This window comes from Saccharospirillum alexandrii (assembly GCF_004000275.1).
GTDB classification, from domain to species: Bacteria; Pseudomonadota; Gammaproteobacteria; order Pseudomonadales; family Natronospirillaceae; genus Saccharospirillum; species Saccharospirillum alexandrii.
In genome coordinates this window covers 1,498,885-1,729,570 of record NZ_RCIP01000001.1, presented here as the reverse complement: position 1 = coordinate 1,729,570, position 230,686 = coordinate 1,498,885, and the positions used below count along the sequence as shown (strand labels likewise).

The window sequence follows — 230,686 nt, the reverse complement described above, 5'->3', positions numbered from 1 at the left end:
CATTGGCGCAAGCGCGAATGGTCACATTCAGGGGTTCGCAGGTGAGCCCGACGGCCTGGTTTCGAATCAGCTCAAAGTGGTGGATGGGGGCATCGTAGGGCTCGATAACGTCGGCACACACCTGAAAGTTATCGATCTCATGATTGGCGCTGCTGCCGCCGGTCGAGCCGGTTAGGGTAAGTACAAGCTTTTCAGGAATGGCGGGCTGGCCGGCTTCGTTGAGAGCATCGAATTCACTCACCAGTGTGACGTACCCCGAGCCTGCGTTGCGCTCGATCTTTACCAGCGCCTGAGTACCGTTACTGTTATCAATAGTGATGCGATACCGGTGTGGCGTTGTGCTGGAGGTCAGCACCGCAGGGGAGATGTTGGCTGACGTACCCCGTAAGTAGCGGTACCCGGTTGTGCCGGACCCGTAGCCGCGAATGGCAATGGCATTGCTCCGGGCTCCGGGGCCCCCGACCCGACCTTCCGTCGGGTTCGAGAAATTGCCAAACTCGTCCAGGCCAATGCCCAGCCAGCCGCCGTTGAAGCCCGGGTCGCCATTGTTTCGTTGCGCGTAGCCCAGCGAGCCACCAAAACTGCCCGGAAAGGGGGTAATGTCGCGGTCAGAAAAGGTGACTGTCACGCCATCGGCTGCGTTGGTCGCACCGTTATTCTTATAAGCGTAAAAATCAAATTCGACAACGACGCGGTTGTTTTCACTCGGGAACTGCCGCAGAAAAGTGGTGGCCGTGGCAATGTTGGTGTTATCGGGGGTCAGGCGCAGCCGTCCGCCTACAACCTGAGGTGTAAAGGTGCCACTGCTGCGCAGGGTTTGCCAGTCGTCGCTCAGGCTGCCGCTGAAGGTATCGGTGATGCAGGTGCCAGGTGTTGAGCAAGCAACGGTGTTGCCCATGTCAGCCAGAATCTGACTGCTGGATTGGGCGTAGTCGTAAAGTCGCACTTCGTCGAACACACCGTTGGCGGAACGGCCAGGTTCGACATAGTTGGAGCGGTTGTCGCCGATGTACAGAGTGTTGAGCTGACTGAGTAGTCCGGTTGTATTCAGGTTGTTTAGGCTGCCCACGGTCGTGCCGTTGGCATAGATACTGTAGTCACCATTGATCATATCCCAGGTGACAGCGACATGAACCCATTCATTGGCGTTAAAATTTCGGGTGCTGTTGTTGGTTTGAAAGTTGTAATCGCCGTCATTGGAGTCTTCAAACTCGAATCGCAACCGCCCATTGTCGCGGAGCATGAGGTAGAAATAGCGGTTGTTGTCGTTATTGCCGTACTGATCGCTGTTGGCAGAAAACAGAACCCGGTCCTGGTTGTCGCCATCCCAGTCGAGGTTGCTTTTATACCAGAAACTGAGTGTCCCGCGGGTTGGGGTAAGGTCACCCGGGTTTAAACCGGTATCGACAGCAGAACGCAATGCACTGCTGTTGTTCGCCGGCACTGAGGCACCTTCGCAAGTGTATCCAGCTGCCGGGGTAATATTGCCCGTGGTTGTGGCGTGATTGTTATTGCCACTGTAATCCAGTATTTCACCTGCTGCACCGGAGTAACTGCTTTCGTTGAGTGGGTAATAAGCGACAGGCGTCAGTGACGTGCAGTAGTAAAGAGCAGAGGCCGGAATGATTGTCAGGCCAGATTCACCCGGCGGCTCCCAACCCAGCTGAATGGTCGCCCCACCGCCGTTCTCATAATATTCCAATACAACAGGAACCAGTTCACCCGCCTGCAAAAACACGGACCCGGTTCGAACCCGGGGGGCGTGATCAGACCAATCATCGATGATCAGATTGCCATCGACGTACAACCGCGCCCCGTCATCCGAGTTTGTAGCCAGGGTGTAGGTTCCGGTTGTGGGCGCATTGAGATAGCCGGTCCAGCGAATTGAGAAATTGTCGTTGCCTACCGCAGCGGTGCTGGGTGAACCGCTGCCCCACTCGAAATCGATGGTCGGCACGTTGTCTTCATAGGCAGGCGTGCCCGTTAAAAAGCGATTGTTGAAATACTCGCCTTGCAGGCCCGGGTTAAGTGCACAGTTTTCCGGAGGTTGGGGTGCTGCTGGCTGGCAATTGGGGCTGTTAGGAGTACAGGTGCCGTAGACGTTGCTGTTGTTGGAAACATCGACATCGGAATTAATGGGTGCTGTCAAATCGCCATGGACTGTGGAATTGCGCACTACAATTTCATTGGAATTACTGACTACATTGACCGGGTTTGAGGGGCTACCAAAGGTGCTGTCTTCAATTCTTACTCTGCTGGCCCCGCTGACACTCCCTGCGATGAAGGTGACGTCCTCAAATTCAATGGGGTTGTTGGAAGTCATAACGAAGTCGCCACTGAGCGTGCCACCGTCAAACGTCATACCGGATTGGGCCTGGGCGCCCCCGAGCAGGTTAGTGTCTTGGGCGTCAACACGATTATTGAGGCTGGTCACTTTACCGGTAACGGTACCGCCGTCGAGATCTATGTCACCATTGGCCGTCAGGGTGCCGTTTATAATGCTGTCGGTTAATTCGATGCCGCTGCTATTCGAAGTCAGATCACCGAATACGGAGGTTCCATCGGCAATGATTTGACCGTAGCTATCTGTCAGATCAATGCGATTGGTGTTTGACCCGATACTACCGTCTCCCAGTCGGAAACCATTATTGGCGACCAGGGTTGCGTTGGTATTGGCCACGATGTCGTCGCCATTGTTCAAAGTGATGCGGCCATCACCCGTGCAGGTATAAGTTGTGCCCGAGACATTCCAGCTTGTCGAACAGCCGGGAAACTGGCCCAGCGACAAATTAAAGACATCAGCCAGAGCAGGTAGGCTGACACTCAGCGCAGCACCGGCTACCAGCACCTGAGTGATGCTTAGACGTAACTTAGAGTTCAACAGTGGCATTGCGTTGGGTCCAGACATAGTTGGCATCGTTCATATTGCCAAAGGCGGCCTCAGCCGTCAGACGATACAAGAAAACACGCTGTGAGGCCGGGTTAGGGCGGTTGTATGCCCCTTCGGTGCAGCTCACAGTGACGGTGTAATCAGAGTAGGCAGGGACGGTGATGGTTGTATCGGCTGCACAGGCGCCAGAACCCTCTTCTACCAGCCGTTGCGTGGCCCACTCAAGCCCTGCCGATGCGGCCTGTCGTGCCCGGCTTTGCAGCAGGTTTTGCGTGACCTGTGCACTGGATGAAATCGACAGCCGGGAGATGACCACCAGGGCAGCGCCGATGACAACAATCAGAAAAATAACCGCCACCAGTGCGACGCCTTGCTGTGGTTTGCGGTTCATAGGCCATTCCCCAGCACAAAGGTATCGGTGAGTTGAATGCCTTCCGAGCCATCCCCCAATGCCAGTGTAACCGTGAGGGTAGGGGGGCGATACAGAAAGCCCGGCGTCCAGTTGAAACTGCATTGAGTGACATCGTCGGTAATGCGCGCCGGTGTGGCTGCGCCTATGCGGCTGGACAGGGCCGTGTTGCCCAGGTCAGTATAGCCGGTAATCCGCTCCAGCCGACCGCTGTCGCAGCGGTAAGCGACGGGTCCGTTGGTAAAGTAGGCCCTGAAAAAGGGGCTGTCATTGGGGAAGCGGTGGTTGCTGTTGTCGAGTGTTATCTGGGTCACCGGGCACTGAGAGCAATCGCCACAGTCACAGGTGGTTCGGTTAACAATTGAATCGACTTCTGCTATGTAGCCTTCCTGATTGCCTGCCAGTTCATCGGCCCAATCGCTATAGAGCTGGCTGAACCCGGGTGAGGCAATTGATACATAGGTTGACGTGCCTGCCGGCAAGCTGGACAGCGCCCCAAAAACATCAAAAGACCCGTCGTTATTGATGTTCAACCGATCATAGGTGGGTGCGTAGTTTCGATCCCGGTATCGCAAGGCCGGTTGTGCCTGATCCGGAGACAGCGTGAAAAACTCCACAACCTGATCATTGCCGGCGGTCGCCTCTGAGGTGCGTACCGAATTGGGGACCGAGCGGTCCAGATCCTGCCGCAGTTGAAAGAAGGCGGCTTCACCTTGTTGCACCCAGGCCGCGCGCTGTTGGGTATCGACAATGGCGGCATAGCGATTGCCGATCAGCGGACCAACGACCGCTACCAGAATGCCGATGATTACGATCACGACAATCAGTTCAACCAGGGTAAAACCGGGTTGGCGAAAGTGTTTCGGGTGTATGGACGTCATCACATCAACAGCCCTCATCCCAGTAGCTGGTTCGATAGCCGGTGAGCTGAACCGTCTGGCCGCGAGGGTCTGACGCGGTAACGGTAATTCTGGCGATGCGGGGCGTACAACCCGCCGTATTCGACAGTGTACCCAGTGTTAGACCCGTGCTGGTATCGACATCAACCTGAACGCGGTAGCTCGACAAACCGGGCAGGGCGTTCCCCAGCCGGTCGCGAATACCGGGGGCGAGCCCGTCATCGTTGTTGGAATCGAAGCCGTTGTAGTCGCAGAGGTTATCCCAAAGCCTGCGGTCGTAACTGCCGTCAGATTCGGCTGAAGGGCAGATGTTCGGGCTGGTCACCGTATCGTCAATGCGCGGATCGTCGTCACCGTCGAAGAATGACTGGCTCATGACTTCACTCAGTGTGCTCTGTGCGACCAGGTTAGCCTGGCTGCGCAACATGGGGTCGACATTGCTGACCGTTAGAAAACCCAGGCTCTGTAGAATGGCCGTTGCGGTGATGCCGATGACCACAATGGCAATAACCAACTCGATCAGCGTGACCCCGTGTTCTGTGCGGGGCTGTTGGACGTTGATGACCTTAGGTTGCATGTTATTGCACCGCCACATAACCAGTGACGCCATCGAGCCGTAAAGTGGTCGTCGGGGTTAACCCCACAATCTGAGTGCCACTGGGTACCAGATTCGCGGGTAGACTGGTGCAATCGCCTGTGGTGTTGTATCGATAAAGCCGACCGGTTGGTGTGAAGAAGAGCCGTTCGAGTGTGGTACTGGTCAGGGTTCCCGTTAATTGGGTCGTTTCGCCTGGCGCAGCAACAGCGGTTATAAAATTCAGGGGTGCTGCGCAGCCGGCACCACTTGAGCCGGTGCTTTGGCAGTCATCATCTTGCCAGACGCTCCAGCCGGTGGTGGTGATGCGGAATTCGAGGGTGCATTGGGTGGTTGTGGCGCGATTGCGGGTGAAAGTTAAGGCGGATTCTAAGTGGGTTCTCGTACCAGCATCGTTAAATGAGGAAAGATTGAACAACCTTGGGAGAGTAACCGCAGAAAGAATGCTTATAAGAAGTACAATAACAACTAACTCGACTAGAGAAAAACCATTCTCTACATTTAGTCTGTTCGCAGTGTATTGTTCACTCATTGCCTAAATGTCCACTTAGGGTGACGATTAACGAAGAAGTCCTTAGAGTCTTAAGATTGTAATTAAGTTATTGACAATACTGACTAAGCCACTGTCTTTTTAGCAAAGAGTTGATTGGGAGCAATTAACTTGTGAGGTAGTACGTTAAATTAGCAGGTAAATAACTTCTGTAAAATGAAGTAGTTTACCTGCTTATAGTCTTGTTTTTTTACTTGGCTAGGTTGTCGCCGCAGTTCACCAGTCGATTACCGATGCAGTAGCAGTTGCAGAGCCAACGTTCGCCGTACATGTACGTGTTTCTCCTCTAGTGCCCGAATCTGGAGTAGGCCCGGTCCAGCTGTCTGCTGCGTCTTCTGTAAGAATCGCCGCTGCCATTGCGGTACAGGTTAGAGCTGCTGTAGCCTCCGCATCACTATTTCCAACAAGGCCTGCAGAATAATTGATAGAGGCCGCAGACGCTAATGCCCCAGCAGCGCCCTCAGCAGCGGCTTGTTCGGCGTCGCCGCTTAAATCGATAAATCTTGGAAGCGCTACCGCAGAAAGCAATCCTAAGATTACAATGACAATAATAAGTTCAACGAGCGTAAAACCTTTTTGTTGCTTCATAATCAGTTTCCCAATATCAGTCAATATGCTTGTCTTACTTCTACCATTCTTACGTTAGGTATAAGCCAGAACCGTGCCAAAGAATTAAATCCGGATCGTATTTCTACTAACTTGGCCATTCCATGGGGTCCAGAATGAGACTTGGCTCTCAATATTGGCGAGTTTATGCGGTTTATTTGGCGTTGCAAGGCCGGAATCGCAATTTCTTGTTTGTTTACGACAAAGATTTGACGTGGTTTGGGTTAATCCCGGAAGGCTAGGTTGGTGTGGGTTCAAATGTGACGTTTGACGTCAGTGCTCCGGTGAAAGGGCTGCGTCCTGTAGCGTCAGGTGCAACCCTTTGTCCGATCGTCTTCGGCGGCGTAACTGATGCCCCTGACGACGGCGGCTGAGGGTTCTTATCGTGTCGTCACTGTCTGGCGTCTGGAACCGGGGTGCTTGGGTCACCGTCTGCTGCGCCCTCGAGCATGGGGACGAGGGCTTCCAGTGCGACCGGTATGGACAGCAGGGACACCCGGGCAAGGGCTGCTACCGGCAGATCTCCGAGAAAGACCTCGCCCCCGCTTCCATAGGCGCTTAGAAACCGGCGGCTGGGTTCGGCCAGAGCGTCCTGCATACCGGCATCAGTAACGTAATACACCATGACATCAGCGTTGATAACATCCAGCTGTTCAGTCGACAGGTTAATGACGAAATCGGTTTCTCCGGTTAGCGCGTTCATGGCTGGGGTTTCGGTGAAGCCCATTTCGTAAAGGAACTGGGCTCTTACATCATGGGTGGTATAGGCATAGGGTTGACCTTGTTCTTGCCGAAAACCGCCGATGACCGCTGTTTTGCCATGCCATTCGGGGTGAGCTGCGGCGATTTCCGTGAGCCGGTCTTCGATCGCCGCGATCTGACGTCCGGCATTGGCCTCTTCGCCAACGGCCCGCGCCGTGATAAGAGCGCGTTCATCCCATGGGAGACCGTAATCACTGATGCTTTGAGGCACTGCTACCACCGGCGCAATCAGGCTCAGCTTTTCATACTCCACGCTGTCGATCCCTGAGTAGAGTGCAATGATGACATCCGGTTTCGCGGCCGCAATGGCCTCGAAATCCAGGTCGCCGTCCAGTACCACCGGTTCTGTGGTCAGCAAGTGTTCTGCCCAGGGGCCGGCTGTGTACTCGAAGCCATCAATGGCCCGCCATTGGCGAACGGTGACCGGCGAGATCCCGACGGCCAGAAGGTTGCCAATACCGCCGTAATCGATGCTGGCGACGCGTTCGGGTTGATCTTCAATGACCGTGGTCCCAAATTTGTGCTCAATGGTGAGCGGAAAGTCCTCGGCAAACGCCGGGGGGCTGAGCGCAAATATCAGGGGGATCAGACTTGTCGGCAAACGCAACATGGACATGGCGGTTCTCATTGGTCATTCCTTATTGATTCTGGGCAATTCGCCACAGCACCCCGCTGGGGTCGGTCAGCGTGAATTCACGCATGCCCCAGGGCTGATTTTCCAGGTCAGATAATTGCACGCCGTAGGTCTTCGCCAGCTGCTTTTGCGACACTATCGCGTGCCAGTCATCGACGCCTTCCACCAGGCAATGCATAACACAGTTCCGGGCATGGGCTTCGACATAGAAATTCTGCAAAAGAAAGCTGCAGTGCTGGTAACGCACATAAGCCAATTGTTCATCCTGCCAGGGGATCTCAAACCCCAGGTCCAGATAGAAACGGCGGGACAGTTCAAAATCCCTGGCGGGAATAAAGGCTTTGATTTCCTGCATTTTCATCATCGTTTCATTTGGCTACTTGAGGGTGTCAGCCAGCTCAGGCACCAGCTCATCCAGTGCGAAGGTGAGGCTCAGTGGGCTTGAAAAAGACAGCGCAAAGCGCTGTTGAGGCGTTAAGATGACTTCACGGCCATCCTGATGTGCCTGCAGTGTTCTGCGCAGGGGCAGTATGTCATCGGATTCCAGCTCGCCCCAATACCAAACCAGAAGATCCACATCGAGCAGGTCGAAACGTTCGAGACTGAAGGCGGTGTAAAAGGCATCGCCCGCCAGTTCGTCGTAGACTTCGGGAATAACAAACCCCAGTTCAGTAAAGAAGCGGCTTCTAGGTTCACCGCTGGCAAAAGCACCGGCCTGACCGTTCGAATAGTAAGCCGCCACGACCGTATTGCCCTCAAACTCAGGGTGCTCTTCCCGGGCCTGTTCAAATCGTTTCTTGATGTCGGCTATCAGGGTATTGGCTTCGTCGAGTTTGCCGACAGCGCGACCGATGATGCGCGTTTGTTCTTCCCAGGGCGTGGCATAGTCGACGTAGTCTGCCGGTTGCAGAACGGTGGGGGCGATCAGCGACAACCGATCGTATTCTTCGCGGGTGGTTCCGGCGTAGATGCCGATGATCAGATCAGGCTCCAGCTGGGCGATGGTCTCAAAATCGAGCGGGCCACTGCTCAGCACGACTGGTTCTGCATCACCGGCAGCGGCCTCGGCCCAGGGCCAGATGCCATGGGGCACCGGTAAGGCCCAGGGTCGAACGGCGATGGGCGTCTTGCCTAAAGCAAACAGGTCATCCTGCTCGGTGTAACCGACCGACACGATGCGCTCAGGTTCGGCAGTTATCGTTGTCTCACCAAACTTGTGGTCAATGGTTACCGGAAAGTCTTGTGCTGAGGTCACGCCCACCAATACTAAGTACGTTATTGCAACCAGTATGCTGTGTTTCATCGAATGCGCTCCTTGTTTCCAAACCGGTGACGAGCACCCAATCCAGACAATAATTTACGCGAATACTATTGATAATTAGTATCATTAACAAGTCGGGAGTGCAGTCTTTGAGTCATCGTCAGGAGAATGGGTAGTAGAGCTAATGCCCAGGCAGTAGAACTGCGCAAAGGCGATAGCGCATGCAGGCCAGGCGATGGGCGGATGGTGGGGGTCGGTTGGGTGCGCCAGTCAGAGGAGGATGACCTCACCCGGCGCCGGGTGAGGTCTGTTGCCATTTAGCGGTTTGCTTGTCTGAACCGCTCAATGAGCTGAGCAGTGGAGCTGTCGTAGCCATCCGTATTGCCTGACTCTAGGGCTTCAAACACGCTGTTGCCCAGTACTTTGCCAAGCTCAACGCCCCACTGATCAAAGCTGTTGACGCCCCAGATAACGCCTTGCACATACACCTTGTGTTCGTACAGGGCGATCAGCGCACCCACCACCTGTGGCGTAACCTGTTCAAACACCAGGCTGTTGCAGGGGCGGTTGCCCGGTACCACCTTGTGCGGTACCAGCTCGGCAATGGCGGCCGCATCAAGGCCTTTTGCCTTCAGCTCAGCCGTAACCTCGGCTTCGGTTTTCCCTTCCAGCAACGCCTGTTGCTGGCCAAGATAGTTGGCAAACAACCAGGGGTGATGATCGGCCACCGGGTTGTGGCTTTTCAGCGGCATCAGAAAATCGGCCGGGATCAGGCGGGTACCCTGATGCAACAGCTGGTGATAGGCGTGCTGGCCATTGGTGCCGGTACCGCCCCAGATCACCGGCCCGGTGCTCCAGCCAACCGGGCGGCCATCCTGAGTCACGGCTTTGCCGTTGGATTCCATATCGACTTGCTGCAGGTGGGCCGGCAGGTCTTTCAGGCTTTCGTCGTAACTGAGTACCGCATGGGATTCAGCCCCCATGAAATTGTGGTACCAGACGCCCAGCATGCCCATTATGACCGGTACGTTGTGCTCAAGGCCGGTGGTGCGAAAATGCTCGTCCATGTCATGGGCGCCACTGAGCATCTGCTGGAAATTGTCGAACCCGATCACAATGGCCTGGGCCAGACCGATGGCTGACCAGAGTGAGTAGCGTCCACCGACCCAATCCCACATCGGAAACATATTGGCTTCGTCGATGCCGAATTCAGTCGCGGCCTTGATGTTGGTGGAAACAGCAACGAAGTGGTGTTTTACCTGCTCTGGCTTACCGCCTTGCTGGAAAAACCATTCGCGTGCCGCTTCAGCGTTTTTCAGGGTCTCCAGGGTGTTGAAGCTTTTTGAAGCCACAACAAAAAGCGTTGTTTCCGGGTCGAGATCCCGACAAACACTGGTGACGTCGGTGCCGTCGATGTTGGCGATGTATTTGAGGTCATAACCGTCTTGCCAGTAGGGCTTCAACGCATCGGACACCACTTTCGGGCCGAGGTAGGAGCCACCGATGCCGATGTTGACAATGGTGCGCAGCTTTTTGCCGGTGTGGCCGGCAAAGGCACCGCTGTGAACCGATTCGGCAAAGGCCTTCATTTTGTCCTGGGTAGCGTTTACCGTCTCATTAATGTCTTCGCCGTTCACGTTGATAGGCCGCTGGCTGCGATTACGCAACGCAATGTGCAGGGCGGGGCGATTTTCGCTGCGGTTGATTACCTCACCGTCGAACATGGCGTCTATGGCTTCCGGCAACTTGGCCAGCCGGGCCAGCGCCATCAACTGGTTCATGGTCTCGTCGTTTACCCGGTTTTTGGAATAGTCGAGCTCGATACCGGCGGCATGCTCTGTCATGCGGGGGCCGCGTTGCGGGTCTTCAGCAAAGAGGTCGCGCATGTGCACATCGGCGATGGTGGCTTTGTGTTCTTCGAGTTTTTTCCAGGTTGCCAGTTGGGTCGGATCGTAAGCCATAAGTCGGTTCCCGATTGTTTTTGTGGGTTAGGGTTAATAAGAATGCATGGAGGATAGGTTGGGCTGTGGTGAAACGATACCAACCAAACCATAAAATAATTATGTAATTTAATTACAAAATGACGGGAAAAACCACCGATTGGTGAAATTTTGTGACACAAGACGGAGACCAAGCAACCACGGACGGCTGCCGGGCAGACCTGTCTGGGGTAGTCTGAGGCATGGATGCCGAAGCCTAGGCCCCATGGATGGGTTTATGCCGACCCCAGACAGGTCTGCCCGGTAGCCGGCCCTCCTTCCCTCACGCCAGTTGAACTGGCAAGGCGTTGCTGGTGTGGCTGACGGTGTTGTCGTCGTTCATGTAGAGCATGCGGGGTTTGAAGGTTTCGAGTTCGGCTTCGGAGAAGTTGGCGTAGGCGCAGATGATGACGGTATCGCCGACGCTGGCTTTGTGAGCGGCGGCACCGTTGACCGAGATCATACCGCTGTTGTCTTCTCCGCGAATGGCGTAAGTGGTGAACCGCTCGCCGTTTGTCACGTTATAAATCTGAATCTGTTCGAATTCGCGGATGCCGGCCATATCGAGCAAATCGCCGCCAATGGCGCAGGAGCCTTCGTAATTCAGTACCGCATGTGTGACCTTGGCCTTATGTAATTTGGCCTTGAGCATGATTAATTCCATTGCGCACCTCGTAGTGAACCCCCGGTCAGCCTCAGGCGTGATCCGGAAGCGGGGTTTTATCGGAAACTGGTAGCAGACGACGTCTGCCTAGCGATCCACCTGAACATTGTCGATCAGCCGTGCCTTGCCGAGGAAGGCTGCCGCCAGGATAACCAGTTCATGGTCGTCGTCTGTAGCGGGCTCCAGATCGATGCGTCGGCTTATGTTGAAATAATCGGGCGTGAAACCCGCATTGTGCAGGGCTTCCTTGGCGGTTCGAGTCACTTTGGCAAGGTCATGCTCGCCCTGTTCAATGGCTGCCTTGGCGTTGCACAGAATGCGGTACAGAGCGGGCGCCTGTTCGCGTTCGCTGGCGGTCAGGTAGTTGTTGCGTGAGCTGTGGGCCAGACCGTCATCGGCACGGCCGGTATCGACACCGATCATCTTAATGGGCAGGAAGAGGTTGCTGACCATGGTTTTCAGTACGGTGAACTGCTGAAAATCCTTAAGGCCAAAGACGGCGCAGTCCGGTTGTACCTGATTGAAAAACTTCAGCACGATGGTCGCCACACCAACAAAGTGCCCCGGGCGACTGGCGCCACAGTGCAGCGTGGTGATCTTGTCGACACTGACCCGGGTCAGATCCGGCTCCGGGTACATGACCGCCTTGTTTGGGGTGTATAGCAGATGACAGCCTTCGGCGATCAGCTTCTTGGTGTCTTCTTCCAGGGTGCGTGGGTATCCGGAGAGATCCTCGTTTTCGCCAAACTGTGTGGGGTTGATGAAGATGGACGCAACGACGATGTCGGCGTGCTCCCGGGCGCTCTTGATGAGCCGCATGTGGCCTTCGTGCAGGTTGCCCATGGTAGGCACCAGCGCCACGCGCTTGCCGTCTGCCCGCAGGTCGGCGAGGGCAGTGCGTAGGTCGTCGAGAGTAGCAACGATTTTCATAACAGGGTCACTCAGGGTCAGTTACAGAGCCGGGCAGTGAGGTGACGGGCGACAGGCGCTTAGTCGAAGGCATGTTCCGGGCCGGGAAAAGCGCCGGATTTCACCTCATCTATAAAGCGGGTCACCGCCTCGGCCAGGGTATTGGGTTCGGCCATATAGTTCTTCACAAACTTCGGCAGGCGGTGCTGGGTGAAGCCCAGCATGTCGTAGCTGACCAGCACCTGAGCATCGGTCACGTTACCGGCACCAATGCCGATTACCGGCACCGGCACGGCGTCGGTAATGGCGCGGGCCAGGTCAGTCGGTACGCATTCCAGCAACACAAAATCGGCACCGGCCTCTACCAGGGCAATGGCATCGTTGATCATGGTCTGGGCGGCGGCTTCGTTGCGCCCCTGAACCTTGTAGCCCCCGAATTTATTAACCGACTGGGGCGTTAAGCCAAGGTGCACGCAGGTTGGGATGCCGGCGCGGCTGAGCGACACAATGCTGTCGGCAAGCCAGGCACCGCCCTCGAGTTTGACCATGTGTGCACCGGCCTGCATGAGCTGGCCCGCATTGGCCTGGCATTGGTCAACACTTGAGTAGCTGTTGAACGGCAGATCGGCGATGACCAGGGCCCCCTGGTTGCCTCGGGCAACGGCAGTGGTGTGGTACACCATCTGCTCCAGGGTGACCGGCAGGGTAGACGTGTGGCCCTGAACCACCATGCCCAGTGAATCACCCACCAGCAGGGATTCGACACCCAGGGTAGAGAACATCTGCGCAAAAGAAGCGTCATAGGCGGTGAGCATGCTGAATTTCTGGCCGTCGGCGACGAGCTGTTTCAGGGTGGCTACCGTGTGATTCTTCACCATCGGGGCTCTCTCGATCGGTTAGGTGGGTGCGAATGGTTGCGATTTGGGGGGGCTAAGTCAAGCCGGTGTGATGGTATGCCGTGTATTGGTGCTGTTCAGCGGTTTTGCCGCCACGGTTTACCGGCTATTCGGGGTTTCGCGGTGCCATTGTTGAATGGTGGTTGGCAATGCGCTTACAGGCGGCTTATCGCCTGGTCCCGGGTGCGTTCCAGCCAGTGGTTCAGAGGCTGATTCCCGAGTACCAGTTCCGGCGCAATGTCGGCCAGCGGGCGGATAACGAAAGCCCGTTCATGCGCTCTGGGGTGCGGCAGTGTCAGCTCGGGGTCTTCTGAGGTAACGTTCTGGTACCAGATAATATCGAGATCAAGCGTGCGAGGCCCCCATCGTACCTGGCGCTCACGGCCGAAGTGATGCTCGATCTGATGCAGGGCATCCAGCAGGGCGCGTGGGGCGAGGCCGGTGGTTATTTCACAGACAGCATTCAGGTAGTCTGGCTGGTCGGCCGGGCCGCCGATGGCAGCACTGCGATACCAGGGCGAGACCTGAAGCACCCGGGTTCCGGGCAGGTCATCGAGCTTGCCCAGTGCGCCCTCGAGTGCCTTGTCGCTGACGCCCAGGTTGCTGCCCAGCGCAATGTAAGCGCGATGTTGCAGGGATTCAGGAGGCATAGGTCAGAACCCTGGGAGTCGATCAGGAGGCCGACTCGCCACGGTTTTGCGGCGGCCGACGGCGACGGCGGCGACGCGGGCGGTCACTGGCCGCTTCGCTGGCCATATCGCGGCGAATATCCGGGTTTTCAGTCTGATAGTCGGTCCACCATTGGCCCAGATTGCCGGTTTTCTCGCCGGCACTTTCCCGCAGCAACAGGAAATCGTAGGCCGCCCGGAATCGGGGGTGGCTGGCGACTTGCTCAGCGCGTTTCGGTGTGCGTTTGGGCAACCGCAACTGGAGTTCCCAGATTTCTTTCATCGGGATCGAAAACCGCTTGGGAATGGCGATGGATGAAATCTGATGCGCAACTATTTTACCCATGGCCTGCAACCAGGCAGGTTGTTCCGGTGTGCCCATGTTGATGCTGTGCTCGGCTTCTTCACGAACCGGAGGCCACAACAAAGCAGCATACAGGAAGGCAGGCGTCACGGGCTTGCCGCGATTGATGCGATCGTCGGTATTGACCAGGGCCTGTTCTATGAAGGCGTCGTAATAGCCATCGGTAGAGGCTTTAAGTGCGGCGTGAGTGGCCGGTAGTAGGGGCTCAACCAGGTTGTATTCACGCATCAGACGCCAGGTGGCCAGACCATGCCCGGACATCAACATCTTGATCACTTCGTCGAACAGTCGCGCCGCTGCCACGTTGCTGAGCAGCGGTGCCAGCTCGGGAATCAGGTCGCCGGTGCGTGGTTCTATGCTGAAGCCCAGTTTGGCGGCAAAACGAACCGCGCGCATCATCCGTACCGGGTCTTCGCGGTAGCGGGTTTCCGGGTCGCCGATAATGCGTAGTACCTTGTTTTCCAGGTCATTCATGCCCGAGCCGTAGGCTTTCAGGGTGAAATCTTTGGGGGTGTAGTACAGGGCGTTCACGGTAAAGTCGCGACGTTCGGCGTCCTCTTCGAGTGAGCCGTAAACGTTATCGCGCAGCAACAGGCCTTCGTCGGACTGTTTTTGCAGATGGTTGTCGTTGTTGTCGTCGGTTCGGCCACGAAAGGTGGTCACTTCAATGATTTCTCGACCAAAGGTGACGTGGACAATGCGGAAACGACGGCCAATCAGGCGGGAATTGCTGAACAGCTTGCGCACCTGTTCGGGCGTGGCGTCGGTGGCGACGTCGAAATCCTTGGGTCTCAGGCCGAGTTGCAGGTCGCGCACGCAACCGCCAACCAGGTACCCTTCGTATCCGGCATTTTGCAGGCGATACAGCACTTTCAAAGCGGTATGGTTGATGTCTTTCCGGGATACGCGGTGTTCGTCTCTCGGGATTGTACTCAACTCGATGCTGTTCGTTTTTTGCGGTAACCAGCGTTTGATCCAGTCCACTACCATGGTTTGCACATGATCTCGCATTGTTCAAAGAGCGCGCAGTTTAGCGGAAGCAGCCATCATTCTCTATGCCTCGCGCCCGTCAATCTGTCCATTTGATGGCTAAAATCGGCCTCATGGCGCGAAATAGCTCTGAATAGACACGGTTAAGGAGGAATGCTGGCACTGGACGTGAAGATGTGAGGCGTCGCAGGCGCAACTAAAGCGGATGTGTTCAGGGATGGGGTATAACTACGAGCGGCCGGCACGAGGCCGGCTCTAGCAGCGTGACGAAGCATCACGATCTGAACCTGCATACTGAAACAGGTGAGTGGGGCTTATTATTCTTGATGTCTGGGGATCTTGATGCCCCCATGACCTTACACTGTCATTTGTTTTCTTATTATTAGTGTCGTTTATTGTTTTTGTTGTTAGCAGCTGACAATGGTGTTTGCCCGTTTTTTAATGCTACCCCCTTGTTGTTGTTTTTGGGTGGGGGTTGCTTGTGGTTGGCCCGTTGTTGTTTTTGTTGATGGGCCGATCTTCTCTTGCCCCTTAGATATTGCAGGTGCTGTGCCATTTTTAAAAAGTTGTTATAAAACAATGAGTTAAAAAGCACTGATCAAAATGTAAGCAACTTGTCAGCGGTCCGTAAGCGTTGTTTGTTACCGTAAGTGTCAGAGTTGTTACGTGCGTAAGGCTATGTAACAACGCTGAAGGCGGAAGGACGGTTTACTGGCGGAAATGGCGGAGTGTTACTGGGTGGTTGTGCTGGCGGAAGAGGTGGTGCTGCCTTTCTTGGGGCGGGGGATGCCCAGGCGCTGGCGACGCTCCCAGAGGCACTTGCGGCTGATGCCGAGCTTTTGCGCCAGCTCGGTTTCCGACATGCCTTCCTGGTGTTCGAGCACGAAGTGCTGGAAGTAGTCTTCCAGTGACAGATCGTCTACGTCCTGTGAGTGGCTGTTAATGCCGGGCGACGCGGTAGGGGCTTCTTCGCTGACCAGGGTGTCCGGTATTTTCCAGTCTTCCTGGTCGAGGCCCATTTCATCGAGGGTGATCTCGCCGCCTTCACTGAGAATAAGGGAACGTTGTATGGCGTTTTCCAGTTCACGCACGTTACCGGGCCAGTCGTAGTGCAACATGGCGTCGCGGGCGTCTTTTGAGAGCAGCACGGGTCCATCGAGTTTGAGCCGGCGTGCGTGCTTGGCAATGAGGTGTTCGGCAATTTCAACGACATCCTGTCCGCGCTCGCGCAACGGCGGCAGCGTTACTTCTATGACTTGCAGCCGGTAATACAAGTCTTCCCGGAACCGGCCTTCCTTGACCAGTTGCTTGAGATTACGGTGGGTGGCCGCGATCAGCCGGACATCAACGGTGCGCGAATTTACCGAGCCGACCCGGCGTACTTCGCTTTCCTGTATCACTCGCAGCAGCCGTGCCTGGGCTTCCATCGGCAACTCACCAATTTCGTCCAGAAACAGGGAGCCGCCCTCGGCGGCTTCTACCAGGCCCTGGCGCGCGGCTGTTGCACCGGTGAAGGCCCCTTTCTCGTGACCAAACAGCTCCGACTCGATCAGGCTTTCGGGAATGGCTGCGCAGTTGACGCTGATCATCGGCTGGTCGTGGCGGGGGCTGTGCTGGTGAATGGCGCGGGCGGCCAGTTCTTTACCGGTACCGGACTCGCCGTGAATCAGAACGGTGATATCGGCCGGTGCAACGCGGCGAATTCGATGGTAAAGCCGTTGCATGGCGTCACAGCTGCCGACCAGGTCGCCCAGGGTGCTGTGAGGTTGGTGATGACTGACTTCGGGTTGGCTGTCGCCGGATTCATGCTGCACCCGCTGCTGACGGTGTGTGCTGACAATGCGCCCGACCGTTCGCACCATTTCTTCGTGATCAAACGGCTTGGCGATGTAATCGACCGCGCCCATTTTCATCGCATCGACGGCGGAGCGCATGCTGGCGTAGCTGGTCATGATTAGCACCGGCACGTCGCCGGCCATATCGATCAGGTCGGTACCCGGTGCACCGGGCAGTCGCAAATCGGTGATGATCAGGTCGAACCGGCCCAGGTCGTGCTGACTGGCTTCGGTGACCGATTCGGCTTCTATGACCTGGTATTGATGACGTTCCAACAGTCGTTTCAGGGCTGAGCGGATAATGCTCTCATCTTCAACTACCAGAATGTCACTCATGTCTGACCTCCGTCTCGGCCCGGTCTGTTACCCGTGCCATGGAATGCGTCGTACTGCGTTGTGTGTCGGACCGGCCGCGATGTGCCGTCAATCCCGACGACCCGGGCCTGATCGCTGCCCTGACATTGAAACGGGCAGGTTTTCAAGCCGTGGTGCGCTGTGCTCAGGGTGTTACCTGAGGTAACAAGCGATGTAAGGGTAACCGAATTGTGAACCGAGTGCCAATGCCCTCGGCAGCAAACGCGGGGCTGTCCACCGCCATATGTCCGTAGTGTTCCTCGACAATGGTATAGGCCAGAAACAGGCCTAGCCCGGTGCCTTTGCCGACTTCCTTGGTGGTGAAGAAGGGGTCGAAAATGTGATCGACAACGTCGGCTGCGATGCCGGTTCCCCGGTCGATGACCTCTACCACGGCACTCTCTACTTCGGCTTCGGCCCGCACCCGGATCACCTCGCCATCCGGGCTGGCATCCCGGGCGTTGCCGAGCAGGTTGATGAATACCTGGCTCAGGCGCTGGGCCTCGCACAGTACGGTCAGGTCGTCGGCAACCTCATTCACAAAGATCACTCTTTGCGCATCGCGCGACAGGGAGAGCAGGTCGATGGCGTCCTGCACCACCTGGCGTAACGGGTAAGGTTGGTGGTCGGCCTTGCCATCACCCTGGCCGGCGTGTGCGAAGTTGACCAGCGAGCGTACAATTTTGGTCACCCGGCCCGCCTGCTCCCGAATCTGATCGGCAATCACCTGTTGCTCGGCCGGGTCAGTCACGTATTTCAGATCCTGAGCCAGGCAGTCGATGCCGGTAATGGGGTTGCCAATTTCATGGGCAACGCCAGCGGCCAGACGACCAATAGAGGCCAGGCGCTCGGAATGCACCAGTTCCGATTCCAGCAGCTTATGCTCGGTTTCGTCTTCAAGCAGAATGACCGTGCCTTCGAGCGGCTCATCGCGGCGCTGCATCTGGGCACTGCGATGCAGGCTGAACCAGCGTTTGCCCCGGCCATCGGCATTGGGCTGTTCAACGGTGAGCTTGTTGGACTGGCCCTTGAGAAAGCTGTCGAGCAGGTCGTACCAGTTGGCGGGCAAGGAATCGAGGCGGGCGCCAATGGCTTCGGCTTCACTGATGCCGGTCATGTCGGCCATGACCCGGTTCCACAGCAATATTTCACCGTCGCTGGCCAGGGAGCAGACACCGATCGGCAAGTTGTAGAGCGTTTCGCGGTGGTGTCGGCGCAGCCGGTCGAGTTCGGCAGCCATGCCGGTTAGCTGATGGTGGTAACCATCGAGCCGTTGCTCGAAAAAGTAGATGTCATCCCGCTCAGCACGTCCGCTTTGCTCGTAGGGCAGGTAGCGGGCGACCAGTGCCTGGGCGACGCTCGGGCCCATCAACCCCGATAAGTTGGCTTCAATGGTGTCGCGCAGGCGGCGCAGGGCGTAAGGGCGGTATTCGCCGAGCGGAAAGCCCAGCGTTTTCAGCGCTCGCTTCACTTCGCGTTCGGCCATGATGCGCCCCAGCGGGCGACTCAGTGTTTCGATGAATTCGGTAACATTACGCGCTTTTAGCGGCAGACGATGGCGCCGGTCGACCGAGGTAATGACGCAGGTTTGGGCGGCGTCTTTCTCCTCCTTGCTGGTGCGGGTGAGCAGCGAGACCAGCACAAAGGTGAGCGTGTTGATGCCCAGCGAGACCAGAGTGGTCAGCGACCAGTGATCAGCTTCCAGGGCGAAGCCCATGCGCAGCTGGTTACCCAGCGACAAGCTTTCGGCCAGCATCGGAATGGCCAGGCTGGCGGCCCAGACCAGCAAGCCGAGCGTTAACCCGCTGACAAACCCCTGGCGATTGGCCCCGGCCCAGAACAGCAGGCCCAGAATGCCTGGCAATAACTGCAGCAAGCCGGTAAAGGCAGTGATGCCCAGGGAGGTGAGGTTCTGCACCTGGTTGAGCAACAGATAGAGCGCGTAAGACAAACCGATGACCACGCCGATCAGCAGGCGTCGCACCCACAGCAGCCAGCGGTATACATCGGCGCTGAAGCTCGGCTTGTAAAATGGGAGTACCAGATGGTTCATTGCCATGCTGGCCATGGAGATTGACGCCAGCACGGTGATGCCAGCGGCGGCCGACAAGCCACCCAGGTAGGCCAGCCAGGTTACCCAGGGTTTGTCGAGCAGCAGCCCAATGGACAGGGAGAAGTACTCTGGGCTGGCGGTCGAGCCGAGTGACTGGCCGGCCCAGAGAATCGGCATTACTGGCAGTGCCATCAGCAACAGGTAAACGGGCATCGCCCAACTGGCCATGCGCAACCGCGACAGATTGGTGGTTTCCCGGAACAACAGCTGGAACAGATGCGGTAATACCAGCGGCGCGGAAACGAACATCAGCAGCAGCGAGAACCACTGCACCGGTTGCAGCGGAGGCGTTTGAAACTGGGGCTCGAGTGCCAGCTGTGACCAACGGGTAATGCCTGGCCAGCTGCCGAATACTTCCAGCGCAGCAACGCCGCCAATCACCAGAAACGCGACCAGTTTGAACAGCGACTCAAACGCCAGCGCGAACATCAGCCCCCGATGCTTCTCGGTCGGGGCGATATCGCGGGCCCCAAACAGAATGGAAAACGCCAGCAGAATCAGACAAATTAGCAGTGCCAGGGGCCAGGCCATGGTGTTTGGGTCGAGCAGGGTAATGGTGTCGGTAATGGCCTGAATCTGCAGCGCCAGCATGGGTAACATGGCCAGGACCACGCCCAGGGTGGTCAGAAACCCGACCCAGCGGCTGCGGTAGCGAAAGGCGAACAGATCGGCCAGGGAGGCCAACTGATAACTGCGCGACAGATCATGTATGGGCCGCAGTATGATGGCCGAGAACACCAGGGCAATGGCGAGGCCCAGATACAGGGCGAGGTACCCGTAGCCCAGATGGTAGGCTAGGCCGACACTGCCATAGAACGCAAAGGCGCTGCAATACACGCCCAGCGCCAGCAGGTAGACCAGCGGGTGCCGGGCCAGGTTCTGCGGGATCCAGCCGCGCTCTGCGCAATAGGCGGCCAGAAACAGCAGCAGCAGGTAACCCAGAGTGACACTGATCAGGAGTTGCCAGCTAAAGTCCATCAGCGCCGACTCCGCAGGTATTCAGCCAATGCGTTGACCGCAATCAGGCCTGTCCAGATCAGGAAAGGCAGATACCACAGCTGCACCGTCCCGGAGCCATCCAGTGAGAATGGCAGCAAGAGGTAGAAGGGTAAGATGAACAGCTTGAGTAATAACGACAGTGACATGGGTCGCCCGCCCGAGAATGCGGGCGATATCCTACCCTTACAGCGGCCAGAATTTAAGCAGCGTCTGAAGAATTCCCGCCCGGGCGTGGCCGGGGATCAGTCGGGGTAGGTGTTTTTGATGGCAATGAGGTCATCGAAATGAGCCAGTACTATGTCGGCCAGGGCTGGGTCGAACTGCTGGCCACGTTCTCGTTCGATTAAGGCCCGAGTCTCCTCGTAAGACCAGGGGTTCTTGTAGCAGCGAGCGCTGGTGAGTGCGTCAAACACATCTGCCAGGGCCGTTATGCGGCCTTCAATGCTGATTGCATCGCCCTGCTTGCCATGGGGGTAGCCGGTACCGTCCCAGCGTTCGTGGTGATCCAGAGCGATCATCGCACCGACTTTGAGAATGGATTTATCCGACTGGTGCAGCAAGTCGTAACCGATCTGCGAATGGGTTTTCATGATGGCCCATTCCTCGGCATCCAGAGGGCCGGGCTTGTTCAGTACCTGGTCGGGTATGCCTATTTTGCCCAGATCGTGCAAAGGCGCTGCCTCTCGGATTAACTGTGCCTGTTGTTCGCCCAGCCCTGCTTTCAGTGCGATCAGTTCACTGATGTGCGACACCCTCCGCAAGTGCTGACCGGTTTCCCGGGATCGATGCTCCACCGCATCGCCCAGAATAAAAACGATCTCGCGCTGGCTGTCTTCGAGTTCGGTGCGCAGCGACAGGTTTTCAAAGGCGGTCAGGGCGTTCTGGCAAAAAACCTCAAGCAGGTGGCGTTCGATGGGACTCTGAGGCGTCAGCCCCTTGAGGAACAACATGCTTAAATGCAAGTCGTTGGACCGGTAAAGGCATAGATAACCATTGTCCATGTAATGCGAGTGATACCCGAGTTCGGTACTGTCGATGAAGGTACGAACGCTGTCGGGCAGCAGCTGGGTAACCGGGACGCCCACTTTGCTGTGATAGGCCCCGGTTCCGGCAACAACGGTCAGTTTGCCGGCCTGTTCATGGGCGGCGATCCCTTCGCACTGAGCGTAAAGCGCATCTTCGTCAGGCGACAGTATCGCGGATATCTGCTCGAGAATGCCCAGGGCAAAGTCGGTGAGGAAGGTTTTCTGCTGCAGGTGAATAGAGGCGCTGAGAATACGCTCCAGACCCTGCCGGCTGCGGTCAAGCGCGAGGATGTCGCGGTAACTGCGCAAACAGGAGAACAGCAAGGTGTGCAGTTTGCTGCGCGTGAGCTCGGTTTTTTCCTTGTAGTCGTTGATGTCGTAGTCGGCAATGATGGTTTCTTCCGGTGCCTGGCCTGGCTGGCCAGTGCGCAGCACAATACGGGTGAAGGTATTGTCCAGCCGGGTGCGAATGGTTTCGGCCAGATCCAGCCCGGCGTGGTCGGTTTCCATGACCACATCGAGCAGGCACAGGGCCGTATCCGGGTTGTCTCTCATCATCGCTTCGCCTTCGACACCGCTGTAGCTGTGCAGGAAGGCCAGCGGCCGACCATCGAACCGGAAATTGCGCAGCGCCAGGGTAGTGATGGCGTGTACTTCTTCGTCGTCGTCCACGATCAGCACCTTCCACGGCAGCAGGTTCTCCTGGTTTGAGGTGGTGGGTTCGCTCGCGAAGGTCAGTTTCTCACTCATAATGCGGTGTCCGGGGTTGGTGTTGGCTCCGGCGTAGCGTCTGCCGGTGAATAGGGGATGGTGATGATCAGTCGGCAACCTTGATGTGGCGGGCTGTCGAGCCGTATTTTTCCGTTCAGCTTGCCGGTGACCAGATTAAAGACGATGTTCATGCCCAGGCCGCTGCCACCACTGGACCGGCGAGTCGTAAAAAACGGATCGAACATGCGTTTCTGGGTATCGGGGCTCATGCCTTCTCCGTCGTCTTCGTAAATCAGCTCCAGCGTGTTTTGCTCTACCCGGTTAAACAGCCGGATCTGACCCGGGCGGGTGCTGTCGTCGAACCCATGGAGCAACGAATTGATGATCAGGTTGGTGATGACCTGTGCCAGCGCCCCTGGTGTCAGTTGCAGGGCAATATCGGGGTCGATGTCATTCACGACCCGAATCGGGGTGTTTTTGTATTTTGGTTTCAGGCTGGCCAGAATTTCATCGACATACACCTGCAGATTAATGTCGCGCTGTTCATCGCTGGTCTGATCCACCGCCACCTGCTTGAACGATCGAATCAGTTGCGCCGCCCGATCCAGGTTGCTCGACAACAGCGTGCCGGTTTCCAGGCACTCATGGAAGAACCGTTCGAGATCCGATTTGGTGAGCGTTTCATTTTCCAGCTCCCGTTGCGTCTGGCGAGCCTCTGAGGTCAGGTGGCTGGCCGCGGTAATGGAGACACCCAATGGCGTGTTGACTTCATGGGCGACGCCGCTGACCAGATTGCCCAGCGAAGCCAGCTTCTCACTTTGCAACAGTTCATCCTGAGCGATCTGGAGTTTTTCAAGTGACTCGCTTAACTCGGTGTTGCTGCGTTGCAGCGCCTCGGTCCGTTCGCTTACGGTTGCTTCAAGCTCGGTTCGGTATTCCAGCAGTTCTTTCTCGTGCTCGATCAGGCGGTCGCGTTGATCGTTGAATGACTGATACAAACGACCGATTTCATCGGACCGGGCTTCGAGCGATGGTTCGCGCTGCACGACCCAGGTGGAGACATCACCCTTGGACGTGCGTTCGACGAAATCGGTAAACGCTTTGATTGGTACTGCGACGATGCGGTCAACCAGAGCATAGAGTCCAATCAGCAACAGAACGATGGCCAGCACCGCAGAAATGATGACGCCACCCAGTACCAGCCGAACCTGATTCTCGATCAGGCGATCGTCGCTGCGCAGATAGATCCAGCCAATGACAGACTCAGAATTATTGAACTCATGCACGACGGGCGTGCTGATGAACAGGCTGTTGGCATCATTCCATTCAGTACGGTCACCGCCCGGAGGCAGGTTGGTGAACGACATGTTGTTCAGATCGCCAAGGTTCAGGCTGATTTCGCCCTCGGCGCTGCGAACGGCTACGCCAGAGATATAAGGATCGCGCAGCAGGGCATTGGCGGCGCGGGTGACGCCGCTATCGTCAAAGGCCCACATCGATTCCTGAATAATGGGCAGCATATTGCCCAGTGAGGCATCCACGTTCTGGTTGCGCAACCCCTCCATGGTCCGGTTGAGCGCGGAGTATTGCATCAACATGGTCACCAGAATGGCGATGGCCACGCCAAACGTGATGTAAAGGAGCAAACGGCGCGCCAGTGAAGCGTTTACAGTCATGAAACAGTGCAACCCGAAAGCAAAGTCTACTTAGCGTAAACCCGCATTCAGGTTCGCGCCAGCAAACAGGCCAGGAACGAATCAACAACGACTTTTTTAACCGGGTTAAAATTAGGGGGTTCGTTTAGAGGGCTATCTCAGCCAACCCATGCAGGTATGTGGGAGACCATTGCCCGAGCGCTTCGGCAAGCATGCGCTCGGGCGTGTCGGCCTGAATATCAAGACCGAGCCAGGGCCAGAGCTGCATCAGGTTGGCCGTGGCCTGGTTGTTGTCCAGAGCCGGCGCAAAGTTCTGTTTGCTGAGCTTTTGACCGGCATCTACCAACACCGGAAAATGTGCATGGTTCGGGCACTCATGACCCAGTGCCCGATACAGCGCGCGCTGCCAGAAAGTGGAGCTGAGCAAATCGATGCCGCGCACGATGTCGGTCATGCCCTGGTCGGCGTCGTCCACCACTACGGCCAGCTGGTAGGCAAACAGACCGTCGCGCCGGCGAATCACGACATCGCCGTAGTCGCGCGCCAGTGCCGTTCGCTGTGGCCCCTGAAACAGGTCGGTAAAGGCATCGTCGATGTCGGGTGTTTGAAAGCGGATGGCGGCATCGCCCCGCGGCTGACGACAAGCGCGGCACGTGCCAGGGTAAACCGGCTGCCCGGCCAACTGCTTGCGGCTGCAGCGGCACCAGAACAGCTGATCCAGGTCGGCCAATACCTCAATGGCGTGGTGGTAGGCATCATCGCGCTGGCTCTGGTACATCACCGGCGAATCCCACGTCAGGCCGTGAGAGTCCAGGCTGCGCAGAATGGCATCACTGGCACCCGGCTGGGTTCGCGGCGGGTCCAGATCCTCAATGCGTACCCACCATTCACCGCCATGGCGCCGGGCTTCGAGGTAGCTGACCAGCGCCGCCAACAAAGAGCCCAGGTGCAGTGGCCCGGTGGGCGAAGGGGCGAAACGCCCGCGATAGCGAGGTGACTGAGCCGTCATGCTGGCCATGTTCTCCATTGAAGACAGTGAATAGCGCGCTGGTATTGGACTGGGCGTTGTCGATTCTGCATTATGCCCACGGTTTTAAGTCTTTGCAGGTAGCAATTATGTCCGCCAACCGGCTCGCCGATCGTACCCGACACATCGCTCCCTTTCACGTTATGGGCGTGCTCGCCAAGGCCCGGGCCATGGAAGCCGAAGGCCGTTCCGTCATCAGCCTGTTCGTTGGTGAGCCGGATTTTGGAACGCCTGAGGCTATCATAAAGGCGGGCCAGCAGGCATTGGCGGACGGACACACTGGTTATACTGCGGCCATGGGCATCCCCGCACTGCGTGCCGCCATAGCCGACCGCTACCAGCGATGGCATGGCATTACCGTCGATCCGGCGCGAATAGCGGTAACTCCGGGTGGTTCTAGCGCTTTGTTGCTGGCATTTGCGGCTACCATCGATCCCGGCAAGAGAGTGTTGTTGCCCGAACCTGGCTACCCTTGCAACCGGCATTTCCTGCAGGTGCTCAATGGTCAGGGTATTTCGGTGCCGCTGTCTAGCGATGGCTTGCGACTGGATATTGATGCCCTCGAAGCCGCTGTGACTGATGAGACTACCGGTCTGTTGCTGGCGTCACCCTGTAATCCGACGGGTCAGGTACTGTCCCGCGAAGAGTGGACCGCCGCTTCAGACTTTGCCCACCGTCACGATCTGTCCGTGTTTGCCGACGAAATCTATCACGGTCTGACCTTTACCGAAGCATTGCCGCCGACCGCACTGGCAGTGAACGACGATGCCTGGGTCACCCAGAGTTTCTCGAAATTCTATGGCATGACCGGCTGGCGTCTGGGTTGGGTTGTTGTGCCCGAATACGCGGTTGACGCTGCAGAACACCTGGCGCAAAACCTGTTTCTGTCGGCCCCTGCGATGGCCCAACACGCTGCATTGACCGCTTTTACTCCCGAAGTAGAACAAGAATGCTTTGAAAGAGCCGCTGAACTCAAGGCACGTCGGGATACACTGGCACCGGCCATTGAGGCTTTAGGCCTTCCGCTCCTGGCGCAACCGGATGGCGCTTTCTACCTTTATGTTGATGTGTCATCGGTGTGCGACGACGCCATGGACTGGTGTCAGCAATTGCTGGAAGAAACTGGCGTAGCGATTGCTCCGGGGCTCGACTTTGGCGGGGCTACTGAGCACAGTGCGGTGCGGATTGCCTACACCGTTTCGATCTCTCGCCTGGAAGAAGCGGTTAGCCGAATCGGAGACTTTCTGGCGCGGCATCCTTATCTGGCACGAGGTCGCTGAGTGCCAGAGTTCAGAGGTTGTTCCAGCTCAGGTGCCAGTAAGTCGTGTCGGCCACCGGGTGGGCCTCTCCGGGGACGGCGTAAACCCGTCCATGGGGCCTAGGCTTCGGCATATGAATCCCCTCCATGGGATTCTCCCTTCGGGCTCGCTTTGCTCATGCTAAAACGCTCCTGGCGTTTTAGTCCATGCCTCAGACTACCCCGGATAGGCCCACCCGGTGACCGACACTTGGTGTACAGGTCATTTCCAAATTTCGATCAAGTGCTAATTTCTTTTTCAGGAAACCAGATATAAAACTTCATCCTTTACAGTAAATTCAGCCGGCTTCAAATAGTCCCCCTGACAAGGGCCAGACAAGCAATGGCCCGTTTCTATTTCAAAAAGAGCACCGTGGGTGGAGCACTGAATCAGGGCGCCGTCCAGATCCAGAAAATCGTTTTCCTGAAATTCCAGCTCAACGCCCAGGTGCGGGCATTCATTGTGGTAGACGAAAATCTCGCCGTCTTTGCGCACTGCGAAGACCGGTTTGTCGGTGATGTCGAAGCCGAGTGACTCGCCTTCGTTCAAATCGTTAACAGAGCAAAGTTCGATCATTGAGACTCCTGGTTCGAAATGACTCATGGGTTAATCCGGAATGATCAGCGGGCAATCGTGACGCGGGTGGCGTAGCACGGTTACCGCCAGGTCGAAATAGCGTTGCAGGGTATCGGCTTTGAAAACCTCATCGGGCGTGCCTTGCTCAGCAATGTGCCCCTGGTGCATCAGCACCACCCGATCGGCGTAACGGGCCGCCAGGTTCAGGTCGTGTACCACCAAAAGAATGCCTACCTCGCGCCTGGCAAAGTGTTGCACCGCTTTGAACAGAGCCTGTTGATGGCTCAGGTCCATTCCGGTAGTGGGCTCGTCAAGCAGCAGGAAGCAGGGGCCTTCCGGCTGGGATTCCCAGATTTGGGCCAGCACCCGGGCCAGGTGGACGCGCTGTCGTTCACCGCCGCTGATGTCATCGATGCTGCGTTTGCTGAACGGGCTCAGGTCACACAGCGCCAGTGCCTCTTGCACAATCTGCCTATCCCGCTGATGACCGGTGCCATGCGGGTAACGGCCGAGCGCGACTACTTCTTCAACCCGAAATTCGAAATTCAGCGCATGCTGCTGCGGCAAGACGGACAGCAGACGGGCTCTGTCCTGCCCCGGCCAGTCGCGGATCGGTTTGGCATGCAGGCTGACCATGCCCCGTTCTGGCGTGAGTTCACCGCTCAGGGCCTTCAATAAGGTGCTCTTGCCAGCGCCGTTCTGCCCGATCAGGGCGGTGATTTTGCCCGGCGCTACTGCTATCGACACATCCGTGAGTACGGGCTGACCCGGTAGCAGGCTCAGCGTCAGCTGGTCGGCGCGCAACGTCATGACAATCGGCCCCGCTGACGATGAATTAAATAAATGAAAAACGGCCCGCCGAGCAAGGAAGTAATGATGCCCACCGGCAGTTCGGCCGGGCTCAGGACGGAGCGGGCCAGCCAGTCGGCCCACAGGGTCAGCAGGGCACCGAGTGCCAGGCTGAGTGGCAGCAAACGACGGTGGTCGGCACCGGTCAGCATGCGCACGATGTGCGGCACAACCAGGCCAATGAAACCGATGATGCCGGTAAAGGCGACAGCGGCACCCACCCCGGCCGCGCTGAGATAGACAATGCGTCGTTTCAGCGCTGGTACATCAAAGCCCAGGTGGCGACATTCGGATTCCCCCAATAACAGGGCGTTGAGCGGTCGCCATTGCCGGTAAGCGAGCGGGGCAATGATGGCCAGCACTGCTGCGGTGATCGCCACGCCCGACCAGCTGGCCGCTGCGAAACTGCCCAGGCTCCAGAACGTCAGGGTGCGCAGTTGCTCATTCGTGGCCAGATAAGCGCACAGGCCAATGCCGGCAGCGGCCACCATATTGAAGGCCACGCCCGCCAGAATCAGCCGCAGCGGTGAATAGTGGCTGCTTTGCCCAATCAGCATGACCAGGCGGGTCGCGGCCAGGCCACCGCCAAAGGCAACCAGCGGTAGCAGGAAGGGTCGCAACGCAACGGGCAGGGTATTGGGCAGATTACTGGCCAGAACCAGAACAACAACGACCATCAGTGTAGCGCCGCTGGATACCCCCATTAACCCGGGCTCGGCCAGGGGGTTGCGAAACAGCCCCTGAATCAGAACTCCGCAAACCGCCAGCAGCGCACCCACACAGAGTGCCAGCAGGGTTCTGGGAATGCGGATCTGCCAGAGAATCAGCCCCTGTAAATCGTCGCTGGGGCCGGTAACGAGGTGTTTCAGCAGGCCAGACCAGGGCAGATGCGTGGGGCCGGTCGCCAGGCTGGCCAGCAGCGTGACCGCAAACACCCCCACCAGCCCTGCCCACAGCCAGGCTGCGGGCACGTGTTTCATTGCGCCTCCAACAGCGTGCGTGCGTGCGAGCGCAGCAATTGATCCTGATTGCCGCTGATGGCATCGAGCTCCCAGACTTCCAGCCGGGAACCGTCCGACAACGTGATATCACGCACCAGCGATACTTCGACACTGCGGTTCAGCTCGGCATCCTGCAACATGGGTTCGGCCAGGTAAAGCGTATCGCGGGGCTGCAGGGCGCTGACCTGTTGCAACCACTGGGAGGCATCGCCAGCGACCAGAGGCAGGGGGATGCCGTGCTTAGTGGTTCTGGAAACAAAGGCCGGGCCTGCGCTCAGCGAATAGCCAAAACTGGGCTGCTGCCGGTGCGATTGCTGGTGCAGTTGCTCGGCGGCCATTTGCAGTACCCGGGCCGCGCAGACGGCGTTCATGGCGTAATGGTCCTCGTCGCTCAGGCCAAAGACCAGCGTGAAGCCTTCGGGCAGCAGCACGCCACCATAGAGCTCACCCACCTGGGTGATCAGGTGTTCATACCGTGCCCAAAGCCCCTGCAACTGGTGGGCGTCGTAATGGCGGGTCAGGGCATCCCAGTTGTGGCATTGCACATTGAGCAGGGCCACATCGCAGTAAGCCCCTTTTTCGCCCACCAGATGGGTCTGCTCAAGCAGCCGTTCCGCCTCGGCGGAATCGGTTGAGGTGGCCAGGGTGCGCAGCACCTGGGCGTTGCGATCCAGCGCGTTGCTCAGGCGTTGCACCAGCATGCGGATCTGGTGTTCGGGCGGACCGCTGAACGCGTCGCGCCATTCCGGAATCTGCTCGCTCAGTTGAGTGGCGAGCTTCTGGGTCGCCTGATCCTGCAAGCGGGTCCGCCAGCCTATCAGACCCGCCGCCAAAGCCAGGGCCAGCAGGTTGAACAGAAACCAGGCGCGGTATGCGCGTTCCTGCCAGGAACGCAGGGGCTGGTCGTCGAGTTGTATTTCAACGTTGCCGAGCAAATCGGATTCAAAATAGACCGGATGGCTGAACCGGTCGATGGCATCGGGGTTGCGGCCACCGGGACGCGACGTCAGCGTAATGTCCTGGCTGGTTGAGTTCAGGCTGGCGTTGAACACCAGTGGCTCTTCGGCTGTGCGATTCAACAGCAGGCTGATGGCCAGCCGATCGCCGCGTTGCAGGGGCGCGGCAATATCGAACGCCAGAGTACGGGCCAGGCTCTCGCCGAGACGCTGGCCAGCCTGCGCCAGGGCATCGCTGGCGGGCTGATACCAGAACAGCCAGAGCATCAGGTTCACCATGACCAACAGCGCCAGCGTAAAGCCGGTTAGCGGTTGCCACAGCCAGCGAAGCCAGTGTCGGGACAACAGGCCTTTGGCCGCCGGTTGGGCCTCGGGTTGTGTCTGGGGATTGCGCGTGTCTGCCGTCATACTGGGTGTTGAGGTACTCTGGTGGTGAAATAAGTCCGGGCCCTGTGTTCGGAACTTCCTTAATTGTTCCGCGGCGTCCCAGTCGATACAATACCGCGGCCTGTCACCATGGTGGCAGCCGCAGCCCGGTCAGCGGAGCCCCTGTTTCCTGTGGGGAGTGCCTGCCGTGCTCAAGGCGGCTATGGTAGCGGTATTTCGGGCTATAAAGAACCCGCGGTTCAGTGATTCCGCACAGTCCACACTCTGTCCCAATCAATGAGGAAACAGCATGAGTAATTCGGTAGAGCAGTTGCACGCCCAGCTGAGTCAGATCAAGAAAGGCCTGTTTATGATGGGTCCGGACCGGGTTCGCGCCATGTCCACCCACGAAACAGAAGACCTGATCGTTGAGTTGCAAACCGTTACCGACCAGGCGCTGGCCGAACTGGCCAATCTGAAGAGCGAGTAAGTCCACCGACCGGAGCCTTGCCTGGTGAGTTCCATTTTAATGTTAAAGGTGAGTGGTCACGACCGCATGGGTCTGACCGCCGAGCTCACCACAACGCTGGCTGAATTCGGCGTCATCCTCCTCGACATGGGTCAGTCGGTCATTCATGACCAGGTTTCTCTGGGCATGTTGCTGCAATTGCCCGAGGGTGCCGATACCTCGGGTGTGCTCAAGGAAATACTGTTCAAGGCGCATGAACTGGGCATTCATGCCCGTTTCACCCCGGTCGAAGAACCCGCCTACACCGACTGGGTTGGCCAGCAAGGCAAAGACCGTTATGTGCTCACCTTGCTGGCGCGCCGCATTACCGCCGAGCAACTGGCCCGGGTATCTACCGTGGTCAGCGAGCAGGGCCTAAACATTCAGGACATTACCCGTCTGACTGGCCGAATCCCGCTGGATGCACTGGCAGACAGTGGCAAAGCCTGTATTGAACTGACCCTGCGCGGGCAACCGAGCAACCCGGATGCTCTGCGTCTGGCGTTTCTGGACATCAGCAGCCAGCTCGACATTGACGTCGCCTTTCAGCAAGACACCGTCTACCGGCGCAACCGCCGCCTGGTGTGTTTCGATATGGACTCAACGCTGATCGAAACCGAAGTGATTGACGAACTGGCCCGGGCGGCCGGGGTAGGCGAACAAGTAGCGGCCATTACCGAACGGGCGATGTCCGGCGAGCTCGATTTTCAGCAAAGTTTCCGGCAGCGCATGGCGTTGCTGAAAGGGCTGGATGAATCGGTGCTGGCCGGCATAGCAGCACAATTGCCGATTACCGAGGGCGCCGAGCGGCTGATTCGTACGTTGCGGGCCTATGGCTTCAAAACCGCGATTCTGTCGGGCGGTTTTACCTATTTCGGGCACTATTTGCAGCAGCGTCTTGGCATCGACTATGTGTATGCCAATGAGCTGGAGATTGCTGATGGCCGGGTAACCGGCGAAGTGAAAGGCGTTATTGTCGACGGCGCACGCAAAGCCGAGTTATTACACGAGCTGGCGCAACGGGAGGGCATTCAGCTGGAACAGACCATCGCGGTGGGTGACGGTGCGAACGATTTGCCGATGCTCAGTCAGGCCGGCTTGGGCATAGCCTTTCGGGCCAAGCCCATTGTGCGCGAAAGTGCACGTCATGCGATATCAACCCTGGGGCTGGATGCGGTGTTGTATCTGCTTGGTTTCAGGGATCAGGATATTCACTGACCTAAAGTCGATATTTTGCACCCAGTGCCTGGCACGGATTAGCAGCAAAAGGTTTAACCTCCGAAACGTGACTTATCAGACCGCCTCTTCTTCATCGTTGGCATCGAACTCGTAGTCCATGCCCGTCAGCGGTGCCTGAACGTAGTAACCCTGAATGTAATTGACACCCAGCTCCCACAATGAGGCGAGGACTTCCGCGCTTTCGATTTGCGGGACAATGGAGTTGATGTCCTGCTTGTGGATCGCATTGACCAGGGTTTCCAGCGGGGCCATGGCTTTGTCGTCCGACGTCAGCGCTTCAATAAAACTGCCGTCGACGCGAATGTAGTCGATGTCGAGGTGACGCGTCACCGACAGGCCGCTTTCAATCAGACCGAAGTGGGTTAGCGCCAGCTTGCACTTGAGCAGTGCCAGGCCCTTGCTGAAAGCCTTGGCGACTTTCAGGTAGCTTTGGGCCTGTTCTTCGGTGACCTGGAAGGTCAATGCATCACCGGGGAGCTTGGAGGCCTTTAGCGCACTGTTAACCCAGGGCAGGAAGGTGGGGTCCTGAATCGAGCTGGGCGTCAGATGAATGAAGACCTGGGTATTGTGGCCACGCTTGCGATGCTCAGCCAGCGTCTTGATGGTGTTCAGCACCACCCAACGGTCGAGTTTTGCGCCCAGGTCTCGCGCTTCGATCAGCGGCAGAAACTCTTCCGGCAGGACATCGGTACCGTCTTTGTCAACCAGACGCAGCAATACATCGTAATGTTCCCGGCTGTCGCCTCTGAGGCTGATGATCGGCTGGAACAGAATGCGGAAACCGTCGTTCTCAAGGGCGTGGTCGACTTTGCCGGCCAGGTTGTCGTCCGACAGATTGGCGATGTCGGATTTATCGTAATATTGCACTCCGGTCTTTTCATGAACGGCGCGCGTATAGGCCTGATGCGCATGGCTCAGCGCCTCCTGGCCACTCTGGCAGCGCTCGTCGATGTGTGCGATGCCGAAGGCCACGTCGACAGGCAAAGTGCGACCATCGACCTCAAACAGATGATCGGCGATTTCCTTGCGTACCTTGAGAGCGTCGGCTTTGATGTTGTCGATATTGCCCTGGGCCAGCAGCAACGCAAAGCTGTCGTCACCGTAGCGAGCCAGCAATGACTCGGCTGGCTGGTACTGGGCATACACCTCGGCCAGCTCTTTCAGAATAACGTCGGTGCCGGCTATACCGGCTTTGGTTTTCAGATCACTGAAGTTGGCAACGCCGATGTGCAGTACTATTTGGCTGGTGTTGGACTTCAAAACTTGCTGATAGGCCGTTTTCAAGGCGTCAGTGAAGTGCTGGCGGTTATAGAGCCCGGTTACCAGATCCTGTGAGCTGATTTCCTTGATCTTGGCCTGCAGTTCTTCGTTGTCGGCATCGTTGCGGCGTATGACCAGCTGGGTGCAGGGCTCGCCTTCATAGCTCGCCCCCGACAGTGTCATGCGAATATTAAACGCCTCACCATTGACGTGCTCGGCAACGCACGTCAGTTCACCGGTTGACCCGTCGCGATAGGTTTTCAGCGAGCTTTTGAGTTTGTCGAGGTCTTTGCGGGCGATCAGATCCATGATCGGAGTGCTTTGCAGTTCCTCGAGGTCGTCGTAGCCGAACAGGGTCTGGTAGGCTTCGTTCGCGTAGATGTGCATGCCTTCATGAACATAGGCAATGGCATCGACAGAGCTGTCGAGCAGTAACTGACAGCGCTTCTCGGTTTCCTGCAGGCTGGCTCGGGTCTCGCGCAGTTCACGGCGGGCTTTCAGCGCCGCTTTTTCCCGTTTAACCGCGCTGACCAGATGTTGCTCTTCACCTTCAACCAATACGTCGGTCAGGCCGGTAGCCAGTGCCTCGCCGATGCGATCGGCATCGTAGGTTTCTATCAGTGCCAGAATGGGCAGGTCTTTGCCGGCCCGTTGAATGGTGGCCACAGCGGCTGTCGGGTCAACGGTCTGGGTATCCAGCTTGACCAGTAACATATCCCAATGCTGTTCCGATAAAACGCTTTCCAGTTCACTCAGGCTGGCAATAAAGTGGGAGCGAACGGCCTGGCCAGCATTACGAAGGCTGCTGAGCAGCGGTTCTGCTTCACTTTGAGTGTCATGGATTACCAGAAGTCGGATGGCGCTTGCGTTACTTTCAGACATAAATCAACTGTCGCGACAAAGTTTTTAGATTAGGGGTCTGAGTATAGTGACGAACGGTCGATCTTGACAGCCACACCGCTGTTTTTTTGGGATTGGCTGGCTCAGGCTGAGAGCACCGTCTCGCTTTGTGGCACAAACAGTGCTCAGTCGCAGGCCAGTGCCCAAGTTCAGCAACGGCGGTCAGAGTTGCCGCCAGAGGCTTTCAAAGCTGTCGTCAGCACCAATGGCCTGATTCTTTTCGGGCTCGGCCGGTTTGTGCGCCACCTTGCGTACCTGGAACTGGCTGAGAATGCCGGTACTCAGAATGCGTTTGGTGAGCTGATACTTGCCTTCATTCCCCGAGATATTGATGGTGACCTTGTTGCCTACCTGAAACGGCAAACGCGGGGTCAATACTGAGGCGTCCTGACCGATTGCCCGGATTTCCGGTATGAACAGGCCGCGCAGGTAGTCGCCGTGCGCGCCGGTTTTGTGCAATTGGCGAATACCGCAAGGCTGACTGTTCGGTGCAATCAGTTCAACACCCATCTGGGTGCCGCTGTCCTTGCTCTGGCGCAGCCAGCGCACAACACCCAGGTTCCAGTGCTGCAGTTTCTCTTCTTTGACAGCAACGACTTCACCGGTTTTCAGGTTGCTGGCGGCCTTGTCGGTCCACTGAATGCAATAGCCGCGCGGGCTTACGTTGACCAGCAAGCCGGAATAACTGGGGTGGTCTTCCTGTGCGTCCTGTGGAAATTCGATCGCATCCTCTTCGCTGCCGGGTATGCGTCGCTGACCGGCATCGAACGACTCTTCCCATACGTCTTTCTGGGACTGTACGGCCTTGGTTTCAAACGCCGCAAAGCGCGAGCTTACGGCACCAATAAAGGGGTTTTCGGCATTTGCGGACTGCCCGTAAAGCTGGGAGTAGAAGCCTATTCCACCAGACATATGAAAGTGTGTTCCGGTCAGGCCGACGGTGAGCGATACCTTGCCGCTGGACTGGGTGCGCGAAAACGCACGCTGTTTCATGCCACCCCAGGACTGGACCAGATGCTCCAGCAAGGCCTGGTTAAAATCTTTGGGCAAAATACGGCTGGGGGCTTTTTCTTCAACCCCCGCGGAGGCTTGAGCGCGTTTAAGCTCGTCATGCAGAGGCCTCACCAGAGGCAGCGTATTGATGCCCAGGTATTCCGAGAAATTGGCTTGCTTGATCAGATAGCTGTATTGGGGTGGCTGGTCGGTTTCCGGGTTGATCACCAGAACGGATTTTTCATCGGCCACATCATCGATGTCGAGCAGCGGCGTCCAGCGGGGCAGGGCTGCGAATACATCGGTCAGTTCACGCTGCAGCAGCTGGTTTGGCTGGCTGGTACCGAGCAACACGGCTCTGAGGTACACCTCCTGTATGTTGGAGCGCTTGCCCTGTTCGTTTTCTTCGATGGGCGTGGTGTGCAGATTGAATGCCGATGCGATCTGGTACAGCTGGTGTATCTCGCGCCACAACCCGGTTGGCGTGGGGATATACAGCTGGTAGGAACGCAGCAAGCTGGGGATCAGGTCGCTCAGCGTCCGATGAACGGCCTTGGCCATCAGAGCCTTTTGCTTGATGGTGCCCTGCGCCAGCATGTGCTGAACAATGATCTTATAGCCGGTGGCCAGGTGGGTTTGCAGCGCCTGGGCCAGGTTGGCGACCTTGCGTTGCTGGTCATCGAGCGCCACGCCCTGATTCAGGTATTTCTGATTCAGCGAGCTGCACACGTAATGAATGGGGTCGCGCACCATATCCATCAGTTCGAGGCGCGAGGCATCACTGATACGTAACTGATTGAATTCGATGACAGCATGGTAGAGCTGGCGCGACGTTTCCCCAATGTTAGCCATTGGTAAGCCCGTGACCCACGCCTTGAGCTGGCGGGCGTTGGGTTCACAGAATGACAGGGTCGTCAGGGTCTGCTGCGGAATATTGAGATAGTGTTTCGGCCTGTAATCCATTCAGTGCTCTACCCAGTGTCTTGCCGAAGTATAGTCGTGTTGCTGCGGTGTCAATGTCATTGATGCTGCCACGGTACTTGTTGGCCTGTCTGGTGCGGGCTGGCGCACCCTGTGTCGTCCAGTGTTTTAGACCCGATACAACGGTAGATTAACGGCCTATGGCGCCTATGGGAACCAGTAGCTGACAGAAAAACGGCAATTTACGCCCTTTTTATGACAGTCGATTATGTGATGGGCCTCACATTTGGTGCTGGCCTGGCTGCTCAAGCCTTGTTTATCCACCGTTTGTGGTCATCGCCGGGTACTTCCCGTACCAGTCGGGGCACCAGATAGCCTGGCAGTTGAGCTTGCATCTGCTGCCACAGCTGCCGGGCATCTTCGTCCGCTGTATCAAAATGCGCTGCACCGGCGACCGGATCCAGCACGTGCAGGTAATAAGGCAACACTCCCTGGCCAAACAAGGCGTGGCTGAGGTCAACCAGCGTATCGACCTGGTCATTGATGCCTTTTAACAGGACCGTTTGATTCAGCAGAACTGTTCCAGTGGTACGTAAGGCAGCCAGAGCCGGATGCAGCTCCTCGTTCAGTTCCCGGGCATGATTGGCGTGTAGCACCAGAACCGTGTTCAACCGGGTCGTTGCCAGAAGGTCGAGCAGCCCGGCGTCGATGCGGGCAGGCAGCACGATGGGCGTGCGACTGTGAAGCCGCAGCGTCTTCAGGTGGGGGATCTGCTCTAGCGCGGTTATCAGCTCGGCCAGCGCTTTGTTGTCGAGGCTGAGCGGATCTCCCCCACTGAGAATGATCTCCTGAATGTCGGGTCGTTCGCGCACGTAGTCGAGCGCCGGTTGCCACTGCCGGGCGGTGAGCCGGTTTTCCGCATAGGGGAAGTGTTGCCGAAAGCAATAACGGCAATGCACGGCACAGGCTTGCGTTGTTATGAGCAAGGCCCGCCCCTGGTATTTGTGCACCAGTCCGGGTACCGGGTTATGTGCCTGCTCCTGCAGGGGGTCGTCGACAAAGCCGGCGCTCGGCTGGCGCTCGCTGGTCAGCGGCAGCACCTGCAACAGCAGGGGGTCATTAGGGTCACCCGGTGTCATGCGGCGGACGTAGGACAACGGCACTCTGAGCGGGAACTGTGGTTCAAAATCGGCGCGGCCAGCGATGGGATGACCGGTCAGATCCAGCCGTTGCAGCAACTCCGGCACCGAACGCACAGCTGCTTTCAGCTGCTGTTGCCAGGTTGCAGACCCAGGTTCGGATTGGTTGGAGCTGGAAATGATCAGGGGGGAGTCCACACCGGAGCTAAACTCAGTTAACATAGCGCCTCTTTGAACAGTGCATTTAGCAGGAAAAGGTTAATGGCCACATATTCTACCAGTGAATTCAAAAGCGGTCTGAAGGTTCTTCTTGAAGGAGACCCTTGCGCGATTGTTGAGAATGAATTCGTTAAACCCGGTAAAGGTCAGGCCTTTAGTCGGGTCCGTTTGAAAAACCTGAAGACCGGCCGGGTCTGGGAGCGTACGTTCAAGTCCGGCGAATCCATCGAGGCCGCCGATGTCCTGGACATCGATATGGAGTACCTCTACAGCGATGGCGAGTTCTGGCACTTCATGAAGACCGATGGCTCCTTTGAGCAACTTCCAGCCGATGAAGCGGCGGTTGGCGACACCAAAGACTGGCTGAAAGAGCAGGAACAGTACGTTGTCTGCCTGTTTAACGGCACCCCCATCTCGGTATCACCACCGAACCACATTGAGCTGGAGATCGTCGAAACCGACCCGGGTCTGAAAGGCGATACCGCCACCGGCGGGTCCAAGCCGGCAACGCTGGCGACCGGTGCCGTGGTGAAGGTGCCGTTGTTCATCAACCAGGGTGAAATCATCCGGGTGGACACACGAACCCGCGAGTACATTAGCCGCGCCAAGCAGTAAATCGGGGCTTTGAATGGTCAAAAACCGCCTTCGTGGCGGTTTTTTTGGTTATAGCCAGGACAAAACATGCGTTCACGGGGTAGGTCATGATTGAATGGGCACCAACGGCCGATATCGACACCCTGCATCGTCGTGCCATGCTCATGGCGGCGATTCGGCAGTTCTTTGCTGACCGCCAGGTGCTAGAGGTGGATACGCCGGTACTGTCTGCCGCGGGTGTGACGGACGTGCACGTTCACAATCTGCGTACGGCAGACGGTGGTTTCTTGCTGACGTCTCCCGAGTATCCGATGAAGCGCCTCTTGGCCGCGGGCATGGGCGACTGTTATCAGCTGGCCCATGTGTTCCGGGCCGACGAGAGCGGAGCGCGCCACAACCGGGAATTCACGCTGCTGGAATGGTATCGGCTGGGTTGGGATCACCATCAGCTGATGCAAGAGGTGGCGGCCTTGTGTGCGTGGGTGCACCGGGCAGCCGGAGGCTCGGGCGCTCTGGTGTCGACGGTACTGAGTTACCAGGACGCATTTGTAAGTGCCGGGCTACCGGACCCGCATCGGGCGTCTCTGCAGGCGTTACAGCAAGTAACCGCTCTTAAGTTGAGTGCGAATACGGCAGGCTGGGATCGGGATGCCTGTCTGGATGCCTTGATGGCCCTGGTGGTCGAGCCGGGTTTGTCACCGGATCGATTGACCTTTGTTACCGACTACCCGGCCAGTCAGGCCGCGCTGGCGCGTACGCATACCTGTGAGGGTGTCGAGTTGGGTCACCGGTTTGAGCTTTACTGGCAGGGTATGGAACTGGCAAATGGCTATTGGGAGCTGACGGATCCGAAAGAGCAACGACGGCGTTTTGAGCAGGATGCGCTACTGAGACAGTCTCAGGGCTTGCCTGAACCCCAGGTCGATGAGCGGTTGCTGGCGGCGATGCAGGCTGGTTTGCCGGAATGCGCGGGCGTGGCGCTCGGTGTGGATCGGTTGTTGATGGTGGTGCTGGGGAAAACCCATATTCGGCAGGTGTTGCCGTTTGATGCCGACCGGGCCTGAGCCCGGTGGCCTGAGCTGGGTCGGAAGCCGACCTCAGTTTTTGGTCTTGTTGACCAGCATTTCCAATTTCCGCTTCATACGGTCTTCGGGCGGTAGGGAATCTTCTGGCTTGGCGGCTTCCGGAGCGGCTGGTGCTTTGGCCGGTGCAGCGCGACTGTCTTTGCGTGGCTTGTTTGGGCGCGCGCCGCGAGGCTTGCGAGCCGTCTCAGGCTTGTCACCGTCGGCACGGGGCTTGCGGTTCGCGGCTTGCGGCCGTTGCTTGGCCCGTTCGGCCCGGCGCTTTTCTATGGCGTCGAACTTTTCTTTGGCGTGGGCCGCATCTTCAGCGCTAACCTGGCCGGCCGGTGTACCGTCAATGGTGACGCGGTCGACACCTTCCTGCATGCAGGCGTAGTAGCTGCGCAACCGAACATAGACGTTCAAGGCACGACGAATCCGGGTCTTTGACAGCTTGCCATCTTCAGCCAGGGCTTCGTGAATACCAATTTTCAGCGGCTTGGGCTTGCGCGGATTAAACGCGTCCGGATACAGCTCGCAGAGCTCATCCATGGCCTTCCGGTTGGCGTCGAATTCTTTCTTGCGCTGGGCATCGGTTTTGCGTTTGGCCGGCGCCTGAGCTGCTTCGGTGTCTGTCGCGTTTTGTTCGGTCATTATGGATCCGGCAAATTCGTTGAGCGGCGCAGGATACCCCGTTAAACCGGTTTTGAAAACCCGGATTTGGGCTGCTTTACCGCGATTCGTCGATATTACACTGGTTGCCCTCTTGGTGGGCTGGTTGCCAGTATTCGTGCAGGCCACCGGGTAGACCTTTCCGAGTGGTGCGACACATCGCTCGGCGTGAATCCCTCCATGGAGCCTAGGCCGCAGCCGAGGCGTCGGACCGATCCATACTGCGGACTACCTCGGAAAGGTCTACCCGGCAGCCTGCACTTGAATCGGTGCCAACTTCGAAAACTAGGAGTTAACTTTTTCCAGTGACTGTCCCAAACGGATTGGTTCTCCTGGAGAGATTGATTCTTTCAAGGCCAGGGTGTTGGCTTCAAACAGCATGACGACCGTGCTGCCGAGCCTAAACCGCCCCATTTCTTCGCCGCGTTTGAAATTGAGCTTTGGGTTGTTGTAGTTCTGGTGCTGGATCTGGCGTCGCATCGGGGCGACTACGCCCGCCCAGGTGGTTTCAATGCTGGCCACGATCATGGCGCCGACCAGTACCATCACCATACGGCCCCGCTCGGTGTCGAATTCGCAGACCAGTCGCTCGTTGCGGGCAAAGAGGCGCGGAACGGCCTCGGCGGTGGTGCCGTTGACACTGAACAGGCGGCCCGGAACGAAGGTTGTGCGCACCAGGGTGCCGTCGCAGGGCATGTGGATGCGGTGATAGTCTTTTGGCGACAGGTAGAGGGTGGCGAATTCGCCGTCTTTGTAGCGACGGGCCTGTTCGGCATCGCCGCCGAGCAATTCAGTGACCGTGAAACTTTGCCGTTTGGCCTGAATGATGCGGCCATCGGTGATGGCGCCCGCCTGGCTGACACTGCCGTCCACCGGTGAACAGAGGGCGCGGGTGTCGGCCGGAAAGGTACGCGCTTCTGCTTTTAGTGCACGCGTGAAAAAGTCGTTGAAATTGCGGTAGTCGTCCAGACTGGGACGCTCGGCTTCCTCCATGTTCACCTGGTAGTGTTTGGCGAAGGTACTGATAAAACGCCGTTTTAGCGGGCCCCATTCCGATTCGGCCAAGGCCCCGACCAGGCGCGACAGGGCATGGTGTGGAGCAATGTATTGGCTGGCTACAAACAGGCGGTCTTTCAAGCTTAAAGTCATTGACGTATCCGGTTCAGGGCGGTGTTCCAGTCGGCACAGAATTCGCGAAACAGGCGGTAATCCGACTCGCCCAGGGGTTCTGGGTCGCCTTTGGCATCGGCGTAGATCATCATCGTGACCTCACGGCCTATGGTAAACGAACGCAGAAAAAAGTCCTGGTCGTCTGCGGCTTTGAACAGGGCGTCCGGCAGTTGCTTCCGGGCTTTGGCGCGATTGTCTTTGCGCAGCCAAGCGGCGGTGACCCGGCGGCTGAACTCTTGCAGGGCACTGCTGCCGGTAATCGGCAGTTTAAGGTGTTTGAGCAGCAGGTAGTGATCGCAGCCTTCGTGGTCAAAGGCCTGCCATTGCCCCTTGGTTTGCTCCATAACGACGATACGGTGCAGACCAAGGCTTTGTTGCAGGCAAAACAGTGCGCTTTCCTGTATCTCGACCGGGGAATGCCAGGTTTTCTGATTGCGAAACTGACGGCGCACTTCACGCAGGCTGTTCAGGTTGACACTGTGCCGATAGGTTGTCTCGCCCGACGCTTTGTTGTCCGCTTCCGGGCGGGTGTGTTTTGCCGGTTGCTTAGCGGCGGCAGGCTGGGGTGAAGGCTTTTCGGGGGCCTCTTTGCGGGTGTGTGGTGTTGCGTAGGTCTGGCTGATTTCTTCAGCCCAGGCCCGGTCGGCCTCGCTGAAGCCTTCCCGCTGGGCGGCGCCCTGAGTACTCACCGGCGGCTGATGCGCCAGCAGGCGTCGTGCGGCTGTGGCGGCCTGGGGCAACTGGTAGTCCCGCGCAGCAGAGGTGATCCAGGTTTTCAGCATGGGCCGGAATTCCGTCAGGCCGAGCGCAATCTCGCCCGTGCGGAACAGAGTATCAAGTTGTTCGGACTCCCAGTTCTGGCGAACCTGGTATGCCAGCTCATGGCTGAACGGCAGAAAGAACTTCAGCGCTGACAGTTTGTGCGGCTGGATGCGGTTTTCGATGTGTTCATTTTCTTCGTTAGTATTGGTTTCCGGTATGGCGGGCAACTGGAAATGGCGGCACAACTCATCGTTCCAGTCGCGCACCGACATGCCAATCATCCCTTCGATCAGCTTGTTTCGGTTTTCGCCGCGTTCGGCTCGGAACTCAAAGCCGTCCATCATTTGCGGTTCGAGCAGCCAGAGTGCCCAGAGCCCGACGTCGTAAAACAGGGTCATCCAATAGTCGGCTTCGGTCCAGGGAATTTGCCGCATTTCGAACCATTGCCGCATCAGACTGGCAGCAACCAGGCTATCACCCACCGTGCTTTGCAAACCGGAAAAGGCGGTGCTGCCCGGGTCGAGTCGGGGAATGCTTTCGGTCAGTTTGATCAACCGCTGTGAGCCGATCAGGGCTACCGCATGTTCCAGCGTGCGCACCAGTACCTGCCGGTTCGACATCATGCGATTGGCATAGCGAAAAATCAGCATCGCCAACAACGGATCCTCACTCACCACCTTGATCCAGTCCATCAGGGGGGCAGAAGGTCCGGGTAAGGAGGTTTGTGGCAACAAGGCCGGTAGGGTTACCGCCTTAATGCGTTCCAGCCATGGATCTTGTGGGTTCATGCGATGCGTGAGCAAAACCTTGGGGTTGCCAGTGAATGTTGGCCTGCATTGCCTTAACTGGCAATGCAGATCCTATAACCCCCGATTCTGACTTAAAACCGGCTATTTAACCAGTCGCCCAGCGCCTGACGTTGTTCATCCGTTATTTCCGTGCGGTTCATGAATGGCATGTCCCTGGTGACCACGGTGCGGGCATGGATGCGGCTGGCCCAGCGTTCGACGTCATCGAGATTGCTGAACACCACGCCCGAAGGCGCTGTTGGGAACATGCTATCTGACGGTTCCCGGCTGTGGCAGGTGCCGCATTTTTCCATGATCAGAGCCAGGCCTTGCTCGTCGCTGAGCACTGGTGCTCCGTTATCGCTGCTGTCTACGGTGGTCTTTTGGGGAGTGCCGGGCCAGGAAAGGGCGCCCGCCACGGCGACAAAGGCCAGGCTGGCAACGACCAGGATCAGGGGTTTGCGGATGCCCCGATGGGCCAGGTTGAAATAGTGGCGAACGACCACGGTGATCAGAATCAGCGCCATCAGAATCAGCCAGTTCAGGCTGTGCTGATAGGTCATCGGATAGTGGTTGCTGATCATGATGAAGATAACCGGCAGCGTCAGGTAGTTGTTGTGAACGCTGCGTTGTTTGCCGACCAGGCCCGGTTTGCTGTCGGGCTGTTCGCCGCGGGCGACAGCAGCGACCATCTTTTTCTGACCGGGAATGATCTTAACAAAGACGTTGGCGGCCATGATGGTGCCGATTAGAGCACCCATGTGAATGTAAGCGCCGCGGCCTGAAAAGGTTTCGGTCATCAGCCAGGCCATGCCCGTCCCGAGAATGAACAATACGGCGCCAAAGGCCTTGTGTTCCACCAGGGGCGTGCGGCACAGGCCTTCATAGATCAGCCAGCCTATTGCGGTGTACAGCAGGCCCAGGCCAACCGCTGCGCCAGTGCTGAGTTCGCGCACACCCGGGTCGATCAGATAGGCCTGAGCGCCAAAATAATAAACCCAGGTCAGCAGCAACATGCCGGTGATCCAGGTGGTGTACGCCTCCCATTTGAACCAGTGCAGTTCTTTGGGCATCTCCGTGGGGCCGACCTTGTACTTGGCGACTTCGTAGAAACCACCACCATGAATGGCCCACAAATCGCCACCGATGCCCTTGTCTTTTTTCCACTGGGGCGGGTCGGTCAGGTGGTTGTCGAGCCAGATGAAATAGAACGATGCACCGATCCAGGCGATGCCGGCGATGACGTGAAACCAGCGCAACAGCAGGCTGACCCAGTCGGCAAAAAAGACGTCCATCGGTTAACTCCCGCGATAGGTTGAGTAGCTGTAGGGGCTGACCAGCAAAGGCACGTGGAAATGCGCATCGGCCCCGGCCAACTCAAAACAGATGCTGGCTTTGGGATAAAAAGCCTGGCCGTGTTGACGGTTCAGGTAGTCGCCGGTGTGGAAAGTCAGCTCATAGACGCCACTTTCAAAACCTTCTGTTGGCCAGTCTTTGAAACGACCGTCCTCGTTGGTGAGGCCTTCGGCAATGACCTGGCCCTGATCGTCTTTTAACGTCAGCTTCAAGCCCTGTGCGGGTTGCCCGAGTGTTGTATCCAGTACATGGGTCGAAAGGGTATGACTCATGCTGTGCTCCTTGTTGTTAGGCGTCAGTGAGCTGGGTATCCAGCCTGAGCAAGGTGATTTTCAATTGTTGGGCGGCGGCCAGTTTCAGTTCCTGTTCGGTCGAGTTATTGATGCGGGCGCGCAGCTGATCGAGCATCTGATCGGCACTTTTGCCGCTGGCAAAGACAATAAAAATGAAACCGTGCCGGTCCAGGTAGGCCTGGTTTTCGTCGGCGAGCGCCTGCAAGGTCTCGTCGCTGGCGCCGTCAACGCCCGACTGTTCCTGGCTGGAATGGCCGCGGCTGCTTTGGTATTTGGCACGCAAGGAATCCATATTGCCGATCATCGGGTGACCGTCGAAGGCCTCCCGCCAGTCGCGCTCGTTCATCGTAGCCCAGTGGTCTCTGGCGGCGCTTAGAACGGCCTCTTTGCTGGCGAACGGGGCACTCTGTGTCATCCGTTCCACCCAGCGTACGGCAGCGCACTGGCTGTGGAAAAAGTCGGCCCGTTCCTGTGGGCTGGCGTTGTTCAGTTCATCCAGTGTCATGCGTTCTGTTCCTTTTGAGCTGCTTCGATGGCCGCATCGGCATTGGGGCTGCCCAGTGCCTGACCGGTTTTCCAGTTCAGACCGGTGGTTTTCTTGCCAGAGTCTGCCGTGCGCTCTGCGTGCAAGCGGTTCAGCAGTTGCGCGGCGATGGAGACAGCCACTTCTGCCGGTTGCTTGCCAGGTACGGCACTCAAACCCACAGGACAGATGACTCGTTTGATATCACTGTCGCTCCAGCCACGGTGCGCCAGGCGTTGCTGAAAACGACGAGCCTTGGTGTCGGAACCGATCAGCCCGATGTAGCCAATGTCTGGCCGCTTCAGGGCGGCCTGCACCAACTCGAAGTCCAGCTGGTGATTGTGGGTGATGATCAGCACCCAGGCGTCTTTAGGCGCATCAGCCATGGCGTCTGCCGGGTGTTCCAGCGCTTCGCGCTGAATGCGGGCGTCGGTGTTTTGGGCCAGCCAGTCCGGTCGCGGGTCGACCCAGTGCAGGTTAAGGTCGAGCGGTGCCAGAATCGGCATCAGGTGCTGGCCAACGTGGCCGGCACCGAACACCAGCAGCGGCTGACCGACTGGGACCAGCACTTCGTACAACAATTGGGTGGCACCGCCGCAGCATTGGCCCAGGCTGGCGCCGAGGCTGATGCTTTCGACTTCGGTCGCGTTTCTACCGGTGTTGAGCAGTTCGCGGGCCCGCTCTATGGCTTTGAATTCAAGATGGCCACCACCGATGGTGTCGAAATGCTCAGCGGCGGTGACGACCATTTTGGCAGCGGCATCTCGCGGCGTGGAGCCCGCGGTGCTGAGTACCGTCACCAATACCAGCGGTTCGCGGTTGTGCTGGCCTTCGTGCAGGGCGTCGTACCAGCGATGATGATGCCTCATGATGCCTCCCGTGCCTGGTCGGCCAGTTGTTCCAGCGCGAACAGAACCTGTTCGGGCGTGGCCGGGGTGTTGAGGGCCGGGTTGACGCGATAGTCAGCGGTGCTGGCGATGGCATCGCGCAGCGCACACCAGACCGAGATCGGCAGCATCAGCGGCGGTTCGCCCACGGCCTTCGATTTAAAGACGGTGTCTTCCCGGTTCGGCTGGTCAAAGAGATCGACGTTGAAGATCGGGGGCGTATCGCCGATCGACGGAATCTTGTAGGTCGCCGGGCTGTTCGACAACAAACGGCCTTCGTCGTTCCACTTCAGTTCTTCGGTGGTCAGCCAGCCCATGCCCTGAATAAAGCCGCCCTCAATCTGGCCGATGTCTATGGCCGGATTCAAGCTGTCACCGACGTCGTGCAGGATGTCGACCCGGTCGACGGCGTATTCGCCGGTCAGCGTATCGATGGTGACTTCCGAGCAAGAAGCGCCATAGGCGAAATACAGAAACGGACGGCCTTTGCCGGTCCCGGCATCCCAGTGCAGTTTCGGGGTGCGGTAATAGCCTGTCGCTGACAATGAAATCCGGTTCATATAGGCCGTTTGCACCAGGTCGGCAAAGGTCAGCCGGTGTTCGCCAATCTGAACCTGGCCGTTATTAAACTCGATCTGATCCGGGCGCACCTGGTAATGGTCTGTGGCGAATTCGACCAGCCGCTGCTTGATGGTGCGGGCCGCATTCTGGGCGGCTGCGCCGTTCAGGTCGGTGCCGCTCGACGCCGCTGTAGGCGAGGTGTTGGGTACCTTGTCGGTGCGCGTGGCCGACGATTGAACCGTGGCCAGCGGCACCGAAAATTCAGTGGCGACAATTTGCGCCACCTTGGTAAACAGGCCCTGGCCCATTTCGGTGCCACCGTGGTTCAGGTAAATGCTGCCGTCGGTGTACAGATGGATCAGCGCACCGGCCTGGTTCAGGTGTTTGGCGGTGAAGGAAATGCCAAACTTGACCGGCGTCAGCGCCAGGCCTTTTTTAATGATGGGGCTGCGCGCATTGAAGTCGCGAATGGCATCGCGACGTGCCCAGTAGTCAGCGCTGCGTTCGAGCCGGTCTATCAGCTCGGGCAGGATGTTGTCGGTCACCGTCATGTGGTATGGCGTGACATTGCGACCCTCGTCGCCATACAGGTTGTGCTTGCGGATGGTCAGCGGGTCTTCACCCAGGTTACGGGCGATGCCATCCATGGCCGCTTCGATGGTCATCATGCCCTGGGGACCACCGAAACCCCGGAAAGCGGTGTTGGATGCCGTGTTGGTGCGACACCGGTAGCCGGTGATATGGGCGTCATTCAGAAAGTAGCCGTTGTCCGCATGAAACATGGCCCGGTCAACAATGGCGTTCGACAAGTCCGGAGAGAAGCCGCACAGACCGTTAACCTCGATATCGGCCGCCTGAATGTGGCCCGACTCGTCGTAGCCGAGTGTCCAGCGGTTAACAAAGGGGTGACGCTTGCCGGTGGTGGTCATGTCCTGGCTGCGGGGCAGGCGAAGTTTGACTGCACGCCCGGTTTTGCGGGCCAGCAGCGCGGCGATGCAGGCCCATTGCGCCGCCTGAGTCTCCTTGCCACCAAAACCACCGCCCATACGACGTACATCAACGGTAACCTGGCTGAACGGAATGCCGAGTACCTCGGCCACCAGTTTTTGCACTTCACTCGGGTGCTGGCTGGAGGTGTACACCAGCATGCCGCCGTCTTCTTCGGGAATCACCAGGCTTACCTGGCCTTCCAGGTAAAAATGTTCCTGCCCGCCGATGTGGATTTCGCCACTGGTGGTGTGAGTGGCACTGGCCAGAGCCGCCAGCGCATCGCCGCGACGAAATTGAACGGTATCGCCGACATAGGTTTCAGCGGCCCGGGCCTGATCGACCGTTAGAACGGCGTCACCCGGAGTGATGTTCCACTCGGCCAGTAAGGTGGCCTGGCGCGCCTGTTCGATGTTTTCAGCGGCGACGGCAAAGAGTGGCTGGCCATGAAACAGAATTTGGCCATCAGCCAGGACGGGGTCGCCCGGGTAAACGGCACCAATGTCGGTGTGGCCGGGCACGTCGGCCAGCGTCAGTGTCGCGACGACCCCAGGAGCAGTGGCGACTTTTTTGATGTCGAGCGAGTTCAGGGTGCCGGCGGCAACATCCGACAGAGCTACCGCCGCATGCAGCAGGTTGGCCGGTTCCGGTAGGTCGTCGACATAACGGGCCAGGCCACTGACCTGGCGGGCGGCACTTTCGTGGGCGACTGAGGCACCGCGATGGCCCTGTGACACGGCTTCCGGCAAACGGGATTCGGTCAGCTTACGCATGGTTTAACCCTCCATGAATGTGCACCCGGGTGCGGGTATCCGGCTGGGTTGTCTCAAGATGAAACCGCCTGAACAGGTTGGCGGTAACCTGCACTCGGTAACGGGCACTGGCGCGAACGTCATCAATGGGGGCCAGGGCGTTGGCGAGCGTCTGGCTGGTGGCGTCAACGGCGACGGTTGGCCAGTGCTGCCCGACCAGCTGGTTTTGCCAGTCGGCCAGCACCAGGGGCGTCGCCGCCAGGCCACCGAAGCCCGCGCGCAGACAGGTGACGGTGTCGTTCGAGTCGGTCTCCAGATAGAACACCACGCAAACGGTTGAGATATCGTCTTCGAAGCGTTTCGATATTTTATAGGCTCGCAGTTGGCTGCCAGGCTGGCGGCGGGGAAGATGAATGGTGTCGATCCATTCATCGTCGGCCAGAACAGTCTGGCGGTAGCCGGTAATCAGTTCGCTGACCGGCAGTGTGCGTTCGGTCTGGCCGTTGCTCAGGGTGACGGTTGCTCCCAATGCAATAAGCAGCGGTGGCGTGTCACCAATCGGCGACGCATTGCCCAGGTTGCCACCCAGGGTGCCCCGATTCCGGATTGGCCGCGACCCGAGGCGCTCGAGCCATTCGCGAGCTTCGGGGTAATCTGCCAGCAGGGCCGGTTCGAGATCGGTGTAGCTGACAGCAGCACCGATGTGCAGGCCCTTGTCGTCAACGCTGATGTGGTTCAATTCAGCGACCTGGCTCAGGTCAATTAGGGCGTTCAGGTTGGCCAGGCGCTGAGTCTTTTCCAGTGCCAGGTCGGTACTGCCAGCACTGTATCGTGCGCCCGGTGCCTGTGCCCGAGCTTTGGCCAGGTCCTGACGGGTTTTGGGTTGCCAGAAACCGACCGTATGGTCAGTTTTTGTTTCTTCTGGTAACACCGGCGTTTCCAGACTTCTCAGCTCGGCTTCAATGTCGGCGATCTGAGCGCTGAAGGCATCGCCATGACGCTGTTCAAGCAAGGCCATGCCCGCATCGATAATCGGGCGGTAACCGGTGCAGCGGCAGAGGTTGCCCGACAGCGCCGTTAGGACCGCCTCTCGGCTGGGTGCCACATCGCTGTGATAGAGCGCAAACAGGCTCATGACAAAGCCCGGTGTACAGAACCCGCACTGAGAGCCATGGTGCTCCACCAACGCCTGCTGTACCGGGTGCAGGGCACCTTCCTGTTCCAAGTGTTCAACAGTGAGTAACTGTTTGCCATGGAGGCTGTGCACGAAGGTTATGCAGCTGTTCAGGCTGCGGTAGCGCATGCCCTGATCGGTCAGTTCGCCAACCACCACTGTACAGGCGCCACAGTCGCCGGAGGCACAGCCTTCTTTGGTGCCGGTCAGATGCGCCTGCTCACGCAGGTAGTCCAGGACCGTAAGGTCGGGGTCGGTCTTGGCCAGAGTCACGGGCTGGCGATTTAATAGAAAGTCGGTCATAGCGCCTCGCAAAGACAACCCGGCGGCATAACCCGGGCGCTCTTCGTTGTGATGTCGGTTGCTGTTTCTGAGAGCATGGCCTGCTCATTGTGAATCGATTGTTATGGCCAAACTCATAGCAAGTTCAAGGCCATAATATGACCGACTGGTCAGGAAAGGTAAAGTCTCAGTTGGCCGGCGGTTCTCCGCCGCTTGCGCGGATAGGCTTTGGCTAAGGGGCTATCTAGTGTGCACTAAATTGGTGCGATCGCTCTGAAAACGCCGCCAGCCAGTGCGGATGCGCTGTTGCTATGAGTTGTACAAGTGATGCCAGACGCGCATTGGAAAGCGGCCGGTAGTCGAAATAGGGTGTTACGATCACCGCCTGTTCCGGGTGCTGAACAAAGGGATGCACAGCGGGCAACACCTGATCATCTGCCAGCCAGCCCAGTGAGCGTCCGTAAGTTTGGCCCATCACGACGCAAAGCTGCCCTGGCTCAGGGACCCACTTGTGTTCAAACACCAATGCACATGCCGAGCCGGCTTGCAGCAGGCGCTGTTCGCGACAGGTTTGCCAGTCGGGTTCCCGCGGGGTTAATCCGTGCAGCAGTTTTGCGTAGAGGTTAAAGATTTTGCGCCAGTGATTGCCGCTGCCCTGAACCAGTCGGTGAAGGTCGTCACCCGCCAGGGGTAAAAGCTGGTTTGGTTGATTTGGCTTCAGAGAGGGTGGCCGGTGTGGAGCGCAGACCACGATCGAAGGAGACGCGTCTCCGAGGCCAGTAGCGTTGAACATCGTGGGCAAGCTCCCAGTTTCATGAGTTAACAATTGTTTAGCGGTCTGATTCGTGCCTAAATATTTGCATGTTCGTCGCAAATGACTCAAGAAATACAGGAGATGTGTGTGAATCACCCGACCTTTGATCCCTCCTACCCCAGAGACCTGATTGGGTATGGCGCCCACCCGCCGAAAGCCAATTGGCCCGGTAACGCCCGGGTGGCGGTTCAGTTTGTGATTAATTATGAGGAAGGAGGCGAGCAGTGCATTTTGCATGGTGACAGCGAATCCGAACGGTTCCTGTCTGAAATTGTTGGGGCCGAGTCGTACGCAGACCGGCACCTGAGCATGGAAAGCCTCTACGAATACGGCAGCCGGGCCGGGTTCTGGCGCCTGCATCGTTTGTTCACCGAGCGAAACATTCCGGTGACGGTGTTTGGTGTGGCCATGGCCATGCAGCGCAACCCCGAGGCCGTGGAAGCCATGCTCAAAGCCGACTGGGAAATTGCCTCCCACGGTTACCGCTGGATTCATTATCAGCATGTCCCTGAATCGGTTGAGCGCGAGCATCTGGAGCGGGCGCTGGATATTCACCGCGCCATGACCGGCACGACGCCAGCCGGATGGTACCTGGGTCGAACCTCGCCCAATACCCTTAAGCTGATCGCCGAGCGCGACGATATTCTGTATTGCGCCGACAGCTATGCCGATGACCTGCCGTATTACGACCTGAACTACAGCCGCCCCTTGCTGATGGTGCCCTACACGTTGGATACCAACGACATGCGCTTCGCAACGCCTCAGGGTTTCAACAGCGGTGATCAGTTCTTCAGTCACCTGCGTGATGCATTCGATGTGCTGTACGAAGAAGGCGAGTCAGCTCCGAAGATGCTGAGCATCGGGCTGCATTGTCGATTGGTGGGCCGGCCGGCTCGGCTGGCCGCACTTCGACGCTTTGTTGATCATGTGCTGGCGCACGACAAGGTATGGGTGACCACCCGGGAAGCCATTGCCCGGCACTGGCTGGATGAACATCCGCTGAGCTAAAACAGAAATAGCCGACCCCGGGGTCGGCTTTTTTTGACTCTCTTGCTTGTCTGGTGTTTCGGGCCGGCTGAGTCAGCCGGCCAGTTACCCAGGGGGCAAGTTATTAGACAGAGTAGTACATGTCGAACTCAACAGGGTGAGTCGTCATGTCCAGAGTGACGATGTCTTCACGCTTGAGCGCGATGTAGGCATCGATCATGTCGTCGTCGAATACACCACCGGCTTTCAGGAAGTCGCGATCCTGGTCCAGAGCGTCCAGAGCCTGAGTCAGGCTGCTGCACACGGTTGGGTAATCGTTCTGCTCTTCCGGCGGCAGGTCGTACAGATCCTTGTCGGCAGAGTCGCCAGGGTGGATCTTGTTCTTGATGCCGTCGAGGCCAGCCATCAGGAAGGCAGAGAACATCAGGTACGGGTTCGCTGTTGGGTCACCGAAACGCACTTCGATACGCTTGGCCTTCGGCGAAGAGACGTATGGCAGACGGATTGACGCCGAACGGTTACGGGCTGAGTAAGCCAGCATGACCGGTGCTTCAAAGCCGGGAACCAGACGCTTGTACGAGTTGGTTGACGCGTTAGCGAAGGCGTTCAGGGCGCGGGCGTGCTTGATGATGCCGCCAATGTAGAACAGGGCCAGTTCGCTCATGCCTGCGTATTCGTCACCGGCAAACTGGTTCACACCGTCTTTGGAGAAAGACATGTGAACGTGCATGCCGCTGCCGTTGTCGCCAACCAGTGGCTTGGGCATGAAGGTCGCGGTCTTGCCATAGGCATGGGCTACGTTGTGTACGCAGTACTTCAATACCTGAACTTCGTCCGCTTTCTTGGTCAGGGTGTTGGCGCCAACACCGATTTCGCACTGACCGGCGGTGCCGACTTCGTGGTGGTGTACTTCAATTTCCAGACCCATGGATTCCATGGCGTCGCACATGGCGGCACGCAGATCGTGCAGGCTGTCGACCGGGGGAACCGGGAAGTAACCGCCTTTGACTTTCGGGCGGTGGCCCAGGTTGCCGTCTTCGAAAACGCGCTCGGAAGACCAGGCTGCTTCTTCAGAATCGATCTTGTAGAAAGAACCGGAAATGTCAGAACCCCATTTTACGTCGTCAAACACGAAGAACTCGGGTTCCGGGCCGAACAGGGCGGTGTCGCCAAGGCCAGTTGAGGCCAGGTATGCTTCAGCGCGCTTGGCAACGGAACGTGGGTCACGGTTGTAGCCTTCACCGGTTGAAGGTTCAACGATGTCGCAACGTACGATGACGGTGGGGTCTTCAAAGAACGGATCGATCATGGAAGCAGAGTCGTCAGGCAGCAGAATCATGTCGGATTCGTTGATGCCCTTCCAGCCAGAAATAGAAGAGCCGTCGAACATTTTGCCTTCGGTGAAGAAGGTATCGTCGATTTCCGAAGCAGGAATGGTAACGTGCTGTTCTTTACCCTTGGTGTCTGTGAAACGCAGGTCAACCCAGCGTGCTTCACATTCTGCAATCAGTTTCATCGTATGATCTGACATGGTACGTCTCCAAGTTAAACGGCCCTTCGGCCGGTGAGCTTTGATTCAGTGTGACAAGTTCAGGTGACGACAGCAGCATCGCACAATCGTCTGCTGTTTTCACCGGCTAACCACCTGGTTGATGCCAGGGCACCTGTTAGGCCAGGCTGGAAAGCCGTTGGAATCTGAGCACTAACTGTGTGCACTGGTTTAGCAAGGCCTGTGCCAGCCCAATTGAGCGCCAGGTTATCGGGGTTTCCCGCGGGTCTGAGGCCGTTTTATGGGTTTTTGATGCACTTTAATGGTGCGTAATTACGATCGCTGCACTGTGGTAGGGCACTGATTTGGTGCGTTATGTTCCAGTCGTGCCGGAAAACAGGGCGGAGCGCGCCTTTTGTCGAAGAACGCGGTTCAGGAGCTTGTCGGCAACGGTTTGTAACCCGGCGTGAAAAACGACGGGCGGGCGGGTATAATCCCGCGCCCTTTCCTGTTGAGTGATCTTTGATCAGTTATGAAGTTTGTAACCAAGTTGTTTCCGGAAATCACCATTAAGACTCGGCCCGTACGCAAGCTGATGGTTAAAAGCCTGGCGCAGAACATGCGCAATGTCTTGCGTCGTATCTGCCCGGAGGTGGTGGTCCGTAACGACTGGGACAGCATCATCGTGCGTACTCCCGAGACAACAACCGAGCCGGTCAACCAGGCCGTCGCAGCGGCCCTGGAATGCATTCCCGGTATCGCTCAGGTCAGCTCGGTGCTGCAATTTGAATTGGGTGACTTTGACCAGATTCTCTCCGACACCGAGTCTGTTTGGGGTCAGGAGCTGGCGGGTAAGACCTTCTGCGTGCGGGTTAAGCGCAACGGCAATCATGACTTCACCTCGGTTGAGCTTGAGCGCTACGTCGGTGGCGGTCTGAACCAGCGAACCGAAGCCGCTGGCGTTCGTCTGAAAGATCCGGACGTTGTGGTAAAGCTGGAGATCAAACACGACCGCCTCTTTGTGGTGCAGCAACAGCGCCCCGGTTTGGGAGGCTACCCGCTGGGTACGCAGGAAGAGGTGATGACGCTGATGTCGGGCGGCTTCGACTCTACCGTAGCGGCACACCAGATGATCCGGCGCGGGGTAAAAAGCCACTTTCTGTTTTTCAATCTGGGCGGCTCGGCGCACGAAAATGGCGTCAAGGAAGTCAGTTACTACCTCTGGAAAAAGTACGGCAGCTCGCATCGGGTATTGTTTGTATCGGTGCCGTTCGAGTCGGTGGTCGAGGTCATTCTGACCCGGGTGCCGGATCGGTACATGGGCGTGGTATTGAAGCGCATGATGATGCGTGCAGCACAGAGCATTGCAACCGATCTGGGCATTCCCGCCGTGGTAACCGGTGAAGCACTGGCTCAGGTTTCCAGCCAGACGCTGCCGAACCTGAGTCACATCGACGAAGTAACGGACTTGTTGGTGTTACGCCCGCTGATTGTGACCGGCAAGCCGGACATCATCGATCAGGCCCGCGCCATTGGCACGGCCACCTATGCGGAAAAAATGCCGGAGTTCTGCGGCGTGATTTCACGTAAGCCCAATGCAGCCTGCAAGCGTGCCGATGTTCAGGCGGCAGAAGCCGATTTTGACTGGGCCGTGCTCGACGAGGCCATCGCCAACGCAACGCGTGAAAGCATTGAAACCCTGACCTGGAATTCCCAGGACGACCTGTCGATGGGCATTAACACGGTGTCGGACACAAACCAGGCCGTTGTCATCGATGTGCGTCACCCGACGGAAGCCGACGATGCGCCCCTGCCCATCACCGACGCGACCGTCATGCAAATTCCCTTCTACAGTCTGAATCGCAAATTCGCCGAGCTGGATCAGGACCAGCAATATCTGCTGTATTGCGACAAGGGCGTGATGAGCAAGCTGCACGCCATGCATTTGCAGGACGCCGGCTTCACCAACGTCGGTGTCTACTCTCCAGACCGTTGAATAGGATTGAGTGGTTTGAGTAATTTGGATCGGTGGTAGTTTTTCCTTCCTGTTGAATACTGCTTTGTGCCATGAGCCCGGGGTACAGGCCGATCTCATTTCGCCCGCGTTCAGAGGCACATCCCTGTGCCGCTGACCGGGACGCGGGCGTCCTGCCCGCTGCTGCATGACATCACCCTGCACCCCTTTGGTTGGTGGAAACCTCAGGCTGGTGCCATGAGTTTGAAATTCGTGTTGATTCAACCACATGCTATCCAAGGAATGCCAGGTGCGCCTGCCGGAGGTCGTTATGCCGCAGGGATGCGGCATCCGAGCCCCCATGGATGGGTTTACGGCGTACCTCCGGCAGGCGTACCTGGCATTCCGATTGCCACCGCCATAATTGCAGCCACCAAAGTCAATTGAGCTGCGAATTTCAAGCTCATGGCACTAGCCGACCCGCGCAGGTTCCCTGGCCAATGCCTCTATCCAGCCGCGCAACACCTTGCCAGTGACGTCGACGTCTTCGGCGGTGACCGCTTCATCGGGGTGGTGGCTGATGCCTTTTTCGCAACGCATGAACAGCATGGCGACGGGGCAGAGGGCGGCCATGGCCATGGCGTCGTGGCCGGCGCCGCTGACCAGGTAGCGGGGGCGAATGCCTTCGGCTTCGATGGCGCTGGCCAGAGCCAGTTGCAGGTGGTCGGCGCAGCTGACGGCTGGGGCCGCGTGGGTTTCCTGCCATTGCATCTGGATGCCGCGTTCGTGGCAAGCGACTCTGGCGGTATCCCAGATCATGGTTAGGGCGGCGTCGCGTTCGCTGTCCTGTTCGCTGCGGATATCGAGGCTGAAGCTGGCTTGCCCGGCGATGACGTTAACCGCGCCCGGTTGTGCACTCATGCGGCCAACGGTCGCCACGACGCCGTGTTCGCGCGCGACGCGTTCGACGATGAGGGTGATTTCAGCGGCGGCGGCCAGCGCATCCTGACGCAAGTGCATCGGGACCGTGCCAGCATGGCCGGCCATGCCGGTCAGTTCGATGTTGAAGCGTCGGGCGCCGGCGATGGCGGTGACGATGCCGACTGGCAAGTCTTCCGATTCCAGCACCGGGCCCTGTTCAATGTGCATTTCCAGAAAGGCAATGGGCGGCGTGGCAGTGCGAGCCGCTTTGCTGACCTCGTTGTAGCTCAGGCCAAAGGTTTCAAAGGCTTCGGGCAGGCTTTGGCCGTTGGCGTCGTTCAGCGTTTCCCATTTGGCGTCCCAGGTGCCGGCGATGGCCCGGCTGCCGAGCAGGGTGGCGCCGAAACGGGTGCCTTCTTCATCACCAAAACCGACCAGGTCGAGATGGAAGGGCAGCGTAACGCCGTCCTGTTTCAGAGTTTCGATAACCAGCAGCGGCAGCACAACGCCGAGGATGCCGTCATAAATGCCGCCATTGGGGACGGTGTCGAGGTGGGAGCCAATGACGACCGTTGGTGCCTCGGGGTTGGCAGCAGGCAACCGGCCCCACTGGTTGCCGGCTTCGTCCTGCCAGGTTTGCAGGCCGATCTCCTGCATCCAGCCAGCGACCTTATCGTTGGCCAGGCGATGTTCTCGGGTCAGGTAGCGGCGATCCATCAGGCCGGGTGTTTGGGTCAGTTCGGCCAGCTCGTCGCACCATAATAGTGCGCGTTCGCCCAGAGTGCTCATGGTGTGATTCCTTGTTCTGCGTTTTGGTAGACCTGGTAGGCGGCGTCTGTGGCGGCGCCTGCAGTCAGGCTGTATCCGGCGCGGCGCAAGGTGTTTTCCAGCGCGGCGAGGGTGACCAGCACGGCATCAGTTCGGGCGTTGTAGCCCATGGTGCCCAGGCGCCAGACTTTGCCTTTCAACGGTCCGAAACTGGTGCCGATCTCGATGTTGTAATCTTTCAACAGGGTTGTGCGTACGGCCTCGCCATCGACTCCTTCGGGTATGTAGACGGCACAAACGTTGTTCATCTTATGGCGCAGGTCGCCAAAGGGCTTGAGGTTCATGGCGATCAGGCCGGCCAGCATGGCGTCACCCTGCACCTTGTGCCGCGCAATGCTGGCGTCGAGCCCTTCTTCCAGCAACACCTGGCCGCATTCACGTGCGCAGTAGAGCATGCTGGTGGCTTCGGTATGGTGATTGAGGCGTTTCTCGCTCCAGTAATCGAGAATCATCGGCAGGTCGAAGTAGTTGGAGCGAATGCGCGGGCCCAGAGCGTCGGTATCGTCTTCGGTGCGGATGCCCGCTTCGATGTGGTGGCGACGCCTAATGGTTTTAACAAAACGGTCGCTTAGGGTAATGGGCGCAATGCCGGACGGGCCGCCCAGGCATTTCTGCAAGCCTACCGACACCGCATCGAGTCCCCAGTCGTCGACTTTCAGCGGGTTGCCGCCGATTGACGCCGTGGCATCGCAGTAGAACAGGGTGTCGTATTGCCGGCACAGGTCACCCAGGTGTTCCAGTGGTTGCAGCATGGTGGTGGAGGTATCACCCTGCACCGTGGCCAGCAGCTTGGGACGGATTCGCGCCAGTGCCTCTTCGATCACCTCTGGCTTGAACACCTCCCCCCAGGGTACCTCAAGGGTGTGCACCTCGGCCCCAGCCCGCTCGGCGATTTCGGTCAGCAGGTGTCCGAAACGACCGAAAATGGGTACCAGGACTTTATCGCCGGGCTCGATCACCGAAACCATAACCGCTTCTATACCAGCTCGGGCGGTGCCGTCGACCATCAATGTCCACTGGTTACTGGTTTCAAACACCTGGCGGTACAGCGCCATTACGTCGTTCATGTAGCCCGTCATGACCGGGTCGTACTGGCCAATCAGCTGCGTCGACAGAGCGTTGAGTACCCGCGGGTAAGCGTTGATCGGGCCGGGCCCCATCAGCAGGCGGGGTGGGGGCGACAGTCGGGAATGGGCGGATGAGGGCATGGGGCACGGCTCCGGAGGTTGATTGTCGGCTTAATGTAACATTTGTTTCTCTAGAATTAAAATGAAACAAATGTTTCTATTGGCTCGTATTTTGACTCATGTGCATCCTAACCTTCACCGCCGATTACTGGGGTTATGGTTCCAGCTCACCCAGATCCTGGTATTGCTCTTCAATCTGTTCGATGCGCTTGCGAGTGGCTTCCGGGAAGTGTTGCATCATTCCATTGGAAGCATGGGCGATCCAGCTGACCGGGGCCGCATAGCTGGCAAAGGGGCCCTGGCTTTCAATCGACAATTGAATGTGAGCGGTTAACTGTGCCTGGGTCGGGAAATCGGGTTCGGTAATCAATACGGTTTGGACACCGCTGCGAAGCAGGGCTTTAAGGAGCTGTTGAAATCCCCGGTAACGTCGCCGAAAGCCAAACACCACAACTACGTCTTTCGGGTCGAGCTGTACCAAGTGTTCAGACAGGGACTGACCTGGTTGCGGGATTAATCGGGTGTCTGCTCTTAACTGTGTCCACTGGGTATGGGCGTGGAGTGCCAGTGGGAAATTGTTGCGCTGGCCCAGGCAGTAAAGCGTGCGGGCGGTGAACAGCAGGTCGATGATATCAGCACTGTGCTGCAAGCTGGTTTCAGACAGCCAGCCCGTGAGGTTGCTGGTTTCCTGTTGTACGTGATGGTAGAGATCATCGGCCTGCGTGATCGGCCGGGCCAATGGGCTGCCCGGGTTCGGCTGCTGGCGCATGGCTTCGCGCGCCTGGTTGAAATCATCGTACCCGAGGCGGCGAAACAACCGGCTTACGGTGGCTTTGCTGACGGCGTGAATCTGGCTGAGTTCGGTCAGGGAATAGGTAGCGGCCAGCCTTGCCTGGGCCGCGACAAACTGGGCTACCCTACGCTCGGCAGCGGGCAGTTCGTGCCAGTGGTGCTGGATGCGCTCGGCGAGCAAAGCAGACTCGGTCACAGGCCTGTTCCGGAATGGTTAAAACACTATTGAAACATGCGTTTCATTCCGGTACCAGCCCGGGCAAAGAGTGGCGGTTTGGTCGGGGCTTACTGATCGGAGACTTCCATCCGGTTTTTGCCGGTGGTCTTGGCTTTGTACATCGCCAGGTCGGCTGCCTGATATAAGGTGCTGAAATCGTCGCCCTGTTCCGGGTAGAGCGCCACTCCCAGTGAACAACTGCAATGGAGTTGGGTGCCGGCCCAGTCGATGGGTTTTTGCAGTTGCTGGTGGACCTTGCTGGCCACCAGTGACGCCTCTTCGGCGTCATCCAGAGCGGCGAGAATAATGAATTCATCGCCGCCGAGCCGGGCCACCGTATCGCTCTGGCGAACGGTCTGGGTGAGGCGACTGGCTATGGCACGCAACAGGGCGTCGCCAGCCGGGTGGCCGTGGCGGTCGTTGATGTCTTTGAAGTCATCGAGGTCGATGACAATAACGGCAACACGGCCGTTGCAGCGGTTGGCCTGAAAATTCAGTTGGCGGAAACGGTCTTCCAGCAACAGTCGGTTGGGTAATTGGGTCAGGGAGTCGTGAAAGGCCATGCGCTGAAACTCGTCCCGGTCTTGCTCCAGACTTTGCTGGCGATTCTTGAACTCGGTAATGTCCTGCACGGCGCCGACCACATAGGTAACGCCCTGAGCATCGATGGCTGGCTGGGCAGTAATGCGCAGCCAGCGGGGCGGTTCGAACCCATCGAGTGGGATTTCCAGGTCGGAGGCAAGTCCGCCGTCCAGTGTATGCCCGATTTGCTTGAATAATTGCTGCTGCGACTCTTCGCTGAACAACTTTTGAATGTTGGTCAGGCTGGTGTTGAAGGTTCGGGGGATCGCCAGTATCCGGAACGACTCGTCTGTCAGGGTGAACTGATGCGTTTGGGCGTTGTATTCCCAGCCACCGACGCGCGCCATGCGGTTGGTTTGCTCAAGCATGTTCTGGCTGTGTTCCAGCGCATTCAGCACGCGCTTGTAGGCGCGGATATCCCGGATAATAACCCAGCTGCCCGAAATGCTTCCGTCCCGGTCGCGCACGGCCGTCGCGCGGATGGATACGGGAATGATGGTCCCATCCCGGTGCAGCAGCTCTTTTTCGAACACATCGGAATAGCCACGCTCTTCGATCTGTTGCGCAATCTCTGTGTCGATGTCTTCCCAGCCCGGTGGCGTCATTTCATGAAAGGTCAGTTGGCTCAGCTCACTCTGGGTGTAACCGGTCATGGTCAGGTAGGCGTTATTGGCGAACTGCAGCTGGTGATCAGGTGTCCACAGGCCGATGGCGTCCATACTGGTACGAAACAGCGATCTGAACCGGCGTTCGCTATTGGCCAGGCTTTCGATCAGTTGGTTGCGCATGGAGACGTCGCGGCTAACAGACCAGACGCCCAGCGGTTCGCCCTGATCGTCGCGCACCAGAGCCAGCCGGATTGACATGTCGACCGGGGTGCCGTCCGGTCGCAAGAACCGTTTGTCATAGACTTCGCTGACGTTATTGTTCAGCAATTGCTCGCGGATGCGGCTTTCCTCGAGACTGACAAAATTTTCCGGTGTGAATTCTCGATAGTTGTGCCCGATAACGTCCATTACACTACGGTCAAGCATCGCCAGAAAGGCGGGGTTGGCCAGCAGAATAGTACCGTCGAGCAGGCTGTAGGCAATGCTGTCCTGACTGCTGTCAAACAGGGTTTGCAGGGGTAAATCCGGATCCCGGGTATCGGTAGCGGGCAGCAAGCTGACCCAAAAGTGCCTGGCTGACGCGGCGTTGATGGGTTGAAAGGTTGCTTTAACCGGGGTGGTCCTGTCGTCGGGGAGGAACAGCGTGAGTGAGCGCACGGTCCGATTGGTCATCTGGCTCAGGTGAGATGGCAGAACATCGGGTAGCCAGGATGACAGGGTGGTTTCAGTCAGGCGAGACGGATCAGTCGCCAGCCAGTCGATCATGGCCTGGTTGGACTTGAGAATAAGACCCTGACTGTCACACAGCCATTGGGCAGTACTGCTTTGCTCAAAAGCCGAGGCCAACAGCGACGCTACCAGATCCTGATCCACAGGATGCCCCCACCGTCATAAACCATGATGTCAGACTGGCACCTTACTAGAGCCGGATGTGGATCGCCAGTGCTTAAGTGGGCGGGGTCGGATTCTGTGGTCGAATTCGACCCCGCCTAACCGGGTGTGCTTAGTTGGTTGCCGGTTGCTCGGCGGTCTCGTCTTTACCTTTCTTGTTTTGCAGGTAAAGCGCGTCAAAGTTGACCGGTGCAAGCATCAGTGCCGGGAAGCTACCTTTGGTGACGGCGGTATCAACGGCTTCGCGGGCGTACGGGAACAGAACGGACGGGCAGTAAGCGCCAATCATCTGGTCGCGGGTTTCATCCGGAAAACCGGCAACGGTAAAGACTCCGGCCTGCTGAACTTCAGTCAGAAAGGCGGTTTTTTCGCCAATCTTGGCTTCAACAGTGATGATCAGCACGACTTCGACAACATTTTCGTCCAATGTGCGAGTGCGGGTGTTCAGGTCCAGTTTGATCTGGGGTTTCCATTCTTCGCGAAAAATGGCGGGCGCATTGGGCGATTCAAACGAAACGTCGCGGGTGTAAATGCGCTGAATGGCAAACTGGGGTTTTTGTTGTTCGGTCATGGGGACTCCAAAAAAATCCGTTTTTCATTAATAGTAGGGGTGAAATTGGCGCTGGTGATGGGTTGGTTAACTCGCATCACCCGGCCTGGCAGGCCCGTGCTAACCCTAGCTGGCCTCTGCTAACAGTGCATCGAGCCGGCCAGCACGTTCCAGGGCATACAGCTCATCGCAACCACCAATATGGTGCTCGCCTACCCAGATTTGTGGCACGGTGCGCTGGCCACTGCGTTGCATCATTTCCTGACGCAGTTCCGGTTGACCGTCAACGCTTATCTCGCGATAAGCGCTGCCCTTGTGATCCAGCAATTGCTTGGCGCGCACGCAAAACGGGCACCAGGCGGTGGTATAGAGCGTAACAGGCGAAACACTGGACATGGTCAGACGACTCCGTATTCAGGACTTAACCAGCGGCATGCTGCTGTTTTGCCATTCCATAATGCCGCCCCGTAATTTATGCAACTGGGTAAAGCCGGCTTTGGCCAACAGCGCACCGCTGGCGCCGGATGACGTACCGGTTTTGCATACGACGATGATGGGGGTGTCTTTATAGGCTTCAAGTTCGGAAAGCCGACGCTCCACATCGCGGGCCGGGATGTTAATGGCATTGGGTAGGTGGCCCTTGCGAAAATCGTCTTTCGAGCGCACATCCAGCACTTTCGCATCCTGGGTGTTGATCAGCAGGGTGGCCTGTTGCGGTGAGACCGCCGAACCACCCTTGCTCCCTTCGGTCACAATCAGCAGGACCAGCAGGGCAACCCAGATGGACGCCAGGATCCAGTGATTGATAACGAATTCAAAAATTTGCTCCAACATGATTCGGGCTCTGCAGTTCGATGAAAAAGTGAGCGCGGCAGTATACACCAGCGCCCGGACATGCCTATAGAGGAGGCCGGATTTTTAATAGCATCAGCTTATACTCCCCATTTGCCAAAATATTCGCCAGATGGCCGGGGAGCCAGTACACTTACGGAATTGTAATTTTCCTACATTTTAATCGGGAGGTTTAATCATGACACCTGCTAAACCGGCAGTCCTGTTGATTCTGGATGGTTTCGGGTACAGCGAAACATCCGCATCGAATGCGATTGAAAAGGCCAATGCGCCGACCTGGAAGCGGTTGTGGAATGACTACCCCCACAGTCTGATTCACACCTCGGGCATGGATGTTGGCCTGCCAGACGGGCAAATGGGTAACTCTGAAGTCGGCCACATGAACCTGGGCAGCGGGCGCATTGTTTACCAGCAGCTTACCCGGGTAACCAAGGCCATTGAAGACGGTGATTTTTTCGAGAACCCGGCCCTGACCAGCGCTGTTGACAGTGCGGTTCAGGAAGACAAAGCGGTTCATTTGCTGGGGCTGTTGTCGCCTGGTGGTGTCCATTCCCATGAAGACCATTTCCACGCCATGGTCGACCTGGCCGTCAAGCGCGGTGCCAAACAGGTGTATGTGCATGCGTTTCTGGATGGCCGGGATACTCCGCCTCGGTCGGCTCTGGCTTCGATAGAAGCGCTGGAAGCCAAGTTGGAAAAACTGGGCGTTGGTGGCATTGTTTCGATGATCGGCCGCTATTACGCGATGGATCGTGATAACCGCTGGGAGCGGGTTCAGGCGGCTTACGATTTGCTGACCCAAGGCAGCGCCGATATTGTCGCCTCCACGCCAATGGATGCACTGCATGCGGCTTACGAGCAGGATAAGGACGACGAATTTTGCCCCGCCACCTCGATCAGGGCTGATGGCACGTCGCCGGTCACCCTGCAGGATGGCGATGCCGTCATCTTCCTGAACTTTCGTCCGGACCGCGCGCGTGAACTGACCCGTGCCTTCACTGACGATAACCTCGACAGCACGCTCGACCGGTCGGTACGCCCGGCGCTGGCTACCTTTACCACCCTGACCGAATACGCCGGTGACATCGACGCGCCGGTGGCCTACCCACCGGAGAATCTGGTGAATACTCTGGGCGAGGTTATGGAGCAGCAGGGCAAGAACCAGCTGCGCATCGCCGAGACTGAAAAATACGCGCACGTGACGTTTTTCTTCAGCGGCGGTCGTGAAGATGAGTATCGGGGTGAAGACCGGATTCTGGTGCCGTCGCCCAAGGTGGCCACTTATGATTTGCAACCTGAAATGAGTGCACCCGAGGTGACCGATCGGTTGGTCGAAGCGATTGAATCGGGCAAATACGACCTGGTGATCTGTAACTACGCCAATGGCGATATGGTAGGCCATACCGGCAAGATGGAAGCGGCGATCAAGGCGGTCGAGGCGTTGGATGTCGCGCTGGAGCGGGTTACGGCGGCGGCTCTCAAGGTGGGCGGTGAGTGCCTCATTACCGCTGATCACGGCAATGTTGAACTGATGGTCGACCCCCAAACCGGGGGGGCTGTCACCAGCCACACCATTTTCCCGGTTCCCCTGGTGTTTGTCAGTAACCAGACCGACGGGGTGAGCCTGAAAGAAGGGCGCCTGGCCGATATTGCACCAACGCTGCTGACCATGATGCAGCTGGATATTCCGGCGGAAATGACCGGTGCCAGTCTGATTCAGCGCGGTTAAAACCTGACTTTGTTAGCAGCCAGCCGCTACCTGGCCGGCTGCTAACAGGCGTAAAGACAACGAAATGAGTGGGCCGCGCCTGCGGCGCCACTTTAAACGAGCCACCGCATGCGGTAGCCTGCCCCTCAGACACCGCCCCCGGTATGGATGGGGCTCACCCCAATCTGAATGAGTTCGCCGAATCTGTGTTTCAACTGACTGCGTTTCAACGCACCTTGCTCTGGCTTTTACTCTGCAGTCTGGTGGGCTTTTCGGTTGCCGAAGATGATCTCAGCTTGCGCGAGCAGGATTTGGAACAACTGCAATCCCAGATTGGTGATTTGCAGCAGCAGCTCAGTCGAAACCGTGAAGAGGTATCGGAGCAGCGCCAGGCACTGGAGCAAACAGAGCGGCGTCTCGGTGAGCTGAACCGGCAATTGAATGATCTGGCCGGGCGTTTGAGCCAGGCGGTCAGTCGGCGCACCGAGTTGGAGGCCGAGCAGAGCCAGCTGGAACAACAGCTGGATGATCAACGGGACGCCATGGCTGAGATTTTACGTCTCGCCTACAAGCAGAATAACCAGCCGCTGATCAAACTGCTGTTGTCTGGCGAGCGGCCCGAAGATCTGGCCCGGCAGATGCAATATTTTGCGATTCTGAACCGGCAACAGAACGCGCAATTGCAACAGTGGATTGAACAGTCCAATCGATTGAACGTGGTCATTCAGGAACAGACCCGGCTGGCAGAACAATTACGCCGCGACCGGGATGAACTGGCGCAAGCGCAGGCGGAAGCGGCAACGCAAAAGAACCGGCGGGCACAGATACTGGTGAACTTGCAGGCTGAAGCGGAGCAAACGGAGCAGTCGCTGGAGCGCAAGCAGGAAGAGCAAACTCAGCTGACGCAATTAATAGAGCGTATGCAGGCGGAACTGACCGATATGAATCTGGAGTTTCCGGCCGACATCGACATGGGCGACGTCAGAGGCAGTCTGCCCTGGCCGCTGGAGGGTACGCTGCGGGCCCGTTACGACACGGCCCAAGACAATTCGGGTTTGAAATGGCAAGGCTGGTGGCTGGCAGCAGACACCGGTACCGATGTAAAAGCCGTGCATCATGGGCGCGTGGTGTTTTCTGACTGGTTGAACGGCTTTGGTCTGCTGGTCATTCTCGACCACGGTGACGGGCTGATGACCTTGTATGGTCGGAACCAGACGTTGCTGCGTACCGTAGGCGAGTGGGTGGAAGTCGGAGACACTTTGGCAGAAGCCGGAGCCTCGGGTGGATTTGACGAAAGTGGCCTGTATTTTGAAGTGCGTCGCAATGGCCGGCCTGAAAATCCGGCCAATTGGCTCGAAAAACGCTAGACTTACGGCTTGGGTCCCAGGGCATTAATGAGATAGACCAGTGTTCATGACCAGGCAAACCAATAGAGTACAACCCAACACAGATGTGAAAGGAACCGTTATGAAGTTGATCCGCAGTCCCTGGTTGAGCGCGATTACCGCCCTGGTCGTTGGCGTTTCCATCGGTATCGCGAGCAGCGTTCATGCCGAGCGGGTGGAAACACGCCTCCCGGTCGACGACGTTCGAATGTTCTCGCAGGTTCTGGAGCGCATCAAACAGGCTTACGTTGAAGATGTTGAAGACAGCGAACTGATCGAAAATGCCATCGAAGGCATGTTGTCGGGCCTAGACCCGCATTCCGATTACCTGACCCCCGAAGACTTTGAAGACCTGCGCGAAAGCACTCGCGGCGAATTTGGCGGCCTGGGTATTGAAATCTCGCTCGACGAGACGGGCTTTGTGCGCGTTGTGGCCCCCATCGACGATACGCCGGCCTACCGTGCTGGTATGCAGTCCGGCGACCTGATCACCCTGATTGATGACACACCGGTTAAAGGCATGACCATTAGCGATGCCGTTAACCTGATGCGCGGACGCCCTGGCACCGATGTCACCCTGACCGTCGCCCGTGAAGGCGAAAACCAGCCGCTGGAATTCGAAATTACCCGCGACATTATTCAAGTCACCAGCATTCGCAACCGGATGATTGAACCGGGCGTTGGTTATGTCCGGATATCCCAGTTCCAGGAGCGTACCGGTCGCGATTTTGTCGAAGCCATGGCGTCCCTGCGTGACGAAAACGAAGGCGCGCTCGACGGTCTGGTACTCGATTTACGCAATAACCCGGGTGGCGTGTTGCAGGCGTCAGTCGATGTCGTCGATGCCCTGATCAGCCAGGGTCTGATTGTCTACACCGAAGGCCGTCTGCCTAATTCGGCCAGCGAGTTTGAAGCCAATTCAGACGACCCGAGCGATGGCGTGAACCTGGTGGTGTTAATTAACGGTGGGTCTGCATCGGCCTCGGAAATTGTAGCCGGTGCCGTTCAGGATCATCGCCGCGGTGTGATCATGGGTACCCGCAGCTTTGGCAAAGGGTCGGTTCAAACGATTTTACCGCTGAATGACAACCATGCGATCAAACTGACGACGGCCCGGTATTTCACACCCAATGGCCGCTCCATTCAGGCGCAGGGTATTGAGCCGGATATTATCGTCAACCCCGGTAAGCTGACTCAGGAAAACGGTAATCCCTATTACTCCGAAGCCAATCTAGCCGGTCATTTGCTCGGCGAAAATGAAGAGGCTGGCGACGAAGAGGCCGAAGAATCAACAGAGGCGGAAAGTGGGGCAGACAATGACCTCATAAACGACTACCAGTTGTACCAGGCCGTGACGTTATTGAAAGGCATGCGCGTCCTGAATGCCTCGCGTTAACTCGATGGGGCGCCAGGCTCTGCGTTTGAGTCTGTGCGCCTTGCTCACGCTAGTCACAGGCATCGCTTCCGCCACGGACCGCAGCAAAGTGGCCGTGGTGGTCGATGACCTGGGTAACCAGTGGCAGTCAGGTCTGGCTGCCATTCAGATCCCCTTTATTCAAACCATCGCCATCATGCCGGGGTTGCCCTATACCATTCCCTTGGCCGAGTCGACGGTGGACGCCGGGAAAACGGTGATTGTGCATGCGCCCATGTCCAATGAGAGCAATTTTCCATTGGGGCCCCTTGGGCTGACCCGGGACGATGGCGACCAGCAATTGCTGGCCAACCTCTCGATGGGCATGGACGCCGTGCCCTTCGCGGAAGGGCTCAGCAACCACATGGGCAGCCGGTTAACGCGGGATGTCGAGGCCATGGGCTGGGTAATGACCGAATTGCTGGCGCGTGACTGGTTCTATTTTGACAGTGTAACGGTGTCCAACACCCAGGGCTGGCGTATGGCCGAGCAGATGGGTGTACCCTGGAACCGGCGCCAGGTATTCCTGGACCACGAACCCACCCCCGCATTTATTGAACAACAGTGGCAACTGGCGCTTGATATGGCGCGTCTGAACGGGTCGGTCACGGTCATTTGTCACCCCTATCCGGAAACACTGGCCTTTTTTGAAAGCCTAGACCCGGGCGACTATCCGGATATTGACTGGGTATCGATCAAAGACTTACTGCACCAACCCAAGCGTCACCGACCAGACTGGCGTCCGCACAGCATTCCGGAAGGGGCCTATTCAAGGCACCACGCCGGATAACACCCGACGAACAGTGTGCTGTTCATGACGGATTCAGCTAACTGTGCGAAACTATTACAGACGCTTTACACGGTTAGCACTCAACGCTAGCGATTGTAGAAACCTTGGTTTGACCCGGATTACCATCCTGTTGGTCGGCTCTCTGCTTAGGAAACAGATATGAAATATTGGGGTGTATTGGTTCTTGTTGCGGTGACGGTCTTATCCGGATGTGCCACGCTCAGTGAAGACGAATGTTTGACCGCTGACTGGTATTCCATCGGCTATGAAGACGGGGCGAACGGGCAACCTGAGACACGCATAGGGGCGCACCGCGAAGCCTGTGCCAAGCATGGCATAACGCCAGACCTGCGCGATTATCAGGATGGACACGACGAAGGCCTCTTGGTTTTCTGCACACCCAGAAACGGTTTCAACCGCGCGCGCAGTGGCTACCAGTACAACGGCATCTGCCCGCCGTCACTGGAGCCTGAGTTCCTGGATGGTTACGAAGCCGGCAGGCAGATTTATCAGGTTGCCAGCGAAGTCAGCAATCTGGAGAGTAAGCAACGCAGCAATGAGGCGGAGCAGGCTCGCATAGAGCAACAGCTGCTGGAAAAAGAAGCTGCGCTGTTTGGATCGGGCACGCCAGAAGAGCAACGTCGGGTCATTTACGAAGAAATCGCCTTGTTGAAAGAACGTCAGGGTACGCTTGAGCAGCAGCGTGACGACGTTATCCGGGATCTGGCCGGCGCCGAAGCGCGCTTGCGAGAGTTGCGGGATCGCTACAGCTATTATTAACCGATAAGGTGACGGCATGGCCGGGTTTGACAGTCACTGCCATCTGGATTTTCTGGATGACCCCGGCCACTGCATGGCCAGTGCGCAATCGGCGGGCCTGGATCACTGGTTAGTGCCGGGTACCGGCCCCGACCAGTGGCAACAGGCTCACCGGCAATTTAGCGAAGACCCCCGGGTGTCACTGGCAGCCGGGCATCACCCCTGGTTTTTACCGGAACAACCTGCCGACACCCGCACCCTGGTATCCTGGCTGGATCGGCATAGCGACTGTGTTGCCATTGGAGAAATCGGCCTCGATTTTTTCAAGCACCATCCTGAATCACCCTCCGCGCAACATCAGTTCGACTGGTTTCTGGCCCAGTTGGCCATCGCTCGTGACCGAAACCTGCCGGTGATCATCCACTCTGTTAAAGCCCATGACCGGATACTGCAAGGTTTGAAACGCTTCCCGTCGGTCGTTGGCGTGGTGCATGGCTTTGTCGGGCCTTACGTTCAGGCTATGGCCTATGTGGACCGGGGGTTTTATTTGGGTGCGGGCAGTGTGATTTTTCAGTCCGCCAAAACATTGGACGCCCTGGCTCGTATACCCGCCGAGCGGGTATTGGTGGAAACCGACGCCCCGGATCAGCGTATAGCGGTGCAGCACCTGTCCGGCAGCCATTCATTTCAACCTGAGGGATTGGATAACCCCTTACTGGACTGGTCTTCGACGGTCAGTCGACTGGCTGAAGCTCGTGGGTTGAAGCCCGAGGTGTTTCAGGAGCAAGTCAGTCAGAATGCGACAGTGCTCTTTGGCGGCTGATGCTGATGCAGGGTCTTCAGTTTTCTTAATCAACTAGCTCGAATTCTTTAGATATACCTGAACCGGGGGCTGACCTACAGTAGCGTCATCTCGTGGCCAGTGGCCACAGGACACTCACCTAGACCCAATCAGGAGCAACACAATGAATGCATTATCTCCACTGGCCATGCTCGGCGGCCGCATCCTTATCTCGTTCATGTTTATCATGAGTGGTTTTCAGAAACTCGGCGGAATCGAAGGTACTCAAGGTTACATGGAGATGATGGGCGTGCCCGGCCTTCTCATTTACCCGACTATTCTGGTTGAAATACTGGGCGGTCTGGCCGTACTGGTTGGCTTTCAGGCACGCATCGGTGCCTTGTTACTGGCCGGCTTCTGTGTGGTCTCCGGTGTGATTTTCCATTTTGATCCGTCTGATCAGATGCAGATGATCTCTCTGTTCAAGAACTTTGCCATCGCTGGCGGTTTCCTGTTCATCGTCGCCATGGGCCCGGGCAAACTGAGCATTGAAGGCCGTAAAGGCTGAGTATCATCCGGTTATACGACAAGGGCGCTTCGGCGCCCTTTTTTAATGCACGGCTGTTTCCACCTTGTTCTGAACGGGTTACACAAATGCTGCTGGCTCCCCCTGCCTATTGACGCATGAAAACTGTACAATGCTCGCCCATTTCGCGCAGGCCTGTTGCCGTGCGCCACTGTCGATAGGTTTTCGCTTTGATCTCTACCGCTAACATCACCATGCAGTTCGGGGCCAAACCCCTGTTCGAAAATGTCTCTGTCAAATTCGGCAACGGCAACCGCTACGGCCTGATTGGTGCCAATGGCTGCGGTAAGTCGACGTTCATGAAAATTCTGGGTGGCGATTTGGAGCCAACCAACGGACAGGTGATGCTCGCACCCAATACCCGCTTGGGTAAGTTGCGGCAAGATCAGTTTGCGTTTGAAGATCAGACCGTTATCGACACCGTCATCATGGGGCATACCGAACTGTCACGCGTGAAAGCCGAGCGTGAGCGCATTTACTCATTGCCGGAAATGAGCGAAGACGATGGCATGGCCGTGGCCGAGCTTGAAGTCGCTTTCGCTGAAATGGATGGTTACACCGCCGATTCCCGTGCCGGGGAGCTGTTGCTCGGGTTGGATATACCGCTGGAGCAGCACAACGGCCCGATGAGTGCCCTGGCACCCGGTTGGAAATTGCGTGTCTTACTGGCGCAGGCACTGTTTTCCGACCCTGACGTTCTGCTGCTCGATGAGCCGACCAACCACCTGGACATAAACACCATTCGCTGGCTGGAAAGCATTCTGGTGGCGCGTAACAGCACCATGATCATCATCTCGCACGACCGTCACTTCCTGAACAGTGTGTGCACGCACATGGCCGATCTGGATTACGGTGAGCTGCGGCTGTTCCCGGGCAATTACGATGAATACATGACGGCCGCCACTCAATCCCGTGAGCAGTTGCTGGCTGACAACGCGAAAAAGAAGGCGCAAATTGCTGAATTGCAAACCTTCGTCAGCCGTTTCTCTGCCAACGCTTCCAAGGCCAAGCAGGCGACCTCGCGCGCCAAACAGATCGACAAGATTCAACTGGCTGAGGTGAAGCCTTCAAGCCGGGTCAGCCCGTTCATTCGCTTTGATCAGGAAAAGAAACTGCATCGCCAGGCCGTTACCCTGACTGACCTGACCTTCGGTTATGAAGCCGACGCTCCGCTGTTCAAGAAGCTGAGCGTTAAAGTCGAAGCCGGTGAACGCATTGCCATCATCGGCCCGAACGGCATCGGCAAAACGACACTGCTTAACGTGATGGCAGGCAAGCTGACACCCCAGGCCGGTGAGGTTAAATGGACCGACAGTGCCGACGTGGGCTACTTTGCCCAGGACCACACCGAAGATTTTGCCCGCGATGCGACCTTGTTTGAATGGATGTCGCAGTGGACCAACCAGGGTGAGCAGGCCGTGCGCGGTGCGCTGGGTCGTATGTTGTTCTCAGGCGATGAGATCGGCAAGTCAGTCAAGGTAGTATCCGGTGGTGAGCAGGGCCGCATGCTGTTCGGCAAGCTGACACTGACCAAGCCGAATGTGATGCTGATGGATGAGCCGACCAACCACCTCGACATGGAATCCATCGAGGCGTTGAACCTGGCGCTCGAAAACTACCCGGGCACACTGGTGTTCGTCAGCCACGACCGTGAGTTTGTGTCGTCACTGGCGACGCGCATTCTGGATATGCAGCCAGGTGGCATTACCGACTTTACCGGTAATTATGAAGAGTATTTGCGCAGCATGGGTGTGCAGTAAGGTAACCAGAGGGTGCTCTCTTGCTGGGAGCACCTGACTTGGAATTGACCTTGTTGCTGTCTATCCTGGCTCGGAAACCTCATCTGGATGAGCGCTCTTCGGAGGGTCGGGCAACCACACCGAAATAAGCGCTGCCAAAGCAACAAACCCCGCCGATACCCACAGACACATCTCCAGCCCATAAGCCTGATACAGCCACCCCGACAAAACCGTACCCAACAAGCGACCGGCCGCGTTGGCCATGTAATAAAAACCCACATCCAATGACACGCCGTCGGCATCGGCGAAGCTGACAATCAGGTAGCTGTGCAACGAAGAGTTCACGGCGAACAGCACGCCGAACACCAGCAAACCGCCAATCAGAACGGTCGTTACGTTGTCCATGGTCATCAGCCCAATGGCAATGCCTGCGGGAATAATCGCCAGCAACAAAGCCCAGGCAATGACTGAATTGCGCCCTGGCACTCGCCCCGAACGCTTACCGGTAATACGCGGTGCCTGCGACTGAACCACGCCGTAGCCGATGACCCACAAGGCCATAAAGCTACCGACCTGCAAATGGGGCCAGCCAAGAACCTGGCTTAGAAAAACCGGCAGTGCCACCACAAACCAGACATCGCGGGCACCGAATAAAAACAGGCGTGCCGCCGACAGCACATTGATTGACGGGCTCTTGGAAAACATGCGGCTGAACTTGGGTTTGTTCTTTGCCTTGCCCAGATCCTGGGTGAGCAGACGCAAACTAAGCACGAACACCAGTGCCAGCGCGATGGCCATGGCTCCGGCCGCGCCGCGAAACCCCAGCCAGGCGAGCAGGGCACCACCCATGAAAAACCCAACGCCTTTTAAAGCGTTTTTTGAACCGGTGAGCAATGCTACCCAGTGATACAACTGACTTTGCTGATCATTCGGAACCAGCAATTTGATCGAGCTCTTGGCGCTCATCTTGTTCAGATCTTTGGCAATGCCAGAAAGCGCCTGAGCCGCCATCACCCACGGCACGGTTAACCAGACGGCCGGAACCAGCAGCATGGAAAACGCAACGATCTGTAAGCCCAGCCCCAGGTTCATGGTGGTATTCAAGCCAAGCCGGGCACCGAGCCAGCCGCCGACCAGGTTGGTGACAATGCCGAAAAATTCATAGAACAAAAACAGCAGCGCGATCTGCAGGGGCGAATAACCCAGACTGTGAAAGTGCAGCACCACCAGCATGCGCAGAGCGCCGTCGGTCAGCGTAAACGCCCAGTAATTGCCGGTGACGACCAGATACTGGCGTACCCCGGCCGACAGATCGCGTAGCCGTATCATTGATCGCTCAATCCAACCATGCGGGCCAGTTCAGCCGTGCGGTTGGCGTAGCCCCACTCGTTGTCGTACCAGGCATAGAGTTTTACCTGGGTGTCGTTGACGACCAGGGTCGACAGTGCATCGATGATGCTGGAGCGTGGATCGGTTTTGTAATCGACCGAGACGAGCGGTCGCTCTTCGTAACCCAGAATGTCTTTAAGTTCGCCAGCTGCGGCCGATTTAAGCAATGCATTGACTGCGTCGGCCGTGGTCGCACGTTCAACTTCAAACACACAGTCGGTCAGCGATGCGTTTGCCAGCGGCACACGGACAGCGTGACCGTTTAACCGGCCCTTGAGTTCGGGAAAAATTTCGATAATGGCCGTGGCTGAGCCGGTCGTGGTTGGAATCAGGCTGCTGCCACAGGCCCGTGCCCGGCGCAGATCCTTGTGCGGGGTGTCGAGGATGCTCTGGGTGTTGGTCAGGTCGTGAATGGTGGTGATTGAGCCGTGCTTTATGCCCAGGTTTTCGTGAATCACTTTCACAACCGGGGCCAGGCAGTTGGTCGTGCATGAGGCGGCGGTCACAATGCGATGGCGGGTTGCGTCGTATCGGTCGTCGTTAACGCCCATGACGACGTTCAAGACATCGGGGTGTTTTACCGGCGCCGTTACAACAACGCGGCGGACACCCTGTTCGAGGTAGTCGTTCAGCAGGGCGGTGTCGCGCATTTTGCCGGATGCTTCGATGACCACATCGCAACCTGACCAGTCGGTATCAGCAATGGTTTTGGACTGGCTCACTTCAATGCGCTGACCACCAATACTCATGAGTTCGCCATCGGAAGTGGCGTTGTGTTTCCAGATGCCATGCACGGAATCGAAATTCAGCAGGTGTGCATGAGTGGCAGCGTCACCCGCCGGGTCGTTGATTTTAACAAAGGCCACCTCGGGCCAATCGAAGGCTGCGCGCAAAGCCAGGCGGCCGATGCGACCGAAGCCGTTGATACCGATCTTAAGTGTCATGCCGTGTCTCCAGAATAAACGAACAGGGTAAGGTCAGGACGTTGCGGGTCGTGTTGCTGCGCGTCGATCCATCCAGGGTTGGGTGCGGTTGGCGATGGCCACCAGTGACAACATAACCGGTACTTCAACCAGCACGCCCACCACCGTGGCCAGTGCCGCACCGGAATGCAGACCAAAGAGGGAGATGGCCACCGCGACGGCCAGCTCGAAAAAATTCGACGTTCCGATCAGACAGGCCGGTGCTGCGATGGCGTGCGGCAACCGCAGCCACCAGGCACCCATAAACGCGATGATAAAAATGCCGTATGTCTGGAGTGTTAATGGGATGGCAATCATGCCGATGGCCAGGGGTTGTTCCAGCAGCGTTTGAGCCTGCAAAGCAAACAACAGTGTTACCGTGGCCAGCAAACCCAGGATGGACCAGGGTTTGATCGCGGCGAGAAAGGCGTCGAGCTGGCCGGACTGGCCGCGCCGGTTCAGCCAGTGGCGGGTGAGAACGCCTGCAAGGAGCGGCAACACCACATAGAGCACAACAGACAACAGCAAGGTCTCCCAAGGCACTTCTATATCGGTAACACCGAGCAGAAAGGCGGCCAATGGTGCAAAGGCAATGATCATGATGACGTCGTTCAATGACACCTGTACGAGGGTGTAATTCGCGTTGCCGCGCGTCAGCTGGCTCCAGACAAACACCATGGCGGTGCAGGGCGCTACGCCCAGCAACACCATGCCGGCAATGTATTCAGTGGCGGTGGCCGGATCGACCCAGGGTGCGAAGATTACCCGGAAAAACAGCCAGCCCATGCCCAGCATGGTGAACGGTTTTATCAACCAGTTGACGATCAGTGTCAGCACCAGCCCTTTGGGTTGATCGGTCACCTGACGCAGGGATGAAAAATCGATCTGCACCATCATCGGGTAGATCATCAGCCAGATGAAAACAGCGATGACCAGATTGACGTGTGCGAATTCGATGTGAGCGATGCTGGCAAAAGCGCCGGGAAACAACCAGCCAAGCGCGGCGCCAGCCAGAATGGCCAGAGCTACCCAGAGCGACATGAAGCGTTCAAAAATGCCCATTAGTGTTTGGTTTCCTTAGCGTCAATGGGTGTTGCCGAAGCAGGCGCACAGCATTTGGCCGTGCGTTCGGGCCGGTCGCCCATGCTGTTCAAACGTTGGGTGTCTTCCTCGATCCAGCCCGCATTGGCGGCCAGAGTTTCGTCGAGCACGGTCAGGCACCAGTCGGGCACGTTCGGGTTGATGGAGTAGAACACCCACTGGCTGTCGCGCCGGTCCTGCAGCAGGCCGCTTTTGCGCAGTTGCGCCAAGTGGCGTGAGATCTTCGGCTGGCTTTCCTGCAGCGCTTCGGTCAACTCGCAGACGCAGAGTTCCTGCTGGCTGTGAATCAACAGCAGGGCGCGCAAGCGGGTGTCTTCGGCCAGGTTTTTGTAGAACGCCAGCGGCGTCAGACTGTGCTGACGATTCCGAAAGGGCTTGCCCTGAATCAACAGGAACATCTTAAGGCGTTCGCTCAGTTCGTTCAGGGTGGTTTCAAAGGGGCGCAGCCCGGCCCGGGTTACCGGGTCTTCAAAGTCCCAGGCCAGGGTTTGGCGGGTGCCCTGCACCGACTGACATTCCAGGGTGGCCTTGTTGCACAGAGTAATAACAATGTCGAATGGCTCGTCTAGCACATCACCCAGAGATTTGGAGCGCAGCCCTTCTGTCGAAATACCCGCGCCTTTCAAGGCTCGCAACGCTCGTAAGTCAGCCTGGCTGGGTTGGAGCCCGGCGCTGAACACCTGGTAGCGGTCACCGGCCATATCCCGCATCAGGGCTTCAGCCATCAGTGAGCGGGCTGAGTTGGCGGTGCAAATGAAGAGAACGCGTTGTTTCTGGCTCATAACAGGGGCCTGTAAACCATGAATACGGGAGATCATATATATGGAAAAACATATGTCAATGGTCTGAGTGGGGACTAAACGCCGTGTTGCTCGCGGCAGACCCGGGGTCTGCGTATGATGGCGCACTTACTGAACTGAACCCACTCAGGTGCCCATGATTACCGACCCGATTTTTTACCTGCTCGCCATTCCCGCCACCCTGCTGTATGGCATTTCCAAGGGCGGCATGGGTGGTGGTCTGGGCATCGTCGCGGTACCGATGATGGCACTGGTGATCTCGCCCGGTCAGGCGGCGGCCATTATGTTGCCCATTCTGTGTGTGATGGATTTGTTTGCGGTCTGGGGCTTTCGCGGTGTGTACGACAAACCCAACCTGCGCATCATCCTGCCTGCGTCGATGCTCGGTATCGGGGTTGGTGCGGCGACTTATCAATACCTGTCAGACGATCATATCAAGCTGTTTGTGGGTGTTATTTCCCTGGTGTTCGCCCTGAACTGGGTGGCGCAGCAATGGCGGGGCCGGGTCCCGAAGGCTAAACCGGTCAGCCGAGTAGCGGGCTGGTTTTATGGTGGTCTGGCAGGGCTGACCAGTTTCAGCGTTCACGCCGGTGGCCCACCAATCAATATGTATCTGCTGCCCCAGCAGATGAACAAGACGCTGTTTGTAGGCACGACGGTGGTGTTCTTTACTGTGGTCAATTACGTCAAACTGGTGCCTTACGCCTGGATGGGCATGCTCGACAGCAGCAACCTCAAAACCTCATTGGCCCTGGTGATACTGGCGCCGATCGGCATTCGTATGGGAATGTACATGCACCACAGAATCAATGAAACCTGGTTCTATTGGGTATGCTATGTGTTGCTGGTCGCGGCGGGTGGCAAACTGATGTTCGATGGGTTTATGGGGCTGATGCCGTAATCACGGGAAATGGACCGGCGACTTGATATTCAGCCGGAGCCACCTACCTTATGTGAAGACTAACTAACCGGGGCAAATGACCATGGCCAGCGGCTGGGCCGGTGACGGCGCTGTAAACGAGCAAATCGAATCGACTGTGAACGATGCCATTGAGCGCGTGCGCAGTCAGTTGCCCAAAGGTGACAGCGCCGAGTTCTGTGACGAATGCGATGCCCGCATCCCCGAAGCCCGCCGTAAGGCCATACCGGGCGTGCGCCACTGCGTGACCTGCCAGGCGGAGCTCGACCAGGACGCGGCCGGGCCCAGCTTGTATAACCGTCGGGGCAGTAAGGACAGCCAGTTGCGGTAAATTCTGTGCTGTGAGCCCGCCCCGGTCGCTGACACTCCGTTTGGTGGTTACTTCAGGTACAAAACCTTAATCAAGTGATAACCGAATTTCGTTTTTACCGGCCCAACCAGATCTCCCGGTTTGCCATTAAACACCGCTTTATCAAACGCAGGCACCATGGCCCCTCGTTTGAACTCGCCAAGGTCTCCCCCCCGCTTGCCTGACGGACAGGATGAGTGCTGGCGAGCCAGCTTGTCGAATTCAGCGCCTTTTTTGAGTTTGCCGAGCAGCTCCTGAGCTTTTTTCTCGTCTTTAACCAGAATGTGCAGGGCAGAGGCATGGGTTGCGCGGGTTTTTCCCCTGGCCGGTGAGGTCAGGGCTTCTTTGATGCTGTTTTTCATAACGGTGGCTCGATTGGCGGTCTGATGACGCTCAGTTTAACGGATACTGACCGAAATGAGGTTGTTGATCACCGGAGCGCGGGTTGAAACTTAGCCGTCCAGTCATATATTATGAATATCTAATATATTTCCGCCACTGCCGCAGGAGCTTTTATGATCTTCAGACAGCTTTATGACGCGACCTCATCGACCTACACCTATCTGCTGGGCGACGAAGATTCCCGCGAGGCGATGCTGATTGACCCGGTCTTCGAACAGGTGCAACGCGATTTGGCACTGGTTCGGGAGTTAAAGCTCGATCTGAAACTGGTGGTTGATACTCATGCCCACGCCGATCATATCACCGCTGCCTGGGTACTTAAGCAAAAGACAGGCTGTCTGATTGCCTCAGGAGAGGCGGTAGAAGCCGAGAACGTAGACATCCCGATTAAAGACGGCCAGTCCTTCGGCGTGACCAACCTATCGTTGCAGGCTCGCTCGACACCCGGCCATACCAGCGGTTGCATGACCTATGTGCTGGAAGACAAAAGCAAGGCATTTACCGGCGACGCTCTGTTGATTCGCGGCTGTGGCCGCAGTGATTTTCAGCAGGGTGATCCCGCCAGGCTGTACCAGTCGATCAACGAGCAGATTTTCACCTTGCCTGACGACTGCACCATTTACCCGGCACACGACTACAACGGCCGGACCTGTACATCGGTCGCCGAGGAAAAAGAGTTTAACGCTCGCGTCGGCGGCAATTCGAATGAGCATGACTTTGTCGGCTATATGAACGCGATGCAGCTGCCACACCCGAAGAAAATCGACGAAGCCTTACCGAACAACCTGCGTTCCGGCAAACCGGAAGATGGCAAGCTCCCGGAAGAACAGGACTGGGCTGACCTGCGCATGACGCTCGCCGGTTTCCCCGAAGTGGAACCCGAGTGGGTGATTCAGAACCAGCCCTCCGTCATGATTCTGGACGTGCGAGACGAGAACGAATCGGTCGAGCCGGAGTTGAAGGGGCTGGATAATCTACTGCATATTCCGCTCGATCAGTTGCGCGATCGCGTTGGTGAAGTGCCAACTGATAAACCTGTCGTCACTCTGTGCCGCTCCGGTAAACGGTCGTCTTTGGCGATTAGCATTTTAAAAGAAGCGGGTCACGACAAAGTGGCGAATGTTCGAGGGGGTATGTTGCAGTGGCCCACCACTCAGTAGTTGAAGTTCGGGTAATACCGGCGCCTGTGACTGAGCGCTGGGTGGTGCATCTGTTTAGTGAAACCTTTGTCGATCTACCACGGCACGCTCAGAATAAGTGATTATCCCACGCCCAGGCAGAGATGCCCCGGGCACCGATCGCGTAGTCCGTATTCGGGTCCAGCCACACACAGTCACCGGTACCACTGGTGACCAGGAACCCACCGTCGTCGGTGGGTTTAACGCCGGCCGCATCGTACAGGTCAATCCCGCGAATCACGCGCCCGCTGCGGCCATCCAGTACCACTACCAAACCACCGCGTGGTGCGGTAACCACAACGATGTCGGACGCGGGTTGCACGGCGATGCTGGCGAGATAATGGTTCAGTCTGGATTGCAGGTCACCCGGTAACGTTATTTCTGTCCAGCCGCCGTTATGGTGTTTGCCGATCAGCGGCGGCTGTTGCCATTCGGGCCCCTGGTACTGGCACGCCACGTAGGTGACGGCGTTATTCGAAATGGCCAGGTGTCGACAGCTCAGTTGTGAATCGGAAGGCCGATGGCGCGACCGTTCCTGCCCGGTGAGGCGGTCGAGAAACAGTAACGCCGGGTCCATTTTGTCGAGATTCAGTTTAACGCGATCGTAATCCGGATGGGTTCGTATGCCCCCGAGGGCGACGATCAATTGAGTACCATCCGGGCTGAGTTCAAGTTGATGGGGGCCGATCCCGTCGAGTGCCCAGGTGTCTGTCCGCCGGTAATGTTGATGGGCGTCGAAAACAGCGATCCGGCCCTGGCCCGATGCATAATGACTGGCCGTTGCATACAGGAATCGGCCATCGGGGCTGAACACGCCATGGCCGTAAAAATGTTCTTCGGCGTCCGGTAAACACGACTGCTGAATCTCACCGGTCGCACTGTCGAGTACCTGAAAAGACCACCCCGGTCGTCTTTCAAACAACACCACGTCTTTGCCGTCCGGTGAGGTGCAGCCACCGTGGCAACGCGCAGCGAAAGGTGTGGTCCAGACGGTTTCTGCCTGGTGATTCACTGCCGCTAACGCGTAGCCGCCCTCAGGGAGGCGAACCGCACCCAGCGCCGCAATGGCGTCGGGCAAAGCAGTAGCCCAGCTCAGTGGCATCAGGCCAGATGCCAGCAGGCAATGAACACTGCCTGTCAGCAGTGCTCGCCGATGTAAACGTGTTGGTGAGGTCTTCTCCATTGAGCCATTAATCGCCATCGCTTGAATTGAAACCCTGGCGAATGCCCAGGGCAACTGCCGCCTGAAGAGTCATCGTTTGCTCGAGTTGCTGCATAGAAATGTAGAGATTTTGCAGGCGTGCATAGCGTTGATCGTCTTCAAGGACAGACGCCAGGTCATCGGGCAAGGCGTCAAACCGTGCCAGCGTTGCTTGAAACTGGTCAGTCAGGTCGTTGCCGATGCCGCGCTGATCGGCGTATTCCAGCTCCCGGATCAGGCCTGGTAAAAAATAGCGTTGCAAGCCCGATAATGAGGCTTCTGCCGCAGCCAGCGACTGACCACTGCGCCAGGCATCACCCGCGTAAACCAACCGTCGTTGTGAGGAGCCCAACCCCATGGGTTCGCCGAGCCGCTTCTGAACCAGAATGTCCAGTGCGGTCATGGCCGAACGGACGGTCGTGGCCGTGTAGCTGTCGGTTGCCTGGTAGTGTTCGGCCAGCGCCTGCCAGTCTGCAGACAGGTCTGTGGCGTTGTCTTTTACCACCGTTGCCGTGGTCTTTAGTAGGGCGCAACTACGATCACCGGGCAGTGCCTGTTCTGTCTGATTGAAAGGTGCATCAAACAGCAGGTACTCAAGCATCGGGAACCCTTCGGCGGCGACGCCAGAATCGGTAACACGCTGGCGATTTATCGGTGCATCGGCTGACAGCAATTGACGGGCTTTGGTGCCCACCAGGTTTTTTGGGTCTGGCCAGAATTGCAATTGCCAGGCTCGGCTGTCGAGTTCAATGGGCCCGAAGTCGACAAAGCGAACCGCTTGCCAGTTGGAAAAAGCCTCGCGCCACTGAGATTCAAGCGATTGTCTGGTGTGCTCGCTTGGTGCGTCGCAATAGAGAGTGGCCGTATCACTCAACGCTTGTGCCGATGTCGCTAAAGCCTGGTAGCCAATGGCAATGTTCTCATGCCAGAGCGCGCGAGCGTTTTGCTCTGCAGGCGAATCCTGCGGCTCGGCGATGGCGACCGATAGGGTCTGTGCGCTCAGCAAGGCGCTGAGAAAGACTGCCCGACGTAATGAGTGCCGCATTAGAGTGACTCCAGGAAGCGAATGAGGTCAGACCGGTCAGAAGACGGCCATGACGAATAGGCGTTGCGAGCCGGTTCGGCCTCGCCGCCATGCCATAAAATGGCTTCCTCCAGCGTGCGGGCTCGGCCATCGTGCAGGAACCCGGCCAGAGGATTGACGTGCTGTGCCAGGCCAATGCCCCACAAGGGTGGCGTGCGCCATTCCTGACCCGTGGCGAGAAACTCAGGCCGGTTGTCGGCCAATTCGGGACCCAGGTCGTGCAGCAATAAATCCGAGTAGGGCCAGATAGACTGATTGCTTAGCTCGGGGCGCTGCTCAATCTGTGCCGTTTGATGGTTGGGCGTATGACAGGCGGCACAGCCAGCGTCGTTAAAGCGTTGCGCCCCACGCTGAACGGCCGGGTCGTCCATGGACCGTCGTTTGGGAACGGCCAGGCTGCTGGCATAGAACTCGATGAAGCGAGCGATGTCATCCGACACCTCGGGCGAGCCACCGTCAATAAAGCCCAGGCACCCCTGGGAAGGCGTGCAGTCGGTGTTGGGAAACAAAGTGGATGTCAGGCCCATATCACCCGCGAACGCCCCCATGCTTTGCTGAAGCACGCTGGGCTCGCCGGCTTTCCAACCAAAGCGGCCAACCCGGGTGCTTTGGTTGGCCCGGTCCCACACCTGGTTGAGACGCCCGGAAATGCCGTTTTGATCGCGGTCGTCCGGGTCGGCCAATGCGCGCAGCCGGGCTTCCGGTATGGCCGCCAATAAACCCAGGCCGATCATCGGCGGGGCGACCCGCGGTGACGTCATCAGGTCGTCAGACAACTTACCATAGGCCAAATTGTCAATGTGATAGTGCGGCTGCCTCAGCGTTACGCGAGTGCCATCTTGCAAGGTAACCGTCTTTTCAGAGTGGGTGATGCGCAGATCAGCCTCCGGGGTCAGGCCGGGCAGGGAAGCGGTTTGAAGCTGGCCGCCATAGACCGGTTCTGGAATGAGCCCCTGAGTGATCAGCCGATCCTGATCGGTTGCCGGGTCTGCGGGAATCGACAACCGCAAAAATAGGGATACCGGAGTGTCGCCAGGCGGTGGTGGATGGCCACGCCCGTCTTTGATGTGACAGCCCTGGCAGCTGTTGGTGTTGAACAATGGCCCCAGCCCGTCCCGGGCCTCGGTGCTGGCCGGGGCCTGAACCCAGGGGTTGCGGAAAAAACTGTTGCCGACGCTGAAATCCAGACGACGCGTCATCGACATGGCGGCATTGGGCAAGGAAAACGCATTGTGGTCGGTTTGTGCAACACTGCCGCTCCCACCTGAATCTGCATTGGTTTGTATCGGCGAATCACTGGCCACTGCAGGCATGGAGAGCAGGCTTGAAAGGAGCAGGCTGGTCAGGGTCTTGAATTGGAAGGTCACTGAAAAATCCCGGTTGTTACAAAACCACAAAAGGCCGGGGGTGTAACCACCCCCAGCCCCGCTAACACGACAGCTGTTTTTTTTAGAAAGTGTGACCCGCATCATCGGGCTGCAAATCATTCACGCCGACTGACAGCGCGACCTGTTCGATAGAATAGGTTTGCGCAACCAACCCCTGAATGGCGGTATTGATCAGCGTGCTTCCGGCCTGGTTGCCGGGCTCAATCATTTGATCGAAAGCCATCGGGTTCGATGGGGCTTCAGCGGCCGATTTAATGGCACCCAATGCCGCCATGGACGTTTCAAGTTGTTGGCGCAATGTCGCATCCAGCTCAGGTTGATCGGCCGCGACCAGGTCTGACAATGACGGGCCTTCAACGAGCTTGCCATCGATCGTCTGATAGGTGCCCGTATAGACATTGACGACGCCCAGACCGTTGTAATAATGCGAGTTATGGGTGTTGTCACTGAAACAATCGTGCTCGTCTTCCGGTGAGTTCGCTTCGAGTGCCACCTTCATGCGCTCGCCCGCCAGTTCACCCAAAGACAGTGAGCCCATACCAAACAGCATTTTTTGCAGACCGGTGGATGCCTCGTCCGCGACCAGCGAGGCGCGATAATTGCCGGCGATGTTCGGTGACCACTGGTCTGTCATCCATTCCAGGTCGTCGACCAACAAGTCTGTCGCGGCATCGAGATAGGCCCGACGGCGATCGCAATGGCCGTTCGTGCACTCGGCACCAGTGGCATAATCGGTGGCCGGGCGGTTGCCGTTACCAGCGTCGAACCCGTTAAGATCCTGACCCCAGAGCAAAAACTCGATGGCGTGGTAACCCGTGGCAACGTTCGCTTCAGAGCCACCAATTTCGTTCAGGTCGGCCAGCACCTGGGGGGTGAAGGTATTGACCGTCAGCGCCTCGCCACCGACCGTTAACCGGCTGTTGGCGACCAGGTTGGCGGATGCCCCTTCGTTGCCCAATTCATATTGGTAGTTCGTGGTGTCGACGTAGTCGATGAGGCCTTCGTCCAACGGCCAGGCGTTGAGTTGGCCTTCCCAGTCATCGACGACCGCATTGCCGAAACGGAACACTTCACTTTGCTGGTAGGGTATCCGCGAGGCAAGCCAGGCTTGTTTCGCGGTGGCCAGGGTTTGTTCGGTCGGGTTGTCGAGCAGGGCATCGACCGCTATATCCAACCGCTGTGCGGTGGTCAGCGCATCCTGATAGGTCGCCAGGGCGAGGTCTGCATAATGGCTGACGACCGTTTCGGGGGTTGCGGGTGTGTGTGCTGTCCCTGTGAGAGTGCTGCATCCCGCCAGATACAGGCTGGCAAGTGCCGTGGCGATTGCCAGAGGCTGAGTGGGGCTCATGCTGGGTTCCTTGTGTGGTTGCATCGTATCAATGATGCTATTGGTAATGATAATAATTATCAAGTCTATGCTAAGAGCGTACCACGGTGCAAGTTGAATGGCCGTGTTATTGAGGTAGGGTTGGCTGGTGCGGACGGGAAATCGTTATCGCCTTGGTGCATTCAGCGGGTTGACCAAACACCCAGAGGTTAAGGGGCGGGGGAGGTCTGGTGGCTACGGTGCTGTCTGATTTCAGGTAGCCAGTACGCATTGATCATGGTGACAAAGGCATTGCTCATGTCTGTGTTCTTCAACGCGATTATTCTGACAGAAGGGTCGGCCAGTCGATCGATGGCAGGGGCTGCATCGGCATTCTGGTCAATAATGGATTGCACCAGCCCATGCTCGTAGGCCGACTGCAAGATGAACTCCAGTTGTTCTTTCAATTCCGGTTTGCAGGGGTTCACACACAACAGCGTTGCCAGCGGGTACAGCATAACGACCGTGATCAATAATTGGAGATCATTGCGCCGTTGTCGAATTTCAAGCGGGGCTTCCTGGAGCCCGCGTTGAAATGCATCAAACCAGCTAGATCCTATCGAGACGCCCACACTAGGTAGCTATCACTAGCTATTTTCTAATAGTTTTTGATGATGATATGGGTTGGTGTCCGAAAGTGGCTAGGGTAGGGCGGCTAAGCTACCAAAAAGAGAACCGCCGGAAGAGCGATTCCATACACAGCACGCAGTTCGATCCCTTTTTACCACCCACAAAAAAGCCCGGCGTAAGCCAGGCTTCTCTGATAAATCTTGATGGTGCCCAGAGGCGGACAGCACTGCCGGGAGCAGGGCTGGACGGCGAAGCCGCCCGCAGGGTGATCGCCATGGATGGCGATCATCTATCGAACCAGAGGTAAAAAGCGGTTCGATTCCATTGCAACCGCGCACAAAAAAGCCCGGCATAGGCCAGGCTTCTCTGCTAAATCTTGATGGTGCCCAGAGGCGGAATCGAACCACCGACACGGGGATTTTCAGTCCCCTGCTCTACCGACTGAGCTATCTGGGCATGTTCGTGGTGCTCGGCGTGCCGTGCGTCTCGAACGAGGCGTATTAAACGAATTTTCCGTTTTGGCGTCAACCTTTTTTGGTTTAAATCTTTGATTTTTTTAAAGATTCCCGGGTTTTGGCTAGATTATGAACAGCGCAGTGCGAGCTGGCTGCGGGTCACTCTGGTACGTAGCCTTCGGCCTGGTCATAGTCTTGCCCGCTGAGGAATCGGTCCATCTGCTCCATCAGGTATTTGCGCGCGGCCGGGTCGGTCATGGTGAGGTGCTTTTCGTTGATCAGGCGCGTTTGGTGGGCTTGCCACTCTTCCCAGGCTTGTTTGGACACGTTGTCGTAGATGTCCTGGCCTTTGGGGCCGGGGTAGGGGGCTTTCTCCAGGCCTTCGAGTTCCTGATCGTATTTGCGGCAATGTACGGTACGGGTCATTGGGTGTCCTTCGTTCGAGGTTCGACGCTGAGTGTTGCTGGTTCAGAACAACCGACCCAGCAAGGCTTTCACCGGGGCGCTGAGGCCAACCTGGCTGGCGATGCCGGGATGGTACCAGAGGCCGGCATTGCTCGCAGCCTCGTGCACGCTATTCGGGATGCTGGTCAGGGGTACGAACAGTGGGTGAATGTTGAGGTGGTAGTGGCTGAAGGTGTGTCGAAAGGGTGCCCAGTCTTCGATATCCGGCATCAGGCCGGCCAGCGCCAGGTGTTGCTCGGCCTGATCCCGGCTTTCGAACTGAGGGAAACTGTGCAAACCGCCCCAGATGCCGCTTTGGGGGCGTTTTTCCAGGTAGATCTCACCGTTGGGTGCGCTCAGAATTAGCAACCAGGTGTCTCGGGTGGGTTTGTCTTTCTTCGGCTTTTTGGCGGGCAGCTCAGCGGTGCGGCCTTGCTGGTAGGCTTTGCATTTCGCTTGCAGCGGGCAGGTATCGCAGGTCGGTTTGCTGCGGGTGCAGACCATGGCACCCAGGTCCATCATCACCTGGTTGAAGTCGGTGACGCGTGTTTCGGGGGTCAGTTGCTCGGCCCATTCCCACAGCTGTTTCAGGTTGGCGGTGGTGGCGGGCCAGCCTTCGAGGGCAAAGAAGCGGCTCAGTACCCGTTTGACGTTGCCATCGAGTATGGGGGCGTAGGTGCCCCGGCTCAGGCTGAGAATCGCCCCCGCGGTGGATCGGCCAATGCCCGGCAGTTCGCTGACGCTCTCTACCGTTTCGGGAAACTGGCCATTGTGCTGTTTCACCAGTGTTTGTGCGGCTTTGTGCAGGTTGCGGGCACGGGCGTAGTAGCCGAGGCCGGTCCAGTGGTGCAGGACTTCGTCTTGTGGGGCATCGGCCAGGGCTTCGACGGTCGGAAAGCGTTCCATGAAACGTTCATAATACGGGATGACGGTGGCCACCTGCGTTTGCTGCAGCATGATCTCGGAAATCCACACCCGATACGGCGTTTTGGCCTGTTGCCACGGCAGTGTTTTACGCCCGTAGTGGTCATACCAGTCGAGAACCTGGTGTTGAAACCAGCTCGCGTCGCAATGCATTCATTTACTCCGGTTCGGTGTCGAGTCGTGTTGCAGCCGTTCATGATACGCAGTTGATGGAATGTCGGTGTTTTGTTAAGCGTCTTTTCGTGGTTTTGGTGGTCGTTTAAGCAAAAAACGCCGGCAGAAGCGTTGCGCTTGCCGGCGTTTTTCAGGCTGCGGCTGAACGTTTGCTAGTCTTCCAGCATGTCCAGGTTGCGCACCGCGCCTTTGTCGGCGCTGGTCGCCAGCATGGCGTAAGCTTTCAGGGCGGCGGTGACTTTGCGCTTGCGCGGTGCGGCCGGTTTCCAGGCCTGGGCTCCCTTGTTTGCCATCTCGGCGCGGCGTTCGGCCAGAACGGCATCGGACACGTCGACGTTGATGGAGCGGTTGGGAATGTCGATGACGATGTCGTCACCGTCCTGAATCAGCGCAATGGCGCCTCCAGCGGCGGCTTCGGGCGACGCGTGGCCAATCGACAGGCCGCTGGTGCCGCCCGAGAAACGACCGTCGGTCAGCAGGGCGCAGTCTTTGCCCAACCCTTTGGATTTCAGATAACTGGTCGGATACAGCATTTCCTGCATGCCCGGACCACCTTTGGGGCCTTCGTACCGGATGATTACGACGTCACCGGCCTTGATTTGGTCGTCAAGAATGCCAGCGACGGCTGAATCCTGGCTTTCGAAAATGCGGGCTTTGCCAGTGAAGGTCAGAATGCTTTCATCGACGCCTGCGGTTTTAACGACGCAACCATCTTCGGCGATGTTGCCGTACAACACGGCAAGGCCGCCTTCCTGGCTGTACGCGTTTTCCGCACTGCGAATGCAGCCCTTCTGGCGGTCGCCATCGAGCGTTGGCCAGCGGGTGGATTGGCTGAAGGCTTCCTGGGTGGGGATGCCCGCAGGGCCCGCGCGGAAGAACTGCTTAACCGCCGAATCGTCGGTGCGCATGATGTCCCACTGGTTCAGGGCATCGGCCATGGTTTTGGAATGGATGGTCGGCAACTGCGAGTGCAGTAAACCGGCACGGTCCAGCTCGCCGAGAATGCCGTAGACGCCACCCGCCCTGTGCACGTCTTCCATGTGGTAGTTCGGGTTGTTTGGCGCCACTTTGCACAGTTGAGGAATCTGACGCGAGAGCCGGTCGATGTCTTTCAGCGAGAAGTCGATCTCGCCTTCCTGAGCGGCTGCCAGCAGGTGCAAAATGGTGTTGGTTGAACCCCCCATGGCAATGTCGAGTGCCATGGCATTTTCGAACGCCTGAACGTTGGCGATGTTGCGGGGCAATACCGACTCGTCTTCGCCTTCGTAGTAGCGCTTGGCAATCTCGACGATGCGGTGGCCTGCCTCTTCAAACAGACGGCGGCGGTCGGAATGCGTGGCCAGGGTGCTGCCATTACCGGGCAGCGAAAGACCAATGGCTTCGGTCAGGCAGTTCATGGAGTTGGCGGTGAACATGCCGGAGCACGAGCCGCAGGTCGGGCAGGCGCTGCGTTCGTATTCGGCGACAGTCTCGTCGTCGGCGCTGTCGTCAGCGGCGATGACCATGGCGTCGACCAGATCCAGACCGTGATCGGCCAGCTTGGTTTTACCGGCTTCCATTGGGCCGCCCGAGACAAAGATGACCGGAATGTTCAGACGCATGGCCGCGTTCAGCATTCCCGGGGTGATTTTGTCGCAGTTGGAAATACACACCAGGGCGTCGGCACAGTGGGCGTTGACCATGTACTCCACCGAATCGGCGATGATCTCGCGCGAGGGCAGGCTGTACAACATACCGTCGTGGCCCATAGCGATGCCGTCATCGACCGCGATGGTGTTGAATTCTTTGGCAACCCCGCCGGCTTTTTCGATTTCCCGCGCGACCAGCTGACCCATGTCTTTCAAGTGAACGTGGCCCGGTACGAACTGGGTGAAACTGTTGGCCACGGCGATGATGGGCTTCTGAAAGTCGTCGTCTTTCATACCGGTGGCGCGCCAGAGGGCGCGTGCGCCTGCCATGTTGCGGCCGGCGGTGGTGGTTCTGGAGCGATACTCGGGCATGGGTGTGTCCTGTGGTTCGTGGTGGCCACCGGGTGCGCTCATCCGGGGTCGGGCGGGATACCGCCCATTCAACCCATCCATGGGGCCTAGGCTTCGGCATCCAGGCCTCAGACTCCCACGGGGTAAGCGCAACCGGCAGCCACCACTGGTTATGTGGCGGAATACTATTCCTGGGATTGTAACCAAAGGAGCGGTTGTGGACAGTGCAATATTGCCAATGGATTGTTGCGTAAGCGTCACCCGGCCAGAGCCGGGTGTTTGATCACGGGTCAGTCGTGATAGTGACAGGCCACTTGATGCGTACCCTGTGCGTAAACCAGCTCCGGCTTATGCTCGGCGCATTTGGCGTCGGCTTTCGGGCAACGCGTGCGAAAAACGCAGCCTGAAGGCGGGTTGATCGGGCTGGGCAAGTCGCCCTCGATCAGAATCACTTCTTTGTTGCGCTCGATTTTCGGGTCTGGGATCGGGACCGCTGAAATCAGTGCCTGGGTGTAGGGGTGGCGTGGCTGCCGGTAAATGTCCGCTGAGTCGGCCACTTCCATGACATTGCCCAGGTAGAGCACCATGATGCGCGTGGAGATGTGCTTGACCACACTCAGGTCGTGGGCGATGAAGATCAGAGACAGTCCCATTTTTTTCTGCAGCGACATCAGCAGGTTAATAACCTGAGCCTGAATCGATACGTCGAGCGCGGAGACCGGTTCGTCGCAGATGATCATTTTGGGTTTGAGCACCAGTGCCCGGGCGATGCCGATGCGCTGACACTGGCCGCCCGAGAATTCATGCGGGTAACGGTTGATCTGGTTGGGCAACAAGCCGACGGTTTTCATCATCTCGGCGACGCGTTCTTTCACCTCCGCTTTGCCCAGTTCCGGATAGTGGGTTTGCAGAGGCTCGGCAATGATCTGGCCGATGGTCATGCGCGGGTTTAATGACGCCAGCGGATCCTGAAAGATCATCTGGATGTCTTTGCGATGATTGCGCATGGCTTTGTCTTTGAGCGGCGCCAGGTCCTGCCCCAGCCAGACGACTTCACCGCCTTCAACCGGCAGCATGCGGATGACCGCCCGCGCCAGGGTCGACTTACCGCAACCGGACTCGCCAACCACGCCCAGCGTTTCGCCTTCGTACAGATCAAAACTGACGCCGTTGACGGCTTTCAGCTTACGGGGCTTGGTCCACGGCATCGCCCCTTTGGGGAAGATGTCGAAATAGACTTTAAGGTCACGCACCGACAACAGCTTTTTGCGCGAATCGTCAGTGGCAATGGTGTTTGGGTGGTCAGCTTGGGTGTGCTCGGTCATACCAGGGCCTCCGGATCGGCATGGCAGGCGCGTTCACGCTGCAGGCTGTTGTTGGTGGTGAGGGCCGGTTCCTCGGTAATGCAGCGATCATGGGCATAACTGCATCGTGGCTGGAACGGACAGCCTTGCGGCAACTTGAGCATGTTAGGCGGGTTGCCGGGGATGGTCAGCAACTCTTCGCCGTCCTGGTCGAGCCTTGGGATGGCGCGCAACAAGCCTTTGGTGTATGGGTGGCTCGGGTTCTCGAACAGGGCTTCGGTGCTGCCGTATTCCATGACTCGACCGCCATACATCACCAGTGTGTTTTCGCAGGACCCGGCGACCACACCCAGGTCGTGGGTGATCAGAATAATGGCGGTGTTGAACTCGGCTTGAAGGTCTCTGAGCAACGTCATGATCTGTGCCTGAACGGTGACATCCAGTGCCGTGGTCGGTTCATCGGCGATCAGTAATTGCGGGCGCAGCAGCAGCGACATGGCGATCATGACGCGCTGGCGCATGCCACCGGAGAATTCGTGCGGGTACATGTGAATGCGGTTTCGGGCTTCGGGAATGCGCACCGCATCGAGCATGTTAACGGATTCTTCGAGGGCATCTTTGCGGGACATGCCTTTATGATGCATCAGCACTTCGGTCATCTGGTTGCTGACTTTCATAAAGGGGTTCAGTGACGTCATCGGGTCCTGAAAGATCATGCCGATTTTATCGGCACGAATGCGATTCATGCCCTGTTCGGGCAGGTTCAGGATCTCAATGCCGTCGAATTTGACGCTGCCGCTGGCGTGGCCGTTGCGGGCCAGCAGGCCCATGATGGAAAACGCCGTCTGGCTTTTACCGGAACCGGACTCCCCGACAATGGCCAGGGTTTCGCCCTTGGCCAAATCGAAACTGACGCCGTTGACGGCGTTCACCTGGCCGTCGAGCGTGTCGAAGCTGACGCCCAGGTCATTGACTGATAATAAACTCATGATTCAGTGGCTCCTGTGTCTCAACGGTCTTTCGGGTCTAGCGCGTCGCGCAGGCCGTCACCGACAAAGAAAAAGCTTAATAGGGTGGCGATGAAGAAACCGAGTGGGAACATCAGTTGCCAGAGTGTGCCATAACGCATCGTACCGGCACCGTCATTGATCAGCGCGCCCCAGGAGGTTTGTGGCTCTTGCACACCGAGGCCGAGGAAGGAGATGAACGATTCGGTCAGAATCATCTGCGGAACCAGCAGTGTCGCGTACACAATGACCACGCCCAGCAAGTTGGGTACAACGTGACGCAGAACGATCTTGAAGGGTCTTACCCCGGACGCAACGGCGGCTTCAATGTATTCCTTGTTTTTGATCGACAGGGTCTGGCCGCGAACGATCCGGGCCATCTCCAGCCAGGAAATGGCGCCAATGCCAATGAAGATCAGCAGTATGGAACGACCGAACATCACCAGCAGCAGAATCAGGAAGAGCATGTAAGGAATCGACATCAGAATGTCGACCGTGCGCATCATGATGCTGTCAATTCGGCCACCGAAGTAGCCGGCTGTAGCGCCGTAAAGCGTTCCAATAACCACGGCAATCAGAGCACCGATGGTGCCGACCAGCAGGGAAATCTGGCTGCCCTGGACGGTTCGGGCAAACAAGTCCCGGCCCAGGTCGTCTACACCGAAATAATGGCCGTTTTCAATGGAAGGCTGGCCAGCGCTGGCAGCGTTGCCCATCAGCCCCCAGTCGATGTCCGAGTAATGCCAGGCGGCGACAAACGGGCCGATGGCGGCGAACAGGACAATCAGCAGCATGACAACGAGGCCGGCCATGGCAGCCTTGTTCCGGGAAAAACGGTGCATGGCATCGCGCCAGAGGCTGCGCCCCACGGGGGTCTGATTGCCGAGGTTTTCAGCCAGTTCTTCTACGTTGGTTTTCTTGTGCGTCAGCATGATGGTGAACCTTAGTAACGAATCTTGGGGTCAATCCAGGCGTAAAGAATGTCGACCAGCATGTTAAAAACGATGGTCAGGGTGCCAAGCAGAATGGTGAACCCCATGATGACGGCGTAATCCCGGTTGAGGGCGCCGTTGATGAAATGCACGCCGATGCCACCGGTGGTGAAGTAGGAATCGATGATGACCGAGCCGGTGATCATGCCCACGAAAGCCGGGCCAAGATAGGACACGACGGGCAACATGGCCGGCTTCAGCGCATGACGCCAGACGATGTAGCGGAACGGCAGGCCTTTGGCGCGGGCGGTGCGAATGTAGTTCGAGTTCAGTACCTCGAGCATGCTGGATCGGGTGATCCGGGCAATGCTGGCCAGGAAGCTGGTGCCCAATGCAATGGCGGGCAAAATGATGTATTCGATCTGGCCGCCCTGCCAACCGCCGCCCGGCAACCAACCGAGCCAGAGAACGAAGATAAGGACCAGTATCGGCGCCATGACAAAGTTGGGCAGTACCTGGCCGACAATGGCAACGCTGACGGCGGTGTAGTCAGCGGCGGTGTTGTGCTTCAGTGCGGCGATAACGCCGAGCCCAACACCAATGGTGACTGCAAACACAAAGGCCCAGAAACCGTAGGTCAGGGTGACCGGGAAGCCACTCTCAATCAGATCGAGAACGGTTCTGTCCTGGTACCGGAATGAGGGCCCAAAATCGAAATCGGTCACGATGTTCCAGATGTAGATCCCCAGTTGCTGGTAGACCGGTTTGTCGAGATTGTATTTGGCTTCAATGTTTTCCATGACGGCCTGTGGGATGGGGCGTTCAGAGGTGAACGGACCACCGGGGGCGGAAAACATCAAAAAGAATGAAATAGAGACCAGAATGAGCAGGGTCGGTATCGCGACAGCGATTCGGCGGAGCACGAAATTGAACATAGTGAAGATGCCTGCAAAAAGAAGACCGGCGATTCTACCCAACCTGACGGACAAGCCGGAACACAATCCGGACTTTATTCGGTAACAAACCGTAAACCTTTGAAAACAAAAGAGAAGCAGCGGATTGTTTCAGTGAACAGGAGGGTGTTCTCAATAGTCAGCGGCCCGAAGGCCGCTGTTTTTCTGTACGTTAGGTGCCGATTATTGCTCGACTTTGTACAGATTACGGCTGTAGATGTTCTGCTGAACATCTTCATAAGGCCAGCCTTTCAGGTCAGGTTTGACCATGATAATGCCGGTGTAGTGGTAAACCGGTGCATTAGGCATGTCTTCTGCGGCCAATTCTTCCATCTTGGTGTAGTTGGCGCTTGGGTCAGACATGGTTTGGGCTTCGGCAGCCAGGCGATCGTACTCGGCCGAGTTGTAGTTGGCATCGTTGTAGCCAGAGCCAGACTGCATCAGGTCGAGGAAGGTAGAGGCTTCGTTGTAGTCACCACACCAGGCGCCCCGGGCAATTTCATAATTGCCTTCGCTGCGGGTTGTCAGGAAGGTGGTCCACTCCTGGTTCTCCAGTGTGGCTTCTACGCCAAGCTTTTGCTTCCACATGGCGGTGACGGCAATGGCGACTTTACGGTGAGCTTCATCGGTGTTGTACAGCAGAGTGGTGCGCAGTGGGTTGTCGGGGCCGTAACCCGCTTCCGCCAGCAGTTCCCGGGCGCGCTCGTCACGCTGGGCCTGAGTCCACTCGCCCCACTCAAGATCCGGCGTGGTGAAGCCTGCGGTCAGAGCCGGAGTAAAGGTGTAAGCCGGGAACTGGCCACCTTGCAGTACGTTGTCGACAACGACGTTGCGGTCGATGGCGTAGGACAACGCCTTGCGAACACGGGCATCGTCGAACGGAGCGACTTCGTTGTTGAACGAGTAGTAGTAGTTACACAGACGCGGGAAAACGTGGGCTTCATCCGGACGTTCGGCTTCCTGAGCGGGGTACTGGCCCGCAGGAATGTCGGTCTTGTCCAGCTCGCCGGCGTCGTAACGGTTCAGGGCCTGGTTTTCATCGTTGATGACCAGGGTGACCACCTTGTCCATCAGGTTGTTTTCGTTGTCCCAGTACATCTCGTTGCGTTCACGCACCAGACGCTCGTTGATAACGTGCTCGGTCAGCACGAAAGCACCGTTGCCGACCAGGTTGCCGGGCTTGGTCCAGTCGTCACCGTGCTCTTCAATCACCCATTGAGGTGATGGGAAAGTGGTGGCGTGGGTGACCATCTGGTCAAAGTAGGGCATGGGGCGGGTCAGGCTGACTTTCAGGGTATGGTCATCGATCGCTTCGACACCCAGGGTGGTGTCTTCCATCTCGCCTTCGAGCACGGCATCGACGTTTTCGAGTGCCATCAGGCTCATGTACCAGGCATAGGGAGAGGCCAGCTCAGGGTCTACGGCGCGACGCCAGGCGTAGACGAAGTCGTTCGCAGTGACCGGCTCGCCGTCGGACCATTTGGCGTCATCACGCAGGTAGAAGGTCCAGGTCTGGTTGTCGTCGGTTTCCCAGCGCTCGGCGACGCCCGGTACGATGTTGCCTTCAGAGTCGGAGTTCAGCAGGCCTTCAAAGAGGTCGCGAACAATGTAAGAGCCATCGACGTCTTCAACGACCTGCGGGTCCAGGGAGGAGGACTCGTCCAGTGCGCGGTAAGTGAATACTTGCTCATCGGCCAGTTGTTCACCGGTAACCGGGTGGGTGTCTTCAGCGAGTACGGGAGTGCCTGCCAGCGATGCTGAAACCAGCGCTGCTGCCAGCGTTTTGTGCAGAGTTTTCATGATTAACCCTCTTATGAATCATTCTATTTTTTAGTAGATGACATATGACAAGCCAGTGCCCGGGTAGGGATAGCTCACAACAGTGTCTGTTTCCAGGCCTTAGCCCAGGGAGGCTCTGCGTGAATTGTTCAGAGCCTCCCTAATGCGAAACAAGGCATGTAAACTTTCACATCCTGCAACAAACATCAATCAGTGCGCCAAAAAAAATGACTGTATGGTTCACTTTACTGGCGAATCTGTGACACAGCCTTGGGAATGACCGTTGTGAAGGGGGTTTATCGACGCTGGGTTATGCAGTTCCAGGCTGTTGAACGAAGTTAGAAACAGAGTTTGAAAAGGTAGAAAGCCGGGGCTGGGCCCCGGCGCGTAACCAGTTGGCGCGTTAGGACTTAGTTGGCCACTTTATAGAGGTTGCGGCTATAGATGTTTTGCTGAATATCATCGAAGGGCCAGCCTTTGACATCCGGCTTGAGCATGATTACCTCGGTGTAGTGGTAAACCGGTGCGTTGGGCATGTCCGCGGCAATCAGTTCTTCCATGGCGGTATATTGAGCGCCCGGGTCCAGTTCGGTCTGGGCTTCGGCCGCTAACCGGTCGTATTCTTCCGATGCATAGGCCGCATCGTTGTAGCCCGAGTCCGATTGCATCAGGTCGAGGAAAGTGGACGCTTCGTTGTAATCGCCACACCAGGCGCCCCGGGCAATGTCGAAATCGCCTTCGCTGCGCGTGGTCAGGAAGGTGGTCCATTCCTGGTTTTCCAGAGTGGCGGTTACGCCCAGCTTTTCCTGCCACATGCTGCTGACGGCGATGGCCACTTTACGGTGGGCTTCATCGGTGTTGTACAGCAAGCTGGTTTCCAGCGGGTTTTCCGGACCGTAACCGGCTTCTGCCAGCAACTCAACGGCACGGGCATCCCGCTCTTCCTGAGTCCACTGGCCCCATTCCACATCGGGCGTGGTAAAGCCAGCGGTCAGTGCCGGGGTAAAGGTGTAGGCCGGGTATTGGCCGCCCTGCAAGACATTGTTGACAATGACATTACGGTCGATGGCGTAAGACAGAGCCTGGCGCACGCGCGGATCATCGAACGGCTCCACTTCGTTATTGAATATGTAGTAGTAGTTGCACAGCTGCGGGAAGACGTGGGCTTCATCCGGGAGCTCGGACTCAAGACGCGGATACTGGCCTGCCGGAACGTCGGTTTTATCGAGCTCGCCTGCATCGTAGCGGTTCAGAGCCTGGTTTTCATCGTTGATGACCAGGGTGACGACGCGGTCCATCAGGTTGTTTTCGTTGTCCCAGTAGCGTTCGTTGCGTTCGCGCACCAGCCGCTCGTTGACCACATGCTCAGTCAGTACGAAGGCACCATTGCCGACCAGATTGCCGGGTTTGGTCCAGTCATCACCGTGTTCCTCGATGACCCATTGCGGGGCGGGAAAGGTCGTGCCGTGAACGACCATTTGTGCGAAATAAGGCAGAGGCCGGCTGAGACTGACCCGCAAGGTGTATTCGTCAATTGCTTCTACGCCCAGCTCAGAAGGGGGTAGCTCGCCTTCGAGAATGGCTTCAACGTTTTCCAGCGCCATCAGGCTCATGTACCAGGCATAGGGTGATGCCAGGTCCGGGTCGACAGCGCGACGCCAGGCGTAGACGAAGTCGTTCGCGGTGACGGGCTCGCCGTCGGACCACTGTGCGTTATCGCGCAGGTGGAACGTCCAGGTCTGGTTGTCTTCGGTCTCGTAGCGTTCGGCAACACCCGGAATCAATTCGCCTTGCTCATTGGAGTTGAGCAGGCCCTCAAACAAATCCCGTACGATGTAAGAGCCATCGACATCTTCGACCAACTGAGGATCCAGAGACGATGATTCATCGAGCGCGCGGTAAGTAAACACTTGCTCCTCGGCCAGTGTTTCACCGGTAACCGGGTGGGCCTTACCGGAGGAAGCCTGGCTTTGCGACGATTCGGCTGGTTCGCTGGTTGACGATTGAGACGTCGTGTCTTCCGGGCCCTGTGAACAACCGGCCAGCGTGACGCCAGTGATGAGGGTGGCGGCCAGAGTCAGGCGCCAGTCCATTGCGATGGGTTTTATCATGGGTATTCTCCCTGTGTGAGTAATGCCGTCTACATCTGATCGAACCACAGGTACCCTGCCAGCCAGGTTGGGTGGCAGGGTAATTAACCTGGCGTATTGGGATCAGACAGCGAGCGGCGCAGAAATTGTCACAGAGGCGAGTAAACTTCAACGAACGAAACGATAAATCGCTATACATTACGCAATGCTGTCAGTAGCGGGGCTAAAAACAGGGATCAGTTCACACTGTCAGCCGTGTTCGGCTTCCATCACTTCAATCAGATTGCTCAGTTCCCGCTGCAGGGCCGCATCGTCGCCCAGGTTGACTTCGACCAGCCGACGCAGGTGGGACGCAGTGTCGACATCCATTGACAGTATGTTCAAGCCACAGGCATGGCGTTCAGCGTGATAATAGGAAACTTCGACCTCCATGGTCAGCACAACGTCGCTCTGGTCCAGCTGGACGACAAGTTGCCCGGTGCCGTCAACGCCCGGAATATGGCCGGTATCGCCGAGCACCACCAGAGCCCCTTTCAGGCTGATGTCGCGTAAGATACCGGGGTAGAGGTCGGGTTGGGCGGGGTCACCCAGGCGCAATTCGATGCGGGCATTGAATTCAATGCGTTGAAAGCGTCTATGGTTGTCAGACATCAAAGTCTCCAGATGACAGGACCTTTCCGGTTATCGGCTGAGGCAGCTAAAAGTAAATGGGCGAACAGCCCCCATTGAATTCACTATAGTTGGCGCTCATTTAGGGTGCAATCATTAAGGAGAGCTCCATGGCCAGATCCACTGAACTGCCCGCCGCCAGCGCGGCGCTGCCCGGACGGGAAACGCCGTTGCCGGTCGACTTTCAACATGCCGTATTTGATATCGACATGCGTGACACACCCGAAGGTTGCGAGGAAATCATACTCGCCATGGGGTGCTTCTGGGGGGCCGAACGCCATTTTTGGACTTTGCCCGGCGTCCGTAACACGGCTGTAGGTTACGCAGGCGGCCTCACGCCGAACCCAACCTATGAAGAAGTCTGCTCGGGCCTGACCGGTCATACCGAGGCGGTGCGGGTCGTGTACGACCCGGGCCAGGTATCGCTGGCTGCTTTGCTGAAGTCGTTCTGGGAGGCACACGACCCAACGCAGGGCATGCGCCAGGGCAACGACATCGGCACCCAGTACCGCTCAGCAATTTACGGCTCGAACGAGCAGCTCGCGGTGGCTGAACAAACACGCAACGTCTTTGAACAGGCGCTGCAAGCTCAGGGTAAAGGCGCTATTACCACGGAGATCGGCCCAAAACCGACGTTCTATTTTGCCGAGACCTACCACCAGCAGTACTTGCTGAAAAACCCGAACGGCTACTGTGGCCTCAAGGGCACCGGCGCAGTCTGCCCGCTGTAAAGGTGGGTTAGACAGAACCCCTCAGAGCTGGCTCAGCCTGACACAAGCCTCCGTCAGTTGTGCTTCATCGTAAAAGGCGAAGCACAACCGCATGGCACTGGCCTGGTCGGGCGAGTCTGAAAATTTACTCCCGGGCTGATAGCCCACACCCGCTTTATGGGCCCGGGGCAGCATGGCGTCGGTATTGGCTCCGTTGCGCCAGTGCGCCCAGATAAAATACCCCCCTTCAGGCGTCTTCCACGCCAGCCGATCTCCCAGATTGTCCTCAAGCCCCCGCACCAGTGTTGCCAGTCGCTTTCGATGAATCTCGGTTAGCCGTGCCAGGTGTTGATCGAATCGTCCGTCTTCCAGCAAAGGCCTGACCAGGCTGGACGTCACCGGCGCCAGGCCACCGCCGCTCGACAACAGCGCGCTGCCAATCAGGCGGGTCAGCATCTCCGGTTGCCCCTGAATCCAGCCGAGGCGCAGGCCCGGCGCCAGCAGTTTGGAAAAGGAGCCAATCGACAAAACCGGTGCCCGCTCGTCGAGGCTGGCCAGTGGGTCGGGCGGCGGCTTGGCGTAATACAGATACTGATAAACCTCATCGGCGACCACCGGGCAAGCGGTATCGCGCGCGAGCGCGACCAGTTGCGCTCTGCGCTCAGCGCTTTGGGTAGTCCCGGTTGGGTTGTGAAAGGTCGGAACCGTGTAAAAGAAGGCAGGCTTGTGCTGTTCTATCAGTCCCGCCAGTTCCAAAATATCGACGCCGCCTTCATCCATGGGTACTGCAACAGCGGTGAGGCCGTGCTCGGCCAGTTGTTTGCGGGCGATGAAATAGGTTGGGTCTTCCACCAGAACGGTATCGCCGGGTTGGCTGAAGCGGGTGCAGATCATGTCGAGCGCGTTAGAGGAGCCCGTAGTCACCATGAGGTTATCGGGGCTTGCAGGCTGACTCTGGCGCTGGTTTAGCCAGGCAGCGAGTGCACGGCGAAACCGTTCGTCGCCCGCTTCGGTGCCATAGGCCAGAACGGGTGCGTCAATGCTGGTCTTGTTAAACAGGTCTGCCGGTAACAGGGCCGGGTCGGGTTGGCCAATGCCAAGATCAATGCGATCGACAGGGGGCGTCAGTTGTGCGGTTTGCCAGGTCATGAAGCGAACTCATCTGATTGCCAGGGGTACTGCCAGTCTGATGGCAATGGGCGAGGGCTTCAAATGGGTTTATCCGAGTTTAGGGCATACACAGTGTGAGTGGCAGCTACCAGTGATGCTTCTGTGGGGAAGTCCGCAGCAGGGACTAAAACGCCTGGAGCGTTTTAGCATGAGCGAAGCGAGCCCGGAGGGTGAATCCCATGGATGGGATTCGTATCCTGCGGTCTAGGCCCGAAACGTCGGACCGCCATGGACAGATTCACGCCGACCCCACAAAAGCGTCACTGGTGGCTGCCGCGGGCCAAAGCCACAGAGCGAACCCAGAAATCCGAGTGTCAGGAGGCTTCGGGCTCGTCTGAATGGGCTGGGTGGTTGGCCAGTGACAGACCACTCAGGGTGGCCAGCAGGGAGCAGACGAACATGGCCAGGGCAATGCGCTGAATGGAGCCATCGACGATCCATGTAGAGGCAGTGCTGACGGTGCCGGCCACAATGAACTGGGAGGCGCCGATCAATGCGCTGGCGGTGCCGCTGAGCCGGCCAAAGTGTTCGAGATAGGCCGATTGGTTATTGGGGGCAATGGCGCCGATGGTGCCGCCGACCAGTATCATCATCGGCAGGAAAGCCCAGAGGCTCTGGCTGTTGATGCCCAGAAACAGATTCATCACCAACAAGGCACCGGCCTGAGTGATCAGCGCAATTTTCAACAGCAGCACCGGCGAATAGCTAAGCAGCAAGCGCCGGTTCAGCGTACCCAGTACGCCCATACAGACCACGCCCGAGGCGAACGCAATGGAAAATTGCGCATTGTTCAGCCCAAACCAGGTCTGGTACATGAAGGAGGCGTGTGTCACGAACAGCATGACGGTGCTGAATGCCAGCGACTGAATCACCACGTGCCGCCAGGCCATGGGGTGGCGCAGCACCGCCAGGTAATTGGTCAGTAATTTCGACACCGGCTCTTTGGCTCCGGTCTTGCGTGGCTGATGGCGCAGCAGACGGAACCACATCAACACCCCAACACCGACGGCATAGACCGACAAGAAATAGAAAATCAGCGGCCAACTGCCGATCCACAGCAGAATCGAACCGAGCGAGGGGGCAATGGCTGGCGCAATGAACATGATCAGCGCAATCAGCGAAAACAGCCGGGCCGCATCCCGCCCGCGGGCGGTATCCCGCACCAATGCGGGCACGCTGACGGCAATCCAGCCGCCACCGAAGGCTTGAATCAGCCGCCAGACGATCATCCATTGCACGTCGGTACTTTGGCCAATGGCAATCGCGCTGATGGCATAGATGCCAAGCCCGGTCAGTAACACCGGCGCCCGGCCGTAACGGTCCGATAGCGGCCCGCCGATGATCAGGCCCAGCGCCAGGCCAAACACATACAAACTCAGCGTCAGTGACACCTGGTTCTGGCTAACGCCCAGATCATCGGCGATTACCGGAAAAGCCGGCAAATAGGCGTCAATGGCCAGCGGGCCCAACGCCATGGTGGCTGCCAGAAGAATGGAAAATTGAAGAGTGGATTTCATGCAAACCTGTCTGTTGGGCGGTGCAGCAGGCGTAGCGTTTGGCTCGCCTGCCGATAAAGATGACCGATCATACAGAATTTACCGGGCCATCGCCGGGGTTCGGGGACTTTCGATGTGGGTCGCAGTGTCCACAAGATGTGACAATAATCCGGTGTATTGCCTTTGCGTGCGAACGTTTTTCTCGACGTTACCTCTGATTGTTTTACGCCCAATGTCTAATGGGCCGGGGGCGTTAATCAGCGCATAGTTTTCGCAGGAAACCCGAACGCCAAAACCACACGGTGATCACATGTCCCAGACGCCCGCTGTTCTTGATTATTTTACTGAATACCAGGCCAGTGTGGCCGACCCGGATGCCTTCTGGCTGGCGCAAAGTAAACGCGTCGCCTGGTATAAAGAACCGACACAGGGTTCCAGCCTCGATAAAGAGGGGTTGTATCGCTGGTTTGCAGATGGCGAACTCAATACCGCCTATCTCGCGCTGGATGCGCAGATCGACGCAGGCCGGGGGGAGCAACTCGCCCTGATTTATGATTCACCGGTAACCGGGAGTGTTAACCGTTTTACCTACCTGGAGTTGCGCGATGCTACGGCTCGGGTAGCCGGGGTATTGCGTGGGTTGGGTGTTGGCAAGGGCGATCGAGTCGTGATTTATATGCCCATGGTGCCTGAAACGGTGATGGCCATGCTGGCCTGCGCCCGGCTTGGGGCTGTGCATTCTGTCGTATTCGGTGGTTTTGCCGCCCATGAACTGGCCGTGCGCATCGATGACGCCGAACCGACGGTGGTGATTTCCGCGTCGTGCGGCATTGAAGTCAACCGGGTGATCGAATACAAGCCGATTCTGGATGCCGCCCTCTCTGAAGCACACCACAAGCCAGCAGCAACGCTGATTCTGCAGCGTCCGCAAGCCGTCGCTCAGATGCAAATCGGGCGCGACCTCGACTGGGACGAAGCCCTGTCGATGGCTGAACCGACGGAGCCGGTGCCGGTAAAAGCCACCGACCCGCTCTACGTCCTCTACACCTCCGGAACCACCGGTAAGCCAAAGGGCGTCGTGCGCGATAACGGCGGTCATGCCGTGGCCATGCATTACAGCATGGAAGTTGTCTACGGCATGACGCCGGGTGAGGTGTTCTGGGCGGCTTCCGATGTTGGCTGGGTAGTCGGACATTCCTACATCGTCTACGCGCCGCTGATATTCGGCTGCACCACGGTGCTGTATGAAGGCAAACCAGTAAAGACGCCGGATGCCGGAGCATTCTGGCGGGTGGTCGCAGACCATAAAGTGGCAGCACTGTTTACTGCCCCTACAGCCTTTAGGGCGGTCAGAAAAGAAGACCCCGAAGCCGCGTTGATGGCCCAGTACGACACCTCCAGTTTGCAAAAACTCTTTCTCGCGGGCGAGCGTCTCGACCCGCCTACTTATGACTGGCTGGTAGAGAAAACCGGCCTTCCGGTACTCGACCACTGGTGGCAAACCGAGACGGGTTGGGCCATTGCCTGCAACCCGGTGGGCATTGAACAGATGCCAGTTAAAGCCGGTTCGGCGACCTTGCCCACACCCGGCTTTCAGGTCGAAATACTCGATGTTTATGGTGATCCATCTGGCGCTAACCAGCAGGGAGCCGTGGCTATCCGATTGCCGATGCCGCCTGGTTGCCTGCCGACCATCTGGCGCGACAGCGACCGTTTTATTTCGGGCTACCTGGCCCAATACCCGGGTTACTACCTCTCAGGCGATGGCGGTTACCGCGATGAAGAGGGTTATCTGTTTGTCATGGGGCGTCTGGACGATGTAATCAACGTCGCCGGGCACCGGCTTTCCACCGGCGAGATGGAAGAGATTGTCGCCGCGCACCCGGCGGTTGCGGAATGCGCAGTTTTTGGTGTTCAGGATGAACTGAAAGGCGAATTGCCGCTGGCCATGGTGGTGCTGAAAGATGGTTTTGTCGGCGATGAAGACGCTCTGAAGGCGGAACTGGTCGCGGCGGTTCGCCAGCAGATTGGGGCGTTGGCCTGTTTTAACCAGTCATTGATCGTCGAGCGGTTGCCAAAGACCCGCTCCGGTAAAATATTGAGAAAAACCTTGCGCCAAATGGTTAATGGTGAGGCGCTGCAGGTGCCTTCGACCATTGATGACCCCGCCATACTGGAGGAGATTCACCAGCGGTTGACTGACGGCTAACGGGCTTTGTTCCTCATTATCCGATAGGCAATCCAATAATCAGCTGTCTATACTCAGATCTGAAGCCCGATCACGCTGGTTGGATCAGGCCTGGGTTCAGAGGGCGTTCTCTTGAAAAGCTGGTCTCTTCGCTGGAAACTTACGATAGGCACAGCGTGTGCCATAACTCTTGCGCTATTGGCTGTTATTGGCACCGGTTGGTACGCGATGCAGACCAATGGTGACATGGCCATCACCGATGCACGGGCGTCCATTGAAAGCCTGGTGGAAGAAGACCTGACCAATACGGCCGAACTGATTGCTGGTGATGTGGAAACCTTCCTGAATCGCAGTTTTGATTTGGCACGGCTGCTTGGCACGGCTCTGAGCACTACCGCTGAAGGTAATGACGCGGGCCGGGATCCGTTCGAGCGAGAGGCGGTATACGATCTCGTCCAGGCGGTTTTGCTGGAGGGCCCCAGCCTTGGCTCGGCTTATGCTCATTTCGAACCCGACGGATACGACGGGGCCGATTCACTCTATCGCGGTGGCTCCGAGGCCCACAGTGCACCTGCCGGTAATCTGGATGTCTATTGGGTGCGCGATGGTGATGACATTGCTTATTACCGCACTGACGAAGATCAATCCTTTAAATACCTGACGGAAGAAGACGAGTTCGGTAACCGTGAATCGGAGTGGTATCTGTGCAGCCGGGATTCGCTTGAGCCATGCATTATGGAACCGTATCTGTATGAAATTGAGGAAGGCTATGAGGTTCTATTGACGTCACTGGTACACCCGATTGTTGTAAATAATGAGTTTCGGGGAGTCGCCGGCGTCGATATAAATATGCCCCAGGTTCAGGAACAGGTGTTGGCTTACCAGCGAGAATTGTTTGGCGGAGCCGCAAACATTGCCTTACTCAGTGACTTGGGATTGCTGGTAGCCAGTTCAGCTTACCCCGATCAACTGGGTGAGTTGAATGAGCGCGTTGATGGGGCTATGGCACAAGCCCTTGCCTCCATGACCGGTCCTGTGATGACGGATGCCAATACGATTCTGGTGCGGGTTCCGGTTGTCATTGAAGACGCCGGTGTTGAGTGGACGGTTGCCATATCCATTCCCCGTCAGGTTGCGTTTGCTGCCAGTCAGGCGCTCGAGCAAAGCCTGCGCACTGGCTATGAGTCAACCGCAGCAAGCATGGTCTTAATTGGCCTGGTGCTTGTGGTGATTTCGATTGTGCTGATCAGTCTCTGGTTGCGCATCAGTACTCAGCCTATGCGCCAGATGCAAAGTTTGGTGGATGAGCTGGCGGGTGCAGACGGGGATTTGACCAAGCAACTCAGTGTCTCCAGTCACGCAGAGCTGATCGCCATTGCTGATGGGTTTAATCGTTTTACCAGCAAGTTGCGCGACATGATCGAGGTTTTGAAGCACTCGGCCTCTGAATTGCGTGATCAGAGCACCATTCTGGTAACGACCTCTGGCGACACCACCGATGCCACCAATGCTCAACAGGAAGAAATGCAGAGTGTCGCGGCGGCCATGAATGAGATGTCTGCCACTGCCAACGAAGTGGCCCGCCTGGCCAGTGGCACGGCAACGGACGCAGAGCAATCCAATCAATCGCTGCAGCAGGCCCGCGAGGCCTTTGCGCATACGGTATCGGAAGTCCGTGCGGTCGCTGAAGCCATGACACAAGCGAGTGATCGGGTTGCTATGGTTGCCAAAAGCAGTGAAAACATCAACGGAATAACCCAAGTCATTGAAGGCATAGCCGAGCAAACCAATTTACTTGCCCTGAACGCGGCCATTGAAGCCGCTCGTGCGGGTGAGCAGGGCCGCGGTTTTGCCGTGGTCGCCGACGAAGTGCGCAGTCTTGCAGCGCGAACACAATCGTCGACCGAGGAAATCAGAACCTTGATTCAAAGCTTGCAGCAGGAAGTCGATGCGGCGGTGGGGGAGATTAAAACCAGTACTGAGCGCATTAAGGTCACTGTTGGCGAGGCGGATGATGCTTATCAGCAAATGGAAACGGCTGCCACGGGTATCGCTTCGATAACGGATAATGCCGCCCAGGTTGCCACTGCGGCTGAGCAGCAAAATCAGGTTAATGAAGAGATCAACCGAAACATAAACCGGGTTGAAGTGGCCAGTGTTCGCCTGGCCGAGTTGGCTCAGGATGCCCAGGGGGTCAGCGATTCGATGCGCAACATTACCGATGATCTGGACCGGCAGTTAAGCCAGCTAAAGGTGTAGCCAACGGATTAATCTGCACACCTTTCCTACGTGATCCTCCATGCCTGAGGACTTATATGTCCAGATGGAATGGCATTGACGTTCCGGGATGCGCGCTGGTTGACTTGGGTCAGTCAGTTCTGACCGGCTCTTTGCTATAGTGATTGTTCAATCAACCTGGGAGCATCAATGCGCTGGTTTAAATCCGGAGATGGAGTGTTATTGGTACTGGGTCTTGTGCCGGTGTCACTCTTTTTGTTTCATAACTGGCCTTCGCCTTCAACCGACCCTGTGTACTGGTTTCGCTGGTGTGGTCGCCTCGTGGGTATTGTCGGCCTGACGTTGCTGCTGTTGGCTGCTCTGATGAGCCTGCGATTACCTCGTCTCGATGTGATGTTTGGAGGCTTGCCACGGTTGTGGACCATTCACCGCCTGGTCGGGTTTCTGGGGTTTGTGGGTGTGTTGCTTCATGCCTGGTTGCTCGGCTTTGCGACGGTCACACAGGGCCGAACACTCAGCTTAGCGGGTCTATTCCCCGGAATGGCTAACTGGCCTATTTGGGCAGGGTGGCTAGCGTTGGCGTTGATGGTTGTGTTTTTGGCGCCAACGTTTCAGTTCTTCGGTCGCCTGAATTACCAGCGCTGGAAGCGGTTGCACCTGCTATCGGCACCGGCGCTCATCCTTGCGCTGGTTCATACCTTGCCGCTCGCTGATCAGCCCCTGGTTTGGTGGGTGATGGGGGCTCTGTCCTTGGGGGCCATCATTTGGCGTAAAGTCCTCTCGCCTCAACTGGGCCGGTCGGCCTGGGAAGTAGTTGACGTGCATCAATTGAAACACGACGTGGTCGAGATATGCCTGAAACCACTGGGCAGCCCGATGCGCTACATGGCCGGTCAGTTTGTCTACCTGACGCCAAACGTACCTGGTCTGAGTGCCGGCAATCGGGAGGAGCACCCTTACACCATTGCCTCGGCGCCGTCTGATCCGCTGCTGCGTCTGGGCATCAAAGACCTTGGTGATGCCAGCCATGCCTTGCAGCGTGTACCGCCGGGTAGTCGAATTGAAATTGAAGGCCCTTATGGTGATTTCTACCAGCGACATTACCCGGGGCGCAATCAGCTCTGGCTGGGGGGTGGCATTGGCATTACGCCCTTTGTCAGTGGTGCGCGCGCCATGCTCGATGACGAGACCGATACCTCGGTGCATTTGTTCTACCTGTCTCAGGATGAATATCGCTCCTACTACCTGGACGAGCTTCAGGACATTGCCGGCAAGCAGCCGCGTTTTGATATCACAGCCCATCACTTTTCCGTACAGGGGGCCGTAACCGAAGCCTTTCTGGAAACACACTGTCCGGATTTCCGCGAACGGGAGGTCTACCTGTGCGGGCCTCCGGGCATGATGAGACACCTGATTCCCCTGTTAATACAAGCCGGACTATCTGGCGACGCCATTCACAGCGAGGTCTTTGATTTCCTATGAACAAATTTGCCTACTCTGCACTGGTCGCTTTCGTCAGCAGTCTGCTGACCCTGATCACCATCGTTTGGGTGGTCCCGACCGTAGCGGAAACCGAAGGGAAAGTGCGCGAAATCAGTCTGGACGAGCTGGCCAGTCATAACACCGCCGACAGTTGCTGGAAAGAGATAGAAGGGCTGGTTTATGACGTTACCGACTTCATCGACCGGCACCCAACGCCAGCGTCGGTGATGACCGAATGGTGTGGTCGGCCCTCTACCGAAGGTTGGGTCGACAAAGGCAATGGCCGGCCTCACAGCGCCGGAGCTGAAGCCTTGCTGGATGATTTTCTGGTGGGCTATCTGGCAGGGGCCGATGTTGATCTGGACGCGCTGAATCAGCCGGCAACCGGGTCAGGCGCTGCTTCTGCTGAGCGGCCTGCCACTGCCGTGGATGCCGGAGCCGGGCGCTATCGCGATGGCAGCTACTATGCAGAAGCCGAACCTGGTAGCCGCGGTACCTTTGGAATCATCGAAATCACAGTCAAGGGCAACCGTATTGTTGGCGTGTATTATGATGAGCTGTCGCGCGATGAGGATGGCACCGTTAATTACCGCAAATCGGCCGACATGAATTATGCCGAACGCTGGCGCCGGGTCAGCGGTGGCGTAACGCAGCTGTCTACCTACCCGGCTTATGAACAGATGTTGATTGAACAGGGCGTACCCGAAGGGGTCGATGCCATCAGCGGGGCCACTGGCGCTTATGACGCCTTTGTCGGGCTGGCAACAGAAGCCCTGTCAACAGCCCGCTGAAATGAGCCGCCCGCTGAGAGGCGGGTGGCTGGTTTTGCCAGTTGTTAGAGTTTTACGATCAGCTTGCCATCGTTGCCACCGGTAAAGAACAGATTCAACCCGGTCATCGCTGATTCGAGCCCTTCCAGGGTGTGCGCCCGGTATTTGATCTTGCCCTGCTGAACGTAGGGCGTCAGTTTTTCAAGCAACTGTGGTGCCTGGTGCAGGTGATCCGGCATGGTGAAACCCTGAATCAGCAGGCGCTTCTTAATGATGTTCATCCAGTTCGGGCCCGGGCTGGGTTCGCGCGCGGTGTAATCGGCGATCATACCGCATACCATGATGCGCCCGTGGGCGTTCATGCGTTCGAAGACCCGGTGCTGGATAGGACCGCCGGTATTTTCGAAATAGAGGTCGATGCCCTCTGGCGCCAGTTCATCGAGTTTTGCGCCCAGGTCATCCGTCTTGTAATTGACCGCTCCGTCGAAACCCAGGTCGTTGGTGATCCAGCTGGCCTTGTCTTCACTGCCCACCACACCAATCACTCTAAGGCCATCGGCTTTGGCCAACTGGCCGACGATCGACCCGACCGATCCCGCTGCACCGGATACCACGATGGTTTCACCGGCCTTGGGTTTGCCAATTCCGTACAGGCCCTGAGTGGCCGTCAAACCGGGCAGGGCAAATACCGACAGCAGCATGTCAGCCGGCAGCGATGCATCAACCTTGTTGACGCCTTTGCCCGTGCTGATGGCCAGTTCCTGCCAGCCAAACATGCCCATGACCCGGTCGCCGACTGAGAAATCCGGGTGATTCGATTCGATGACCTCACCCAGACCGGAAGAACGCATCACACTGCCGAGTTCCACGGGGGGGATGTAGCTTTCGGTGTCGGGCGACATCCAGCCCAGCATGGCCGGGTCCAGTGACATGTGGGTCTGGCGAACCAGAAATTCGCCGTCACCGGTGCTTGGAACGGGTTTTTCAACCACCTCGAACAAATCGGGGCCAATGGGGCCAGAGGGACGTTTGATCAGGTTTATCGCGGTATAGGTGCTCATGATGTTGGCTCACTGTGTTGATGGAACAAAATCGAATGGTTTTTGGGTCTGATGTCTATTATTGCGACGGCTGAGATGACAAAAAGTGCCAAATGAGCGAATATTTGTTGTCTTAAAAGCAATAGTAAGGGCTTTTTGAAACCGTGGACCAGTTGAGAGCCATCAAGTACTTTGTGAAAGTAGCTGAAACCCGCAGTTTTTCGCGCGCAGCCGAGCATTTTCAGGTACCGCCGTCGTCACTGTCGCGGCGCGTGGCAGACCTTGAGGCGCATCTTGGTGCGACGCTGCTGACTCGCTCAACCCGGGTGGTGCGGCTGACTGAAATCGGCCAGCGCTACTACCGGGATATTGTTGATGTGCTGGCACAACTGGATGCCACCCACGAGGCCGTCAGCCTTTACCAGGCCGAGCCGATGGGCCGGTTGCGCATCAGCGCCATGGTTGGCTTTGGGGAGCGCATCCTGTTACCGCTGATGGACCGCTTCAACCAGCGTTACCCGGATGTGCAGCTGGACATTACGCTCAGCGACGAGCTCAGTGTGCTGGACCGGGATGAGGTGGACATCGCCATTCGCGGTGGCTATGCGCCCGACGCCCGGGTTGTCGCCATTAAACTGATGAATAATGACTTTATCGCCGTAGCGTCACCGGCGTACCTGGCCCGATACGGCACACCCAGGCACCCGCAGGACCTCAAGCACCACAAAGGACTGTATTTTCGCACCCCGCAGGGGCCAACCCGCTGGATATGCGAGCTGGATGACCGCTGGCAGGATGTATCGGCGCCGGGTGTCGCCTACTCCAATGCCGGCCCCTGGCTGCTGGATCGGGCCGTTCGCGGCGATGGCATTCTGATGCTGCCGGGCTGGGTGCTGAAACCCTACCTGGAGAGCGGCGAGTTGGTGCCGGTTCTGGTGTCTCCCGGCTTGCAGGTGACGACACAGCCGGGTATGGCGATCTATCTGCTTTACCAAAAGACCCGGTATCAGGTGCCCAAAATACGGGCGGCCGTTGATTTTCTGGTGTCTGAGGTGCCCATGGTCTGACGTCAGTTTGGCGCCAGCAGGGTTGCTGTGTCGGCCACCCCTGTGGTTTGATCCGTAGGTCCTAGTGTTTCTTCATCTATTTCAAGGTAATCATGCTGCAAATTTCCAACGCCGTTTCTTTAGCTGACTGGGAGATCGATATTGTCCAGATTCGGGCCCAGGGAGCCGGGGGGCAGAACGTCAACAAAGTCGCCTCTGCCGTGCATCTGCGCTGCGATGTGCCCAAAACCGCCCTGCCGGATTTCTACAAGGAGCGGCTGCTGGCGTTATCGGACCACCGGATCACCAAAGACGGTGTGATTGTCATTAAGGCGCAGCGGTTTCGAACCTACGAAAAAAACAAGGACGATGCCCTGCAACGCCTGGCCGAGCTGATTCGCGGTGCGGTAAAACAGGAAAAAGCCCGGCGGCCCACCAAGCCTACCCGGGGCTCGCAGCGACGCCGGGTAGAGAAAAAGGTTCAGCGCGGCAAGACCAAGGCCATGCGAGGTAAGGTTGAGCCCTGAGGCAAACGTAATTGGTTTTGCGACCTGCCTGGGAAACGATCATACTGTGATTTAGTTCCCATATTGGCCGTGCCAGAAAACCTGCCCAGAGTGATGCCAGATGACATCGACCACCCCCATCGCTGACTCACCGAAAAGCCGTGTGCTGGCAGAGCGTCGCCGTCGCTTTGGCTTGCGTCGCCTCGTCCGCTGGTTACTGGGCCCCGATACCGATACGCTCAAACAACAGCAATTGATGCTGATTGTGTCCGGAATACTCTTTCTGTGGGTATCCGGGCTCTTCAATGGCCTGTTTGGTGTCACCCCTCTTTTGCTGGTCGGTGTGTATCTCGCGGCCATACCGGTTCTGATTTGCTTGTGGTGGCAGGGTCGCTGGCGCGACAAGACCCGGCGCGCAACGACCATTTCACTGATCATACTCGCGTTGATCGTTGCTCCGGCCACCTGGTTTCTCAATGCAGGCTCGCAGGGGCCGACGCTGATTCTTTATCTGATACTGGTGAGTTATGCAGTTGGTGTGCAAAGCGCCGAGAATCGCTGGCGCGTAGGCTTGCTGGCCTTGTTGCTGGTCTCGCCAATCATCTGGTTGATGGCAGAACTGTGGGCGCCTCACTGGATAGTGCCCTATCCCGACACAAAGACACGTATTATCGACCTGATTTTCAGCTACTCGGCCGGTGCTCTGCTGCTGAGCATTGTCATTCTGGGTCATGTTCGCCGTTTCAGTCAGGAGTTGTACAAAGCCAATGTCTTGTCGAAACGCCTGACGGATATGGCGCGTAAAGACAGCCTGACCGGGTTGTTGAATCATAAGGTCATTCACCAGGGGGTGATGGCGGCACTGGCGCTGCAACGACCTTTCTCACTGGTCATGCTCGATCTGGATCACTTCAAAAAAGTGAACGACCGGCACGGCCACTTGTACGGCGATACCGTGCTGGTGCAATTTGCCCTGGTTTTACGCGCCTGCTGTGAACCGTCCAAAGGCCAGGTCGGCCGGGCTGGCGGAGAAGAGTTTCTGGCCATCATTCCCGGCGACGATAATGCCGCCAATGCCTTTCTCGCCCGCCTGCGGTCCGAGTGGGCCATCTGTTATCTGGAACACGGTGCTGTCACCTTCAGCGCCGGAGCAGCCAGCTGGGTTCCGGGCGACAGCCTCAATAGCCTGATTCAACGGGCCGACGATGCGCTCTATGGCGCCAAAGATGCAGGCAGGGACCGCTGGGTGGTGGCTGCCGCATCCTCGGCCACAGGGCTGTGATACACTCTGTGCCAACCAACCTTCAGACCCGACGGGAATCCCATTTCTGATATGCAGCAGTACGATGGACTGATTATCGGTGGCGGTGCCGCCGGCCTGATGTGCGCCGCTGTGGCGGGTCAGCGTGGCAAGCGTATGCTGGTGCTTGAGCATACCAAGAAGGTCGGCAAGAAAATTTTAATGTCGGGTGGCGGACGCTGCAATTTCACCAACTACCAGGTAGAGCCTTCCCATTTTATTTCACAGAACCCGCATTTCTGCGTATCGGCGCTGAAGCGCTATACGCCCTACGACTTTTTGTCACTGGTGCAGAAACACGACCTCGAGTTCCATGAAAAAACGCTGGGGCAGTTGTTCTGTGACCGGTCGTCGAAGGATATTCTGGCGATATTAGTGGCCGAGTGTGAGGCCGCTGGCGTTGAAATTCGCACCCAATGCGACGTCGAATCCATTGATTACCAGAGTGAGCCGTCAGATACCCGCTTTCAACTGAGTACGTCAACCGGCCGGGTAGCGGCACCGTCACTGGTCGTGGCCACCGGCGGTCTGTCGATCCCGACCATGGGTGCGACGGGGTTTGGCTATCAGGTAGCCGGGCAATTTGGTTTGAAGGTGGTGCGGCGGGATGCCTCACTGGTGCCGTTCACGCTCTCGGGCGACTTGCTGGAGTTGGCGCAGTCGCTGGCAGGCGTAGCCGTGCCGGTCAGCGTCACCTGTGGTGATGCCCGCTTTCGCGAAGCCATGTTATTCACTCACAAAGGCCTGAGTGGCCCGGCGATGCTGCAGATCTCCAATTATTGGCAGCCGGGCGAACCGATCGAAGTCGACTTTCTGCCGGACGTTTCCATTGCCGATTGCCTGGCACAGTGGCGAACAGAGGGTCGCAAGGGCGAGCTTAAAAACGCCCTGGCGCAGTTGCTGCCCAAGCGCTTTGTGCAAGCCTGGCTGGAGCATCACCCGTCGGTGAAGTCGCTGGGAAGCACTACCCTGGCCAACCTGAGCAAAGCCGATACCGAGGCACTCGGCCAGGTGCTGCACCGCTGGACGCTGGTGCCAGCGGGCACTGAAGGCTACCGCACGGCGGAAGTGACCCGAGGTGGCGTCAGTACTGACGAAGTATCGTCAAAGACATTTGAGGCAAAGTCGGTGCCTGGGCTCTACTTTATTGGCGAGGTGCTCGACGTAACCGGCTGGCTCGGCGGCTACAATTTTCAGTGGGCCTGGGCCAGCGGACATTGCGCGGCGCAGTATCTATGACTGCGCCATGCACACGAGCCCGGACTACCCATACCGGAATGGAAGAGGAACGTAACTGAATGAAAGCCCCTGCACGCCTGCAACCTCTGATTGAGGATGGCGTCATCGATGAAGTGATCAGTGCCCTGATGAGTGGCAAGGAAGCGGCGGTGTTTGTGGTCCGCTGTGGCGAGGAAATTCGCTGTGCCAAGGTGTACAAAGACGCCAAAAAACGCAGCTTTAAACAGGCGGCCACCTATACCGAAGGCCGCAAGGTACGCAGCACTCGCCGTGCCCGGGCCATGGAAAAAGGCTCGCGCTTTGGTCGCAAGCAACAGGAAGAAACCTGGCAGAACGCCGAAGTCGATGCGCTGTACCGGTTGGCCGCGGCAGGTGTTCGGGTACCGGAACCCTTTGGTTGCATCGACGGTGTCATGATCATGGAGCTGGTGACCGACGATGAGGGCGGTGTCGCCCCGCGGCTGGACGACGTTGTGCTGACGCCGGAGCAGGCGCGGGAAGACCATGCGTTGATGATGCATTACGTCAAACTGATGCTGAATGAAGGCCTGATTCACGGTGACCTGTCTGAATTCAACGTACTGGTCGATGCCTACGGGCCGGTGATCATTGACTTGCCACAAGCGGTCGATGCGGCGGCCAACAATAACGCCCAGGCCATGCTGAAGCGCGACGTCGATAACATGACCCGCTACTACGGTCAGTTTGCGCCCGAGCTGAACAAAACCCATTACGCCGAAGAACTCTGGGCGCTCTATGAAGCTGGCGATCTGACGGACGAGACCGAACTGACCGGTCACTTTGACGTTGATGAATCAGCCGCCGATGTCGATGGCGTACTGGGCGAAATCGCCGCCATTCTGGCCGAAGAGGAAGAGCGCAAAGGCTGGGAAAATGCCGAGGATCTGGACGACTAGGGTCCTGAGTGTTGAGTTTGGCTTTACATTGTTGCCATGAGTCCGTGTCAGGCACCGGGGGTATCTCTCCGGGGACGGCGTGAACCCGTCCATGGGGCCTAGACTGCAGCATCCATGCTGCAGACTTCCCCGGATAGATACCCCCGGCACCTGACACTCAATTGGTTGCTAACTCTTAAATTTGAGTTATGACTTCAACGTGAGCGCTTAAACAATCGAGTCCGCTCATACAAGCCTTCTATTCGTTTCAGTCTCTCGCTGGTCTCTTCCCAGCGCCGGCCCTGAACGCCTGCCAGTAATGCTTCAACCAGTGCCATCAGTGGCGTCAGTGAATCCCAGGCTGAAGGGGCTTCAATGTGGCAGGGCATGGTGTGGCGTGCGTGGACGGCAGCGGGTGATACCCAGCGGTCGGTGATCAGTACGATGTCGACGCCCTGTTCCCGCGCCAGTTCGACCATTTGCACGACAGCCGGTTCGTAGCGACGTACATCGAAGGCGATCAGTACATCGCCTTCGGTCATATCCAGCAAGGCAGTCGGCCAGGTGTTGGGCATGGAGGATAGAACCACCACATCACCGCGCATCACCTTGAGCGCGGTGGCGAAATAGTCCGCAATGGAATGCGTCAGGCGTCCGCCCAGCGTATAGATACGCCGCTCGGGGTCGGAGAGCAGGCCGGTTGTGGCATCGAAACTGGCCTGGTCGATCTGGCTCAGGGTGGCGTTCAGGTTATCGACCAGCTTGTCGGCGAAGTGGTTCAGTATGTGGGCGCCAGGGTAGGCATCGGCCCACTTGTCGTGTTTGGCCAGCGGGGAGGCCAGCGTATCGCTAAGTTCTTCATGCAACCCTGCCTGAAAATCCGGATAGCCCTTGTAACCCAGTTTTTGCACCAGTCGCACCACGGTTGGGCTTGAAACCCCGGCTGCCCGGGCAACCGACGCCACCGAACCCAGAACCGTTACCGGAAAATTACCCAGCATGTAGGTGGCCACCTGACGTTCTGCCCGGGTCAGTTTGGGCAGCGCCGTGCGTAATTGGGTTTCGATGGTATGGGATGGCACATTCATGCGGTCAGGTCTCAGCAGGCATGTGAAAAATAGGGGCGCAGACTGTCTCAAACCGGTGCGACTTTGACCAGAACAACCCAAGTCAGTGCGTTTTTTCTCTGCATGAAGTTTAGCCATTTTGTTTGATTTGTAACAGTCGATGTAATTCTGAAAAGATATTGACAAGATGCGGAGAGCGTCAGAGACTGGTTTTATCGTTGAGTAGGAAAGGACTGTCCAATGCTGACCGCCGATGCCTGTACCGCGACCGGCACAGCCGGGGCCTCCGGGGTTCCCAATGCAACGACTGCCCTATATGACCCGGGAGTTCGGTCATGCCTCGTTTCCTGATCGTGTATGTGCGCTGGGTCGAACGTCTGAATTATGGCGTCGGCCGGCTGGCCATGTTCTCGCTGTTTGCGCTGATGGGCATTCTGTTGTGGGGCGCCATCGCACGAGCTGGCTGGCAACCCCAGATCTGGACCGATGAAATGGCCCAGTTTCTGTTAATGGGTTACTTCATGCTGGGTGGTGCCTATGCCCTGCAACTGGGCTCCGCTGTGCGAATGGATCTGTTGTACAGCCGTTGGTCCGATCGCACCAAGGCCGCCGTTGATGCCGTCACTATTTTAATGCTGGTGGTTTACCTCGGCATTCTGCTGTGGGGTGGTATTGAAAGCACCTTGTACGCCCTTGAATATTCCGAACGACGACGCGGACTTTGGCGCCCCTACATGGCACCCATAAAAATAGTCATGGTCATCGGTATCGTGCTGATGATTCTGCAATGCACTGCTTTTTTTATTCGTGATATCGCCCGGCTTAGAAAGGTGGAGTTCTGATGTCCTACGATCTTATTGCCGCGCTGATGTTTGGCTCTATGCTGGTGATGATGCTTACTGGCCAGCGTATGTTTGGTGTCATCGGCTTTGTGGCGGTCATCGCTGCGGTTTTTTTGTGGGGTGACCGGGGCGGCTATGATCTCGCCTTTGCCCAGACCATTAAAGTCATGAACTGGTACCCGCTGCTGACATTGCCGATGTTTATTTTCATGGGCTATGTCATGTCGGAATCGCGCCTCGCAGATGACCTGTATCGCATGTTCCATGTCTGGTTCGGCCCCGTGCCCGGTGGCCTGGCCATTGGCACCATTTTGCTGATGGTGCTTATTTCTGCGATGAACGGTTTGTCAGTAGCGGGTATGGCCATTGGTGCGACCATTGCGTTACCTGAGTTGCTGAAACGGTCTTACGATAAACGCATGGTCACCGGCGTTATACAGGCCGGTGCGAGTCTGGGAATTCTGGTGCCGCCGTCGGTGGTGATGGTGCTGTACGCCATGATCGCCCGCCAGCCCGTCGGCCAGCTCTGGCTGGCAGGGGTGTTGCCCGGGTTGTTGTTGGCGTCGCTGTTTATTATCTACATCTGGTTGCGTTGCAAGTTGAACCCGGAGCTGGGTCCGCCCATTTCCGATGAAGACCGAAAGAGCATCAGTCGGGGCGAGAAATACCGGTTACTGTTGGCTGGACTGATGCCACTGGGCATTTTCGCCGTCATGATGGTGCCCTTTGTGATGGGCTATACCCGTCTGGTGGAAAGCTCCGTTATTGGTGCCCTGGCGGCGACCGCAGTGTCTGTTTTCAAAGGCCGGATGAGCTGGCGGGTACTGGAGGTCTGCAGCCGTAACACCCTCGCCATCAGTTGCATGTTCCTGTGGATTATTCTGGCCGCACTTGCCTTTGGTGCCGTTTTCGATGGGCTTAGAGCCGTCGATTTTGTTCGCAATCTGTTTATGGACAACCTGGGCTTGGGGCGCTGGGAAATTCTGATATTAATGCAACTCAGCTTTATTCTGATGGGCACCTTTCTCGACGATACCGCCATGCTGGTGATCGTTGCACCACTTTATGTACCCATCGTCAGCATGCTGGAATTCAACCTCATCTGGTACGGCGTGCTGTATACCATTACCTGCCAGATTGCCTATATGACACCGCCCTTTGGCTATAACCTGTTTTTAATGCGTGCCATGGCACCGAACGACGTAACGCTGAGTGACATCTATCGATCCATAATTCCGTTTGTGGGTGTAATGATTCTCGGATTAATCATAGTGATGGTGTTTCCCCAAATCGCACTCTGGTTGCCCGAGACCCTTTACAACCGCTGATAAGAGGCTGCGTTCGTGCAACCTTTGTTTCAACTGGAAAGAGGGAAATACCATGACATCAAGACGTACGTTCATCAAGGCCGGTGCAATGGCCGGCGCAGCTGCCATTACAGCGCCCAAGGTGCTGGCAGAATCGACCATCCGCTGGCGTTTGCAAACCTATGCCGGGTCTTCTCTGGGTGCTCAGGTGATCAAACCTGCCGTTGATATGTTCAACGCCATAGCGGGCGATGAAATGCAGATCGACCTGTTCTACGCCGACCAGCTGGTACCAACGTCCGAGCTGTTTCAGGCGATGCAGCGCGGTACCATCGATGCGGTGCAATCTGATGACGATTCAATGATGTCACCCACCGACGTGACGGTGTTTGGCGGTTATTTTCCCTTTGCCAGCCGTTATTCCCTGGATGTGCCGGCGCTGTTCAATGACTGGGGCCTGAATGAAATCTGGGCCGAGCAATACGCCTCTGTGGGGGTGAAGCACATCTCCGCCGGTTCCTGGGATCCCTGTCACTTTATTACCACGTCACCCATTACCAGTCTGTCGCAACTGGAAGGCAAGCGGGTGTTTACCTTTCCGACGGCAGGCCGCTTCCTGAATCAGTTCGGTGTTGTGCCGGTTACGGTGCCCTGGGAAGACGTCGAAATCGCGTTGCAGACCGGTGAAATCGACGGCGTTGCCTGGTGCGGTATTACCGAAGCCTATGAAGTGGGTTGGGCTGATATCTGTTCGCATTTTCTGACCAACAACATATCCGGTGCCTGGATTGGCCATTTCTTTGCCAACATGGAACGCTGGAATGAATTGCCGGCGCATTTGCAAACCCTGATGGCTGCCTGCTTCGAGCAATCGCATTACTATCGCCAGCACTGGTACTGGGCTGGCGAAGCCCGGTTGCGCACCCAGGGCACCAAGCTGGAACTGACGTCGATTCCGGATGCAGAGTGGGCGCAGGTCGAGCAGGCAGCGCGGGTTTTCTGGGACGACATCGCCGAAGAATCGGAAACCGCTGCGCGCGTTGTGCAGATTTTCAAGGATTACAACGCGGCGATGGACCGGGCCGGACGCCCCTACCGTTACAGTTGATGGTTGTTCGCCCAACGGCGAACGGTCAGGTAATCCTGCAGTAGCCGGTCAGGCTCAAAATGCAGCCGGCCGGTTAGGGTCCGTGTCGGTTCAAATACAGCCTGCAACCGGCCGTCGTTGTTGATAAGAAACAGTGTTAACCCGTGTGTGACCTGCACCGAGCCCTGCTCATCCTGAGTCACGCTGGCATGGATGCCCAATGCCGATTCAAACGCTTCGGCATCCTGATCTGAAACTGCACGCCAACCGCTGAACTGTTCATGAAACCACGGCAGGTAGTCGGCCAGTTGCGCCAGTGAATCCCGACCCGGATCGACTGTATAAAAATGCAGTCTCAGATCAGTGAACTGTGATTGCCGGTCGAGTGCGCGTTTGAACTGGGCCATTTCCACCAGGGTTGTCGGGCAAATATCGGGGCAATGCGTGAACCCATAACTGATCAGGTGCCAGTTGCCGGGCAAGGTGTCTGGTGTAACCACGGGTCCGTTGTGTTGCTCCAGCCTGAATGCCGGCAGCGGCTGGGCGGGCATCAGCCAGGCGCCCTGTATCGTGGGAAGCGAGGGCACTGCCGGTGCTATTACCCAAAGGGCAAAGCCAAAAAGCACCATAAGAATAGCCGGTGGCGCTATGAAGGGGATCAGCCTGTTGCCTTGCACAATGGCCGCTACCCCGCCAGGAACATCAGTCGGCTGGTCATGGTGTAATTGCCTTCAATGGCCATAAAGGCAATAAAGATGGGAATTGCCAGAGTGGGTACCAGTAAAGCCACACGCAGGGTGATGGGCTCCCAGGCGAAATGCATGAACACACTGAGAATCAGGCCGGCTTTGAGGAACATGAAAATCAGAATCAGGCTCCAGCGTAGCAGGCCCTGAAACTGCAAGTAATCGACCATGTACGACAGGGCACTGAGCACGAACAATACCCCCCAGACTTTAAAGTACAGGCTTAACGGGTGCTGCTGACCCTGAGTGTCTGCGCTCATATTTCCTCCTGACGCGGGCCGGTTGTGACCGGCTTACCATAAATAGAAAAAGGCAAAAATAAACACCCAGACGAGGTCGACAAAGTGCCAGTACAAGCCGGTGATCTCGACAATCTGGAACCCCTTTTTATCGTAGTGGCCAAGCTTTACCTTGATCGCAACGACGGTTAAATAAATCACCCCACCGGTAACGTGAAGGCCATGAAAACCGGTAATCATAAAGAAGGTGGAACCAAACTGGGCGGCACCCAGCGGATTACCCCAGGGGCGAATGCCTTCTTCGACAATCAATTTGCTCCACTCGTACGCCTGCATGCCCACGAAGCCGAAACCCAGTGCCGCTGTGGCAATCATTAACCAGAAGGTGGCGTTCTTGTTGCCCTGGTAGGCTGTGTTGACCGCCATCGCCATGGTGCCGCTGCTGGTAATCAGAATGAACGTCATGATGGCGATAAGCAGCAACGGAATGTGTTCACCGCCGACCACCAGGGCAAAAACCTCGCTGGTCAGTGGCCAGGCTTCGGTCGCCGAAATGCGCACGTTCATGTAGCCAATCAGGAACAGGCTGAAGATAAAGGTGTCGCTGACCAGAAACACCCACATCATGACCTTGCCCCAGTTGACCTTGAAGGCCTCCTTGTCGGCCGACCAGTCGATTACCAGGTGTTGCCAGTAACCCTGGGGCTTGCTGTTCATTTCCGTCATGGTGGTTACCCCAGGCCGCAAGCGGCGGCAAGTAAGGCGTAGGCTTCAGGCGTCCGGGTGAGTAAGAAAAACAGCACTAACCATAACGCCAGCAAATAATGCCAATAGGTGGTGCAGGCTTTAACGGCAACAGCGACCTGATCAATGCTGCACCCCTGACCAATGCGAATAAAAACCCGCACGACCGCGAGTACCCCTCCAAACAGATGCAGGGCATGCAAACCGGTAAACAGATAAAAGTAGGAGTTGGCCGGGTTGTCGCTGACGCCGTAGCCCAGGTTGGCAAGGTAAATCCAGGTGGTCCATTGCGCCATAATGAACACCAGCGCCAGGAATCCGCCAACGCTGATACCCAGCATAACGCCATCGGGTTTTTGTGATTTTACCGAATGCCAGGCCCAGTGCATGGCGGCACTGGCTGCAACCAGAACGGCCGTGGTGGCCCAAAGCCTGGGGCTTTGGTTGAACGGCAGCCACGGTTCGCCGGCCAGTGCCTGAAAATCCGGGTACTGGGACCGGGTCAGAAAGGTCACAAAGATCAGCACAAAGGCGATGCTGATCACCATCAGTAAAAACCGCAGGGCAATCTGGGCCGGGGGAGTACCGCCCGATGCGTCATACGCAATTGAACCATCGGGCATGGCCAGCCAGGGTTTTTCAGTTAGAGCGCTGAAGCCTTTCATGTGGATTCCCTCCCGGTTGCGGTGCGGTCATAGCCTGGTTCGTAGGTCACGTCACTGTCGGGTACATGCTGTGGTATGAAGTCGTCCACGACACCGGGCACGCTGTAATCGTAGGCCCAGCGATGGACGGTTGGCAGCTCTTTGCCCCAGTTGCCATGGCGTGGTGGTACGTCCGGCGTGTGCCATTCAAGCGAGGCGGCATCCCAGGGGTTGATGCGGGACTTGGGTTCCCGCTTGATCGTCCAGAACAGGTTGATGATGAAAATCAGTTGAAACAGCGCAACGATGATGACTGCAATGGTGATGTTCGCATTGAGCGCATGCGCCGAGTCGGGAATGAAGCTGGTGTCACCCAGAGCGTAGTAACGCCGAGGAACCCCGAGGAACCCGATGTAGTGCATTGGCAGATAGATGGCGTAGGTACCGAGGAAGGTGCCCCAGAAGTGAATCATCCCCAAACGGGTATTGAGTTGTTTGCCGGTCACCAGCGGGAACCAGTGATAGATGGCGGCAAAGAGCACCATGATCGGTGAAACCCCCATCACCATGTGAAAGTGAGCAACCACAAAGAACGTGTCGGACAGCGGCAGGTCAATGACAACATTGCCCAGAAACAGGCCGCTTAAGCCGCCATGGGTAAAGGTAAAAATAAACCCGATGGCGAACAGCATGGGCACGGTCAGGTGAATGTTGCCTTGCCAGAGTGTCAGCACCCAGTTGTAGACCTTGATCGCCGTGGGTACCGCAATGATCAGCGTGGTCGTGGCGAAGAAAAATCCGAAATAGGGGTTCATGCCACTGACATACATGTGGTGTGCCCAGACCACAAAACTGAGTCCGCCAATAATAACGATGGCCCAGACCATCATCCGGTAGCCGAAGATGTTCTTGCGCGCATGCACGCTGAGTACATCGCTGACCATGCCAAACGCAGGCAGCGCCACGATGTACACTTCCGGGTGGCCGAAAAACCAGAACAGGTGCTGAAACAGAATCGGGCTGCCGCCTTCATAGTCGGTGGCCTCACCCAGCGATACGATGGCGGGCATGAAGAAGCTGGTGCCGAGCACGGAATCAAACAGCATCATGATGGCGCTGACCAGCAGGGCCGGGAAGGCAAACAGACCAAGAATGGTGGCCGTGAAAATGCCCCAGATGGTCAGTGGCATACGCATCAGCGTCATACCGCGCGTGCGCGCCTGCAGAATGGTCGACACATAGTTCAAGCCACCCATGGTAAAGGCGATGATAAAAATAGCCAGAGAGGCGAGCATCAGCACAATGCCCCAGCCGGAGCCCGGCGTTCCCTCAAGAATCGATTGGGGTGGGTAGAGTGTCCAACCAGCACCGGTTGGACCGCCCGGTGCGAAAAAGCTGGCGAGCAGCACCAGTACCGATAAAAAATAAAACCAGAAACTGAGCATGTTCAGATAAGGGAAAACCATGTCGCGGGTGCCGACCATCAGCGGAATCAGGTAGTTGCCGAAACCGCCCAGCAACAGTGCCGTTAGCAAATAGATCACCATGATCATGCCGTGCATGGTCACGAATTGTAGGTACATGTTGGGATTAATGAAGTCGAACTGGTCGGGGAAGCCCAGTTGCAAGCGCATCACCACCGACAGCATCAGGGCCACCAGCCCGACAAAGATGGCAGTGCAGGCATACTGAATGGCAATGACCTTGTGATCCTGACTCCAGATGTACTTGCCGATGAAGGTTCGGGGGTGGTGCAGCTCGGGTTCCTGATCGGCAATGGCGATGTGTGTCATGGTAGATCCCTGTGCAAAAGTGCTTGTTGGTCTTGGTGCTTCCGGTCACAGCGTTGCAATGTAGGCCAGCAAGTCACGCAAACGTTCGGGGCTGTGAATGGTGCGTGTCATTAGCCGCATCTGTGTACCAAACTGATCTTCGGGGTGCTTGCCTCGCCAGCCCATGCTGAAATGCTCCAGCTGGCGTTTCAGGTAAAGGTCGCTCTGGCCCGCCAGTGCCGGCGCGCTCAGCAGTACCTTGCCCTCGCCGCCGGTACCGTGACAGGCTGCACAGGCGCCATAGAGACGCTGGCCGTTGGCAATGTCGCCGACCAGCGTGCCGTCGACATCAACCGCGTCGAGCGTCTCGATGTAGGCCAGCAAGTCGGCTTCGGTGTTGGGGTCAATCCCCCGGGCTATGGCCACCATGGTCTGGCCCGGGGAGTCCTCCCGTGCAGTACCGCGTATGTTGTTCCGGTAATGCCGCAGCTGCCGCGCCATATAGCGGCTCTCGAGTCGAGTGAGATTGGGCGCATTCAGCGCCGGGTTGCCCTGACCATTGGCACCGTGACAGCCTGCACAGCTCTGATATCCTGCTTCGCCGGCTGCCAGGTCAATGCCGTTTCCTGACTGCACGTCGTTAAAAGTTGGGTAGGTGGCCAGCCAGGTTTCGAAGTCCTGTTCGGGTTCCACCTGTACCTGGCCTTTCATGGTGTAGTGCGCCAGGCCGCATAACTCCTCGCACAATACATCGAAGGTGCCTTCGCGGGTCGGCGTAAACCACTGATAGGTTTGAGTGCCTGGCACCAGATCCATCTTGACCCGGAACTGGGGTACCGCGAAGTTGTGCAGCACATCATTGGAGCGCAGGACCAGCTTGACCGGTTGATCGACTGGCAGGTGCAGTCGGTGGTGTTCTACCAGAATGTCGTCGGCACCACTGGGGTCGCTCGGGTCGAGGCCGAACCGGTTGTCATTACTGACAAAGCGAGCATTGGCAGCACCGAGTACACCGTCGTCACCGGGAAAACGAAACGTCCATTGCCATTGCTGGCCAATGGCTTCAACTTCCATGGCATCGTCCGGCACATGGACGACCTTGGCCCAGACAATGAGGCCAGGTGTGAGCATGGCGACAACACCGACCGTCGTTAAGGCGGTTAGCCAGATTTCGAGTTTCTTGTTTTCGGGCTCGTAGTGGGAACGCCGGTTTTTATTGTGTCGGTAGCGCCAGACAGTCCAGGCGAGGAAGAGGTTAACCGCGATGAACACCGCGCCGGTGATCCAGAACGATATTTCGATGGTGGTATCGATGGATGACCAGTTCGACGCCAGGGGTGTCAGCCACCACGGGCTGGCAAAATGGAGTATCAGCGTAATCGCAACCAGACCGACAATGACGATGGCTATATACACAGTATCCCTCCTGAACACGACCGGCCCGGACCGATAGTTCGCGACCGAAGTGCAGCGACACAGCACAGTACACAACTGCGCGTTGCGCCAGGTAGCATGGTGTTGTTATAGGGTGCCACCAGGTCCTGCCGGTGGTTGTTTAGCGATTCTGGCGAAGACCGGGTCGGGCCCTTTTCTGTTCAGGTCCCCGAGTCGGTTATACGCGTTTAAGCTTTGAAAAAGGCGAGATGAAATGTCGGTCAACTGCTGCGAACTGCGCGTCAGCATGACGTTCTTCCATCACCTTTCTAACAGCGGCCTCCTGTTCTTTGGGCGTGTATATCAGGACCAGATATTTGCCAGCTTCGATATCATCGTGAAAGGGTTGCAGCTTCTTATTTTCAGTATCGACACCCCAGAGGCCGCCTTCCCAGATACCAAACAACGTTGTGACTGCGATGAAAATGACGTTTACCCACCAAGGCAGGTTTTCGCTGAAGATGCCGGTTAAATGAAAGAGAATGATCAGTAGCATGCCGGCACAGAAACCGATGAGACCTCCAAGTATGGAGCTGTGGTAGAGGTCCAGTGTTTCAATGTAGTTGGCTGATTGAATATGCTTTTGAGTGAGTCCGCTTTCATCTTTGCTGATGACGTGAATGTACCAGTCAGATATACCAACTTCGTGCAAATCTTCCGCGATATCGGCGCTCTCTTTCAGTGTCGGCGATAAATAGTATAAGCACTTCATTGGCGTTCCTCTTTTTTTGACAAACCATGTCAAATAGCAGGGTTGAGTGGTCTGTCGTGGGGTTGGTTTTTATTATTTGGCTTAACGTTAATTCAAGGTTGCGTTTTTTCAACCGACTGAATAACACAACGATACGATAGTGACTGGGTAAGTATGAATGGGAAGCGGCCTGTCAAAATGGACGAATAGATTAAAACAGTCGGAATATCAGTCGGTTAATGCAGTGAACGTAATACTGTGGGCAAAAGTATCCTGCCATAACATGATTTATCGCTATTAGCAGATATTTTTTAACCCTAAATCAGTATAAAAACACTGTCTGTTTCTCATTGTGGGTTGGTGAGTTCAGGCAATAGCGATTCCAGTTGCCGGGTCAGTGTCGGGTCGGTCCAGTCTGCATAGCCATCGAGCTGGTAACGAATCTGACCATGAGCATCGGCCAGAAAGGTTGCGGGCAATCCTGTGAGTGGTAGTTGCGCCGTGAACTGGGTTGTGAGATCCAGTAACACCGGCAACTCGATCTCTGTTCCAGTCATGAATTCCCTAACCGTTGCGAGGCTGTCACCGTAGTTCAGTGCGACCCAGTGAATATCCGCATGCGGATAGCGTGCTTTGAGCGCATTAAGCGCAGGAAGTTCATCAACGCAGGGCTTGCACCAGCTGGCCCAGATATTGATAAACAAAGGTCCGTCGGGCAGGGCGCTTACCCGATTGTTGAGGGTCAGCAAGGCGGGTGCCTCTGGCAGGTTTTTGACCTCAGTGACTGGTTTGAATGACTCGGCCAGTGTAACCGGGGCAATGACCAGGCAGGCCAGAACAGGTGTTATCGAACGGCGAGCAGATAAGGGCCGCTTGTGCATGGAACTGACCTCCAGCTATCGATGGGCGTGATTGGTGCAAACACAGGCCTTAAAAAACACAGTATGGCGCAGAGTGGTGCATTTGGCTGGTCAATCCGAGAGCCGCTTGTCGTGACCTTTACTTGAGATCCACGATGTCTGCACATTTTGTCGATTATCATAAGCCCGTAATTTTTTATTCATAAATGAACTGAACAGGAAACCTTTCATGACGTTAAAACAACTGGGCGCAATCGCGTTGTTGTCGATGGGAATATCGGCCGCTGCCTATGCTGAAACTTGCCAGGATACGGCCCTCTATGAGGATATGCGTACCCTTGCACAGAATATGCGACCGATGACCCAGGCCATTCGCAGCGATGACATGGACACGGCCCGGGAACTGTTGCCGGCGATGAAAGCCGCGGCCGAGTCTGCCAGCCAGGAGATGCCCTTCCTGTTTCGTGACGGTGCGGCCGACAGTGATGTCGCTGCCTATGAAGCTGTGATGGCTGATTTTACCGCCGAATTCGCGGCCCTGGAGACGGCCCTGGCATCCGGTGATCAGGGTGCTGCGGCCCGCGCAATGCAGGCCTTGGGTGATGTGCGCCGTACCGGTCACGGTGACTTTAAAGACAGCAGCTGCGAAGACTGACACAGATGACAACGGTTAATCAGAACGGGCAGCTTCAGTCGGCAACGCCCGTCGAAAGTGATGTTTGGGACCTGCCGGTCCGGCTGGTGCACTGGTTGCTGGTGCTGTGTCTGGTGACGTTGTTTGTCAGCGTCAACAACGGCTGGATGAGCCTGCATTTTTACGCCGGTTATGCCTTGTCGGCCTTGCTGGTGTTTCGGCTGCTGTGGGCACTGGTCGGTACGACCTATGCCCGGTTCTCTGGTTTTGAGTTGTCACTGAGGCGAGTTCTGCCAACCCTGCGAGATCTGGTTGCCGGTCGGCACCAGAGTCCTGCCGGTCATAATGCGGCGGGTTCCTGGATGGTGTTGCTGTTGCTGTTGGTGCTTGCCGCCCAGGTGCTCAGTGGCCTGGTGTATTCTGACGATGTGTTCTGGTACGGCCCCTGGTTTTTTGCGGCGCCAGAATGGGCCCAGGCACTTGCGGCGCGGCTACACCCGAGGTTGCCGGCGTTGATTCTGGCGCTGGCGGGTACTCACATTGTCGCGGTCTTGTATCATCGCATACGGCTAAAAGAACCGCTGATCGGTGCCATGGTGCACGGCCGTAAACCTCTGGCGGGTGCTGACCGCAGCGCCGTCAGTCGTGTGTGGCTCGTGTTGAGTTTGCTAGTGACTGCCGTTTGGGGCTTCTGGCTTGTCAGTCTGCCCATCTGAAGGCATAGCAAGACAAGGCGGAAGCCCTTTCAGGGCAGGGCCCCCGCCTCGCTCAGCAAGGCCGACACGGCCTCGGCAAATTGCTGGTAGCCTGCCGCGTTGAGATGCACCCGGTCCGACTTCAGACTCGCGTTGCCTTGCAGGTCAGCCATGGTGTTATTGTCGATCGGAATGTCGTACTGATCGGCCAGCTCAGCGTAGAGTTTGGCTGAAGACAGAAAGATACCCGGCTCCGGCACGCCTATCAGCACAACCTGAATGCCCCGCGATTGCATCAGTTCGATCATGGCAGCCAGATTGGCTTTGGTGGCCGAGGTATCCTGGCGGCGCAGAAAATCGTTACCGCCATGGCACAGTATCACCAGGTCTGGCCGGTATTCGTCGAGTACCGCCGGTAGCCGCTGTCGGCCCTCGGCGCTGGTTTCTCCGGATACGCCGGCGTTTATCACCTCGATGCGGGTCATCCGTTGCAGAACGGCCGGGTAGGCGCTGTCGCCGCCGGTGCCCACGCCGACCGTCAGGCTGTCGCCAAACGCCAGAATGCGATCACCCGGTGCAAGGGGGTCGAGCCGGGCGCCACCGCACGCCGACAGCAGCAGAAGGCTGGCGATCACCAGGTTTGCCAGCCAGTGCCTCCGTTTGGTATTCCGGTAATCAAGTAGCGCCTTCATGGTGTTGACTCTCTGGCTGTTTCAACTCTGGCGAGAACGTCCTTGCCATGGTCATAGCCCTGACGCACTGCCTGATCAAACCGGCGCCAGTCGAGCAAGCCAATCCGTTTCAGCGGCGGGTTAAAGTACAGGTCGGTCAGTTGTTCCGACTGGGTGCGGCGTGAGGTGCTGTAGAGAATGCTCACGTTCATTAAATAGGACGCCAGAGAGGGCAATTTGTACTTTCGTTTGTGTCGCTTGCGCAACCGGTCGCGCAGCAGCGTCCAGGGGCCGGGCACTTCATCGAACGTCAGCGGGCGACGGGCAGCGATGCTCAGGTCGATGCCAATCACCGTACCTACGCCGCGCGCCTTGCGCATGATGTCGACCGGAAAATTGTTCAGGGTGGCACCGTCACACAACAGGTCGCCCTTGTGCAGAATGGGGGGCAATGCGCCCGGTATTGCCGTGCTGGCGCGCAGGGCCTTGGCCAGCGAGCCGTGGCGCATAACGTGTTCTTCAGCCCGGGAATAATTGGTCGCCACGCAATAAAAGGGTTTCCACAGATCGTCGAGATTGGCCTTGTGGCCGAGCAAATCCTGAAACGCCTGAACGATGATACGGGCCAGACGTTGGCCGCGAATCAGCGACACGATGGGTAACCAGTTGAAGTCGCCAGTCGGGTTGAGCTTGAACGACCGCCGGCAAATATCGAGCGTTCGATCCAGGGGCTGGTCGGCGGCTATCAGTGCTGCCATGACGGCGCCCATGCTGGTTCCGCCCACATAATCGACCTCAATGCCCGCTTCCTGCAATGCCTTGAACACGCCCAGGTGCGCGAAGCCACGCGCACCGCCACCGGCCAGAACGAGCCCAGTGGCGGTGCGGGTTTCTATGCGCGCCATCCGGGCCATGTCTCGTTCGAGATCCGGTCTTATGTGAACATGGTCCGTCACCGGTCGCCGGTTCAGCCAAGCCCGGGTGTTGCGCGGGCATTGGGTGTCGGCTGCGTGCAGCAACACCAGCACCTCGGCCGCTTCGGTGCGCATCGAGTCGCTGGCAAGGCATTCGCTTTCGATCGCATGCAGGGCCGGTGGTTGCGTTGCATCGGCCAGCAACAGTATTTCGTCGCTGTGGCGGCAGCAGCGTCGGGTCCAGTCAGATGGGGTATCGTCGGTGACCAGCAATACAAAATCGGATTCCGATTCAATCTGGTCCAGATAAAGCGTAATGCGCTGCTGCCGGTCGCGCGGGTCGGCTTGGGTGCCCGTGTCGGTCTCTGCCAGGTGGGCTTCCAGCCGCTTGGCGTCGATCAGGGTAACCGAACCCTGTTGCTCCAGTTGTGCCGCGAGGCGGTTTGCAAAGTCGCCAGGGTCTGTGCCTGGTGATATCGGCGCCAGCGTTATAGTAACCGGCAATGGCATGGGGTTGACGGTATGCTGGGTTTGCAGGCGTTGAATGATCTGTCGGGTCAGTGCCATCGACAGCCGGTGGCTAGTGGCCAGCAGTTCATCGAAATGGGCCTTGTCGAGCCGCACCAGAACCGAATCGCGAATCGCTATTACCGTGGCTGAGCGGGGTTCGCCCGTGTACAGGCTCATTTCGCCAAAGACCTGCCCCCGGCCCATCTCGCGCACCGGCTTTGGCGTTCCCGACTCATCATTGATGTAAGCGCGTAAACGGCCACTGACCGACAAATAGAGGGCATCGCCGGCGTCTCCTTGCTCCATCAGCGTCTCGCCCCCGGCTATTTCCACCCAGCGCAGGCGTTTACGCAACAACGCCAGGGCTTCGGGCTCGATAGCGCCCAGAAACTCAGTCAGGTGCTGGTCCAGTAAGGCCTGGTGGTGCGTCTGTATATCCGGAGTGTGCTCGTTCAACGATAAACCTCCCTGTCAGTCTTGTTCTGCTGTATCCGTCAGGCCGGATTGTGAACGTTCAGAATTACAGAGAAGTCACAACCAGTAAAGCAGGAATCCGCACCATACGGGTCCGCTTGCGTGGCCCTGTGCACTGTTCGAAAGAATGTGCTAGGTTAAGTTCCGGTCCCGGCAAGGCAAGCCGACAGGGAACTTGATACCGCACAGGATGGTGCGACACATGGATTTCGGGCAGTGACGTCAGCCTTGCCCGAGCAGTCAGGACTCGACGATGAAAGAACATCAGCTCAACGCCATTCTCTTCAGCGATATCGTCGGCTATTCCAGCCAAATGGCGGCCGATGAGGCGTCCACACTCGAGGTACTGCAACGCAACCGCTTACGGCATCAGCGTATCGTAGCGCTCTATCATGGGCGCATAGTCGATACCATCGGCGACGGTCATCTGTGTCTGTTTTCCAGCAGTCTCGACGCGGTATATGCCGGTTTGGCGTTGCAACATGATTTGCAAGCCAACCAGGATGACACCCAATTGAGGGTTGGTATTCACGTCGGCGATACGGTGATAGAACGCGACGGTCTTAGGGGCTTGCGCGTGATCGGCGATGCCGTTAACACGGCTTCCCGCATAGAAAGCAACGCACCGGCCCCCGGGGTCTGGGTCTCGGCCAGGGTGGCGACCGATCTGCGCAGCAACGCGCAACTGACGTTCGAATCGGCCGGCCTGTTTTCACTGAAGAATTTGCCAGAGGCGATGGAGCTTTTTGAGGTTCGGTCGGTATCCGGTTCGGTACCGGTTGGCCTGTCCAGAGCGCGTTTTTCCTATCACCATCAACAGTTCAGCCGCACCCGCGTCGTGGCACTGGCTACTGTACTGTGTTTTAGCCTGGCGGCTGCCTTTGTGGCCTCTCAGGTGTTTGACAACCCAGATTCGCTGGCCGTTCTGCCACTTGAATATGTCGGAGCCGATGCCGAATACCAGTACCTGGCCTCAGCGCTTACCAGCCGATTGCAATCCCACCTGGCTCCCTTTAACAACATCAACCTGGCGTCCCAGGCCAATGCCCGGCGATTGACCGATGCCAGCGGGTATTTGGGAGATGAAGAAGTCGACTTTTTCATGGAGGGCAGCCTGCTATTGGTTGGGCAGCAGGTGACGATTGAAATCAGCATCGTGGAAGCCGACGAAGACAGCATTTTGTTCAGTGAGCAGTGGCAGGGCGACCTGGATCAGCTAGAGCACCTGGAAACCTCGGTGCTTGACTCGGTGGGTGACTATGTGTCGACGTCATTGTGAGCGTTACGGGAATTACAGGCGGTAAGGTAATGCCTGAACCGGTATCCATTCTGGAAGCCCTAACGGCCAGGTCGCGTGCGCAACTGATGCATCACGCAAGGCCGCGCCAATTTACCGCCGGATCTGCCTTGTTTTACAAGGGCGATGATGGCACTTGGCTGTACCTGATTGAGCAGGGTCTGGTTGAGATCAGTCTGATGTCGTTGCAGGGTAAAAAAGCCACGCTGAACCACCTGGGTCCGGGTGAGGTGATCGGCGAACTGTCGGCACTGGATCAGTTGCCGCGCAGTGCCGATGCGCTGGCGCTGACCGATACCGGGGGTCTGGTGATTCCCAAGCAGCAACTCGCCGAGGTATTGCGCGATGACAGCGATGCCTGTTTGGAAGTTATTCGGCTGCTCTGCAGCCGGGTTCGGAATGCCTCGGATATGTTCGAGAACCGGGCCGTCGCGCCGGCGTCCGTGCGGCTCGCGCATTGTGTACTGACGCTGATTCGCAAATGGGGCGAAACGGACGAGCAAGGTATCCTGCACGTGTCGCAACAGCTTAGCCAGGCAGAGCTGGGCGAGTTTGCCGGGCTGGCCAGAGAAAACGTCAATCGGCTGTTAAAGGAATGGCAGGCGCTGGGGTGGCTGCAGTTTCATCGCGGTCAGATGTCTGTGCTGGATTTGGCAGCGCTGAACGCGATAGTGGATCAGAGCGAGTGATTTACATCACTGCGCTGGGTTAAGGCGCTTCGTAGCATGGGCTTGTCACTCAACCGGAGACAGGCTCATGACGACCACGTTAACGAACAAAACAACCGCTACTCCAAACCAAACCGATACCACGTCGGCGCAAGCGGCCACCCCCACACTGGCTGTGGATGAATTCATACTGCATACCAGCAAACGCCACCCGGCGGTTTGGGTTGCCCTGAGCGTGGCAGTGCTGGTCAGTCTGCTGGTCTCGACCTGGCTACTGTTGCCACTGCTTTTACTGGCTGTGCAGCCATTGGGTTACTCGTTTTCCGTAACCAGTCGTCAGATTATTGAACACAAGGGTGTTTTTTGGCGCAAAGCCCGCTGCATACCGCTGAATGAACTGGTCAGTATCGATCTGGTCAACCGGGATTTCGGGCTGTTTTTTCAGGTTGGCAAACTGACGGTGACAACGCGTTCAGGCAAGTCTGAGTCGTTCAGTTGGGTCGCTCAGCCTGAGCGACTGGTCCGGCTTCTGGATCATCAGCACGGTGGTTGCGATCTGGATACGACCTCCGAACCGGTCCGTCAGGTTCGACGCCTGCGCAACAGCTTGAGTCATCTGGTGTAATCACTCAGAGCAGGCTGAGTTCCCGTTTTACGGCGGTGTTGATATCGACGCCCGCGGTGCCATTCAGCACTTCACTGCGGATGGTCACACTCTGATTGGTAGGATCGGCCAGGTCCAGTTCATGAGGGGCCGGCAAGGGGTGTTGCCGGGCATCGGTCAGCACCCGGATGCGAGGCCGGGCAAAATCGTCCGGGTTGGGTTCCAGTACCATGGCGACTTGTCCTCCGCTCAGTTGAACAAGACTGCCCGTCGGGTAGAACCCGATACAGGTGATAAAAGCTTTCGACAAGTCTGAGTCGAAGTGCGTACCCCGCTCGCGCAAGATGCTTTTCAGTGCCTGCTCGGAGGTTTTAACCGTGCCATAGCAGCGCTCACTGGTCATGGCGTCATAGGCATCGGCCAGGGCCACAATTTTGGCGTAGTAGGAAATTTGTTGCTGGCGCAACCCGCGTGGATACCCCTTACCATCGATGCGCTCATGGTGCGAATGCGCAACATCAATGGCATGTTTGAATTCGGCCGAGGCGGACATCAGAATATTGCGGCCGTGGGTCGGGTGTTCGGCCATGATGTAGGCTTCTTCCCGTGTAAACCGGCCAGGTTTGTTCAGTATGTCGGCGGGAATTCGACTCTTGCCCACATCGTGCAACAAGCCACAGAGTGCAACGTCCCGTATTTCAGCTTCCATCAGCCCCAGGTGGCGAGCAAAGGTGGCGCTGAGTATGCAGACATTCATGCTGTGTTCGGCGGTGTAGCTGTCTTTGTGTTTGATCATCGACAGAAACCGCAGGGCATCTTTGTTGGCCAGAATGCTATCGACCACCTTATCGACGACGTCGCGGCATTCAGTCACTTCGAGGCTGCGTCCGACGCGCAAACCATCCATGATGGACGTGGCCATTGAGCGTGCCGAATCAAAGGTCAGTCGGGACGCTTCAACCGCCCGTTCAAAGCCAACCTGATTGATGTAGTTGACCCGTCGGGTACTGGCCGGCCCGGTTTTGGCTGGCCTGGGCGTGGGGGGCGCTGGGCCATGGCTGGTGGTTGTGCGTTGTTTCGACGCGGGAGATACGTCAATTTTGACTTGCACTGTCACGGTCTGGCACTGGCGCTGCAGTTCCCGTATGTCATCGGTGGATGCGATGACAAACCCCTGTAACAGGAAGGTAGTTTCTTCCCAGGGCCGGTCCAGCGCGACCACGCGCATGCCAATTTCCAGATCCTGGACGGAAACAGACAAATCCTGGTAATCGGCATGGCGCATGGTTGATGGAATTCCAAGATACAAGGCGTGAATCTCAGTGTAGCCCGAATGTTTATCTCGGGTCGACTTCGTTGCACGGGCTTGTCACCCTGGATTAACCATGAACGCGGGTGTTAATTGCTCTGCAAGGCTTTGGCGTGAAAGCGCAGATGATCTTCAATAAAGCTGGCAATGAAATAATAGCTGTGGTCATACCCCGGTTGAGTGCGGCTCTCAAACGGATGAGCACTGTGTTCAGCGGCCTTACTCAGTGCCTGGGGGTGCAGTTGCGCTTCCAGAAAGTTATCGGCATCGCCCTGATCCACCAGAATCGGAAACTGAGCGTCGCTGCTGGCCAGTAACAGGCTGGCATCATAGTCACGCCAGGTCGCCTGGTCGTCGCCGAGATAGGCGGAAAACGCCTTGTGACCCCAGGGAACCGCTGTTGGGTTACAAATGGGCGCAAAGGCCGAGACCGAGCTGTAACGATCGGGGTTGCGCAAACCAATCACCAGCGCACCGTGGCCACCCATGGAGTGACCGCTGATCGACCGTTGTTCTGTTACTGGAAAATGGGCCTCGATCAGGCTGGGCAATTCCGACACAACGTAATCGTACATCCGGTAGTGGCGGTTCCAGGGCGCCTCAGTGGCATTGACGTAAAAGCCAGCGCCCAGGCCCAGATCGTATGCTCCCTCCGGGTCGTCAGCGACGCCGTCACCGCGTGGGCTGGTGTCGGGTGCGACGATGGCGATACCCAGTTCAGCCGCCATGCGCTGCGCGCCGGCCTTGTGCACGAAATTCTCGTCGGTACAGGTGAGGCCCGACAGCCAGTACAGCACCGGTACCGGGTGCTGGGCATCGGCACCGGGCGGCAGGTAGACGCTGAAACGCATGGTACAGTTTAAGGTGGCAGACGCGTGCTCATACTGTTTCTGCCAACCGTTGAAACACTTGTTGCTGTTCAGATGATTCAAACTCATGGAATCCTCAAGTCTTAACTTGAGTTTCGGAGGACAAATTGACTGCGTTGCCAAAACTCTCGACGGATAGCAGGGCTGCTCCTGCGGGGGCGCCGTAAATACATCCATGTAGGCTTAACTTCGGCATCCATGCCTCAGATACCCCCGCAAAAGCAGCCCTGCCACCCGCCGCTAGCTTTATGCGAACTCCGAAACTAGGGATCTTAAAAACGGATGTCTCTTTTGGGAGAATCCGTTCGGCCGGTATTCAGTAATGCACGACACTGCGAATGCTTTTACCTTCGTGCATCAAATCAAAGGCTTCGTTGATCTGTTCGAGCGACATGGTGTGGGTGATGAACTCTTTCAGAGGAATCTCACCTGCCAGGTATTGCTCAACATAGCCTGGCAATTCGGTGCGTCCTTTCACGCCACCAAAGGCACTGCCACGCCAGACGCGACCGGTGACCAGCTGGAACGGACGGGTGCTGATTTCCTGGCCTGCGCCGGCAACACCGATGATGACCGATTCACCCCAACCTTTGTGGCAGCATTCCAGCGCCGAGCGCATCACGTCTACATTGCCGATGCATTCGAACGAGTAGTCGACGCCACCATCGGTCAGGTCGACGATCACTTCCTGGATGGGCTTGTCGTAGTCTTTCGGGTTGATGCAATCGGTCGCGCCCAGCTTGCGCGCCAGATCGAACTTGCTGGTGTTGATGTCGATGGCAATGATTCGGCTGGCTTTGGCCATGACCGCGCCGATGACGGCTGACAGGCCGATGCCGCCGATGCCGAAAATGGCAACGGTTGACCCTTCCTCGACCTTGGCCGTGTTCATTACCGCACCGATGCCCGTGGTCACGCCACAGCCAAGCAAACACACTTCTTCCAAAGAGGCTTCCGGGTTTACCTTGGCCAAAGAGATTTCCGGCAACACGGTGTATTCGGAGAAGGTAGAGCACCCCATGTAATGGAAAATCGGCTTGCCGTCTTTGTAGAAACGGCTAGTGCCATCGGGCATCAGGCCCTGGCCCTGAGTTGCGCGGATTTTCTGGCATAGGTTGGTTTTGCCGGAGAGACAGAATTTGCACTCGCCGCATTCCGGTGTGTACAGCGGAATAACATGGTCACCGACTTTAACACTGGTGACGCCTTCGCCGACCTGTTCAACGATGCCACCGCCTTCATGGCCGAGAATGGCCGGGAAGTTACCTTCAGGGTCGTCGCCCGAAAGAGTAAAGGCGTCGGTATGGCAAACGCCGGTCGCGACGATACGCACCAGCACTTCGCCCGCTTTGGGTGGCATGACGTCGATTTCTTCAATGCTCAGCGGCTGGCCGGGGCCCCAGGCAATGGCGGCTTTGGATTTGATCATGGTCGAACCTCGTTGGTCAGATGAGTTGGAACAGTAAAGTCGATTGTATTAGGGTTTGCCAGGTTAATAATGAGGCTCATGGGTAAATCATTTTTACCATAGGGCAATAATAGAGTAAGAGAGAGGCCGATGGCGCGTTGGGATGGTATTGAAGAATGTGTAGCAGTCGCTGAGACCCGCAGTTTTACCCGGGCTGCCGAACGATTGGGCAGTTCCGTTGCCAATATCAGTCGACAGATCAGCCGGCTGGAAGATCGGTTGGATGTTCAGTTGTTTCAGCGCACCACGCGCTCGGTCACGCTTACTGACGATGGCCGGATCTACTACAACCACTGCCGCGCCTTGCTCGATGGCCTGGTAGAGGCCGAACAGGCCATCGGCGAGCGGTTGTCCGAACCGACTGGTCGGTTGCGGATAACCGCACCGCTGTCTTATGGCGAGCGCTACATAGCCCCGTTGATTGCCGGGTTTACGATGCACTACCCGCGACTCGACATTGATCTGCAACTGACCAATCAGCGCCTAGATCTGATCGAATCCGGCATCGATCTGGCGATTCGGGTTGGCGTGCTGGAAGACGAACGCCTGGTCGCCCGGCCGCTGGCGCATAGAGCCCAGTTCGTCTGTGCCTCACCGGATTATCTGGCCCGGTTTGGGCAGCCGCACACTCTGGCTGAGTTGAAGAACCATTCCTGTTTGCTGGGCACACTGGACCACTGGCGTTTTACCGATCAGGGTGAACGGCGGGATGTCCGGGTTGCCGGCAGGCTTCGATGTAACAGCGGGCCTGCGCTGCGGGATGCGGCTTTGAAAGGTCTGGGCATTGTTCAATTGCCGGATTACTACGTTAATGACGACATTCAAGCTGGACGGCTGGTGACGGTTCTGGATGCCTTTGCACCGGCGGAAGAGGGCGTTTGGGCGTTGTATCCGCCGAATCGGCATTTGTCGCCTAAGGTTCGGGCTTGTATTGAATGGTTGGGGCGGGGATTAAAGGGTGGCGTAGCCTGGAATCAATAATGAACCATTGTGTCATGCGTTAGAAACTCAAGTTTCGGATTTTGCACAGTAGACTAGTACCCGGTATCCGGTGCGGGCCAACGCCATTGAGGTGAACCGAACTCCGAAACTTGAATGTCTAACGCAGGGTTTTACCTCGTAATTGGGTGAGCCCACAGGTCATATTCATCGGCGTCTTCAACATGAACCCAGAGGCGGTCGCCGGGTTTCAGTTGGGTCTGGTTGTCGAGAAAGACCTGGCCGTCGATATCCGGTGCGTCGGCTTTCGAACGGGCGACAGCGCCCTCGGCGACCACTTCATCGACGATGACTTCGATGTCGGTGCCAACCTTGGCCTGCAGGCGGGCGGTACTGATGCGCTGCTGCACTTCCATAAAGCGGTCGTAGCGTTCCTGCTTGACGGCTTCATCAACGTGGTTGGGCAGGGCGGCAGAGGCGGCGCCATCGACGTTGGAATACTGAAACGCGCCAACGCGGTCGAGCTGGGCTTCTTCCAGAAAATCGAGCAGCATCTGGAAATCAGCCTCGGTTTCGCCCGGAAAGCCGACAATAAAAGTCGAGCGCAGGGTAATGTCCGGGCAGATTTCCCGCCACTTATGAATACGGTTTAACACTTTCTCAGCATGAGCCGGGCGTTTCATTGCCTTGAGCACGGTGGGGCTTGCGTGCTGAAACGGAATGTCCAGATATGGGAGAATGCGGTTTTCAGCCATCAACGGGATGATGTCGTCGACGTGCGGGTAGGGGTAGACGTAGTGCAGCCGCACCCAGGCATCCAGTTGACCCAGTTCTTCACACAGTTCCTTCATCCGGGTTTTCACCGGCTTGCCGCTCCAGAAATCGGTGCGGTATTTCATGTCGACACCGTAGGCGCTGGTGTCCTGGGAAATCACCAGCAGTTCTTTGGTGCCGTTGTTCACCAGGCGCTCGGCCTCGCTCAGCACCTGTCCAACCGGGCGGCTGACCAGATCCCCCCGGAACGAGGGAATGATGCAGAAGGTGCAGCGGTGGTTGCATCCTTCGGAAATCTTCAGATAGGCATAATGCTTCGGCGTCAGCTTGACGCCGGTATCCGGAACAAGCGAGATGAAAGGGTCGTGACGCGGCGGCACCACATCATGCACCTGACGCACCACTTCTTCGTAGGCATGGGGCCCGGTAACGGCCAGCACGTTCGGGTGGACTTCCCGAATGTCGTTCTCCTTGGCACCCAGACAGCCAGTGACGAGCACTTTCCCGTTCTCGCGCAGAGCTTCACCGATGGTATCGAGCGATTCCTTCACCGCTGAGTCAATAAAGCCGCAGGTATTCACAATCACCACATCCGCATCGTGGTAAGAGGGCACCACATCGTACCCTTCAGCCCGCAGCTGGGTCAGGATGCGTTCAGAGTCGACGGTGTTCTTCGGGCAGCCCAGGCTGACAAAACCGACGCGCCCCTGCTCGGTAACAGGCTTGCCTTCGCGGGGAGTGACGATATGGGTGGTCATGAAAACCTCAGGGCTGGTCAAAAAAGGAGCGGTATTGTAGCGCCTTCCAATCTGGCTTCAAGCGCCACGCACCTTATTCGCCGTGTTTCTTTGTGTTACCTGTTATTTGAGCCGGAGCTGGCTGGAAAGTACACGCTTGCAGCGGCCACCGGGTGAGCCTCTGTGGGGAAGTCCGCAGCAGGGATGCTGCGGCCTAGGCTCCATGGACGGATTCACGCCGACCCCACAGAGGCTTACCCGGTGGCCGCTGCTTTACCACCATAGCAGCCTCTCCTACCAAAGCAGGAGGCCCGCCAGCGCCCGATTTCCGGTGGCCTGTAGCACCCTCCTACTAACGAACGAAAGCCACGCTCTAAGGCTCGGCCTAGCATTCAGTCACTGGCTTACACCCACGGGTCAAGCCAAGCCTCTCTTGGGATATCGGTGTTGCCAGTTTCAGGAGGCTCAGAGCCAGACCGTAGAGTTGGTAGAAAGCACTAAGACTCACTCCACAATTACAAAAACAGAGAGACAATGATCATGAAAAAAGCATTGCCCCTGGCCGTACTGGCCACCACCCTGGCCGCTGCGCCCTTTGCAGCTCAGGCTGAATTCAACCGGGTTCGCTGGCAGGTTCCGATGGCGTTTTCTTCGTCGCTGACGGCCCTGGGCGACACCATGCCGGTGGTTTCCGACATGGTGTCCACCATCAGTGATGGCCGGGTTACACTGCAAACGGTAGAGCCCGGGGCGTTGATTCCTGCCCTGTCAATTTTCGACAACGTCAGTGCTGGCAACATTTCTGCCGGTTATTCCTGGATGGGCTATGAATGGGGCCAGGTACCGGGTTCAGCCTTGTACGGCGCCACGCCATTCGGTCTGGAATCCCAGGAATTTCTGGCGTGGATGTATCACCATGGTGGTGATGATCTGCTGAAAGAAATGTTTGAGCCTTACAACGTTTACCCGATTCTGTGCGGCACCATCAGCCCTGAATCAGCCGGCTGGTTTACCGAGGAAATGAATTCGGTTGAAGATCTGCGTGGTCTGAAATTCCGTGCTGCGGGTCTTGGTGGCGAAATCATGGGCGAGTTTGGTATGTCCATTAACGTGTTGCCCGGTGGCGAGTTGTATCAGGCACTGGAAACCGGTGTATTGGATGCTACCGAATTCTCGTTGCCGACCGTCGACAAGCAGTTGGGCTTTTCACAGGTGGCCAAGTACTACTACCTGCCAGGCTGGCACCAGCCGTCAACCAATCAGTTCCTGTACATCAATCTGGATGAGTGGAACAAGCTGAACGGTCAGACGCAAAGCCTGATCGAAACCTCCTGCATGGCTGGCAATGCAGTTGCACTGGCGAAAGCAGAAGCATTGCAGGGCGCTGTATTGAACGAGTTTGCCGAAGAAGGTGTGAACCTGCGTCAGTACGATGCCGAGATGCTGGGGGCTTTTGAGGAGGCTACCGCTTCGGTCATGGAGAAATATTCCGAGCAGGACGAGATGTTTGATCGGATCTACAGCTCCATGAAGGAATTCCAGGCTGAACATGCGACCTGGAAGAAGTATGGCTACCTGTCACGTGACTGGCATGCACAGGATTGATCCATGTCTGACATAAAGCTCGATCTGGACAAGGTGGAGCAAGCGGTGGGGCATGGCCCCACCGCCGTTCCGTACCCGCCCACCTGGTTATCCGACAAGCTCGATGCCTTGCTTGAGGTCGTCGGGCGCTTTTTTTCGTGGAGCTGGCTGCTGCTGATGGTGCTGGTGGTGTTGAATGTCGTGCTGCGTTATTTCTTCAGTAACTCCTACGTTGCCCTTGAAGAGCTGCAGTGGCACATCTACTCCATCGGTTTCATGATTGGTCTGTCCTACTGCGTTTTGCACGACGGCCATGTTCGGGTGGATGTACTCGCTGAAAAGCTGTCGCATCGCAAGCGAGCATGGCTCGAATTGCTGGGGCTGGCCCTGTTTTTAATGCCGTTTTGCCTGTTTGTCCTCTATTACGCCTATCCCTTTGTTGAACGGTCTTATGTGATGGGCGAGATTTCCGGGTCTCCGGGCGGCTTGCCCATGCGCTGGTTGATCAAGTCGGTGATTCTAATCGGATTCGGACTTCTGTTGATCGCGGCCTTCAGCCGGTTTATTCGGGCGCTGTCGTTTTTAACCGGCTTTCCCCGGGCACGGGTTGCGGCTAATCGTTGAGCCAATGCCTGTTGTTATTGTGTTGTAACGGTCGACTAGCCGTGGAGACTTGTTGTGTTTGAAACCTACGAACTCATCGTCATGGCCATGCTGGGCAGTTTTATTCTGCTTATTTTTACCGGTTTTCCGGTGGCGTGGGTCCTGGCGGGCGTATCCGTCTTTTTCAGTATTGGCGCGGTACTGGCCTATAACTATCTGGATGCAGATACCTACTTTTTAACCGACTGGAATATATTCGGCATCGTTGTTCAGCGAATTTATGATCAGATGACCAAGTGGATCATGGTCGCCTTGCCGATGTTCATATTTATGGGGCTGATGCTGGAGCGCTCCGGCGTCGCCGAACGGCTTATGGTCAATTTTGTTAATCTGTTCGGGCGCTTTAACGGTGGCCTGGGCGTTGCTGTTATTCTGATTGGTATTCTGCTGGCGGCGTCCACCGGCATTGTCGGCGCCTCGGTCGTATTGCTGGCGATGCTGTCGCTGCCGGTGATGCTGGATCAGAAATATTCGCCGGCTTTCGCCAGTGGTATTGTCGCCTCGTCGGGTACGCTTGGCATCATGATTCCGCCGAGCATCATGCTGATTATCATGGCCGATCAGCTGTCGCTGTCGGTAGGCGATCTGTTTATGGGGGCGTTGATTCCGGGTGTTATGCTGGGAATACTCTACATTGCCTTTGTGGTGATCGCTGCCTGGCTCAAGCCATCGCTAGCGCCGCCAAAGGCCGATTTGCCACCCATTACCCGGGCGGTCGTCATTGAAACGCTGCGCTCGGTGTTGCCTCCACTGTCGCTGATTCTGGCCGTGCTGGGCTCCATCTTTTTTGGCATCGCCACACCGACGGAAGCCTCCGGTGTCGGCGCCCTGGGGGCGACCATTCTGGCGGCCATGAACGGTCGCCTGAGCTGGGATGTACTGCGCGATGTATCGCGTAAAACAACCATCACCACGGCTTTTGTGTTCGGTATTTTTTTGGGGGCCACGGCCTTCGCGGTTGTGCTTCGCTCACTCGGTGGTGATGAATTCATTGCCGGGCTGTTAACCAGTATTCCGCTGTCGCCGGGCGGCATTATTCTGGTGATCCTGTTCATCGCCTTTCTGGCCGGTTTTTTCCTGGACTGGCTGGAAATCAGTTTGATTTTGCTGCCGCTGGTCGGGCCGGTGGTGGTGCAACTGGGGTTTGACCTGACCTGGTTCGTGGTGTTGTTTGCGCTGACGTTGCAAACGTCCTTCCTAACGCCACCGGTCGGCTTCTCACTCTTCTATTTAAAAGGCGTGGCGCCGCCAGAGATAAAAACAACGGATATCTACAAGGGCGTTATGCCGTTTATTGCCTTGCAGGTATTGGCGGTGACACTGGTCTTTTTCTGGGAGCCACTGGTGTTGTGGTTGCCCGAGGTCCGCTACGGCTAGAGAAGCGTTTGCGGCCATTCAGGGGCTGATGATTCAGCCCCTTTCTTATGAGCCTCTGAACAACGCTTCAAGGGGTGCTGCTGAGAGACTGCGTGGGGTTCAGGTTACTGCGTGCCGCTCATGGTACTTGGGCTGATCCCAGGTGCGGTTGTCCATAATGTCTTTCAGGCAGTCGACGCTGTCCCATACATCGGTAAAACGCACATAGAGTGGCGCAAAACCGAAGCGCAGGATATCCGGCGCTCTAAAGTCTCCGATCACTCCGCGATCAATCAGCGCCTGCATAATGGCGTAACCTTCCGGGTGCGCGAAGGCTACCTGGCTGCCACGCTCGTTGGCATTGCGCGGCGAGACCAGTTCGAAGCCTGCATCGGGCAGCCGGGTTTCGACCAGTTCAATGAACAATTGGGTCAGTGCGACCGATTTGGCGCGCAACTCGGCCATGGTGGTGTCGGCTAAGGTATCCAGGCCAACGCTGAGCAATTGCGTGGCCACCACCGAAGGCGTGCCGGTCAGGGCGCGGCGGATGTCACCGGCTGGTGCAAAGTCGTCACGCATGGCAAACGGGGCTTCATGGCCAAACCAGCCACTGAGCGGCTGCTCAAAGGCCGCCAGATGGCGCTCTGCAACGAAAATGTACCCCGGTGCTCCAGGCCCGCCGTTCAGGTATTTGTAGCCGCAACCGATGGCGAAATCGGCATTGACGCCATTGAGGTCTACCTCAACCGCGCCGCCACTGTGGCTCAGATCCCAGACCACCAGGGCTCCCTGCTCGTGGGCACGTCGGGTAATGGCTGCCATGTCATGCAACTTGCCGGTTTTGTAGTGAACGTGGGTCAATACAACCACCGCCACATCAGTGTCGATACGCTCAAGCAGTGAATCGGCTGGCTGGGTTTCCAGCACCGGGCCGCCGGTCATGAATTGGCTGAGGCCTTGCAGCATATACAGATCGGTGGGGAAGTTGCCGGGCTCAGAGAGGATCACCCGCCGTGATGGATCTGTCGCCAGTTGCTGTTTCAGTGCCGCAGCAGCGACCTTGAACAGGTTGACTGAGGTGGAGTCGGTAACCACCACTTCTTCCGGTTTGGCACCGATCAGCGCGGCGATCTGGCCGCCGACCTGGCGTGGCAGGTCAATCCAGCCAGCCTGGTTCCAGCTGCGAATCAGGCCCTGGCCCCATTCCTGTTCGATCACCTGGCGCGCGCGTTCCGACGCGGCTTTGGGGCGGGCACCCAGAGAGTTGCCATCGAGATACAGAACATCGTCGGGAATCTCGAACTGGTCGCGCAGAGCGGCGAGGGGGTCTTGGGTATCCAGGGACAGACAGTGACTACGATCTAACGACATCAGGCAGGGCTCCATTGTTTTGTCGTTACCCTACTGTTTTGTGATCCGTAGTGGAAGATTCACCTGAGCAAAAGCACCGTTTCAGAGCGTTGATCAGGCGTTACGGAGACTGGCGCGGCGAACGCGCCAGCCTCCGCTGGTCGAGGCTAGAGACGTACGCGCATGACAACTTTAACGCTGTCGTTCAGGGCCTCTGAATCAGCATAGCCAATAGCCGAGGGGTCGGATGCGACGGCATTAATTACCGCTGTTGAACTGCTCAGTTCCTGCGGTGGCTGCTGACCGGTGGTGAACAACGCCTTGGACCAGTGGCGCCGGTATTTCACCGGTGTCTGATCAATGGCTGTGTTCAGAAAGGTCTCGCGAATGGCGTCGCCTGCTGGCAGATCGAGTGGTTCGGCACGGACACCGGTGCTGAATTGGCGGGTGTTGCCGAGGTACAGGTTTTTCAGAAAACTCTGATCGATCACCGCCGTGTTGCTGGGGTGAACCACGATCACGAGATCAGCCAGTGCGGCTGCAGACATCATCAGGGTTGTCAGCATCAGGCCGGCGAGGGTTCGTAGTGCAAAGTGCTTCATAAGTCAGTATCCAGCCTTAAAATACAACGTCGATGGCGAAGGAGAGCAGGTCAGCATCACCGACTGCACGTAGGGAATCCGGGTTGGTGTCTTCCCGGCGGGTGTATTCCACTTTCAGAGCGGCGGCGATGTCGAAATCCCAGCGCATGCCCAAAGTGGCAGACTGATATTCCCGGGGGTTCTGGTTGTACCCCGGGTCGATGGAGTTGGTTTCTTCCTCGTATCGGGCGAGGGTGGCATGAGGCGTTAAAGTGCCGACGCGATAACCCAGCGAGACGTAGCTGTTGTAGCGGTTGTTGATCAGGTTGGTGTCGTTCAGCGTGCTGGTGTATTCGGCGATGGTGAACAGAGTGCCGTTATCGTACATGGCAGCACCGGATATAAAGGTGATGGGGAACTCAAAGGCCGGGCTAGCACCGCGCGTTAAGGTGGCGTTGTCGGCCGTGTTGTAGGAACCACGGAATGACAAATTGTTGATCGCCAGGTCCAGTGACCCACCCGCCAGGGTGTTGAAGTCCACCTCTGAACCGGATTCCGGGTCTGTGCCCTGGGTAGAGCCGGCATAACCAGATGCTTTTGCCGAAAAATCGCCGATATAAAAGTTGTAGTCGGCGCTGATGCCTTCCAGCGTTGTCACGAAAATATTGTAGGTCTCAACCGGTGGACGAACCCACTGATAGCCATAGCCCAGCTCCAGGAAGTTGGAGTAATAAAACAGCGGCATACGCAGACGGCCGCCTTTTACATCCAGGCTGTCGGTTGCTTCATAGGTCAGGTAGGCCCACTCGAACTGGGTGTTGAAGTCTTCACCGCCGCGGCCAACCATTTGTGCGGTAGCGGTCATGCGGTCATTGACTTCAGCAATGGCCTGAATGGCCACCAAACTGTCGGTTGCGAAGTTGAGGTCGTTGTCATAGGCGGCCAGGTTGACCGGGTCGATGACCAGTGTCTGGTCGTCGCCGAGGGTCATGCCACCTGCGATGGACATAAAGCCGTTCAGTCGCATGTCAAAGGCAGAGGCGCCCAGTGGCATTGCCAGGGCGCCAATCAGGGCCCAGAGGGTTGGTTTCATAGGGTTCTCCAGCAGTGGTTATTAGGCGCGGCCCTGTGTTGGGCCGGGCCAAAGGTCAGTTAATGGCAAATTCGTGTTGAATGGTCAGATCGGTTTCCGGCAGATCCAGTTCCGGTGGAATGGATTCGAACGGCGCAGCCCGGCTGATGGCATCTTCGAGGGCTTTGTTCAGAACGGCATGGCGGGAGCGTTCGGTAAACTCCATGCGTTCTACCTGGCCATCGGCGGTGATGTTCAGGCGCATCGCAACCAGGCCCTCCTGACCCAGGTTCTCAGCCCAGTAGGGGTATTCAACCTGGCTCAGAATCTGTTCTTGCAACCGGGTCTGGTAGGCTCGGAGTCGGTTCTGCCGGTCTTCCTCAGACAACTCACCCAGCAGTTCCCGGTAGTCTTCGGGTGGCACTGGCCGAGGCGGCAAGGCGGCCTGGGGCTGGTTCAGCTGAAAGTGGTAGTCGAGAGTGGCGCGAAAGCGGTCGCTGTCGCCATTGCCTTCGTAGGCGTCCGGAACCGGCGGAAACGGCGCGGCGTTCTCAATGGCGGTGCGAAACGCCTGGCCGAGCAGTCCGGCGTTGGCAGGGCGGATGGAGGCAATTTCGACCAGTTCACCGCCCCGCGTAATCACAACTTCAGCCTGGACCCGACCCTCCTGGGATAGCTGTTGTGCCCAGTCCGGGTAGCTGACGCGTGGGTAAATGGTACGCAACAGTTCCCAGCGGTACTGATCCTGGTGATACTCGGCAACCTGCTGCTGCAAGCGAGCCAGACGCTCGGCCTCTGCCTCGGCTTCAGCGGCCGCTTGGGCCCGGGCCAGCTCTTCGGCTCTGCGCTCGGCATCAGCCTGGGCTCTGGCTTGTTCCAGTGCCTGGGCCTCGGCGCTGGCCCGCGCTCTGGCGCGCGCCAGTTCTGCGGCTTCAGCCTCGGCCAGTGCCCGCGCTTCAGCCAGTTGCCGGGCTTGCTCCCGGGCCTCGGCCAGGCGCGCTGCATCGCGCTGGCGTTGCGCCTCCTGTTCGGCCTGAGCGGCCCGTTCCGCTTCCCGTTCGGCTGCTTCGGCAGCGCGCTGTTCAGCCTGGCGGCGCGCCACAACCGATTCACCGCTGAACGATGCGAGCAATTGCCGGCGGTTGGCCGCGTAGGTCAGGTCATTGTTCTCGGTTACCCATTGCGCGTGGGAGCGATGGTCTGAAAACGCGCCGCCGGCGAGCATGGCCTCCTGAAACCGGAGCGAGGTTGGAATCTCGCCAAGCCAGGCATTCGCCAGGGTACGAAACAGCGTGTCATCGCCGGATCGCAGCCAATCGGCATCGTTTAGCGTGATGCGGGTTCCCTGGCCGGGTGCATAGTCGATCACGATGGTATCGCCCCGGGTAAAGTCGTCGCTCGGCGTTTCGGTAAAGGCGGTGATCAGGTCGATAACCTCCGGATTCGCCCGCAGGTTATTGTTGATCGCGATGTCCTGTTTCCACATCTGATTGAACTGGCGGGGGGACCATTTGTCGGTACTGACTTTGATCACCATGCGTTTGGCACCGGTGTCGGCCGCAAACTGCCCGGTGGATGTGATCGGCTGTTCAGCGTAAAAGCTGGCTAGATAGAAGGTTTTACTAAGGTATTGGTAGGGAGCCAGGCCGTTTAACATCAATTCGTTGGCCAGGGTTAGGCTGCTGCTTGCCAGACTGATGACGGCAGCGACCAAAATACGGTACCACATAGGATTTTCCTGTTTTACACCGGTTATCAGGCTCGTCCTGGTTCTGTCGGATCGTGATGATGACTGGACAGTCCGAAGAATTTTTACGGATTTTTTTACGATCACCTGAGCGGGTTCGGATAGTAAAGCAGCGAGATTTAAAGGCGACTCTTTGTGTGTTTTTTGTCCGTACACTGTCATTTATGGCAAAAATGTTACCTATTCCCTGGCTGAACCATCGAGTTTTTCAATAATGCCGCCCGTCAGGGCAGGTCGGTGGGACGGTGAGGAATACAAACAGCGGGGCGTTCAGGTAAGTGCGTGTTGCAGGTTCGTGAACGCCCCGGCGGGTGTGCTATTGATTCAACGTATCGAACACATTGGCCGACAGGCTCTTGTCGGACCCGTTGCGCACCAGTCGCAGGGTGTCCCAATGCCACCAGCTCCAGTACTGGTCAATGGCAAAGTCGACGCCGAGCCCACCGACCGTGAAGTTGTTGATCACGGGCGCGTAATCGCCCGAGGTGGCCGAACCGATCACTTCAAAGTGATCGGTGCTGTTGCCCATCAGAACCGGGAAGTTGTTATAGCGCAGGCCGGTAGGTGATTTCGCCACCGCATCCAGTTCGCCGTTGGTCTTGATGCTGGCGGAGCAGGATTCAAGGTTCTCCTGACGGACGGAACCACAGGCGCTGTGCAATGGAACAACACTGTCGTCATACCCCAGAATGAAGGGTTTGCTGGCACGCAGGAAGGCATCGCCGCTGCCGACAAAACGGAGCCTGGGTACTGCATTGTTCTGTGTTGCCAGAGAGCGGGCTACCGCCGGTTGCAAATCACGCACAACCCCCAGTTCGTTTGGTCCGACATTGGTGCCCAGAAACCAGTTCACGACCGAGGTGGCCGCGCCGGCGAAGAGGTTATCGCTGTCGATCACCGAGACGGCAAGGTCGGCCAGTTCAGTCCCGCCACCGGCACCGGCCATGTCCAGAGACACCAGGAAAGTGACCCGGTTGGAAGGGTAACCCCACTCCCATAACCAGCCATTGAGGTTGCGCAACATCTGTCTTGCGACCAGATCGCCCGTCGAATGGGTGAGTAGGACACAGCCGGATTGGCAGGTGCCATTGTCGGCCAGCGTTTTTACCTGCCGTTTGATCTGATCACTGATGCCCTGGCTGATGCGTTCACTGGCGGACCAGTACAGCACGACCTCGGAGCGTTGCAGCCAGTATTCCTGCCAGTAATCGATGGCTTCAGCCTGCAGACTGGCATCGGTCGGCTGGGTGCCCAGCTGCTGATACTGAAAACCGTGTATCAGCACGACCGGTTTGCCGTTCAGGCTTGCCTGGGCTTGCCAGCTCAACATCGCAAAGCCGAGTAGAAGTAGAAGGCGCGTGGTGGCGCGGGTGATGGGTCGTATCATTATGAACCTACCTTATTGTTGTTGTAGTGTTGCTGCGCAGGACACCGGGCTCTGCGCCTGGGCTATTTGCCCGACACTGGTTGGTGCCGGGTCAATACATCCCTGTAGGTCCTGAACCGGTGCGGAACATGTGATCCGCCGATTACAGGTTGTTGCTCAGTTCATCGAGAAATTCCTGGCGTTGCTGTGCCAGCGGGTCGCTCCAGGAGCTGTCGGCATAGCCTTCCAGATCAAAGGCCGGAATCGGAAATGCATCCTGAGGTGCCTGGCCTTGCAAGTCGGGTACGCCATTACCGCCCATACGGGTCAGGTGCACGTCTCGCAGTACATAGGGGCCTGGCGCGTCCAAATCGATCAATGCAGGACCTGAGGCACGCAACCTCAGGCCCGGTTCAGTGGCCGTTAGCGGACCTTCGGTTTCCAGGTGCAGCAGTGGGTCACCGTCGGTACTGTAGAGGTTGGCTTGCACGAAATAGTAGCCACTTCGGTCGTAATCCAGAGACAGCGGCAGCACCAGAAACTCGCCGTCGATGTGCGGGTTGGTAATGCCGGTCAGCGTTGCGACCGGGGCTTCGTAAGTGAAGGGCGCCGCGACCGATAACCGTTGCTGGCCCACACTGGCTTGCAGCCGCCATTGCAGCTCCCGCGGCCAGTCACTGGCCTGGTCGCTGAGATCGACCGTCAGGGTGTGACGAATGGATGAGTCTGCGGGCAACGACAGCGATTGGCGGTGGAGCACGGTACCGGCCAAGTCAGTTACGCTGAGCGAGAGGTCTCGTACCAGGCTGTCATCGCTGGTGGTGAGCGAGAAGGTGATTTGCTGTTCGTCACCGATAAAATAGTGGTAGCGGTCCAGCGTCAGTGTGGCATCAAAGGTAGCACCGTCGGCCAGCGGAAAGGGAATGCTGACCTGCTGCGGCTGGTTATACCGATAGCGCAGTGCATCCAGTTCAGAGCCAATGGGCTGCGAAAATGTCGGATACCGGGTTTGTTCGCGATAGACATCAGCGACCTGAGTCAGCGACTGACGCAGGTTGGCGGGCAAGCTGACTTCATTGTCCAGCGGAACTGCGCCCGTTTCTGCATCGGGTATTTCCCCGGGAGACTTCAGCCGGGGCGCGGCTGGTGTGCGCGCAACACCGGTCCGGGGTGTGCTATACCCGGCGTCATGAGCCCCGTCGGCAATGGATGCGGGCGCAGTGGATTCCGGTATCGACGTGGTTGACGAGCGGGCAGCTCCGGCCTGTGCTGATTCAAAGTCGGGTTTCAGCGCCGCCAGGCCACCCACAGTCGCCAGGGAGACCAGAGCCAGCCCGGCCAGTACCCATCGTTGTTTCATCGGTTCGCCTTTTTTGTTGTTATTAGGCTGTTTTACTGCGTGCTTTAAAGTAGGAGGCGCCGGGCAGGGGGTCTAGTACCGGAGGATTATTTACCGACTTTGAGTAAAATGATTCACGATTGCCTCTTTACTGGCGGTATTGGTGAGGTAGCATCACGAGTCATCCCGATTATGTACCTCTCACGCTTTGCCTTTTAAGCCAAGGAAATAACTTTGCCTAACCCACTGTTCTCTCTATTGTTCTTGCTGGCGCTCTCGGGCTCTGTCTTGGCGGCCTCCCTAACCACTCCGGATGGTGGCATCTATGAAGGAGAGGTAAAAAACGGACTGATGCATGGTGATGGCCGCATCGATTGGCCCGATGGCACTTATTATGTTGGCAGCTTCCTTAACGGCCTGAAGCACGGAGAAGGAACGGAGCTCCTGCTGGATGGCCGAATTTACCGGGGACAGTATCGAAACGGTCAGTGGGATGACGGGGTGCTGCACTTCCCCAATGGTCAGACCTATAACGGTGAATTCGAACGGCAGCGCTTTGACGGTAAAGGCAAGCTCACCTTTGGTAACCGGACTGTATACGAGGGCGACTTTCAGGCCGGAAAGATGGAAGGCGAAGGGCAGATGACCACGGCGGATGGCACTGTGTACGAGGGTACTTTCAGCGGCGATCGTTTGATGCAAGGTACGCTTACATCCAGGGACGGCTCGGCCTATGAGGGCGAACTGAGAAACTGGCGCCCACACGGGGAAGGTCGCCTGGTACAGGCCGATGGCGAGGTACTGGAAGGCCAGTTCGCCTATGGCGAGTACATTGACGAGAGTGGCCTGTCCCGTTTTCAGGAAGAGCAGATCAGTCGGCAGACGCGACTGGAGCGGGCACTCTATTCCCAGCGCACTCTGGTTGACGCCCAGTTGAACCGCCTGCGCGACCAAACCCCGGGTGAACCCGAAGTCTTCACCGTGCTCGCTGCGCTCAGTAGCACGGAAACCGTATTCCGGACTGAAGTTGAGACCATTGATGCTCAACTCACCGCCATGCCCCTCTTCGAAGGCCGCCTGGTCACCCTGGCCAATGAACTGCACGACCGCGACAATTACCCGCTCGCCACCGAGACCAGCCTGACGCACATGATTCGCACGCTCGGTAAACGGCTTGGCGAAGAAGACCTGATCTTCGTCTACCTCACCACCCACGGCAGCCCCGATCACGAACTCTCGGTCGATTTCAACAGTGACCAGACTTTGCCCGACATAGACCCGATCGAACTGGCTGAGATTCTCGACGAAGCCCCGCAACAGAAAGTAGTGGTGATCTCCGCCTGCTATTCCGGTGGTTTTATTCCCGAGCTCAGCGATGAAAATACGCTCGTCATCACGGCTGCAGCCGCCGACAAACCGTCTTTCGGGTGTTCCAACGAAGAGATCATGACGTATTTTGGCCGTGCCTTCTTTGAAACGGCCTTTTCACTGGAAAAGTCGCTGGATGATGTCTTCGAAGATGCCAAAATCGCTGTCACCGAGCGCGAACTTGCCCGGCAATACGACCCTTCCAACCCGCAGATCTGGGAGGCTGAATCGGTTGTTCAGGCTTGGGAAGCGTGGCGCACGCAGGTAGGCGGCCGTGTGAACTGACCTCTTGCCAATCACCTGCCTCCCTAAACTCTCTTGGCTGAATTGATCGGTTTCCAGATCGGGCGGGTGAACAGGGGTATCGGCCCAGCTGAAGCCAGAAAGTGCAGGGTTGGCTAATCTGGCAACTGTAGACTACTTCACATTCCTGACGAAAGGCGGCCTTCGCGCTTTGACCCCTCCGGGTATTCATCTAGTATAAAATCCTCTTGAACGAATTGCGCTATTGCGCCCTTGTCAGGGAAGCGGAACCATGAGATCGGGAAGTGAAGCACTTTCGGTCTGGATGGGAGCAGTAGGCACGGAACGGCGGTCATTCCCTCCATTAACAACGACGCTTGTTTATGATCGTGTCAGGCGATTGTTTTTTCGGCCTTTGATCAGGTGGGGTGCGTAATGCATAGCACCACCGATGAGGCCATGCATGGCATCGTAGGTAACTGCGACAGTCTGCTGCAAACCAAAACCATTGTTGGACGTTACCGAAGCTGCGACGCCTCCGTACTGATATTGGGAGAGAGTGGCACCGGCAAAGAGCTGGTGGCCAGAGCCATTCATTACATCAGTGACCGGGCCGAAGGCCCTTTTGTACCCGTTAACTGCGGCGCCCTGCCGGACGAATTACTCGAAAACGAACTCTTCGGCCATGAACAGGGTGCCTTCACCGGCGCGCGAGGCAGTGTCCCCGGGTTGATCGAACAGGCCGAAGGCGGCACCTTGTTTCTCGACGAAATCGGCACGCTCAGCCTTCGCGGTCAATGTGCCTTATTACGGTTTCTGCAAAGTAAGGAGTTTCGTCGCCTCGGCTCTCGTCGCCTGCAAAGCGCCAATGTGCGTGTATTTGCCGCCACCAACGCCGACCTGAATGACATGGTCGCCCTGGGGGGGTTTCGGCAAGACTTGCTGTATCGCCTCAATATACTGCGCATTGTGCTACCTCCGCTGAGAGATCGTGGAAACGATATTGACTTACTGGCCGGACATTTCATTGCCCGCTTTTGTCGCCAATACAATATGCCCGACAAGCAATTATCCGCCGCCGCCAGTCAATGGCTATACGCCCACGACTGGCCGGGCAACATTCGTGAACTGGAAAACCTGCTGCATCGCGCCATTCTTTCCTGCCCCGGCACCGTGATTCAACGGGAAGATCTAACCCCAGACCAAGACAGCTCAATAACACCATCGATGCCCTACACCCGTCTTAATATGGACCTGAGTTTTCAGGACGCTAAAGCTGAAGTGATCTCCCAATTCGAGCGACATTATCTCGAAGCTCTGATGAATCGGTGTAACGGGAATGTGAGCCAGGCTGCCCGGGTGGCGGGGAAAGAGCGGCGGGCGCTGGGGAAACTGTTAAAGAAGTATGGACTGAGTCGGTAGACCTGGCGTGACTTGAAGTCGACCGGTCATTGGCGGGTCTGTTTTAACCCACTTGGGTTAAACAGAACCCACCGTGATGCAGGCTCTCCAGAGCCATTCAGGCTCTTCAAGCTGGGGACAGTTTGACCCACCCCAAAACTGTGTAGAAATTTAAAACTCTATAAAACAAGAGTTTAGACACAGAAACGCTGTTGGCGTACTCCTTGCTCTTCCTCCCCAATCGCCCATGGCCGGAACCCACAATGAAACCCAGCGAAGCTGACACCGTGAGCGATGTTGCTTACCGGATCATTCAGTATCTGGAACAGCATCCGCAGGCGACGGATTCATTTCGCGGTATTTGCACTTGGTGGTTGCGACAAACCGAGTCTCCCTTGCCGGAGGCCGCAGTCGCCAGAGCGCTGGACCAGCTAGTCCTGGAAGGCTGTGTCGACTGCCATCAGGCACCGGGCGGGGAACGGCTGTACCGGCGTCGTATGCATTAGACCGGAGTATCCACACGCAGATTTCAAGGAATAAACAGAAGAGGAAGCACAGTCCATGGTACAGGTCAGTTATCCCGGCGTTTACATTCAAGAAGTGGCCAGCGGTGTACGCTCCATTTCCGGCGTTTCCACCTCTATTGCCGCTTTCATGGGGCGGGCCAGTAAAGGTCCCATTGACGATGCGGTACGTTTGTTGAGTTATGCCGATTACGAGCGCGCTTTTGGCGAGCCTCATCCCCAGAGCGATTTGGCCGACAGCGTCCGGCTCTTCTTCGCCAACGGCGGCTCCGATTGTTATGTCGTGCGTCTGGCTCCGGGGGCCGTACCGGCCGCCGTTACGCTGGAAGATCTGCGCGGTCAACAGGTGCTGGTGGTGACTGCCAAAGCGGCGGGGCTATGGGGCAATACAGTGCGGTTGGAAGTGGACTACAACACACCCAACCCCGATGAGAGTTTTAACCTTCAGGTCATTCACGAGGATGGCGGATCAGTGGTGCAAACTGAATCCTTCACCGGCCTTAGCATGAACCCGAACTCGACTCGCTTTGCCCCCAGCTTTGTGACCCAGAGTTCCAACCTGATTAATTTGGCCTTGTCTGGCCTGCTGGGCGACGCGACTGACAGTACTTCCTTCATCAACACCCTTGGCAACAGCTTCGCCGGTTATACCAGTTCACGGCGACCGCTGCGCAACCCGTTGAACAACCCGGGAGGTGCGACCGATGGCGGCGGCATTCAGGCAGCGCTGAACGCCTTGTTCGCCGGCGGGGAAACCCGTTTCGATATCTCGGTGAATGGCAGCAACTACGTCACGGTGGATCTGAGCATTGCTCCGGCTCTGCCCGCCACCATCGCCGGTATCGAAGGTAATTTGGCGGGCAAGATAAACGATATGCTGGCTTCCCAGTCTCCGGCGCCGACGGTATCTGTTTCACTCAGTGGGGCTATTGCCGGTTTTGGCCGGTATCTGGATATCACCGCGACCAATGGCAATCAGTCTTCGGTTCGAATCCGCCGGGCGTCCTCGAACGACATCTCCGGAGCCCTGATGCTGGGGGTCGATCAGGGGGGCATCGAACAACCACGCTGGGGCAACTTTCGCCCGGCGCCAACGGCCAGTCTGGTTCGACTGGGCAACCCGGCGACGCCCGGTGCTATTGGCCATGCCAACAACGTACTGAGTATTGCTCAAAACGCCATTACTCAGATATCGGTTAACGCGACCAACATCGCCTTGAACACGGCGGATTTCAGTTTGCAGACCACGGCAGCGGGAGCCGACCCCTGGTACATGAACGCGACCGGTAACAGTACGGTAACCGGTGACAATGATGGCGTGCGTGAAAAGCTGCGCATTATGGCGCAAGCGATCAACGCTGAGCCGGATCTTGGCTTTCAGGCTGAAGTCTGGGGTTACCAGCTCGCCATCATGGCGACTAGCGGTGCCATCGGAAACGAACCTTCAGCGCTGACCACCGGTACAGCCGCGTTCGATAACAGCCTGGAAACCAACGTTCGCCAATACAGTCTGGGCCAAAACGTCGGTGGTTTCAGCGTCGCCAGCGTACCGGGTACCGACGGTGGTATACCCGATGCCGCCGCTTACCAGGGCAGTGAAGCCAACCAGACCGGATTGCATGCATTCGACCCGGTCGACCTGATTAATCTGATGGTATTACCCGGAGACAGCGATGTCGCAGCGGCGGTTTTAAACGCTGTCTGGGGCCCGGCCAGCGTTTATTGCCAGCGCCGCCGTGCCTTTCTGCTCGCAGACCCGCCCCCGTCCTGGACCAATAACCAGGGTCGCCCGGAGGTGGTGCAGGATACCGGCCTGATCAACCAGTTTCGTGCCACCATGGTCAAAGATTACTCGGCCGTTTTTTATCCTCGCTTGCGCTTCAATGCCAGGGGACTGATCAAAACCATAGGCCCCGCCGGCGCCATTGCCGGTTTGATGGCGCGTACTGATGGCAGCCGGGGAGTGTGGAAAGCCCCGGCCGGCATCGATGCCGGTATTCGCGATATCGTCGGTGTGAACCTGGAGCTTACCGATCTTGAAAACGGGGTGCTGAACAAAAAAGGCGTCAACTGCATTCGCGTGCTGCCCAACGGCATTGTCAATTGGGGTGCGCGCACCTTGGATGGCGATGACGACTTTGGCAGCGAATGGAAGTACATCCCCATTCGCCGATTGGCGCTGATGATTGAAGAGTCACTTTACCGTGGTACCCGTTGGGCCGTATTCGAACCGAACGACGAACCACTTTGGGCCAATCTGCGCTTGAACATCGGTGCCTTTATGAACTCTCTGTTTCGCCAGGGCGCCTTTCAGGGCAGCAGCCCGGCACAGGCGTACTATGTGCGTTGCGATGCATCCACCACAACTCAGAATGACCGCAATCTCGGCATAGTCAACGTCGAAGTCGGCTTCGCACCTTTAAAACCAGTCGAATTCGTGGTGATCAAAATTCAACAAATGGCAGGCCAGATCGAGGCATAGCAAGGTGTCGGCATTCGGGGCTCGGCTTTGTGCTAGGAACCCGCGACGGCTACCAGGGGTGCTCCTGCGGGGTCGCCGTGAACCCATCCATGGGGGCTTGGCCTCGGCATCCATGCCTCGCACATCCCCGCAGGAGCACCCCTGGCATCCGGCGCTAGCCGTTGGCGAATGTCGAAACTTGAGAAATTAAGGACTAAGGAGAGAAAGAATGGCTAATGGGTTTTCCGTAAATGCGCATCGCTACGACCCTTACAAGAATTTTAAGTTTCGGATTCTTTGGGACAATAAACCGGTGCTGGGGGTGAGCAAAATCAGCTCGCTGAAACGCACCACCGAGGTGGTTAAGTTTCGCAGCGGTGGTGAAAATGCCATCGATCACAAATCACCTGGCCGTACCAGTTACGAGGCGATTACCGTCGAGCGCGGCCTCACGCATGATCCTGAGTTCGAAGCCTGGGCCAGCAAAGTGCACACCTATGAAGGTGACTCTGTTATGGATCTGGCTAACTATAAAAAAGAGTTGAGCGTTGAGTTCATGAACGAAAAAGGGCAGGTTGCTTACCGGTATTACCTGCACAACTGTTGGGTCAGCGAATATACCGCTTTGCCTGATTTGGACGCCAATGCCAACGCCGTTTCGATTGAAAGTATGAAAATCGAACTCGAAGGGTGGGAGCGAGACCCCGACACCCAAGAACCTAACGAAGGCGCCTGATCATGGTGACGGCCGCAAAGGAAAGCGCCGCCTGGAGAGCCATGCCGTTCGGATCGGACAGGGCGCATGTTGACGTTGATTTTAACGTACCACCCCCCTATGCCGTGACCTCCGTCCTGGCCGCCTGCCTGCGCGGACCTGGGGATGCCAGGCTTGCGGAACAACAGGCCTGGGGCTGGTCTGTTGCCAGTCGGCTGCAGGGCGTACTGGCTGTGGCACGGGCTACCCATCCGGCGGACCTGGATATCAGCACCCGGTGCCAGCGCTGCCACGAAACCCTCAGTTTCAGCCTGCCGCTGGAGAACTTCGTGCATGCGCCCGTTTCCAGCCCGTTAACCTGTGAACCCGAAGGCCGGGAAGCCTTCGAAGTTCGGTTGCCCACCGGAAAAGACCAGCAACGATGGCTGGAAAGCGCCGGAGCAAACCCGATTACCATGGCACAGGAACTGGTCATGAACGAGTCCGTGCTCGCCGCTTGGGATGACGACTTGTTTGCTGCCTTGGAACTCAAACTGGAACAGGCAGACCCCTATACGGCTCTTAATCTGGAATCTGAATGCCCTCATTGCGCAGCGGCCGTAAGCCAACCTTTAAATTTGGAAGGCGCTTTGTTACAGCGGCTTCAATCGGCACTGACCGAACGCCTGAGGGATGTGCATCGTCTGGCCCGCGTTTACCACTGGAGTGAGGCGGAAATCCTCGCCCTGCCATCGGGTCGGCGTGACTTTTATCTGGCCTGCGTGTCGCGGGAGAGCGTTCAATGAGTGGTTATTTTCAACGGTTGGGGCAACGCAGTGGTCTGGGTGAACAACCCGTAATGACCGCCTTGGCGAAGCCCGAAAAACACCCGACTACCGAGGTGGAAACGGTTCGGGAAGTGTTGCAACCAAGGGGCGCGACGAACCCTAATACACACAAACCACGTGAACCAGACGAACCACTGGAACCCCACGAGCCGGTGTCGCCGTCGAGGCGTGCCGACCATTCTGTGCCCCGCGATAAACACGCCAAAGATCGCGGCGAAGAAACTGTTCCTCAAACTGAGCAAACAGCGTCTTCCGAGCCAGTTCCGCCTCGACAAGCTGATGATATCGGTGTCGAGTTTCCCACTATCGACACGGCCATCGAACAGGTAGATGTGCCTGCGTTTATTCGATCTGAAATGGCTTCGGAAGTCCGCTTGCCAGACACTAATCAGGTTGAAAAGCGGACGCCAGCCGACGACAAAGACGTGCGGGAACAGGGTGTTTTTAAGGGTGCCGGCAGCGCTCAACCGGCCGTAACCATTCCCGGCTTTATTCGCAATGTTGAAACGATTAAAGAGCATGAACAGGTGTTGGTGCGTTCTGATGAAGCACCGGTTATTGAGCCAAAAGGGAATCATCCCGAGCCCGCAACGACCCCTGAGTTCACGCAATCGACGGTAAGCGTAGAGGCTGCGCCACGTGAAAACACGACGCCGGTCGAGCAATTCAGCCAGCTGGAACAAGAGAGTGGCCCTCGCATCCACATCGGTCACATTCAGATTGAGGTTTATGCAGCCCCCAGTCCAGTGGCGCTGCAAGCGGTGCCTAAACCGGCACCACGCCCGTCGCGTTCCGCCAAGGCCTCCACGCGCAGTCCGGATCTGCGTCGTTATTACCTGAGGGAGTTCTAGTATGCCGCTGGAGCAAAGCCGCACCGCCATCGGCGCCGTTGGGGAATTGCTGCGCACCCGCCTTACTGCCCGCACGTCGGCGGGCGCGGTGGATGTCGGCCGACCCGAGGCTGCCGCCGGTTCGGCAGGCCCCAAGTTCAATCTGTTTTTGTATCAGATCGATATCGATGGTCACATGCGCAATCTGGCGCTGGACCAGGGGCAGGATGCACCACTCTGGCTGGTGTTGCGTTATTTGATCACCGCCTACGACGGTGGTCAGGAAAGCGATTCGGTGGCGGCGCATGAACTGTTGGGCGAGGGCCTGTTGGCCCTACAGGAATTAAACTTCATGCAGCCCACCATGCCCCCGCTGATGGACAATCCCCAGTCGTTAAAAATCACCTTCGACAGTGCCGATGTCGATCTGCTGTCGAAGGTGATGCAGGGCACGGACGAACGCTATCGCATCTCCGCCGCCTTCCAGGTTCGCCCGGTGATGATCGCGCCTTCCGAACCGCCTGCCTATGCGCCGTTGGTGCTAACCGTTGGCCCGCCAGGAAACGAAGGGGTGGAGGTGATTCCAAGCATGGGACCAACGCTTACCCGCCTGGAGCCGGAACAATTCGAAGCGGGCAGTACTCTTACGGTTCATGGCATAGAGCTGACCAGCGCCGTTCAGGAATTGCTGGTGGGTGACCAGCGTTACGGCATCACCGCAGCGCCCGCCAACCGGGTACAGGCAGTGATTCCCGCGACCACGACGCTGTCGCCAGGCCCGCACGCCATCATCGCCGTCAGCCTTTCTGCCAGTGGTCGCCAGATTCACAGTAACGCCATTACGGGCACACTGATGCCGACCCTGGTCACCGCCGCACCCAGTGCTCTGGTACCGGACGGTGGCGGCAATCTCTCCGGCTCACTGACGTTGACCGGCGAACGGTTGGGGGGGGCGAACGACGCCATTTTCGTCGCCTTCTATCGGGATGGCGCTGTGCAACTCATGGTCGAGGCCACCGGCGGCGTCGCCCAAAACACCGTGACGGCGACCGTCGGTGTGGACGAACCGCTGCCGCCCGGGCGCTACCGAATCATGTTACGAGCTAACGGCGCCCAGGCGCTAAACATGCCGGAGGTCGACTGGTCATGACGGTTTCGGAACGAGACGCCTTAGCCCAAATCACCCCTGGGCTGGTAGTGGAAGACCCGGTGATGGGCTATTGGCTGGCACAGGTCAACTTGCGCTTGCGGCGCGAACTGGCGTGGTGCTGGCTGCAACGTACCGGCCAAAGCGACCCGAACACCGGCGCACTGCCGCCCTTTACCGGCGTGGCGGACGACATGCTGGCCTGGTCGCGCAGCGATGGCCAACGGAAGCACTTTTTTCGGGAAGACGGCACCGCGGCTTATCTCACCGAATTGATCGAGACCCCGGCGCCTGAACCCTACAGCCATACGCGGGGCGATTGGTCCTGGCTTGCGACAGAGCTGAACCTGGGCGAGGCTGATCAATTCGTGCTGGCACTCGCCGTTGCTTATCGGTTGGATGCGGGCCTTGGGCCGGTGTGTGCCGCCTGCCTGAACGACATCAACAAAGCTTATCCAACCCTGGCGCTGGCGCAACGTCTGTGGGGCTGGCCCGAAGCCGTGTTGGACCTTGCATCCTCTTTCCATGCCTTACGCCGCTGTGCGCTGCTCGGTGCACAGAGCACAGACTGGTTTCAACCCCTGGCCGTGCCCGCCTGGGCCGTAGCCAGTCTGAGCGGCGGCTATGAGCGCCTGGATGGCGTCGAAGCCATTACCCCACGTCCGTCCAAACTGCCGGACAATTGGGCCGTGCCGTTGCACGGCCTGAGTGAACCGCTGGAGAGTCTCAGGCGCATCCCGTTATTGGGCGAACGCGATGAAGATTTCTTGGGCATCTGCGCGGCGATCGCCGAGCGCTTGTCCGTCACCATTGTGACCGTCAGCCCGGCCACCTGGCAGCGCGCCGACCCGGCCCAATTGCTGAGTTGGGCCTGGTTATGCGGCGTTGAGCCCTTGTTGCCCTGGGGCGTAAAAGTGTCACCCGAAACCTGGCCTTTGGGTACGCCGTTGCGGGTTTGGCAACCCATGTCTACCCACCAGTATCAGGCCGTGGAAGTCACCGCCGGTGCGCAGGCACCCCTCACATTGCCCACCATCGACTTTCATCGCCGACTCGATGTCCTGCATGAATCGCTCGGTAACAATGCTGCCCGGTACCGCCATGAGGTCGAAGAATGCGCCCGGCGTTTTCGCTTTTCCGAACCGGCCCTGCGCCGCATTGCTTTAACGCTCAACCACCAGGGCGTGTGGCAGGGTGAGGACTTGATCGAAGCCTGCCGCGCCGAAACCCGGGGTGAACTGGCGCAATTGACACAAAAAGTCGAGCCCCGCTTCAAACCCGAAGAGCTGGTATTGGCGGCCGAACAGGAACAGCAGTTCCAGGAAGTATCCCGCGCCATGGACGCCCTCACCCGTGTGCACTTTCACTGGGGCACGGCCCGCGCCTGGAATGAAAGCGGCCTCTCCGTTTTGTTCTGCGGCCCGCCCGGTACTGGTAAAACCATGGCCGCCGAAGCGCTTGCCAGTCGGCTGAAGCTCGACATGTTTCGAGTCGACCTGGCGCAGGTGGTGAGCAAGTACGTTGGCGAAACCGAGAAAAACCTGCGCCGTATTTTCGACGCCGCTGAAGCCAGTGATTGTCTGTTGTTTTTCGACGAGGCCGATGCTTTGTTCGGCAAGCGAACCGACGTTAAAGACGCCCACGATCGGTACGCCAACATCGAAGTGTCGTACTTGCTGGAACGGATGGAACGCTTCAAGGGTCTTGCCATCCTCGCCAGCAACCGCCGCAAGGATATGGACGAAGCCTTTATGCGTCGGCTGCGCTACGTCATCGAATTTCCGGTGCCTGGTGTCGATGAACGCGAACGTATCTGGAAGCAGGGTTTCCCGGAACAGGTCGATACCAGCGATTTGGATTTCCGCTTTTTAGCACGGCAATTTGCGTTCTCTGGCGGCCATATCCGCTCCGTTATATTCAACAGCTGTTTGCAAGCGGCGGCCCAACCAGAAAGTTCACCCGCGAAAGCCAAGGTCGGTAAGCCTTCCATGCGCCAGGTACTGGTGCAAGTCCGTCGTGAGCTGCAAAAACTCAACCGCGCCACCGACGACGAACTCTTTGGTCGCTACGCCGCCCTGCTAAAGGAGAACGCCGCATGAGCGCATTGACGATCGACCTCGAGCGCATTCAGATCCGCCTGAAGGGCGTCTCGAGCAACACGGTACAGGAAGCGCTGTCGGGGTTGGAAGAGGAACTCGCCCGCCGACTGCAGGGGATGAAAACCACCCATAGCGATATTTTCGCCAATGGCATGCGTTTGACTCCCCTGGAAGTGTCTTCTCATATTCGGGCGAGAGACATGCGGGCGCTCCTCGTCGACCACATTGTCGCGGCCATTGAACAGGCCGAGCGCGGAGGGCAGACCGCATGAGTTTTTACTTGCGAGGCGTACTGGTCGAATACGGCACCGATATGCTGGGTCCGTTGCCGAATGTGGTGGTCTTTCAGTTCAACCCCGAGCAATTGCAGCGCGGCTTGGAACTGCCGCCGAGCACCAGTGCCGAAGATCAGGAAAACCGGGGCCAGCGCGAGCCCGGCCAACGCAGCTCTTCTCCGACCGAAACCATTCAGCTAACGGCTCACTTCGATGCTTCGGATGATCTCGGCCAGAACGATGGGCTTTCGGCCATCCCCCGGGTATTCGGCATTGGCCCGCAACTGGCCGCGCTCGAAGCCATGGTCAACCCCAGCCCGGGGTTGATCAGTGGCGCGATCGGGGCGGCTATCGATGCCATCGGCGGTGCCCTGGGGGGGGACAGTGAGCCCAGTCGGTCGATCCCCCGCGAGCAGGCCCCACGTATTTTGTTCATCTGGGGTCCCAGCCGTGTACTGCCGGTGGAGATTCGTTCAATGAGCATCACCGAGAAGAAATTTGACCCCTTTCTAAACCCGGTGCAGGCCGAAGTGCAAATTGGCCTCGCCGTTGCCAGCTTCCCGGCAAACAGCGACGACATTATTGGCAAAGGGGCGTTGGCCTACACCAGCACGGTTAAGGAGGCCCAGGTGGCATTGAATTTGGTCAAATCCGTAGAGCTGGCAATTGAAACCATACCGTTTTAGAACGGGGAGGGGGTTGGGCATATGTTTACTAAAAATTCTCGATACAACAATTCGCCAACCATCACCGTCACTTCTGACGAAGGCGAAAGCGTCGCTGCCGTCAAATTACGGCTGTTGGGTCAACCGCTTAGCCGCCCTGCAGTGGTTACCCAGGGAGACCAGCTGGATGTGATCAGCCAGCGGCGTTTTAGAGATGGCACTCGCTACTGGCACATTTCAGACGCCAATACCGAACTGGAAGCCAACGCCCTGACTGAAGAGCCGGGCCGCACCATTAAAACGCCGGAACAAGGCTGAATGAGTTTGGGAGTGTGGGTTTATGCCAACTGAACTGCGCATCTATTTAAACAACGAAGCCGCCGATGAGGAATTGCTCGGACGGTTTCGTCGGGTGCGTGTCGATTTGGCCATGGGCATTGCCGCTGAAGCTGAGTTGCAACTCGAAATCGGCGCCGACGACAACGGCCAGTGGGAAAGCATAGAAGATGACTTTACCCAAGCGTTCTCACGGGTGCGTGTCGAAGTGAGGCCACCCAACGGCGACGCGTTTATCGCCCTGATTGATGGTCCCATCATTGGCCAGCGGTTCGAATTGGATGCCAGCCCGAACCAAAGCCAACTGGTGTTGATTGTGCACGATGACAGTGTGTTGATGAACCGCAGCGAAGAAGTCGTGCTTTATGAAGAACTCACCGCTTCGGATATCGCAAGCCAATTGTTCAGCGAATATGGTTTAACCCCCGAGGTCGATTCAGTACCCGCCGCCGGTGCCAGCCTGGAACGTTATGTGGTGCAGCGCGGCACCGCCGCTCAACTGCTGAAAGAACTGGCAAAACGCCATGGGGTTTGTTTTTACGTGAAACCCGGTGGCGAACCCGGCACCAGCGTGGGTGTGTTTAAAGCCGTCGATTTGAACCCGACAGACTACCCCGAATTACTGCTGATGGGCGCCGACCGGAACATCAATAAATTCAGCGCCGAATACGACGCTCTACGCTCCATGACGGCCCGTGCTGCCACCATTAACCTGGCGGATAAGTCCGTTGTCGAGTCAGAAACCACCGTGACGGCCGTCTCTGCTCTTGGCGATACCCCAGTGCACGACATCGCCGAACCCGGCAGCAGCTTTTTGAGTCTTTCCCGCGAGGACAGCGGTGATTTGGATGCCGGCGTCAATGCCGTTACCGATTTTTCAAGCTGGGCCTACCGCGCTGAAGCCGAAGTCGCAGCTGATATGTACCCGGCCGTGCTCAGACCCTACAGCGTAATCTCAGTCGCTGGCCCCGGTGGCTATCTCGGAGGACTTTACCTGATCAGCCGCGTCGTCCATACGCTGACCGACGACGGCTATCAACAGCACATTACCCTGCGCCGCAACGCCCGCTCCGCCGGAAGTTCGGGTGGCGGCCTACTGCCCGGAGGTGTTTTTTAATGGACGGAGGTGGAATGGAGCGCGCCCTTGTTGAACTCGCCGAACAGATGCGTCACCGGTATTACGGTAAATACCGTGGCACCGTGGAAGACAACAAAGACCCGGAAAACATGGGCCGCCTGCGCGCACGCGTGCCCAAGGTACTGGGGGATGTGGTCTCCCCCTGGGCGCTGCCATGCACGCCCTACGCGGGCGACGGCAGTGGCCAGTACAGCATCCCCCCGGTCGGCGCCGGGTTGTGGATCGAGTTCGAGGCCGGTGACCCAAGCCAACCAATCTGGTCCGGCTGCTGGTGGTCGCCCGACCAGGTACCGACTAATCAGGATGGCGACGGCAAGGTGCCAGGCATGAAAGTGATTCGCAGCGAGCAAGGCATGATGGTGAGCTTCGACGACGACGGCCAGACCCTCAGTGTCAGTGATAGCGATGGCAGCAATATTCTGAAAATCGAGGTGCAGAACGGGCAGGTGCTGTTGAAGGGCGTCAGCAAAGTCGTGGTCGAAGCGCCGCAAATCGAACTGGTGGAAAACGCCAGCCACCCGGTGGTGTTCGGTGATCAGTTGATGAACTACCTGACGCAGCTGGTAACCATGCTGCAAACCCATACGCATCCGGGACAATTGGCGGCTGGTATTTTTCCGGTTACGCCGATGATACCAACGCCGACCTTTCCGACGCCAACCTCTTCTTTGTTATCCCAAAAAGTAAAGGCGGGTTGATATGCCGATTAAAGCGGGAACCGTAGACGATTTCGCCGGCAGCATGGCCGAGGCAATGGAGCGCGCACTGATGGAGGAGTATCAGGCGGTAAAAAGCGAGGCGATGCCGGGCATTGGGGAAGAGGATCGGCGGATGCTGCTCTGCGCGATCTCACAAGGCGTGGTGCGATATTTAAAGGACAATTTGGATGCCTTCGTGCTCAGTTCGGACGTCACCCAAGTAACCGGCGAAGCCGATGCACCACTGATTCAAAGCACGAACCCGAGTGCAATCAGTGTGTCCGGCGGCGGTGCCGGTGGCAGTATTTCGGCAAACGACGCGGACGTTACGCAGATAAACAGCGCCTCTAATCGTGTGCGCAGTCGCGGTACGGCAACGATTGACCAAATGAACACATCGGGGACTTTGTACACATGAGTGGTCGACACATGTCATTCCCGTTCCGCATCGGTTCAGACGGCCGAACCCGGACACCGGAAAACCTGGAAGAACACATTAAGGGCGAGGTTATTCAGTTGCTGCTAACCAACCCGGGCGAGCGCCCCTTGCAACCACTCATTGGTGCCGGTCTGCGTCGTCTGGTATTCGAAGGCAACAGTGATGCGACAGCGGCCGTCGCCAAGGCAACGATCAACCGTGCCCTGAACGATTATCTGGGCCATCGCATAGAGGTAATGGCGCTGGAAGTCGAAAATAACGATGCAACCTTGCTGGTTGGTTTGCAGTACCGAATTGTCGCCACGGGTGAGGAGCAGCGGCTCCGGTTTGAGCACAGTCGTTAAGTTTGGTGGCTTACTTTTTTGGGCGAGGACTTATTCGGTGGTTGGGGGAGCGGTGGGTGTAGTCCTTTTTCGGGTCGCCGTGAATACACCGAAGCGTCGGACCGCCATGCAGGCTAGACCGCAGCATCCATGCTGCGGACTTCCCCAAATAGGACCACCCGGCAGCCGATGCGGGTTAAACCAAGGTAAAGGACGATGAAGCAGGCGAGGAAATAAACCATGAGCTATCGCTTCGATGAGGAAGTGTTGGCAGACCGGGCCCGGGACCTTGAAGATGAAGGGTTGAACGGGGTTGAGCTGGTGTTTGTTGAACTGGATCTGGCTTCGCCTCCGGCCTTTGCCGAGCTGCGTCTGGAATTTTTTAACGACCTGCATCTGGCGGCGATTGATACTTCTATTAATACGGATGGGAATGATCCGACATCTATATTGTCCATCAGCGGCGGTAGCCGCCTGATAGGTGGTAACGGGCCTGGTGAGGTTCAGGTTACTCAGTTGTTGGGGGTGAGCGGTAATGCGTTGACGCTGCGTGTTTCTCCTGTAGGCGATTACTCCACCTATCGACTGGGGGTTCGCTTTCAGAATGCCGCCGGAGACGACTTGATTGATCCGCTGTTTGCCGGGGTGCCCTTTAAATTCCGGCCCGGCTGCTTCAACCTCAATTGTGCGCCAACCTGGGAAAAAGGGCGCGAAAAAGCCCCCAAACCTGTGATTGATTATTTGGCCAAAGACTTTGATTCCTTCAAGCATGTACTCATTAACGCCATGCGCGATCGCGTGCCAGGTTGGGAACCGACCAGCGAAGTCGATCTGGATCAGGTTATTCTGGATCTGATTGCCGCCGATGGCGATTTCCTCAGCGATTTTCAAGATCGTGTCATGCAGGAACGCTATTGGGGGCTGGCGCGCAAACGAGTCTCGATGGCGCGCCATGCTCGGCTGATGGACTATCACATACACCAGGGAAACCAAGCCAGTACCGATTTGGTGCTGACCGTCGACAGCGAACAAACCCTGGGCAATGAATTCGCCGTTTGGAATGGCGGAAGCTGGAAAGACCCCGGTTCGCAGATTTTTGTGACCGCTCACGAACAAGGGTGTCACCCCTGGCTGAACCAAATCAGCTTTTACAGCTGGAACGATGCCCTGACCGCTCTGGATGCTGGCGCAATGTATGCCGACCTGGCATTGCCCGCCGCACTGAACCCCGGCAACGAAGGCGAAGCCGATCAGTTTCGGGATGTATTGCGGCGCGAGGAAGTGCGCTATCTCATTATCGAAGAACGCCTCAACCCCCAAACCGGCACCGTGAATGGCCGCGACACGGGCAAGCGTCAGAAGCTGACATTACTGACGGGTAACGATGCCGCCGAAACCCGGTTTGATCCGTTTACCAATCAGCATTACGTGCGGGTGTACTGGCAGCCGGATGATCGGTTGCGTCGCCGGTACTGTGTGACGACCCGGTGCGAGGGTGCGCCGGTAAACGACGTTTCCGTCCTGTTCGGCAACATTGTTCATGCCCGTCATGGCCGACCACACGTGACTGTATTTCGCCCGCCGGGTGCAATTGTAGGGGCGACCGATGCCTCGGTTTTACTTCACAGCGACGAAGCCTATTGGGAACCGGGGCGTTGGGGTGCTTTGTGTGCCCTGCCGGGTAAACCCCTGGCCTATCGTGATACACCGCCCGGTGGCGATGTACCGCCGCAGTCGTCCTGCCAGGTTGAGGTCGCGGGTTTTCTATCCCCCTGGGATGAACAAATCGATCTGATTGAAAGCCAGGGTGACGATGAACACTACCTGGTCGAAACCGATGAACTCAGCCGCAGTCAACTTCGTTTTGGTTTTGGTGAGGGAATGAGCGCCAACGGGCGGGCCCTGTCTGATGATGCTGTGGTGACTGTGCGGTATCAGGTGGGACGGGGCAGTGCCGGGAATAGTGGCGCCGATAAATTAACCGGGTTCGAAGGCCCGCCCTGGTTGTCGGCGGTGCGTAATCCCTTTGATGTGACCAACGGTCGCGACCCCGAACCGCGTGATGTGTTTTTGCGCCGCGTGCCCATCGCCTACCGCGCCAAACAGAAGCGCGCCGTTACTCTCGCCGACTATGTTGCCCGTGCCGAAGCGCTGCCTGAAGTATCACACGCCTATGCCCGTTATGGCTGGACCGGCAGTTGGCGCACGGTGCGGGTGTCCATTGACCCGACCGGCACCACCGAGCTGGATAACGAAACGCGGGAACGTATTCGCCGCCACCTCGATGCGGTGCGTCTGATCGGGGAGGATTTGGAAATCCGCCTGGCCCGTTACGTGCCATTGGACATCAAGCTGCGGCTGTGCGCCCACCCGGATTACTGGCCGGAAGACCTCGCCGCGATGTTGGAGCAGGAATTTTCCGATGCGTTAACACCCGATGGCCGCCCGGGGTTTTTCCATCCAGACGATTGGACATTCGGCCAGCCGTTGCACGCTAGCCAGATCATCGGTCGGGCTTTGGCGGTCACCGGAGTAGGGCGCGTTTTGAGTGTGAGCATGCGCCGGTGGAACCAGGGGTTTGGCCCTTCTACCAGCACCGTCACCATCGAACCGGAAGATCTGCCGTTGGCAGAGATTGATGTATTGGAGGTGCAGCCGTTCGAAGTCATTCAGGTCGCCAATAACCCCGATCACCTGGAGCAGGGCCGTATCACATTCACTATCGAAGGAGGCCGCCGATGACGTGCATTCACGATTGCGAAACCCCGCCGGTTTTTCCGTTGAAAATCGACAACCGGCGCGGCCTGCCGTCTGTTCACTATCGCATTGGCGATTACGGCAGCTTCCGCGAACACATGCTCGACCGATTGGATAAATCCAACACCCTGTCGGGCTGGACTCATCGCGGCAGCGACGACCCCGGCATTGCGCTGATTGAGGGCACAGCCATCGTCGCGGAGATATTGAGTTTTTATCAATCGCTCTACGCCAATGAAACCCTGATCCGTACGGCGAGCTGGCAGGAAAGCGTCAGTCGCCTGGTGCAACTGAGCGGTTACCGCATGGCGCCGGGTGTAGCCGGAGAAGCAACGTTTGCGCTTACCGTTGCCGGTGAAGAGGGGGTGACTGTGCCGCAAGGCTTTGGTTTCAAGGTCGATGTCGAAGGCATCGATGAAGCGGTCATTTTTGAAACCATCGACACCAACACAGCCTATTCAACGCAAAACGAATTCAGGTTGTATCGGCCGCGCAAAGGGTTTCAGCCAGTAATCGACGGGTTGAAATCGCTGGAACTTCAGGCGGTGGCAGGGGCTTCCGATCTGGCAAGTCTGACGACGGTTTCTTTCAAACCCGGCGACCGCATCATGCTGTTGCCTGAGCTGGCACCCTTCGCACCTGGCGGGGGGAGCTACAACAGTGGCAGCCCTCAGGCGCGGCCGGAAATCGTGATCGTGAAATCGGTCGAGCAGGTGCTGAATCGAATAACACTGCATTTCGAAGGCTCGCTGACGATTCCCCGCGATGCCATCGTCGAGGCTTACGTGATCGACCGCAGTTTTCGGCATTTCGGTCATAACGCCCCGGTACGCATTGGTCGGCTGAATGCAAACACCGGCTACATGGCGATGGAAGCAACGAATTTCGAGCGGCGGATATACACCAGCGACAGCGGCGATGGCGAGTTTTACAGCACTCTGCCCATGCTGGAATTGCCCCTTGATCAGGATGTGGATGACCTGCCCGTAGGCAGCAAAATCATTTGCCAGGGTCTGGCGGAATTCGATGGCAGCGGTGGTGTGGTGTCGTTCACGGTGGTGCGCACCGTTGAAGAAGTGCGCAGCGATACCCTGATATGGGGTGGCGTTAGCGGCGCCTGCGCAGTGGTCACGATGGAAGCGCGAATGATCGCTAATTTATCCATATTGAATGAAACCGCCGACATCCGACGCCTGCAAATTCACGAAGCCGTCAGCCCTGCGCTTCAGCTTCGCGCCCCAAGCGACTGGCACAGTGGCGCCTTTCCGGAGTCCACAAGCGGTTACGAAATACAGTATTACGGCTTTTTGAAACACGCCGAGCAACTGGTGGGCCGCCAGCTCATGCTCGCCGGTGACGACGGTCGTTTGCAAACGCTTAAGGTCCTCAGGGAAACCAGTTTCAACGCAGCCGGGAAGGATATCGCCCAGCCCTGGCTATGGCCCTTGATGCTCGACCAACAGCCCATTTTCGAACGCCAGTGGTTTAGCGAGCAGAATAATCGGGTGACGGTGTACGGCAACCTGGTCCATACCGACCAGGGCGAAACCCAACCGATGGCAGTGCTTGGCTCCGGCGATGCGCGGCGCACCTTTCTGACCCTGCCCTTGCCGAAAAATCCCCTGACTTACCAGTTGGTGTCTGAATCGACACCGCCTCACATTCCCGTGATTGAACTTTATGTCGATGGCGTGCGCTGGAAGCGGGTGGAGACCTTTTTCAGCATGGGCCCGAAAGATAGGGTCTACATCGTCCGCGAGGACGAAGCAGGCAAGGCCTACGTCCAGTGCGGCGATGGTGTAACCGGCGCGGTGTTCCCCTCCGGCCGCAACAACATCCAGGTAGCCTTCCGCAAGGGCGTTGGAGCACGTGGCGTGGCCGCCGACAAGGCGAAACCGACCGGCAAGCTGAAACCCCTAAAAGAAGTGCGCATGCTCGGCCCGGCCGTAGGCGGTGGGGACCCGGAATCCATCGAAAGCGCCCGCGAAGCGGCGCCGGCAAGAATGCAAAGTCTGGAGCGCCTGGTCGGCCTGGCTGACTACGAAGCCGAAACCCTGGCGCTCCCCGGCGTTCTGAAAGCCCGGGCGGATTGGGTTGCGCCCAGCGGCACGCCGCGCATCCGCATTACGGTGCTGTCGGAAAACGGTGAACCGGCGGCGGTCGACAAGGTGCGACACAGTCTGCAAGCCGCCAACCGCTGCCGGGGTGCCTCGCGTCACCCGATCCAGGTGGTGAACGGAAAACGCCAGTTTGTGCTGGTCGATTTGAGTGCCGGATTTGACCCCGACCGGCGCAGTGACGATATCCATGCACTGATTCTGGACACACTTGGCGCCTGGGGCGAAGAAGGCGACTCGCTGGACGTCACCGGCCTGTTCGGCCTCGCCGAGCGACGTTTTGGCCAGGGAGCACACGTCTCCCAGGTCTTGGCGGCGGTGCAAAACATTGAGGGCGTCAACTGGGTTCGCGTGGATGCGTTTCAACTCATTCCGCTGGGCAGCCCACCGGAAACCGACCCGAAGGAGCTGGCGCTACCCGCCAGCCCGGTGCGGGAAAAACGAATCGACTGCAACGGCGACGCCTTGCTCTCGCTCTACCAGGACCATTTGGTGATCAACCTGAGTGCCGACAGCGTCGCGGAGGCCTGTGACCCATGAGTACGCCCCGTCAGCCCCTGTACCAGCAATTGCCCGAAGTCTATCGCATCAAGGATGGCGAACAGCGCCCGGCCGATCAGCTCGAGGCCTATTTGGGCATTCTCGATGACGTGATGTCCGGCGTGCGCGACAATATCGAGGCTTTGTACCACGATTTCTTTATCGAAACCTGTGACGACTGGCTGATTCCCTACCTCGCCGATCTGCTTGGCGTCTCCCATCTTGCGGGCGACCCCTGGACATTGCGGGCCGACGTCGCCCGCACCGTCTTCCACCGACGGCGCAAGGGTACGCTGGGCGCGGTCGAATCCCTCAGTTTCACCTTAACCGGCTGGGCCTCCCACGCGGTTGAATCGCGCGAGCGCCTCGCCTGGAACCAACACCTGAACCACCAGCGACCCGATGCCGGTGGCCCATCCCCGCTGACGCAGCATACCGACATCGTCTCCCAGGTGCGCGGCGGCATGGCCAACCTGCGCGACCCCGCGCAACTGAGCTTCCTGAACGGGCCGTTTGACACCTTTGCCCACGTCGTCGACGTCAAGCCTGGCCAAACCGGCTCGCCGCGCTACAACCTGCCCAACCTGGGTGTCTATCTCTGGCGATTGAAAGACTATCAGGTGCCGGTGGTGGACCCAGGCATGATCGAAACTGCCGCCGTCGTCCCGGTTAACCCTGGCGATGCCAGTGCTGTCGTCCGTGCCATTGTCCATCCCCAGGCGGACCCGATGACGCTGTTCAACACCCACCGCTACGAGGCCGATGACGACCCGCCCAACCTCAGTCACGCCGATTCCGTACCCGGCCCCATGCCCTGGGCGCGGCTCAGCACCGACACACCCACCGGCAACCCTCTGGCCTACGTCGCCGTCGAACCCTACGCAGGCACGCCAGAGCAACCGAGCGCCGGTGCCGTCGGGTTGATCCTGCACATTCCCGATCCCCTGCCCGGCACCGATGGCTGGACCTTCCGGGGTGCCAACCTCTGCGCCTGGGAAGCGGGCCTCAGCCCGCCTATACGGGAAGACGAGATCGCCATCGACCCCGAGCGGGGCAGGGTGCTGTTCGGGGTGTCCAGCCTGGCCGCGCAAGCCACTCCTCTGGCCGAGGGGCTGTTAATTTCCCACACCTATGGCTTTTCCGGTCCGACTGGGGCACAGCCCGTGGTGCGCGCGGCCACCCCAGCCGAGTGGCAGGAGCAGGCCGTGGTACTGCGCTCGGTAAGCGGTGGTGGCGATATTGCCCTGCGCAATGCGTTGGCCGATCTGGATGCACAGACCCAGCCCGTGGTCGTCGAGATCCAGGACAGCCGAACCTACACCCTCGATATCGACACGGTACTCGGCCATGGCAGCGAAGGCGGCAACCCAGCGCTGACACTTGCCACCTCACTCTGGGTGCGCGCCGCCAGCGGCCAGCGGCCCGTTATCCGCCTGGTTAATCCGCTGCGCTTTCGCCCCGCCGACGTGCTTGGCCCGGGCGCGGCCGATGCCATCGCCAGCCTCGCCGTCCGTCTCGAAGGCCTGTACATAAGTTGGGATAGAACCGCTCCAGCCTTTGCCGCTGACGCAGCCCTAATCCAGCAAGCCGCCCTCAACCGGCTTGAACTGCTGGGCACCACCCTCGACCCCGGCGGCGCCTGGCAACTCGACCCGCTGTCGCCCGGCGTTCGCCAGGCCATGCGGCCGTCTTTCAACCTCGACAACGCCTTCGGCTTCATCGACGACCCGAATGAAGCCGATGCCTTCGACCAGCAATCCGTCATCCACATTGAGCGTTCCATCATCGGCCGGGTTCTGGCCGACGACGAATACGACCTCAACGTTATCGACAGCATCCTCGACGGCGGCAGCCCCGAAGGCGACCCCGCGCCCCAATTCGCCGTCCGCGCCGCCACCGGCGACCCGCTGGTCAATTGGGGCCCGGAACTCACCGTTTCCGGCATGACCGCCTTCGGCCGCATGAGGGTTCACAGCGTCACCGGCCAGGGCGGCATTTGGCTGCATCGCCTCGAAGCGCACGACAACCAGCGCGGCTGCGTCAAATTCAGCTATTTCAGCGGCGACAGCGACCGCCTGCCACCCCACCACGGCTGCGTGTTCGGCACCGCCACCGACATCAGCTTCGTCGCCACCTGGTTTGGCCTGCCAGGCTACGGCCAGCTCCGCCTGCGCAGCGACCCGCGCCTGCTCGACCAGGGCCCGAACAACGACGCCATGGGCTGCTTCGGCTATTTGCTGAACAGTCACAAATGGAAAAACCTGAACATCCGATACCGCGAGTACATGCCCGTTGGAATTCGACCGATATTGGTGCCAGTGACATGAACACAGTCAACACACACTTCGCCACCGTTCGGGTGACCTCTGTGGCGATGGTCCGCGGCGGATGCCACGGGTGCCTCCGTGAGGTCGGCGTGGATCCGTCCGTGGGGCCTAGACCGCAGCATCCCTGCTGCGGACTTCCTCACGGAGGCACCCGTGGCACCCGCCGCTCGATGATCGACAGAATTCAAATTCAAAGTTCAAACCGCATCCAATTTCGACTCCACAGAAGGCTAGTGCTGGCAGCCCAGCCATCCACTCGTACCCAATGCCACAAAAGACCAGTGCCGGCTGCCGGGGGTGCTTATCCGGGGAAGTCCACGGCATGGATGCCGTGGTCTAGGCCCCATGGATGGGTTCACGCCGACCCCGGAGAAGCACCCCCGGTAGCTGGCACGGGTTCCAGGCAAGGAACAGCCAGCGCGGGTTCCAGACACCGTAATACAACCGTCACCAAACCAGAGGGATACCCACTATGAAAGGGGACTTCTCGAAACTCAGTTTTCGACCGGCCAACAACTTCACCGGTGTATGGCACCAGCAGGGCCGAGTCCTGCTCGATCAGGACTGGAACGCCGGCACCCAAATCAGTCGCCACCTGCGAGAACTGCTCGGTCAGGATGTCATCGGCCCCGACCTCATTGGCATTCCCGCTGCCGAACCGGACAGTTGGCTGATCATTCAGGCCGAATCCGATGGTGCCAGTGTGGAAATCACCCTCGAACCCGGCCGCGGCTGGGTCGATGGCCTGCCTCTCTATCTGCCGGGCGAAGACGCTCTCGTCTTGCCAGCTACCTGGTACGGCCCACCCATCGATGATCCCGAGCCCGATGCGAGCAGTATCGGCATGGGTATCCGCGACGCCGTTGTCCTCGAAGCCTGGGAAGACGCCTTCAACGCCTTTCAGGATCCGGTCAACCTGCTCGAACCGGCACTTGGCGGTCCAGACACCACCGAGCGCACCAAGCTCTTCTACCGTCTGCGCCTACTGCGTCTGCAAGACGGTGAAGACTGCGGCAACCTCAACCGCCTGCAAGACGACCCCGATCTGCAAGGCCACCTCAGCGTCACCCCCGCGCCGACCCTCGCCATCGGTGGCGACTGCCCGGTGCAGGCCGGAGGCGGTTACACCGGCTTCGAACATTACCTCTACCGCATCGAAGTTGCCCGACCCACGTCGGCCGACGAAGCCCGCTTTAAATACTCCCGCTTCAACGGTGGCCTGGTCGGTCGCGGCATTTTCGATAATGCGCTCGACCAAATCACCGTCCTCGCCAACGACCAGATGATCAACCACTGCGGGCTCGACACCTTCTTCCTCGAAGTGCTCGCCCCCACCGCCTCCGGCACCCACTGGGACGTAGTCATGGAAGCCGATGCCTCCAGCGTTGGCGACGGCGTACTCTCGCTTACCAACATTGTGGGCGCCTGGCCCGGTGCGGGCACCGACGAAGCCTTCTTCCGGCTCTGGGACGGCACCGCCCTGGTTGCCAGCTTCGCCACCGGCGCGCCTGTCGATTTCGAATTGGGCCTGCGTCTTGAATTCGATGCGCCCACCGCCAACAACAGCAACTATCGACCGGGCGATTTCTGGACCTTCCAGCTGCGCACTGCCGGGACCGATTTCGACCCTTCTGTCTGGCCTAACGATGCGCCCCCCCAGGGGGTCGTTTACCACCGCGCCCCGCTCGGTATCCTCAACTGGAACGGCGGCCCGGTGATCACCCTCGACGGCCCGCCTAACATTCACGATTGCCGCCGCGTCTTCCAGCCGCTGACCAAAATCCAGAGCTGCTGCACCTTCAAGGTCGGCGACGGCCTGCACAGCTTTGGTGATTTTGAATCCATTCAGGACGCCGTCGATCACTTGCCCGACAGCGGAGGTGAGATCTGCGTGCTGGCTGGCACTTACCGTGAAACCGTGGTGATCGATAAAGACAATGTTCGCATTCATGGCTGCGGTCCGCGCAGTCGGGTCATCGGGGACCCGGCGGCTGATGATGAGGGCACTCCCGCTCCGGTTTTTTACGCCGAAGGACGACGGAATGTCCACATCGAAACCCTCAGAGTCGATGCCGCGCCCAGAGGCATCGGTATCCTCATCGAAACGGATGATCAGGGCGTGGAAAGTCAGCACATCGAGTTGCGAGGCTTGCTGGTGATCGCCACCACCGACAGCGCCATAAAAATCGTCGGCGCCCGCGAGGTGGGCATTCGCGATTGCGAACTCATCGCCGAGGATGCTGCCGGCGGCTGGTCGCCACTCTTTCTGCTGGGCGACGATATGCTGGTCGAACATAATCGAGTGCGGGTCATACCCTCCAAAGCCGCCAACACCCTGGCGGCTGTTCAGGCAGGGCGGGGCGGTATTCACCTGGCCGGAACCTGTGAACGCATCCGGTTAATCGATAACGACATCGTCGGCGGTATTGGGCACGGCATCACCCTGGGCACGGTTGAAGCCATCGATGAAGATGGCAACCCGGTTCCCGGCCTCATCGGCTGGGTCGTCAATCTGTTCGACCCCTGCGACCCCTGTTCACCGGGCACCGTTTATGTGCCACCCGGAAGAGACCCGGAAACCGGCGTTACCTATCAGTCCGCCGGGGCACTTTACGACATTCGGATCGAACGCAATCGCATCAGCGGTATGGGTTTGTGCGGCATCGGTGTGGTTGCCTTTTTCAACCTCGATGAGGAAGACGAATTCATCAGCGTGTTCGGGCTCGATATCCTCGGTAACGACATTCACGATAACCTCTGGCGCGACCTTGAAGTCATGCCCCGGGATGCCCGTCAGCACATGGGTTACGGTGCCATCGCCCTGGCCGATGTTGAAGCCCTGCGAATTTACGACAATCGGCTCGAAGACAACGGGCCGGATTACCTGCAACCCGTCTGCGGTATTTTTGTGCTGCACGTCGAAGGGCTGGATATCTGCCGCAACCGCATTCGCAACAACGGCCAACAGATCGAGGGCGATCGCGAAGATGCCGCCGAAGGCCGACGCGGTGGCATCGTCGTCCCCTATGCACTGCCGGGCATTGATGCCATGGAAGGGCGCGGCGGTTTCGTGCCACGCCAGAACGGTGTACCGGCCGCGCGCATTCACGACAATATCGTCTCCCAGCCGCTCGGTCAGGCGCTGGCCCTGGGCGGCCTGGGGCCGATGAGCATTTTGAACAACCAACTGACGTCTCAGGCGTTCGTGCAGCGTATCGGTGATCCAAGTTGGTGGGCGACCACAGTATTTATCGTGAATTACGGCCTGTCCAACGAGTTTTATTTGCAAACAGTATTGTTTCGCGGCGTTGTGGCCGACCCGATTGATGCGGGTGACATTCCCGTCAGCAATAATGGTTTCATACCCAGAGCCAGTCGCGGGTTGGACGATCAGGGCATTGGCCGCTATCTCGCCAACGGCAACATCATGTTCGCCAATAACCAGGTGTTTCTGGACCTCTCTGAGCCCGAAGTCGAGTTTGCCTTGTCGCAGGCCGCCATCATTAGCCTTGATGACGTGACGGTGCAGAACAATCAGTTCGACTGCGATTTCCTGGTCGACATCCTGTTTACCAATTTGCTCACCGTAGGTATGACCACCCGGGTTCAGGACAACCGATTCAAAGAGTCGCTCATGATTGCCTTGTTTTCCTCAGTCAACCTTGGGCTTATTTTCAACAACACCAGCGACAACCAGGCGACGCACTGCATCCTTAACCTGGCGTCGCCGGTCGGCGGGCTGCCATTCATAACCACCAGCATTCGTGCGCACGACAACCAGGTGTTGTTTAACGCGTTCAGCTTTCTCGATTTCTGGTGCGAGGCGTTCAGTGCCTGGGAAAACATTCTGGTGCCAAACGATTCAGCCAGTGACAGCGCGGCGGGCGGAATCAACACCGGTCTGAACCAATTATGGAGAGGGTAATGCCATGCAAAAGCGACGAGATACCAAGCCAGGTGCAAAAAAAGAGCGCCAGCGTACTGATCCGGGTTCAAACATCTCCATAGAGCAGATTGAAGGCATTCTCAAACAATCGCCGGAGCGGATGGACCAGGAGCGCAGCGCGGGGTTGGCTCAACTCACCTCGGTTAAACGGGCCAAGCTGGTACAGGCGCGGCGTGAGCGGGCGCGTATGGAGCAACGTTATGGGGCGGACCATCCGCGTGTGGCGGCCGCCGATGCCCGCATGAAAACGGAACACGGCATGCTGGTAAACACCCGGGCCGAGCGGGACAGGGCCGAAGCGCCTGTGCTCGAAACAGAACAGGACGTTTGGGTGGTGCATGGGTATGTGCGCAATCAGGAAGGCATTGGTATCAGCAAGGCAAAAGTAGCGCTATTTCCCGACCAGGACGGTCATAAGGATGCGCTGACGGAAACCATTACTGATCGCCAGGGGTATTACAAGGTGACTTGGGCCCCTCAGGTACACGACAGGAAAACCGACCGCGAAACCGAAGGCAAAGCGGAATCCGCACTGGGAGGCACAGACACGACCCATCACATCAATACCAACCTAAGTGCCTACCGCCTGCGCGTGGCCGCTTCAGCCATTAAAAACCCGGTCTATCTCGGTGCGAGCCGTCAGGGTAATCAAACAGTAGACCGTCGCAGCCTCTACCCCACACCCGGCAGCAGCAGTTATCGGGACATCGAGCTGGACAGTGCAAGCAGCGGAGATTGCCAGCTAAGAACCCGTTACCTCGGCAACAGCAACACCCGTGAACTGCACAACCTGAACAACGAAAAACCCGGCTGCGGCATCGCACGGATGCGCCCGGACCACAGGGTCTATTTTTCCGGGGAAAAACAGGCTGAAAAACTTGGCTACGACTATTGCGCGCATTGTTATGGATCGGATCGCTCTAAACGCTAAAGGTCGCTCGACCAATAACCGAGCGGTAGGCGAGAACGACCGGCGCTCGGCCACCGAGTTGCCCACTGGGCGAGTCCCGTTGTCACAGCCGTTGCTGTTCTCTCGTCCCGGGGTGGGTGCGATCGACGACGTGGTCGAAACCGAGGCTGACCGGGTCGGGAATGCGCTGGTGGATAATCGGGCTGCTCCATTGGCAAACGGGGCTATGTCAGGCTCCAGACTCAGCCAAGCGCCTTCGGGGCGTGGAGGCGGTGACTCCTTGCCCGCTGATTTGGCCCAGAGTTGGGGGCGGCAGCTCAACACCGACCTGAGCGCCATTCATGTTCACCCTGAGGATAAGTCGGCGCTGGACATTGGTGCCAAGGCATATACGGAAGGTGCCCATGTGCATATCGCTCCTGGAGAATATCGACCCTATCAACACGAGGGGCGACGTTTACTGGCGCATGAAGTAGCCCACACTCTGCAAACGGAAGATGGTCTCATACGCAGGGAACCCCTCGTCCGGCGTATTGAAGTGATTCGGGAAGGCGATGTGATTCGGTTGTATGTCGGGGAGCGTGTGATCAGCTTGAATGACTCTGGTACCGAACTCAGCGTAGCCAATGGGGAATATCAATTGATACCCACCCAGGTGGGTAGTGGTTACCGGCTTTACTTTGATTCGTCGAACCAAGAGGAGTACCTCTTCGCGACTGGAAATTATGCGCAGTATTTTTCCAGAGAGCAAAGCGTAACGGTTGTCGTGGTTAATAGTGAGGAAGGACTCGCCGGGAGTACCGACACCGAAACCCAGGAAACAGACACAGAAAGCCAGGAAGAAGGCTTGGGCGGCAGCGGTTCCAGCGAGGACGACGAGGATCATGAGCAGCAGGGCGAAGGTGATCGACAGGGCGAAGAGAGCAACACAGAGCAGGGCGAGGGTGGTAATCCCCCTGCGGAAAGTAGTGACGGGGGGCTGACCATCAGCTCCCAGGCGACCGAGGCGGATCGCGTCCTGGTACTGAGAGTATTGCGCGAACTGCATGGCGATGCCGAAGCCGGTGAAGTACAAGCGTTAAGTCGATTTGTCACCCTGCGCGAGGTTATGGCACTGAGACTGTTGGACCAGCATCCGCGCCGTATAGAACTTATGCGTATGATGCAGTCCGGTCGTGCGGCACCTGGAGAGTCGCCCCCTCAGGGTTATGACGACATGATCGAAACCGTCGTCGCCCAACTGGACCTTCAGGAGTACGGAAATCAATTCGACTTCCAGTTCGACACTGACGAGGACGCCCGTGGTGCCCTGGTGCCTCGGCCAGTTCGGGGAAGTATTGTCTGGGTCGGCGGAGAACAGGAAGAAGGTCAGGCGGTGCCGGGCAAGGAGGTGATGTTCGAGTTCCAAGTACTGGACAATGTCGACCGCTTCGCCGTTCCCCATGTATATATTCGCTGGTTTGCGGCGCGGCGCCGTGCCGAAGGCATGGATGCATCGAATGTCGATGTTCTCGAAGAGGAAACAGTTAATTATTCAGAATTGGACCCGGACAGCCTGCTAAATGATCGCCGATTTGAGATGACCTTTGATGACGCGGGTACCTACGAAATTCACGCCTTTGTTAATCATTCTTTTTTCCGTCCCGCACATTTTTCCAAAGTCGTTGAGGTACGCACCAGTGCGCAGCGTCTTGATGACATGGAAAGCGACACTGAAGAGTCCTTCGGCGAAGCGGGTGATGCGAGCGAGTATCAATTTGAAAGCGTGGAACAAGAAAGTTTCTTAGTGCGCTTAGGTTTAGGAGTGGCGTCCCCGACGCTAAGCATTCCCGCGCTGATCGCCGAGGATTCTGATGCCCAAGGCCTGCGTCGTACCGGTTTGCTTGACCCTTCTGTCTTGAACGAGGCGGGTTTCGCTAACAGCACGGCCCATATTGAAGGTCAGTTGGAGCGGGTACGGAATCTGGTGCGTCACTATGAACGCACCGATCAGGAAGACATGCTGGAATGGGCTCAACAACGAGAAACTGAGTTAGAGAACCTGTTGGCACGCATCCATAGACTGCGCGCCACCGATGAAGATACGTCAGCCGGTTCGGTCACTCATCCCATAGCAGCGCGTGGCTACTACGTCAGCCGACGCTCAGGGGTACCCTCTGGTCAACTTTATCTGGTGTGCTGGTTCACCTATAACGAAAGCGAAGGGGTCTACTATGGCCATCTACTGGATCACTCTGAAATCGTGCGCCCCGAGAATTTTCACTTCGAAGCCGAAGATTCCGATTTCGAAGCCATGATGGAAGAGCTTTTTTTTGAATTGACCAGTACTTACCCTAACGGACGAATGCGTTTCTCTTTCCAGAGTTTCGAAGGAACCCTGCCTACCCAGAGATTTATTCAATATGAACGGAAGACCGACACTCTGCTTAATGACATACAGGAATCGGTCTTTTCCAGCGAGGCCAGTCTGGTAGTCAACGTTGTTGCCACGGTACTCAGTGTTTTTCCACCCACCGCGCCGGTGGGCATCGGCCTGAGTATAGTTTACAACGGTGCTGACGCCGGGCTGAATTTTGCCGATGCCCACCGCTCCGGTACGGTCAGGGCCAGCAATTACGTCGACCTGGGGCTGGTCGCCCTGGACATTCTTCCCGTCATTGGACGGGCCGACGATGCGGCCCGCCTGATTCGTGTTGGTGAAGGTATCTCACGGCAACGCTCTTTAGGCCAACGGGCACTGGACATTACCACTGGACTGACTCAATACGCGGGCAATTTTTACGTCTTTACCGATCAGGCGTGGGAACAAATCGGTAACGTTCGCAGTCAATACATCGACCAGTTGAGCCAGTTGCGCGAAGAAATAAATGTCATGCGCGAAGATCGCTCGGTTGACCCGCAACTGCTTGCCAGAAAACGGCAGGAGATGGCGAGGCTGGAACAACGGGCCCGCGACGCTGCAATTTCCGTGTTCAGCGAGATGGCTGGTCAGCAAATGTTGCAAATGGGTTCCCAGCATTTCGCCGGTCGGCTGGCTCATGGTCTGGCGACTCGGCGCGCAGGAGGCGCCGAGATTGATGTTCCCGGTGACGGAGCGACTGAGGGGCAAAGCGGTCCCCCCAATACCGACCCAAATCTCGTTATTGTTGAGGAAGCGCGACGGCATGAAACCGAAGCCGATCCGGATGCCCAGATGCGTCGTCGACCCGCCGAAGCCCCTTTAGAAATAGCCGGAACCGATACTGCCCTGGCTGAGGGGTTGCCGCCCTCGCTTCGTACTGAAATTCCTGTGGTTCGTATTAGCGAAGGAGGCGGCACGGTTAAGGTCCGATATGATCGCAATGCTGGTGGCGGCGTAGGCCGAATCTGGATAGAGGCCGGGCCGAACGCCACCGTGGACCTTGTGCGAGGTCACTTGCCAGCGGTTCAAGTTCTACAGCGTTATCAAGGGATGATTGGGACGGCCCGCACCTTGTTGTTGCGGGCCCGAGGTCTGCTGGGCGGCCGTTTTTCTTCCTGGCAACGAGCGATTGAGCTGGAAGGTGAATTGGCCAAGCTGCCAGGCCTGATTGCTGATCAAGCTACCTTGTTGAATGAGCGTCGTGCCAGTTTGAGCGAGGCAGAAATCGTTGCTCATGAGGAGAGGATTCGTAGCTTCGAGCAACAGCTCGAGCAACATCGTCTCGAATGGAGCATGTTGGATGGTAGTCAGGAAGCTAGAGGTTTCATTGCTGCTAAAGATCAGATCTTTCAGGGCATGCGGCAGGAAATTTCCGGTTCTACGCGCTCGCCAGAGACTCGGCACAGAGCCCAGGGACGACGAATTTTTGCCGAGTCTGCTATTGTCGATGCTTTTCTGAGACTTCGTCGCAGTTTGCGCCGTGAAGCCGTGGCAGAGGGCGACACTCACATCCCCACCGAAGACCTGCGTGCCGCCCGTTCGGAAATAGCTGATATGGTGTACGACGATACGTTCGGCGACGCCGCCCTGGAACAGGCCCGGCGGGAAGTAGCCGCCCTTGAACGGGAGGGTCGAGTGCGCCATAGAGATCGCACCACCATCTCAATGGCCGATTATTTCCAGCGCTTGCTGGGTATACTCCGTCGGGCAAACCAAAGACGCCGGGAACGGCAGCACAGTGCCGACCTGCATGACGCCATTGCCGCGCATCGCGAGCGTACCGGCATAGAGCGGGGTGTGAATGAAGAAGGAGACGTGACCGGAGGCACGGTAGCGGCCGGAGTTCTGGTGATGGAAGGTGAGTCCCGTTCATCGCGTGGAATTGAGGAAGTGTTTACCGGCGGCTCCAGCCGGGCCAGGGCTGAAGGCGAATCCGCCGATCCCAGTTATCGTCCGTTGACGAGGGAGGGGCAGCCTATCAGCGACCCACAGTTCGCGGGCCACGCCGAGCAGAGCGTCGTTGGCGGCGCTGCCCGGGCACTTCGTGAGCAGTTTCCCAATACCGATCCGGTCGAACTGCGCGGTGAACTGCGTATGCATGCGGAGCAGATTCCCTGCAGTACCTGCCAGCGGGGCCTGATTGACCAGCGCGGTACAGATGCTGCGTCGGCGGCTCTGGGGCCATTGGCCCGATTTTCCCGAGACTTTCCGAACATCACACTGGTCATTACCTATAATGACCGGACAACCCAGCAACCAACCCGAGGGGTTTTGACCATTCGCAATGGTGAAATCATTTCCAACACAGGCCGATAGTCTCTTGGATGCCTTGCCGGCTGATCAGGCGGTTGAATTTACCTGCCAGTTGTTGACGGGACTCGAAGCCTTGCTGCCCGACAGTGCCCGAGTGTTCGCCCGGAAGCTGAACGAGGAATTCAGCCGCTGGCGTTCGGATCGCCACAAAGGCTCCCAAGCCTTTTATCAGCAAGACTTTGTACCGTTAACGGATCTTTTTTTCGACTTTCACGGTACCGACTACGCAGTACCCGTTAACGCTGTGTGCCGGCTGTCGGCCTATACGATCAAGAGAATTAACGCCTTCGAGCGTAAGCGGGATGAGCACACACCCACTATGCCGGATGATGTCCGAGAGGTCGGGGGGCGTGAGGTGATGGAAATGCTGGAAACACTGTCTGCCCAGTTGGGAGGCTGCTATGACCAGGCTGCTGATTATTTGGTCACTGCCAATCAACGAAATACCAATTAAAAGAAGTTGGCACAGTCTGCCTGAATCGGCGGCGTCAATGGTGCGAATAATTTTCCAGTGGCGTGACAGTGGTTAACAGAGTCCATTGAAAAGATGCACCAGGCGAACCTAAACAGCTGCTTTCTTCTCAGTCGGTCCTGGTCGATAGCGGGGCAACTCAACTGGGAAGGTGAGGCAGTCGTTGAACCCGAGACAGTCAACGGCGATACGTTTTGCCTGGAATTTCATGACCAGCCTGCTCAAGGGCCAATTAGCCAAGATCAGTCGCATCGACCCAATAATAATGAATCCCCTGGGACAAACCGTTTAGCCAGTCTCCATTGGTCCATGCGATAGATGCATGCGCTAGAATTGTGGGCTAGTGAACAACAGCGCTCTAAAGTTGGATGTTCTGGCGGAAACGCCCAGCTTCCGAGATGCTTTACGGTCTTTGCTTAAAAGGATTCACGATTACCCCTTTACTGGCGGCAATGGTGAGGTAGCATCGACAGACATCTTTTCAATGACTTTGAAGGCGGGAGTGAACAGCATGCACATTAACCAGCGTTTTGATGGCGGCAATATTGTTTGTTTGGATGCCTCCGACCCCGGTGCTGTGGAGTTGCAGATTCGCTCCGATGTCGGCGATGAGCACAAGCAGTGGTTCTATTTCCAGGTGCTGGATGCGCGCGATCAGCCATGCCGGTTCGACATTACCAATGCTGGACAGGTGTCTTTCCCCCGAGCCTTTCACGACTACCAGGCGGTGGCGTCCTACGACCGTGAATTCTGGTTTCGGGTGCCGACCCGGTACGATGGTCAAACTTTGACCATCGAGCACAGCCCCGAGACCGACAGTATCTATTATGCCTATTTTGCGCCCTACAGCTTTGAACGGCATCAGCAATTGATCGCCGCGACACTGGCCTCGCCCCAGGTTCAGGCCGATACGCTGTGCATTACGCCGGACGGCCATCCACTAACCCGTCTGACCATCGGCGAACCGGCATCCGACAAGAAAGTCTGCTGGATCATTGGCCGCCAGCACCCGGGTGAGACCATGGCGGAATGGTGGATGGAAGGCTTTTTGGAGCGACTGCTCGATGAGCAGGACAGCCTGAGCCGCCAACTGTTGGAACATTGTGTCTTTCACGTCGTCCCCAACATGAACCCCGATGGCAGTGTGCGCGGGCATCTGCGCTGCAACGCTCATGGTCGTAACCTGAACCGTGAATGGCTGGAGCCGAGTAAGGAGTTTTCACCGGAAGTCTATTTTGTGCGCGAAGCCATGGCTAAAACCGGTGTGGATTTTTGCCTGGACGTACACGGTGATGAGGAATTGCCCTACAACTTTATTGCCGGGGCCGAGGGTATACCGGCCTGGAACAAGCACATGGCCTTGCAGCTGAGCACCTTCAAGTCGGTGTTGCAGACCGCCTGCCCAGACTTTCAGACGGATGTCGGTTACCCCATCGCTGAACCCGGCAAAGCGAATCTGACGCTGTGCACCGCTTATGTGGCCGAGCATCACAAGTGCCTGGCGATGACGCTGGAAATGCCGTTCAAGGACACTACCGCCACGCCCATGCCGTCTACTGGCTGGTCACCGGACCGGTGCCAGCGATTGGGCGCGGCCAACATCGATGCGATTTGGCAGGTGTTGCCATTATTGTGAAGTGAACGGCGGCCTTGGCCGCAAATTGAACATCCCGGATGTGAGTTTCACTTGATTGTTAAGGCGACCATTAACGACTATGAACACGTATCGAGCCAAAGAGTTCACCGCAGAGAAAGCCTGGGGCGCTCAGGATATTGCCCTGATGAACGGCATTTCGACGCGTCTGCACTGGACCGACCAGCCCTATAAATGGCACATCAACGACGGGCAGGAAGTCTTTGCCGTGCTGGATGGCCGGGTTGAAATGTTTTACCGCGAAGCCGGCGTCGAGCACTCCGTTGTTCTGGAAACCGGTGATGTGTTTTACGCGGCGGTTGGCACCGAGCACGTCGCTCATCCATTGGGTGAAGCCCGGATACTGGTGGTCGAACAGGCCGGCAGTGTCTGACACGCCTTTTTAATGACCAGGCAGGGAACACTATGACAACGACAAACGCCATCGCACTGGTAACCGGCGCTGGCCGGGGCATCGGCGCGGCGACTGCCCGGTTATTGGCAAAAGAAGGGTATTTTGTGTGCATCAACTACCGGTCCGATGCCGCATCGGCCCGGGCGTTGGCGATGAGCATTGGCGAAACCGGCGGAAAGTGTCAGGTTATCCAGGCTGATGTATCGCAGGAATCCGAGGTGGCGAGGTTGTTCCAGGTGATCGACCAGCTGCCCGGAACACTCCGTGTGCTGGTTAACAATGCCGGCCTATTGAAGACCCAGATGCGTCTGGAAGACATGACCGCCGAGCGCATCAACCAGGTTTTGGCGACCAATGTGACCGGACCCTTTATCTGTTGCCGTGAAGCCGTGAAACGCATGTCGACACGCCATGGCGGGCCCGGTGGCACCATTGTGAATGTCTCTTCGGCGGCGGCGAGAACCGGCTCACCGAATGAATATGTCGACTATGCAGCCTCCAAAGGCGCACTGGATACGATGACCCGGGGGTTGTCACTGGAGGTGGCGGCCGAGGGCATCCGCGTGAACGGTGTCCGGCCAGGGCTGATTCATACCGGTATTCATGCCGATGGCGGCGAACCGGGCCGGGTAGCGCGTTTGCGCGAGCGCATCCCAATGCAGAGGGGCGGCGAGCCGGAGGAAATTGCTGAGGCTATTCTGTGGCTGGTGTCGGATCGGTCGTCATACTGCACCGGCAGTGTGATTGATCTGGCCGGTGGGTTGTAAGGTGACACCGGTGAACGACATTGATTGCCCGGAGCGGAGCCGATAATCTCTGGTGCCGGTAATTTCATTTTTGCGTGAGCGAGGTACTCCCATGTCTACCCAATCCCAGGCGTTGTCGCCGTTTCATCTGGCCTTTCCGGTTCACGACCTGGACGCCGCCCGGCAGTTTTACGGTGAGGTACTGGGCTGTGCCGAAGGGCGCAGTTCCGACCACTGGATCGACTTCGACTTCTTCGGGCATCAGATTGTCGCTCACCTTTCGGAACAGGCAGAGGCGGCAAAGCCTATCTCCAATGCAGTTGACGGACATGACGTGCCGGTGCCCCATTTCGGTGTCGTGCTGTCGATGGACGAATGGCAGTCCATGGCCGACCGGCTGACGGCCATGAACTTTGAGTTCGTGATCGACCCTTACATTCGCTTTAAAGGCCAGCCGGGAGAGCAGGGCACGCTGTTTTTCCGGGACCCCAGCGGCAATGCCATTGAAATGAAAGGCTTTGTCGACCGCAGCAGTTTATTTGCGCGTTGATGGCAGTGGTTCTCAAACGGCTGACTCACGATCTGTATGAGTCGGCCACCTCCTTGTTAGTAGCCCCAGAGCAACTGAAATTTACCGGCACCGTCGCAGACGCACTGGCTGGGATTGATGAGGCGTGTCACCCGCACGGCATCTGGCTCGACAAGTCAATGGTCGGTTTCTTTATTGTCGATACCCAATTTGATCGTGAGTTCGATTTTTGCGAGGCGGGGTCACTGGGCATCAGAACCTTCTTAATCGATGGGCAGCGACAAGGCCAGGGTCTTGGCAAGGCAGCCGCAAAAGCGGTGGGGCCTTATCTGGCAGAGGCGTACCCTGCATCGACTGTGGTTTGGCTAACGGTTAATTGCAGGAACCTGGCAGCCTACCGTTGCTATGAACAGGGTGGTTTTACCGACACTGGAGACTTGTATCTGGGCGGTGCGGCAGGGCCTCAGCATGTCATGCGCCAGCTCCTGACCCAGTGAGGTTTCGGGCAAAAAAAAGACGGGCAAAGCCCGTCTTTTTTGAAGATGAATCCATTAACGCTTAGCGCAGTGTTTTCATCGCGGCCGTCCAGGGAACCAGCTGGTCCAGCATGGCGGTCAGGCTTTCCTGATGCATGTCGGCAGGTTTGAACTCGCTGAAGTTTTCAAAATCGGTGAACAGCGACAATTGAACCTGGTTGCGCACGTGGGCCAGTTGCAGCTCTGATGCGATCTGGCGCAGGTGTTCAACGGCACGCACACCGCCAGCGGAACCGTAGCCGACAAAACCGGCGGCTTTGTTGTTCCATTCGACACTGATGTAATCCAGTGCGTTCTTCAGTGAACCGGAAATGCTGTGGTTGTATTCCGGTGTCACGAAGATGTAGCCATCGTACTGGGCAATGGTCTGCGCCCATTTTTTAGTGTGCTCGTTGGCGTACTGCTGGAAGCCAGCGGGCATTCCTTCGTCCAGAACCGGCAGGTCGAAGTCGGCAATGTCTACCAGCTCGAATTGAGCGTCACTGCGCTTTTGAGCGTTTTCGAGAACCCATTTTGCCACGGCAATGTTGTTACGGCCCGGGCGGGTTGTACCTGTTACGACAGCGATCTTGTTCATAGTAATCTCCTCTGGGGTGACCGAATGGCCGCCCGAATTCTGTATCACTGCGACAGTATGAAGACTACCCAGCGGCAATCAATGGGGCTATTATTGACAGATCGTTTCTCAATAGGAAACCATGAGCTATGGATACATTGCTTAGCATGAAAGTGCTGGTGGCCGTGGTCGACCACGCCAGTTTTGTTCAGGCGGCCGAGCATCTGGGCCTCTCCAAGGCGATGGTCAGCAAACACGTCATGCACCTGGAAAACCGCCTGGGCGCCCGCTTGCTGAACCGGAACAGTCGTCATTTGAGTGTGACCGAGTCTGGCCGGGTCTATCTGGAACGGTGTCGGGCCATGCTTGAAGAGCTCGATGAAGTCGAAGCCACGGTCAGTCGTGCGACGGTCACACCACGTGGCACCATTCGCTTTACCGCCCCCATGTGGCTGGCAACAGACTATTTCACCCAGTTACTGCGGGAGTTTCGTGAACACTACCCGGATGTTACCTTCGACATCGACATCAGCGGGCGTTTTGTCGACATCGTAGAAGAAGGGTTCGACCTGGCACTTAGGGCCAGCCGCACGCTGCACCCCAACCTGATTGCCCGACCGCTGATGACGATCCCTTTCTACATCGTTGCCTCGCCAGGCTACCTGGAGCGCCATGGTACACCCGAGCAGGGCAGTGATCTGGCGCGGCACAGCATGCTGGCGTACTCACTGATTCGTAGCAATGAATTTACCCTGTCCGGGCCGGAAGGCGAGGTGAAAATTACCATCAATTCCGTGTTGCAGTCGAACAACGAATCGCTGTTACTGTCGGCTGCGGTCAATGACATGGGCATTGCTATTTTGCCGGGTGGTCTGGTTGAGCGGGAATTGGGGCAGGGTCATCTGACCCAGATACTGCCGGGCTACACACCGCTCAACAGCCAGCTGTATGCGGTTTATACCAGCCGGCGTTATCTGTCTGCTAAAGTGCGAACATTCATCGATTTTTTGTCGGATCGGATGGAGTGTCCGGAGCACCTCCGGAGCTGAGTTTCATTGCCGGATAGCGTCTCAAGCGGATTTTTCATGTCTGAACCTGCATCGCCAAGCATAGCCGTAACGCCACCGCCAGAGCCCACGCAGGCGAAACGGGTCCGTGACAGCCTGACGGTGTCGATGAAAGACAGCGTGGCGTCTTCAGTGATGACCGGGACGGTGGATCAGTTTCTCAACGCCTTCGCGATTTTCTTGCGGGCAAGCAGCGTGCAGATCGGGTGGCTGACCGGCATACCGCAGCTACTGGGCGGCCTGTTTCAGATACTGTCGGTCTGGCTTGGCGGCTATTGGCCGCGTCGCAGTCTGATCGTGGTTGGCGCTGCCGTGCAAACCCTCTCACTGATGGGGCTGTGTGCTCTCGCGGTGCCATTACCCTGGCCCGAGGGTGCCCGGGTGCCTCTGTTGATCGGCTGTGCCATTGTCTATCACGGCGCGTCTAACCTGGCGCAACCGCAATGGAAAGCCCTGATGGGCAACCTGGTGCCCTCCCGGTTGCGCGGGCGCTACTTTGGTGTTCGTTCCCGGCTGGCCATGGCGACGTCTTTCTTCGCCTTTCTGTCGGGAGGCCTGTTGCTGAACGGCTCGGCCTCGCTGGGTGTTGAATCACTGGGCTTTGCGGCTTTGTTTCTCATTGCCGTAGTTGGCCGCGGTCTGTCCACCCGTTACCTGCACCGGATGTACGACCCTTACCGGCCAGATCACTCCCGTGGCCGCGGCCTGGTACATACGCTGCGCAGCATGAAACGCGCCTTTGCCGACCAGCGATTTCGGCGCTTCACGTTGTTTCTGGCCGGCATGCAATGCATGGTGGCCTTGTCGGCACCGTTTTTTGCCGTTTATATGCTGCGCGACCTGCAATTCACCTACCTGCAATTTACGCTGAACACGGCGGCTTCCATTCTGGTTCAGTTCGTGTTGCTGCGGTATTGGGGGCGCATTGCCGACCGCAAGGGTAACCGCTATGTCATGGCTCTGGGTGCCACGGTCATACCGGTGTTGCCGGTGCTCTGGCTGTTTTCCGATAACCTGGTGTATCTGATGGGTGTGCAAATGCTGGGCGGTGCCGCCTGGGCCGGGTTTACGCTGGCAACATCAAATTATCTCTATGATCTGAAACCCGACGACAGCGAATTCGCAGGCTACGCCGCCATGCAGTCCACCATTGGCGCGGCTGCTGTGTTTGTCGGTGCCATCAGCGGCGGTTATCTGATCAGTTGGGTGCCGGATGCCCTCGTTATAGGCAATTGGTCATGGCCTATTGAGCGTCCCATCTGGGTCATATTTGTTATCTCTGCGGTGCTTAGGGCTGTTGTTGCTTTGTGGTACTTGCCGAAAGCGCCGGAGTTGCGGGTGAAGCAACGCGGTCGCGTGCGTGATCTGGTTTTTCGAGTGTCACGTTTCACACCCATTTCCGGTGTGGTTTTTGACGTGGTCAGTGGCAAGCGCAAAAAGCAGCGTCGTCCGCAGTAGCGTTTTTGCCAGCCAATCTGAATGGATGGATGGGATTCCGCCACTTTCGGGCTATCTTTGGGTGGATTTCTACCCGTCATCTAATGCATCTTCGCGTCGTCACGGCCTTGTGGGGGTGGCGCCATTCTTGCTAACCATTTAGGTTGGCGCTGCGGCGACCTACCATTACAACAATTCGAATCACAGGAATCATTCATGACGCTGCTCTCTTTCCGCTGGTTGCGACTCGCATTGCCTTGCGTGCTGGTTGCCGGGTTTGCCTCGGCCGAACCCCAGACCCTGATTTTTTCTCACGTTGTCAGTGAGAACACACCCAAGGGCAAAATGGCACTGATGTTCAAATCGATGATTGAGCGTCGGCTGGGGGATCAGTTTCAGATTGAGATTTATCCCAACACCGAACTGATGGACGACGACGAAGCCGTAGTCGCCATTGCTGAAGGTCGCATCCACTTCGCGGCCCCGTCACTGTCTAAGTTTGAAGCCTATACCGGGCAGTTGATGGTGTATGACCTGCCTTTTTTGTTCGCCAACATGGAGGCGGTCGAACGCTTTCAGAATAGCCCGACCGGTCTGAACCTGCTGACCCATATGCAGTCCGACGGCATTCTGGGGCTGGGCTATCTGCATAACGGTCTTAAACAGTTGACCGCGAACCGGGATTTTACCCGGCCGGATGACCTGGCGGGCCTGCGCTTTCGGACCATGACCTCTGAAGTGCTGCAAAAGCAGTTTGAATTGCTCGATGCCGAAGCGGTGCCCATGGCCTTTGGTCGAGTCTACCAGGCACTGGCCGATAATGAGATTCAGGGGCAGGAGAACACCTGGTCAAACATCTATTCGCAAGCCTTCTATGAGCACCAACCGTTCATGATGCAATCGAATCATGGCGTACTGGATTATATGGTGATCACCAATACCGATTTCTGGAACAGCCTGACGGAAGAGCAACGTCAGGAGTTCAGATTTGCCATGGAAATGTCGGTGAAATACGGCAATGCCGTGGCGCTGGCGAAAAACCAGAATGACCGAGCCGCCATTGCGTCCATGTCTGGCGTGACCTTGCACGAGCCGACGTTGGAGCAATTGGTCCAATGGCAGAATGCCATGAAGCCCTTGTGGCAGGAGTACGAACCACAAATCGGCGCCGACGTTATTGAAGCGGCACTCGATGCCAACCAGACACCCTGAGCACAGACCCGGATTCACGGGTTGGAACGCAGGTTCCCGCTGCCTGGCCCGGTAATTCTACCCGGAGGTGGCGGGAACAGGGTGCTGTATTGATGCTAAAATACGTCCATTACTGACCGATAAATTCGATTAATGACATGGAACAGACCAACCCATTATGAGTAATTCTGAAAAACGCCCGCTTTATATCCCTTACGCCGGACCAACCCTGCTGGAACTGCCGCTGTTGAACAAAGGCAGTGCCTTCACCCAGGAAGAGCGCGTTTCATTCAATTTGATCGGGTTGTTGCCACAAAACGTGGAGACCATTGAAGAGCAGGCCGAGCGGGCTTACCGCCAGTACCAGTTGTGCCAGAGTGACCTGGACCGCCACATCGCCCTGCGTTCGATTCAGGACGACAACGAAACCCTGTTTTTCCGCTTGCTCGAAGATCATCTCGAGGAAATGCTGCCGATCATCTACACCCCGACGGTGGGTGAGGCTTGTCAGGAGTTCTCCAATATTTATCGCAACCACCGGGGACTGTTCATCAGCTACCCGGACCGCGACCACATGGATGACATGCTGCGCAGTGCCACCAAAGATAACGTGAAAGTCATTGTGGTGACTGACGGCGAGCGCATTCTGGGCCTGGGTGATCAGGGCATTGGGGGCATGGGCATTCCCATCGGCAAGTTGTCGTTGTACACCGCTTGTGGTGGCATCAGCCCGGCCAACACGCTGCCGATCATGCTGGATGTGGGCACCAACAATCAGACGTTGTTGAACGACCCTATGTACATGGGCTGGCGCCATAACCGCATCAGCCAGGACGAGTACGATGCGTTTATCGAGCAGTTCATTCAGGCCGTAAAACGCCGCTGGCCCGATGCCCTGTTGCAGTTCGAAGATTTTGCCCAGACCAACGCCATGCCGTTGCTGGAACGCTACCGCGAAGAACTGTGCTGCTTTAATGATGACATTCAGGGCACGGCATCGGTCTGCGTGGCAACGCTGTTGGCGGCTTGTAAAGCCAAGGGCGAACCGGTCAGCGAACAGCGCGTTGCGTTCGTGGGTGCCGGTTCCGCCGGCTGCGGTATTGCCGAGCAGATCATCGTGGCGATGCAGGATGAAGGCCTGTCGGAAGCCGAAGCCCGCAAGCGCGTCTTTATGGTCGACCGCTTTGGGTTGCTGACCAGCGATATGGTGGACCTTTACGACTTTCAGGCGCGGCTGGCCCAGCCAGCCGACACGGTTGCCGACTGGTCTGGTACCGACTTGCTGGATGTCGTGAAACACGCGAACCCAACTATTCTGATTGGTGTTTCCGGGCAGCGTGGTTTGTTCACTGAGGACGTCATTAAGGCGTTGCATGCCGGCTGTGCACGGCCTGTGGTCATGCCATTGTCGAACCCGACGTCCAAAGTCGAGGCCACCCCGGCCGACGTGCTGGCCTGGACCGATGGTCAGGCGCTGGTGGCAACAGGCTCTCCGTTTGGGCCGGTAACGGTCAATGGCCAGACGTACCCCATCGCCCAGTGCAACAATGCCTACATCTTCCCGGGCATTGGGCTTGGTGCGCTGGCGGTCGGTGCCGAACGCATCACCGACACCATGTTGATGGCCGCTTCAAAGGCGCTGGCCAATCAGGCACCCATGGTGCAAACCGGTGAGGGCGCCTTGCTACCACCGCTGGCCGACATTCGCGAAACCAGCAAGCTGATTGCTTTTGAAGTAGCACGTCAGGCCCAGGCCGATGGCGTAGCCCTGATGAGCAGCGAAGAACAGGTCCGCGAAACCATCGAGGCGAACTTCTGGACACCTCGTTATCGTCAGTATCGTCGCCGGGCTGTGTGAGCGGGGCGTTGACTGGTTGAATCCCGTGTTAATGTTAACAAATTGCCCTGCCAGTCAGGCAGGGCGATTGCTAGCCTTACTACACAGACATAACTGCTTTAGTTAACAAGTCCCTTACCTGACCGGCAACGGCTTTCAGTTCATCGTTTTCTATCGCACTCATTGAGGCCACGGGGTCGATTGCGCTCACTTCGACGCCGTCTTCGATCGATCGAAGAATGACGTTACAGGGCAGCATCGCGCCGGCGCGTGGTTCAAGACCGATGGCCTCAAATGCCATTGTCGGGTTGCAGGCACCGAGAATTCGATAGGGAGCCATCTCTTTGTCCAGTTTCTTTTTCATGGTGGCCTGAACATCAATTTCTGTCAGTACCCCAAACCCCTGATCTGCCAGGGCTTTACGGGTACGAGCGTCGACAGTATCGAAATCGGCGTTCTGGATCAGTCGGTTGATGGTGTAACTCATGATTTTTGTCCTCCATTCAGATTTTCGAGCTGGTACATTAATCTGTCTGCATACAGTGAAGGTTATCTGTACCGCATTAAAGGTTTGTATTTGTAAATACTAATATTTAATCCCCTTTCCGACGAAACCTTAGCTCGATACCTTCGCCGACCTGTTAAACGATCCTTATTCCCTCGGGCGGGTGCTATACATCCTAAGGTTTCATTGGGCAAGAGCTTAATGTTCATTGGCGGTGATGATGAGTACCAGCGGTTTTCTTTTCTGCTTGCGCAGATTCTGGAGATTTCTTCAGGAAGATCTGTTCCGCTGTGGCGATCACTATCATGGTGACGACCGCTACACCAATCACAAATGGATCGGTGTTTAACTTCACCCAGATAAAGCCACCTAGAACGAGTAGGTCCAGAACAATGGCCACCAAGGGCACCCAAGCTTGTGCTTTAACATCAGCTTTCAGGTAGCGTCAGGCTTCCTTCCCGGTAATGCGTTGTTCTGTCTTTCTCGCTTTCCATACACCCTCCGACTTTTAATCCTCGAGTTTTGAAGTCTGGCTTCTCTATGGACTACTGACTGCCACGCCTGGACTGTTCACGCTCTAGCCAGCTCTGGTAAACGTCATCTGGCCAGTAGCTTTGAAAGCTGGCGATGACATCTATGATTTGGCGGTCGCTTAATCTGTCGCCCCAGGCAGGCATCACGCCGCCCACCGGTTCTCCACCCTGTTCAATAACCATTTTGAGGACATCCAAGGGGTGGTGCCAGGCATGGGCTGTGCCATTTAACGGGGGAGGCGGGTACTGGCCGTTTGCTGCCACTGATTTCCAACTGGGTGTGGATTCAGCATTTTGTCCATGGCAACCGGCGCAGTTTTCTCCAAAAACCTCTTTTCCACGCGTTACCTCCACTGGTGTGTACCAACGTTCCGTACCCACTTTTGGTTCGAGTGAGATACTTGAAGTATCGATGGTTTCGCCCGCATTCTGCGCAGCCCCTTGATTTTCTGTGCAGGCAGCGAGCCCCATTACTGCTGCTGTTACCCAAATAAACTTCATGGCATTACCTTATTCTGTTTGGACCGCTACTTTTGTTAAACAACTTCAAACCAGGTCATCATCCCGGTCGCCTGGTGGTCTATCATGTGGCAATGAATAAGCCATTTACCGGGATTTCCGGCTATCAATCGGACAGCCTTTTGCTGACCTCTTAACAGCGTTAGGCTGTCATGCCACCGCCCATTCTCCCAGGCATGATGACCGTGCCAGTGTACGGTGTGTGGAAAGGCTGTTCGATTGTCGAGCAGCAGTTCAACCGACTCTCCTTGCCGGGCACGAAAGAGGGGAGTTTCAGTCATGCCCGTTTGCCCACTGATCGCCCAGAACTGGCCATTTCTAGCCAGTTCTCTAAAAGTATGAGGCTCGCCCTGGTATTGGGCCGACTGCAACCGCCCCATTGTTCCGCCTTCGAGGGGCACCGGTACGCGTTGGTTTACACCGGCTGGCAAGTGAGGCATGGGGTTGGCCGGTAACGCCATTGCATCCGGGAAAGCAGGGACCTCTGTGCCGTCAGACGGGTTCAGGTCAACCTGAGCAACGAGCAGGGGCTCATCGCCACTGACTTCCAGTAATTGGCCGGCGTCACGGGCAATCCACCCAATATCCCAGCGTTCACCCGGCCCCAGGATAATCACCTCGGGAACCGGTTCGGGGATGGCGAGCGGCTGGCCATCTTTGGCGAGCCACAACGCCCCCGGGAATGCGGCATGTAACTGCAGAATCCTATTGGTGGCGGCGTTGATCAGCCGCAGCCTGACTCGTTCGCCCGCGTTTGCCTCACTCCGCCAGGGACCAGCCTGGTGATTGATGGTCAGAAAGTTACCCATTCGACCCGCGTGTGACTGGTTGTGAGGGTTAGCAAACGCCGGGTCTATACGACCGTTCCTGCTCAGACTCCAGTCATCCATCAATAACGGCCAATCCCGCTCGAAGCGAGGCTCGTTATTACCGGTGACGACCAGTGCGCCGTAAAGCCCCCGAGCCAACTGTTCAATGGTATTGTGGTGACTGTGAAACCAGAAGGTGCCTGCATCCGGTGACATGATGTGATAATCAAAAGAGGTCCCCGGTTCTATGGGCGCTTGGGTCAAGCCAGATACGCCGTCCATGGCATTGTCAACTCGCACTCCGTGCCAGTGGATGGTCGTTGGCTCTGGCAAGAGATTGGTCACGCGCACGGTTTGCATGACGCCCTGTTGTAATGTCAACTTTGGCTGGTTGTAGGCCCAGATCGGGGTTGGTGCGGCGAGCCAGGATGCCGTCGTTTCCCGGGCCTGAATGTTGATGTGTGGGACTTGTGGCTGGTCAGCCCAGAGTGACCAGGGCAGCATTGAGGCAGCGGACAATTGTGCCCCTGCCTTAATCCACTGCCGTCGTGTCAGATTCATGATTACCGTCCTCGTTTAACCCAAACTACCGGCTGCGGGAAACAGCCTCAATGTCCAGAAGGCGATGCGACGCCCCACGCCCGTCGTCAGACCAATGTTTCGACCTCACTCACAGGCGAGAATCTTTGTTGCCGTGAGGTGGTTCACTGAACGCAAGAAAGTACAGCAACCCCAGGTTCAGTATGGGAACCAGTGCCAGAACACTGAGAACTCCGGGAAATCCAAGCTTTTCGCAGATTCGCCATAAAGGAATGACCACCAGTGCAGCGACCAGTGGCCACCAGAACAGGTGAAAACCCCAACTCATGTCCATCATCATCATTATTTGTCTCCTGGTCTTGCGAACGAGATAGTGTGCGCATGGGTGAAATCAGCCAGAGTGCTTTCGAGCTGAACCTTTTATTCAATGTCATTGATCGCTTGCGCCTCACGAATAAAGGCGAGTATGAACGTCATCTGAGTAAACCCAACGGTGGGTTGCGGCGGCATGTCACCAAACGACCAATGATGTTGACGTGACCCTTCTGTCACTGCTCGGTAGAAGGCTTTGTTGGAGTGGTGACCGGGGTTGTAAATGGAATGGATCAACGGTGGTCCTGCATCTGATCCTTCTGCGTTTAATCCGTGACAGGCAGCGCACGTTTGGTTAAACATTCGTTGCCCGGTTCGAGCTTTCTCCGACAGCCCCTCAACCACGACATCAACATGATTCGGCAGGTCATCGGCCGCGATTGCAGGCACGGAGAGCTTGGCTAACGTGCCTAAAACGAGCAGTGCTGTGAGCGGAAACGCGCAGGCCGCGGCTCCAGATATCATGATGGAATGAAAGTTAGGGCGTTCAAACAGTAATTTCATGAGTGTCCTCAATGGCTACATTAATCCGAAAGAAAGTGACGGTCAGAGCATCAAACGACAGGGGTACACTGTCAGGTGACGGTGAGAAGCGTTGTATTAGCTACTCGTCTGAGCGAAACGGTAATCAGTGATTGAGGATCAGAGACTGGGTGGGCGATCGAGCGCGCTGTGATAGCCCGAGTGCAGGGAGTGACTGAGCGGCTGAGTATAACGCTCTGTTGCCTGTATCGCAGGGTCGATCAGACCTGCAACGGCCTGCGCTACCACGGGTAGGGTACATGCCATACCACTGCAGTGTGATCGAAACTGAGCGGAATGGTCGGCAATGCCACAGTGTTCAACATCATGATGATCGGCGCACAGCGACACTGTTTGAGCCTCGCCGTCGGTTGTGGTTTCTGCCCAAGCCAATACACTCCCAGTTCCCTGGAAGATAACCAGGAAGAGAACAAGGATGTAATTGAGTTTGGCGGTCGTCATCGCGGGTGTCGCTGGCTTGAACGAATTAAGAGAATACTCGCGGGGCTACCGGATTTCCAGTCGAAGACCTGTTTTTTACCAGTAGAACCCGCCGACGATCGGGCAGCGCTTACCATGTGATCTAACGGGCCTAATCGCTTTTGTATGGAACATCCGTGTCCCGTTAGCCTGAGTGCTGCTTAAACCCCGTAAACGGTTCGCTCAAAAACCCACCAGCCGGCCATCAGGGCGATCGCGATAGAAGCGGGGTTCGTGATGTAGCTCCGGTACCAGGCTTTATTCCTGAACCAGACGCCGACTGCCAAAAAGCATAGGGCAATGACGGTCAGTTGCCCAAGCTCGACCCCGATATTGAATCCGATTAGGCCTGTAATAAAGTGATTCGGACTTAGTCCTATTTCCGTCAGGACGCTGGCAAAACCAAGGCCATGCAAGAGGCCAAATCCGAAAATGACGGCGGGTCGCCATTTGCTGAGGTTACGAGACCAGAGGTTCTCGACGCAAACGTAGACGATGGAGAGCGCAATTAATGGCTCCACAATAGCCGCAGGTATTGTCACGATACCCAGCATTCCCAGAGCAAGGGTTACGGTGTGCGCCAGGGTGAAGCTGCTCACTTGCCAGATTAATGGCTTTAATTTCGAGCTAAGCAGGAACAGGCCGACTACAAACAAGATGTGATCGAGCCCCTTGGGTAGGATGTGTTCAAAGCCAATAACGATGTAGTTTGCAAAAATTGAGAAGCCACTTTGTTTCACGGCACCCGTGATATCAAAAGGTCCGGCCGGCACGCCGGGCTGAAGATATTCTGTATAAATTTCTTCTCCGGTTGCGGTGCTGACTCTCAGAGCGGATTCGCCAAACTGTTCATCCCACTGCCAACCCAGGCTTGAACTGCCGGTGGGCAGCGTGCCGGTGAAGGTAATGACGGCCTCTCTGGCCAGCTCCAGATCCGGTTCACTGGTTAAGGTCAGGTTCGGCTCGGCAAGGTTGATATCGAGGCCGTCGGCTTGAAACTGGATGCCACTGATGAGGTCGGGCGCAAACGCCTTGAAAACAGGCATCAGCTCTTGCTCTGACATGGCCCGGTACCGATCATACTCAGCAGCCTGAGGCGCATCATTTGTGTCGGTAACGTCCGGTCCGATACCCGCCAGGTAGGTCTCGACGCTGGTTTGAATGTCAATGCTGTAGTTGCCGTTCTCGTTGAGAGTCAGATCGATGATGGCAGGGCGAATTTCGTGCGCCGTTGACAATGTGCTGAGGGCCAGTAAAACGACAAAAAGGCCAGAATGGGCCAGTTTGGTGGTAGAAATCATGTGTTAGAGTCCAATGCAGTTATTATTTGAGCGCTACAGGAGCAGTGTTAACGGAAAAAGGCGGTTCACCGTTCAGTGTATACGAAGCAAATTGGACTGCCGATGCATTTATCGGGAACTAGAGGGAAGAGGCTGGTGACGTGACTGGGTCGTCAGCAGCCTGGGTGAGGCAGGTCACTTCCTTGTGATCCTGTTCTGAGGGTTCTTGCGGATCAGGCGAACTGCTCTTCTTCAGTAGACCCGGTCAGTGCGGTAACCGAAGAGGTGCCGCCCTGAATAACCGTGGTCATGTCGTCGAAGTAGCCGGTGCCCACTTCCTGCTGATGCGCCACAAAGGTATAGCCCTTGTTGGCATCCTTGAATTCCTGCTCCTGCAGTTCAACGTAGGCTGACATGTCCTTGCGGGCATAGGCGTGGGCCAGGTTGAACATACCGTGCCACATGTTGTGAATGCCGGCCAGCGTGATGAACTGGAACTTGTAGCCCATGGCTGACAATTCAGTCTGGAACTTCGCAATGGTCGCGTCGTCCAGATTCTTGCGCCAGTTGAACGAAGGTGAACAGTTGTAAGCCAGCAACTGATCCGGGAACTCCTTGCGAATGGCTTCGGCAAACTTGCGGGCCTCGTCCAGATCCGGCTTGGCCGTTTCGCACCACAGCAGGTCGGCATAGGGCGCATAGGCCAGACCGCGGGCAATGGCCTGATCGATGCCGGCTTTAACGCGGTAGAAACCTTCAGCCGTGCGACCGCCGACGATGAAGGGGGCATCGTAGGGGTCGCAGTCTGAAGTAATCAGATCCGCTGCGTTGGCATCGGTACGTGCCAGCAGAATCGTCGGTACACCTTCAACATCGGCCGCCAGACGGGCCGCAGCCAGCTTCTGAACGGCTTCCTGGGTGGGTACCAGAACCTTGCCACCCATGTGACCGCACTTCTTGACCGAGGCCAGCTGATCTTCAAAATGCACACCGGAGGCGCCAGCGCGAATCATGTTCTTCATCAGTTCATAGGCGTTCAGCACACCACCGAAACCGGCTTCGGCATCGGCCACGATGGGCGCGAAGTAGTCGATGTAGCCCTCATCACCCGGGTTCTTGCCGGTTTTCCACTGAATCTGGTCGGCACGTTCAAAAGCGTTATTGATACGACGAACAACCGTAGGCACGGAATCAACCGCATACAACGACTGGTCCGGGTACATGGTTTCTGACGAGTTGGCGTCGGCGGCAACCTGCCAGCCTGAGAGGTAAATGGCCTGAATACCGGCTTTCACCTGCTGCACCGCCTGGCCACCGGTCAGCGCGCCCATGGCATTAACGAAGTCTTTTTCGGGGCGGAAGGCTGGACGGCCGCCTTCGTTGATCAGTTGCCAGAGCTTCTCGGCACCGCGAGTGGCCACGGTATTGTCACGCTTCAGCGAACCGCGCAGACGCACCACGTCTTCAGCACTGTAGGTGCGCTTAACGTTCTGCCAGCGGGGGTTGATGTCCCAGTCTTTCTGGATGGCTTCGATCTCAGCTTGGCGGTTGTAGTTTCCAGTGGTCATGGTCGTGTCCTCTCGGTGTTGCGGTCTAGTTGTATTAGTCTGTTGTCGTTGTCGCTGCTGCAACGGTGTGTCTCTGCTGCGACCTTGACTTCACAGTAAAATCGCCAGGGTGATTTGGCCAATTTATAGTTATTATTTTCAGTATTCACAGTATGAATGATTGGCAGGCATTGGGTATAATTTGGATCAAAGACGATTTTTAGGCGAACTGGCGAACGGAAGGAGAAAAGGATGCAACTTAGCCGCATCGATATGAACCTGCTGGTGTATCTGGATGTGCTGCTGCGTGAGCGCAGCGTGACCCGGGCGGCCGACAAACTGGGCATCAGCCAGCCAGCTATGAGCAACGGCCTGCGACGGCTGCGCACCCTGTTCGACGACCCCCTGCTGATTCGTACCAGTGAAGGCATGACCCCCACTGAGCGTGCCGGGCAACTGGAGCCGATGCTGCGTACCGTGCTGCAGGATATCGAACGCGCCATTCAGCCACGCTCCGATTTCGATGCCGAAAACAGCCAGCGGGTGTTTCGAATCATGGTCAGTGACTACGCCGAATCGACCCTGGTGCCCCCACTGCTGCGGCGTTTGCGCGAAGAAGCACCGAACGTCATTCTGGACCTGATGACCCCCAGTGACGTCAGCTTTCTGGATGTCGAGCAGGGCAAGGTCGATATGGTGATTAACCGCTTTGACGACATTCCCCAGTCGTTTCATCAGACCATTGTCTGGCGCGACGAGTTCTGCTGCATGGTCAGTTCCGAGAACCCCATTCTGGAAAATTTCAGCCTGAAGAACTACCTGCAAGCCCAGCATGTCTGGGTCAGTAAAACGGGCTATGGCGTGGGCGTCGGAGTTGACCCGGCCGATGTGCAGCGCCTGGGCTGGGTCGATGAAGTGCTCGGTCAACTGGGCAGCAAGCGTAATATCACCGTCTTCACCCGTCATTACCAGGCCGCCATGCTGCTGGCTGAGCAGAACGACCTGGTGGTGACCTTGCCAGCCCGGGCCGCGCTGCTGCAGGCCCACAACGACCGCTTGCGGGTGATGGCGCCGCCTTTTGTGATACCTGGCATTCAGCTGAAACTGGTTTGGAGCCCGTTGCTGCACCACGACCCGGCGCATCGCTGGATGCGGCGTCTCATCAATGAAGTGGCCGAGCAGGTACCAAGCCCGGAGTTTTAGTGGCATGTTGAATGGTCGGGCTGTTAAAACGCGCGGTGGTCAAAATCCCATTCATACTGTGAATGGTGACTATAAAGGTTATAAATTAGTCGTATCCGGCTTGGCTCCCTAGACTCGAATAAAAAGCAAACAGCGAAAGGCCAGACTCATGACAGATCGAATTCAACACGGCGGTCTTCAGATCGCGACCGAACTCTACAACCTGATCGACCGGGAGATCGCCCCGGGCACCGGGGTTGAGCCAGCTCATTTCTGGGATCAGTTCGAGGCCATACTCGATGAATTCGGCCCGCGCAACGAAGCGCTGTTGCGCCAACGGGATACCTTGCAGGCGAAAATTGACCAATACCATGCCGAGCGCTCCGGCGAACCTCACGACGCGGATGACTACAAAGCTTTTTTGCAGGACATTGGCTACTTGCTGCCCCCGGTCGATGTCAAGCCTATCACCACCGCTAACGTCGATACCGAAATTGCCGAACAAGCGGGTCCGCAGTTGGTGGTACCGGTCAAGAACGCCCGGTTCGCACTGAATGCCGCCAACGCCCGCTGGGGCAGCCTGTACGATGCCCTTTATGGCACCGATGCCATTTCAGAAGACGGCGGAGCTGAAAAAGGTACGGGCTACAACCCGGTACGCGGCGCCAGAGTTATCGCCTTTGCCCGGGCACATCTGGACCAGGCCACGCCACTGGCCAAAGGCTCCCATGCTGACGCTGTGGCCTACCGGATTGAACACGGCGCACTGTCAGTCGAACTGAATGACGGCACCCAAACCGGCCTGGCTAACCCGGCTCAATGCCTGGGGTACCAGGGCGATGAAGCCGCACCAACGGCTATTCTGTTGAAAAACAACGGACTGCACATTGAAATCCAGGTCGATGCGACCAGCCCGGTCGGCAAAACCGATGCGGCGGGCGTTAAAGATCTGCTGGTAGAGGCCGCGCTGACCACCATCATGGATTGCGAAGATTCGGTCGCAGCCGTCGATGCGGAAGATAAAACCGAGGTTTACCGCAACTGGACGGGCCTGATGAAAGGCACGCTGAGCGAGTCGTTTGAAAAAGGCGGGCAAACCATTACCCGCTCGTTGAACAGCGACCGGGCCTACCAGGGCCTGAACGGCCGCCCGCTGGTCTTGCATGGCCGCAGCCTCATGTTCGTGCGCAACGTCGGCCACCTGATGACCATCAATGCGGTGCTCGATCGCGACGGTCGCGAAGTGCCGGAAGGCATTCTTGATGGCATGGTCACGGCCCTGGCGGCCAAACACGATCTGCTGAACAACACTGAACGGCGCAACAGCCGCACCGGCAGCGTTTACATCGTTAAACCCAAGATGCACGGCCCGGAAGAAGTAACCTTTGCGGTAGACCTGTTCGCCCGCATTGAACAGGCGCTCGATCTTGCACCGAAAACGCTGAAAATTGGCATCATGGACGAAGAGCGCCGCACGACAGTTAACCTTGCCGCCTGCATCCAGGCCGCCAGTGACCGCACCGTCTTCATCAACACGGGCTTTCTCGACCGCACCGGCGATGAGATCCACACCAGCATGCTGGCTGGCCCGATGATTCCCAAGGCCCAGATGAAACAGCAAGCCTGGATCAGCGCCTACGAAGACAACAACGTTGATGCCGGCCTCGCGGCAGGTTTGCCCGGTAAAGCCCAGATCGGTAAGGGCATGTGGGCGATGCCGGACGAAATGGCCGCCATGCTCGAGCAGAAGCAGGGCCACCCAATGGCCGGCGCAAACACGGCCTGGGTACCGTCACCCAACGGCGCCACTCTCCACTCGGTCCACTATCACCGCATCAGCGTGGCCGAGCGCCAGGAAACCCTTCGCCAACGCGAGCCCGCCTCGCTGGATGCCATTCTGCAAATCCCATTGCTGGCTGACCCCGGTTCACTGACCGCAGAAGCCATTCAGGCAGAACTCGACAATAACGCCCAGGGCATTCTCGGCTACGTCGTCCGCTGGATCGACCACGGCGTCGGCTGTTCCAAAGTCCCCGACATCAACAACGTCGGCCTGATGGAAGACCGCGCCACCCTGCGCATCTCCAGCCAGCACATGGCCAACTGGTTGCATCACGGTATCTGCACCGAAGCCCAGGTCATCGAAACCATGAAACGCATGGCCGCCATAGTCGACAAGCAAAACGCCCACGACCCAAGCTACACACCCATGGCCAAAGACCCGGACAACAACATCGCCTTCCAGGCGGCCCTCGCCCTGGTGCTCGAAGGCAAACAACAACCCAACGGCTACACCGAGCCTTTGTTGCACGCGTTTCGCATCAAAGCAAAGGAAGCCCGGCGAGGTTGAATTTTGTGGCATGGGTTCGTGTCGGCCACCAGGTAGGCCTATCCGGGGGCGGCGTGAACCCATCCATGGGGCCTAGGCTTCGGCATCCATGCCTCAGACTTCCCCGGATAGGCCTACCTGGCAGCCAACACTGACCAGCGGGTTGCACAATCCAATACTTTGAAAGCAATGCATGCCAGCGAGCCATTATTTGAGATTAACCACCGTGCTACTGAGTTAGAAGTTCGCGCAAATTTAACCCGGGACATTCGAAGGGCTACCGGGTACGCCTATTGGAGGCCGTGAGACCACATGGATGTGGTCTTCGAGCCCCCATGGATGGGTTCACGGCGTGCCTTCAATAGGCGTACCCGGTGGCCCGCTTGGCACCGAACTCCAGTCAAACTCCCAGCCCAACTAGCCCGCGAACTTCTAACTCAGTACTCGTGCCACTAATTGAATCACTGTCGCCAGAGCAGATCTGAATGCTAGAATTGCCGGGTTTTTAGGCCTTTTCCACTTCCCTGTTGAGACCATCATGCCGAAAGCTCCCGAGATTAAACCCGGCCACGTTATTGAATTGGACGGTAACCAGTACAAGATCAGCAAAGTTGATGTGCATAGTCCCAGTGCCCGGGGCGCGGCGACCTTGTATAAGATGACCATGAATGAACTGGTCAGTAAGCGTAAGCGAGAAGAAGCCTTTAAAGGGGATGACTTTCTGACCCTGGCAGACGCTGCCACCTGCTCCATGCAGTATTTGTTTTCCGAAGGTGACATGCATACTTTTATGGATGTCGACGACTATGCCCAGCATATGCTGTCAACCGACGACCTGGGCGATCAGTTGGCCTGGTTGCACGATGGCATGGAAGGGCTGACCGGGCTGGTGGTCAACGACGTACTGGTTGCCATTGAATTGCCGCAGTCGCTGGTCAAGCAGATTGTTGAAACGGCACCGGGTATCAAGGGGGCCTCGGCTTCTGCACGCACCAAGCCCGCCTTGCTGGAAGGGGGCATTACCGTTCAAGTGCCCGAGTACATCGAGCAGGGCGAGCGGATTAAGGTGAACACCGAATCCAGGAAGTTCATGTCCCGGGCGTAATGCGCGCGCCGCCGCTAGCCTCAATCGGGAGGTTGGCGGCGAGTTCATGTTACTGGCTCAGCAGTATCGCCAGCCAGCGGCTTTTTGGGTAAACCTCCAGTCCGATCTTGACGACGACCGTAAGCGGCACCGCCAGCAGAGTGCCGACCGGCCCCAGAACCCAGCCCCAGAAAATCAGCGATAGAAACACCACCAGGGTCGACAGATCAAGCGACCGGCCCATCATCCGCGGTTCCAGAAGATTCCCGATGAGGGCGTTAATGACGCCAAAGCCAATCAAACTGATGGCGAACCCGCTAAAGCCCTGTTGCACGGTGGCCAGAAAAACCGCGGGAATGGCCGCGATGAGAGAACCGATATTGGGGATGAAGTTCATGACAAAGGCCAGGGTACCCCAAAGAATGGGGTAATCGACCTGGAGCAGTTTGAGAAACCCCCAAACCAGCAAACCGGTGATGACGCTGATGAACGATTTGATCACCAGATAGCGTTGCACCATGGACGTGAAGCGACGGGCATATTCGGCAGAACGATCGTCGCCCAGCGCCCGGTTTAGTTTGGCGTGGGCTCCCTGGGCTTCGTCGAGCATAAAAATCAGGATAAACACCGTCAGCACCAGGGCCAGCAGGATACCTCCCAGGCCTGAAAATAGCGCGCTGACAACACCCAGCAGGTTGTCCGAATCCGGCGCGATGCTTTGCAGGCTGGTGCGCAGATCACCCGATAGCCAGGGAAGCCGCTCGCGCAGCAGTTGCAGCCAGCCCTCGAGCTTCTCTTCGTATTCCGGCATGCGTGTGAAAAACTCTTCAGTGGACGAGATGACCAGGCTGCTGATGCCGTAGAGCACGATAAATACCAAAAGCACCACCGCGCCTATGGCAAGTGGGGTAGGTACCCGGTAGTGCACCAGCCAACGCACAGCAGGGGTGGTGAGAACAGCCAGAAACAGCGCGAGCAGGAAGGGCACCAGTATGGGTTGTGCGATGCGCATGCCGGCGATGATGACAATCACGGCAGCAACAGTGATCAGCGCGCGGGTGAGGGGTGCATCGAATGGGTTCGGTGAGGCTCTTCGGGTCATAGGGGGTGGGTCTGCCTGTCTCAGTCGTCGTCAGTGTAGTGGATCGCGTTCTCTGGGGTTCAAACACAGTGCGGTCAGCTTCTCGCTTTATCAGCGGCGATTCAAGCGACAATGGTCATATGCGGGCATTTTGCGTTCAAATATGAGGGGTAATGCAAAAAACCCGGCCAAAGCCGGGTTTGAATGTATTGCCGTAGACAAAACCGCTAGCCAACGCAGGCCTCGTTCGCCTGATGCTTCTGGTGCTTGTAGTCTTCGTATTTGGCCAGACCAAATTTGGCGCCCAGTGTGCCGACGACGTAGGCGGTGAAGATGGTCAGAATGCTGCCATCGACAAAGCTGAGTGAGGTGATCATTGGGCCCGGGCAGTAGCCGGCCAGGCCCCAGCCAGCGCCGAACAGCACGCCGCCGATGACAATGCGCCGGTCTACCTGGCTCTTCGCGGGTACCCGGAAGAATTCGGCCAGAATCGGTCTGCCGCGTTTGAGAATCAGCGGCGTCGCGATGGCATTCACCAGCAAACCGCCCCCCATGACGAAGGCCAGCGAGGGATCCCAGCTGCCGAAAATATCCAGGAAGTTCACCACCTTGGCCGGGTCGATCATTTGTGCGACCGACAGGCCAAAGCCGAACAGAATGCCGGCAAACAAGGCGGCCGACAGGCTTTTAGCGTTACTCATGATCAGGCTCCTCCGGTAAACAGGTGGCGGACGATGTACACCGTGACAAAGGCGGTGGCCATGAAGGTTACCGTAGCGACCAGTGAGCGCGGGCTGCGCCGGGCCAAACCGCAGATGCCATGACCACTGGTGCAGCCGGTGCCGATGGTGGTACCAACGCCGACCAGCAGGCCAGCGGCGATCAACCAGGGCGTACCGACCACGGCTTCAATGTGGTCGACGCCGGCACCGGCCCCCAGCCACTGGTAGATAAATCCGCCAATGATCAGCCCGGCGATGAATAAAATGCGCCAGCTGACGTCGCCTTTTTCCGGGTAGACGATGCCGCCGAAAATACCGGATATACCGGCGACCCGGCCTTTTACCAGCAGCAGAAAAGCCGCCGACAGGCCAATCAGGGCGCCGCCGAGTGTTGCTGACAAGGGTGTGAAATTGATGATTTCCATCATAACCTCGAATAAGTGTTAGCTAATGTACGGGTGCCTTAGTTAGGGAGCCGGGTGGCCTTTGCAAGGGCTTAGGCCACCGGGTTACCCACTTTTTCAGACAGCGCGCTGCATTTTCAGGTTGAGCGGTATTTTCAGGTACCGCTGATTGTTGCTTTCCATTTTGGGCAGGTGGCCTGCGTCGATGTTCACCAGAATGCTCTGGTAGATCAGCTTTGGTGCGGCCAGTCCGGAGTCTCTCTGCTCACGGAAAGTGACGAAATCGTCTTCGGTGGTGTCCGCTTTCAACTGGATATTGTTGGCTTTCTCGTCACCGATCGTGCTTTCCCAGGCAACGTCACGGCCACCCGGCTGATAGTCGTGACCGACAAAGACGCGAGTCTCATCCGGCAAGCTGTATAGGTTGTCGGTTACACAGCGGTACAGTGTGCGTGCATCACCCGCAGGGAAGTCACAGCGTCCGGTCCCGTAATCGGGCATGAACAGGGCGTCGCCGGTAAAGACCGCATCACCGATCAGGAACGACAAACAGGCGGGTGTATGCCCTGGGGTTGGCAACGCCTTGATGCGCAGCGTTCCGGCTTCGAGTGTTTCGAAGTCTTCAATCAGCGTGTCGAACTGGTTGCCGTCGGTAACGAAGGATTCTTCGAGGTTGTAGACTGACTTGAAGACCGTCTGCACGCCGGTGATGCGCCCGCTGATCGCCACTTTGATGCCCGGGTACTCGTCGCGGAACAGCTGGCTGGAACTCAGATGGTCGGCGTGGGCATGGGTTTCAAGCACGTAGTGCAGTTTCAGGTCGTTTTCCGCAACGAAATCGACAACTTGCTGGAAGGACTCGTCGGAGACGATGCTGCCAATGGGGTTGTAGTCCAGCACTGGGTCAATGACGACGGCGTCGCGGCTGTCTTCGTCGTAGACCACATAGGTCAGGGTAAAGGTGGCCGGGTCGTAGAAGGTTTTAATGGCTTGTTTCATGGTCATTCTCCAATCTGATGTGAGTCGCAAGCCGGAGGCAGTATGTCCGGTGTTGCTGTCTGTATTGCCAGTACTGTGCCAACTTAAAGGCCGCATGATACGGGCGTTTCAGAGAATATTAGATAAGTCTGTATTAATGGGTTGCAACGCGCGTTGCAGCATGTTGCAACCAGTGAACTAGCGGTAGGCGTAGGCCCGGGCTGCCTGGACTGCGGCATCCGTTGTCAGGAAGAAGTGATCTTCACCGAGTGTCTGGGCAAAACCACTGCGCTGCATCACGTCCATAACCGGCCCTTTTACGTGGGCGAAAAACAGGTCCACGTTGCGCAAGCGATAGTCCCTGAGCAGTTCATGCAGAGCGGTATCGGCCGAAGAATCGAGCTGGTTGACGGCACTGGCGTCGAGTACCAGGGCTTTCATTGGGCTGTCCATCCGGGCTTCTTCGCGTTTGACGGTGTCTTTCAGGAAGCTGACGTTGCCGTAGTAAAACTGGGCATCGAAGCGCAGGGCGAGCACTCCGGGCGTGGTTTCAGCTTGATCATGACGTTTCACGTTACGGTACTGATCGGTTTCCGGCAGCTTGCCCAGTACGGCGTAGTGGGGCCGGGTGGTTTTTATCACGAACCAGACCATGCTCAGACCCACCGACAGGAAGATCCCGTATTTGACGCCGAGCACCAGGGTGGCGGCGAAGGTGAAGATGAGCAAACCCAGATCGTCGCGTTTTACCTTCCAAAGATGCTTCACCTCGTGCACATCGATCAGGCCGAACACGGCCACCATGATCACAGACGCCAGAATGGCATTCGGGATGTAGTAAAACAGCGGCGTCAGGAATACGAGGGCAATGGCGATCAGAACCGCCGTGATGATGGCCGCCAAGCCAGTATTAGCGCCGGCGTTCTTGTTGACAGCTGTGCGGCTGAAGCCACCGGTGACCGGCATGGCTTTGAACAGTGAGCCGACAATGTTGGCCAGACCCAGGCCAACCAGCTCCTTGTTGGCGTCGATTTCATAGCGTTTTTCCGAGGCGATCTTTTTGGCTACGGCAATGCTTTCCATAAAACCCACGATCGAGATGGTCAGGGCGATGGGCAGCAGGCTGACAATACTGGTCCAGCTGAGTGTCGGGATTGAAAACTCCGGAAAGCCCGCTGGTACCTGACCGACGATGCTGACGCCGGCTGTTTCATCGAGATTGAAACCCCAGACAACCAGGGTGGCGATCACAACGGCGATCATGGCACCCGGTAACAGCGAACTGATGCGTTTAAGGCCCAGCAGCAGCGCGATGCCGCCGACGCCGATGGCCAGTGCAACCGGGTCCATGGCATTGACCTGGGTAACGGTCAGCCACAGGGTTTCGGCAATGTTCTCGGTGCGTGGCAGCGGCAGGCCAACAATGTGTTTGAGCTGACTGAAACCGATGATCAGCGCGGCGGCACTGGTAAAACCTGAAATAACCGGGTGCGACATGAAATTGGTCACAAAGCCAAGCCGAAAAGCGCCCATCAGGAATTGAATGACGCCCACCATCAGTGCCAGCAATATGGCCATGGCAATGTAGTCATCGGAACCGATGGGCGCCAGAACGCCCACCCCGCTTGACACCAGCAGGGCTACCATGGCGACCGGGCCAACGGCGAGCTGGCGAGACGTGCCAAACAGGGCATACACCAGCAGTGGCATAACGGAGGCGTACAAACCAATATAGGGCGGCAGGCCCGCGAGCATGGCATAGGACATGGCCTGCGGAATCAGCATCATGGTGACGGTGATGCCGGCGATCAGGTCACCGCGCAGGTCGCCACGCTGGTAGTTGCGTATCCAGTCCAGCGCCGGGATCCATTGAACCACCCGGCGGTTAAAGGTTGCTTGTGTCATCGTTTGGTTCTCCAGTTACAGTCGAATGTGGTCGACCGGAAGCTCCGGCGCAAGTTGGTTGAGGGTGGTTTCAGCCGCCGTGTTGTGCGTACGGATCAGGTCTGACCATTGTGATGGGTCTAGCCCCGGCAAACCGGCCTGGTCGATGGCCCTGAGAAAGCGCTCGGCCAGAGCTTGTTTGAGCGGGCGGTGGCAGAAGAACTGATCCTGATCCATAGGCTCGGCCAGCAGCAGTGCCGATTCGCTGTCCAGGTTCTTGCTGAATTGTTCTTCAAGCAGCAGCACGCTCTCCTCCTGGTGGCGTCCGGCGAGGACATCGAACATCAGGTTGGCGGTGCCCGCGAAATACAGGCGAAAAAAGGCCTTGATCGCCCGGGTGACCAGGGTGGGTGGCACCTGGTAAATCAGCTCGTTTTGCATGATCAGCTTGATATGGCCACACCCCTGGAATTCCGGGGTGGTGGCCAGCTCGCAGAACGAACGTTGCTGGCTTTCAGTCAGGTGTTTTAGCCGCGTATCGCTTTCCAGCCCCATGCGAGCGAAAATCCGGTCGAGGGTATGCTGGTCGCTGTGCAGATACACCGGGCCTACGTCGTCGGCAAAGAGTCGCATGTATTGATCCACGCTTTCCTGTTGCAGGCAGCGCCCGAGAGTGCGTTGCAACCTCGCCAGAACATGCAGGAACAGCCCAAAGCTGCCGCCGGCTACGCTGTAGCGAATGCCCTGGGTGCGGCCGTCAATGCAGGTGCAGGGAACTTTCTTTAAAATTTCGTCGGTTGGCATCCAAACCAGTCGATGGGCCATGACAGTATCCTCTTGGTGATCATGAGCGGGAGGCTGGAATCCGCCAGCCGCTCAGTGAGTTCGCTTTGCTTACCTATATCAAGTGTCGTGCCACTTATTAAACTATTGATATTAAAGGAATTTTTTGGGGTGAGCCGAATGGTGTGTATTAACGTGTTGCAACCGATGTTTCGCCTTGCAACATTCATTGGCGTCCTGTCTCTGGTCGGGTGCGCGCAACAGGGTGACGACTTGCTCGCCGATTACGTCAAACGGGTCAGCCGTGTGCTGGATGCCGATATCCCTGCTGTGACACCGGTTAACCTTCCGGCTTATCCACAGACACGAGCCCTGCGACAGTCGCCTCCGGAAGTGCAGATCGATGTGCTCGACGCCTGGTCGCTGCGAGGGTGCGAAGTGTTCACCCTGATGGGCGAACGCAACAGCATATTGGGCCGGGTGGCTGATCCACTGATCCGCCTGGATTACGAACGTCGGCTGTTAACCCTGCTACCGGAGTGCCTGGCAACGGAAGCCGGTCTGGAAGACGATCTGATCACTGAGCTGGAAGACATTCTGGAGCTGAAACGCCAGGTGTTTCCCCAGCACCTGTTCAACGCCACCCTGGCCAACCCTGACTACCAAAGCTACTGGACGGGCGGCAGCGAGGGTTTTGCGGCTGAAGACGAGGTCGATTTCGAAGGCTACCGGGCAGCGCAGCAAGCACTGGCCGGTTATGCAGAGCAGCCGCTGACGGTTACCCAGTCGCAATGGTTGCGGAGCATGGAGCGAATAGCGGGCTACTCGATGGGTGGACGCAGCCTCACCGCCATGCGCTGGGCCATTCAGGCACTGGAGCAAAGCGAGCAGATGCTGCGCGCCGCCGCTGAAGACACCCGACTGTGCCCGATGGGGCCACCCCTGCAGGAACTGGGCTTTGCTCGCAATGTGATGGGCAATGTGTTCGCCCGGGAGGTACAGCCCTGGCTGGTCACCGTCGACCAGCGCTTTTTGGCGGGCTACGACGCCCTGTCAGCAATGACCGAAACCATAGACGTGGATAACCCGGCCATCGACGAATATAAAACAGCGCTGACGCACTATCACGATCGCTACCGGGCTCAGATTCGACAACAGGTAGAAGCCTGGCAAGCCCTGTTTGATGCCTGCGGCGAGCAGGCTACAGATTCCTAACTGCCGGCCACCGCCTTCTGTTATGCCAGCAAGTCGGGCACACTGCGACCTGATTAAAACGACTCAAACAGGAAAGACCCATGGCCATGACCCTGGACGATTTCAAAGACACCTACCCCGTTCGAATTGAAATACCCGTGCAATGGGGTGAGATGGACGCATTCAATCACGTCAACAACGTCACTTATTTTCGCTACTTCGAGAGCGCCCGCATCGCCTATTTTGAAGCCTGCGGCCTGTTCGGCCGCAAGGAAGCCTCAGGCATTGGCCCGATTCTGGCTTCGACCGAATGCAAGTACCGCCGACCGGTCAACTACCCGGACAAGCTTTGGGTAGGCGCCCGAATAGGTGAGTTGCAGCGATTTGGGTTTGTTCAGCACTACGGCATTTTCAGCCAGACCCAGCAGGCACTGACCACAGAAGGACACGGTCGCATCGTGTTGCTCGACTACAACACCAACGCCAAGGTGGAGCCTGATGCTGAGCTGCTGGCCAGGATTGCGGAGTTGGAAAGGCAGTGAGATAGAGCCAAACACTGCATTCGTCACTTCCGGTCGAGCATTGTGTTGTTGTTTGGTTGTCAGGTTAACGTTTTGCCACTGAACGAGTGACGGTTACCGGGTGTGTCTAACCGGGGTAGTCCGCAGCAAGGATGCTGCGGCCTAGGCTCCACGGATGGATTCACGCCGAGCGATGTGTCGCACCACCCGTATAGACATACCCGGTGGCCGGCACGGACTCTCAGCTAGAGCCAGACGTCACGACCTTGCCACCGGAATCAGCGCATCCCGATCCCAACCGAGCCGTCCGGTAGTAACCGCCTTGCGCCGAATCCCCACCACCGGTTTGATATAAAACAAGTCGCCATTTTGCCCGGTTAACTGACGGGTGACACCCGCACCTCTCGCCAGTTTGGCATTCGCCGCCATATGGTCGGGTTCGCCGTGAACCGGAATGGCCAGCTCTGGCTTGACCCACTGGTACATCTGCGTCAGTTCGTCGGCTGCCGGGTGGCCGGAAGCGTGAATCGGCAAGCCGGCTTCTTCGGCGGTGATGACGAAGATGTCACGCGCTTTTAGTGCTCTGATTAGGGCGTCGACCAGTAATTCATTACCCGGAATGATGCGTGCGCTGAACACCACCGTGTCGCCCGCCTCCAGCGTCAGATCCGGGTGGGTGTCTTTCGCCAGCCGTGACAGTGCCGCCCGGGGTTCGCCCTGGCTGCCGGTGGCGATGGCCATAAAGTGCTCGCGCGGGAAGAAGCCCAGGTCGAAGGGGTCGATGAAACGGTGCTTGCTGTCCCAGTAACCGGTGGCTTTGGCCGCTGACACCATGTTTTTCAGTGAGCGGCCCAGCAGTGCGACCCGACGGCCGGTTTGATCGGCGGCCTGCATCAGGGTGACCAGTCGGGCGACGTTGCTGGCAAAACAGCTAACCACCACCCGGCCACGTGAGTTTTCGATGATTTTGCGCAACCCTGGAATCAGTTCTGATTCGGATACCGAATGACCATCGACCAGCGCATTGGTGGAATCACACACCATGGCCGAAGGAGATTCATCCGCCAGTGCTTGGAAAATTTTTGGAGCAATGGGCGGGCCTATGACCGGGGCCGGGTCGAGCTTCCAGTCCGCAGTGTGAAAAACACTGCCGACGGGCGTGCGAATCATCAAGGCTTGGGGCTCGGGAATGGAATGGGTGATGTTGAGCCATTCAACATTGAACGGGCCTATCTGGCGCCGGTCGCCTGGCTTGACGACATCAATTGAAATTTGCCCGGCCAGATTGAACTCGACCAGTTTGCGGCGCAGCACTTCGGCGGTGAACGCCGTGGTATAGACCCGGCCTTTAAAGCGACGCCACAGATAGGGAAGGGCGCCTAAATGGTCTTCATGGGCGTGGGTAATGACAATACCGGCCAGATGATCGGCACGTTCGGCAATAAAGGCCGGGTCGGGCATTTGCACATGCGGCTGATGGGCCTGATCGGGGTCGGCAAAAGTGACGCCGCAGTCGACCATGAGCCATTGGTCGTCGTGGCCATACAAATTGAGGTTCATACCGATTTCGCCGCAGCCACCCAGCGGCAGAAACCAGAGATCAGTGTGATCGGGGGACATGCATTCTGCAGTTAATTAAAAATGTAACGGTAGTTTACCGAATACGGGGAGCGACTGTTGGGAAAGGCGGCTCAGGAACGAAAATTCTTCGCAAAACGGTTCCATTTCTTAAGAGTTGGAATGCGAGGACATGACGAGCGGCGGCATCCCAGGTGGCCGCCGCGGACCAAAGCCACAGAGCCGACCACAACGAAGAAGCCCGGGTTACATCAGCTGCAGGGATTTCATTTTTCTCCAGAGGGTCGCGCGTGAAATGCCCATAGCATCCGCGACGGCTTGCTTGTGGCCTTTGTGCTGTTGCATCAGTGCGAGAATCCGGTCCCGTTCATTTTGTTCGATGCTGATCTCGGACTCATCTGGCGGGGCTTCGCCGCGCAGTTCGGGCGGCAGGTCTTGTAGCTGAATGGTCGGGCCTTCGCCGATGGCGTGGGCGTAGGTGATGACATTGATCAGTTCACGGATGTTGCCGGGCCAGTCGTAGGCCAGCAGCGCATCGTAGGCCGACGCCGTGATGCTGTCGATGTGACGTTCGTTTTCCTGGTTCAGGCTGTGAATGAACTGCCAGCTGAGCATGGCAACGTCGCCGACGCGGCTTTTCAGCGGTGGCAGATACAGCGGCACGACGCGTACCCGGTACATCAGGTCTTCGCGGAAATCGCCGTCTGCGGCCAGTTTGCGCAACGATTTGTGCGTGGCGCTGACCAGGCGGATGTCGGTATGCAGTACTTCGCTTGAGCCCAGTGGCGTAAAGCAGCGATCTTGCAGTACCCGCAGCAAACCCGCCTGAATATCCAGCGGCATTTCCGCGATTTCATCCAGAAACAGGGTGCCGCCGTCGGTCAGTTCAAACAGACCCGTGCGGTCGTGTGTGGCACCAGTGAAGGCGCCTCGTTTGTGACCAAAGAGTTCCGAGGCCATCAACTCGCGTGACAGGGCCGCGCAGTTGATGGCGCTGAATGGCTGAGCGGCACGGCGTGACTGGTCGTGAATGTAGCGCGCCACCAGTTCTTTGCCCGACCCGGTTTGTCCGCGCACCAGAATAGACGCCTGGGTGCGGGCGACCCGTTCGGCCTGAGCCATAAACTCCAGCATGTTGGGGGCGACGGTCAGCAGGCCACCAAAATTATGCGGGCGCTGGTCGTCGGGCCGGTAAAGGTCAGTCATCGTCTGGCTCCGGTTCACTGATGCGCTGGGCCATGATCCGGTCGCACCAGGGCAGGCGAATGCCGAGCGTGTTGGACAGCTGCACCAGCGCCGGGGTATGGCCGCAAATCTGAATTTCGATGCCTTGCGTCTGGGCATGGGCCACAAACTGTTGCAGAGCCTGAAGGGCCGCGACGCGAATGTGATGTGTATGGGTCAGGTCGATGGTCAGCAGCGTTGTTTTCGGCGCCAGCATGGCCGTGAGCCGTTCCGGGAGCTGACGCGCTGCGGCGAAATAGAGACTGCCCGAGATCTGGATCAGCGTATGGTGGCTATCGAGTTTGATGGTGTCGCGCAACCAGCCGTCATCGTCCACCGCGTAGCGCCGCAGCAGGGGTACGCTGGCCTGAAACAGAAAGATGCCGAGCCCTAGCGCCGCGCCGAGTAGAATGGCCTCGTGGAAATTGAGTACCAGGGTGCTGATCAGGGTGACCAGAAACAGGGTTCGGGTCTGGGAATTGGCTTTGAGAATGGTACGAATCTGGTCGGGCTTGAGCATCGACAGGGCGGTGGCGACCAGCAAACCGGCGATAACCGCCTGTGGAATGGCGCGAATCAGCTCGGCGCCGAACAGAATGATGGGCAGAATGACCAGGGCGGCGATAAAGGGCGCCCAGCGGGTCACCGCACCACCAATGTCGAGCAATACAGACCGGGTCAGGGACGTGCTGGAGGGAAAGGCGCCGGTCACACTGCCGACCAGGTTGGCAATGCCCTGGCTGCCGAGCTCGCGCCGCAGCCAGCGCTGTTCCGCGCGGTTGCGCAGGGTCACAATCAGCTCCAGCGAGCCGATAAAGGAGACCGCAAACCCTGGGATAATCAGTGCCTGAACCATGCTCCAGCTGGGCCAGTGGGTGGCCATTTGCGGCCAGCCATCAGCAATAACGGTGGTTTGTTCCAGGGTTATCCAGCGTTCGATGAAGGACCAGGGTGCCCAGACGACCAGAGCCGTGCTGATTACCAGGGTCATCAACGGAATGGGCCAGCGGGGCAGGTAGCGCCGGCCGAGCACGACCGACGCCAGCGCAAAGACTGACAAGCCTACTGCGGCCCATTCAATATCAGGCAGCCTCAATCCCGATAACAGCACCAGTTCATCCACCACATTGCGCACATCGGAAAAGGGGGTGCCGATGAACTCGTCGAGCTGCATCAGCGCAATGATAACGGCCGCCCCGGTGGCGAAACCCACCATAACGGCCTCAGGCACGAAATCGAAGACGCGTTCCGCTCGCAGCGCAACGATCAGCAGGCGCGACAGGCCGGCCAGAACCGTCAAGGTGGCCATGGCGGTTAATAGCAGCTCGGGTTGGTCGGCCCAGGGGGTCAGGCTGGCAAGAATGATCAGACCGGTGGTGTTGGTCGGGCCAACCGTAACATGGGCACTGCGGCCAAAGAGGGCGGCCACCATGCCCGGCAGGGCGGCGGTAACCAGCCCGTACATCGGGGGTAGCCCTGACAACATGGCATAGGCAAGGCATTGCGGAATGCCGACCAGTGCCACCAGTAAGCCGGCGTTGATGTCGCCGGCACGGGGCAATGAGAAGGCGATGGCTTTCGGCAAGACTCAGTTGGACCCTTGAGTGGCGTTGTACAAAATGCTGCTGCGATTGCCGGTGCGACAATAGGCAAGAATGTTGCTGCCGTCGTCGATCAGGGATTTCAGGGTGCTTACCTGCTCGGGCGAGTAGTTGGGCCCGTTCATTGGCAACTCGACGAATTTGATGCCGGCCGCGTTGCAGGCTCGACGGATGTCGGCCGCTGGGATCTGGTCGGCACTTTCACCATCGGGCCGATTGCAGACGATGACACCAATCCCCTGCTCTTTGGCTTCGGCAACGTCGTCGGTCGTAATTTGCGGGCTGACCCGGAAGGTGGGGGATAGCTGGGTTACGTTCATTGAACCTCTCCTGCTTTGGATGTCGAATTAAGCTGGATGCTACCACCTGCTTAACCACGGTGCGATACCGTCGGCAGGATTGCAGCGTTCAGCGGATACATTAGTAAAGAATAATATAATGATATGGATCACAGTTTCCAGAGATTGGTCGTGGTGGAGCATTAATTTTCCATGTCAGGCCTCCCGGCATGCTTGCAGTCTGCGCCAATTCCTCTATGTTATCAGTCAGCATCCGGCCACTTTTACGTAGCCTCTGAACGGTTGCAAACAGGCCCTGTTCCAGCCTGGTAGAATCCGCTCAGGTGACCGTCAACAACAATAACCCGTACCGGCCGGACCGACCCTTTGGAGAGCATTATGATTCTGGATCACACCCTTGGTATTTTCACTCACCCCGGTAGTGAGTGGTCACTCATTCGTAAACAGCGACGCAGCAAGACGATGGAGTTTCTGACTCACGTCCCAATTCTGGCGCTGATTCCTGCGGTGTGTTTCTATTTCGGCGTGGCAGAGGTTGGCTGGCGCCTGGGTGACGGGCCGCTGACGGTGCTTACGTCGCAAAGTGCGTTGGTTTTGTGCGTCCTGAGTTATCTGGCGGCGCTGGTCGGTGTCTGGGCATTCGGTGAGTTTATTACCTGGATGACAACAACCTATTCCGATGAGCCGGTTGATCCGCACCATGGCATGGCCCTGGCAGTCTATACCACTGCGCCGATTTTCCTGGCCGGTATCGTGGGTGCCTGGCCAGTACTCTGGCTCAACGCCGTGGTGTTCGCCATCGCGGCCGCCTACGCGGTCTATCTGATCTACGAAGGCCTGCCCATCGTGATGAACATTCCGAAAGAGCGTGCTTTTATGTACGCAACCTCGGTCATCACCGTGGCACTGGTACTGCTGGTGACCCTGCGAGTTGGCACCGTCATCGTCTGGTCAGCCGGCTTCGGCCCCGAATACATGGTATTGGAGTAAGGTAGTTAGCCGGTGCCATGAGTTCGTGAGTGCCACCGGGTAGACCTCTCCGGGGTCGACGTGAACCCATCCATGGGGCCTAGGCTTCGGCATCCATGCCTCAGACTTCCCCGGATAGGCCTACCCGGCAGCTCTCACTTGATTCGGTGGGAACCTACTATTCGCATTGAAAAGCCGACTTTAGAGTCGGCTTTTTTTGTGGTTGTGTAGGTTAGAGCAAACTCGACCAGGAAATATTGTCCCGATAACCATTGCTGTCGGTACGAGTCACGCCATAGTCCGAAAACTCCAGATCCACCCAGCCCCGATAAGCCGTCAGCCGAACCTTGCCCGCGTGTGGGCGGGTGTCGTTCTGATACCAGTGCACGCCACGTGTCGTCTGCAGACTGGCCGAGTTGGTGCGCCAGCCATCGTCTAGCCAGACGCTGGCGCTGGCTTCAATGCGAAAGTCGGTTGAAGTCAGTTCGACGATCTCAGTGTTGATATTAGTGTAGTTCAGGTCACTGCGTTCAGCGCGCATGCGCAGCCGGCCGGTCATGCTGCCTTCGAGGGATTCTATGCGGTCGTCATAGTCGTCGTACCAGCCCATGACATCAAAATCGAGCCGGCTGTTCAGGGTGACATAGCCCTGCCAGTTGCGGGTATCGCAGTCTACAGCTTCGGCGGTTACGTCCATGGTGATGAACGTCATGCTGTCAGAGTAGGTTTCGGTCTCACCATAGGCGTCGATGCTGGTGTAGCCGCCAAAGTCGCAGGCTCCGCTGTCAAACAGATAGGTCGACGTCGTTTCAACCGGAATATGACTGCGGCTGGCCATGCGGGCCGAGGGGGTTAGAAACGCCTCGGGGTCCGCGATCATCTCGATGCTGGTGGCGCTCAGGGCGTAAGGTACCAGTGCGCTGCGCACCAGAAACTCGGTGTCGTAGCGCGCCAGTGTTGGAGTGACTTCCGTGTCGTAACCGGCCTCATGCTCATGTACATCGGTGACGCTTACGTGGCAACCCGTCAGCAGCAGGCCTGTCATTATGGAAAAGGTGGTCATGGTGGCCAGGCGGCGCAGCTGAGCGGGTGAATGCTGGTTTGGCTCGATCGGTTCGAACCGTTGATGCAAGCTGTTCTGAGTCATGGGTAAGGCTCCTTGTTCAATGGAGCCAGTATCGCAAGGCAGGCTGAACCCGATCTGAACTGATCGGGCTGGACACTGTGGTTGTTAATATTGGGTTAAGGTAACTAATCAGCGTGCTATGGCGTTAATAGGCTGGAGTCGTTCAGCCAGTTTGCCGGTGCTGACCAGGTCGTTGAATTCGTCGGCCAGGGCCCGGTTCATGTCGATCACGGTGTTCCAATAGCGCAGGCGGGTTTCGTCATCGAGGGTTTCGAAGTCTTTGCGATCCGGGATTTTGCCGTAAGGCAGCTTGTCGATGAACGCCTGGCTCGGGCAGACAACCAGGGTGTGGCTGTAGTGGCTCGCGGTGACTTTGCGCCAGGGCAGGGGTTTATCGAACCAGCCGGGTTTCAGCACAGGGGAGAAATGCGGGTAGAGCACCAGGCCGTTGTCCGGTTTGATGGGCAGGTCGAAATGGTAGTCGACCATGCCGCCGTCGCGGTAAACCCCCGGCGGGGCGCCGGCGGGGTTGGTAACACCGTGAATGACTACCGGAATGGCGCCACTGGCTTGCAGCGCCTGGCGCAGGTTGTCGGGTGTCAGTGGCACCTGGTAGGTGGTGAACCGGTCCCAGTCGGTCAGGGGGAGCTGGCCGCCGGGGCTGCGAAACACCACTCGGTCGAAGTAGCGGGGCAGCGTGGCCCGGGAGATCATGTTGCTGGCGGCGACGCCGGTGAATACCCAGGCCTGTTTGCGCGTGGAGTGCGCGGCGGTGACGCCCCGGCAGCGGGCGGTAACAAGATGCAGCAAACGGTTTGGGTGCAGGTCATCGAAGGGGTTATCGCCCATGGTTTCGTCGATGAACTCGTTGACCTTGCCGGTAATTTCGTCGGCATCGGCGTTGTCTGAATAGCGCTGGTTCAGATAGCCGTGTTCGAGCCGGTCGAGTGCTGCCGCCGGGTTTTTGTTGGCATAAGCCGTCATGCGCCAGGCGCCAATGGAACTGCCGATCAGGTTCAGGGGGTGATCGATGGCGGGGAGCCACTCACTGGCCAGGTAACGGTCCAGATGACTCAGTACAAACCATTTGGGGCCGCCCGATGCGCCCATAATGACGCGGATCGACCGGGGTGACAGCCCTTCGTTGTGAATGGTCCGGTAGGCGTGCTCGCCAGCGAAGAAATTGAGCGCTTGGGTCAAACGGCTGTCCCTGTAGTTGCGGATAGTTGCTGAAATCGTAGTTGCAGAAAACAAAGGTGCGAAAAACGCGCACTATACCCCGTGATAGGCTCTGTCCCAAGGCGTAGCGGGTAAAACGGCGGATCTGAAGTGTGGAACCGGAAAGGAAGTCACAAAATGGCACCTCCAACAGCGAACTGTTGGAGGCAACGGAGCAAATGGCGCTTAGCTGCGGCTGAACAGCTGCTTGAACAGGCGCGGTGACGCGGCCAGCAACTCACCTTTACGGGCACTGACCGGGCCGCCATTGCGGTCGCCACTGAGGGCACCGGCTTCCTGTAACAGCAGGCTGGCAGCCGGGAAGTCGACATCGTTCAGATCGTCGGCGAAGGCCAGTTGTACTCTGCCAGCCACCAGTTGGGCAATGTTCATCAAACCACAGCCGCTGACGCGAATGCCAGCGACACGCTCCGACCAGCGGCCGATTTCGGCCGGGTCGCTGCTGTCGATGGCGGCCAGGGCCAGGTCCAGTGTGGAGGCGTCTACCCGAACACGGCGTTCGTTCAGCTGTACACCGCGGCCGCGCATGCTGGTCCACTCGTCACCGGTGATTGGGTCGAGCAGGGCAGCCGCTTCGATGCGGTCTTTAACAAAGAAAGTGACGACAATCAGAAAGCCCGGGTAACCGGAGCGGTAGTTGGATTCACCAGCCAGCACGTTGATTTTCCAGCACGACTGACCGTCGTAGTCGCGGCTTTCGTCCATGCCGATGTGCAGGCTGTCGATGTGGTGGCGCGGGTGGCCTTTGCGAATGGCTTTGCGGGCACGCCAGGCGGCATCTTCGATGGCCTGGTCAAACACGTCTTTGCGGGTGGCGCCTTCGGCGGTCAGTGAATCGATGTTCGACAAGGTATAGGTCAGTTTGTCGGCTGCGTTGCGCGCAGCGCGCAGGGCAATGGTCAGAATCGGTTGCATGGTCGGTTCACACTCACATCAAAAGGGTTAAACCGTACCGGTACAGGCATGGGCGCCAGCCTTTCCATCGGGTGTGTGACAGCACAGCCAGACAGAACGGACCGGACGAGCCTGGTCAGGTACGTCGGTTTTATCCGCAAAAACGGGTTTGTTAAACAGCGGTTCGGGCGCTTTCCCGAACGAGGGCGCGTATAATACACACCTTTGATGCACTCTTTAAGCCATGGTGTGCAGTTTTTGAACGATAAGAGGTGAAATAAAGCATGTCGCAGTCACAGGACGCCGCTGGCGAAACGGGTATCCGGCTGGATGATATTAAAGTGGTGCTGGTGCACACCAGCCACCCCGGCAATATCGGTGCCGCCGCCCGGGCCATGAAAACCATGGGCCTGACCCGGCTGGTGCTGGTGTCTCCCAAGGATTATCCGTCCGGTGAAGCCTTTGCCCTGTCTTCCGGTGCCCACGATGTGCTCGACCGGGCTGAAATTGTTGAGGATATCGACACCGCCATTGCCGACTGCACGCTGGTGGTGGGCGCATCGGCTCGTTCTCGCTCCTTGCCCTGGCCGCTGCTCAACCCGCGTGAAATGGCCGATAAAGTGGCCGTCCACCCGGCCGGGTCAACGGTGGCCCTGCTGTTTGGGCGTGAGCGCAGTGGCCTGACCAATGATGAGCTGGCAAAATGCCATTACCATGTGAACATTCCGTCGAATCCGGACTACAGTTCGCTTAACGTGGCTCAGGCGGTTCAGGTGCTCTGCTATGAATTGCGCATGCGCCAGGAGTTGGCCGTACCCCAGACCCGAACCGACTGGGGTGTCGACTGGGACCAGCCACCGGCCCGGGCCGAGCAGCTTGAAGGCCTGTTCGAGCACTGGGAAAAAACCCTGGTTGAGATCGATTTTCTCGACCCCACTAACCCCCGAACTCTGATCAGTAAATTACGCCGCCTGATTCTGCGCGCACAGCCCGATGAAGTTGAAGCCAACATTTTACGTGGCATGCTGACGCAGGTAGACAAGTCGATAAGGAAACCCTGATATGTTCCGCAATCTGAAAGAAGACATCCAGAGCGTCTTTGACCGCGACCCTGCGGCGCGAAGCTGGTTTGAGGTGCTCCTGAACTATCCGGGTTTGCATGCCATTCTGATCCATCGCTTCAGTCACAAGCTGTGGCAATGGAATCTGAAAACACTGGCTCGCTGGGTTTCCCAATTGGCTCGCTGGTTCACCGGTATCGAGATTCACCCGGGCGCCAAGCTCGGCCGACGGTTCTTTATCGACCATGGCATGGGTGTGGTGATTGGTGAAACCGCTGAAATTGGCGATGACGTGACCATTTACCAGGGCGTTACCCTGGGCGGCACCAGCTGGGAAAAAGGCAAGCGCCACCCAACGCTGGAAGATGGCGTGATTGTCGGTGCCGGTGCCAAGGTGCTGGGCCCCTTTACCGTCGGCAAGAATGCGCGGGTAGGGTCCAATGCGGTTGTCACCAAGGCCGTGCCGGAGAACGCTACCGTGGTCGGTATTCCCGGGCGCATCGTTAAACAGCAGGGTGAAAAAGTGCTGCCGTTCAGCGATAAACAAAAGGCCATGGCTGATAAAGTCGGTTTCGATGCCTACGGTGTGTCGCAAATGCCCGACCCGACAGCTCACGCCATTATGGCCTTGCTGGAACACATTCACGCTCAGGATCAGCGCATTGATGTGATGTGCAAGGCACTTAAGCGAATCGACTCCACCTACACCAGCACGGAATCGCCCGAACTGAGTGATGAAGACTTCGCCCCCATTGAAGATTCCGACCGGTCAGCCAATGCCGGTGGCTAATCGGCCGGATGTTTAAGTGTCAGGCGTTGGCGGTTCTTGGCCGGAAGGTGCTTTTGGGGCGGGTCGGAATTAACTGGTTTAATTCCCGAACGGCGTAAAAGGTATCCCGTGAGTGGCAGACCTGATCGTACAGGGTACGACCGAACAGGTGGTGGCGACGCGGGAAGCGCAATTGGGGTGGAATCAGCGCAAAACGCCGACTCTGTCCCAGCGGCTGGGCAATAATAACGTCCAGAAAGGGCGCCAGGAAGGCAAGGTAGCTATCAATGTCGGTGCCCTCAAGCGCGGAGATCAATTCGAGTTCATGGGTGCGGGACAGCAAGGCGTCTTTGATATCGAGCGCACTGCAGTAACGACCCTTGTTCAGAATAATGGCATCGTATTGGGCATCGACCCAGACCCAGGTGTTTTCCTCACTCAGAAATACCTCTAACCCCGTGTAAGAGCCTCCGAGCGGCCGCCAGTGGCTATCGCGAGTGTGCAGCTCAACCAGGCGAGCGGAAATACCGACAGCCTGAAGAGCGTGACCAAGTACGGTGACGAAGTCGCTGCGACCAAACTGTTCCCCCTGGCTGACCCGGGCCAGAATATCGAGCGGGTTATGCGACGCCGATCGACGTCCATTCTCAGGTTCCCAGCGATTGAGTGTCCAGCGCTGCAGGGCATCGAGCCGTTCGCTGTCGAGATGGGCATGCTTGATGATGGTTTCCAGTTCGTAACGTTGTGCCAGAACGGCCATCAGTTGCGTGCGCTTTGGATCGGGAAGCGGCATTTCCGACCCCGGGCTGTAGCGAAAGGGGCGCGAGCGGGGGTAATGGTTCAAAGACCAGTAGCAAATGCCAAAAACCATGAGAAACAGACTGAGTATTACGAGCAGTGCCAGCATGGAACCTCCCGGGAATCCGTTCCGACCGTGAATCCGAAGACTGCTGGTTAGCCTTGGTTTAAGAACCCGGGAGCTGCAACGGTGAGGGTTGCTTGCGGTGCACCGGGACTCAATGGCTCCTTTACATCGGCGAATGGAGTACCCCTATACTTTGGCCCTTAATCGCAAACAGTACAACGTGCTACCGCAGCGTTTGTGATTCAATTGACACTGCAAGCGTAATTATTTCGTAGAGAAACGTAAGTAAAGGTTTCAATGAGCCTGGCTGTGTAATGCAGTCGCCTGCTTGGGTGACATGGCCGGGTGCAATCGCATGCCGGGCTGGGTGGCCGCGTGCGGCACCTGAAGAAGTTCCAGGCTGCCATCCTGGTGTTCCAGCAGGGCCGTGCAGCTCTCAACCCAGTCGCCATCGTTGGCATAGACAAAACCATCGCTAATGCGCAGCGTGCCCTGATGGATGTGGCCGCAGATCACCCCCTGAACTCCCTGGCTACGCGCGTAATCAATCACCTTGGTTTCAAAACTCTCGATGTAGGCCCGGGCTTTTTTGCTGCGCACTTTCAACGCACCCGGCAACGACCAGTAAGGTCTGCCAAAGAGCGCGCGTACCCGGTTTAGATGGCGGTTGAGCGTTACGATGGACTCATAGGCCCACTCACCCAGATGCCACCAGAAATGCCCGCAATAAATGTCGTCATCGAACCGGTCGCCGTGCAGCAACAAATAGCGCTCACCGGTTGCGGAGGTATGGATCGCCTCGTGCTCCACGCTGATCGGCCCCAGCGTAGTATCGGCGAAATGACGAAAGAAGGGGTCATGATTACCCGGTACATAAACCACTTTGGTGCCGTTATGGGCCTTGGCCAGAATCAACTTCAAAATGGCTTCGTGCTGGCGGGACCAGCGGCCTTTGCGGGTGCTCAGTTTCCACAGGTCGACAATATCGCCAAGCAGATAAAGTGTTTCCATCTCAGTCGTGCGCAGAAATTCTTCGAGCAGCGTAACCTGGCTATTGGGGTTGGCAAGATGAATATCGGAAATAAACACAGCACGTACGGATCGATTCGTCATAACGGCAGGCTCCGGTCATAGCAGACAGGTTCAGACTATTGCCGGGAAATGACAGTTGGACGACAGTATCGTGATGATTTGATGAACAGGGATTATTAACTCAAGTTTCGGAGTTTGAGTCCGCAGAAGTGGCGGTGGTCCGCGCCGGATACCGGGTATGCCTCTGTGGGGTCGGCGTAGATCCGTCCGTGGAGCCTAGGCCGCAGCATCCCTGCTGCGGACTACCCCACAGAGGCATACCCAGCATCCGCCGCTAGTCGCCTTAGCGAACTCCGAAACTTGAGTCAATAATCCCCGCGAAACTGTTGCTCAGATACGGGAGTAGAGTGGCTTATTTGGAAGTGACACTAGGTTAAGTGCCGGGTGCCGGGTGTGACTATCCGGGGAAGTTCGCAACATGGATGTTGCGATCTAGGCCCCATGGACGGGTTCACGCCGACCCCGGATAGTCATACCCGGTGCCCAGCACGAATTCATGGCACCTAATTAGAAGTGCCGGGGCTCCATGGAAGGATGCCCCAGCCAGAGAGATTAACGCGGCAGCGTCTGAGTCAGACTGCTGGTCGCGCCATCGTTATCGGTGACGGTGAGGGTAACCTCACGTACCTTGTTGCGCTTGAGCAGGTACCTCGGAATTACATTCCAGTCACCTGAGAAGGTGAATGACCCTGCCTGCCATTCATGGTCGACGACATAGCCGTCATCATCGTTGCTGTCGCTGATAAAGATGTACCAGAACAGGAACTTGAACACACTGAACGAAGCGTTCGGTGGCGTGTTCAGGTTGAAGTCGACGATGACCGGATCATGGTCGGAAGACCGGTAAGGCGTTGGCGCATACAAGAGCTCAACGTGATTGTCGCTCTTGAACTCGGTGTTGTAATCCAGCACCAGCGACTCATCGGTATTGATGTGCCAGTCCTGAACCTTGATCACCTTGGCCTGCAAGCTGGCAGAGGCCAGTGCATGGTCCAGGTTGCCGGATTCGCCATCGAAGACGTAAGAGTATTCACCTTCGCCTTTCAGATTGGCATAGCCAGCATCGGCGAGCACCTGCAGCGGGTCTTCCATCGAATAGGCGTTCAGGTCACCGATGATCATGACATCGGCATCATCAACACCGGTCGGGTTGGTGCTCAGCCATTCGGCCATGGCCATCGCTGCTGCCGTACGGACCCCATTGCAGTTGCCCTGCAAGTTCGGGTCGGTCGGGTCGCCAACATCGTCACAGGAAGAGCCCTTGGACTTCAGGTGATTGACCACAACCGTGAAGCGATCACCACTGCCCAGATGCTCGAAGCTCTGCGTCAGCGCCGGGCGATTCTTCTCATCGTTGAACAGCGGTTCGCCTTGATCGTCCAATGGCGAATTATCACTCGACAACACCTGGGCACTGTTGACCGGTGCCACCACATCGGGACGGTAGATTAAGCCCACCGCGATCGAATCGGTGCCCACACCTGCACCACCGGTTGAGATGTAATCGTAAATCTTATCCGCTGGCTGAGTCACGTTCAGGGCATCGACCAATTGGGCAATGGCACTGTTTTCGTCAAAGCCGTCGTTCTCGATTTCCATCAGACCGATCACATCGGCGTCGAGTGCCGACAACGCAGCAACCAGTTTGGCTTCCTGACGCTCCAGTTCAAGCGGTGTATCGGCACCACGGTCGGTCGGGAAACCACCGCCCAGGCCATCACCATTGTAGTAGTTCAGCACGTTGAAGCTGGCCACGCGCATGTCGCGATCCAGAGTGTCTTCCGGTGCGGCGGTGCGCGGGTTGGTGCCCTGCAGTTGCAAATCACTCGTCGGGATCAGCTTGTAAGCGCCGAACGAATAGTTCAGAACCCCACTCAGATTGGTGATGGTTTCACCAATGCGCAAGGTGTTGTAGGCCGACAACTCAGGCGCCGGGAAGCGCATTGGATCCGGGTTTTGCGTGCGAATGCCGTCTTCAACAACCAGCTTGTTCAGGTCGTTGGCAGCGTTCACGGCGAAGGCATCGGGGCCTGGTGCCGCAACTTCGGTCGGAATGTAACGACGACCCTCGCTGACGGTGAATTCGCCATAGCGCCCCAGTTGATACACCTCATTGACCGTTAGGGTCTGGTTACTGGCGACGCTCATACCTTCAAAGGCTTCGAGGTCGTCGGCATCATCCAGAGGGAGTGAGACCAGTGCCGGTGTCGGCAACAGCTGGTTGCTGGCACAGACGCTGATGCCGTCGACATCATTGATCTGAGTCAGGCCAAAGTACTCGTCCACCGAACCGTTGACGACAACGCGGTCGCCGACGGCAACGTCGGTACCGGAGTAGAAGACAAAGAGGCCTTCAGAGGTGCTTGCATCACCATCCTGATCGGCATCTTCTTCTTGCAGGAAGAAACCGCTGAGCTGGTTTCCGGCCTGGTAATCGCCAACCACAATGGCTTCAACCGACACACTCTGGCCGAGCAGGGGAGATTCGTCACCGCTGCCCTGTACGGCCGAGATCAATGTCATCGGGTCGCCGCATTGCGCCAATACCGGATCGTCCGGGTCATCGTCATCACCTGTCCCACCGTTACCCAGATACGCAAAGGTATTACTCGGGTAGGAATCCCATTGGGCGGTTGGGTCGAAGGTGGCCGTAAAGTCAGGATCACCCTCGGTAATGTCAGTTTTGCGCACCAGGGTGACATTGGCACCGAAGGTATCGCCATTACCCAATTGGCCAATTCGGTCGACGACGGTGTCGACTTCGCGCAATAGGACAACATCGTTACCGTTGAAGTTGGCAACGCCTGAGGTTATGTCGGTGACGTCCAAAATGTCCTGTGCAGCCTGACTGTTGGCGATGACATAGACATCGCCAGCCGCCAGGGTGCCGCTCAGGGTCAGGGAGGTATTCAGGCTAGTATTGCCATTGGAGTACAGTTCGACCGCGTATTGACTGAGGTCGACCGTGGCGTCGCCGGTATTTTGCAATTCAATGGCTTTATTGAAGGAGGAGCCTTCAATGTATTCGGAGAAGATCAGATCGGCCTGGGCACCGCCGGCAGAGGCCGCGGCAATCATCAGGGCCAGGGTAGTTCGTCTGGCGTTCATGGTATCCCTCTCATTGACTGCGGGGCTCACTGACATCCGTGTGGGTTGCCGACCACAGAGTCCCGTTATTGTTTTTTTTGTGAGTGCAGCGTATCGACTGCTGAGCTGCGTTCTAAGTAGCATGGTTTTTATAACGCACCCGAAAGTACGATGCAGCATCATTAGTTGAACATCTGGTCAAAAAATGATCCTACCCACATTACCCGAAAAATGTGACCGATTGGTAACATTTTTATGGGAATCCAATTGCAAAGTACGAATTATTAGGATTCAAACAATGCAGATGCCGCAATAGGTCGTCGTGACACTAGTCGCCTTTACCCTTCATAAGCTTCAACTTTCGATGCAGGGTCGTGCGGTCAATATTCAGTTCACGGGCTGCTGCTGAAACGTTCCCCTGGTGGTTTGTCAGAGCCGCGTTGATGGCATGGTGCTCCCAATCGGCCAGGGCGGGGCCGCTCCGTCCCATTGGCGTTGCAGCCCGGGCTTCGGCGAGAAAGTCAGCCGGCAGGTGCTCGGGTTCGATCGGCTGGTCCGGTTCGCACAGAATGCGGGCGGTCCTGAGCACGGAATGCAGCTGTCGCAGGTTGCCGGGCCATGGGTGGTGCTCGAGCAGTTTGCAACTGGCCGGGCTTAGCGCGCCGCCGCCAAGGTCAGCCAGAACCGTGTCGATCAGGCTTCTGATGTCCTCCCGTTCGCGCAAGGGTGGCAGATTGAGTGTCAGGCCATTAATCCGGTAATACAGATCCTGTCGAAACAGACTCTGGCTAACGGCTTCGCCCAGTTGGGTGTGGGTGGCGCAGATCAGGTCGAAGTCGACCGGAATGGGCTGACCGCCACCGACCGGAATCACCTGCCGTTCTTGCAGCACGCGCAGCAACCGCGGTTGCAGGGCGGGTGGCATATCGCCGATTTCATCGAGAAACAGGGTGCCTTTGTCGGCTTCCAGTATCCGGCCCCGCGAGCCTGCCTTGTCAGCCCCGGTAAAAGCGCCCGGGCGATAACCAAACAGTTCGGCTTCGATCAGGCTTTCGGGAATGGCTGCGCAGTTGACCGCTACCATGGCGCCGTTGCGGGGACCAGCCTGGTGGAGTGCTCTGGCCCAGACATCCTTGCCGACCCCGGTTTCGCCTTGCAGCAGGATGGGAATGCCCTGGCCGACGATGCGCCTTGCCTGTTTTATCAGGTTGGCGATGCCCGGGTCGGTACTGTCCAGTGCCAGCAGCGGATCGGGTGCTGTGGTTGGACGCGAAACCGGTGTTGTTTTGGTCAGGCTCGACGGTGCTCTATAGGCCTTGTGTCGGGCGTGCAGGGTTTGGCCACTGTGCGTCACCAGGCTGGCCTGGGCTCCGGGCTCGGTCAATCTTGGAAACAAAGTGTGCAGATTGAGGGGGTGTTCACTGCGGTCAGGAAGATTCAGGTGCTGCCGCGCCCAGCGATTGGCACCAATGAGGTGGCCGCTATCGTCGTAAGCCAGAATACCCTCATACAAGCCCCCCAGCAGGTGAGCATGAGGGTGCAGGTACATTAAATGTGCCCGTTCGCAGGTGCGTTCGAGCAGGCTGTTCTCAATCATCGATACCGCCAGATTGACCAGCGCCATGGTGTGCCGCTGTGACTGCCGTGCATCGCTGGAAATATCGAGTACACCAATCACCTGGCCATTGGGATCAAATACCGGCACAGCAGCACAGGTTAAAAAGCCGTTCTGGTCGAGAAAATGCTCCTGGCCATGCACCACCACCGAAAGCCCCTCGCTGGCGGCGGTACCAATGGCATTGGTGCCCCGGGCGCCTTCACTCCAGACACCGCCCGGCATCAATTCTACGCGTCGAGCTTCCGGTACAAAGCCCGCATCGCCCACACCATGCAGAATTGTGCCTGCCTGGTCAGCCAGTAAGACGGCGCATTGGGTGTCCTGAATTTGCTCGTACAGACTTTCCAGTTGCGGTCGGGCGATGGCGAGCAGGGTGTGGTTGCGTTCGCGAATGTCGCGAAATTCAGGTTGCGACAGCCGCGCTTCCCGGCTGCAGTGCTCCGGTGTCAGGCCTGCCTTGAGGCTGCGCTGCCAGGAACGCTCGATCAACGGCGATATCAGCGAGCCGGGCGTCTGGCGCTGTTCAAAAAACTGATGCCTGGCGGCAGCCAGTGCCTCGGCACTGGGGTGAGTCGAAGAAGCCATCTGTGATCTCCCGGGTGAGGCATTTTGCAACACCTGATGCACCCTGCAACACCCTGTTCGGGTGATCGCCGATACCCGACCGGCGTTTGAGTTTTTATTCTTGTAGTCGATGTACGTGCTGAGTGGCCCATAATTACTGGGGTTGCGGCGATGTTCAGAGGGGCGCAAAGCCCCGGCTGGCACGCCTTGCAGGTCTGGTTCACCTTGCTGTTCAGCTCCTTTGTTTTAGCCCCTTCCCGGCATCAATGCAAGCGCTGGCACGGCTGTTGCGATTACCTATGTGGATTCACACAAAACAACAACAGCAAGAGGTAACAACCATGCTCTATTCGCACCCCGGCCAGCCCGATTCTCCCGTCTCCGTAAAAACGCGATATGGCAACTTTATTGGCGGACAATGGGTCGAACCCGTTAAGGGCCAATACTTTGATAATGTGTCGCCAGTGACGGGCGATATCTTCTGCCAGATTCCGCGCTCCAGTGCCGAAGACATCGACCTGGCACTCGATGCCGCCCATGCCGCCAAGGCCGCCTGGGGGGCAATGTCGGTCACCGCGCGCTCCAACCTCCTGCTGAAGATTGCCGACCGGCTTGAACAAAACCTGGAAATGATTGCCATCGCCGAAACCTGGGATAACGGCAAGGCCGTGCGGGAAACCCTGAATGCCGATGTACCACTGGCGGTGGACCACTTTCGTTATTTTGCCGGGGCGATTCGTGCGCAGGAAGGCTCCATCGGTGAGATCGACGGGCACACCGTTGCCTATCATTTTCACGAACCGCTGGGCGTGGTCGGGCAGATCATTCCCTGGAATTTTCCGCTGTTAATGGCCGCCTGGAAGCTGGCTCCGGCACTGGCCAGCGGCAACTGCATCGTGTTGAAGCCAGCCGAGCAGACGCCTTGGTCCATTCTGAAGTTCATTGAACTGATTGAAGATCTGCTGCCAGCGGGTGTGTTGAATGTTGTGAACGGCTACGGAGCTGAAGCCGGCCAGGCACTGGCGACCAGCAAGCGCATTGCTAAAATTGCCTTCACCGGCTCCACGCCAGTCGGCTCGCACATTCTCAAATGTGCCGCTGAAAACATCATTCCCTCTACTGTAGAACTCGGTGGCAAGTCACCCAACATCTTCTTCGAAGACGTGATGCAACATGAAGACAGCTACCTGAGCAAGTGCATCGAAGGGGTCGTGCTGGCGTTCTTTAACCAGGGTGAAGTCTGCACCTGCCCCTCCCGTTTGCTGGTGCATGAATCGATTTACGACGAGTTCATGAAGAAAGTGATTGAACGCACCAACCAGATCAAACGCGGTAACCCACTCGATACCGATGTGATGGTCGGCGCTCAGGCATCACAGGAGCAATTCGACAAGATCATGGGCTATTTTGCTATTGGCCGGGAAGAAGGCGCTGAGTTCCTGCTGGGCGGTGATCAGCTGGGCACAACGGAAGGCAAGTACGAGTCCGGCTTCTACATTCAGCCAACGCTGATTAAAGGCCACAACAAGATGCGCGTCTTCCAGGAAGAAATCTTTGGCCCGGTGGTGTCGGTCACCACCTTTAAAGATGAGGCCGAAGCGCTGGAAATCGCCAACGATACCGAGTTCGGCCTGGGCGCCGGATTGTGGACACGGGATATGAATCGGGCCTACCGCATGGGCCGCGGCATCGAAGCCGGCCGCGTCTGGACCAACTGCTACCACCATTACCCGGCACACGCGGCCTTCGGTGGCTACAAGAAATCCGGTGTCGGCCGCGAAAACCACAAAATGATGCTCGATCACTACCAGCAGACCAAGAACCTGCTGGTCAGCTACGACGTGAACCCTATGGGCTTCTTCTAGTTGGTGCCTATAGTCCGTGCCAGACACCGGGTGTACCTATCTGGGGTCGGCGTGAACCCATCCATGGGGCCTAGGCTGCAGCATCCATGCTGCAGACTACCCCAGATAGGTACACCCGACGCCTGACACTCGGTTTGTTGCTCAATTTACATTTGACCCCTTTTCTCCAAGGTTTGGAGCTTGCAGCAGGAGAGCGAAGGGTGGTGGGGCTGCTCTTGCGGGGGTATCTGAGGCATGGATGCCGAAGTTAAGCCTACATGGAAGTATTCACGGCGCCCCCGCAAGAGCAGCCCTACCACCCTTCGCGGGTTCAAGGCGATGCAGCTGCTTGAACTCCGGAACTTGGTTTCCGGGGGTTGTTATCTACTCCCCAGCCGCTATTATGCGCGTCCCTTTACCGACTGAGCCTGCAGCACCCATTGTGATTCTTACGCCACCCTAGCGCACCATCCCATCTCTGCAGACGCCTATGTCTGACCTAATCTGTTCATCCAGGACACGCATCCTGTATGGCTCGCCGATACGCGGCACTTAATCGTTAACTCGTACCCTCTGAGGTCCCTATGTTGTTATCTTCTACCCGAAAAGACTGGTTCGGGAATGTTCGTGGCGATGTGCTCGCCGGTTTGGTTGTTGCTCTCGCGTTGATCCCCGAAGCCATTGCCTTTTCCATCATTGCAGGTGTTGACCCCAAGGTTGGCTTGTACGCGTCCTTCTGCATCGCCGTTGTCGTCGCCTTTACCGGCGGCCGGCCGGGTATGATTTCGGCCGCCACCGGCGCCATGGCATTGTTGATGGTGACGCTGGTGAAAGAGCATGGGCTCGAATATCTGCTGGCGGCAACGCTGTTGACCGGTGTTCTGCAGATAGTGATCGGCTATTTGCGCATGGGCGAGCTGATGCGCTTTGTATCGCGCTCAGTGGTCACGGGCTTTGTGAATGCCCTGGCGATTCTGATCTTTATGGCGCAATTGCCGGAGTTGACCAATGTCACCTGGCACGTCTATGCGATGACGGTAGCCGGCCTGGGCATCATTTATCTGTTTCCGCTGATCAACAAAACCATCCCCTCGCCGC

199 protein-coding genes and 1 tRNA gene (2 of these 200 running past the window's edge) are annotated in these 230,686 nt (G+C 57.4%); 82 read left to right on the top strand and 118 right to left on the bottom strand.

Annotated elements, in window-relative coordinates; all coding sequences use genetic code 11:
- The 21 genes from EP166_RS07680 to gluQRS form a co-directional block, all read right to left on the bottom strand.
- Nucleotides 1-2,890 carry the 5' portion of a DUF6701 domain-containing protein gene (locus EP166_RS07680; protein WP_164743852.1) on the bottom strand. It extends 2,093 nt beyond the left edge of the window, so only the first 2,890 of its 4,983 coding nucleotides appear in the window; it begins with the start codon at nt 2,888-2,890; its stop codon lies beyond the left edge, outside the window.
- Nucleotides 2,871-3,281 carry a hypothetical protein gene (locus EP166_RS07675; protein WP_127556164.1) on the bottom strand — a complete coding sequence of 137 codons (411 nt, stop codon included), beginning with the start codon at nt 3,279-3,281 and terminating at the stop codon, nt 2,871-2,873. The genes EP166_RS07680 and EP166_RS07675 overlap by 20 nt, the downstream gene beginning before the upstream one ends.
- Nucleotides 3,278-4,180: a prepilin-type N-terminal cleavage/methylation domain-containing protein gene (locus EP166_RS21610; RefSeq protein ID WP_164743859.1), complete on the bottom strand. Its 903-nt coding sequence runs from the start codon at nt 4,178-4,180 to the stop codon at nt 3,278-3,280. The genes EP166_RS07675 and EP166_RS21610 overlap by 4 nt, the downstream gene beginning before the upstream one ends.
- 4 nt (nt 4,181-4,184) lie before the next feature.
- Nucleotides 4,185-4,775 carry a type IV pilus modification PilV family protein gene (locus EP166_RS07665; protein WP_164743851.1) on the bottom strand — a complete coding sequence of 197 codons (591 nt, stop codon included), beginning with the start codon at nt 4,773-4,775 and terminating at the stop codon, nt 4,185-4,187.
- A 1-nt stretch (nt 4,776) separates the two neighbouring features.
- On the bottom strand, nt 4,777-5,325 hold the full coding sequence (locus EP166_RS07660) for a hypothetical protein (protein ID WP_127556161.1): 549 nt from the start codon (nt 5,323-5,325) through the stop codon (nt 4,777-4,779).
- A 234-nt stretch (nt 5,326-5,559) separates the two neighbouring features.
- Nucleotides 5,560-5,931 (bottom strand): type II secretion system protein, encoded by a 372-nt coding sequence (locus EP166_RS21605; protein WP_127556160.1) that lies wholly within the window; start codon nt 5,929-5,931, stop codon nt 5,560-5,562.
- 409 nt (nt 5,932-6,340) lie between these two features.
- A complete protein-coding gene (locus EP166_RS07650) occupies nt 6,341-7,339 on the bottom strand; it encodes an ABC transporter substrate-binding protein (protein WP_220432502.1) in 999 nt (332 codons plus the stop codon).
- A 10-nt stretch (nt 7,340-7,349) separates the two neighbouring features.
- Nucleotides 7,350-7,700 carry a VOC family protein gene (locus EP166_RS07645; RefSeq protein ID WP_220432501.1) on the bottom strand — a complete coding sequence of 117 codons (351 nt, stop codon included), beginning with the start codon at nt 7,698-7,700 and terminating at the stop codon, nt 7,350-7,352.
- 21 nt (nt 7,701-7,721) lie between these two features.
- Nucleotides 7,722-8,648: an iron-siderophore ABC transporter substrate-binding protein gene (locus tag EP166_RS07640; protein ID WP_127556158.1), complete on the bottom strand. Its 927-nt coding sequence runs from the start codon at nt 8,646-8,648 to the stop codon at nt 7,722-7,724.
- 275 nt (nt 8,649-8,923) lie between these two features.
- Complete coding sequence (pgi, locus tag EP166_RS07635) at nt 8,924-10,567, bottom strand: glucose-6-phosphate isomerase (RefSeq protein WP_127556157.1); 1,644 nt, start codon at nt 10,565-10,567, stop codon at nt 8,924-8,926.
- A gap of 301 nt (nt 10,568-10,868) precedes the next feature.
- Nucleotides 10,869-11,249 (bottom strand): aspartate 1-decarboxylase, encoded by a 381-nt coding sequence (panD, locus tag EP166_RS07630; RefSeq protein WP_127556156.1) that lies wholly within the window; start codon nt 11,247-11,249, stop codon nt 10,869-10,871.
- Nucleotides 11,250-11,336: 87 nt separating this feature from the next.
- Complete coding sequence (panC, locus tag EP166_RS07625) at nt 11,337-12,179, bottom strand: pantoate--beta-alanine ligase (protein WP_127556155.1); 843 nt, start codon at nt 12,177-12,179, stop codon at nt 11,337-11,339.
- 59 nt (nt 12,180-12,238) lie between these two features.
- Nucleotides 12,239-13,036 (bottom strand): 3-methyl-2-oxobutanoate hydroxymethyltransferase, encoded by a 798-nt coding sequence (panB, locus tag EP166_RS07620; RefSeq protein ID WP_220432500.1) that lies wholly within the window; start codon nt 13,034-13,036, stop codon nt 12,239-12,241.
- A gap of 173 nt (nt 13,037-13,209) precedes the next feature.
- The gene (gene folK / locus EP166_RS07615; RefSeq protein WP_127556154.1) at nt 13,210-13,704 is read right to left on the bottom strand and encodes a 2-amino-4-hydroxy-6-hydroxymethyldihydropteridine diphosphokinase; all 495 of its coding nucleotides are present in this window, start codon (nt 13,702-13,704) and stop codon (nt 13,210-13,212) included.
- A 22-nt stretch (nt 13,705-13,726) separates the two neighbouring features.
- A complete protein-coding gene (gene pcnB, locus EP166_RS07610) occupies nt 13,727-15,076 on the bottom strand; it encodes a polynucleotide adenylyltransferase PcnB (protein ID WP_220432526.1) in 1,350 nt (449 codons plus the stop codon).
- Between the two features lie 731 nt (nt 15,077-15,807).
- Nucleotides 15,808-17,247: a sigma-54-dependent transcriptional regulator gene (locus tag EP166_RS07605; RefSeq protein WP_127556152.1), complete on the bottom strand. Its 1,440-nt coding sequence runs from the start codon at nt 17,245-17,247 to the stop codon at nt 15,808-15,810.
- Nucleotides 17,248-17,410: 163 nt separating this feature from the next.
- Nucleotides 17,411-20,356 (bottom strand): sensor histidine kinase, encoded by a 2,946-nt coding sequence (locus EP166_RS07600; protein ID WP_127556151.1) that lies wholly within the window; start codon nt 20,354-20,356, stop codon nt 17,411-17,413.
- A complete protein-coding gene (locus EP166_RS21120) occupies nt 20,356-20,523 on the bottom strand; it encodes a hypothetical protein (RefSeq protein WP_164743850.1) in 168 nt (55 codons plus the stop codon). The genes EP166_RS07600 and EP166_RS21120 overlap by 1 nt, the downstream gene beginning before the upstream one ends.
- A 96-nt stretch (nt 20,524-20,619) precedes the next feature.
- Nucleotides 20,620-22,152: a DUF3369 domain-containing protein gene (locus EP166_RS07595; RefSeq protein ID WP_127556150.1), complete on the bottom strand. Its 1,533-nt coding sequence runs from the start codon at nt 22,150-22,152 to the stop codon at nt 20,620-20,622.
- Complete coding sequence (locus EP166_RS07590) at nt 22,149-23,789, bottom strand: sensor histidine kinase (protein ID WP_127556149.1); 1,641 nt, start codon at nt 23,787-23,789, stop codon at nt 22,149-22,151. Before EP166_RS07590 ends, EP166_RS07595 begins: the two co-directional genes overlap by 4 nt.
- A gap of 124 nt (nt 23,790-23,913) precedes the next feature.
- Entirely contained in the window at nt 23,914-24,786 is an 873-nt protein-coding gene (gluQRS, locus tag EP166_RS07585; RefSeq protein ID WP_246026230.1) for a tRNA glutamyl-Q(34) synthetase GluQRS, read from the bottom strand.
- Nucleotides 24,787-24,884: 98 nt separating this feature from the next.
- Between gluQRS and EP166_RS07580 the strand changes: the two genes are divergently transcribed.
- On the top strand, nt 24,885-26,075 hold the full coding sequence (locus EP166_RS07580; protein ID WP_127556148.1) for an aminotransferase class I/II-fold pyridoxal phosphate-dependent enzyme: 1,191 nt from the start codon (nt 24,885-24,887) through the stop codon (nt 26,073-26,075).
- Nucleotides 26,076-26,351: 276 nt separating this feature from the next.
- On the opposite strand, the gene EP166_RS07575 is transcribed toward EP166_RS07580, so the two are convergent.
- From EP166_RS07575 to EP166_RS07560, 4 genes are read right to left on the bottom strand one after another with little or no spacing between them, the layout of a single operon-like run.
- Nucleotides 26,352-26,669 carry a Rieske (2Fe-2S) protein gene (locus tag EP166_RS07575; protein ID WP_127556147.1) on the bottom strand — a complete coding sequence of 106 codons (318 nt, stop codon included), beginning with the start codon at nt 26,667-26,669 and terminating at the stop codon, nt 26,352-26,354.
- Nucleotides 26,670-26,699: 30 nt separating this feature from the next.
- Nucleotides 26,700-27,479 carry a heme ABC transporter ATP-binding protein gene (locus tag EP166_RS07570; RefSeq protein ID WP_127556146.1) on the bottom strand — a complete coding sequence of 260 codons (780 nt, stop codon included), beginning with the start codon at nt 27,477-27,479 and terminating at the stop codon, nt 26,700-26,702.
- Complete coding sequence (locus EP166_RS07565) at nt 27,476-28,498, bottom strand: FecCD family ABC transporter permease (protein ID WP_127556145.1); 1,023 nt, start codon at nt 28,496-28,498, stop codon at nt 27,476-27,478. Before EP166_RS07565 ends, EP166_RS07570 begins: the two co-directional genes overlap by 4 nt.
- Entirely contained in the window at nt 28,495-29,883 is a 1,389-nt protein-coding gene (locus EP166_RS07560; protein WP_127556144.1) for a hypothetical protein, read from the bottom strand. The genes EP166_RS07565 and EP166_RS07560 overlap by 4 nt, the downstream gene beginning before the upstream one ends.
- 268 nt (nt 29,884-30,151) lie before the next feature.
- Between EP166_RS07560 and EP166_RS07555 the strand changes: the two genes are divergently transcribed.
- Nucleotides 30,152-30,331, top strand: coding sequence for a hypothetical protein (locus EP166_RS07555; protein WP_127556143.1), 180 nt, complete (start codon nt 30,152-30,154; stop codon nt 30,329-30,331).
- A gap of 24 nt (nt 30,332-30,355) precedes the next feature.
- A complete protein-coding gene (gene serB, locus EP166_RS07550) occupies nt 30,356-31,567 on the top strand; it encodes a phosphoserine phosphatase SerB (RefSeq protein ID WP_281276761.1) in 1,212 nt (403 codons plus the stop codon).
- A gap of 75 nt (nt 31,568-31,642) precedes the next feature.
- Here serB and EP166_RS07545 read toward each other — a convergent pair whose 3' ends face one another.
- From EP166_RS07545 to epmB, 3 genes are all read right to left on the bottom strand, one after another.
- Nucleotides 31,643-33,730 (bottom strand): EAL domain-containing protein, encoded by a 2,088-nt coding sequence (locus EP166_RS07545; RefSeq protein ID WP_127556142.1) that lies wholly within the window; start codon nt 33,728-33,730, stop codon nt 31,643-31,645.
- Nucleotides 33,731-33,910: 180 nt separating this feature from the next.
- Nucleotides 33,911-35,704 carry a hypothetical protein gene (locus EP166_RS07540; protein ID WP_127556141.1) on the bottom strand — a complete coding sequence of 598 codons (1,794 nt, stop codon included), beginning with the start codon at nt 35,702-35,704 and terminating at the stop codon, nt 33,911-33,913.
- Between the two features lie 263 nt (nt 35,705-35,967).
- Complete coding sequence (gene epmB, locus EP166_RS07535) at nt 35,968-37,023, bottom strand: EF-P beta-lysylation protein EpmB (protein WP_127556140.1); 1,056 nt, start codon at nt 37,021-37,023, stop codon at nt 35,968-35,970.
- Between the two features lie 39 nt (nt 37,024-37,062).
- Here epmB and efp point away from each other — a divergent pair, with 39 nt between their 5' ends.
- A complete protein-coding gene (efp, locus tag EP166_RS07530) occupies nt 37,063-37,635 on the top strand; it encodes an elongation factor P (RefSeq protein ID WP_127556139.1) in 573 nt (190 codons plus the stop codon).
- Nucleotides 37,636-37,721: 86 nt separating this feature from the next.
- Nucleotides 37,722-38,678: an EF-P lysine aminoacylase EpmA gene (gene epmA, locus EP166_RS07525; RefSeq protein ID WP_127556138.1), complete on the top strand. Its 957-nt coding sequence runs from the start codon at nt 37,722-37,724 to the stop codon at nt 38,676-38,678.
- 33 nt (nt 38,679-38,711) lie between these two features.
- Here epmA and EP166_RS07520 read toward each other — a convergent pair whose 3' ends face one another.
- From EP166_RS07520 to EP166_RS07475, 10 genes are all read right to left on the bottom strand, one after another.
- Nucleotides 38,712-39,329: a ProQ/FINO family protein gene (locus EP166_RS07520; RefSeq protein ID WP_127556137.1), complete on the bottom strand. Its 618-nt coding sequence runs from the start codon at nt 39,327-39,329 to the stop codon at nt 38,712-38,714.
- Between the two features lie 303 nt (nt 39,330-39,632).
- Nucleotides 39,633-40,496 carry an archaetidylserine decarboxylase gene (asd, locus tag EP166_RS07515; RefSeq protein WP_220432499.1) on the bottom strand — a complete coding sequence of 288 codons (864 nt, stop codon included), beginning with the start codon at nt 40,494-40,496 and terminating at the stop codon, nt 39,633-39,635.
- On the bottom strand, nt 40,493-42,067 hold the full coding sequence (locus tag EP166_RS07510) for an HDOD domain-containing protein (RefSeq protein WP_127556136.1): 1,575 nt from the start codon (nt 42,065-42,067) through the stop codon (nt 40,493-40,495). Before EP166_RS07510 ends, asd begins: the two co-directional genes overlap by 4 nt.
- A gap of 92 nt (nt 42,068-42,159) precedes the next feature.
- Nucleotides 42,160-43,362, bottom strand: coding sequence for a urate hydroxylase PuuD (locus EP166_RS07505; RefSeq protein WP_127556135.1), 1,203 nt, complete (start codon nt 43,360-43,362; stop codon nt 42,160-42,162).
- A 3-nt stretch (nt 43,363-43,365) separates the two neighbouring features.
- Nucleotides 43,366-43,695, bottom strand: a complete 330-nt coding sequence (uraH, locus tag EP166_RS07500) for a hydroxyisourate hydrolase (protein WP_127556134.1) — start codon at nt 43,693-43,695, stop codon at nt 43,366-43,368.
- A 16-nt stretch (nt 43,696-43,711) separates the two neighbouring features.
- A complete protein-coding gene (gene uraD, locus EP166_RS07495; protein ID WP_127556133.1) occupies nt 43,712-44,221 on the bottom strand; it encodes a 2-oxo-4-hydroxy-4-carboxy-5-ureidoimidazoline decarboxylase in 510 nt (169 codons plus the stop codon).
- Nucleotides 44,218-45,108, bottom strand: coding sequence for a xanthine dehydrogenase accessory protein XdhC (xdhC, locus tag EP166_RS07490; protein ID WP_127556132.1), 891 nt, complete (start codon nt 45,106-45,108; stop codon nt 44,218-44,220). The genes uraD and xdhC overlap by 4 nt, the downstream gene beginning before the upstream one ends.
- A complete protein-coding gene (gene xdhB, locus EP166_RS07485; protein ID WP_127556131.1) occupies nt 45,105-47,447 on the bottom strand; it encodes a xanthine dehydrogenase molybdopterin binding subunit in 2,343 nt (780 codons plus the stop codon). The genes xdhC and xdhB overlap by 4 nt, the downstream gene beginning before the upstream one ends.
- Nucleotides 47,440-48,903, bottom strand: coding sequence for a xanthine dehydrogenase small subunit (gene xdhA / locus EP166_RS07480; RefSeq protein WP_127556130.1), 1,464 nt, complete (start codon nt 48,901-48,903; stop codon nt 47,440-47,442). The genes xdhB and xdhA overlap by 8 nt, the downstream gene beginning before the upstream one ends.
- Before the next feature lie 223 nt (nt 48,904-49,126).
- Nucleotides 49,127-49,675 carry a DUF6942 family protein gene (locus tag EP166_RS07475; protein WP_127556129.1) on the bottom strand — a complete coding sequence of 183 codons (549 nt, stop codon included), beginning with the start codon at nt 49,673-49,675 and terminating at the stop codon, nt 49,127-49,129.
- Between the two features lie 108 nt (nt 49,676-49,783).
- Between EP166_RS07475 and puuE the strand changes: the two genes are divergently transcribed.
- Nucleotides 49,784-50,704: an allantoinase PuuE gene (puuE, locus tag EP166_RS07470; RefSeq protein WP_246026229.1), complete on the top strand. Its 921-nt coding sequence runs from the start codon at nt 49,784-49,786 to the stop codon at nt 50,702-50,704.
- Nucleotides 50,705-50,807: 103 nt separating this feature from the next.
- On the opposite strand, the gene glnA is transcribed toward puuE, so the two are convergent.
- Nucleotides 50,808-52,214, bottom strand: coding sequence for a glutamate--ammonia ligase (glnA, locus tag EP166_RS07465; protein WP_127556128.1), 1,407 nt, complete (start codon nt 52,212-52,214; stop codon nt 50,808-50,810).
- A 490-nt stretch (nt 52,215-52,704) separates the two neighbouring features.
- Here glnA and thiI point away from each other — a divergent pair, with 490 nt between their 5' ends.
- Complete coding sequence (thiI, locus tag EP166_RS07460) at nt 52,705-54,168, top strand: tRNA uracil 4-sulfurtransferase ThiI (RefSeq protein ID WP_127556127.1); 1,464 nt, start codon at nt 52,705-52,707, stop codon at nt 54,166-54,168.
- Between the two features lie 429 nt (nt 54,169-54,597).
- Here thiI and EP166_RS07455 read toward each other — a convergent pair whose 3' ends face one another.
- The 7 genes from EP166_RS07455 to EP166_RS07425 form a co-directional block, all read right to left on the bottom strand.
- Nucleotides 54,598-55,836 carry an allantoate amidohydrolase gene (locus tag EP166_RS07455; protein ID WP_127556126.1) on the bottom strand — a complete coding sequence of 413 codons (1,239 nt, stop codon included), beginning with the start codon at nt 55,834-55,836 and terminating at the stop codon, nt 54,598-54,600.
- Nucleotides 55,833-57,083, bottom strand: coding sequence for a pyridoxal-phosphate-dependent aminotransferase family protein (locus EP166_RS07450; protein ID WP_127556125.1), 1,251 nt, complete (start codon nt 57,081-57,083; stop codon nt 55,833-55,835). The genes EP166_RS07455 and EP166_RS07450 overlap by 4 nt, the downstream gene beginning before the upstream one ends.
- Nucleotides 57,084-57,216: 133 nt before the next feature.
- Nucleotides 57,217-58,050 (bottom strand): MurR/RpiR family transcriptional regulator, encoded by an 834-nt coding sequence (locus EP166_RS07445; protein WP_127556124.1) that lies wholly within the window; start codon nt 58,048-58,050, stop codon nt 57,217-57,219.
- An 89-nt stretch (nt 58,051-58,139) separates the two neighbouring features.
- Nucleotides 58,140-60,134 carry a diguanylate cyclase domain-containing protein gene (locus EP166_RS07440; protein ID WP_127556123.1) on the bottom strand — a complete coding sequence of 665 codons (1,995 nt, stop codon included), beginning with the start codon at nt 60,132-60,134 and terminating at the stop codon, nt 58,140-58,142.
- 130 nt (nt 60,135-60,264) lie between these two features.
- Nucleotides 60,265-60,723, bottom strand: a complete 459-nt coding sequence (gene secB, locus EP166_RS07435) for a protein-export chaperone SecB (RefSeq protein ID WP_127556122.1) — start codon at nt 60,721-60,723, stop codon at nt 60,265-60,267.
- A 105-nt stretch (nt 60,724-60,828) separates the two neighbouring features.
- Nucleotides 60,829-61,098: a glutaredoxin 3 gene (gene grxC, locus EP166_RS07430; RefSeq protein WP_127556121.1), complete on the bottom strand. Its 270-nt coding sequence runs from the start codon at nt 61,096-61,098 to the stop codon at nt 60,829-60,831.
- Between the two features lie 18 nt (nt 61,099-61,116).
- Nucleotides 61,117-61,536: a rhodanese-like domain-containing protein gene (locus tag EP166_RS07425; RefSeq protein ID WP_127556120.1), complete on the bottom strand. Its 420-nt coding sequence runs from the start codon at nt 61,534-61,536 to the stop codon at nt 61,117-61,119.
- Between the two features lie 196 nt (nt 61,537-61,732).
- On the opposite strand from EP166_RS07425, the gene gpmI reads away from it, so the two are divergent.
- The 8 genes from gpmI (at nt 61,733) to EP166_RS07385 (ending at nt 70,737) form a co-directional block, all read left to right on the top strand.
- The gene (gene gpmI / locus EP166_RS07420) at nt 61,733-63,283 is read left to right on the top strand and encodes a 2,3-bisphosphoglycerate-independent phosphoglycerate mutase (protein WP_127556119.1); all 1,551 of its coding nucleotides are present in this window, start codon (nt 61,733-61,735) and stop codon (nt 63,281-63,283) included.
- A gap of 185 nt (nt 63,284-63,468) precedes the next feature.
- Nucleotides 63,469-64,629 (top strand): murein hydrolase activator EnvC family protein, encoded by a 1,161-nt coding sequence (locus EP166_RS07415; RefSeq protein WP_164743849.1) that lies wholly within the window; start codon nt 63,469-63,471, stop codon nt 64,627-64,629.
- 100 nt (nt 64,630-64,729) lie between these two features.
- The gene (locus EP166_RS07410; RefSeq protein ID WP_127556117.1) at nt 64,730-66,043 is read left to right on the top strand and encodes a S41 family peptidase; all 1,314 of its coding nucleotides are present in this window, start codon (nt 64,730-64,732) and stop codon (nt 66,041-66,043) included.
- The gene (locus EP166_RS07405) at nt 66,030-66,851 is read left to right on the top strand and encodes a divergent polysaccharide deacetylase family protein (protein WP_127556116.1); all 822 of its coding nucleotides are present in this window, start codon (nt 66,030-66,032) and stop codon (nt 66,849-66,851) included. The genes EP166_RS07410 and EP166_RS07405 overlap by 14 nt, the downstream gene beginning before the upstream one ends.
- 159 nt (nt 66,852-67,010) lie before the next feature.
- A complete protein-coding gene (locus tag EP166_RS07400; protein WP_127556115.1) occupies nt 67,011-67,631 on the top strand; it encodes a DUF2799 domain-containing protein in 621 nt (206 codons plus the stop codon).
- Nucleotides 67,632-67,647: 16 nt separating this feature from the next.
- Nucleotides 67,648-68,433 carry a TatD family hydrolase gene (locus EP166_RS07395; protein ID WP_127556114.1) on the top strand — a complete coding sequence of 262 codons (786 nt, stop codon included), beginning with the start codon at nt 67,648-67,650 and terminating at the stop codon, nt 68,431-68,433.
- 142 nt (nt 68,434-68,575) lie between these two features.
- Nucleotides 68,576-68,959, top strand: a complete 384-nt coding sequence (locus tag EP166_RS07390; RefSeq protein WP_127556113.1) for a DoxX family protein — start codon at nt 68,576-68,578, stop codon at nt 68,957-68,959.
- Between the two features lie 188 nt (nt 68,960-69,147).
- Nucleotides 69,148-70,737, top strand: coding sequence for an ABC-F family ATPase (locus EP166_RS07385; RefSeq protein ID WP_127556112.1), 1,590 nt, complete (start codon nt 69,148-69,150; stop codon nt 70,735-70,737).
- 60 nt (nt 70,738-70,797) lie between these two features.
- Here the strand turns inward: EP166_RS07385 and arsJ are convergent, their stop codons facing one another.
- From arsJ to EP166_RS21690, 4 genes are read right to left on the bottom strand one after another with little or no spacing between them, the layout of a single operon-like run.
- A complete protein-coding gene (gene arsJ / locus EP166_RS07380) occupies nt 70,798-72,045 on the bottom strand; it encodes an organoarsenical effux MFS transporter ArsJ (RefSeq protein WP_127556111.1) in 1,248 nt (415 codons plus the stop codon).
- On the bottom strand, nt 72,042-73,049 hold the full coding sequence (locus tag EP166_RS07375) for an ArsJ-associated glyceraldehyde-3-phosphate dehydrogenase (RefSeq protein ID WP_127556110.1): 1,008 nt from the start codon (nt 73,047-73,049) through the stop codon (nt 72,042-72,044). Before EP166_RS07375 ends, arsJ begins: the two co-directional genes overlap by 4 nt.
- A 33-nt stretch (nt 73,050-73,082) precedes the next feature.
- The gene (gene arsB, locus EP166_RS07370) at nt 73,083-74,129 is read right to left on the bottom strand and encodes an ACR3 family arsenite efflux transporter (protein ID WP_127556109.1); all 1,047 of its coding nucleotides are present in this window, start codon (nt 74,127-74,129) and stop codon (nt 73,083-73,085) included.
- On the bottom strand, nt 74,129-74,950 hold the full coding sequence (locus EP166_RS21690) for a metalloregulator ArsR/SmtB family transcription factor (protein WP_127556108.1): 822 nt from the start codon (nt 74,948-74,950) through the stop codon (nt 74,129-74,131). The genes arsB and EP166_RS21690 overlap by 1 nt, the downstream gene beginning before the upstream one ends.
- A gap of 154 nt (nt 74,951-75,104) precedes the next feature.
- On the opposite strand from EP166_RS21690, the gene EP166_RS07360 reads away from it, so the two are divergent.
- Nucleotides 75,105-75,869, top strand: coding sequence for a sulfite exporter TauE/SafE family protein (locus EP166_RS07360; protein ID WP_127556107.1), 765 nt, complete (start codon nt 75,105-75,107; stop codon nt 75,867-75,869).
- An 82-nt stretch (nt 75,870-75,951) separates the two neighbouring features.
- A complete protein-coding gene (locus EP166_RS07355) occupies nt 75,952-76,218 on the top strand; it encodes a DksA/TraR family C4-type zinc finger protein (protein ID WP_127556106.1) in 267 nt (88 codons plus the stop codon).
- Between the two features lie 47 nt (nt 76,219-76,265).
- On the opposite strand, the gene ppiC is transcribed toward EP166_RS07355, so the two are convergent.
- On the bottom strand, nt 76,266-76,598 hold the full coding sequence (gene ppiC, locus EP166_RS07350; RefSeq protein WP_127556105.1) for a peptidylprolyl isomerase PpiC: 333 nt from the start codon (nt 76,596-76,598) through the stop codon (nt 76,266-76,268).
- Nucleotides 76,599-76,751: 153 nt separating this feature from the next.
- On the opposite strand from ppiC, the gene EP166_RS07345 reads away from it, so the two are divergent.
- A complete protein-coding gene (locus EP166_RS07345) occupies nt 76,752-77,798 on the top strand; it encodes an MBL fold metallo-hydrolase (RefSeq protein WP_127556104.1) in 1,047 nt (348 codons plus the stop codon).
- A gap of 88 nt (nt 77,799-77,886) precedes the next feature.
- Here the strand turns inward: EP166_RS07345 and EP166_RS07340 are convergent, their stop codons facing one another.
- From EP166_RS07340 to EP166_RS07265, 16 genes are all read right to left on the bottom strand, one after another.
- Nucleotides 77,887-78,918 carry a DUF1513 domain-containing protein gene (locus tag EP166_RS07340; RefSeq protein WP_164743848.1) on the bottom strand — a complete coding sequence of 344 codons (1,032 nt, stop codon included), beginning with the start codon at nt 78,916-78,918 and terminating at the stop codon, nt 77,887-77,889.
- A gap of 88 nt (nt 78,919-79,006) precedes the next feature.
- A complete protein-coding gene (locus EP166_RS07335) occupies nt 79,007-80,062 on the bottom strand; it encodes an imelysin family protein (RefSeq protein WP_127556102.1) in 1,056 nt (351 codons plus the stop codon).
- Entirely contained in the window at nt 80,062-81,468 is a 1,407-nt protein-coding gene (locus EP166_RS07330; RefSeq protein WP_246026228.1) for a di-heme oxidoreductase family protein, read from the bottom strand. Before EP166_RS07330 ends, EP166_RS07335 begins: the two co-directional genes overlap by 1 nt.
- 82 nt (nt 81,469-81,550) lie before the next feature.
- On the bottom strand, nt 81,551-82,837 hold the full coding sequence (locus EP166_RS07325) for an imelysin family protein (RefSeq protein WP_164743847.1): 1,287 nt from the start codon (nt 82,835-82,837) through the stop codon (nt 81,551-81,553).
- Between the two features lie 188 nt (nt 82,838-83,025).
- Nucleotides 83,026-83,328 (bottom strand): hypothetical protein, encoded by a 303-nt coding sequence (locus EP166_RS07320; protein ID WP_127556100.1) that lies wholly within the window; start codon nt 83,326-83,328, stop codon nt 83,026-83,028.
- Between the two features lie 477 nt (nt 83,329-83,805).
- Nucleotides 83,806-83,881, bottom strand: a tRNA-Phe gene (locus EP166_RS07315).
- A 158-nt stretch (nt 83,882-84,039) separates the two neighbouring features.
- Entirely contained in the window at nt 84,040-84,306 is a 267-nt protein-coding gene (locus tag EP166_RS07310; RefSeq protein WP_127556099.1) for an oxidative damage protection protein, read from the bottom strand.
- A 42-nt stretch (nt 84,307-84,348) separates the two neighbouring features.
- Nucleotides 84,349-85,401, bottom strand: a complete 1,053-nt coding sequence (gene mutY / locus EP166_RS07305) for an A/G-specific adenine glycosylase (protein WP_127556098.1) — start codon at nt 85,399-85,401, stop codon at nt 84,349-84,351.
- Nucleotides 85,402-85,574: 173 nt separating this feature from the next.
- Nucleotides 85,575-87,422 carry a dihydroxy-acid dehydratase gene (gene ilvD, locus EP166_RS07300; protein WP_127556097.1) on the bottom strand — a complete coding sequence of 616 codons (1,848 nt, stop codon included), beginning with the start codon at nt 87,420-87,422 and terminating at the stop codon, nt 85,575-85,577.
- A gap of 269 nt (nt 87,423-87,691) precedes the next feature.
- On the bottom strand, nt 87,692-88,726 hold the full coding sequence (oppF, locus tag EP166_RS07295; RefSeq protein WP_127556096.1) for a murein tripeptide/oligopeptide ABC transporter ATP binding protein OppF: 1,035 nt from the start codon (nt 88,724-88,726) through the stop codon (nt 87,692-87,694).
- Entirely contained in the window at nt 88,723-89,694 is a 972-nt protein-coding gene (locus EP166_RS07290; RefSeq protein WP_127556095.1) for an oligopeptide/dipeptide ABC transporter ATP-binding protein, read from the bottom strand. The genes oppF and EP166_RS07290 overlap by 4 nt, the downstream gene beginning before the upstream one ends.
- 20 nt (nt 89,695-89,714) lie before the next feature.
- Nucleotides 89,715-90,644, bottom strand: a complete 930-nt coding sequence (locus tag EP166_RS07285; protein WP_127556094.1) for an ABC transporter permease subunit — start codon at nt 90,642-90,644, stop codon at nt 89,715-89,717.
- 11 nt (nt 90,645-90,655) lie between these two features.
- Entirely contained in the window at nt 90,656-91,579 is a 924-nt protein-coding gene (gene oppB / locus EP166_RS07280) for an oligopeptide ABC transporter permease OppB (protein WP_127556093.1), read from the bottom strand.
- Between the two features lie 201 nt (nt 91,580-91,780).
- The gene (locus EP166_RS07275; RefSeq protein ID WP_127556092.1) at nt 91,781-93,397 is read right to left on the bottom strand and encodes a peptide ABC transporter substrate-binding protein; all 1,617 of its coding nucleotides are present in this window, start codon (nt 93,395-93,397) and stop codon (nt 91,781-91,783) included.
- A gap of 389 nt (nt 93,398-93,786) precedes the next feature.
- Nucleotides 93,787-95,487, bottom strand: a complete 1,701-nt coding sequence (locus tag EP166_RS07270; protein WP_246026227.1) for a peptide ABC transporter substrate-binding protein — start codon at nt 95,485-95,487, stop codon at nt 93,787-93,789.
- A 228-nt stretch (nt 95,488-95,715) separates the two neighbouring features.
- Nucleotides 95,716-96,117, bottom strand: a complete 402-nt coding sequence (locus EP166_RS07265; RefSeq protein WP_127556091.1) for a PilZ domain-containing protein — start codon at nt 96,115-96,117, stop codon at nt 95,716-95,718.
- A 128-nt stretch (nt 96,118-96,245) separates the two neighbouring features.
- Here EP166_RS07265 and msrA point away from each other — a divergent pair, with 128 nt between their 5' ends.
- Nucleotides 96,246-96,866 (top strand): peptide-methionine (S)-S-oxide reductase MsrA, encoded by a 621-nt coding sequence (msrA, locus tag EP166_RS07260; protein WP_127556090.1) that lies wholly within the window; start codon nt 96,246-96,248, stop codon nt 96,864-96,866.
- Between the two features lie 21 nt (nt 96,867-96,887).
- Here the strand turns inward: msrA and EP166_RS07255 are convergent, their stop codons facing one another.
- The gene (locus tag EP166_RS07255; protein WP_127556089.1) at nt 96,888-97,994 is read right to left on the bottom strand and encodes an aminotransferase-like domain-containing protein; all 1,107 of its coding nucleotides are present in this window, start codon (nt 97,992-97,994) and stop codon (nt 96,888-96,890) included.
- 335 nt (nt 97,995-98,329) lie between these two features.
- Entirely contained in the window at nt 98,330-99,532 is a 1,203-nt protein-coding gene (locus tag EP166_RS07250; RefSeq protein ID WP_127556088.1) for a multidrug effflux MFS transporter, read from the bottom strand.
- Nucleotides 99,533-99,821: 289 nt separating this feature from the next.
- On the opposite strand from EP166_RS07250, the gene EP166_RS07245 reads away from it, so the two are divergent.
- From EP166_RS07245 to EP166_RS07230, 4 genes are all read left to right on the top strand, one after another.
- On the top strand, nt 99,822-101,720 hold the full coding sequence (locus EP166_RS07245) for a propionyl-CoA synthetase (RefSeq protein WP_127556087.1): 1,899 nt from the start codon (nt 99,822-99,824) through the stop codon (nt 101,718-101,720).
- 207 nt (nt 101,721-101,927) lie between these two features.
- Nucleotides 101,928-103,958 (top strand): methyl-accepting chemotaxis protein, encoded by a 2,031-nt coding sequence (locus EP166_RS07240; RefSeq protein WP_127556086.1) that lies wholly within the window; start codon nt 101,928-101,930, stop codon nt 103,956-103,958.
- A gap of 168 nt (nt 103,959-104,126) precedes the next feature.
- A complete protein-coding gene (locus EP166_RS07235) occupies nt 104,127-105,419 on the top strand; it encodes a ferredoxin reductase family protein (RefSeq protein ID WP_127556085.1) in 1,293 nt (430 codons plus the stop codon).
- Nucleotides 105,416-106,210 (top strand): cytochrome b5 domain-containing protein, encoded by a 795-nt coding sequence (locus tag EP166_RS07230; protein ID WP_127556084.1) that lies wholly within the window; start codon nt 105,416-105,418, stop codon nt 106,208-106,210. The genes EP166_RS07235 and EP166_RS07230 overlap by 4 nt, the downstream gene beginning before the upstream one ends.
- A 44-nt stretch (nt 106,211-106,254) precedes the next feature.
- Here the strand turns inward: EP166_RS07230 and EP166_RS07225 are convergent, their stop codons facing one another.
- A complete protein-coding gene (locus tag EP166_RS07225; RefSeq protein ID WP_127556083.1) occupies nt 106,255-107,250 on the bottom strand; it encodes an NADP-dependent oxidoreductase in 996 nt (331 codons plus the stop codon).
- Between the two features lie 143 nt (nt 107,251-107,393).
- On the opposite strand from EP166_RS07225, the gene EP166_RS07220 reads away from it, so the two are divergent.
- The 5 genes from EP166_RS07220 to EP166_RS07200 all read left to right on the top strand — a co-directional run bounded on the left by EP166_RS07220 (nt 107,394) and on the right by EP166_RS07200 (nt 112,237).
- Entirely contained in the window at nt 107,394-108,296 is a 903-nt protein-coding gene (locus EP166_RS07220; RefSeq protein ID WP_127556082.1) for a LysR family transcriptional regulator, read from the top strand.
- A gap of 92 nt (nt 108,297-108,388) precedes the next feature.
- Complete coding sequence (gene arfB / locus EP166_RS07215; RefSeq protein WP_127556081.1) at nt 108,389-108,802, top strand: alternative ribosome rescue aminoacyl-tRNA hydrolase ArfB; 414 nt, start codon at nt 108,389-108,391, stop codon at nt 108,800-108,802.
- A 100-nt stretch (nt 108,803-108,902) separates the two neighbouring features.
- On the top strand, nt 108,903-110,063 hold the full coding sequence (locus tag EP166_RS07210) for a GGDEF domain-containing protein (protein ID WP_127556080.1): 1,161 nt from the start codon (nt 108,903-108,905) through the stop codon (nt 110,061-110,063).
- 51 nt (nt 110,064-110,114) lie between these two features.
- Nucleotides 110,115-111,320: a BaiN/RdsA family NAD(P)/FAD-dependent oxidoreductase gene (locus EP166_RS07205; RefSeq protein WP_127556079.1), complete on the top strand. Its 1,206-nt coding sequence runs from the start codon at nt 110,115-110,117 to the stop codon at nt 111,318-111,320.
- 59 nt (nt 111,321-111,379) lie between these two features.
- Nucleotides 111,380-112,237, top strand: coding sequence for a PA4780 family RIO1-like protein kinase (locus EP166_RS07200; RefSeq protein WP_127556078.1), 858 nt, complete (start codon nt 111,380-111,382; stop codon nt 112,235-112,237).
- A gap of 194 nt (nt 112,238-112,431) precedes the next feature.
- On the opposite strand, the gene EP166_RS07195 is transcribed toward EP166_RS07200, so the two are convergent.
- Nucleotides 112,432-113,304, bottom strand: coding sequence for a MurR/RpiR family transcriptional regulator (locus EP166_RS07195; protein WP_127556077.1), 873 nt, complete (start codon nt 113,302-113,304; stop codon nt 112,432-112,434).
- A gap of 314 nt (nt 113,305-113,618) precedes the next feature.
- On the opposite strand from EP166_RS07195, the gene EP166_RS07190 reads away from it, so the two are divergent.
- Genes EP166_RS07190 through EP166_RS07180 form a run of 3 tightly spaced genes read left to right on the top strand, consistent with a single transcriptional unit; the run spans nt 113,619 to nt 116,540 of the window.
- A complete protein-coding gene (locus tag EP166_RS07190) occupies nt 113,619-114,125 on the top strand; it encodes a TRAP transporter small permease subunit (protein WP_127556076.1) in 507 nt (168 codons plus the stop codon).
- On the top strand, nt 114,125-115,453 hold the full coding sequence (locus EP166_RS07185; RefSeq protein WP_127556075.1) for a TRAP transporter large permease: 1,329 nt from the start codon (nt 114,125-114,127) through the stop codon (nt 115,451-115,453). Before EP166_RS07190 ends, EP166_RS07185 begins: the two co-directional genes overlap by 1 nt.
- A 52-nt stretch (nt 115,454-115,505) precedes the next feature.
- Nucleotides 115,506-116,540, top strand: a complete 1,035-nt coding sequence (locus EP166_RS07180) for a TRAP transporter substrate-binding protein (RefSeq protein WP_127556074.1) — start codon at nt 115,506-115,508, stop codon at nt 116,538-116,540.
- Here EP166_RS07180 and EP166_RS07175 read toward each other — a convergent pair.
- The 8 genes from EP166_RS07175 to EP166_RS07140 all read right to left on the bottom strand — a co-directional run bounded on the left by EP166_RS07175 (nt 116,531) and on the right by EP166_RS07140 (nt 123,670).
- Nucleotides 116,531-117,196: an SCO family protein gene (locus EP166_RS07175; protein ID WP_127556073.1), complete on the bottom strand. Its 666-nt coding sequence runs from the start codon at nt 117,194-117,196 to the stop codon at nt 116,531-116,533. The two genes, EP166_RS07180 and EP166_RS07175, sit on opposite strands and share 10 nt — an antisense overlap.
- A gap of 8 nt (nt 117,197-117,204) precedes the next feature.
- Entirely contained in the window at nt 117,205-117,525 is a 321-nt protein-coding gene (locus EP166_RS07170) for a cytochrome C oxidase subunit IV family protein (protein WP_127556072.1), read from the bottom strand.
- A gap of 33 nt (nt 117,526-117,558) precedes the next feature.
- Nucleotides 117,559-118,230 carry a heme-copper oxidase subunit III family protein gene (locus EP166_RS07165; RefSeq protein ID WP_127556071.1) on the bottom strand — a complete coding sequence of 224 codons (672 nt, stop codon included), beginning with the start codon at nt 118,228-118,230 and terminating at the stop codon, nt 117,559-117,561.
- Nucleotides 118,231-118,235: 5 nt separating this feature from the next.
- Nucleotides 118,236-118,913, bottom strand: a complete 678-nt coding sequence (locus tag EP166_RS07160; RefSeq protein WP_127556070.1) for a cytochrome c oxidase subunit 3 — start codon at nt 118,911-118,913, stop codon at nt 118,236-118,238.
- A complete protein-coding gene (locus EP166_RS07155) occupies nt 118,910-120,685 on the bottom strand; it encodes a cytochrome c oxidase subunit I (RefSeq protein WP_127556069.1) in 1,776 nt (591 codons plus the stop codon). Before EP166_RS07155 ends, EP166_RS07160 begins: the two co-directional genes overlap by 4 nt.
- A 45-nt stretch (nt 120,686-120,730) precedes the next feature.
- Complete coding sequence (locus tag EP166_RS07150; protein WP_127556068.1) at nt 120,731-122,080, bottom strand: c-type cytochrome; 1,350 nt, start codon at nt 122,078-122,080, stop codon at nt 120,731-120,733.
- Nucleotides 122,081-122,276: 196 nt separating this feature from the next.
- Nucleotides 122,277-122,810, bottom strand: a complete 534-nt coding sequence (locus EP166_RS07145) for a hypothetical protein (protein WP_127556067.1) — start codon at nt 122,808-122,810, stop codon at nt 122,277-122,279.
- Between the two features lie 326 nt (nt 122,811-123,136).
- On the bottom strand, nt 123,137-123,670 hold the full coding sequence (locus EP166_RS07140) for a TlpA family protein disulfide reductase (protein ID WP_127556066.1): 534 nt from the start codon (nt 123,668-123,670) through the stop codon (nt 123,137-123,139).
- A 208-nt stretch (nt 123,671-123,878) separates the two neighbouring features.
- Between EP166_RS07140 and EP166_RS07135 the strand changes: the two genes are divergently transcribed.
- A complete protein-coding gene (locus tag EP166_RS07135; protein WP_127556065.1) occupies nt 123,879-124,304 on the top strand; it encodes a cytochrome b562 in 426 nt (141 codons plus the stop codon).
- A gap of 5 nt (nt 124,305-124,309) precedes the next feature.
- The gene (locus EP166_RS07130; protein WP_127556064.1) at nt 124,310-124,999 is read left to right on the top strand and encodes a cytochrome b/b6 domain-containing protein; all 690 of its coding nucleotides are present in this window, start codon (nt 124,310-124,312) and stop codon (nt 124,997-124,999) included.
- Between the two features lie 29 nt (nt 125,000-125,028).
- Here EP166_RS07130 and EP166_RS07125 read toward each other — a convergent pair whose 3' ends face one another.
- On the bottom strand, nt 125,029-125,670 hold the full coding sequence (locus EP166_RS07125; protein WP_127556063.1) for an arylesterase: 642 nt from the start codon (nt 125,668-125,670) through the stop codon (nt 125,029-125,031).
- Nucleotides 125,667-127,529 carry a patatin-like phospholipase family protein gene (locus tag EP166_RS07120; RefSeq protein WP_220432498.1) on the bottom strand — a complete coding sequence of 621 codons (1,863 nt, stop codon included), beginning with the start codon at nt 127,527-127,529 and terminating at the stop codon, nt 125,667-125,669. The genes EP166_RS07125 and EP166_RS07120 overlap by 4 nt, the downstream gene beginning before the upstream one ends.
- Before the next feature lie 271 nt (nt 127,530-127,800).
- Here EP166_RS07120 and EP166_RS07115 point away from each other — a divergent pair, with 271 nt between their 5' ends.
- From EP166_RS07115 to EP166_RS07105, 3 genes are all read left to right on the top strand, one after another.
- The gene (locus tag EP166_RS07115) at nt 127,801-128,826 is read left to right on the top strand and encodes an adenylate/guanylate cyclase domain-containing protein (RefSeq protein ID WP_127556062.1); all 1,026 of its coding nucleotides are present in this window, start codon (nt 127,801-127,803) and stop codon (nt 128,824-128,826) included.
- A gap of 29 nt (nt 128,827-128,855) precedes the next feature.
- Complete coding sequence (locus EP166_RS07110) at nt 128,856-129,533, top strand: Crp/Fnr family transcriptional regulator (protein WP_127556061.1); 678 nt, start codon at nt 128,856-128,858, stop codon at nt 129,531-129,533.
- 67 nt (nt 129,534-129,600) lie between these two features.
- Nucleotides 129,601-130,137: a PH domain-containing protein gene (locus EP166_RS07105; protein ID WP_127556060.1), complete on the top strand. Its 537-nt coding sequence runs from the start codon at nt 129,601-129,603 to the stop codon at nt 130,135-130,137.
- A 4-nt stretch (nt 130,138-130,141) separates the two neighbouring features.
- On the opposite strand, the gene EP166_RS07100 is transcribed toward EP166_RS07105, so the two are convergent.
- From EP166_RS07100 to EP166_RS07090, 3 genes are all read right to left on the bottom strand, one after another.
- The gene (locus tag EP166_RS07100) at nt 130,142-131,401 is read right to left on the bottom strand and encodes a cyclic di-GMP phosphodiesterase (protein ID WP_127556059.1); all 1,260 of its coding nucleotides are present in this window, start codon (nt 131,399-131,401) and stop codon (nt 130,142-130,144) included.
- A gap of 113 nt (nt 131,402-131,514) precedes the next feature.
- Complete coding sequence (fghA, locus tag EP166_RS07095) at nt 131,515-132,363, bottom strand: S-formylglutathione hydrolase (RefSeq protein ID WP_127556058.1); 849 nt, start codon at nt 132,361-132,363, stop codon at nt 131,515-131,517.
- A 247-nt stretch (nt 132,364-132,610) separates the two neighbouring features.
- Entirely contained in the window at nt 132,611-133,723 is a 1,113-nt protein-coding gene (locus EP166_RS07090; protein ID WP_127556057.1) for an S-(hydroxymethyl)glutathione dehydrogenase/class III alcohol dehydrogenase, read from the bottom strand.
- 129 nt (nt 133,724-133,852) lie between these two features.
- Between EP166_RS07090 and EP166_RS07085 the strand changes: the two genes are divergently transcribed.
- Nucleotides 133,853-134,743, top strand: a complete 891-nt coding sequence (locus EP166_RS07085) for a LysR substrate-binding domain-containing protein (protein WP_127556056.1) — start codon at nt 133,853-133,855, stop codon at nt 134,741-134,743.
- 131 nt (nt 134,744-134,874) lie between these two features.
- Here EP166_RS07085 and rimO read toward each other — a convergent pair whose 3' ends face one another.
- Entirely contained in the window at nt 134,875-136,233 is a 1,359-nt protein-coding gene (rimO, locus tag EP166_RS07080) for a 30S ribosomal protein S12 methylthiotransferase RimO (RefSeq protein ID WP_127556055.1), read from the bottom strand.
- A 519-nt stretch (nt 136,234-136,752) separates the two neighbouring features.
- Here rimO and EP166_RS07075 point away from each other — a divergent pair.
- From EP166_RS07075 to EP166_RS07065, 3 genes are read left to right on the top strand one after another with little or no spacing between them, the layout of a single operon-like run.
- On the top strand, nt 136,753-137,817 hold the full coding sequence (locus tag EP166_RS07075) for a TRAP transporter substrate-binding protein (RefSeq protein ID WP_127556054.1): 1,065 nt from the start codon (nt 136,753-136,755) through the stop codon (nt 137,815-137,817).
- Between the two features lie 3 nt (nt 137,818-137,820).
- Nucleotides 137,821-138,420: a TRAP transporter small permease subunit gene (locus EP166_RS07070; protein ID WP_127556053.1), complete on the top strand. Its 600-nt coding sequence runs from the start codon at nt 137,821-137,823 to the stop codon at nt 138,418-138,420.
- A 54-nt stretch (nt 138,421-138,474) separates the two neighbouring features.
- The gene (locus EP166_RS07065; RefSeq protein ID WP_246026226.1) at nt 138,475-139,836 is read left to right on the top strand and encodes a TRAP transporter large permease; all 1,362 of its coding nucleotides are present in this window, start codon (nt 138,475-138,477) and stop codon (nt 139,834-139,836) included.
- A gap of 99 nt (nt 139,837-139,935) precedes the next feature.
- On the opposite strand, the gene kynU is transcribed toward EP166_RS07065, so the two are convergent.
- From kynU to EP166_RS07035, 6 genes are all read right to left on the bottom strand, one after another.
- On the bottom strand, nt 139,936-141,186 hold the full coding sequence (gene kynU / locus EP166_RS07060; protein WP_127556052.1) for a kynureninase: 1,251 nt from the start codon (nt 141,184-141,186) through the stop codon (nt 139,936-139,938).
- Between the two features lie 146 nt (nt 141,187-141,332).
- The gene (locus EP166_RS07055; RefSeq protein ID WP_127556051.1) at nt 141,333-141,767 is read right to left on the bottom strand and encodes a type 2 periplasmic-binding domain-containing protein; all 435 of its coding nucleotides are present in this window, start codon (nt 141,765-141,767) and stop codon (nt 141,333-141,335) included.
- Nucleotides 141,768-141,783: 16 nt separating this feature from the next.
- The gene (locus EP166_RS07050; protein WP_127556050.1) at nt 141,784-142,839 is read right to left on the bottom strand and encodes a hypothetical protein; all 1,056 of its coding nucleotides are present in this window, start codon (nt 142,837-142,839) and stop codon (nt 141,784-141,786) included.
- A gap of 55 nt (nt 142,840-142,894) precedes the next feature.
- A complete protein-coding gene (locus EP166_RS07045; RefSeq protein ID WP_164743846.1) occupies nt 142,895-144,547 on the bottom strand; it encodes a TonB family protein in 1,653 nt (550 codons plus the stop codon).
- A gap of 334 nt (nt 144,548-144,881) precedes the next feature.
- Nucleotides 144,882-145,952, bottom strand: coding sequence for a hypothetical protein (locus EP166_RS07040; RefSeq protein ID WP_127556048.1), 1,071 nt, complete (start codon nt 145,950-145,952; stop codon nt 144,882-144,884).
- A 142-nt stretch (nt 145,953-146,094) separates the two neighbouring features.
- Nucleotides 146,095-147,291, bottom strand: a complete 1,197-nt coding sequence (locus tag EP166_RS07035) for a hypothetical protein (protein WP_127556047.1) — start codon at nt 147,289-147,291, stop codon at nt 146,095-146,097.
- 213 nt (nt 147,292-147,504) lie between these two features.
- Here EP166_RS07035 and EP166_RS07030 point away from each other — a divergent pair, with 213 nt between their 5' ends.
- The 28 genes from EP166_RS07030 (at nt 147,505) to EP166_RS06895 (ending at nt 184,362) form a co-directional block, all read left to right on the top strand.
- Nucleotides 147,505-148,923 carry a C13 family peptidase gene (locus EP166_RS07030; protein WP_127556046.1) on the top strand — a complete coding sequence of 473 codons (1,419 nt, stop codon included), beginning with the start codon at nt 147,505-147,507 and terminating at the stop codon, nt 148,921-148,923.
- Nucleotides 148,924-149,316: 393 nt separating this feature from the next.
- On the top strand, nt 149,317-150,303 hold the full coding sequence (locus EP166_RS07025) for a sigma-54 interaction domain-containing protein (protein ID WP_220432497.1): 987 nt from the start codon (nt 149,317-149,319) through the stop codon (nt 150,301-150,303).
- Between the two features lie 242 nt (nt 150,304-150,545).
- The gene (locus tag EP166_RS07020; RefSeq protein ID WP_127556045.1) at nt 150,546-150,788 is read left to right on the top strand and encodes a hypothetical protein; all 243 of its coding nucleotides are present in this window, start codon (nt 150,546-150,548) and stop codon (nt 150,786-150,788) included.
- Between the two features lie 55 nt (nt 150,789-150,843).
- Nucleotides 150,844-153,288 carry a phage tail sheath family protein gene (locus EP166_RS07015; protein WP_164743845.1) on the top strand — a complete coding sequence of 815 codons (2,445 nt, stop codon included), beginning with the start codon at nt 150,844-150,846 and terminating at the stop codon, nt 153,286-153,288.
- A 208-nt stretch (nt 153,289-153,496) separates the two neighbouring features.
- Nucleotides 153,497-154,003, top strand: coding sequence for a phage tail protein (locus EP166_RS07010; RefSeq protein WP_127556044.1), 507 nt, complete (start codon nt 153,497-153,499; stop codon nt 154,001-154,003).
- A 2-nt stretch (nt 154,004-154,005) separates the two neighbouring features.
- Complete coding sequence (locus EP166_RS07005; protein WP_127556043.1) at nt 154,006-154,767, top strand: hypothetical protein; 762 nt, start codon at nt 154,006-154,008, stop codon at nt 154,765-154,767.
- Nucleotides 154,764-155,660: a hypothetical protein gene (locus EP166_RS07000; RefSeq protein ID WP_127556042.1), complete on the top strand. Its 897-nt coding sequence runs from the start codon at nt 154,764-154,766 to the stop codon at nt 155,658-155,660. The genes EP166_RS07005 and EP166_RS07000 overlap by 4 nt, the downstream gene beginning before the upstream one ends.
- A 1-nt stretch (nt 155,661) precedes the next feature.
- On the top strand, nt 155,662-156,789 hold the full coding sequence (locus EP166_RS06995) for a Pvc16 family protein (protein ID WP_127556041.1): 1,128 nt from the start codon (nt 155,662-155,664) through the stop codon (nt 156,787-156,789).
- Nucleotides 156,786-158,885, top strand: coding sequence for an ATP-binding protein (locus EP166_RS06990; protein WP_127556040.1), 2,100 nt, complete (start codon nt 156,786-156,788; stop codon nt 158,883-158,885). Before EP166_RS06995 ends, EP166_RS06990 begins: the two co-directional genes overlap by 4 nt.
- On the top strand, nt 158,882-159,157 hold the full coding sequence (locus EP166_RS06985) for a hypothetical protein (RefSeq protein WP_127556039.1): 276 nt from the start codon (nt 158,882-158,884) through the stop codon (nt 159,155-159,157). The genes EP166_RS06990 and EP166_RS06985 overlap by 4 nt, the downstream gene beginning before the upstream one ends.
- A complete protein-coding gene (locus EP166_RS06980; protein ID WP_127556038.1) occupies nt 159,154-159,846 on the top strand; it encodes a hypothetical protein in 693 nt (230 codons plus the stop codon). Before EP166_RS06985 ends, EP166_RS06980 begins: the two co-directional genes overlap by 4 nt.
- Before the next feature lie 21 nt (nt 159,847-159,867).
- Nucleotides 159,868-160,143 (top strand): LysM peptidoglycan-binding domain-containing protein, encoded by a 276-nt coding sequence (locus EP166_RS06975; protein WP_127556037.1) that lies wholly within the window; start codon nt 159,868-159,870, stop codon nt 160,141-160,143.
- Between the two features lie 22 nt (nt 160,144-160,165).
- Nucleotides 160,166-161,278, top strand: coding sequence for a hypothetical protein (locus EP166_RS06970; protein ID WP_127556036.1), 1,113 nt, complete (start codon nt 160,166-160,168; stop codon nt 161,276-161,278).
- 14 nt (nt 161,279-161,292) lie between these two features.
- The gene (locus EP166_RS06965; RefSeq protein WP_127556035.1) at nt 161,293-161,997 is read left to right on the top strand and encodes a phage baseplate assembly protein V; all 705 of its coding nucleotides are present in this window, start codon (nt 161,293-161,295) and stop codon (nt 161,995-161,997) included.
- 1 nt (nt 161,998) lies between these two features.
- Nucleotides 161,999-162,415, top strand: a complete 417-nt coding sequence (locus EP166_RS06960) for a hypothetical protein (protein WP_127556034.1) — start codon at nt 161,999-162,001, stop codon at nt 162,413-162,415.
- Complete coding sequence (locus tag EP166_RS06955) at nt 162,412-162,780, top strand: GPW/gp25 family protein (protein WP_127556033.1); 369 nt, start codon at nt 162,412-162,414, stop codon at nt 162,778-162,780. The genes EP166_RS06960 and EP166_RS06955 overlap by 4 nt, the downstream gene beginning before the upstream one ends.
- A 219-nt stretch (nt 162,781-162,999) precedes the next feature.
- The gene (locus EP166_RS06950) at nt 163,000-165,501 is read left to right on the top strand and encodes a baseplate J/gp47 family protein (RefSeq protein WP_127556032.1); all 2,502 of its coding nucleotides are present in this window, start codon (nt 163,000-163,002) and stop codon (nt 165,499-165,501) included.
- Nucleotides 165,498-168,173 carry a baseplate J/gp47 family protein gene (locus tag EP166_RS06945; RefSeq protein ID WP_127556031.1) on the top strand — a complete coding sequence of 892 codons (2,676 nt, stop codon included), beginning with the start codon at nt 165,498-165,500 and terminating at the stop codon, nt 168,171-168,173. Before EP166_RS06950 ends, EP166_RS06945 begins: the two co-directional genes overlap by 4 nt.
- Nucleotides 168,170-170,500, top strand: a complete 2,331-nt coding sequence (locus EP166_RS06940; protein WP_127556030.1) for a hypothetical protein — start codon at nt 168,170-168,172, stop codon at nt 170,498-170,500. Before EP166_RS06945 ends, EP166_RS06940 begins: the two co-directional genes overlap by 4 nt.
- A 472-nt stretch (nt 170,501-170,972) precedes the next feature.
- Nucleotides 170,973-174,425, top strand: a complete 3,453-nt coding sequence (locus EP166_RS06935) for a DUF6519 domain-containing protein (RefSeq protein WP_127556029.1) — start codon at nt 170,973-170,975, stop codon at nt 174,423-174,425.
- Nucleotides 174,426-174,429: 4 nt separating this feature from the next.
- Entirely contained in the window at nt 174,430-175,377 is a 948-nt protein-coding gene (locus EP166_RS06930) for a hypothetical protein (RefSeq protein WP_127556028.1), read from the top strand.
- Entirely contained in the window at nt 175,325-180,073 is a 4,749-nt protein-coding gene (locus EP166_RS06925) for an eCIS core domain-containing protein (RefSeq protein WP_127556027.1), read from the top strand. Before EP166_RS06930 ends, EP166_RS06925 begins: the two co-directional genes overlap by 53 nt.
- Nucleotides 180,042-180,524 (top strand): hypothetical protein, encoded by a 483-nt coding sequence (locus tag EP166_RS06920; protein WP_127556026.1) that lies wholly within the window; start codon nt 180,042-180,044, stop codon nt 180,522-180,524. The genes EP166_RS06925 and EP166_RS06920 overlap by 32 nt, the downstream gene beginning before the upstream one ends.
- A gap of 529 nt (nt 180,525-181,053) precedes the next feature.
- Nucleotides 181,054-182,178 (top strand): M14 family metallopeptidase, encoded by a 1,125-nt coding sequence (locus EP166_RS06915; protein WP_127556025.1) that lies wholly within the window; start codon nt 181,054-181,056, stop codon nt 182,176-182,178.
- Nucleotides 182,179-182,257: 79 nt separating this feature from the next.
- Nucleotides 182,258-182,569, top strand: a complete 312-nt coding sequence (locus EP166_RS06910; protein WP_127556024.1) for a cupin domain-containing protein — start codon at nt 182,258-182,260, stop codon at nt 182,567-182,569.
- 32 nt (nt 182,570-182,601) lie between these two features.
- On the top strand, nt 182,602-183,357 hold the full coding sequence (locus EP166_RS06905) for an SDR family oxidoreductase (RefSeq protein WP_127556023.1): 756 nt from the start codon (nt 182,602-182,604) through the stop codon (nt 183,355-183,357).
- A 91-nt stretch (nt 183,358-183,448) separates the two neighbouring features.
- On the top strand, nt 183,449-183,886 hold the full coding sequence (locus EP166_RS06900; protein WP_127556022.1) for a VOC family protein: 438 nt from the start codon (nt 183,449-183,451) through the stop codon (nt 183,884-183,886).
- Complete coding sequence (locus EP166_RS06895) at nt 183,886-184,362, top strand: GNAT family N-acetyltransferase (protein ID WP_127556021.1); 477 nt, start codon at nt 183,886-183,888, stop codon at nt 184,360-184,362. The genes EP166_RS06900 and EP166_RS06895 overlap by 1 nt, the downstream gene beginning before the upstream one ends.
- A 61-nt stretch (nt 184,363-184,423) precedes the next feature.
- Here EP166_RS06895 and EP166_RS06890 read toward each other — a convergent pair whose 3' ends face one another.
- Complete coding sequence (locus EP166_RS06890; RefSeq protein WP_127556020.1) at nt 184,424-184,978, bottom strand: NADPH-dependent FMN reductase; 555 nt, start codon at nt 184,976-184,978, stop codon at nt 184,424-184,426.
- Nucleotides 184,979-185,106: 128 nt separating this feature from the next.
- Here EP166_RS06890 and EP166_RS06885 point away from each other — a divergent pair, with 128 nt between their 5' ends.
- The 4 genes from EP166_RS06885 (at nt 185,107) to EP166_RS06870 (ending at nt 190,510) form a co-directional block, all read left to right on the top strand.
- Nucleotides 185,107-186,006 (top strand): LysR family transcriptional regulator, encoded by a 900-nt coding sequence (locus EP166_RS06885; RefSeq protein ID WP_127556019.1) that lies wholly within the window; start codon nt 185,107-185,109, stop codon nt 186,004-186,006.
- Between the two features lie 36 nt (nt 186,007-186,042).
- The gene (locus tag EP166_RS06880) at nt 186,043-187,482 is read left to right on the top strand and encodes an MFS transporter (RefSeq protein ID WP_127556018.1); all 1,440 of its coding nucleotides are present in this window, start codon (nt 186,043-186,045) and stop codon (nt 187,480-187,482) included.
- A 195-nt stretch (nt 187,483-187,677) separates the two neighbouring features.
- Nucleotides 187,678-188,673: a DctP family TRAP transporter solute-binding subunit gene (locus EP166_RS06875; protein WP_127556017.1), complete on the top strand. Its 996-nt coding sequence runs from the start codon at nt 187,678-187,680 to the stop codon at nt 188,671-188,673.
- Nucleotides 188,674-188,830: 157 nt separating this feature from the next.
- Entirely contained in the window at nt 188,831-190,510 is a 1,680-nt protein-coding gene (locus EP166_RS06870) for an NAD-dependent malic enzyme (RefSeq protein ID WP_127556016.1), read from the top strand.
- Between the two features lie 79 nt (nt 190,511-190,589).
- On the opposite strand, the gene EP166_RS06865 is transcribed toward EP166_RS06870, so the two are convergent.
- The 9 genes from EP166_RS06865 to aceA form a co-directional block, all read right to left on the bottom strand.
- Nucleotides 190,590-190,976 carry a DUF302 domain-containing protein gene (locus EP166_RS06865; RefSeq protein ID WP_127556015.1) on the bottom strand — a complete coding sequence of 129 codons (387 nt, stop codon included), beginning with the start codon at nt 190,974-190,976 and terminating at the stop codon, nt 190,590-190,592.
- A 223-nt stretch (nt 190,977-191,199) separates the two neighbouring features.
- Complete coding sequence (locus EP166_RS06860; RefSeq protein WP_246026225.1) at nt 191,200-191,394, bottom strand: hypothetical protein; 195 nt, start codon at nt 191,392-191,394, stop codon at nt 191,200-191,202.
- Nucleotides 191,395-191,539: 145 nt separating this feature from the next.
- On the bottom strand, nt 191,540-192,028 hold the full coding sequence (locus EP166_RS06855; RefSeq protein ID WP_127556014.1) for a cytochrome c: 489 nt from the start codon (nt 192,026-192,028) through the stop codon (nt 191,540-191,542).
- A gap of 35 nt (nt 192,029-192,063) precedes the next feature.
- Nucleotides 192,064-193,416 (bottom strand): multicopper oxidase family protein, encoded by a 1,353-nt coding sequence (locus tag EP166_RS06850; protein ID WP_127556013.1) that lies wholly within the window; start codon nt 193,414-193,416, stop codon nt 192,064-192,066.
- 109 nt (nt 193,417-193,525) lie between these two features.
- Entirely contained in the window at nt 193,526-193,738 is a 213-nt protein-coding gene (locus EP166_RS06845) for a hypothetical protein (protein WP_220432496.1), read from the bottom strand.
- A 77-nt stretch (nt 193,739-193,815) separates the two neighbouring features.
- Nucleotides 193,816-194,271 (bottom strand): c-type cytochrome, encoded by a 456-nt coding sequence (locus EP166_RS06840; protein ID WP_220432495.1) that lies wholly within the window; start codon nt 194,269-194,271, stop codon nt 193,816-193,818.
- A gap of 138 nt (nt 194,272-194,409) precedes the next feature.
- Nucleotides 194,410-194,751, bottom strand: a complete 342-nt coding sequence (locus tag EP166_RS06835) for a hypothetical protein (RefSeq protein ID WP_127556012.1) — start codon at nt 194,749-194,751, stop codon at nt 194,410-194,412.
- A 179-nt stretch (nt 194,752-194,930) separates the two neighbouring features.
- Nucleotides 194,931-195,833, bottom strand: coding sequence for a HupE/UreJ family protein (locus EP166_RS06830; RefSeq protein ID WP_220432494.1), 903 nt, complete (start codon nt 195,831-195,833; stop codon nt 194,931-194,933).
- Nucleotides 195,834-196,282: 449 nt separating this feature from the next.
- Nucleotides 196,283-197,617 carry an isocitrate lyase gene (gene aceA / locus EP166_RS06825; RefSeq protein ID WP_127556010.1) on the bottom strand — a complete coding sequence of 445 codons (1,335 nt, stop codon included), beginning with the start codon at nt 197,615-197,617 and terminating at the stop codon, nt 196,283-196,285.
- 231 nt (nt 197,618-197,848) lie between these two features.
- On the opposite strand from aceA, the gene EP166_RS06820 reads away from it, so the two are divergent.
- From EP166_RS06820 to efpL, 3 genes are all read left to right on the top strand, one after another.
- A complete protein-coding gene (locus EP166_RS06820; protein ID WP_127556009.1) occupies nt 197,849-198,799 on the top strand; it encodes a LysR family transcriptional regulator in 951 nt (316 codons plus the stop codon).
- A 148-nt stretch (nt 198,800-198,947) separates the two neighbouring features.
- Nucleotides 198,948-201,128: a malate synthase G gene (locus EP166_RS06815; RefSeq protein WP_127556008.1), complete on the top strand. Its 2,181-nt coding sequence runs from the start codon at nt 198,948-198,950 to the stop codon at nt 201,126-201,128.
- A gap of 517 nt (nt 201,129-201,645) precedes the next feature.
- Nucleotides 201,646-202,212, top strand: a complete 567-nt coding sequence (efpL, locus tag EP166_RS06810) for an elongation factor P-like protein EfpL (RefSeq protein ID WP_127556007.1) — start codon at nt 201,646-201,648, stop codon at nt 202,210-202,212.
- A gap of 49 nt (nt 202,213-202,261) precedes the next feature.
- Here the strand turns inward: efpL and EP166_RS06805 are convergent, their stop codons facing one another.
- From EP166_RS06805 to EP166_RS06780, 6 genes are all read right to left on the bottom strand, one after another.
- A complete protein-coding gene (locus EP166_RS06805; RefSeq protein WP_127556006.1) occupies nt 202,262-203,293 on the bottom strand; it encodes an AI-2E family transporter in 1,032 nt (343 codons plus the stop codon).
- Between the two features lie 206 nt (nt 203,294-203,499).
- Nucleotides 203,500-203,973 (bottom strand): YeeE/YedE family protein, encoded by a 474-nt coding sequence (locus EP166_RS06800; protein WP_127556005.1) that lies wholly within the window; start codon nt 203,971-203,973, stop codon nt 203,500-203,502.
- Between the two features lie 2 nt (nt 203,974-203,975).
- The gene (locus EP166_RS06795; protein ID WP_164743844.1) at nt 203,976-204,422 is read right to left on the bottom strand and encodes a YeeE/YedE thiosulfate transporter family protein; all 447 of its coding nucleotides are present in this window, start codon (nt 204,420-204,422) and stop codon (nt 203,976-203,978) included.
- Nucleotides 204,423-204,515: 93 nt separating this feature from the next.
- On the bottom strand, nt 204,516-205,397 hold the full coding sequence (locus EP166_RS06790; RefSeq protein ID WP_181952704.1) for an MBL fold metallo-hydrolase: 882 nt from the start codon (nt 205,395-205,397) through the stop codon (nt 204,516-204,518).
- 177 nt (nt 205,398-205,574) lie between these two features.
- Nucleotides 205,575-207,281, bottom strand: a complete 1,707-nt coding sequence (locus EP166_RS06785; RefSeq protein ID WP_127556002.1) for a SulP family inorganic anion transporter — start codon at nt 207,279-207,281, stop codon at nt 205,575-205,577.
- Nucleotides 207,282-207,296: 15 nt separating this feature from the next.
- Nucleotides 207,297-208,085: a hypothetical protein gene (locus EP166_RS06780; protein WP_127556001.1), complete on the bottom strand. Its 789-nt coding sequence runs from the start codon at nt 208,083-208,085 to the stop codon at nt 207,297-207,299.
- A gap of 138 nt (nt 208,086-208,223) precedes the next feature.
- Between EP166_RS06780 and EP166_RS06775 the strand changes: the two genes are divergently transcribed.
- Complete coding sequence (locus tag EP166_RS06775; protein WP_164743843.1) at nt 208,224-209,258, top strand: DUF3080 family protein; 1,035 nt, start codon at nt 208,224-208,226, stop codon at nt 209,256-209,258.
- An 80-nt stretch (nt 209,259-209,338) separates the two neighbouring features.
- Complete coding sequence (locus EP166_RS06770; protein WP_127555999.1) at nt 209,339-209,779, top strand: acyl-CoA thioesterase; 441 nt, start codon at nt 209,339-209,341, stop codon at nt 209,777-209,779.
- Nucleotides 209,780-210,016: 237 nt separating this feature from the next.
- Here EP166_RS06770 and EP166_RS06765 read toward each other — a convergent pair whose 3' ends face one another.
- From EP166_RS06765 to EP166_RS06750, 4 genes are all read right to left on the bottom strand, one after another.
- Nucleotides 210,017-211,378, bottom strand: coding sequence for a ribonuclease J (locus EP166_RS06765; protein ID WP_127555998.1), 1,362 nt, complete (start codon nt 211,376-211,378; stop codon nt 210,017-210,019).
- Nucleotides 211,379-211,582: 204 nt separating this feature from the next.
- A complete protein-coding gene (locus tag EP166_RS06760) occupies nt 211,583-212,542 on the bottom strand; it encodes a sigma-54 interaction domain-containing protein (RefSeq protein ID WP_127555997.1) in 960 nt (319 codons plus the stop codon).
- On the bottom strand, nt 212,535-214,145 hold the full coding sequence (locus tag EP166_RS06755; RefSeq protein ID WP_127555996.1) for a SulP family inorganic anion transporter: 1,611 nt from the start codon (nt 214,143-214,145) through the stop codon (nt 212,535-212,537). Before EP166_RS06755 ends, EP166_RS06760 begins: the two co-directional genes overlap by 8 nt.
- A gap of 3 nt (nt 214,146-214,148) precedes the next feature.
- On the bottom strand, nt 214,149-214,481 hold the full coding sequence (locus EP166_RS06750; RefSeq protein WP_127555995.1) for a protein tyrosine phosphatase family protein: 333 nt from the start codon (nt 214,479-214,481) through the stop codon (nt 214,149-214,151).
- A gap of 357 nt (nt 214,482-214,838) precedes the next feature.
- Between EP166_RS06750 and EP166_RS06745 the strand changes: the two genes are divergently transcribed.
- On the top strand, nt 214,839-215,450 hold the full coding sequence (locus tag EP166_RS06745; RefSeq protein WP_220432493.1) for a Yip1 family protein: 612 nt from the start codon (nt 214,839-214,841) through the stop codon (nt 215,448-215,450).
- 211 nt (nt 215,451-215,661) lie between these two features.
- Here the strand turns inward: EP166_RS06745 and EP166_RS06740 are convergent, their stop codons facing one another.
- The 3 genes from EP166_RS06740 to EP166_RS06730 all read right to left on the bottom strand — a co-directional run bounded on the left by EP166_RS06740 (nt 215,662) and on the right by EP166_RS06730 (nt 218,709).
- On the bottom strand, nt 215,662-216,576 hold the full coding sequence (locus EP166_RS06740; protein ID WP_127555994.1) for a hypothetical protein: 915 nt from the start codon (nt 216,574-216,576) through the stop codon (nt 215,662-215,664).
- 108 nt (nt 216,577-216,684) lie between these two features.
- Nucleotides 216,685-217,755 (bottom strand): patatin-like phospholipase family protein, encoded by a 1,071-nt coding sequence (locus EP166_RS06735; RefSeq protein ID WP_127555993.1) that lies wholly within the window; start codon nt 217,753-217,755, stop codon nt 216,685-216,687.
- Between the two features lie 204 nt (nt 217,756-217,959).
- On the bottom strand, nt 217,960-218,709 hold the full coding sequence (locus EP166_RS06730) for an inositol monophosphatase family protein (protein ID WP_127555992.1): 750 nt from the start codon (nt 218,707-218,709) through the stop codon (nt 217,960-217,962).
- Between the two features lie 263 nt (nt 218,710-218,972).
- Here EP166_RS06730 and trmJ point away from each other — a divergent pair, with 263 nt between their 5' ends.
- Nucleotides 218,973-219,749, top strand: coding sequence for a tRNA (cytosine(32)/uridine(32)-2'-O)-methyltransferase TrmJ (gene trmJ / locus EP166_RS06725; RefSeq protein WP_127555991.1), 777 nt, complete (start codon nt 218,973-218,975; stop codon nt 219,747-219,749).
- Between the two features lies 1 nt (nt 219,750).
- A complete protein-coding gene (gene cysE, locus EP166_RS06720) occupies nt 219,751-220,539 on the top strand; it encodes a serine O-acetyltransferase (protein WP_127555990.1) in 789 nt (262 codons plus the stop codon).
- A gap of 19 nt (nt 220,540-220,558) precedes the next feature.
- Here cysE and EP166_RS06715 read toward each other — a convergent pair whose 3' ends face one another.
- From EP166_RS06715 to EP166_RS06700, 4 genes are all read right to left on the bottom strand, one after another.
- Nucleotides 220,559-221,425: a hypothetical protein gene (locus tag EP166_RS06715; protein WP_127555989.1), complete on the bottom strand. Its 867-nt coding sequence runs from the start codon at nt 221,423-221,425 to the stop codon at nt 220,559-220,561.
- A 252-nt stretch (nt 221,426-221,677) separates the two neighbouring features.
- Nucleotides 221,678-222,496 carry a UDP-2,3-diacylglucosamine diphosphatase gene (locus EP166_RS06710; protein WP_127555988.1) on the bottom strand — a complete coding sequence of 273 codons (819 nt, stop codon included), beginning with the start codon at nt 222,494-222,496 and terminating at the stop codon, nt 221,678-221,680.
- 531 nt (nt 222,497-223,027) lie between these two features.
- The gene (locus EP166_RS06705; protein ID WP_164743842.1) at nt 223,028-225,583 is read right to left on the bottom strand and encodes an ExeM/NucH family extracellular endonuclease; all 2,556 of its coding nucleotides are present in this window, start codon (nt 225,581-225,583) and stop codon (nt 223,028-223,030) included.
- Between the two features lie 307 nt (nt 225,584-225,890).
- Nucleotides 225,891-227,765, bottom strand: coding sequence for a sigma-54-dependent Fis family transcriptional regulator (locus EP166_RS06700; protein ID WP_127555986.1), 1,875 nt, complete (start codon nt 227,763-227,765; stop codon nt 225,891-225,893).
- A gap of 320 nt (nt 227,766-228,085) precedes the next feature.
- Between EP166_RS06700 and exaC the strand changes: the two genes are divergently transcribed.
- Together exaC and EP166_RS06690 are read left to right on the top strand one after the other, a co-directional pair.
- Nucleotides 228,086-229,609 carry an acetaldehyde dehydrogenase ExaC gene (exaC, locus tag EP166_RS06695; protein WP_127555985.1) on the top strand — a complete coding sequence of 508 codons (1,524 nt, stop codon included), beginning with the start codon at nt 228,086-228,088 and terminating at the stop codon, nt 229,607-229,609.
- 563 nt (nt 229,610-230,172) lie between these two features.
- On the top strand, nt 230,173-230,686 hold the beginning of the coding sequence (locus EP166_RS06690) for a SulP family inorganic anion transporter (RefSeq protein WP_127555984.1). Its footprint extends 971 nt past the window's final position; the window shows 514 of its 1,485 coding nt (coding positions 1-514); it begins with the start codon at nt 230,173-230,175; the stop codon falls past the right edge of the window.

Bases quoted from the DNA above. Each gene is read 5' to 3' on its own strand.
- EP166_RS07675 (WP_127556164.1), bottom strand. From the start codon at position 3,281: ATGAACCGCAAACCACAGCAAGGCGTCGCACTGGTGGCGGTTATTTTT.
- EP166_RS21610 (WP_164743859.1), bottom strand. From the start codon at position 4,180: ATGACGTCCATACACCCGAAACACTTTCGCCAACCCGGTTTTACCCTG.
- EP166_RS07665 (WP_164743851.1), bottom strand. From the start codon at position 4,775: ATGCAACCTAAGGTCATCAACGTCCAACAGCCCCGCACAGAACACGGG.
- EP166_RS07660 (WP_127556161.1), bottom strand. From the start codon at position 5,325: ATGAGTGAACAATACACTGCGAACAGACTAAATGTAGAGAATGGTTTT.
- EP166_RS21605 (WP_127556160.1), bottom strand. From the start codon at position 5,931: ATGAAGCAACAAAAAGGTTTTACGCTCGTTGAACTTATTATTGTCATT.
- EP166_RS07650 (WP_220432502.1), bottom strand. From the start codon at position 7,339: ATGAGAACCGCCATGTCCATGTTGCGTTTGCCGACAAGTCTGATCCCC.
- EP166_RS07645 (WP_220432501.1), bottom strand. From the start codon at position 7,700: ATGCAGGAAATCAAAGCCTTTATTCCCGCCAGGGATTTTGAACTGTCC.
- EP166_RS07640 (WP_127556158.1), bottom strand. From the start codon at position 8,648: ATGAAACACAGCATACTGGTTGCAATAACGTACTTAGTATTGGTGGGC.
- pgi (WP_127556157.1), bottom strand. From the start codon at position 10,567: ATGGCTTACGATCCGACCCAACTGGCAACCTGGAAAAAACTCGAAGAA.
- panD (WP_127556156.1), bottom strand. From the start codon at position 11,249: ATGGAATTAATCATGCTCAAGGCCAAATTACATAAGGCCAAGGTCACA.
- panC (WP_127556155.1), bottom strand. From the start codon at position 12,179: ATGAAAATCGTTGCTACTCTCGACGACCTACGCACTGCCCTCGCCGAC.
- panB (WP_220432500.1), bottom strand. From the start codon at position 13,036: ATGGTGAAGAATCACACGGTAGCCACCCTGAAACAGCTCGTCGCCGAC.
- folK (WP_127556154.1), bottom strand. From the start codon at position 13,704: ATGCCTCCTGAATCCCTGCAACATCGCGCTTACATTGCGCTGGGCAGC.
- pcnB (WP_220432526.1), bottom strand. From the start codon at position 15,076: ATGGTAGTGGACTGGATCAAACGCTGGTTACCGCAAAAAACGAACAGC.
- EP166_RS07605 (WP_127556152.1), bottom strand. From the start codon at position 17,247: ATGAGTGACATTCTGGTAGTTGAAGATGAGAGCATTATCCGCTCAGCC.
- EP166_RS07600 (WP_127556151.1), bottom strand. From the start codon at position 20,356: ATGGACTTTAGCTGGCAACTCCTGATCAGTGTCACTCTGGGTTACCTG.
- EP166_RS21120 (WP_164743850.1), bottom strand. From the start codon at position 20,523: ATGTCACTGTCGTTATTACTCAAGCTGTTCATCTTACCCTTCTACCTC.
- EP166_RS07595 (WP_127556150.1), bottom strand. From the start codon at position 22,152: ATGAGTGAGAAACTGACCTTCGCGAGCGAACCCACCACCTCAAACCAG.
- EP166_RS07590 (WP_127556149.1), bottom strand. From the start codon at position 23,789: ATGACTGTAAACGCTTCACTGGCGCGCCGTTTGCTCCTTTACATCACG.
- gluQRS (WP_246026230.1), bottom strand. From the start codon at position 24,786: ATGGCCAGCATGACGGCTCAGTCACCTCGCTATCGCGGGCGTTTCGCC.
- EP166_RS07580 (WP_127556148.1), top strand. From the start codon at position 24,885: ATGTCCGCCAACCGGCTCGCCGATCGTACCCGACACATCGCTCCCTTT.
- EP166_RS07575 (WP_127556147.1), bottom strand. From the start codon at position 26,669: ATGATCGAACTTTGCTCTGTTAACGATTTGAACGAAGGCGAGTCACTC.
- EP166_RS07570 (WP_127556146.1), bottom strand. From the start codon at position 27,479: ATGACGTTGCGCGCCGACCAGCTGACGCTGAGCCTGCTACCGGGTCAG.
- EP166_RS07565 (WP_127556145.1), bottom strand. From the start codon at position 28,498: ATGAAACACGTGCCCGCAGCCTGGCTGTGGGCAGGGCTGGTGGGGGTG.
- EP166_RS07560 (WP_127556144.1), bottom strand. From the start codon at position 29,883: ATGACGGCAGACACGCGCAATCCCCAGACACAACCCGAGGCCCAACCG.
- EP166_RS07555 (WP_127556143.1), top strand. From the start codon at position 30,152: ATGAGTAATTCGGTAGAGCAGTTGCACGCCCAGCTGAGTCAGATCAAG.
- EP166_RS07545 (WP_127556142.1), bottom strand. From the start codon at position 33,730: ATGTCTGAAAGTAACGCAAGCGCCATCCGACTTCTGGTAATCCATGAC.
- EP166_RS07540 (WP_127556141.1), bottom strand. From the start codon at position 35,704: ATGGATTACAGGCCGAAACACTATCTCAATATTCCGCAGCAGACCCTG.
- epmB (WP_127556140.1), bottom strand. From the start codon at position 37,023: ATGTTAACTGAGTTTAGCTCCGGTGTGGACTCCCCCCTGATCATTTCC.
- efp (WP_127556139.1), top strand. From the start codon at position 37,063: ATGGCCACATATTCTACCAGTGAATTCAAAAGCGGTCTGAAGGTTCTT.
- epmA (WP_127556138.1), top strand. From the start codon at position 37,722: ATGATTGAATGGGCACCAACGGCCGATATCGACACCCTGCATCGTCGT.
- EP166_RS07520 (WP_127556137.1), bottom strand. From the start codon at position 39,329: ATGACCGAACAAAACGCGACAGACACCGAAGCAGCTCAGGCGCCGGCC.
- asd (WP_220432499.1), bottom strand. From the start codon at position 40,496: ATGACTTTAAGCTTGAAAGACCGCCTGTTTGTAGCCAGCCAATACATT.
- EP166_RS07510 (WP_127556136.1), bottom strand. From the start codon at position 42,067: ATGAACCCACAAGATCCATGGCTGGAACGCATTAAGGCGGTAACCCTA.
- EP166_RS07505 (WP_127556135.1), bottom strand. From the start codon at position 43,362: ATGGACGTCTTTTTTGCCGACTGGGTCAGCCTGCTGTTGCGCTGGTTT.
- uraH (WP_127556134.1), bottom strand. From the start codon at position 43,695: ATGAGTCATACCCTTTCGACCCATGTACTGGATACAACACTCGGGCAA.
- uraD (WP_127556133.1), bottom strand. From the start codon at position 44,221: ATGACACTGGATGAACTGAACAACGCCAGCCCACAGGAACGGGCCGAC.
- xdhC (WP_127556132.1), bottom strand. From the start codon at position 45,108: ATGAGGCATCATCATCGCTGGTACGACGCCCTGCACGAAGGCCAGCAC.
- xdhB (WP_127556131.1), bottom strand. From the start codon at position 47,447: ATGCGTAAGCTGACCGAATCCCGTTTGCCGGAAGCCGTGTCACAGGGC.
- xdhA (WP_127556130.1), bottom strand. From the start codon at position 48,903: ATGACCGACTTTCTATTAAATCGCCAGCCCGTGACTCTGGCCAAGACC.
- EP166_RS07475 (WP_127556129.1), bottom strand. From the start codon at position 49,675: ATGTTCAACGCTACTGGCCTCGGAGACGCGTCTCCTTCGATCGTGGTC.
- glnA (WP_127556128.1), bottom strand. From the start codon at position 52,214: ATGTCAGATCATACGATGAAACTGATTGCAGAATGTGAAGCACGCTGG.
- thiI (WP_127556127.1), top strand. From the start codon at position 52,705: ATGAAGTTTGTAACCAAGTTGTTTCCGGAAATCACCATTAAGACTCGG.
- EP166_RS07455 (WP_127556126.1), bottom strand. From the start codon at position 55,836: ATGAGCACTCTGGGCGAACGCGCACTATTATGGTGCGACGAGCTGGCC.
- EP166_RS07450 (WP_127556125.1), bottom strand. From the start codon at position 57,083: ATGCCCTCATCCGCCCATTCCCGACTGTCGCCCCCACCCCGCCTGCTG.
- secB (WP_127556122.1), bottom strand. From the start codon at position 60,723: ATGACCGAACAACAAAAACCCCAGTTTGCCATTCAGCGCATTTACACC.
- grxC (WP_127556121.1), bottom strand. From the start codon at position 61,098: ATGTCCAGTGTTTCGCCTGTTACGCTCTATACCACCGCCTGGTGCCCG.
- EP166_RS07425 (WP_127556120.1), bottom strand. From the start codon at position 61,536: ATGTTGGAGCAAATTTTTGAATTCGTTATCAATCACTGGATCCTGGCG.
- gpmI (WP_127556119.1), top strand. From the start codon at position 61,733: ATGACACCTGCTAAACCGGCAGTCCTGTTGATTCTGGATGGTTTCGGG.
- EP166_RS07410 (WP_127556117.1), top strand. From the start codon at position 64,730: ATGAAGTTGATCCGCAGTCCCTGGTTGAGCGCGATTACCGCCCTGGTC.
- EP166_RS07405 (WP_127556116.1), top strand. From the start codon at position 66,030: ATGCCTCGCGTTAACTCGATGGGGCGCCAGGCTCTGCGTTTGAGTCTG.
- EP166_RS07400 (WP_127556115.1), top strand. From the start codon at position 67,011: ATGAAATATTGGGGTGTATTGGTTCTTGTTGCGGTGACGGTCTTATCC.
- EP166_RS07395 (WP_127556114.1), top strand. From the start codon at position 67,648: ATGGCCGGGTTTGACAGTCACTGCCATCTGGATTTTCTGGATGACCCC.
- EP166_RS07390 (WP_127556113.1), top strand. From the start codon at position 68,576: ATGAATGCATTATCTCCACTGGCCATGCTCGGCGGCCGCATCCTTATC.
- arsJ (WP_127556111.1), bottom strand. From the start codon at position 72,045: ATGATACGGCTACGCGATCTGTCGGCCGGGGTACGCCAGTATCTGGTC.
- EP166_RS07375 (WP_127556110.1), bottom strand. From the start codon at position 73,049: ATGACACTTAAGATCGGTATCAACGGCTTCGGTCGCATCGGCCGCCTG.
- arsB (WP_127556109.1), bottom strand. From the start codon at position 74,129: ATGGGCATTTTTGAACGCTTCATGTCGCTCTGGGTAGCTCTGGCCATT.
- EP166_RS21690 (WP_127556108.1), bottom strand. From the start codon at position 74,950: ATGAGCCAGAAACAACGCGTTCTCTTCATTTGCACCGCCAACTCAGCC.
- EP166_RS07360 (WP_127556107.1), top strand. From the start codon at position 75,105: ATGATTACCGACCCGATTTTTTACCTGCTCGCCATTCCCGCCACCCTG.
- EP166_RS07355 (WP_127556106.1), top strand. From the start codon at position 75,952: ATGGCCAGCGGCTGGGCCGGTGACGGCGCTGTAAACGAGCAAATCGAA.
- ppiC (WP_127556105.1), bottom strand. From the start codon at position 76,598: ATGAAAAACAGCATCAAAGAAGCCCTGACCTCACCGGCCAGGGGAAAA.
- EP166_RS07345 (WP_127556104.1), top strand. From the start codon at position 76,752: ATGATCTTCAGACAGCTTTATGACGCGACCTCATCGACCTACACCTAT.
- EP166_RS07340 (WP_164743848.1), bottom strand. From the start codon at position 78,918: ATGCCACTGAGCTGGGCTACTGCTTTGCCCGACGCCATTGCGGCGCTG.
- EP166_RS07335 (WP_127556102.1), bottom strand. From the start codon at position 80,062: ATGCGGCACTCATTACGTCGGGCAGTCTTTCTCAGCGCCTTGCTGAGC.
- EP166_RS07325 (WP_164743847.1), bottom strand. From the start codon at position 82,837: ATGAGCCCCACTCAGCCTCTGGCAATCGCCACGGCACTTGCCAGCCTG.
- EP166_RS07310 (WP_127556099.1), bottom strand. From the start codon at position 84,306: ATGACCCGTACCGTACATTGCCGCAAATACGATCAGGAACTCGAAGGC.
- mutY (WP_127556098.1), bottom strand. From the start codon at position 85,401: ATGCATTGCGACGCGAGCTGGTTTCAACACCAGGTTCTCGACTGGTAT.
- ilvD (WP_127556097.1), bottom strand. From the start codon at position 87,422: ATGCCCGAGTATCGCTCCAGAACCACCACCGCCGGCCGCAACATGGCA.
- oppF (WP_127556096.1), bottom strand. From the start codon at position 88,726: ATGACCGAGCACACCCAAGCTGACCACCCAAACACCATTGCCACTGAC.
- EP166_RS07290 (WP_127556095.1), bottom strand. From the start codon at position 89,694: ATGAGTTTATTATCAGTCAATGACCTGGGCGTCAGCTTCGACACGCTC.
- EP166_RS07285 (WP_127556094.1), bottom strand. From the start codon at position 90,644: ATGCTGACGCACAAGAAAACCAACGTAGAAGAACTGGCTGAAAACCTC.
- oppB (WP_127556093.1), bottom strand. From the start codon at position 91,579: ATGTTCAATTTCGTGCTCCGCCGAATCGCTGTCGCGATACCGACCCTG.
- EP166_RS07275 (WP_127556092.1), bottom strand. From the start codon at position 93,397: ATGAAAACTCTGCACAAAACGCTGGCAGCAGCGCTGGTTTCAGCATCG.
- EP166_RS07270 (WP_246026227.1), bottom strand. From the start codon at position 95,487: ATGATAAAACCCATCGCAATGGACTGGCGCCTGACTCTGGCCGCCACC.
- EP166_RS07265 (WP_127556091.1), bottom strand. From the start codon at position 96,117: ATGTCTGACAACCATAGACGCTTTCAACGCATTGAATTCAATGCCCGC.
- msrA (WP_127556090.1), top strand. From the start codon at position 96,246: ATGGCCAGATCCACTGAACTGCCCGCCGCCAGCGCGGCGCTGCCCGGA.
- EP166_RS07255 (WP_127556089.1), bottom strand. From the start codon at position 97,994: ATGACCTGGCAAACCGCACAACTGACGCCCCCTGTCGATCGCATTGAT.
- EP166_RS07250 (WP_127556088.1), bottom strand. From the start codon at position 99,532: ATGAAATCCACTCTTCAATTTTCCATTCTTCTGGCAGCCACCATGGCG.
- EP166_RS07245 (WP_127556087.1), top strand. From the start codon at position 99,822: ATGTCCCAGACGCCCGCTGTTCTTGATTATTTTACTGAATACCAGGCC.
- EP166_RS07240 (WP_127556086.1), top strand. From the start codon at position 101,928: ATGCAGACCAATGGTGACATGGCCATCACCGATGCACGGGCGTCCATT.
- EP166_RS07235 (WP_127556085.1), top strand. From the start codon at position 104,127: ATGCGCTGGTTTAAATCCGGAGATGGAGTGTTATTGGTACTGGGTCTT.
- EP166_RS07230 (WP_127556084.1), top strand. From the start codon at position 105,416: ATGAACAAATTTGCCTACTCTGCACTGGTCGCTTTCGTCAGCAGTCTG.
- EP166_RS07225 (WP_127556083.1), bottom strand. From the start codon at position 107,250: ATGAGCACCTATACCGCGATAAACCTGATCAAACGTCCCTCTGGCCCC.
- arfB (WP_127556081.1), top strand. From the start codon at position 108,389: ATGCTGCAAATTTCCAACGCCGTTTCTTTAGCTGACTGGGAGATCGAT.
- EP166_RS07210 (WP_127556080.1), top strand. From the start codon at position 108,903: ATGACATCGACCACCCCCATCGCTGACTCACCGAAAAGCCGTGTGCTG.
- EP166_RS07205 (WP_127556079.1), top strand. From the start codon at position 110,115: ATGCAGCAGTACGATGGACTGATTATCGGTGGCGGTGCCGCCGGCCTG.
- EP166_RS07200 (WP_127556078.1), top strand. From the start codon at position 111,380: ATGAAAGCCCCTGCACGCCTGCAACCTCTGATTGAGGATGGCGTCATC.
- EP166_RS07195 (WP_127556077.1), bottom strand. From the start codon at position 113,304: ATGAATGTGCCATCCCATACCATCGAAACCCAATTACGCACGGCGCTG.
- EP166_RS07190 (WP_127556076.1), top strand. From the start codon at position 113,619: ATGCCTCGTTTCCTGATCGTGTATGTGCGCTGGGTCGAACGTCTGAAT.
- EP166_RS07185 (WP_127556075.1), top strand. From the start codon at position 114,125: ATGTCCTACGATCTTATTGCCGCGCTGATGTTTGGCTCTATGCTGGTG.
- EP166_RS07180 (WP_127556074.1), top strand. From the start codon at position 115,506: ATGACATCAAGACGTACGTTCATCAAGGCCGGTGCAATGGCCGGCGCA.
- EP166_RS07170 (WP_127556072.1), bottom strand. From the start codon at position 117,525: ATGAGCGCAGACACTCAGGGTCAGCAGCACCCGTTAAGCCTGTACTTT.
- EP166_RS07165 (WP_127556071.1), bottom strand. From the start codon at position 118,230: ATGACGGAAATGAACAGCAAGCCCCAGGGTTACTGGCAACACCTGGTA.
- EP166_RS07160 (WP_127556070.1), bottom strand. From the start codon at position 118,913: ATGAAAGGCTTCAGCGCTCTAACTGAAAAACCCTGGCTGGCCATGCCC.
- EP166_RS07155 (WP_127556069.1), bottom strand. From the start codon at position 120,685: ATGACACACATCGCCATTGCCGATCAGGAACCCGAGCTGCACCACCCC.
- EP166_RS07145 (WP_127556067.1), bottom strand. From the start codon at position 122,810: ATGAAGTGCTTATACTATTTATCGCCGACACTGAAAGAGAGCGCCGAT.
- EP166_RS07140 (WP_127556066.1), bottom strand. From the start codon at position 123,670: ATGCACAAGCGGCCCTTATCTGCTCGCCGTTCGATAACACCTGTTCTG.
- EP166_RS07135 (WP_127556065.1), top strand. From the start codon at position 123,879: ATGACGTTAAAACAACTGGGCGCAATCGCGTTGTTGTCGATGGGAATA.
- EP166_RS07130 (WP_127556064.1), top strand. From the start codon at position 124,310: ATGACAACGGTTAATCAGAACGGGCAGCTTCAGTCGGCAACGCCCGTC.
- EP166_RS07125 (WP_127556063.1), bottom strand. From the start codon at position 125,670: ATGAAGGCGCTACTTGATTACCGGAATACCAAACGGAGGCACTGGCTG.
- EP166_RS07115 (WP_127556062.1), top strand. From the start codon at position 127,801: ATGAAAGAACATCAGCTCAACGCCATTCTCTTCAGCGATATCGTCGGC.
- EP166_RS07110 (WP_127556061.1), top strand. From the start codon at position 128,856: ATGCCTGAACCGGTATCCATTCTGGAAGCCCTAACGGCCAGGTCGCGT.
- EP166_RS07105 (WP_127556060.1), top strand. From the start codon at position 129,601: ATGACGACCACGTTAACGAACAAAACAACCGCTACTCCAAACCAAACC.
- EP166_RS07100 (WP_127556059.1), bottom strand. From the start codon at position 131,401: ATGCGCCATGCCGATTACCAGGATTTGTCTGTTTCCGTCCAGGATCTG.
- fghA (WP_127556058.1), bottom strand. From the start codon at position 132,363: ATGAGTTTGAATCATCTGAACAGCAACAAGTGTTTCAACGGTTGGCAG.
- EP166_RS07090 (WP_127556057.1), bottom strand. From the start codon at position 133,723: ATGATCAAATCCAAAGCCGCCATTGCCTGGGGCCCCGGCCAGCCGCTG.
- EP166_RS07085 (WP_127556056.1), top strand. From the start codon at position 133,853: ATGGCGCGTTGGGATGGTATTGAAGAATGTGTAGCAGTCGCTGAGACC.
- rimO (WP_127556055.1), bottom strand. From the start codon at position 136,233: ATGACCACCCATATCGTCACTCCCCGCGAAGGCAAGCCTGTTACCGAG.
- EP166_RS07075 (WP_127556054.1), top strand. From the start codon at position 136,753: ATGAAAAAAGCATTGCCCCTGGCCGTACTGGCCACCACCCTGGCCGCT.
- EP166_RS07070 (WP_127556053.1), top strand. From the start codon at position 137,821: ATGTCTGACATAAAGCTCGATCTGGACAAGGTGGAGCAAGCGGTGGGG.
- kynU (WP_127556052.1), bottom strand. From the start codon at position 141,186: ATGTCGTTAGATCGTAGTCACTGTCTGTCCCTGGATACCCAAGACCCC.
- EP166_RS07055 (WP_127556051.1), bottom strand. From the start codon at position 141,767: ATGAAGCACTTTGCACTACGAACCCTCGCCGGCCTGATGCTGACAACC.
- EP166_RS07050 (WP_127556050.1), bottom strand. From the start codon at position 142,839: ATGAAACCAACCCTCTGGGCCCTGATTGGCGCCCTGGCAATGCCACTG.
- EP166_RS07045 (WP_164743846.1), bottom strand. From the start codon at position 144,547: ATGTGGTACCGTATTTTGGTCGCTGCCGTCATCAGTCTGGCAAGCAGC.
- EP166_RS07040 (WP_127556048.1), bottom strand. From the start codon at position 145,952: ATGATACGACCCATCACCCGCGCCACCACGCGCCTTCTACTTCTACTC.
- EP166_RS07035 (WP_127556047.1), bottom strand. From the start codon at position 147,291: ATGAAACAACGATGGGTACTGGCCGGGCTGGCTCTGGTCTCCCTGGCG.
- EP166_RS07025 (WP_220432497.1), top strand. From the start codon at position 149,317: ATGCATAGCACCACCGATGAGGCCATGCATGGCATCGTAGGTAACTGC.
- EP166_RS07020 (WP_127556045.1), top strand. From the start codon at position 150,546: ATGAAACCCAGCGAAGCTGACACCGTGAGCGATGTTGCTTACCGGATC.
- EP166_RS07015 (WP_164743845.1), top strand. From the start codon at position 150,844: ATGGTACAGGTCAGTTATCCCGGCGTTTACATTCAAGAAGTGGCCAGC.
- EP166_RS07010 (WP_127556044.1), top strand. From the start codon at position 153,497: ATGGCTAATGGGTTTTCCGTAAATGCGCATCGCTACGACCCTTACAAG.
- EP166_RS07005 (WP_127556043.1), top strand. From the start codon at position 154,006: ATGGTGACGGCCGCAAAGGAAAGCGCCGCCTGGAGAGCCATGCCGTTC.
- EP166_RS07000 (WP_127556042.1), top strand. From the start codon at position 154,764: ATGAGTGGTTATTTTCAACGGTTGGGGCAACGCAGTGGTCTGGGTGAA.
- EP166_RS06995 (WP_127556041.1), top strand. From the start codon at position 155,662: ATGCCGCTGGAGCAAAGCCGCACCGCCATCGGCGCCGTTGGGGAATTG.
- EP166_RS06990 (WP_127556040.1), top strand. From the start codon at position 156,786: ATGACGGTTTCGGAACGAGACGCCTTAGCCCAAATCACCCCTGGGCTG.
- EP166_RS06985 (WP_127556039.1), top strand. From the start codon at position 158,882: ATGAGCGCATTGACGATCGACCTCGAGCGCATTCAGATCCGCCTGAAG.
- EP166_RS06980 (WP_127556038.1), top strand. From the start codon at position 159,154: ATGAGTTTTTACTTGCGAGGCGTACTGGTCGAATACGGCACCGATATG.
- EP166_RS06975 (WP_127556037.1), top strand. From the start codon at position 159,868: ATGTTTACTAAAAATTCTCGATACAACAATTCGCCAACCATCACCGTC.
- EP166_RS06970 (WP_127556036.1), top strand. From the start codon at position 160,166: ATGCCAACTGAACTGCGCATCTATTTAAACAACGAAGCCGCCGATGAG.
- EP166_RS06965 (WP_127556035.1), top strand. From the start codon at position 161,293: ATGGAGCGCGCCCTTGTTGAACTCGCCGAACAGATGCGTCACCGGTAT.
- EP166_RS06960 (WP_127556034.1), top strand. From the start codon at position 161,999: ATGCCGATTAAAGCGGGAACCGTAGACGATTTCGCCGGCAGCATGGCC.
- EP166_RS06955 (WP_127556033.1), top strand. From the start codon at position 162,412: ATGAGTGGTCGACACATGTCATTCCCGTTCCGCATCGGTTCAGACGGC.
- EP166_RS06950 (WP_127556032.1), top strand. From the start codon at position 163,000: ATGAGCTATCGCTTCGATGAGGAAGTGTTGGCAGACCGGGCCCGGGAC.
- EP166_RS06945 (WP_127556031.1), top strand. From the start codon at position 165,498: ATGACGTGCATTCACGATTGCGAAACCCCGCCGGTTTTTCCGTTGAAA.
- EP166_RS06940 (WP_127556030.1), top strand. From the start codon at position 168,170: ATGAGTACGCCCCGTCAGCCCCTGTACCAGCAATTGCCCGAAGTCTAT.
- EP166_RS06935 (WP_127556029.1), top strand. From the start codon at position 170,973: ATGAAAGGGGACTTCTCGAAACTCAGTTTTCGACCGGCCAACAACTTC.
- EP166_RS06930 (WP_127556028.1), top strand. From the start codon at position 174,430: ATGCAAAAGCGACGAGATACCAAGCCAGGTGCAAAAAAAGAGCGCCAG.
- EP166_RS06920 (WP_127556026.1), top strand. From the start codon at position 180,042: ATGGTGAAATCATTTCCAACACAGGCCGATAGTCTCTTGGATGCCTTG.
- EP166_RS06915 (WP_127556025.1), top strand. From the start codon at position 181,054: ATGCACATTAACCAGCGTTTTGATGGCGGCAATATTGTTTGTTTGGAT.
- EP166_RS06910 (WP_127556024.1), top strand. From the start codon at position 182,258: ATGAACACGTATCGAGCCAAAGAGTTCACCGCAGAGAAAGCCTGGGGC.
- EP166_RS06905 (WP_127556023.1), top strand. From the start codon at position 182,602: ATGACAACGACAAACGCCATCGCACTGGTAACCGGCGCTGGCCGGGGC.
- EP166_RS06900 (WP_127556022.1), top strand. From the start codon at position 183,449: ATGTCTACCCAATCCCAGGCGTTGTCGCCGTTTCATCTGGCCTTTCCG.
- EP166_RS06895 (WP_127556021.1), top strand. From the start codon at position 183,886: ATGGCAGTGGTTCTCAAACGGCTGACTCACGATCTGTATGAGTCGGCC.
- EP166_RS06890 (WP_127556020.1), bottom strand. From the start codon at position 184,978: ATGAACAAGATCGCTGTCGTAACAGGTACAACCCGCCCGGGCCGTAAC.
- EP166_RS06885 (WP_127556019.1), top strand. From the start codon at position 185,107: ATGGATACATTGCTTAGCATGAAAGTGCTGGTGGCCGTGGTCGACCAC.
- EP166_RS06880 (WP_127556018.1), top strand. From the start codon at position 186,043: ATGTCTGAACCTGCATCGCCAAGCATAGCCGTAACGCCACCGCCAGAG.
- EP166_RS06875 (WP_127556017.1), top strand. From the start codon at position 187,678: ATGACGCTGCTCTCTTTCCGCTGGTTGCGACTCGCATTGCCTTGCGTG.
- EP166_RS06870 (WP_127556016.1), top strand. From the start codon at position 188,831: ATGAGTAATTCTGAAAAACGCCCGCTTTATATCCCTTACGCCGGACCA.
- EP166_RS06865 (WP_127556015.1), bottom strand. From the start codon at position 190,976: ATGAGTTACACCATCAACCGACTGATCCAGAACGCCGATTTCGATACT.
- EP166_RS06855 (WP_127556014.1), bottom strand. From the start codon at position 192,028: ATGAAGTTTATTTGGGTAACAGCAGCAGTAATGGGGCTCGCTGCCTGC.
- EP166_RS06850 (WP_127556013.1), bottom strand. From the start codon at position 193,416: ATGAATCTGACACGACGGCAGTGGATTAAGGCAGGGGCACAATTGTCC.
- EP166_RS06845 (WP_220432496.1), bottom strand. From the start codon at position 193,738: ATGATGATGATGGACATGAGTTGGGGTTTTCACCTGTTCTGGTGGCCA.
- EP166_RS06840 (WP_220432495.1), bottom strand. From the start codon at position 194,271: ATGAAATTACTGTTTGAACGCCCTAACTTTCATTCCATCATGATATCT.
- EP166_RS06835 (WP_127556012.1), bottom strand. From the start codon at position 194,751: ATGACGACCGCCAAACTCAATTACATCCTTGTTCTCTTCCTGGTTATC.
- EP166_RS06830 (WP_220432494.1), bottom strand. From the start codon at position 195,833: ATGTCAGAGCAAGAGCTGATGCCTGTTTTCAAGGCGTTTGCGCCCGAC.
- aceA (WP_127556010.1), bottom strand. From the start codon at position 197,617: ATGACCACTGGAAACTACAACCGCCAAGCTGAGATCGAAGCCATCCAG.
- EP166_RS06820 (WP_127556009.1), top strand. From the start codon at position 197,849: ATGCAACTTAGCCGCATCGATATGAACCTGCTGGTGTATCTGGATGTG.
- EP166_RS06815 (WP_127556008.1), top strand. From the start codon at position 198,948: ATGACAGATCGAATTCAACACGGCGGTCTTCAGATCGCGACCGAACTC.
- efpL (WP_127556007.1), top strand. From the start codon at position 201,646: ATGCCGAAAGCTCCCGAGATTAAACCCGGCCACGTTATTGAATTGGAC.
- EP166_RS06805 (WP_127556006.1), bottom strand. From the start codon at position 203,293: ATGACCCGAAGAGCCTCACCGAACCCATTCGATGCACCCCTCACCCGC.
- EP166_RS06800 (WP_127556005.1), bottom strand. From the start codon at position 203,973: ATGAGTAACGCTAAAAGCCTGTCGGCCGCCTTGTTTGCCGGCATTCTG.
- EP166_RS06795 (WP_164743844.1), bottom strand. From the start codon at position 204,422: ATGATGGAAATCATCAATTTCACACCCTTGTCAGCAACACTCGGCGGC.
- EP166_RS06790 (WP_181952704.1), bottom strand. From the start codon at position 205,397: ATGAAACAAGCCATTAAAACCTTCTACGACCCGGCCACCTTTACCCTG.
- EP166_RS06785 (WP_127556002.1), bottom strand. From the start codon at position 207,281: ATGACACAAGCAACCTTTAACCGCCGGGTGGTTCAATGGATCCCGGCG.
- EP166_RS06780 (WP_127556001.1), bottom strand. From the start codon at position 208,085: ATGGCCCATCGACTGGTTTGGATGCCAACCGACGAAATTTTAAAGAAA.
- EP166_RS06775 (WP_164743843.1), top strand. From the start codon at position 208,224: ATGGTGTGTATTAACGTGTTGCAACCGATGTTTCGCCTTGCAACATTC.
- EP166_RS06770 (WP_127555999.1), top strand. From the start codon at position 209,339: ATGGCCATGACCCTGGACGATTTCAAAGACACCTACCCCGTTCGAATT.
- EP166_RS06765 (WP_127555998.1), bottom strand. From the start codon at position 211,378: ATGTCCCCCGATCACACTGATCTCTGGTTTCTGCCGCTGGGTGGCTGC.
- EP166_RS06760 (WP_127555997.1), bottom strand. From the start codon at position 212,542: ATGACTGACCTTTACCGGCCCGACGACCAGCGCCCGCATAATTTTGGT.
- EP166_RS06750 (WP_127555995.1), bottom strand. From the start codon at position 214,481: ATGAACGTAACCCAGCTATCCCCCACCTTCCGGGTCAGCCCGCAAATT.
- EP166_RS06745 (WP_220432493.1), top strand. From the start codon at position 214,839: ATGATTCTGGATCACACCCTTGGTATTTTCACTCACCCCGGTAGTGAG.
- EP166_RS06740 (WP_127555994.1), bottom strand. From the start codon at position 216,576: ATGACTCAGAACAGCTTGCATCAACGGTTCGAACCGATCGAGCCAAAC.
- EP166_RS06730 (WP_127555992.1), bottom strand. From the start codon at position 218,709: ATGCAACCGATTCTGACCATTGCCCTGCGCGCTGCGCGCAACGCAGCC.
- trmJ (WP_127555991.1), top strand. From the start codon at position 218,973: ATGTCGCAGTCACAGGACGCCGCTGGCGAAACGGGTATCCGGCTGGAT.
- cysE (WP_127555990.1), top strand. From the start codon at position 219,751: ATGTTCCGCAATCTGAAAGAAGACATCCAGAGCGTCTTTGACCGCGAC.
- EP166_RS06715 (WP_127555989.1), bottom strand. From the start codon at position 221,425: ATGCTGGCACTGCTCGTAATACTCAGTCTGTTTCTCATGGTTTTTGGC.
- EP166_RS06710 (WP_127555988.1), bottom strand. From the start codon at position 222,496: ATGACGAATCGATCCGTACGTGCTGTGTTTATTTCCGATATTCATCTT.
- EP166_RS06705 (WP_164743842.1), bottom strand. From the start codon at position 225,583: ATGAACGCCAGACGAACTACCCTGGCCCTGATGATTGCCGCGGCCTCT.
- EP166_RS06700 (WP_127555986.1), bottom strand. From the start codon at position 227,765: ATGGCTTCTTCGACTCACCCCAGTGCCGAGGCACTGGCTGCCGCCAGG.
- exaC (WP_127555985.1), top strand. From the start codon at position 228,086: ATGCTCTATTCGCACCCCGGCCAGCCCGATTCTCCCGTCTCCGTAAAA.